Genomic DNA, 230,686 nt, shown 5'->3' on the forward strand with positions numbered 1-230,686 from the left:
TTTTTCACCTTGCTTATCAATGTTTCCTTATCTTTTAATAAAAAATTCATCAATTAAAAATGAAAGCTGCAGTAGCTTGTCCTTTTCTGATAATTCTTTTGAGATAGAGAGTACTGGTGTATTAGGATCGAGGACATAACGGTTCCATTCCACTGGCATCCATCCTCGCTGCAGGCTGCCAATTTGAAGATGAAAGGAGTCGACTATTCGTTCATCCATGTATAGAGGAGAGCCTTCAATAGCAGCTATAAATCGCCCTTCCCGATTTAATAGCTCCCTTTTCATTTTTTTCGAAAGAAATTGGTTTGACTTTTCAAGACAACCTAAGTATTCTTTTTCCTGATTGAAGACCTCAATTTTTAATTTTTTTTCATCAACTCCAAAAAAACAGATCAACTCTTTATTAAAATCATAAAACGCAAAGGTTTTGGAAAAACCCTCAAGCTTTAGTCCAATTTCGCAATATTCTTTCATTTCCCCAGCAAGAGTTCCATTTGGAAAAAAAAGCAGCAATCTTGGGGAAAGTGTATTAAAGAAATATAGCAGGTATTGTTCAGACGAAAAAATTGTTGGGTTGGGGAGATGGAATTCAGGTAAATTTTTGCTAATTATTAATGCCTGCTTCATTTTCCTTATATAGAGTTGAAAATTAATAATGCTATATATGAGAAAAGGGATCACTAACAGCATAATCTGGTTATTTTGTAAAAACACAAAATTTCCTCCGACAATGAATATTGCAGGAATTAATGCCAAAATACTTCCGTTTAAGTTGATTCTTGCAACATTTCGATAAAAGTCATCAATTTTCATTTTGTAAACTCCTTATGGCTTTCTCATATATTAGTCTATTAATCGTTTTCAGGAAAAATGATAGAAGTTTATATTAACAAAGAAGTCAAAAAAAGAGAGACTTAGTCCCTTTCCTTTTCCATGGTAAATTTTATTTTATTAATCTAAAGATCCACGGTATTCTATACTCAGTTCCTTCATATGCTTTAATACCAGCAACGATTGTAAAAACAACGATTAAAATTCCACTCAGCCATAATCCAATAAACCCAATTAGTATAAGTGTTAAAATTCCACTAATAACCGTATACACGAAATAAGATATCATGAAATTAAAATATTCTTTCCCGTGATAGTCAATAAAAGATGACTCTTCCCTCTTTAAAAGCCAAATGACAAGTGGTCCTAAAACAGGCGCAAAAAAACTAATCACATATATGGCAGCAGCAAGGATTCTTTCTTCATTTTTTGGCATCTCTATCTCCCCCTTAGAGAAATAAATTCCTACATTAATATTTACGTTAGCATTGCAAAAAGGTTTCTTGGTTTTCAAAACTTTTCAATAGTATTGATCCAATGTTTTTTTGACAAAATAGAAAAAAATTAAAGGAAATATGAAAGGTAGAATATGACAAAGATACTCTTAAAAAATGCCACTGTTTTCCCGATTACAAGAGAACCATTCTATAGCGGAGATGTTTTAATCGAAAACGGAAAAATCAGTAAAGTTGGTAAAAATATTGCAACTGAAACAAGTGTAAAAATGATTGATTGCGGTGAACTTTTTCTTTTTCCAGGATTTATTGATGTTCACACCCATATGGGTCTATATGATGAAGGCACCGGCTGGGCAGGAAACGATGCAAATGAAACGGCAGAAATGCTGACACCCCATATCCGAGCAATTGATGGTGCCTATCCTTTTGACCCTGCTTTTTCCGATGCAATAAAAAGCGGAATCACGACAGTGCATATTATGCCAGGCAGTGCAAATGTCATCGGAGGAACCACCTCTGTCATTAAAACTGCAGGTAAAAATATTAAAAAAATGATTGTGCGCGAAACCGCTGGTTTAAAACTTGCCTTAGGTGAAAATCCAAAAAAGATCCATAGCCATGGCAATAATGATTCGATTACCAGAATGGGGATTATGGGGATGCTTCGCGAAGCGTTCTACAAGGCGCTTTTATCAGATCAAAGGAATGATTTTCGAAATCTTCCGTTGGTCATGGCCCTAAAACGGGAAATTCTGGTCCGAATTCATGCCCATCGTGCAGATGATATTATCACGGCCGTTCGTTTTGCGGAGGAGTTTAATCTTGATTTACGAATTGAGCATTGTACAGAAGGACATTTAGTTGCCAGCGAACTTGCTGGATTAGGTTTAAAAGTATCTGTGGGTCCAACGCTAACAAGAAGGTCGAAGGTTGAACTAAAAAACAAAACATGGAATACCTATAAGGAATTATCCGCTCACGGGGTTGAGGTGTCGATTACAACCGACCACCCGTACACACCGATCCAGTATTTAAATATTTGTGCGAGTCTGGCTGTCCGAGAAGGTCTTCCTGAGCAAAAGGCCCTGGAAGGGATCACGATTAACCCAGCAAAAAATTTAAAAGTTGACAGTAAGCTAGGGAGTATTGAAAAGGGTAAAGATGCAGATTTAGTTCTATGGACCCACCATCCATTTCATTATTTAGCTAAACCAAAATGGACGATGATTAACGGAGAAATTGTTTTTTCGCAAACATAAATTTTGTTGAAATTTGCCATAAAAATTTACAAAAAATCAATGAAATAACTATTTCTTTTTTACGTAAATTCTAGTATTATACTCTAAGTGAAGAATTTCTGCCATCGATTATGGAGGTAACCAGATTTATTATTCAAGAAAAATTTTATAGGGAAGGCAAATGGTGCGCCACCAGGTTTCCTGGTTCTAGTGGGTTCGATTCCCACCCCGAAATTTTTTAGGCATTTAAAATAAAAAATTTCGAGGGTGGACGGTTCCATATGTTTTCCATCAGAACCAGAATGCCCTAAGTGGAGGGATACTCATGTTGAAAAAACGTGATCTTCAAGATTGTCACGCTTTATTCGAATTAATTACGCACCCGGATGTCTTCCCTTTTGTGCGCCATAAAGCAGATACTTATGATGAATTTTTATTTATCTCTAAACAAACCATTGAAGCTGAAGAGCGCAAAGAGTTAATTTCCAGAACCATTGTTGACGAATGGGGTGCTCCAATCGGAACAATTAACCTGTATGATTTAGAGAATAATGCAGGATTTCTTGGAACCTGGCTAGGCAAGCCATACCATGGAAAAGGTTATAACAGTCCTGCAAAAGAGGAATTTTTTCAAGAGGTATTTTATGAACTTGGCATTGAAACGATCTTTATGCGAATACGAAAAGTAAACATCCGTTCAATCAAAGCCGCAGAAAAACTTCCCTACGTCGTCAAAGCCAACGAAACAAGGAAATCCCTTTATATGCAGCTTAACGCTGTCGAGGACGTCTACGATCTCTACGAAATCTCAAAAGACCAATATACTCTACATTACATGCGAACAAATTCAGCTGAACAATCCGATTCTGAATTGTTAGCATAAATAGATATGATTAAAAGACTAAGTTGAATAAAACTTAGTCTTTTTGCGCATAATGAAAAGCTAATCTTTTAAATCAGGTTCAATTTGGTCACTCACTTCATTAATTCCCATCTGGAGCAAAAAATCATCTAGTTCCTCATTAGTTAATGTTTCAAAACGTCCATCATGAAAAAAAACTTGAGTTTGATTTGGATTGATTCGATTTAAGTTAAAACTCACTTTATTTTGCTCCTTTCATAGATGAATTTTCTTTATTTTATCCAATAGGAGCAATGTTCATTCACATGATTATAAAATCCAAATATATGGGCACTCTCTCATTTCTTTTTCCCAATTTAAATTTTAAGTGCCTTGGATAAAACATCCATACCTCCAGTTACAGGAATAATACTGCCTGTAATAAAACTGGACTTTTCATCAATTAAAAAGGAAATGACTCTTGCAATATCTTCCCCTGTTCCCAGGTCTCCCTACAGGTGCTTGAATGTTTTTTTCAAAACTGGATTGAGCCGTACAGATACCTTTCTCTTTCCATTCATCAACAATGTCACCTGGACATACCATATTTGCCGTAATTCCATTTTCAGCTTCTTCCAACGCAATGGTACGGGTAAGAGAAGCCAAACCCGTTTTTGCAGCTGCAAATGCTGATCGATAAATCCATCCTGGTGCTGTTTCAACTCTGTCATAGCCAAGAGTAATAATTCTCCCCCACTTTTGTTTTCTCATCAAAGGGATGACAAGTTTAGATAAGTAAAATGCTCCATTTAAATTTCCATTAATCAGATAGTTCCACTCGTCAAAGCTATAGTCCGTCATTTTTTTTCTTTCACGAATATACGGACCAGCATTAAGAACTAGTACGTCCACTTTCGAGAATACTGAAAGTACTTTTTCAACTAATTGCTCACAGTCATCGCTTTTTCCTACATCCCCTTGTATACAAATAGTCTTGGTCCCAAAGCGGTCAGATAATTGCTTTGCTAAGGAAGCAGCTTCTAATTCACTATTGCGATAATTTATGGCAATTTGATACCCTTCAAGCGCTAAGCTATATGCTGTTTTTTTACCAATACCGGTAGCTCCTCCTGTAACCAAAGCGATTTTTCCCATCTTAAAATATACCTCACAATATCTTTTTTTAATTAACGATTTCACAGAAATCTTAACTTTGGATATTTCTACATAAATATCTTAACTATATGGTAAAAAGAAACAAATATATATGCAACTATTACGCAATGGTTTAAATAACAAACGTTCACCTATAAGTTTTAATAACGAATGGGCGGAGCATTGCATAGGATGTTGTAAGGTTAAGAAAAAGCAGCTTGCTCCTGTTCGTTGGAGCTGATTAATGAAAAGGATGTGGCAGGATGCAGACTGTAATTAATATTTTCTCCTTAAAAATTAACAGCGTATCAAATAATGGGTCGGTAAATATCGGAGAAGCCCTTCATAACGCCCATACAGCCAACACGAAAGCCCAAGGTCAAAATACAGCCTACGGGGATTTTGCCCCGCCAAATGCCGCAATGGAAAATGTATTCATTGATCCGGACGTAAATGATATGGGTGATATTGCGAATCCGGCGAACGTCCTTTCAAACCAAATTTAAAAAGGACTGAAGAATAATGCCTTTTCAAATAAATATTTTTAACATAAAGACCAATGCGCTAAACAATAATGCAAATATATCCTTGGGACCTGCGGTCCACAACAGTCATACCGCAAACTCCAAGTGGGTTGGAACTAACATGGCCTTTGGTGACTTATCTCCAACTGGCTCCTTGTCAGCAAATGGAGTCGCGGATACAGATATTAGTGACCAAGACCAAATTGCTAATCCTTCTGGGCCAGTTTCAAACCAATTTTAATTTTTGCCGAAAGGATGATTTACATTGTTCCCTTTTAATCTATTCCCTTTTAATAAAGATATGAAAAATATGTTTCAAAATATGAAACCCGATGAAATTGATAAATATGTTCAAGATATTATGGAAAAAATGATGCCCACTGGCATGCGGGGAATGATGAATCCCCAGGATCTTATGAGCAGCTTTCAAACACCTCTTGGCCAACAGAATACAACAAATCCTTTAAACTCAAGTACATTTGAAACACATGACTTTGTTTTTGTAAGAATTCCAATAAAAAATGATGATTGGATAAAACAAGTCCGTATTTACCATACCTCCAATCAGCTAATCGCCGAAGGAGTTCCTGAGTATGATGACCAACATAAAATCACACTTCCTGCGATTGTAAAAAAGAAAGGTGCCGTTGCAACATACAAAGATGGAATCCTTGAAATAAGAATTCCAAAGAATATTGATATGCAATTTTCCCAAGTAGACGTGACAGAAATTTGATAAACGTCTTTTTTTTTGCATTTTTTCTCTTGCAGGAAATATGATGGATTAAGGAATCATCTAATGGTGGTGGTTTTATGGATTCGGATAAACAAAAAAAAAATTTTTCCGTTTTTTTAGAAGAAATGAATCTCCCAAGAGAGTACTGGCGGAATTGGAAAAAAAGTTTGCTGAATTAGAAAACCTTGTACAATCAAATATCTTAATTGAGAGGGAGACTTTTCATAAATTTCTTGAAAAACTCCAATCTTCACCTCATGAGTCACCAGCCAGCGTCCATATCGAACATCTCCAGGTTGAAAAAATTATCATTGAAAAATTGGATTACTCCAATAACTTTGGACAATTAGGGATAAAAGAATTGACTGGAAAATTAAATATTGGTACGAATACAGAGGGTGATTTTTCAAAAGAAATAGCGGAAAAATTAAAAGAAAAACTTGGTACTTCCGCTAAAGTAAATTTTCGAGCTAAAAAAGAGAATAATTCTTGAATTATAAACGAACAAGGCAGCTAAAACTGCCTTGTTTAAACTAATAATCAAAATTATTTCATATTCATTCCTTTCATTGAACTATCAGTTTTCGAATTTTCTTCCTCACTAGGCTGTCCAATGACGAACTCTTTTTTGGGCATATTATGCATTCCTCTTGCTGTTACATGTGAAATTACATAATAGGTCCCATCCTGCTGAAATGTTTTTGTAAGGCTGTAAACTCCATTTTCTCCCTTCTTAATATCAATCTTTTCATGATTCGGGTCCTTTGACCGCCAGATTTCAAAGGTTACCTCATCCGCATCATTAACCCTTTCTTTTCCCTGTGTTACCGTTGCCTTAAATGTAATAGACTGATTCGCCACAGCTTTTTGTGGACTAATCGACAAATTCACATCTAGCATTTTTGGCATTGAACTTTGTTTTTCCTTTTGGGAAGCACACGAAGCTAAAAGCAAGACACATACGAATGAAAGAAGAATCAATCGCACTTTTTTCATCATAATCCCCTATCCCCTAAATTTTTAATAATCATAACTGAATTGTTACATATTTCCTTACTATTTTGCAAAAAATAGCCATTAACAAAAATGAGAAAGGAGATTACAATGTCAAATCCATATAGATGCCCAAATTGTAAAACAAACCGAAGCCGCTTTAATCTTATTGAACAAATATCACATGCGGTAAAAAAAGATCCTCACACAGGTGATATTATCCAAGAATATGCTGCTGTAGAGCTCGAACCCTTTCATCTTCCATACAATGGCCCAGTGTATAAGATTCAATGTGCTGTTTGCGGGTTAATTGAGGATGAAAGAATGTTTATAAAATTTGGTGAGCAGCCCCTATAAATTCTGTAAAAAAACCTCTATTTATGATAAATGGAGGTTTTTTGGGCTTATGAGATTAGTTTTTCATGACATTCTAATGTTACTTTCCTTAAAGAACCTCATTGAATCGATTTTCCAAGGCTGATATTGTGAAAACCTTACTAAATGAATGATTCCCTTAATGGTTTTTCTGCCAATCTTGTTCAGAAATAAATCAAATTCAATGGGAACATCAAGGCTGATCTCACTTTTTAAATCCTCCGGAGGAAGGAGCGATAGCCGCCTTATATTAATGCTTTCAATTTGGTTAAGTACAACTTTCCATTTAAGTTTTTGAAGGGATGCTGCGGAGGAAATTGTTTCGTCCTTCTGCTTTATGCCCGTAACATAAGCTTCGATAACTTCATAAGGATTTGCCCCCCAAAAGTACTCATCCAACCTGCCAGCACTTTTATAAATCATCAGCATATGCGCTAGATCCATTGAATTGGTTCGATGAGTGGTACTCCCAAAGAAATGGATACAAAAGTGTCCAGGAAAATTATTTTTAAGTGCCCCGCCACCATGTGGCATACCGTGCATGGAGGCAGCGACCCACTGATCTTTATGTATAATAATAATGGCGCGGCGTTTCCAGCTCCACTTTCCACCATAAATACTTTTCATGATTTTTGTATCTTCTGCGGTTAATGGCTGAACATCAGCATGATGGCTGCCCGCCCGCCTTTGAACGTGAAATTGTTTCCCTGTATCAACATCCATTACAGTAAACTTTGTATATTTCGGCAATAGGATATTTACTTCTTCCCAGGGAAGCAATTCGATCTGGAAACTAATTTGGTTGGCTGCCCTAACCTCTTTTCCACTTTGTAATAAAACAGCCAGAATACAAAAAACAACCATTTTCTTCATCAAGAACCCCCATTTTTAACAACTACTATTTAAAGAGTTACCTGAAGAAGAAAATATCATTCATGAAAAACGACGGTTATTTCTTAATGGCTGCCACTTTCCGAGAAACCTAATAAACTAAAAACCACTAAGGATTATTCCCCTTCTTTGTCAGCAAGCATTTCCTTAACTAAAGACGATATCATGATAACCAATTGTTCTTTTGTTCGCCTTGTTAAATACCCTATTTTTTGAAACCATTCACCTTTACATTTCCAGATCGGGATGTAGGCATTTGGATAATATTCCTCCTCATGCTCAATGCCAACTTCAATAAACGATTCATAATCTACCTCTAATATATCTAAAGCCGTAGCAAGTTTTCCTTTTTTCATTCGGATCAGCTCTATAACGAGTTGTTTATCATTGTATTTAAATTCAAACTGATATTTTTCTTCCAGCTCTTGGCAAATAATTTCACACTCTTTTTCAATTTCGATAATTATTTGCTTTTGCTCATCGTTTATTTGAATGATTTGCTTCAAAATATCACCTCGATGATTCAATTCAATTCTGCTTGTTCATTTTATCGAATTTTTAGTTTGCATACAAACCATTGAGTTCTTTTCAAGGAATAATAGCAAAAAAGCCTGATCCATTTTATTAAGATCAGGCTTTTCGACTTACAGGATTATTAATCCGATAATTTCACAAATGTTTCATTATTTCATTCTCTCTTTAAGGACTTCTATAGCCTTTTGAAGCTGGGTATCATTTTGTTGGATTTTTTGACGTAAAAGATCCATTAATTTTAACGTCGATTCACCTTTAATAACCCCATCTGCCGGCAGACTTTGAGCTTTTTGGAATGCGATCACAGCATTTTGCGTCTTATCATCAAAAAACCCATCTTCTCTTCCAGGATCGAATCCAATGGATTTTAGCATAATCTGTGCTGTTTTAACGTCCGTTGAGACAGTTGATAGCTTTAGTTCTTTATCTGGGTCAATCATAGTCAGATTTGCATAATCTGGCAGCGAAACAGGATAATCTGGTTTAAGTCCTTTTTTATGAATCCAATTTCCGTTCGGTGTTAACCATTTTGCCATTGTGAACTTTAGGTTGGAACCATCTGAAAAGTCCTGAGCAGTTTGCACAGTTCCCTTCCCGAAAGATTTTTCACCAACAAGTGGTACCCCTGCAGATTCATTTACTGCAGAAGAAACGATTTCAGAAGCACTTGCACTTCCGCTATCAATTAAAACGACTAATGGCATCGTGTCGTTTCCTTTGTTTTGGGAGGTATATTCCTTAATTTTTCCATTTCGGTCTTCTACCTTAAATAGAACTTTTCCTTTCGGAACAAATAGACTGGAAATATTAATAGCCTGATCCAATAATCCACCTGGATTTTGTCGTAAATCCAAGACTAGGCCTTTCATACCTTGCTTTTGTAAATCATTTAATGTTTTAACAAGTTCTTTTGATGTATTGCTTGAAAAACTGGTGATCTGGACTTTAGCGATCCCATCGCCGACCATCTCTCCATAAACTGTATTGATTGGGATTTGATCCCTAATAACCGACACCTTGACAGGTGCTTCTGTGCCTGGACGTTGAATAATTAAATTAACCTTTGTACCTTTTTTTCCACGAATTAATGCAACAGCTTGAGTCGAGTTCATTCCTTGCAAGCTTTTCCCATCTACAGATACGATAACGTCATTTGGCTTTAAACCTGCTTTTTCTGCTGGTGACCCTTTAATTGGAGAAACAATGACAATATGGGTATCCTTTTCTTGAATTTCAGCACCAATTCCATCGAAGGAAGAAGAAATACTGTTATGGAAGCTTTTTGATTCAGTATTACTCATATAATCGGAATATGGATCACCAAGAGATTGAACCATACCATTGATTGCTCCATTTATTAATTTTTTGTCATCTACCTTCTGATAATACCCATTTTTTAATGTATCAAACGCACTATACAGTTTAGAAAATTCAGCTCTGTCTGCCCCAACTGTTGCTACCTTATCATTACCAAAGGCCAGAGCAAATGTTGTAATTCCTGCAGATAGAAAAACAACTAGAAAAAGGAGCATGATAAATTGGAATTTTTTCATTCGAATAAATCCAGATTTATTTTCTAAATTTGTTTGTTCCTGCTTTTCTTGTCCAACTTTTTGTTCATCCAAAGCTTTCACCACTTTCATTTACCACTTTCATAAAGAAACCCTTAATGATTAGAATAACATCTTTTTTTAAAAAATTACAAAGAAAAGTTAGTGAAAAAAGCATTAGCTTGATATTAAAATTTTATATATTAAAAAAGAGAGAGTTTCTCTCCTTTTTAAATCTTTTTAACTTCCTGAAAATATTCTTCTAGTGTCCAATTATTTTTATAGATAGTCGTTGCAGCCTTTACACCAACGTAGCGAAAATGCCAAGGCTCATATTCATAATGAGTAAGATTTTCTTTCCCTTTAGGATAGCGGAGAATAAAACCAAAACGATAAGCATTTTGGGAAAGCCATTTCCCCTCTTTTGTATTTGCAAAACCTTCAGTTAAATGTAATTCCGTAGATTTACCGGCAATGTCCATGGCTAAGCCTGTTTGGTGTTCACTTGTACCTGGAATGGCTACTGCTTGTTCCGCCTTATTTTCTCCTACATGATTTACTTCTGCATCAAATAGATTTTTTTGCCTGCTGTAGGAACGATAACCGGAGACAGCACACAATTCAATTCCTGAACTCTTTGCATCCTTGAACATTTTTTTAAGTGCCAAAGCTGCTTCTTTTCTCATATAGGCTTTTTCCAATTTTAACTCTGTGAAGGAAAACTCAACATTTGGCCGAACTAAATCATTGGGAATATAGTTATTCGGTAAGGAATAATCCTTATTCACCAAAGCTAAAACATTGGTCGGATTTTGAATAGTATTTTTGCCATCAACAGCCTTAAGATTATTAAAATACACTGATTCTAGATTTAAAGGATTTCCCTTAATTTTTTGAGGTCCTTTGCTTACTGTTTTCTGGTCACTATCAGCGCTGCCTATGAACCCTGTATGAGGGGCTATCTCGCTACAGCCTGAAATGAGCAGAAAACATCCCATTACCAAGATGCCATTTCTTAATTTCATTATTTTTTCACCTGATTTTTTAGTTTTACCTAAGCACTATACCTATTTTAACACCAAAAATCAAGGTTTCTTATATTTGCAAAATTTAAAAAAGCCAAATTGCCAGCACTAAAAGTGTCATTGCGGGCATTTGGCCTTAGGAATTTGGTTGTACAATTTTAGTCATTCGTCGCTGCTTCTAATGCGACTTCTATCATATCATTAAAAGTAAGTTGCCTTTCCTCTGCTGTTGTCTCTTCACCTGTCAAAACATGATCACTAACGGTTAATACAGATAAAGCCTTACGTCCAAATTTTGCTGCTAATGTATAAAGAGCGCTTGTCTCCATTTCCAGGGCAAGAATTTGATATTGCGCCCATTTTTCAAGGTCTGCGTTGTCATTATAAAACATATCAGCAGTAAACACGTTGCCAACTCTTAACTGTAAGCCTTTTTCAACACCCGCATCATATGCTTTTTTTAGTAAAGCAAAATTGGCTGCAGGTGCATAGTCTATGCCGCCAAATGTCAATCGATTGATTTGTGAATCAGTAGATGCTGTCATGGCTAAAATAACATCTCGGACTTTTACATCCTTCTGAATGGCTCCGCAGGTCCCTACTCGAATAAGCTTTTGTACATTATAACTTTGCATTAATTCGGTAATATAGATAGAAATCGAGGGAACCCCCATTCCTGTTCCTTGGACAGACACTTTTTTTCCTTTATAGGTTCCTGTGTAACCAAACATGTTACGAACTTCGTTGTAGCATTTAGCATTTTCTAAAAAAGTTTCGGCAATGTATTTTGCTCGAAGCGGGTCACCAGGTAATAGCACAGTATCGGCAATTTCCTTTTCCTTTGCTGCTATATGGATACTCAAATTGAAACCTCCCTTTAATAGTCAATATGTACCATCCTCAATATATCATAACTACATTCCAAAGAAAAAATAGTTAAACACTCATATGTTTTTAATTATAGAGGAAAAATACATTTAGATTTTCTTAAGGGAAAATCAAAGGCAAAAATAGAGGGAGATTGTACTATGGGAAAAAAACATCGCAATCGAATCAATTCACCTAAGAAAAACAATCATATTCCAGCTGAACAGATTGTTGCAGAGCATGAAGCACATGCAAAAGAAGTTACTGCAACAGGAGGACGCAAACGGAACTACCATTAAGCCATATGGATCATTTTCAATTGATTTGGATAAAAAACCTGGGGATTCTGTTCCCCAGGCCTCATTTTGTATTATGAATACTTTTGGATAATACTTTGTAATTTTTGTGTCAAGTACGGGATATCCAAATTTGATACTGTTAGTCTAACATACGTTTCATCAATGTCTAAGGCTTCTGCAAGAAGCCCTCCTAATCCACGTGCACGACGGTCGACTTGCAGTAAAAGTTCAATTTGGTCAGCATCGCTTGATGGATAGACAATCATCTCCAATTCATCTAGGCGGCCTTGGAAAGGTCCCCCGTGCGGAACAAATTCAAATTCCTGAACAAATGGAAAACGGCGGCGTAGACGATGTGGAGCTTCTTCACATTCCACTTCCCGTAACCAAAAACCTAATTGTTCGATTGACTTTAGTACAGCCGATACTAATGGAGTCGGAGCAATATTTATATAATCTTTATCAGTTGGGTCCACTGCATTTCTGATTGCAAGACCAGTTGTTACCCACACTTTTGATTTTCCTAAAGAAAGCGGTATGTCATATGGCATATGACAAGTAAAAGGAATTTCCTTGGTTTCATTCTTATATACAGTAAATGGTTCTGTTATTCGAAAGCGTTCGATACATGCTGTGACCGTGTACTTATGGTCGTCTCTTTCCTTTAAATACGATGTATTTAGGGATAGCTCTATTTCGTCTATTGACTGATCAATATTTCCTCCCTTTACAACTACGATTCCCTTGACCAATTCTCCTGGAAAAAACGTATTTTTTTCAAGCCTTGTATCAACCATTGCTGAACCAATCCCGACACTTGCCAAGACCTTATTAAAAAACGACATTTTCTTCCTCTCCATTCAGGATTAATTTTTCGATGTCTTTTTGAATTTGACTGCAATTTTGGTATGGTGTCTTTATTTCTAATAATCTTTGGACAATATGCTTTGACTGATGAGATATCTCCAGCTCTTCTTCCCAGCTTCTTGCCTTACTCCTTCTTGGAAACGTAAAGTTAGAATACAGTAAAAACAATAAAAAATGTCCAAGTGAATAAAAATCAGCTTGATAATTCGATTGTTTATTCAAATCCCTTTTTTTTCTGCTTTCAGAAGAAATGGCTTCTTTTTCTGTAGCAAGACCTAAATCAATAAGCCAAAGAAAACTCCCATCTGATATTACGTTAGGTATCCGAATATCCCGATGGATAATCTTTTTTGAATGTAAAAATTGAATCATTGGTAACAATTGATAAACCGTTTTAAATGCCTCTAATTCATTGTACCGTTTTCCATCATTAAAAATTAACTGCTCGAAGTTCTTCCCATCGATAAATTCCATTGTATAAAAAGGTATTTTCTTATATGATCCAGATTCCTTATAGCTTGGAAACCCAGGGTGGATAATCGATTTTAATAGTAGTTTCTCGTGCTCAAACCTTTCTCTGCCTGATTTTAAGATTCTTCTGTGGAGACGCAATGCTTTTAGTACCAAGCTTTGGTTTGTCTGTTGATCAATAACTAGGTAGCTATGTCCATATCCTCCCCTACCAAGGTGACTGACAACTTTATACCTGCTACCCACGAGAACTCCTTTTGAAAAGGGTGGGTCAAAGAGACCAGAAAAGAAAAGGATTAATGTCTTCATCTTCATTTTTTTCTTACCTTTATTCAATTGATATTAACTGCTAAAAAAGCTAGAAAAAAAACTCCCGCTTTTCTTTTTCTTTTTGTAATAGTCGTGTCCTAAATGACTGTGTTTGTGATGCTTATATTTCTTCAAATCACTAGAGCTTGAATATTTGTGTTGATGAGAACTTTTAATAAGTGATTTAAGAATTTTCTTTAGCAAAGGTACTCCCCCTTTTAATCATTAATAGTTTTATATATATACGAAATGATTAAAAAATGGTTTCATTTTCCATTAAAAAAATAAAAAGCCGGCAGCTACTGCTCGACCATAACGGATTATCAATTATAGTTTTATTGTCTCTCGCTAATTTATCATCAATGAGATTTTCGTCCCTGTTTTAATCTTCTTCAATTTCTTCATCAATAATACTTTTTTCTACTAAGTATTCAAATGTAATATCAGCGATTTCCTCTAATTCCTCTTCTGTAGGAACGTATCCCCTTTTTACAAGCTCATGAAAGAAAAATTCTGCAATTTCTTCCGTATCAATAAATACTTCAATTTCTCTCACAGCATCGCCCCCCTTTTTAGAGAATGTATGATGTTCGTTCTTTTTTCATGCTTGTAAATTTCTATTTCATTCCTTATCGATAATATCGCTTTTACTTTTTGGTCTTTTTCAATTTGGACAAGCATAGAATGCTACAAATAAAATCATTCCTTAGAGGTGAAACAAATGCCAACAATCCAAACCTTAATTGCAGCATTTATCGAAGATGTAAACCGTGAGGATGGCCGTTTTTTACATTATTGCGAATCCACGACTAATTTTTTGTTTTTTCTGATAAAGTGGGGCGGAATACCGTTTATTTTCTATATATTATATGAGTTTACCAGGCTCTAAGCCTATACATGGCTTTTGCCATCATTGTTTGTAATACTTGCTAACTTTCGCAATACTACCCTCATTACCTGGTAGTATTCCTGATCATGAAACATTTCATAAAGAATTCGATAATCATTATAAATATCTAATAAACTGTCAATTAGCTCTTTCTGTTCCTTTTTTCGCTCCATCTCTTCAACTTCCGATTTTCTTAATATATTTTGTAACTTAGGTAATTTAATGGGGTTTTGTTGTTTGTTAATCATGTAGAGGAGACCTAATTTTTGGATGAAAGTATCCGCACTTTCTGCATCTGCGACAAGGGTTAGTTCTTCTTCACTTGCCTCCAGCCATTCTCCATCTCTTACTCTAGAAAGCTCATAAACAACATCTTCCCATGCGTCTTCCTTATACCGCCATATTTCTGTTCTAAATCCAACCACCTTAAATAGTTCAGAACCATAGCCGCTTACTTGAACTAAGTCCCCAAAGAAGAATTTATACTCAATGTCAATTTGCTCTTGTTCAACAATTTTTCCTTTATATTCCGAAAGCAGCTGTAATCCCGCTTCCACATAAAGACCTTCACTATTATTGACCTCATATAGGTATTTACCGTCCAGCCACTTTACATCTGTAATTTTTCCAACAGTACCATACATCGTTATCACGACTGTATCACCGATCTTAAATTTCGGTTTTTTCTTTTTGTCCATCGTCCTCCGTCCTCTCAATGATCCGTCGTGAATATTTAACATATTATATGCTTAAGACAAATTGAACGCTTACCATATTGAAAAAGAAAAATCGCCCTTCTTAAAAAAGGGCGATTTCATCTGTCTTGATCATTTTTTTCTGTGAACAAATATTGCTCCCATGCTTCATCAAATACGGACATGCTTTCTAAATACTGGCCGTTTAACTCCAAATAAGAGCTGATTTCATCATAATCCTCTGAAATTTTTGGGAAACTGTGATCATGATAAGCATTGTTAGCAAAAACACTAATTTCATCTTTTGGCTCTGGATGCCGATATTTCATTAAAAAATGGTAAAAGGATTTTCTCATATTATAACGCCTTTCTATGCTATAGATCTCAAGAAATATTTTAGAATTACTATAACGAATCACATCGTTTTCGTCTAGTTTTTAAATCAGAGTTTCCCCCTAAATCAGTCTATTTTAAACCTTTCACATTTTAACAAAAAAAATGCACATCTAGCTTTAGTTGGCTTGGTGTGCCTTCCTGAAATTAAATTTTATATCGTCTACCACTGAGTAAAATCAAAGTAATTTTTTTTCAGAAGCCGTGGCATATTCATCAAATCTTCGTACCTAATTGATTTACCAATCTTTTTGGTATCTACTAAAAACAACTGGTCTTCAATATTTTTCACAATATTATCAGGTTGATAGTAGATTTGACAGTCGTGACAAACAATGGTGGGGGTCTCGGAGATTTCGATGGCTCTTGTACCATCGGGCAATTCCCAAAAGACACTTTCCTTACTTTCTTCAACATTTTGGCTTTCGCACCAGTCACAGATAACCTTCATGCTCTTGCATGCCCCCTATTCGTTTGACTGTGTTGATGGTTTCTCTATTCCGGTATTCTCTTTTTCTTTGTTAACCTGTGCTTGAAATTTCTTTTCCTTTAGTTCATCACGCTTCTCTCGTTTATCTTTTAATGTTGTATGGGTTGGATCATCCTCATAATGCTTTCTACGATTTAATCGGGATAGCCCTTCGGGAACAAGATTAAAATGTTGATCATTCATAATGCCGGCAATTCCTGCTGATGACTTTTTATCTTCCATATCTGGATAGACCTCCTTAAAATACCCTTCTGCCCGACCTGGGACGTAATTTTACGGCTCGGGATAAGAGGTAATCACCCCTTCGAAATTACGTAATACCACTTTTTCCGGACTTTGCGAAATCAAATAATTCGGCTGGAGAGCAATTTTCCCGCCACCGCCAGGAGCATCAACCACGAATGTTGGAACAGCATAACCGCTTGTGTGGCCTCGGAGTCCCTCAATTATTTCCAGCCCTTTGGAAACAGGGGCCCGAAAATGACCAATTCCTTCAGACAAATCACATTGATAGATATAATAAGGACGCACGCGGATTTTTACAAGATCGTGCATCAATTTTTTCATAATCGGAACGCTGTCATTGATTCCAGCCAGAATAACAGATTGGTTTCCCACCGGAACGCCTGCATTAGCAAGCATTTCACATGCTCGCTTTGAATCTTCGGTGATTTCAATCGAGGTATTAAAATGGGTGTTTAACCAGATGGGATGATACTTTTTCAAAATATTGCATAGATTTTCGGTAATGCGCTGTGGGAATACAACAGGGGCACGAGTTCCAATTCTGATAATTTCCACGTGGTCAATTTCCCTTAAGTTTTTTAAAATGTATTCTAAAATTTGGTCGTTAATTAACAGGCCATCCCCTCCTGAAATTAACACATCGCGAACCTCTGGTGTTTGACGGATATAATTGATTGCCGCATCAAGCTGCTTTTTTGGCACACCCATGCCAATTTGTCCGGAAAAGCGCCTTCTGGTACAATAACGGCAATACATCGAGCATTGGTTTGTTACAAGAAAAAGAACTCGATCCGGATAACGATGCGTTAAACCTGGGACGGGTGAATCCTCATCCTCAAATAAAGGATCCTCAAGGTCGTATTTTGTTTTATGCAGTTCCTTTCCTATAGGTACAGATTGCATCCGAATCGGGCAGCGGGAGTCGTCTGGATTCATGAGTGATGCATAATAGGGGGTAATATTTAAGGGAATCGTCTTTGTCGAGATGCGAACACCTTCTTCTTCTTCAGGGGTTAACTTAATTACCTTCTTTAAGTCATCTAATGTTCTAACTGTATTGGTAAGCTGCCAAATCCAATCGTTCCATTGCTCCTCTGTTACATCCTTCCATAGTTCTATATCCTTCCAATATCTTTTTGGTTTATATAATGTCTGTTTCATGAAGTCTCCTCCTAAACCTGCTATATACATTGTTATGCAATTTTCATGCCAAATGTTATTTATCTCAGGAAAGGACTTCACTAAAACTGGATGAAAAAAAGTGCCAAAATGCTGGCACCTATGAATCAAGTATTTTTTTTATTTTATATTGCAAGGTTTGCCTGGGGATTTCTAATAGCATGGCAGCCCGTTTAATATTTCCGTTTGTTAACCTTAACGCTTCCACAATTAGTTCTTTTTCCAACTTTTCCATATTTCTTCTTAAGGACAACGAATCACCTTCACTCGATGTTCTGTTGTTTTGTGGAATGGAAAAGTGTTTCAACATGATCGGTAAATCCTCATGACTTAAAAGAGACTTCTCACTAACATTGATCATATATTCAATCGTATGTTTAAGCTCACGAACATTACCAGGCCATGGATACTCCATAAAAAAATTTTCTAGCTCTTTCCCTATTCCCTTTATGTTTTTCTTCGCTTTTTCATTATAGAAAGCAATAAAATATTCAGTCAGAAGACTTATATCTTCCTTTCTTTCTCTTAACGGCAGCAGGCTGAACGTAAACACATTTAATCGATAATATAAATCAGAACGAAGCTTTCCATTTTTCAAAGCTATGTTGGGGTGTTCATTCATTGCAGCAATTACCCGAACATTGACATGGATTAGATCGGCTCCGCCAACACGTCTTACCATTCCATCCTCCAACACTCTTAACAGCTTTGCCTGAAGCTCAATTGGCATAGCATGCAATTCATCTAAAAAAAGGGTCCCGCCATCGGCCAGTTCAAATAACCCCTTTCTTTCTACTGCCCCCGTGTAGCTGCCCTTAGATGTTCCAAACAGAATACTTTCTAACAATGTTTCCGGTATCGCAGCACAGTTTTGTGCAATAAATGGTCCAACTGCCCGATGTGATTCATGGTGTATGCCCTGTACAAAGAGTTCTTTTCCCGTCCCGCTTTCCCCATAAACAATGATTGGAGAATCGGACTTTGCAAACTTTTTCGCCTCAGCTATTAGTTGTAGAAACTCATTATTTTCAGTGATGATATCTCCTAATGTATAATTCACACGATTCGTCGCCTTTTTTTCCCGTTTGCTGTTTATGCTTTTCTGTAAATCTAAAAGACTTTCAGCTAGCAGCTTTACTCTTGAAACATCCTTTGCAATTTCAACTGCCCCAATGATGTTGTTTCCTAAAAAAATCGGCAAAGTGGTATTGATTGTATCAATTCTTTTCCCATGGAGATTCACATAAACTTGTGTTTGATTATAAATAGGCCTCTTTAATTTCATCACTTTTAATAAGGTACTAGAATCAGCTGTTAAGGAAGGGAACACCTCTAACAATGGCTTTCCGAGAACCTCATTGGCTGTCATTCCGTCATGTTTTGCAGCTACTTCATTATAAAAAATTGTTTCACCATCTGTGTTGACAACATGAATTCCTTCATCAATACTTTTTAGAATTGCTGCAAGTACCTCTTTTGTTAAGGCAGTTAGCTGAACCATACTTATTCACCTTACCATCAATTAGATGTAAAGAAGCCAATTTTTCGGCACCCGATGCTCAAATTTTAGCAGCTTGCCAAATCTTTTACCCACATATTCATACTTTCAAGCTTGTCATAGATATAACAGTTGTTCAAAAGCCGTCCTCGATAATGAAATCCAAGTTGAAACAAGGCTGCATTCATCCCAAACGACAATGCTCTTGCAATAGAGTAAGCGCAATAAATGCCTTTTTTCCTTAATTCTCCCTCCAGCTCTTGCAAAAGAAATTTCATTAATCCATACTTACGATGCTCCGAGAGGGTTGCACAATCCGTTAATTCTGCATTTTTATAAAAATCATTTATTTCCGCAGAAGCTGCACTTACAATATTCCCCTGATATACGAATATATAATATACGGTTCCCTCCCTCATTGTTTTTTTCACATATTCAGGATCATTTAACGGAGTGGGATAAATAGGAAACACCTGTTTATAAAGGGCTGCTAAATCAGCTGCATTGCTTTCATAAGCCTTTTTTAATTCATACCCGTCAGGGGGATAAATTTTTTGTTGTACTGGTTTTAATTCACTTATCCCCTTTATGATTTGATCCTCTATGATCCAGTGATCATTCACCCTCCGATCAACCTTATAATATTTAGTAACAAAATAAGCATCTGAACCAAGGAAATAGGAATCAACGACTGCCTCTGGCTGAAAGCCTTTTTCAAAAAAATGGCTAAGCTGCTCGCTTCGTACTTTAAAGATTAACTTTTCTGCAAAGTGTTTTTGGACAAGGTTCTCTGCTTTTTGTATTAATAGATCGGTATTCCCAAGGTAATTGTCTATTCGTATTCGTTTATTAAAAGGATCCAAATAAGCATTTAAAGTAAAAAGATCCTCCTCAATCGAAATACTTGTTGCTGTTTGATTCATCATCATTACTCCTCAATGTTGACCGTTTTTCTCGCTATGATTGACAGCAATCCTTAATGGCTGTTTCTAACACATCAAATCCTTCAACCAATTGTTCCTCGGTGATCACAAGTGGTGCCAAAATTCGGATGATATTCCCATATAATCCAGCTGTCATTAATACCAAGCCATTTTCGTGGGCTTTTTGGACGATTTGCTGTACTAGCTCTTTATTCGGCACTTTGGTGTCGGAATCCTGCACAAATTCAAGTGCGCACATGGCCCCAAGATGACGAAACTCGCCAATTTGTCGATAACAATTTTCAAGGGGCTCAAACCGCTTCTGAAACAGCTGACCAATCCGATTTGCCTTTTCTAACAATCCCTCTTCCTCAATCATCTTAATCACTTCAAGTGCCGCTGCACAGCCAAGCGGACTTCCGCCATACGTACCACCTATTTCACCGATGTTAGCAGAATCCATAATTTCGGCTCGGCCTGTTACTGCACTTATGGGAATGCCAGCCGCAATCGATTTTGACATAGTCATTAAATCTGGAATGACATTGAAATGTTCGATCGCAAACATTTTGCCAGTCCTGCCAAAACCTGTTTGTACCTCGTCGGCGATAAACAAAAGCCCATGTTCTTCGCATAATCTCTTTACACCCTGAACAAAACCTTGAGATGGAATAATAAAACCGCCTTCTCCTTGTACTGGTTCCATGATGACAGCTGCAATCTCTTCCGGCGGGACTTCACCTTGTAAAAAAGTTTTAAACCGATTTAGTAATGCCGTATCATGTTGTTCAGGTGTTGAAAATTCAGATCGATAATAATATGGATAGGGCCATTTATAGGTTTCAGGAACAAACGGACCAAATTGATATTTATATGGTTTTACTTTACTAGTTAACGACATGGCCATATACGTTCTGCCATGGAAGCCTCTTTCAAAGGAAATAATTGCCTTTCGGCCAGTGTATTTTCTGGCAATCTTCACAGCATTTTCCACAGCCTCCGCACCACTGTTTAAAAAAAAGCTCTTCTTGGCATGTGTGCCTGGAGTGATCCTATTCAACTGTTCAGCTAATTCGATATAGGGTTCATACATCATGACATGAAAGCTTGGATGGAGGTATTTGTCAATTTGTTGGTGAAGAGCATGAACAACACGAGGAGGACAATGTCCGACATTTAACGAACCAATTGCACCAGCAAAATCAATAAACGAATTACCATCCACATCCGTGATTAACGCCCCATTCCCTTTCGCAATGAATGTATCCATTGTTGTAAATGGACCTTTTGGCACATTATCTATTTTCCTGGCCAGCAGTTTTTTTGCCTTTGGACCAGGGATCGCTGTTTTTCTTTTAATAAACCCCATATATCTCACTCTCCTTACTTTGCAGGTTCACACCATCTCATGATTGTCAGGGCTATAATTTCACTGGCTTGAAGCATTTCTTCAAGTACAATATGCTCATTTGCATCATGGGCCAATTCTGTAATGCCCGGACCAAATACAACTACCGGAATATTCCCCACGTTTGAGAGGATACCGCCATCCGTTCCCCATGGACTTGCCTCAATGATTGGATCCTCCTTTTTAACATCCCGAAAACTTTCAGATAGTATTTTTTGCAATGGATGATCCTCTTCTATATTTCCAGGGAGCCATCTTGCTCCAAACCATTCAACAAAGGGAGGATTTTCAAGAAACCAAGAATCATATTTTGAAAGTTGGGCTAAGCAATTCTCCATTTCCTTTTGAGCAGATTCCATCGTCTCATCAGGGGCAACCCCCATCCTCCCCTCGATTACTGCTTCATCTGGCACGGAGGAAGGCCAATTACCACTTTTTAATTTTCCAACGTTGATCGGAATTGGGATTGGAATTTTTTCATAAAGAGGATCAGTAATTCTTTGATTTCTTTCTTTTTCTAATTCTGCTAATCTTTGAACTACCATCATTGATTTTTCAATGGCACTCACACCTTCATAGCGTGTGCCGCCATGTGCAGACTTCCCTTTTACATGAATGCGAAACCACATTGATCCTTGCTGTTTCGGGAAAATTTTCATATTGGTAGGTTCTGGAATAATGGCCCCATCGGCCCGATACCCCTTTAATACAGTTGCAAGTGTTCCCGCTCCGCCGCTTTCTTCCTCAATAACACTCTGAAAAAGGACATCTCCCTTTAAGTGGATACCTGATTGGATAATTGCTTCCAGGGCCAAAAGGAGGGCAACCGTTCCCCCCTTCATATCAGTGGAACCTCTCCCGTATAGTTTTCCGGCTTCAATATGACCGCTAAAAGGATCGCGTTTCCAATTTTGTTCATCTCCGACTGGCACAACATCAATATGACCATTTAAGATTAATGACCTTCCATCACCTGTTCCTTTTAAAACGGCCACAACATTTGGATTTCCATTAAAATCCTTTCGATCACAAAAAAATAAAGGATGTCGTACTAACTCATTATGGTCAATTTCCCATATATCAAGCTGTAAACCTAGCTGACGACATTTTTCAATCATGATTGCCTGGGCGCTACTTTCTTTGCCACGGGTACTGTTTTCTTGAACAAGCAGTTGTAAAAGTTTGATTCCTTTTGTCTGATTTTCCTTCAACCACTTTCTTACCAGATGTTCATATTCCAACATTTCCGTTCACTCCTTTTTAGAAGTTAGTAAGGAATCTTGCGCAGCTTTGTCATTATTTCAAATTCAGCCTCGGTCTTGTTTCGAACATCCTTTACATCAAAGGGCTCAAATATTTCCGTTAACCACAGCTTTTTTTCAAAAAACTGAAATACTGCTATCTCTGTAATAATCATGTCAACACAGGTGCCTGATGTTAATGGCAATGTACATTTTTGTACAATTTTCGGCTTCCCATTCTTATCGCAATGGTTCATTAAAACAATCACTTTTTTTGTCTTTTGGGCTAGTTCCATTGCACCGCCCATTCCAGGTACCTTTTTCCCCGGAACTATCCAATTGGCCAGATCCCCTTTTTGACTTACCTGCAACGATCCCAAAATCGTTAAATCCACTCGGCCTCTTCGAATCATCGCAAAAGCGATCGAGCTGTCACAATAAGATCCCCCTTTTATTAATGTGACGGGGAATCCGCCTGCATTGCACAAATTTTCATCTTCCATCCCTTTTGACGGACTTGCTCCCATGCCAACGATTCCATTTTCTGCATGGAACAAGACTAGCATGTCATTCGCTAAATGATTGGGAACAAGCGATGGAATCCCAATTCCAAGATTAACGATCATTCCTTCTTGAATTTCCTCTGCCGCCCTTTTTGCCATTCGATTTCGTATATCTATTCCCATGCCCATTTCCAATTCACCCCATTTGACGGAATGACATAATCAACAAAAACACCAGGAGTTACAATTTCTTCTGGGTCAAGACTGCCAATGGGAACAATCTCCTCAGTCTCCGCTATCGTTACGGAACCGGCCATTGCTACCAAGGGATTCGTGTTTCGGGCACTTTTGTCATAAACCAAATTCCCTAACGGGTCTGCTTTTTTGGCATATACAATCGACACTTCTGCAGTTAAGGATGTTTCAACGAGATAATGTTTCCCATTTAACTCTAATTTAGGTTTATTCATGGCAACCATATCATTTTCCATGCCAACATCTGTTACAATTGCAGCAAGACCAACGCCTCCTGCTCTAATTCTTTCCATAAGCGTTCCTTGAGGAGAAAACTCCACCTCAAGACTGCCTGCATTCATTAGTTCTCCCGCATAAGGATTTGACCCAATATGGGATACAATCACCTTGGACGCTCGGTCCAACCGAATCAATTTGCCTATACCAATATGCGGGAAACCAGTGTCATTTCCGATTAATGTTAAATCTTTTACTTGTTTTTCAATAATTGCATCGATTAAAGTCGGAGGCGAACCAACACCTCCAAACCCTCCAAACATTAAAGACATACCATTATGAAAAAAAGATATAATCCTATCGATTGAGGTTACTTTATTGATGGTTCTTGCCATTTTAAGCACCTCCACCTGTCAAACTGGCTGAAAAAGTTTTGAAAGTTTCATTTAAAAGGGTGATCAATTCCTCAATCTCACACTGGGAAATCGTCAATGGGGGAGAAATAATAATGGAGTCACCGTTTATGCCATCAATTCCGGCACCGGCAGGATATAGCAAGAGCCCTTGTTCCTTGGCAATCATAATAATTTTTTGAGTAACATTTTCATTCCTGGAGAACGGATTTTTATTTGTTGGGTCTTTGACAAATTCAATTCCCAGTAATAAACCTTTTCCACGGATATCCCCGATAAACGAGAATTTGCTTTTAAGCTGCTTTAACTTTTTTAATAAATAAGTACTTTTAGGTTCGACATTTTTAATCGTATCATTTTTTTCAAGATATTCGATTACTGCTAAAGATACTGCACAAGACTGAGGGTTTGCGCTTAGAGTATGTCCGCTCATCACAGATTTCGTTCCTGCAAGAATCGGTTCCATTACTTTTTCAGTTGCTACAGCAGCAGCAATTGGTGCATAACCAGCTCCCATTCCCTTCCCCAATGCAACAATATCTGGCACCACATCCCATTGCTCTAATGCAAGCGTCGAGCCAGTTCTTCCAAATCCGGTCATCACTTCATCGGCAATAAACAAAATATCATTCTTGTCGCAGATTTCTTTGATGACTTTGTAATAATCTTTTGGTGGTGTAATGGCACCACCAGCTGCACCGATGATCGGTTCGGCAATAAATGCTGCAATCTGCTCGGCACCGATTCGGTTAATAGCAGTTTGGAGTTCCTTAGCGCAGCTGTTTTCGCAGCTTTGCGGCTCTAGCCCATATGGACAGCGGTAACAATAGGGAGGATGAATAACAGGAAAATCTTCAAGCAGGGGAACGAACCTTGCCCTGCGAAGGGTATGACCAGACATTGACAATGCTCCTAATGTAATTCCATGATAACTGACCCATCTTGAAAGGATCTTATTTTTCGTCTTAACTCCTTTTTCCTGCCAATGCTGTATAGCCATTTTCATGGCTGTTTCTGTTGCTTCTGAACCGCTATTGACAAAGAATGACCAATTTAAATCTCCTGGTAAAATATCAGCTATTTTTTTGGCCAAACTCTCTGCCGCCTTGCTTGTGAATTGTGACCGATACACGAACGATACTTTTTTTGCCTGTTCATTCATTTTAGCAATAATTTCGGGAACTCCATGACCGATATTGGCAGTAACAGCCCCAGAGGCCGCATCTAAATATTTTTTTCCGCTCGTATCGTATAAATAAACACCCTTCCCATAATCTATCATTGGGTAAACTTCATCCAGAATTGGTTTAATTAAAAAAGTTTTTTCCATGGTCCACGCCCTTTCTTCACCAAATGAACGAGGATAGTATACTAAAGTGTATGAAGGGATATATATATTCTTTCGTTATAATTTTGGCACAATATAAAAAGACAAAGCAGACACGTTTTTAGTGTCTGCTCTAGCCTACTTGTTCAATTGTGATCTTCGTTTCAGTTCCTGCGGAAATGTATGCTTTCGCACCGAAAGGTATGGTTGCAATTGGCTGAACATGTCCGAAATTGACATTGGCAATCACAGGAATATTCTTTAGCTCAGATTTACTGGATATGACTTTTTTTAAGCCTGCTTCTGTCACATTGGAATTTTTTTGAAATCTGCCGATAAGAATTCCTTTGATTCCTTTCGCTTCAGGTAAATGAAGAAGCGATTGTAGTTGACGATCAAAGTCATAGATATGTGATTCTTCATCAGCTTCAATAAAAAGAATAGAATCTGCGAGTGTGGGCATATATTCCGTTCCCCGTAAAAGGTTCAATGAACTTAAGTTTCCGCCGATTAACGTACCTGTTGAGGAACCTTCATTCAGCACCAAGTAACCATCTTGTTCAATAAATGTCCTGTCTTCTTGTTCCAAATACCATGGGTCACCACTCCAGGTTGGAGATGGAATAACATCAAATGGCGCATCATTGGTTACTGCATCTAAAAAGGATTGGAGCGTGTAATCAAAACCAGACTTGATCCCAAAACTTGAAAAAAGAGGACCAGAATAGGTGATTAAGCCTGTTTTTTGAAAGATAGCAGCATTTAAAACCGTTATATCACTATAGCCGCAAAAAACCTTCGGATTCTTTTTTATTAAATGAAAGTCAATGTATTTTAATAGCTGGTTGGCATTGTATCCGCCAAGAGCGGTTAAAATCCCTTTTACATTGGGATCTTGAAATGCTTCATGTAAATCTTCCAATCTTTGTTCAATAGAGGTACTAAAGAATTCATCATGTTTATCGGTGTTTTTTCCGAACGTTACTTGAAAGCCTAATCTGGTTAACCTTTCAATTGCAAATTCTACTTGTTTTCCTTTTACTAATGCCATGCTCGTTGATGGGGCAATGACTCTAATTTCATCACCAGGAGCTAATCTGTTTGGCAGCATAGGTTCACCTTCTTTTTTCTCAATAAATCTATTTTACCAGAAAAATATTCAGTGGGTAGACGAGACAAAAACCCGCTTTAAAAGCGGGCTTATGCATTAACAGTTTCCATTTGTCGGCTAGTTTTAGTTTTTTCAATAATGTCTCTGGCAATCCAAACACCACATGCACTGGCCTGTGCCAAGCCGCGTGTAATCCCTGCACCATCCCCGCCAACATATAAACCGCTTATTTCCGTCTCAAAACGATCATTTAACCTTGGGCGGGCTGAATAGAACTTGGCCTCGACACCATAGAATAACGTGTGCTCAGATGCAATCCCTGGTGTAACATGGTTTAATGCTTCCGTCATTTCAATCAAACTTTTTAAGGTATTGTATGGTAATACAAGACCTAAGTCTCCCGGTACCGCTTCTTTTAATGTTGGTTCAACAAATCCCTCTTTAATACGTTTTTCAGTCGATCTCCTTCCTTTTAAGAGATCGCCGTATTTTTGAACAATCAATCCGCCATTCGATAGGGCATTTGCCAATTTAGAAATCGCATGGGCAAATTCATTTGGTTTATCAAACGGTTCAGAAAAAGTATGGGAAACAAGCAAAGCAAAGTTTGTATTCGGACTGCCCAACTTTGGATCGCGATAGGCATGCCCATTTGCAAGCATAGTTCCTGAATGGTTTTCAACTACAACATGGCCGGAAGGGTTGCTGCAGAAAGTTCTGACCCGAGTTCCAACGGATGTATTGAATACAAATTTTCCTTCATACAAATTTTCGTTAATTTCCTGCATGACAATATTAGTAGTTTCTACACGTACACCAATATCCACTTGGTTATTAATCATCGTTAGTTTTCTAGATTTTAAAAGCCTTGCAAGCCAGGTTGAGCCATCCCGTCCAGGTGTTATGACAACTTTATCAGCAAATACTTTTTGATCCCCTTTAAGCTGAACACCCAATATTTTTAAGCCTTCTGCAGACTTTTCTGTAATTAAATCCTCTACCTCAGTTTTATAGGCCATTTCGATTTTATCTTGTAAATATTCGTAAATACTTTTCATGATTTCGAGATTTTGTTCTGTTCCTAGATGGCGGACCTGGGCTCGAAGTAGCTTTAAGCCGGCAGCATAACCCCTGCGTTCAATATCCCTCACTTTATCTGTCAGCGGATCGGTAATGCTATTTGTTGCTCCATGCTTAAGGTTAATTTCATCAACATAACGAATTAGCTCAATTACTTGTGAATCAGGCAAATAGTCTGTCATCCAGCCGCCAAATTCGCTTGTGATATTAAATTTTCCATCTGAATAGGCTCCTGCCCCTCCGAAGCCATTCGTAATCGAACAGGCTGGCAGGCAACCTGCATAATCTTTCTTTCCAGCAGGTGCTGGGCATTTCTCAATTTTCTTTTGTAGTATTGGACAATTTCTCCGATAAATATCGTGCCCTTTATCAATTAATAATATCTTTGCATTGGGCATTTTAAGTGTAAGTTCATAGCAAGTAAAAATTCCTGCTGGGCCTGCCCCAACCACGACCACATCATAATTCGTTTCCATTGTCCAGTTCCTCCAAAAAGTTTATTCATCATATTCTCTCATTTATAAGTTTCATTTTTGTTTACTAAATTTGTGGTTTTTCAAATTTCCATTGCTAAATATAGCACTTACATTCCAAAAAGTCAAAAGAAATTACGAACTATATACGTGATTTAATAATTAATGTTCGTGTATTTAATTTACACAAAAAAACGCTCGTTTGCGAGCGTTTTTGGATGGGATCATCATAAACGGTATATTTAATTAAACAGCTTCCTAAACTCCCCATAGCCTGCTTCCTCTAACTGTTCTAGCGGTATAAATTTTAATGAGGCAGAATTAATGCAGTAGCGCAAGTGTGTTGGTCCCGGTCCATCATTAAAAACATGGCCCAAATGGGAATCAGCTGTTTTACTTCTTACTTCCGTTCTAACCATAAAATGTCTTAAATCCGTTTTTTCAATAATTTCATCCTCTTCGATAGGTTTTGTAAAGCTTGGCCAGCCGCAACCAGCATCGAATTTATCTAAAGATGTAAACAGTGGTTTTCCCGAAATAATATCCACATAGATACCCGGCCGCTTTTCATTCCAATAGTCATTACGAAACGGAGGCTCTGTGGCACTATTTTGTGTAACTTCGAACTGTATCGGTGTTAATTCTTTTTTTAATTGTGATAAATCTTTATTTTCCAAGCAAATCCCCCCAGTTTGTTTTAATAAATCCGGCACGTCCAGAACCTACATGATAGGATTCATAATGGGTCGGATTTTTTTTATAATAATCCTGATGATATTCTTCCGCAGGATAAAATTTCATCGCAGGCAAGATCGGGGTCATAATTGGTTTTGAGAACCTGCCGCTTTCCGCCAAACGTTGTTTTGATTCTTCCGCAAGCTTTTTTTGCTCCTCATTTTGGTAGAATATCGCTGTTTGATAGGACTTCCCGCGGTCGTAAAATTGGCCGCCAGGATCTGTAGGATCTATTTGCTGCCAAAATAATGACAACAGTTTTTCGAATGGAAAAATGGCTGGATCATAGGTAATCTCGACTGCTTCATAGTGACCTGTTGTCCCTGAACATACTTGTTGGTATGTTGGATTTTCAATAGTACCTCCCGTGTATCCAGAAGTTACCTTTATTATACCAGGCTGAGTATCAAATGGTTTTACCATGCACCAAAAGCATCCGCCCGCAAAAATGGCTTTTTCAACTCTGTTTTCCACTTTGTCACCTCTTATATAGGAATAAATATAAGTATACAGAATAATCCTCCATTTTTAAATTTGAAAGGCCTATTACTTGCTATTTGTATTGAATGGATGTTAGGCACGAGAAGTAAGAATCTGGAATACTATATGATAGACAACAAAATTAGGGTGAGGTCAATGGCTGAGAAGGATTTGCAAAATAAGGCAAACATCCGCTTTCTTCAGGCGGTTAGCGATACCCAATATGTCGATGTGTTTATAAATAAGGAATTGGTTGTAGATTGGCTTCCTTTTCAAAGTGTAAGCAACTATGTTTCGCTTTTGCCAGGAACATACACGATTGATATTCTTTCAAGTACCGACCGTAAAAATAAGCTTTTAAGCACCAACATTATCATCCAAAATGATCAAATCTATACTCTTGTACTTGTTGGAAAGGGGGAAGAAACTGAGCTTTACATGGTTCATAACTTTCCGAAGGTTCCTTTTGGGGAAGCAAAAATGCGTTTTCTTCATTTAGCACCCGAACTGCCTACGATTGATTTTGCAGTAAAAGATCGTGATGTTGTATTCGAAAATATTGCTTTTCAACAAGTTACAGACTATTTGGGGTTAACACCCATGACTGTTGATCTTGAATTACGAACTGCAGGCAGCAAGCAAGTGATTCTTCCAATGCCAAAACTAAAATTCAAAGCAAACGAAGCCTGTACGATTGTATTAGTCGGTTCGAAAAAGGAGTTTTCCATTATAATAATCATTGATTGACCTTCAAAATTAACTCCATTGTCTGGAGTTTTTTTTCATATATTCCTTGACAACAATAAAACGGTACAGAATAATCATGTTTGTATGAAGGGTGAGAGGAGCAGGCAAAATGGAGCTGCCATTAGAATTTGTTGCTAAATTTAAGCAATTATTTGCCAATGAAGCAGAAAACTTCTTTGCTACATATAATCAAAATAAACAGAGCGGATTACGATTTAATCCATTAAAAATTTCAAAATCTGATTTTGAAAAATTATCACCATTTAAATTGGAACCAGTCCCATTTGTACATACAGGATACTATTATCAGCAAGATACTGACCAGCCGGGAAAACACCCATTTCATGCGGCAGGACTTTATTATATCCAAGAACCAAGTGCAATGTTTATTGCAGAACAGTTAGCACCGATGAAGGGTGATCGGGTATTGGATTTATGTGCCGCGCCTGGGGGAAAAACCACGCAACTTGCGGGAATGATGGATCAAGAAGGGCTTTTAGTCGCCAATGAAATTAACACCAAAAGGGCAAAGGCACTGTCGGAAAACATTGAACGTCTTGGAATAACAAATGCATTGGTTACGAATGAAACACCAGAACGTCTCGCAGAAAGATTTCAAGGCTATTTTGACAAAATTCTCGTTGATGCCCCTTGCTCTGGTGAAGGAATGTTTCGAAAGGATGAAGAAGCAATTCGTTATTGGAGTCAGGATCATGTTAACTCCTGCGCAAGGCAGCAACAAAACATATTAGATTCGGCCTTTAAAATGTTAAAAAAAGATGGTATCCTCGTTTATTCAACTTGTACTTTTTCACCTGAAGAAAATGAACAAACGATTGAAGCTTTTTTAAACAAGTATGTAGATATGGAATTACAATCAATCATAAAGCCTGAGGGAATCCAAGATGGAAGACCCGAATGGTCAACCACTAAGAGGGAGGACCTTCTTAAGGTTGCTAGATTATGGCCACATAAGCTACAAGGTGAAGGACATTTTGTTGCGAAATTGAAAAAGACCAGCTCAGCTGAAGTTTCCGCTATCACATCTGCAGGTTCTAACTTTGGAAAAGGGCAACTAAAGGATTTCCAACAATTCAGCAATGAAACGTTTGTCAATCATTCTTTTGAAAACTTCTTTCTTTTCAACCAGCAATTATACGCACTCCCCAATTATTGTCCAAGCTTTCAAGGGTTGCGGGTTCTCAGAGTGGGACTCCATCTCGGAGAATTGAAAAAAAACCGATTTGAACCAAATCATGCCCTTGCCCTCTCCTTAAAAAAAGAACAAATTAAACATTGTTTTAATTTGTCCTCTAAAGATGATCAATGGATTCATTTCTTAAAAGGAGAAACTATTACAACAGGAGCCGACCGTGGCTGGACACTGGTTACGATTGACGGCTATCCGCTTGGATGGGGGAAAGAAGCAAAAGGCATTCTAAAAAATTTCTACCCTAAGGGGTTACGAATAAAAAGTATATAAAAAATAAGGTGCCTTCTTTTGGCGCCTTATTTTACTGGAACTAAAATAGTAAATGCAATCTTATTTTGTTTCAAATCAAACTGATCTACCTTTACCTTGGTATTATTTTTTAATGTGAATTTATGCATGTTTATGTATACTATTTTCTGATCGGGTTTGATATCAACACCTGTTGGTAAATTATAATTGTCCTCAATCAACTTAAGAACATATGGCACAGGTAAATGCAAGCGTCCTAAGGAGATTTTCTTTTGTTTTAAGACTAGGTCACCATTCTTTTGTGCCTCTGGGTCAAAGGTAAGTTTCATATTTAATTCTTCGCTAAGAAAGGGAATCGTCCCTTCCATTTCGACTTCATTCCCCAGATTAACTTGGTAATCAACTGGTGAAGGATTGGCTTCCTTTTTTAAGTAATAATTAATAAGCTTATTTAAATCTTCTTTATTGGATTGCACATAAAAAGGGACATCATCACCAGCTGTTTCTTGTTCATTGGATATATCCTGTTTTTTGCCGGTGTCAGGACCAAGAACATGATGATCATGACAATAAGAAGGTCTATTCCCAATAAAACAAAGAAACCAAGCTTCCATTTGTTTTTCATTTATCTTATCTCCTCTTATGGTATTACAGCAGCCAGTTTTTAGTATATCACTCGATAAACAATTCAAAACGATCTCCTTTAATTATAAAAAAAGATAGACCATTTTTAGAGGTCTATTGGAGGGTTTTAATATCGTTAATGATTTGGTCAAATGGAACATCTTTGATTCCTGGGTATTCCTTTTTTATTTTTCCGTCAGGTCCTACCAAGTAGAAATCGATTCCATGAATAACTTGATCACCGGTTTCTGGCTTTTTCACTAAAGTTTTGTAATTTTTTAAAGCAAAATTTTCAATACTTTTTTGAGAATAACCCGTTAAAAACGTCCAAGACTTTGTATCAGCCCCAAATTTTTTGGCAAAAGCCTGTAATGCTTGCGGGTTATCGACGGTTGGGTCTACACTAAATGAAACAAATTCAACGTTTTTTAAACCTTTTTGCTTAATCATTTCTTGCAGTTTCACCAAATTTGCCGTCATTGGCGGACAGATATCAGTACAGCTAGTATAAATAAAATCAGATATCCAAATTTTACCTTTCAAATCCTTTGATCCAAATTGTTTGTTATTCTGATCTGTATAGGTAAAATTTTTTACCGGCCAATTTAGAGCATCTTTAATATCGTTTTGCCCACATGCTGATAATAGTAGAATACTAATAATTAAGAACAAATATACTTTTTTGTACTTCATACCAACACATCCCTCTTCTTCCATTCTCTGAATATTTTAACAAATTAAAGACAAAGAAGAAAGAAATAAGCAGAAATGATGGGAGATTAAAGATTACCCACTTTTTATATTACTCAAATAAATACATGAGTGCGATTGCACCTGGTCCAGTATGTGTACTGACAATTGAATTCGTATAATCAATTTCGATCTCATTAAAACCTGTTAATTCTATGATTCTATCTTTTATCTTTACCGCAAGTTCAAAGCTTTCAGCGTGGGCAATGCCTACCCTTTTAATCGTCGCTCCCTTTACGTCTTCCATAAATTGATTAACAAGGTACTTTATTACCTGAGAATAACTGCGGACCTTTGCCACAGGATGATACTCTGCACCCTCCAGTGAGGCAATCGGTTTGATATTCATTAAAGACCCAAGAAATGCTTTTCCCTTTCCAATTCTTCCACCCTTTACCAGGTTTTCAAGTGTATCTACCATTACATACAATCGTGTATTTTTTTGGATCGCTTCAAGACGACTTACAATTTCATCTCTGCCGTTTCCTTGCTTCGCCATTTCAGCAGCCTCTATTACTTGGAATGATAGTGCTTTCGAAACGAATTGAGAATCAATAACCGTAACGTTCGCATTTGCCATTCGTGCAGCAGCCTCGGCTGACCTTACTGTACCGCTCATTTTTCCCGTCATATGAATGGAGATAACATCATACCCTTCGGCCCCTAATCGATTGTATACTTCCAGGAAAGCCCCTGGTGATGGTTGTGAAGTTTTCGGCAATTCATTAGCAGAACGCATTCTATTTATAAAATCAGCAGGGCTTAATTGTACTCGATCCAAAAATGTTTCACCATTTATTGTTACCGATAATGGAACAACATCAATTTCATTTTCGTATTTTAAAAGTGTTTCTTCAGACATATCCATGGTGGAATCGGTAACAATTTTAATTTTGTTCAATTTACTCACTCCTACAAATCTCTATCCTTGTATTATATCGATTTTCCTTGATTATGGATATAAATCTTTTAATGTAAAAAGAGCACCAGAAATCTGGCGCTCCTATCATTTCAGTATTCATTCACCAGCTTTGTTCGATTGCTGGTTGTTTAAAACCACTTAAAGAAATTAGTCAATTTTTTCAAATTTTTGCCGCTTAGTAAAATAAACGTTTAAAAGGAAACCTATCACAATCAGAAACGTTCCTGCAGCAATATAATTATAAATATTTGTTGCCGTGTTTGGCAGATCTGGTCTCAATGATGCGTTATCATTACTTACGTTAGAATTTGAATTAGTGATGGTATTCGAATTTGTGTTTGAGATGGCAGGTTCACTGTCAGCTAGAAATTGAAAATCTACCACACAGTCTAAACCTTGAAATTCATTGCCCGCTACACTAGGTAATCCTATCTTAATCGTTAACCCCTCATCCTTATTTTTCTCAATGGTCCGCCCTTTTAAGCTTGAAAAATCCTTTAACTTACCTTGAAAAAGAATTTCTCCATCATTAGTCATGATTGTTAGATCCAGCATTTGGTACAGTTGTTTAGACCCCATTTTATATTTTACAAATGTTTGATAATGAAAGTCTTGTTTAGCAATATTTTGGACAATGATGTTCTTTTCTTCAACTTGACCAGGGGCAAGATTTTCCAACGAAAATAATTGGTTTTCTGGAACTGTTGTAATTTCAACCTCTTGCTGATCAGCAAATCCTTTGCCAACCCACGGGGAACAAATACCAAAACTGAATAGGATTATTATAAAAAAAACAATCTTCATATTATATTTCATAATGAACTCCTTGAATTTAGTAAAACCATAAACGTAATTTAGATGTTATTTATGGTTGTGTCAGTGCAGACTCTGTTCCCTGAGTTTGACTTCCAATGCCGGATGTATCAACAGATGTTGAAGTTGAATTATTAACCGTAGTACCTGCATCTGGTGGATCCTGTTGAATACCATTTGTGGCAGCACCTATAGATGATTGGCCATTTGCAGTACCGTTAACGGCCACTGGTGAAGAATTATTAACAGGACCTGTTCCTTCAATGGCAGTTTCGCTTTTTGTCGTGTTATTATTTTCAATGCCTTGTACTGGCGATGGTGTTACATTGTTCACATTCACTTGATTTTTATCAAGACTTGTTGATGATTCCTGTAATTTCTGCAAATTCAGTTGAATTGGGATCACTTCATTGATATAACCGTTATATCCAATAACCCGATATTCAATGTTATTATTACTGCATTGATCCTTGTTCAAATTGATCACTGTAGGGTCAGTAGTGTATTTTGAGTTCCCTTGTAAAGTAATATCCGAAACAATTTTATCCTTGCTGTAAATGTTAACTAATTGAATCTTTAAAGGAATATCTGTTTTGGAGATATTCCTAACACTAAGGGTTGTCTTTACTTTACACTGCCCTATATATTTGATATTCCCCACTTGAATTTCTACTAAATCACTTGTCTTTGCATTCTGTATTACCCCAACTGCTGATGACTTTGTCTCAAACCAAGCATAGGTACCAGGAATTTTACTCAGAATTGTTATTGAACAGATTAAAATAATGAAACTTGATAGTACAAGATTTAATATAAACTTCGTTCTTCTATTTTTTTTTTGTATTTTAATAACCTGGTTTCCATAATTCCTCCTTAAAAAAATAGAGCAGTTAATTTCATTCATTAACATTAACTGCCCTGGAGTACTTGCTACTTAACTGTATTTGCATTAATCTCTGATTGATATTGTGCTCCACTGTCAACTTGTTTACCCTCCACATCAAATGAAGCTTGGTAGTTTACACCTTGATATTCATTTCCTGCATTCTCGCTAAGTTTAACTGCAAAGATAATAACTATTTGTTCATTTTTCTTCAATTTCCAAAAATTTTGTTTGTCTCCATTACCAATCATAATGGTTTTCTCCATTGCTCCCTGCTTATTTGCCGTTTTTGCTGACAAACTTTGCAGCTGCTGCCCGTCTAGAACACCTTGGTCCGTTTCAACGTTTGATGATGCAGCACTTTTTAATCTTGGACCTGGCGCATTACTTTCAACGAAATTAGAAGTTCCATCCAGAACAGCCTGAAGTTTATCTTTCGTTTGCGGCGGAACATCACTTGGTTGGTTAGCCTTAAACTTATACGCAATATACCCTACTTTATATTTTGATAAATTAGCTTTATCTACTTTATGTGTAAAGGTTGCTTTTAAAATTTGTGGAAGTGAACCAGTATTTTCAATTGTCTGCGCATCACTAAATATGACTTGCGATGGAGTGAATTGTTTTTGATCAAATAGCGATCCCATTTGGCTTAAACCAAATGTTCCAGTTTGGATTGACCCTGTGGCATGACTTTCTGCTGTATACCAAGAATATGTACCAAATCCTGCCCCAGCGATAAGAGATCCTGCGAGTGCTGTTCCAATTAATGCTTTTTTGATGTTTTTCATTTATAACTCTCCCTTTTATTCTTATTTAGACTATGAAACTTTATATATTTCTATGTTTTCATTGGCCTTCTCCCCCTATCTATCGATTATTGTCCCTTTGGTATTAGATCCAATTTTTCAAAAATTAAAATCACTAATAATGCAAATATTGGGAAAATAACAAAAGTAGAAATTCCAATTGGACTTGATACAAATTTTGCCGCAAATCCCGCTTTTGGAATAATCATTTTTTCAATCCCTAAGATATCTTTGCTAGGAATCAATATGTGATCATCAACGTTGTTGTTATCTCCTTTTGTTTTGTACAAAGTTCTTCCATTTTTTTTAACTATTTGAATTACCCGATGTGATACCAAAATTCCGTCGGGATGTTTATATGTAATGATGTCGTTCACTTTTGGTTCCTGATTATTTTTTATTAATATAATGTCCCCTGCAGAAAAAATCGGCTGCATCGAATTAGACAAGACAGTAAGTGCCCGATAGCCTAAAATACTTGGTACTTTTTCAATATTGCCTTTTGCTTGGATAAAATAAAAAACCATCGTCAGTAGTAAACTAATTCCGAAAAAAAATATTATACTCGTAAAAACCCTAATATTCGTTTTCACTATTCCACTTCCTTGTCTACTTCGAAAGTATTCTTTCTGGTATAAATTCGTTCGTTTTATAGAACTATTTGATTATAATATATGCTACGAAAGGCAATATGAAAAATCCTAAAAAGTAGCAAAAACTCCTATATTTGTGGCGTTTTTTCCGATTCGCTCCCTTTTTCTCCTATTTTCTTATATTTGTTTTTTATTAAGAACGTTTTGGGTTTTTTTACTTAAAAACCTTGTTGTTTTTTTGGATAAAAAAGAGAAATGAATAAATCCTTGACGAGTTAACTCACTTTTTAGGGGATTTTTTTATTAAATGAGAGCTTGGTTGCTGTTTAATTCTATAAAAAAAAAGGCCTTAGGAGTTTGGAATCCCCTAAGGCTGCATCATATCTCCATTATTCAACATTTTTCGGCTGGTTTATTGCTAGCTGCTTCCGAATACTCTGCACGTTCCTTCTTTAACTTTCTTTTATAAACAGTCTTTGATAAATTGATACTAATTTCATATAACAGTAATAATGGAATGGTAACTACAAAATCGGACATAAAGTCTGGAGGAGTAATGACAACGGCGATTACAACCAATACAAAGTAAGCATATTTTCGAACTTTGGCTAATACATAAGGGTTAATAATTCCCAAAGATGTGAGAAACATAACCACAATCGGCAATTCAAATAAAACACCGAATGGCAGAGTCATATTCATAATAAAGCGAAAGTACCGATCTGCCGTAAAACTTGTAACAAACATGTTACCACCCAGGTGTACAAGGAATTTATACACCATTGGAAAAATGACAACGTAACCAAATGCAAGACCAATGATAAATAGAAAAAATAGTGCCGGAATATAAGTAAGTGTAATTTTTCGTTCTGAAGGAAGTAATGCAGGTCTAACAAATAGCCAAATTTGCAAGGCAAGGACCGGAATGGTTCCGACAATTGCTACAACTGTTGCAAGCATAAAATAAATCCAAATAATATCACTTGGACCGAGAACCAATAGCTTTACATCCAAATCTTTTACAAACCACTTATATATATCTTCACAATAGATAAAACCGACAATAAAAAAAACGATAAATGCAAGTCCGGAAATAATAATCCTTTTTCGCAATTCCGCTAAGTGTTCGGTTAACTGTAATTCCTTTTCTTCCATTTCCCATCCCCTGCCAATATCCTAGTGTTACAAAAAAAGGTGTAAGCTTATCTCTTACACCTTATTTTTTAATGGTCTTGTGATCCTCGTCTGAATCTTTCATAACATCATCTGCTATTTCACGAGTTGATTTTTTAAACTCTCTTAAAGTTTGTCCAAATGCACGGCCTATTTCAGGAAGCTTCTTAGGTCCAAAAATGATTAATGCCAAAATTAAAATCAAAATCAGGCCTGGAATGCCAATATTCGAAAACATGAATATACCTTCCTTCCACTTAGGATTAAGGAAATCTTGATTGTTACTATCTTTATGTTAATTTATATATAACAGTACAGGAAATCAATCCATGATGCAAACAAGCCTATTTACTTTTTTCGTTCATAAAGACAAAATTCATAATCATATGGATTTTTTTCATCTTTTGTCCCTTTAGCAAGAGATTTTAGTTCCCATTTCGTTTCGTCAAATTTAGGGAAAAAAGTATCCCCTTCAAACTCATGATGAATATTGGTAATATACAATCGGTCTGCAAATTCAAATGTTTCTTTAAAGATTTCCGCACCCCCAATAACAAAAACTTCCTCCTCACTTTGACGACAATACACTACAAAGTCGGCAACGGAGTGAAAGACTGTACATCCTTCACTTTGGAAATCAGGATTTCGGGTAATGATGATATTTTCACGCCCTGGTAGCGGTCTTCCAATTGATTCATGAGTTTTTCTCCCCATTGCAATCGGATGCCCCATTGTAACTTTTTTAAAAAACTTTAAATCTTCTGGAAGATGCCATGGAAGATTATTGTTTTTTCCAATTGCTTTAAGCTCGTCCATAGCGACAATAAAAGAAATCATACACTAACGGCTCCCTTAATATGTGGATGTGCATCATAATTTTTAATTTCAAAATCTTCATATTTGTAATCAAAAATGGAATTTGGTTTTCTTTTTATTTCAAGTTGAGGCAATTTTTTTGGTTCACGTGACAATTGAAGTTTTGCCTGTTCTAGATGATTTAGATAAAGATGGACATCCCCACCAGAAAAAATTAATTCACCAACTTCTAAATCACATTGTTGAGCTACCATATATGTTAAAAACGCATAACTTGCAATATTGTAAGGAAGACCTAGGAAAGTGTCTACCGACCTTTGTTGCCACATTAACGAAAGCTTACCATCTGCAACATAAAACTGAAAAGCATAGTGACAGGGAGGTAACTTCATATTTTCAATTTCTCCGACGTTCCACGCATTTACAAGGAGCCGCCTTGAATTCGGATTTTCTTTAATTTCATTTACTACTTGTTCAATTTGATCGATAAATTCTCCGCTCTTTGTCTCCCATTTTCTCCATTGAGAACCATAAACAGGCCCTAAATTTCCATTCTCATCGGCCCATTCATCCCAGATTGAAACTCCATTTTCCTTTAGATATTTAATGTTTGTGTCTCCCTTTAAAAACCATAATAATTCGTGAAGAATAGATTTTATATGGAGTTTTTTTGTAGTAAGTAGCGGAAATCCTTCTTGTAAGTCGAATCGAAGCTGACGGGCAAAAACCGAGATTGTTCCTGTTCCCGTCCTATCACTCTTTTCAACCCCGTTTTCTAAGATTTCTTCTAATAAATTAAGATATTGTTGCAATTTAGGTCCCCCTATATGTTTAATTAATCTTTATTTCATATTTTTCTATTTTAACTAAAAAAGCTGCCAGAAACAATTCCAGCAGCCTTAATTTAACTTTAAACTTCTAAACCGAAATTGCGACAGAGTGCGGCCAGCCCGCCAGAAAAGCCGCTGCCAACTGCACTGAACTTCCAGTCCCCATTATGCCGATAAAGTTCACAGACAACAACAGCTGTTTCTACCGAAAAATCTTCTCCTAAATCAAAACGAAGTATTTCACTATTTTTGTCTTCATCCACAACTCTTACAAAGGAGTTAGAAACTTGTCCAAAGTTTTGGCTTCTTGACTCCGCATCATGGATAGTCACTGTAATGGCAATCCGGTGAACATGTGATGGAACCTTTGAAAAATCAATTTTAATTTGTTCATCATCACCTTCCCCTTCACCGGTCCGATTGTCTCCGGTATGTTCAACCCCGCCAGAAGGATGAACTAAATTATTATAAAAAATAAAGTCAATATCTTGGGTTACACTCCCATTCGCATCCGTTAAGAAGGCGGAGGCATCAAGATCAAAGTCTTGTCCGCCTGAATACTTGTTGGTATCCCAGCCAAGACCGACAATCACCTTTATTAGTCCGGGGTTCGTTTTAGTTAAATCGATTCTTTGTCCTTTTGATAAGTTAATGCCCACAAATTTCACCTCATAACCAATCATAATTTAATATTTAACTGTATGAACGTACTACCTCTCCAAGGCTTGCAGCATTCGTGCCATTACCGATTGCAGCAAATTTCCACTCACTTCCGTGACGATAAAGTTCACCGGCAATGAGACATGTTTTCCCACTATAATCATCGGTCAAATTATAATGGAGCATCGCTTGATTACTTGCAGGATTTACAATTCGTATAAATGCGTTTTGAATCATCCCAAAATGCTGCCTTCTTTTTACCGAATCATAAATATTTACTACAAAGACAAGCTTATGGATATTGGCAGGTACTTTGCTTAAGTCAACAAAAATCTGTTCATCATCACCATCGCCGTCACCTGTCAAATTATCTCCGGAATGCTGGACACTGCCATCCCTGCTCTTTAGATTGCCAAAATAGACAACATCATGGTTATTTTGGAGCCTGTCATTTTCACCAAGCATTAAGACAGAAGCATCGCAGTCAATATTAGGTGTGCTTGCGCCAAACAGCGAACCTAAAAAGCCGCCTCCGCCACTTTTAACAGGGTCCCAGCCTAATCCAACCAAGATTTTTGAAAGTCCTGGATTGCTTTTCGTTAAATCGACTCTTTGCCCTTTTTGCAAATTAATTGCCATTTTCATTCACCCCACTATTTTATTGTTGTTTTATTTTTTTAAAGTTTTCTTGAAGCTGTTCTAAACGTTTAGTCCCTTCTACACGTAAACGCTTATTTTCCTCCTCAATTGCACGTGTTTCTTGCATTCCTTTAATGATGATATTCCAAGATTCTTCGATGGTCTCAATTTTAATGCTAGGACTTCCAGCGAGTCGAGCAATGTCTGCGCTCTGCTGGGAAATGTTTTGCGCATTTCTCAAGAGCATTTCATTGGTACGGCGATCCAGCTCGCTCATTGAATCAGCAACAAGCTTTTGTCTTTTTGCTGCTACTGCTTGAATTAATCCATTTTTAAATATCGGAATGGTTGTCACGAAAGCAGAATTAATCTTTCCAATTAGCTTTGTATTTCCCCGCTGCAGCAAGCGAATTTGTGGTGCCGTCTGTAAGGAAACCATTTTAGCCATTTCTAAGTCATATATTCTTTGTTCCATTAACTCAATCGCATTTTTTAATGTATCCAGCTGCATCGAAGCGAGCTGGTCCCCGCCTGCTGCACGTGATTCCAACTGCGGAAGTTGCTTGGTTTTTAATTCTTCTGCCTTCATTTGGCCTGCAACAATATATTTCTCCAATGTTAAATAATATTGATAGTTTTGTTCGTACATTTGCTCAAGCATGTTTGTGGATTGAACCATTTCTTGCTGATATTTAGAAATTTCAACATAGACCTTATCAATCTCACTACCCATTGTTTGATATTTCCCAAAAAGCTTATCGATCACTTTTTCGCCTTTTTTAAAAAGCTTTCCAAAAATACCGCCAGAAGTTTTCTCAAAGTCCTTCGCATCAAATTTATCCATGATCCGACCAAGCTGTTTTAACAGTTCGCCTGAGTCTTCTATTTTAGTTGTTCGCATGTTTCGCAAAATTTGATCGGAAAACCTTGATATCTGTTCTGCCGTCTTTTCCAAACTGCAGGACTTGAATTTGGTCCCGCTCATCAATAGTGCGAACCAGGTTTTGTACCTCCGGCTCTTTCCGAAGTGCCAGCTTAATATCCGATACCTTCGTTTCCGTAAGTTGTTCATCAAGATTAGAGGAAATTTGATCTGTAGATGGGTTTGGTGAAAGATTCATCATTTAATCCCCCTTAAAGTTTTTTAATATACCCTGGAATAGTCCTTTTTTAAATCTGGAAGGTTCTTTATATTCTAATTCAAAAACAACGTCATCCAACCAATGTGTATCAAAAAGGTCTGCATCCAGATAGTTCTCCATGTCGTTATGGCCTGGCGGATTGTATACGATAATATCAATTCCAAAATAATTTAATATCAACAATACCGCTGCATCAGACCTTTGCAATGTTCCATGCATTTCATTATTGTATAAAATGATCTTAGGCACATTTTGAGAATAATCAAACCTCTCAAGGAGTTGAATGATGCTTTTTGGTATTTTCATGGCTTGACTAAATAGATAAACTTTTAATTCTTCTTGTGTTTCTTGTGTTACAGGTTTAAGATCGGGATTCTCACAAACGTTTCTAACTGCATTTGCGATTCCTAATTGCAGCCCTTCCGGCAATTGCCCATACGACCAATAATGGGCCTTTATTATTTTTTCAGGATTTAACCGCCCATCATTCCCAAGTGCATTTCGGTAATGAAAGCGAAAATCACTGGAAGGTGAAATGGTAAACGGGAAATGTCGAATTAATAAACAATTTTCTAATTTACTAAGGGCTTGGAGCCGATCCCAATATTCTTTTCTATTTTTACTTACGCCCAAAATCTTTGCGAACAGGGCAGGTATCTTTACTTGACCGTTCCCTACTTCAAAATTAGGTCTAATCATCGCCATTTCCTTGCTAAGGATGAAAAGTTCATCATACGTCGTTTTTAACGTAATCGATGATGGTGTATAATCCCTTAATTGCCAAGGCTTATAAAAATGCGAACCTTCTTCGTTTAGAATGGTCTCTATTTCCTTTGAAGCCCGGTACGCCACCGTTGTTTTCCTCATCCTTTTTTCAGTTGGAAAAGGTTCTGCCGGCATATTTTTTGGGAAATGATGAACAAAAACAGATTCTTGGATCATGTCTTCCAAGAGATTTTTTCCCTCAGGGTGAAAAATGATGACATCGCATCCAAGCATCATTAAATAGTAGATAAAATACTGATGACTCTTTTTAAAATTGCCATACCAAAGATATTTTGGCATTTCTCTTTGGGGATCTGCCTTACTTAATGGATCCTCTAAATGATTGATTGACCATTTGACAATATCAACCAGAACTCTCCTTAGTTCACTGTTCTTTAAGCCATCCTTTTCCTTAACAGCAAACAACTCAAGGGTATTCATCATGGCTTCCCTAAGTTTCCGATGGAAAACAGGGTTCTTTGATTTTATCAGGAGCTGTTCACCGTCAAGAAACGCTGTAAACCGATTGATGGATAATTTTTGCTCATTATTAATGGTAAGGACTTTTTGAATCGCCTGGAATTGATGATTATCAATTGACTTATTTAGCGAATCTTCACTCAATAGGATTAAGTTCCATTCAGGTGAATGAACGTAATCATAAAGCTGATTGTAATATTCATCTATATCCAATGGCAGACCTAAAAATTCTGCAATGACTCTTCCAATCCTAATAACCCCATTTTCAATTGAAAATTCAGGTCGCTCTGGTAATGTTTTTTCCAATAACCCAAGCCAATTTTCATATGAAAGGGATAAATTTTGGATTTTTAGCTGATTTAATGATGGGTACATTCCTAATCCCTTCCCTCTGAAAGCGAAAGATTTTTGTTACGAAGGACCGCTCATCTCTATTTTTCAATTGAAGCGTCCTACTTAGAAAAATATGTAAGGTTTCTCTCCCATCATATCACAGTTATTTATTTGCTTCATATGTTTTACAATTAGATTTAAAAAATGTTTCACGAATAGGAGTTCTTCTTTTTCACCAATATTCTTGTACTGACATATATTTGAGTACTCACAATAGTAAGAAGGTGACTCCATTTGAGATTTCGATATAGACGGCCAAGGATAAGTGAGATCCGCTCGGACCTTGAATTGGTAATGGACGTGTTGATGTCAGATTTATTCATTTTTCTTGATTTATTTTGGTACAGCATCATCTTTACAATTTTACTTTTCCCTCTTTTTCCATCTATAGTGATTGCCGTTCTCTTTTTCATCAGTTCCTATGTATTCTTTAGTATTCTCTACGTTTTATTCTTTAAAAAAAAAGAAAAAAGCAGTAATTCTTCAGAGTAAAAGATATCGATTAAGGATTTCTTCCCCTGCTAATACACCGTGATTTTTTGTCACTGACATTCCTGGGGGAGTGTCTATAAAAGGGTCGTGAACAAGCTCGCTATGGTTTGGGATGAAGCAATAACGGCAATGGTTAAGAAAATCCAAGTCCAACATAGAATCCCCGGAACCTGCGAAAGCAATTTCCCCACTATGACGACAAACAAATTCAAGGGCATCACCTTTATTGATGACCTTTGGAATAAAATATAGTTTACGCCCCTGTAACGAAACATTCCAACCAAATGGCGCCAGTAGTGTCCTTAACATTTGCTTATCTCCTACTGGCAAAGGATTATTTAAAATAAAGTAGAAAAACAAATCCTCTACTGGCCTCTTTATACCATCAAAATGGCAGCCTTCCTTCTGGAAAAGAGCAGTTATTTCCACTGTTGTTGCTGCTTCATTTTTTATTTTTTGCGAAATAGACTCCGACCATTCTTTCATTTGTTTTCCGTTCAGTAAAATATTAGCCCCATTTGATGTAATAGCATAGCGTGGAAGCAGTTCTTCCTGAAAGATGCGGATTCTTCGATATTGTTCTATTGTTCTCGTGGTGATCGGAACAAATAGAAATTGTCTAAATAAAGCTTCAAGAGCAATAAAAGATGAGTTTGTCATAAAAGATATCCATCTTCCATCACGACTTTCAACAGGTTTTAACATTGTATCTGCTGGCCGTCCAAATTCATCAATCGCTCGATTAGAATAAATTAATGTTCGATCAAGGTCCGATGCAATAATCATTTTTCAATCTCCTTCATCGATTTAATCAGGCCGCAGCATAAGTAATTTAAATTTTCATATGGAACAACCTCTACCCCCTTCTCCTTTGCTAACATATGGATATGCTTTACATATGGACTTGATAGATCTCTCATTAGAATTTTCCAAGGTACTCTTCTAAGCAAGACCCTTGTTGTTTCTCCTACCCCCGGCTTAATCATATGAGTACTAGATAAATTAAATTCTTTTTGTATTTGTTTTACTGTGTTCATACCTAAAAAAGCCGGTTCCTTCTTTTCCATACTTCTTTTTGAAAGGTGCACATCAACTTTTGGAAAAACATCAGGAAATTCCTGAAAAATAGTTTCGATATATTCATTTGAGACATCCATGTTTAGTAATTCCCTGTAGAACTTAGCCCCATGAAAGTCATTTTCGCCAATATACCGTTTATTTAAGACCGTTCGGCTAACAAGTCCAGAAACAGTGGAATTCAAACAGGCACTAGGAATTAAAAAATCCTCTCTTGTTCCATAAAGGTTTGTACAGTAACCGGGATCGGCAATGACTGCCAGGGAATCATCAAGTTCTACTCCATATTTACTGGAGAATTCTTGACAGGCCTTGGTCAGTTCAAGCGAAATGGCTCCTTTTCCTGTCCAGCCGTCAACAAATTGAAGCTGATATCCTGGATGGATGTTCAATATGTATTTAATTGCGTTTTCATCTATTCCACGGTCGCGAACAATAGAAATGCTATAATGGGGCAATGTTATGTTAAAACGCAACTCTATGTATCTCTTTATTAAAATTCCAACTGGGGTTCCTGCTCTGGCAAGAGAAACAAGTACAGTCTTTTCTCCCTTTAATTGATAAATTTGCTGTGCCACAATCCCAATACATAAAGCTACTTTTCTTTTATATTCGGCTAACATCCTCCAAAATAAATCCACATACTCATTTGGGGGCTGATATTCTATTGGAAGGCTTTCGCTATAGTGGCCGCCCGATTGCATTTGTTTTTCACGATTTTCAACAGAATCCTCAAGCTTTAAACTGCTTAAATCTTTTAAAAGAAAGATAACATCGTTCTCATTATAGGTACCTATTTTTACAGGTACTTTTGCTGAACTTTCCACAGGTTTATCCCTTCTTCCTCATAAAATAAACGAGTTTAATTGATTCTATTTGTGTTTTCTCCAATTCTGTTAACAATGGGAAAAGCTGCTCATTTTCTAATTCTCGTTCAAAAAACAAAAAAAGTTCTTCGTAACAGCCAGGGGGGATATTGTAAACAAAATGGGCGATGTCTGGATCCTCTGGATTTGAAAAAGCTAAACCGTATTCTGCTCCATATCCTGTTTCATTTTTAACAAATATCGGACTTCTGGTAGTAGATTGATAGGAAATACCTTGTCCCATCTCTGCTGCTATTTTCATTGGGAGATACATAAACTCACCAGTTCCAAGACATAGTGTATTTTTGCCGCTCCTTTTCCTTGTAAGGAATGATGCTGCTTCAAGTATTTTATCTTTGGTCTGCCAGTTAACATCACTCGAAATCCCAAAGCGTCCTGTTTCATATAAAAAAGGCGTATTATTTTCACTGCCATTGGTTGAGATAGAGGAAATCTCAGCCTCCTCAAAAAGTGATGGAAGGTAAATTCTCTCGATTTGCGCTTTCTTTATCTGACAGTGATAATCTTCGTTTCTTTGTTTAATTTTTTCATTTTGAATTTCCACTTGAACTTTTCCAGCAAGTAAACTAACTACATGAATCGTAATACCTAGTAAATACTCGAGCTTTTTGAATTCTAGCTTATCTTCTTCTGAGCGCCAATCTAATATGGATACAACTGAATACTCTTTCCTCGGAAAGCGTGAATGAATCGATCGGATGATATTTAAGGCTGTTTTTCCTGTTGTAAGTTCATCATCAACCAGAATAATATCCTTATCATTTGCAACCATTTCTAATGGCAAATAACAATTATGGGACGTAGCATGTGAATGTTCTTCTTCAAACGAAATCACAGGACTTTGACCACGCAAAACTTCCCTCGTTGTATGTACATAACCTGCTCCTTCGAAGCAATCAAAAAAAGCATGTCCAAGGGCTGTTGCCGTTTCGGCAAACCCAATGATGAGCGGATCGAAAGTCTTTGGAATAAAGGCAGAACCAGTAAAAGATGGTTCACTTTTCAAGAAAGTATCAAGCCATTCTTTTTTCAACTTACACCTGCCGCCTTTTACCTCCTCATAATATTTTGCAGCTAAAAGAGCAGATGTTAATAACCCCCTATTAGGATGAATGGGAAGATGCTTGCCAAGAACTTTACTTACAAACAAAAATGAACGTTTTTTGTTTATTCTGGCCGCCATTTTGAAAAGAGTGTCAAGTGGAATATGAAAATCATTTTTTTCAACAGAAACTTCTACTTTAATAGAATCGAGAATATTAAATGAATACTCTTCGTTTGATAAGATCGATGTTTGAATACTCTTCATTTAGCACCCCATAGACTTCAGATTTCAGCAACATTCTTTGCGCCCAATAGTAATGAGGCTTTATTTCATTCATTTTATTTAAAAATTGGCTTTTTTTCACACCAAATTCTCCAGTTGCTGATTCAACAATATTTAATGCATCATTATATTCCTCGTATGTAACAACATTTAAAGCCTGAACAACCTTAATATGGGAAGGGTGAATAATTGTTTTTCCAATCAATCCATTTGTTATATCTAGCAGAATTTCTCTCATAAGGCCATCCATATTTTGATCAATCAATTCTGAGCGCAGATTTCTTCCTTCATCACCAAAGTGATTGCGAAAAGGTGTCTGACGAAGCTGGGGCTTTAACATTCTCTCCTTAGAGGAAAAATATTCCCAGACAGGGCCGGAGATTACATATGGGCAACTCGATCGCTGAAATATGTTTATAATATCGGCTATGCAATCCTTTATTACAGAAATGTCGTAAACAGTTGTATCAGCGCTTCTTCTGATACCATAAATCCCACTAAAATCAGTTGCACCAATCCGTACATTTAATATGTACTCCCTATAGTCATCCAGAACATTTTTGATTTTCAATAATTCTTCCTGCCTGGTTTCTTTATGGATGACTTTTTCAGATTCAAGAATGGGCATGCAATAAAATGGCTGTTCTTTCATTGAAATTTTACTCAACACATTTAATAGCTCTCTACCAGTCTCAGCTTCAAACTTTGGGAATACAACACCCGTAAAGAGTTGAAACATCTCGCCTAAACTATGATAAATTCTTATAAATTGTTCAATATGCCGAATTCTAAAAAACAAAAGTGGCAATTCATTGATTGTCAGCATGCCCTGATTCATATTTTTGTAGAGTTGCAGCATTCCTTCCTTTAAACACGATTCTGCATACTCTACATTTAAGTCCCCTACTGCATCTTCAAGGTCGATCACAAGCGAAGTTAACCCATTTTGTTTTTGTTTGATAATGTCATGGTAAAAATCAGTCCTTGTTGCAGGCATATACAAGGTGGCACCAAGACCATAGGAGAGTAAATCACGATTTGAAGTTTTATTAAATTGCTGTGGCTTGATAAAAAAAAGTTGATCCATTTCATTTTTTTCTAAATAGGAAAAAAATTTCATAGTATTCGCAGCTCCTCCAGGGCTATAAAAAAAGAATAAAGGAGGGGATGACCTCCTGTCTAAATCCCCTCCTTTCGTAGATCTTATTGTTCCACTTTTTTTCTTTTATTTAAGAAGTGGACGATAAATGTTGCACCGAAAGTAAACAATAGAATGATGAAAAAGTACATTGGTTCAAGTTCATAGTGTGCTACGCTCAAGAACATTTTTATAGAAATGATTGCGATTAAAATGTATGCAGTTGTTTCCAGTTCAGGAACACGGTCAATGAGGGTAAGGAAGATTCCGGCTACACCCCGCATCATTAAGACACCTAAGATCCCGCCAAGGAATAAAATCCATACCTTGTTACTGACACCAAAAGCGGCCAATACACTATCGACGGAAAAGGCAATATCCAATAATTCTACTGATGCTACCGTTCCCCAGAAAGTACCAAATAAACGGATAAACAGGCCCTTTGCATTGACGTCTTCTTCCTCTTCTCCTTCCCCGCCTTCTTTTCGTTTATCAATAAAGTATTTAATTGATAGCCATGCTAAATAGCCAGCCCCAATGATTTTAATCCACCAAAGTTTAATTAAGAATACACCCAGACCAATTGCTACAAATCGAAAAATATAAGCGCCAAATAATCCATAGAAAAGTGCTTTACGCCGTTTTTCCAGAGGCAGATGTTTTACCATAATCGCTAAAACCAGCGCATTGTCAGAGGATAGTAACCCTTCCAAAATAATTAATGTTCCAATCAATCCCCAGCTGACTGGATCTGTTAAAACTTTTAGCCACATACCTCCATCAAAAAACTCGGCGTATGTGTTTAAAATACCATGCAAACCTGACATTAAAAGATTTCCTCCATTATCAATAAATATTTTTAAAGAGACCCGGCAAAGCGCCGAGCCTCTTTATGCTAATGCATCAATTAACCAACCTGAAGACCGAAGTCAGTCGCTAATGCTGCAAGACCACCCTGATAGCCGCTACCAATTGCACTAAACTTCCATTCCCCACCGTGGCGGTATAGTTCGCCTACTACAAGCGCTGTTTCAATGGAGAAATCTTCTCCAAGATCGTAGCGGATTAATTCTTCCCCATTTTCCTCATTAAAGATACGAGCATAGGCATTGGAAACTTGGCCAAAGTTTTGGCTGCGTGTTTCAGCGTCATGGATCGTAATCGTGAAAGCAATCCGCTGGACATTTGCTGGAATTCCAGTGAGGTTAATCTTTACTTGTTCGTCATCACCATCTCCGGCACCTGTTCGGTTATCTCCAGTATGTACTACTGCCCCATTAGCTCCTTGGGTATTATTATAGAAAACAAAATCTTTCTCATTTGTTACTTTACCGTTATCACCCAATAAAAAAACGGAAGAATCTAAATCAAAGTCATTGCCGCCATCATATTTGTTGGTATCCCAACCAAGTCCGACAACCACTTTTGTTAAACCTGGATTTGTTTTGGTAAGGTCAACTTTTTGTCCTTTTGATAAACTAATTGCCATTTCTTTTACCTCCATTTTTGGTTATAGTTTATTTACGAAGAAAGTTTAAAAAGGTTTCAAATTAATAATAAATTTTTTCACACCCAGTTTGCAAATTTTTCCGATTAACACTTCCATTTTGGAGGAGTATCCTTGGCCCAATAAATAGCTCCTAGTTCATGGTGATTTTGAAAATCATCATAATAAGTATGGTAGTGAAAATTAAACCAGTAGCCACCTTGCGGCGGATGGTCCCTCCGCACATGGAAACGAAGCACATCCAAGTTGGTATTACGGTCTTTAAGATGAAATATCTTCTCTGATAGGCCACCGCCAGGGTCCTCTGTGATGATGAGATTTTGAAAATCCGCCCCTGGATATTGAGAGGCTGTTTCTTCAAGTGCTTTCTCAATATTAGGCAGTACGATATTGCGAAACTCCTGCTCAATAACAGGTTTGATTCTCGGCCCAAATTTTTGATACGATTGCTCTTCAGCCTGTTTTATAATGTCCTCAACAAACTCATCCTTATTAAAGTGTGCTTCTGACAACATCGGTGCCGCTTGGTTTACATTAGCGGATGGACTAGCAGCCTCAAAAACATCTTTTTCAGCAGGTTTGTCTGCATTGACATTATTAATGAATTGCGATGGGGTAACAACACCGAATGTTACTATTGAAACCATCACCATTAACGATTTACGAATCCAATTTTTCATTCGGTACACCCTTCCATCTAGTTGTTTAGTAGTCTTACAATTAAGTCTATTATACTTTATTCTTTAGGAAAAATGGAAAGATCAGTATTACGATTCTATTAAAAAACTGGGAACAGCATCTGCCCCAGTTACATCTTTTCAATCCAGCCAAAATGAAACTTAGCTGATTTTCTGCGCAAAACCTGAAATCCAAATCTTTCAAAGCGGTTGCTTCTATAGTGGTCCTTCATTACAACTCGCTGACGTGTAACCCGAAAGGCTTCATTAACCGTCTTCTTATGGAGATCATCATATAGGGCAAACCGTCCCAACGCCTTGATACCATCCGATTCAAGAACACTTTCCTCAAACATAGGATCAAAATAGACACAATCAAAGGAATCATTTGGAAGACTTTGCAGTACATGTAAAGCATTTTCATTAACGACATGAATTCGTTTCATTGCTGCATTCATGATAGAAAGCCCAGAATCCCATTTACATAATCCCGTTTTTATCAAAAAAGCTAAAAATGGCTGTCCTTCCACCCCGACTACCTTGCCTGTTTCACCTACTATGTAGCTTGCTACTATCGAATCGGAAGCCAAGCCAAGTGTGCAATCGAGGAAGCTCATTCCTTCAGATAAACGGATGGCATCTGCAAATGGGTCGTGCTCTTGTTTCATTAATCTTTTGATTCGGAACATGGCAGAATTGGGATGAAAAAAGAATGGATCCCTTTCCCCTTTTGCAAAAAGTTCATGGCGCTCCTTACCGACAACGATACAATCACTGTCCCTTTCCTTTTGTAGGGATTGAATGGATCTTTTGTTACGAGGAAGATATTCTACACCTAAAATAGCAGCGGTTTCCGTCGCTTTTTCAATCATATATTCATTTGTTCGACCTGCTGTAGTTACAAACATAAACCCAACTCATTTTTCAGTTTAATATATAAGAAAAGGACGTCTATAGACATCCTTTGTTAACAATATTTCTCAAATGCAGTCGTTAAATTATTCATGACATCTTCCATTGATGCGCCTTCGATATCATGGCGTGGAATAAAATGCACCACTTTATTACCATTTAATAAAGCAACAGATGGGGAAGATGGTTCGATTCCTCCAAAATACTCACGCATTTTTGTTGTCGCTTCCTTATCTTGGCCCGCAAAAACAGTCACAAGATGGTCCGGTTTTTTATCGCTATTTATTACTGATTGGGTAACTGCCGGGCGAGCAAGACCTGCTGCGCAGCCACAGACAGAGTTAACTACCACAAGCGTGGTTCCAGATGCGCTTTCCATATACTCTTCCACCGCTTCATCAGTAGTAAGCTCTTGAAAACCTGCATTCGTTAGCTCATCACGCATTGGCTTAATCATTTGTCTCATATATTCTTCATATGCATTAGTCATATTCTATCAATCCTCCGAATCTTTGTTAGCAATGTTAGCATACTATATTTATTTCTAAGAATGCAATCATCATTAACTCTTCATACTCAGCCTAGCTTTTTCTGGCATCTGTCATTTGTTTCCAAACTGACCCTTTTGCCTCTACACCGCCCTCAATACGCTCAATTGCCATCTTCACTTGCATACTTACCTCAAATTCAGGATCATCTTCAGCATCCTTCAGGGCAGGTAATGCCTTCTTATCACCAACCTCATATAAAAACATCGCTGCCCGCCAACGAACTAGTTTGCTATCATCTTTAAGTGCTTTAATCATTTCTTCAGAAGCTGCCACAAAGCCTAAATCAGAAAGACAGTCCCCCGCTGTTCTGCGGACTGTGACGGATTTATCTTTTAGAGCTTGATAAAGTAAAGGGAGCACCGCTTGGTCATTTAACATTCCAAGGTAGGCAGTTGCTAATCTGCGGATCGAAACTTTTTCATCCTGCAGTGCTTTTTCAAGGAGTGGGAGATCGGCGAGTGTTGGATCATCCATTTGCTCCAGGAGCCTGTAACGAATTTGCCAATCTGGCTGATTGAAATCCTCAAGTGTTATCTTTTTATGCCGTCGTGTTTCCTTTTGAACCATTGAAGACTCATCATTTTGTGCTTTTTTGACCAAATCCTCCAACCGTTCTTGCGGATAGGCCGCAATTAGTTCTTCAACAACTTCTTGGCCTATTTGCTCAAATTCCCCATAGCGAACACCTTGATCCAGCCATTTACGTAATAAAATATAATTATCCTGAGGAAGCTGTGCTTGCTCCCTTGCTTTCAGGAAATAATCCGGCATCCCGAACCTTTTTTCGGCTGTTCCATCTGTCAGTTTAACTTGAAGGGGGATGTCTTTAAACATCTGTACCTCAACCCTTACTTCTCCGAAATGGTCAGTTGCATCGTCATTTGTAGGTTTTGTTTCAACGGGTTTTTCACCAAAAGCCTGCCTTACCTTTGGCAGAAGCATTTTCCAATCATATTTTGCGTTTCGTTCGATTGCCAAAAAATCAGCAACGTGGTAAACACCTTTAATACCCTCGATTTGTAAAATGGACCTAATAACAGCAGGAGCCCCTTCTGATGTTTCTAGTTTATAATTATGACTTGCCCCCATTGGAAGCTCTTCATCTAAATTAATTTTCATTGTATTGGGACTTGGAGTCGGTTCTATTGATTTAATATTCAATCCAATCACCTTTTTTCATTTAATCTTTTATAAGTTTATCACATTGTTTATATTCTTACATTTCCTAGCTACAGTAAAAAAAGAGTGTATCCAAAAATACACTCTTAGTCCTCAGCGATATCTGCAAGATATGACCAGCGTTCGATTAGTTCCTCCAGCTTTTCATTCAGTTCTGCTTCTTGTTTCATCAGTTCTTGACCTTTTGTAAAATCGCTGCCGATATGGGCCATTTCAGCTGTAATCTTTTCAAGCTCTTCCTCTGTCTTGGCAATAACGTCATCGATTGTTTCCCACTCTTTTTTCTCCATGTAGGTCATTCTTTTCTTTTTATCCTTTTCCCGTGCTTTTTCCTGCCGGGGAGTTTCCATTTTCGATCTTTCTGTTTGTTCTTTTAGTTCTTTTTCCAAAAAGTCTGAGTAGCCGCCATAAAATGAATCAATCACACCTTCTCCTTTTAAAATTAGGAGCTGTTCGACTGTTTTATCAAGAAAGTAGCGGTCATGTGAAACCGTAATAACTACCCCAGGAAACTCTTCTAGATAGTCCTCAAGGACTGTGAGAGTTTGCGTATCTAAATCGTTAGTCGGTTCATCAAGTAAAAGAACGTTTGGAGCTGTCATCAAAATTTTCAGAAGATAAAGACGTCGTTTTTCACCACCGGAAAGCTTGCGTATCGGTGTACCATGAGTATACGGGGAGAAAAGAAATCGTTCAAGCATTTGCGCAGCAGAAATTGTTTTTCCATCTGATGTTTCCACTATTTGTGCTGTTTCCTTGATATATTCAATCATTCTCATATTCTCATCCATATCTTCGCTTTCCTGAGTATAGTAAGCGATTTTCACCGTTTGCCCCATGATCATATCACCATGATCAAGTGGGATCCGCTTTGCAAGAATATTAAGTAACGTCGATTTACCTGTCCCATTGTTCCCAATGATACCGAATCGATCTCCCGGTTAACGAGCAGGTTAAAGTCGTTAAGAATGACTCTCTCACCATATCGTTTGGAAGCATTTTTTAATTCAAAAACTTGCTTGCCAAGCCTGCTGCCATTTAAGGAAATATCAACCTTTCCAGTTGTTTTGCCAACAGCCAACTTATCTTCTAACCGTTCAAAACGTTGAATCCTTGCCTTTTGCTTCGTTGATCTTGCCTGTGCACCTCTTCTAATCCACGCTAACTCGTTTCTGTATAGGTTCTTTTGCTTATCCAAGGTTGCTGCTTCATTTTCCTCGCGAATAGCTTTTGCTTCTAAAAAGTCTGCATAATTTCCTTTATAGCTATACAGGTTACCACCATCCAATTCAAAAATCCGATTGGTAACCCTATCTAAGAAGTAACGATCGTGGGTAACAAGTAAAAGCGCACCCTTATATTTGCTTAAATAATCTTCAAGCCATTTTATTGTCTCAAAATCAAGATGGTTAGTTGGCTCATCAAGAATTAATAAATCTGCACTTTCAATTAAAGCTTGTGCTAATGCTACTCGTTTTTTTTGTCCTCCAGATAACTCCGATACTTTTTTGCTCATATCCTCAATCCCGAGCTTCATCAAAATCGATTTAGCATTTGTACTTGCATCCCAGGCATTTTGAGCATCCATTTGTTTTTGTAATTGAAATAAAATTTCTTGCAGTTGATTATTACTTGGGGAAAGCTCTAATTTTAAAAGTGTATTTTCATACTCCCGCATTAACTTTAAAATTGGCGCTTCACCATTGAAAACTTGATCAAGAACAGTTCGATCAGTTTCAAAGTCCGGCTGCTGGCTGAGAAAGGAAATCGTATAATCTTTTCCGGTGATAATTTCTCCTTGGTCTGGGATATCAATTCCGGCTACAATTTTTAATAAGGAGGATTTTCCAGTTCCATTCACACCAATCAGGCCAATTCGCTCTTTTTCACCAACGGTAAAGGATATTTCTTTAAATAATTGCTTCTCTCCGTACGTTTTTGAAACATTTTCAACCGTTAGCATTTTCATAAATTTGCCCATTCCATTCTTTATAAAATTCTTCTAAAAACATCTCCATGAATTGTTGGCGGCTTTTCGCCAATTTTTTAGCTGATTCAGTATTCATTAATCCAGTTAATTTTAACAATTTTTCGTAGAAATGATGGATACTGGAAGATTTTCCAGTCCGATATTCTTCGAGGCTCATTTCTTTTCTTACATCCATTTCGGGGTCATAAATTGGCTGTCCTTTTTTTCCACCATAGGCGAATGCCCTGGCAATACCAATGGCACCTATCGCATCTAATCGATCCGCATCCTGGACAATTTTCGCCTCAATCGAAGTCAAAAGTGCCCCATTTCCTCCTTTAAAGGAAATAGTGTTAATAATCTCGGTTATCTGATCTTTTTGCTCAGTTGATAATTGTAGATTTTGTAAAAACGAAGCTAGTTTTTCCTGGCCTTTTTCAATGGTTTCGTTCAGCTTTTCATCTGGAATATCATGTAATAGGGCTGCCAGTTCAATAATGAATGGATCCCCGTTTGTTTCTTCCTTATAGATATATAATGCATTTTTACGGACGCGGTCAACATGGAACCAATCATGCCCTGTGGCATCAGCCCCTAATTGCTGTCGGACAAATGTCTCTGTTGCTTGTATCAATCTATTTTTCACCTGTCAAACACCTGCTTTCATCTAGCTATTTTATCATGAAAAAGGCTTAGGAAGAAAAAATATCAGTTTCGAAAAAGGCTTAAAAAAATCCGCGGAAGATTATCTCCGCGGAATTACAGCTTGTATTTGTTCACAGGTAGTTATCATAATATCAATCATTTCCGTTAAGTCCGCAATTTGATCTTCGCGAATTAAGCGGCCAAAATCAATTGTAACTTCACTTTTCATTCTCTCTTTTTGTAATGGATAAAAGTAGGCAGTCTGCTTGATTTTTCGGTCGATTCCCCAGATCTCTGTGACAACTCTTTGGATTTTATCATAATCAACGATATTATCTTGATGCTCAAATGAAAAAAACAAGCGAATCCAGCAACCTGCTTTTTGTTCTAACCGCGAACCTGGTAAAAGCTCTGCAGCTAAATTTTCAAGCTCTGCTTCTAATACAATACTTGCAGTCACATTGCTGAAATTTTCGGGCTTAAAACTAAGTTCATATTTTCTTAAAAGCTTTGCAGTATTTATGAAGTCATTTCGATCAATAATGTTGATATCGCCAGTTAAATCTAAATCATAAACTGCACCTTCAAGGACAACTTTCATATTTTCAAACGCAGTTGGATCAAACATCAAAATAGACCCACTGCTTTACCATTTTCATCCACATCCATATTTAGGGCAGCTGGCTTTTTCGGCAGTCCAGGCATTGTCATCACTTCACCCGTTAAAGCAACAATAAACCCCGCACCAATAGATGGCTTAAATTCTCTAATCGTAATCGAAAAATCAGCTGGACGTCCTAATTTTGACGGATCATCAGATAAAGAATATTGTGTTTTGGCCATACAAACAGGTAAATTAGACCAGCCAAATTTTTCGAAATCCATCAGTTGTTTTTTTGCCTTTGGCGAAAATTCGACTGACTTTCCGCCATAAACTTTTTCAACAATGGTTTGGACTTTTTCTTCAATCGAGGCTGATAGTTCATATAAAGGCGAGAAATGATTTTCCTCTGTTTCAATTACCTTTAAGATTGCTTCAGCAAGTTGGAGGCCGCCTTCTCCACCCTTTTCCCAAACTTCTGTCAATGCTGCCGGAACCTTTTCCTGGTTACACCAATCAAGTAATGTTTGAATCTCTTTATCAGTATCAGTGATAAATTTGTTAACCGCAACAACAATTGGCAGCCCAAAACTCTTAATTGTTTCAATATGTTTTTGTAAGTTATTCATACCCAGAGATAATGCAGAAAGATTCTCAGTTGCAAGCTCGTCTTTTGCGACACCTCCATGCATTTTTAAAGCGCGGATTGTCGCCACAATCACAACAGTTTCGGGCTTAATAGCAGCACTTCTTGCTTTAATATTTAAAAATTTCTCTGCACCAAGGTCTGCTCCAAAACCAGCCTCCGTTATGACATAATCAGCCAACTTTAAAGCAGCCTTTGTCGCTATAACACTGTTGCATCCATGGGCAATATTCGCAAAAGGACCGCCATGCACCAATGCTGGAGTATGTTCAATTGTTTGAACAAGATTAGGCTTTACTGCATCCTTTAGCAATAAAGTTAATGCACCTTCAACTCCTAAATCGCCAACAGTAACAGGCTCTTTTTGGTCATTATAAGCAATAACAATGCGGGATAAGCGTAATTTTAAGTCATTTAAGTCTGTTGCTAAGCAAAGGACCGCCATAATTTCAGAAGCTACGGTTATATCGAAGCCATCTTCCCGTGGAACACCTTGCAAGGGTCCACCAAGCCCAATAACAACCTTTCTTAAAGCACGGTCATTTAGGTCAAGGGCACGTTTCCAAACAATTCTCCGCTGGTCAATACGAAGCTGGTTTCCCTGTTGCAGATGGTTATCGATCAATGCAGCAAGAGCGTTATTCGCCGTTGTGATTGCATGAAAATCACCTGTAAAATGCAAATTTATATCTTCCATCGGCAACACTTGAGAATAGCCGCCCCCCGTTGCACCGCCTTTGATCCCCATTGTCGGGCCTAAGGAAGGCTCACGCATTGCAATCATTACTTTTTTTCCCAATCGGTTAAGAGCATCACCTAGTCCTACCGTGACCGTTGATTTTCCTTCTCCCGCTGGAGTAGGGTTAATCGATGTAACCAGAATTACCCTACCATTTTTTTTAGTTCCTAAACTTTTTAATGCTTCAGTGGATATTTTTGCTTTATATTTTCCAAAAAGTTCAATATCATCTTCTTTTAATCCAAGTTTTTCAGCAATTTCACAAATGGGTTTCATCGTAGCAGCTTGTGCTATTTCAATGTCTGACTTTACCTTTATCCCCATTACCACACTATATCCCTCGCTTTTGAAAATAGAATTATACCTAATATGTATTGTATCAAACATATAATAGCATTCAAAAATTACTTTTGAAAAAACTATTTTCTTTTCTGATTCTAAAAATATGATTATAATGGTAATAATTGATTTTTCTAAAAAAGGGGATGAGCACTTGCCTATTAACATTCCAAAACTTCTACCTGCGAGAGAAACGCTCGAAAAAGAACATGTCTTTATTATGGACGATGATCGAGCAACCAGACAGGATATACGGCCTTTAAATATACTTATTTTAAATTTAATGCCTGAAAAAGAAAAGACTGAAACACAGCTTTTAAGGCTTTTAGGGAATTCACCTTTGCAGGTTAATGTAAATTTTTTAAGAACGCAATCCTATGAGTCTACACACACTAGTAAACAGCACTTGGATCAGTTTTATACCGATTTTGAGCACATCAAAGCCCAAAAATTTGATGGAATGATTATAACAGGTGCCCCAGTAGAGTTATTAGAATTTGAACAAGTAAAGTATTGGGGCGAATTAATGGAGATCATGAATTGGGCAAATGAAAATGTGACCTCCACATTGCATATTTGCTGGGGAGCACAAGCGGCATTATATTATCATTATGGAATAAAGAAATTTGAACTTAATAAAAAATGTTCAGGTATTTATCCTCATAGAATAATAGAACAAAATGATTTTTTGATAAGAGGATTTGATGACGAATTCTTTGCTCCACATTCAAGATATACGGATGTTTCAATTGAGGAAATTAAGAAGCATCCAGAGTTGAAGTTATTAGCAGCATCGGATGAAGCCGGTGCGCTGTTAATCGCATCCCGTGACCGCAAGCATGTAATGATTACCGGTCATCTTGAGTATGAATCAGATTCATTGGCCCAAGAATATGAACGTGATCTTGATAAAGGACTAGAAATTCATACTCCAGAAAACTATTTTCCTAATAACGATCCTGTACAGCCTCCCCTTAATCGCTGGCGCTCACACGGATATTTGTTTTTTTCCAATTGGCTAAATTACTATGTTTATCAAGAAACCCCGTTTGTATGGAGATGAAAGAATCGTTTCGTTCCAAATTGAAAACAAGCTTAATACAACATTAAAAAACATCAACTTTGTTGGTGTTTTTTTATTGCGTCATTTACAGACTATCCAAGGTTTGTTATTACTTTACATAATTATGGTAGTCATTAAATATAATAGAAGATGGCATCTCTGATTGAAGGAGGGAAAAAGGTTTGGAGAAATTTATTGCAACCCATCGAAATCATAGCGGGGAGATCATTAATTTCGTCACATCTGAAGGGCGAGTGATCTCTTATCGGAAGGCCTTAATGGATGTAGAAAATGGATTAATCGAAGGAATTCAAAAGGTTGAGGACGGAAATGGGAATATTTATTTGGTACCTGAGAATAATGATTCTTTTGATTATTTACCCAATATATTTTAAAGAAACCTCGCCTTTTGGCGAGGTTTTTATTTAATGTTCTTCATTATTTTTTTGAATTTCTTTTAACGTTTCCACCCTTTTGATGTCTTCCTCAAAAAACTGAACCAAATCTCCTATTCGGTCAATTGAATCCCAACTTAAATGATGTTCAATCCCTTCAACATCGTGATAAATATTTTCTTCTTTTACCCCGATAATTTTTAACAATTGTTCAAGCAATTCATGGCGGTAGACAAGGCGCTTACCAATTTTTTGACCTTTTGCTGTTAGAGAAAGACCGCGATACTTTTCGTATACTAAATATGCATCCTTATCCAGTTTCTGAACCATCTTGGTGACTGAGGAGGGATGTACTGATAATGCCTCGGCAATATCCGACACTCTAGCATATCCTTTTTCTTCGATCAAAATATAAATTTGTTCAATATAATCTTCCATGCTTGGCGTTGGCATTCCGAACCCTCCATTACAAATATCCACTAAAAGTTTACTATAGATGAAAAATACAGACAAGATAATATCCCTTTATAAAATAATAATAATTCTTCAAAAAAACAATTTTTCTTGCACGCAAAACTGTATTACCTTTTATCTGTGGTTGGTTGGAACTCCATTTTCCAACTAAAATATTCACTTTCAGGGTTTTTTTCATATCGTAAATGGGCATCAAATTTATTCCCCTTTTTACTCGTAAGCCCTTTTACTAAAACATTCCCATTTTTTAATAGGGACTTTACCATCGTCTTTGAAGGCTTCTTCTTCATTGATGCCAAAAATTTATCATTTTTCCAAATAACAAATTTACAGCCATTCTTCCAATTACTACAGCCAAAACCTTTTTGTCCTTCAATAATTCCATGACCGCAAACAGGACATTTGCCTAATACTTCAACTGATTTCTTTTCTTGTGAGACTTCGTTAATAATAATATCTTTTTCATTTTTAATTGTGGCAACAGACCTTGTTGTAAAATCAAAAATCAAATGTAAAAAATTTTCTTTTGTAAACTTTTGTTTTTCTATATCAGATAATGTTTTTTCCAAACGCCCTGTAAACTCCAAGTCAAATAAATCTTTAACAGGAAATGTCTCAACTAGTCTTTTCCCTAGATCTGTACATAGTAAGTTTTTGTTTTGGGTTTCAATATAACCAACATCTTTTAGCTTCTTTATTGTTTCGGCTCTTGTTGCCGGGGTGCCAATACTATAACCGCTTAAAATAGCAGCCATCATTTCTTCACTTTCTTCGTCTTCATGGCCTTTTCCGCATGTTTCCATCACCCTTAATAATGTTTTTTCAGTATGATGCTTTGGTGGTTTTGTAACATGCGAGGATAGCTTGTGATCAACAATGGTAACAGTATCATTTATATTTACAAATGGTAAAATTGTATCCTTTGATTCAACTTTCTCTACTTTTTTCCATCCTTCAACAAGTTGGACTTTACCTTTAGAAACAAAGATCCCCTTAATATTACTATTATTTATTTGAGTGATTATTTTTGTCTCTTCATATTCGGCTACAGGCATGAATTGCATAATGAAACGGTTTTTAATAGCAATATAAACAAGTTCTTCGTCTTTTGTCAGGGATTTTGGAATTAAGTAGGTTGGTATAATGGCACTGTGGCTTTCCACTTTAGAATTATCAAAGATCCGCTTTGAACTAGTAAACTTTATTTCATCCTCATAAGGTAAACCTTTTTTCAAATTATTTAATACCTTTGCTGTTTTATCAATAAGACTTTCTTCTAATACAACGCTTGCTGTCCTTGGATAAGTAATGTATTTTTTTTCATAAAGAGATTGAGCAACTTTAAGTACTTTATCTGAAGTCCATCCTTTGTATTTGTTCGTGATATATCCTTGCAGATTTGAAAGATTAAATAAATAAGGCGGATATTCCCTTTTTCGTTCTACTTGTTTATCGATAATCGTTGCTGTTTGATTCTGTAGTGCTTGTTCAATTTCTTCTAAAGTTGCTTTATTTTTGAATTTATCTTCTTCATTTTCAAAGTATGTTCCCTCATATTCCTTACCGTCGTGAGTCTTAAATGTAGCAGTAAGTTTAAAGTATTCTTCTGGGATAAAACTTTCTATGGCTTTATCACGATCATAAATTATTTTTAATGTTGGCAAGAGAACCCTGCCGATATTAAGTGCCTTCCCTTTTCCTTTCTGATACTTTAACGTAGCAACAGAAGTTAAATTTATTCCGATCACCCAATCGGCCCATTGTCGGCCGATTCCTGCATCCTGAAGTGGTTTCATTTCATTATTAGGCTTAATTTGTTGAAGCCCTTTTAACACTTCTACAGGTGTCCACTCGTTTAGCAGCAGACGAAAAACAGGTTTCTGTGTCTTCAGATTGTATATAATGGTATCCCCAATAATTTGGCCTTCCCTATCAAAATCGCAAGCAGAGATGACCATATCTACATCATTACGTTTTATTAAACTATAAATTATTTTAAGTTGCTTTTTCGCACCTAGATCTTCTTTCCCCCTATTTCGAGGATCACTTTTAACCTTGTAACGAAAGTTAGGCGGAATAAAAGGAAAGTTTTCCATACTCCATTTTGCCATTTTTTCATCATAATCTTTTGCATCCAAAAGTTGCAGAAGATGGCCAAAAGCCCAGGTTATAATATGGCCATTCCCCTCAAAGTATCCATCATTTCGACTCTTAATTTTTAAAGCATCTGCAATGTTTTTTGCTACAGATGGCTTTTCTGTAATTATCAATTTCATAAGAAAAGCTCCCTCTAATGAACTATCAACATTATTTTCCCATTGAAAGTTCAAGTCGTAAAGAGTAAATTAATTGGAATCAAAGAGCTTCAAATTTATAGACCATTTAATTTACATGAAAAATATCTCCTCCGAAATCGGAGGAGATTATAAAATAAGCTATTCATAAAATTAATAGGTTAAATGCTCTTTGTGGGATACCCGCTTTCTAAAGACATAGTAGCTCCATACCGTATAAGCAAGAACAAAAGGCAAAGTGGTAACAACTACGATGGTCATAATTTTAAGGGAATAATCACCGCTTGCTGCATTATAAACCGTTAAATTAAATGCTTTATTAATAGAGCTAATCATGACTCTTGGGAAAAGTCCCACAAAAATTGCGGATACCGTAAAAGCCAATCCTAAGCCTGTCATCGTGAATGCTAATCCTTCTTGTTTTTTTGTAATGAAGTAAGGGGTTAAAGCATAAACAATTACTATCAGCCCAACTAAAGTGAGTTCAGGAACCATGCGTACTTCAAAAATATCTGTCTTAAACCATGATAATCCAACAAAGACTACGAGTACTCCTAATACGGCGAAGGTGAGTTTTTTTGCGAGTTTGGCAGATCTCTCTCGAATCTCATCCTCTGTTTTTAAAGTAAGGAAATTTAAACCATGCAGCAAACATAATAACGTTACTGTTAAGCCACCCCATAGAGAATAAATATTAATATAATCAGCAAACCCTGCAGACATGTTCATATCAATGCCTATTGGCATTCCTTTTAACATCGAGGTAAACAAAACACCGACCAAAAAAGGAGGAAGTAAGCTGCTTAAAAATATTACCCAATCCCAAACGTTCGTCCAGCGGGAATTATTAAGCTTCCTTCTAAATTCAAAGGATACTCCACGGCCAATTAAACAAAGCAGAACTGCGAATAATGGCAAATAATAGCCGCTAAACATTGTTGCATACCAATGTGGAAATGCTGCAAAAATTGCTCCGCCACCTGTCAATAACCATACTTCATTTGCATCCCAAAATGGCCCAATCGTATTAACCAAAATAGAACGCTCTGTTTGGTTGCGTGCTAGAAATCGAGTGGACATTCCTACCCCAAAATCAAATCCTTCAAGAAAGAAGAAACCAATAAAGACGACGGCGATTAAGACAAACCATAACACACTAAGTGTCATCCTAAGCACCTACCTTTTTATTAAACGGATCGGTAATAGTCGGAGCGTCAACCCCTTGCAATGCCTCCGGTCCTCTTTTTACTTCACGAACAATTAAATAAACCATTACACCTAAAAGGATCGTGAATACCAATAAATACAAAATAAAGGATATTAGTATTTCTCCGCCTGAAACATTTGGAGAAACTGCACTCGTTGTTGACATTACACCAAATACTGACCATGGCTGACGTCCAACCTCCGTCATCATCCAGCCTGAAGTATTTGCTAGAAATGGGAATGCTATAGCGGGAAGCGTAAATTTTAGAAACTTACCACTTTTTTCAAGACGATCTTTTCTCCAGAGAATTAAACCAGAGATGCCAAGCAGAATCATTAGTACTCCAAAACCAACCATTAACCTAAAGCTCCAATACGTTGTTTTCACAGGAGGAATATAATTTGTTCCATCACCTGCCAAAGAATCATATTTGGCTTTGTATTCATTTTGGAGAGTATTCATCCCTTTCAAACTGCCCTCAAATTTTGAATAAGAAAGAAAACTTAATGCATATGGGATATTAATTTCAAAACTATTTTGCTTCTTATCTGTATCAATTATTGCGAATACAGACCATGGTGCCGGGTCTTGGGTGTCAGCCCAAATGCCTTCAGCTGCTGCCATTTTCATTGGCTGTGTTTTAACCAGATACTGCGCTTGAGCATGGCCTGTTAAGGCTACGCCAACGCTGCCAATTAGTCCGATTACAAGAGCTATTTTTAATGATTTCTTATAAAATTCAATATGCTGCTTACGAAGTAAACAATGTGCACAAACACCCGCAACAAAAAAACCCGCCGTAGCAATAGCTCCAGTTAAAACATGTGGATATTCAACCCATAATTGTCCATTTGTCAACAATGCGCCAAAGTCATTCATCTCAGCACGGCCATTATTCATTTGATATCCAACTGGATGCTGCATAAATGAATTAGCAGTCAAAATCCATAGAGCTGACAATGTAGTACCTATCGTAACCAGCCAAATACAGGCCAAATGCACTTTCTTAGAGAGACGTTCCCAGCCAAAAATCCAAATACCGATAAAGGTTGATTCCATAAAGAATGCAAGTAATGCCTCAATTGCCAAAGGTGCACCAAAAACATCACCCACCATACGGGAATAATCCGACCAGTTCATACCAAATTGAAATTCTTGAATGATGCCGGTTACAACGCCAACTGCAAAGTTAATTAAGAATAAATGTCCCCAAAACTTTGCCATCTTTTTGTAAATCTCGTTGTTTTTCATTACATAACGTGTTTCCATTAGAGCGACCATAAAAACAAGACCAATTGAAAGTGGAACAAAAAGAAAGTGAAAGATGGTAGTCGCTGCAAATTGAATTCTTGCCAGCCACAAAGGATCCATAATAATTCCCCCTATCCATTATTTCAAATTGTCCATGATGCTTCTTGCTCGCTATTTCACAAATTTCTATAGCTGCTGTGAGACCCCACCTGGAACTAATTAAAAAAGAAAAACTAAAAAGCTTAAACACTGCCTGTTTTAATTAGTTAAGATGTAACCTCACTTTTATTTTAACAAATTCTACCATACAAAAATCTCTCTTTTTCGTCAGTTTTATGAACATTCTAAATTTACGTTTCTTCAGTATTTTAAAAAAATAAGTAAAACTATTTCACACAAAAAAAGCTTTTTCGGCAATTCTTCTAAGTGCTATTGATTCAATTAAAATAGCATCGTTCTCTAGGAACAATATTACATACGGATATGATGAAGGAGGGGACTCTTTCTACTTTAAAAATGATGATCCCAATGTTTTTATCGTCGACTAAAAAGGCCTCTCCATGGGTGAAACTTGTCAAATTTTTTTCAATCTTTAAAATGGATTTGAAGATCACTTCTTTTTCCTCAGCTTCAAACGTTGCATGTGGAGCAAATCTCAAAATCCATTCCTCCCCATCGATTGAAAAACGATACATACCATCGCCCCTTTAAAGGAATTAATATTAGTTTAAGATATGACTTGGGACTGATTTTATGTTTTTAAAAATGGGTTTTCAATTATTTCCCAACATTGAGTTTCAGACACTTTTTGATCCCAAAAAAACGCTTACATTCCTTGACTGTCAACCATCATTCGTGTATATTATAATCATCATGATTCAGAATAGAATAAAAATTTTTCAACTGTCTGCTTCATGAAAATATTTAACTTAGGTGCCATTGGTGTCTTGAAAGGTTTAGGAGGAAAAGAGTTTATGCAAAACGGTAAAGTTAAATGGTTCAATAACGAAAAAGGTTTTGGTTTTATTGAAATTGAAGGCGGGGACGATGTATTCGTACATTTCAGTGCTATCCAAGGTGACGGTTTTAAATCCTTAGAAGAAGGTCAAGAAGTTTCCTTCGAAGTCGTTGAAGGAAATCGTGGACCACAAGCTGCAAACGTTGTAAAACTTTAATTTAAAAATACAAATTCAAAGGCTGGCACATTGCCAGCCTTTTTCTATGATTAAAGCTGGTGTTTGTTTTCGTTTCATACATTATCAAAGGTAAAACGGCCTTTATTACATCAACTTAATCTTTCCCCAAATTCTCTAAGCTTTTCTCCTACTGTACAATCAGTAATACAAAAACGATGTGCTGCCCTTTTCCCGAATTCCTTTTTTAAATGCTGATGTAAAAAACAGCCCTTACAATATTGTTCCATCATTATTTGAACACTTTCAAACAGCTCTTTTTTAGTCCTATCTTTCACGCCACTTCCACCCCAAATTTCTAGAGTAATTGTGTTTTAGCAAATATTTCTTTCCCAAGAAGGGCTTGACTTGCCAGTTTGTCTGCTTCTTTATTATCATTCCGAGAAATAACTGTATATTTTGGGACAATCCCAAGATTTTTAATTTTCTCTTCTATTCGATCGAGCCAGCTATTTAAAACTTCTTCATAGCAAGGCCATTCTCCCTCAAGCTGTTTTAATACTCCTTGTGAGTCTCCTTTGATTTCGCAAGGAAGGCGATGGACCCCTAATTCCTCAAGTAAAGTAAGAGCAAAATAAAGGGCTGCGTATTCCGCTTCATTATTCGTTTCGATTTCATCAAATTGTTCATTCGCACGAATCCGATACTTCTTCTTGCCTTGTTTAAAGAAAATGACTGCTCCAAGCCCAGCTTGATTGTTTTCCTTATGAAAACCTCCATCAAAGAAAAGGGTAACTTCATGAGGGTCTTCTTCAATTTCAGTATGAAGCTTTTTCACTTCCTTCAATGTCCATGATGTTCCAATTTCATCATAAAAAACAAGATCTATTGCTTTACCAGATTTTTCAAGTTCTTCCCCAGTTTCTATCGCTAATTCACCAGAAATATATTCAGAGGAAAAAAGAACCTTTTCATTCCCATTTAATTTATACGTCCATTCTATTTTATATTTCATTATTTTCAGCCTTTCTACTCTTTCTCAATCTTATTATTAGTTATCATGCCCAGCTATCCAAATGCAAAATGCAAATTCTTTTTCATACATGACTGTGTTAATTTATGATAAACTTTCAGTAACTATTACCATTAGGATATGGAGGAATCAAGGTTGATCGAAGTCTATATTGATGGTGCAAGTGCAGGGAATCCAGGGCCAAGCGGAGCAGGTATTTTTATCAAAGGAAATGGTCTAAATAAAAAATACTCGATTCCACTCGGAATAATTTCAAATCATGAGGCAGAATTTCAGGCGTTCCTCCATGCGTTAAAAATTTGCATAGAACATAAATTCACCGTTGTGTCCTTTCGAACGGATTCAGAATTGGTAAACCGAGCGGTTGAAAAAGAATTTGTTAAAAACGAACTATTCGCCCCGATGCTACAGGAAGCATTACAGCTTTCCAAACAGTTTGATTTGTTTTTTATGAAATGGATTCCCAGTCGCGAAAACAATGTTGCTGATGAACTCGCAAGAAAGGCGATCCAAAAAAGCAGAACAGGAGAAAAATGACATCATGAAAAAAACAATCCTAGCTGATATCACATTACTTTTAGTAACCATTGTATGGGGTTCAACCTTTGTTTTGGTTCAAAATGCGATAAGTTCTCTTAGACCTTTTTCTTTTAATGGTATACGCTTTTTTATCGCCGCAGTGGTTCTTATTCTTTGGCTCGTTTTTTTTGAAAGAAAACAATTACAATTGTTAACCAAGAAATTAGTCTTTACCGGAATGTTTATCGGTTTTTGGCTTTTTCTTGGCTACGCAACACAAACGGTCGGACTGCTATATACAACATCATCCAAGGCAGGATTTATTACCGGATTAAGTGTTGTTTTAGTTCCATTATTTTCAATGATTTTATTAAAACAAACTTTAAATAAAAATGCTATTATCGGGGTGGTTATTGCCACCTTCGGGCTTTTTTTCCTTACGGCAACAGATATTTTCGGATTTAATATTGGTGATTTGCTGGTGTTTGTATGTGCGATTAGCTTTGCTCTACATATTATTTTTACAGGAAAATTCACCGATAAATTTCCAACACTCCTGCTAACTATTATCCAGCTTACTACAGTATCTTTGCTTTCAATGATTTTATCCTTGCTATTTGAAAACTGGAGGGCATCGTTCCATTCGAATGTTTTATTTTCGAGTAACGTATATATGGCTCTTTTCATCACATCAGTATTTGCAACTGCATTAGCTTTTTTAGCACAAACAAATTTCCAAAAGTTCACTACTACAACCAGAGTAGCCTTGATTTTTGCGATGGAACCAGTTTTTGCAGCTATAACTGGATTTTTCTGGGCACATGACCGATTAACCATTACGGCTATTTTTGGCTGCATTCTTATTTTTTTAGGAATTATTTTTGCAGAACTGCCGATAAAGAAAATTTTATCTCCGCAAAAAATAGTCCAAAGAGAAAGGAAAACCTCGTAATAAGGTATGGTATAAAAATAACTCCCTAAAACAGGGAGTTATTTTTATGATATTGCAAGCAATGCTTTATCTTTTACATATTTTAGTGCTGCATTTCTTGTTTTTATGTTATTTGCTGTCAGGGTCTCAAGCAAAGAAAGATAAAAGCTTCCATCAAAACCTTTTTGTGCTTTCAATGTTAACTCTATTGCTGTATTGATGATTTCATCGGGCGCATTTGTAGAGTGCTTGCCAAAATAAATAAAACCGATTGCATCTTCTTGCAATTGAAAACCTTTCCCTCGTAAATCATGTAAGTATTCTTCCACTGTCTGCAAGATGTTACTTCCTCTCCCAAAAATTCTAAAAGCAATCTATTTAAAATCTTACTCGAAATTTGGTTTCTTTTCTATTCTTTTTCGTACAGAGATGGCCGATAATGCCTACAACACAACCTAATATTGCACCGCCTAATACTTCATTTGGCTCATGCCCAAGCATTTCCTTTAATTTTTTCGGTGTCTTTTCTTTGAATTCAACTTTTTCCTTATTTGAAATCTTCTCTACCAATTCATCTAATGAATTTACTTTTAATGTAAGTTCTCCTGTTTGCCTGCGGATTCCTTGTGCATCATACATGACAATCAGCCCATAGATCAGCGACAATGCAAAATCAACTGTCGGTAATCCCTGCCGTAAAGCAATATATGTTGTCAGCGATGATACTCCAGCTGAATGGGAACTTGGCATTCCTCCGGTTTGAAAAAATAATTCCGGCCGCCATTCTTTCTTTTTAAAGAAATGAATAGGAATTTTCAAACCCTGTGCCAAGCCGATACTAAAAAGAGCCAAATAAACTCCTTTGTTCATCTTTCTCACCTCTTGTTAATATTGTTCAGAAAGAAGTGTTTAATTATTCTACATGGAAATACTAACAATCATGGGAGGTGAACCTAATGGGTAAAAAAGGCGGAGCAAGCAGGGGAGTAAAAGCACCAGGTGTAAACCCGCAGGGTTACGGACAGGATGCAGAATTCTCAGAGGAGCCAAAAAGTAAATTAGAAAATGCTGCAAAGAAAAAGAATACAAAATAATAAAGAAAACTCGCCGATTGGCGAGCCCCAAAGGGCGAACACAGTGGCGTAGTTACACTTCCCAGGCTCGTAGAGTGCCACGTCCTGTGGCACTCGCCTGACTAGGACATCCTGTCCGTCGTGCGACATAGGAAAAGGCTGCCCTTAGGACAGCCTTACTTAGGCTTAAGAAACAAAATCAGCTTCTTGTGGAAAGACACGGTGCAAGCCTCTTAGCTCCAATTGAGAAAACATGTCAAAGACTTTGTCTTTTTCAATGGTAAGTTTAGCTTCATCTAGACTGCAAGAAACCGGTACATCACAACGGATCTTCGCAAGTTTTCTCGATAAGTGCAGCATTTCGAGGTCTTGCTCTATTTTTGTTTTATTTCCTTTTGAAAGTTTATCTAAATTTGATATGATCCCTTCAATATGATCATACTCCTGTAACAGCTTTAATGCCGTCTTTTCCCCAATTCCTTTGACACCTGGATAGTTATCACTAGTATCTCCCATCAAGGCCTTTAAATCGACCATTTGTTGCGGATTAATGCCTTTATCCTCATAAAAAGTCTCTGGCGTATGAACGTGATAATTGCCATATCCTTTTTTCATTAAAATGACAGAGATATTTTCATCAAGCAGCTGAAGGATATCCTGATCACCCGTTAGGATCGAAACATTGGACACTGATTTTGCTTGACTAGCTATCGTTCCAATGCAGTCATCTGCTTCAAATCCTGCCATGCCAATATTCGGGATATCAAATGCAGAAACAACCTCTTTTACTAGATCAAATTGAGGGATTAACTCGATTGGTGCTTCCCCTCGATTTGCTTTATAACCGTCATATAATTCCGAGCGAAATGTTTTACTTCCCATATCCCAACAAGTGACGAGATGGGTTGGCTTAAAAGAAGAAATGGCTGTCATTAGATGTTTAACGAAACCATAAATTCCATTTGTAGGTATTCCTTTTGAATTTATCATAAATTGCCCTGTTACAGCAGTGGCATAATAGGCGCGAAACAATAGTGCCATGCCGTCAACGAGCATTAGGGAAGGCTTTTGTTTTTGCAACGATATTCCTCCTCAAATTGTCTTTAAAAATAAATGCCATCCTATTATATCATAGGAAAGCATTCATAATCAGAAGCCTTTTTAAATCCCGAAAATTTCCCATAACCATTGATCAAGTGTTTCCGATGACGACTTTATCCTTGGAATATCGTTATATTCTTCAGTTTCTTTAAATGAAAACTGCAAAAGCTGAGTGATCGAAACAGCTTCAAATTCAGACAAAAGCTTGTTATTTCTTTTAGCTTCCGCTATGGTTTGATAAGCTGCATACAGATCGGGATCTTCTGTTTTAGCAATTTCGATTAATGTAAATGGTGATGCAACGGATTTTGCATTTGCTATGCCTACTCTTATTAGTTCAGCACGCAGCGACTGGAGTAATTGCTTTTGCTTTTTCAGCGAAAAACTCCCTTTGGAGCTTTCCCTGATATTTCGTTTGCATAGTGAACCATAATGTTTAAATAATGAAAAGGGAGAATAAGTAGATTCAATTATCTTTTTAAGTTTTTGTGAAAATTCCTCTGCTTCTTTATAAATAATCGGTGAATATACCCATTCATAAATACTGGGATTAGACTTTGAAATAAGTTCAAATGCTTTAAATATGTCATAGCCGCTTGTATCAAATGGTGATTGAAATTCCAGAACCTGTTTAGCTTTATTCAAGGTAATATATTTTTTTAAGCCATGGTAGCGATAGATGAAGCGAATATCAAAGTCTGAAAAGGGATTTTCGAGCCCCCATGCCCTGCTGCCAGCTTCACAGGCAAAAAGAATATCCAATTCGCAGTCTTGTTCAATTCTTGAAAGCCAGTCCTTCACACCGATTTCATCCTTATTTTAATTTTGATAATTCTTCTTTGATTTCGATTAATTTTTCAGTTGGTACCCCACCGTCAAGTGCTGAAAGCAAACTTAGATAGAAGTCGTCTGCTTCTTCTATTATTTGTGAGATCAGTTGTTCAAATACGCCTTCAATTACAGCATGATAAAGTTCGATAACCCGTAACTTTTCAGTCTTTAAATATTCATCAGCTGGTATAGTAAGTACTCGATTAAGTTCATCACTCATTAATTTTTTCTCATTTTTTTCAAAGAAGGATTTTGGATTTTTAAAATAACTCATCGCCTTTGAGAACAATCCAGAGTTGATCCCTATAAAAGCAGTTTCAAATTGAATTTCTTGTTTATTAGTAAATTCAAAGATCGAAAAAGAAAGATCTTGGTTGACATTTTGAAGCTCGTTAACCAGTGCTTCTTGATATTGGGCTACTATTTTTTCTGTAAAGCGATCAAGTCTAACGGTTGTCGCTCTCATTTCCTGGGCAAAGTCATAGCCAATTTCCTCAAGAAATTCTGATAGTGAATCTTGTAATGCTTTTTTTAGGTTCCGTCCATCATCACGTAATACTGCTGGATTAAATGCTTCTTTAAAGAAGTCGCCAAATCGGAAGAATACCCTTTGTTTAATATAATAAACCAATTCTTCAGTTTCCTGTGAAAGACGTTTCTGCAGACTCTCAGCTCGTTGCTGCTTAACAATCGCTTGAATCCGTGCTTTCTCTGCTTCAATTTGTTCCCGTTTGTGAAGCTTTACAGCAGCATCCTCTTTCGAACTATCAATTAGCTTACCCACTAATTGACTAACACGGTGCAGTTCATTTTCTGATGAGGCCATAGCCATGTTGGCCAAGTCATTTGAAATAAAATGATAAAAAGCATTCTCAAATTGCTCCATACCTGAACTTGGAGTATCTGCCTGCTCTTGTTTTTCCTTTAAAGCATTCAAACTTGATAAAGGATATAAATGCGGATTTCTCACTCCATATTTAATCAGTTGATCATGGACGTATTCCATAACCGTATTCTTCTCTTCCTCACTGTCTGAAAGATCAATCGCATTAATAATAAAGAACATTTTATCTAATTGGAAGGAATCCTTAACACGCCCAAGCTGAATTAAAAACTCTCTATCAGCTTTTGAAAAAGCATGATTATAATACGTAACAAAGAGAATTGCGTCGGAATTTTTGATGAAGTCAAACGCTACATTCGTATGGCGGGCATTAATTGAATCAGCTCCTGGAGTATCTACTAGTGTAATTCCTTTTCGGGTTAATTCACAATCATAATAAAGATCAATCCACTCAACGAAACAGGATTTCTCTTCCTTAGCAACAAAGTCACTAAATTCCGCTATTGTTGTTTCGATAATTTGCCCCAACTGATCTCTAAAAGCTTGATATCCTCGTTTAAATGCCTGTAAAAAAGTATAATTTGTCTTTTCTACAGCACCTTCTTGTCCTGCTTGGCCATTTATTTTTTCAATATTCTTTAATGCCTCATTAAAGTTTTCCGCTTTTAAATCAAATATTTTTAGAGCGCGATTAATATCCTCAAGCATTGCTTGATCTTCTTTAAGCTTTACAAGAACAGTCCCATGAGAATAAGAATCGTTTACTGGTTTTATTTTATTGATTGCGGCCGTTGTCGGATTAGGTGAAACAGGCAGCACTTTTTCACCAATTAATGCATTCGCAAACGAAGATTTCCCTGCACTGAACGCACCAAATAATGCGACAGTAAAGCCCTTATGATCAAATCGCTCTGCTTTTTCAATTAACTCATGAGAAATTTTGTTAAATCCAGGGAGACCATGGACAAGCTTTGCAGTTTTCTTCAGTTTGCCAGCAATATCCTTCATTCGCTCAGTCGGATCGGTTAAAACTTTTTCTTCTTTTTTATCGTGATTGTTAGCTGACAAGATTGGCTGCTTCTCTTCTTTTTTAACAATATTTATTTCTTCTCCATAAACTACTTCGAATTCCTCTTCTACTGGTTTAAACAGATCAAATGGGTCATTCTCCAACAAGGGTGTTTGCGAGAAAAGTTTTTCAAGAATAGATTGTTGCTGTACTTGGTTAGCCTCATTTTTGTTTATAATTTCGTAGGCTTTGATATATCTTTCCAAGCCTTTCGATTGTGTCGCTAATTTTTCTTGTATGGCTGCATTTTTTGCATCTATTGCATCTATAATGGTCGTTTTAAGTGTTGATATAGCATTTTTAGCTGCACGTTTAATTTCACTTGCTACATCTTCTGTATAATTCAGAACATAATCGCCTGAAAGACGGGCACCTGTTTTGACGGCACTTTCTAATAAGTCGCTTGAAAATTGAACGTTTATACTTTGTGCATTAGCTAATAATTCCTGATTCTCGATGCGCTTATCCTTTAGGAGCTTCAGCAAAAACTCACGCAAATGCCACTCGACCTGTGTTTTTGTTTTTTCAAGGATATCCTGGTAAAAAAGATTAAGTCGCTCCTTTCTTGCATCTAATGTCTTTTGTTTCGTAAAAAGAAATCCAACCTTAAAATCAGGCTGACATGATTCGAGATAGGATTCTGCTAATTCCCTCGTTTGAAAAGGCATTAAATAGGCATTTTTCATAATTTGATTCACCTCTGAATCAAATTCGATTTCCGCCTTTTCTGCACCATCACCTAAATCCTCAACCGCTTCACTTAATTCATAATAGTTCTTTGCTAAATTAGCTTGCTCGTCGATTGACAATTCATTTAGGATTTCCCTGAATGGTGCGATTTCCTGGTCATTCGTTTTCTTTTTTACATCATAATGATCCTTCAGTACCTTTTGTAAGGAGTGAAAAATAGATTGTAAAAGCAATTGGTCTCGCTCTTTCAGTCTCTCCTCTAAAAAATTGTGTAACTGGTGGAATTGATTAAACTCGTGATCTTTTTTCTTTAATGAAGTATAAAAAATATCAGCAGGTTTTACCCCCCATGAAGAGAATGAATCAACCACACTTTTTTTAAATTCAGTGAAGGTAAGTTCCTCATCAGAGTGTTTGTCAATCTGGTTAATTACTAAGTAAACCTCTTTTCCTGCCTCTGTTAACTCTTTTGTAAAAATAAAATTCAACTCTGATTGAACATGGTTATAATCCATTACATAGAAAATTAAATCAGCAAGATGGATAGCAGATTCAGTGGCAATCCGATGGGCATCGTCCGCTGAATCAATACCAGGGGTATCCATAATAACGGTATGACTTGGCAAATTAGATTCACTATGACTAATTTCAATTTCTTTAATTTGATCCCCATCTTTACAATAATTTTTAACCATTGAATAATCATATGGGGCCAAATATAAACGTGGTTTCTCATTTTTAAAAAATACCTTTGCGTACTCTTCACCTGACTTGACTTTAACAAGATTGGCACTTGTTGGAATCGGGCTCGATGGCAGTAAATTTTCTCCAACAAGTCGATTAATCATTGTTGATTTTCCAGCAGAAAAGTGCCCACAAAAAGCGATTGTGAATTCGTCATTCGCCAATTTTTCTGCTAATTGTTTTACTTTCCCTGCATTTTCATCATCTTGATGTTCAATTAAATACTTATATGAAGTTAATAACTTCCCCTTTAATGATCGAACTGTCTCCTGACGATTCTCTGTTTGAATCATAACTTATTTCCCCTTATATCAAACTTTGTAATAATAAGTATTATTTTATACGAAAATTCTAATTTTTCCTATTCATACTATCTAATATTTTAAAAAAACTGTCGATTAATAAGAAAAACATTGTTGTAACAAAAACGAGAACCCCTTCTACAAAAAAAGCTTCCCCGACATAGGGAAGCTAAACGTTTTGAAGGTGTTGTTGTGCAATTCCATTATACCCTTAGGTTTTACTAGATTTCATCAACAAAACTTTTCCAAAAACGTATATTCATGAAAAGACAATGTCTCTTTTGGTCAATTTTGTTTTAATATATGCCGAGTAAATCTCACTTTACTCTTTTTCGCATTGCTGCCTTTGAACTTCAATCAAAATTTTTTTATTGGCCAAAGTCCCGCAAATCTTACAATACGTCTCTATATTGTATAGAAGCCGACAATATTCACAATAATATTTAACCATCATTAAAAACTCCCAATTTAATAATTTTTATTAGTTTATTTTTATTTTTAGAAAATGTGAAATTTAATAAAGAAACGCCCAACAGGCGCTTCTTTCAGGCTGTCAAATACTCGGCAACCTATCATTTTATTCAATTACTTTTAATGACTCACTGCGTTAATATTATATAACAGTATTGCGTATCGGCTGTTAAACAAGTCTGTTGATTGGCGCTCCAGGCACTTCGCTTTCCGCGGGCGTGCCGGGGAGCCTCCCCGCGGAAAGCGAGTGCTCGGAGAGGAAATCAACAGAACCATTAGCAGGGACAGTCGCTAAATTTTATCTAGAGATGACAAAATCAAAAACTGCCGAGAAAATACACTTTCTCGACAGCCTGGAAAGTAGCGCCCAACAGGCGCCTCTTTATTAGTTGTTTAATCGATATACTCCACTATATTTCTCATGAAGATAATCGATTAAATATTGAGGATTTAATTCTTCTCCCGTTACATCCAGAAGAATTTCAAGCGGTTTTTTCATTTTTCCGTACTGATGAATATTTTTATTGAGCCATTGTTTTATTGGAAGCAATTGACCGTTTTCAAGCAATTGGTCAAAGTCTGGAATTACCTCTAATAGCTTATGCTTAAATTGAGCAGCATACATATACCCTAGGGCATAGGACGGAAAATAGCCAAAACTTCCTCCTGCCCAATGAACATCCTGCAGAACACCTTCAGCATCATTTTGCGGTCGAATACCGAGATATTTCTCATACATGTTATTCCATACTTCGGGAAGGTCTTTTACTTCAATTTCATGATTAAATAAACCTTTTTCGATTTCATAACGGATGATGATATGAAGCGGATATGTAAGCTCATCTGCTTCAATGCGAATTAAAGATGCTTTGGACTCATTGATTGCCCGATAAAAATCCTCTAAATTAATTTGATTAAACTGTCCATTTGAAAATGATTTCAAAAGTTCATAATTATGTTTCCAAAAAGAATAGTGCCTTCCAACAAAATTTTCATAGAATAGCGACTGGGATTCATGAATACCCATTGATGTGCCCGAACATAATGGTGTTCCAATCAGTTCAGATGAAATATTTTGCTCATAAAGGGCATGACCGCCTTCATGGATGGTCCCAAAAACAGCTGTCCGAAAATCTTGCTCATCATATCGGGTTGTAACTCTAACATCTCCTGGATTTATTCCTGTAGCAAAAGGATGAACAGTTTCATCCAATCTTCCTGCCTCAAAATTAAAACCCATTTGCTCTAAAATTTTCAAACTAAATTGACGCTGGTTTTCTTTCGTAAATGTCTTATATATGAATTCTGTTCTTGGTTTATCTGCAGTTTCTGACACACTTTTAACTAGCGGGACTAGTTTAGTTCTCAATTCACCAAATACTCGGTCAAGAATATCAACCGTGATCCCTGGCTCATACATGTCAAGCAATGTATCATACTTATTTTTTTCGTAACCCCAGTAATCTACAAAACGTCTCGTCATTTCAACGAGCTTTTCCAAATAGGGCTGGAACATGGCGAAGTCGGACTGTGCTCTAGCTTGTTCCCAAATAGTTTCAGCATTTGATTGAAGGATAACGTATTCTTTATACTCTTCAGCCTGAATCTTTTTATTACGTTCATAGTTTTTATGGCACTCTTCCAGAGTTCTTTTTGAAATATTAGAAATGTTCTTTCCTTTTAAATTTGCAATATATGCAGCCATCTCTTCAGAAACAGACATTTTAAATACTTCCGAGGATAGCATACCTATCACTTCAGACCTTTGCCCAGCGCCTTTTTTGGGTGCACCAGTGCGTAAATCCCAATATATGAGGGCAAGTGCTTCATTGTATGATGACATCTTCTTAACATATTCAAGAAATTCTTTTTCCAATTGAACAGTATTTAAGCTCATCGAACATCCCCCTTCCTTTCTTCCATATTTTATCATAATATGCAATATTCCATTAAAATAAAAAAAATAACAGAAATAACTTATTTCTGTTGTATAATTAGTTTATAGTAAATAATTTGAATATTATATATATTTATTTTTTTCAATTGCAATTCTCCATGTTTCAGGACATTCTTCAAGATACTCCCAAATAAACTGCACTAAAGGAGGAAATGGTATTGAAAGAACTAGTTGGTCGCTGTTCTTGTTGTGGAAAGGAACTTTTTTGTTTGGACGGTTTTTTTAATGGTATTTATACGAAAGACAAAAAAATCATTTGTTTTGAATGTGATACCCAAATAAAAGAAAACAATCCGCAAAGTTAGTCTTTGCGGATTGTTTTCTTGCTATTCTTCTTCAACAGCAAGATCTTTAACTGGAAGCTTTTCATTCTCAACATGTGTTGGCTTACGCAGGTTAAATATTGCTTTAAAGGCGAAAACAAGTAAGATGACGACACCAATTAAGAAAATTGTATCTGGTACCGCACGCCATAATAATAATTTTTGAACAATTGGCTGCTGCAAAAATGTTGCTGCACGAGATGCGGCATATCCATGATCAAAAGCATCTTTAATTTGCAAGAAACCGACTGGAAGCAAGGATAAAAAGACCATACCAGCCAAACCAATATTTAACAAGATGCAGCTAATTTTAAGCCATTTATCGTTCCAGGCCTCAGGTTTTACAATGCTTCTTAATGAGTAGAGAAGGACGGCGATCGCAAACATTCCGTATACGCCCATCATCGAACCATGACCATGTGCTGGAGTTAAGAATTGACCATGTTCAAAGAAAGCTACAGCAGGTAAGTTAATTAAGAAACCAAGCACACCAGCGCCAACTAAGTTCCAGATGGCAACAGAGATTAAGAACCAGAAACTTGCTTTGTAAGGGAAATCTACTCCCCCATCGCGCATCATTTTATATTGATCATATGCTTCAAGAATTAAGAGTGTCAACGGAACAACTTCCAATGCGGAAAATACTGCTCCGAGACCAATCCAAGCTTCTGACGAGCCATTATAGTAATAGTGGTGGCCAATTCCAAGCACACCGCTTCCTAATAATAAGATCAATTGGAAATACATTTGTCTAACGGTTGATTTCTTCGTTACTAAACCAAGTTGAACAAGTAAGAATCCAATAACGACAACGGCAAAGACTTCAAAAATCCCTTCAACCCAAAGGTGAATAATCCACCAGCGCCAGTAGTCAGACATTGTAAAACTGCTCGAAGGGTTAATGAATAATGCAAAGATATAGAATGCTGGAACAGCAATTGACGAGTAGAATAATAAGTGAATGAGTCCGCCTTTGTCTGATTCTTTTTTAAGTTCGGCCGTATCCCGCAATAAACGATAAAGAGCCAAATAAACATTCCGGCAATCAAAATGATCTGCCATATACGTCCTTCTTCAATATATTCCCAACCATTGTTACCTAATAAGAACCAGCTATTACCAAGATATCCATTTGCACCAAGCCACTCACCGATCATACTGCCAGCAACAAGGACAACTAATGCCCAGAATAAGATATCAACCAATAAGCCTTGTTTTTTAGGTTCAAAACCGCCAACAAGCGGTGCAATATAAATTCCCATACCCAGCCATGCGGTCGCAATCCAAAAGACAGCTAGCTGCAGGTGATAGCCTTTAGCAATATTGAACGGGAGAATATCATGAACCCATTTCATCCCAAAGAAACTCTGCGGTTCTGTGTAATAGTGAGCAAGTAGTGCCCCGAACATACATTGAACAAAAAACAATGCTGCCACAACAAAGAAATACTTACCTGCTTTCACTTGCGAAAGAGTTACAGGCATTTTTCTTAGATTTATCTCTGGAAAATTCCCTTCACTATAGGCTTCTTTCATATTAAGCTGGTAACGTTTGTAGAAGTATAAAATGATTCCGATAAATAAAACCAGGATTGTTACACTTGCACCGCTCCACCATACTGCCGAGAACGAAACCGTGTTTCCCGCATCTTGATAATATGGCCAGTTATTTGTATAAGTGATCTTATCGCCAGAGCGGACGGTACTTGAAAGCCACGCTGTCCAGAAGAAGAAGTCGGAGAGCTGCTGTATTTGGTCACCATTTGCTACATATACCCTATTGTTTTTAGGCATATCAGAGTCTTTAATTAAATTTGGTTTAAGACCCCATCCATCACCTTTCGTAAATATAACCTGATAGTAGGATCTCACCTTTTTTAACCCATAGGTTTGCGCATCTGTTAATTTTAATGTGTCTTTGCTGCTGTCATATCTGTTTTTGCGCATTTCATTAATTACATTATTCTTAATAATCGTTTTCTGATCATCATTTAATTGAGAGAATTTTTTACTAAATTTCTCATTTGCTTTAAAGTCTTGCATTCCTTGTGTATAAATCTTTAATGATTCAGCAGTATAATCAGGACCCATGTACGATCCATCTCCAAGCACTGTTCCATAATCCATTAAACCATATTTTTGCCAAACTGCCTGCCCGCCAATGATGGTATCTTTGGTGAAAAGAACATCACCTTTTTGATCTGAAACCGTAACTGGCCGCGGTGCCTGTTCCTTAAAAATCCAATATCCTCCAACCAGTAAAACAGTAAAAGTAATAAGGATCGTTAAAGTCAAAATAGATTTTAACAATGCATTCTTATTTTGCTTAACAATTTTCGGATTGGATATTCCTCGATTTATTTCCAACTTTTTTCATCCTCTCTTTTCTCTTTATGTCATTCATTGTAACTGTCACAGGAATGACATAAAGTGAAGTTCCTCATCTTGCACCTGTGATTTTTCACACACCGTTGAGAATTATTTTCACAAAATGACAATTCTATGACGGCGGTCACTTATTTTTAGAAATAGGGTTGTTACAATGACAATACAAACATTAATTCTTTATAGACATGAAGGTGATACTATCAATGAGGCATGAAGATATTGTAAAGCGATTATCAGCGGTTCCTTTATTCAAAGAGTTGACCTACGAGGAATTAGAACCTTTCGTTCAAGTTTCCCAAACACGTTTTTATAAAAGTAAAATGTATGCTTTTATGCAGGACGACCCACTGGACCGTGTCTTTTTTATTCATAGTGGTAAGGTGAAGATATGTCGAACAGACCTAAGTGGTAAAGAACAAATAATTTCTGTTCTCGAAGCGGGTGAAATGTTTCCTCATGCAGGTTTCTTCAGACATGGAAAATATCCAGCACATGCTGAAATATTAGAAGATTCTTATCTAATTGTTATTCCAATAGAGAAATTTGAGGAAATCCTAATTTCTTATCCTGAGCTTTGTATCAAAATATTTAAAGTTTTAGGTGAAAAGATTGTTGACTTGCAAGGCAGATTGGAAGCCCAAGTACTGCATAATACCTATGAACAAATTATTTTGTTACTGATCAGGCTCTGTAAATCTAATGGAGAAAAAAGAGATGACTTTTTTAAGCTAACCACACAATTCACAAACCGGGAATTGGCAAACATGATTGGCACTTCCAGAGAAACAGTAAGCCGTACCATCAACCAGTTAAAAAAGAAAGATTATATCATGCAGGATAACGAAGGTTTTTATTTATTGGACCTGGAAGCACTAAAGCAAGAGCTTTTTTATTAAGCTAAATTATTTTCTACTATTTAAAGGAGATGTTTATATTGGAAGCTAGAATAATTGAGCTTGACGTTAGAGAGGATCTAAAAAATAAAATTGAGCCTTTTCAAAAAATAATGGGAGCTATTAGCAGCTTAAACGCAAATGATACATTTATTCTGCATGCACCTTTTAAACCAACACCGTTATTTGCAGTATTAAAAGCAAAAGGATTTACACATGAAGAGGAAGAAATTGACGAAAAGCATTGGAAGGTTACTTTTGTTAAGAAAAGCTAATCATATTTAAAACAAAAGCATTAGGAAAAGGAGGATCATCAATGATTTTGGATAACCGCGGCTTAGAACCACCACAGCCAATGATGCGGACACTGGCTGCTTTAGAAAAATTGAGTGATGATGAAACCTTAACGATCATCAATGACAGAAGACCAATGTTTCTCTATGAACAATTGGAAGAGTTAGGGTACCAGCAGCGTACCGAACAACAAGAAGACGGAAGTTTCAGGATTGAAATTTTCCGATAAGAAGGTGAGTTAATTGCTTCCACAAAACTTGGGGAGTGAAACGAATATTAAGCTTCCCTTTTCATTTATTTTTTTCAGCCTACTTGCTCTTATTTTATCTCAGGTAATTTTAATTGCTAACGGACAACTGATGGCAGGCGGTATCTTTCGAATACCAGCTATTTGGTCCGCTGCACATTTGTTAATCCTGGGATGGGCCTTGATGACAGCAATGGGTGCCATGTATCAGCTTGTACCAGTAGCATTTTTGACGAAAATATGGAATGAAAAGTTTGGGTTCGTCCAATTTGGCGTAACAGCAATTGGGATTGTTTCATTTGCAGCTATGCTCTATTGGGCTCCACAAAAAGCGATCATCCCTGGAATCTTAACCTTTTTAGGAATCCTAATGTTTTTATTCCAAATGCTCATGACATTAAAGCAGCAAGCAAAAGGGACAATTCTTACTGCTTTTGTCGGTACAGCATTAGTTTGCTTGTTTATTACTATTTCCATGGGACTTACGTTAATTTATTGTCTAAAGACAGGTGCAGGCGCTAGTTATTATCAGTCATTCTTTAGAACACATCTATTAATGGGTATTACTGGGTGGTTTACTTTATTAATTTTTGGACTTTCTTATAAAATGGTTCCGATGTTCTCCTTAGCTCATGGATTTCCAATGGGCCAAGCAAAATATGTTTTTGGACTATACCTATCCGGCCTTGTGATAACAGGGTTGTCATTCTTTATCGAAGGTTCGTTCCTTGTTAAGCTTGGGTTTTTCTTATTACTGGCTGGTTTCTCTACTTTTACTTATCATATCAGTATTATTATCAAAAAAAGGCTAAAGAAAAAGCTTGATAAACCATTTAGTTTCGCCCTAACAGCTATTTTATTCGGTAATATTATTCATTTGGCTGCATTTATCCTTTTATGGACAAACAACTTCCAAAATCTTATCGGACCAATTCTCTATAGTTATTTGTTACTATGGATTGTTCTGAGCATTCTGGGATATCTCTATAAAATTGTGCCTTTCTTATGGTGGACACATAAATACAGTAAGGAAATAGGTAAACAATCTGTTCCGGCACTTAAAGAAATGATGAATGAAAAAATTGCGGTACCGTTATTCTTTCTTTTCATCCTTTCAGCGATTATGGTATTTTTTGCGCTTTCGTTTAAAGTAGCTATCCTCTTTAATGTGGGACAGTTGATTCTATCCATTGTTTTTATCATGATGTCAATAAGTATTTTAAGTGTAATTAAAAAATAAGATGAGGTGTTAGCTATGAATTTAGTTGAAAATATCCGTGAACAGTTAAAAACAGTTTATGATCCAGAATTAAATATTAATGTTGTCGATCTTGGCTTAATTTATGATATTGCGGTTAGTGATGAAGGGGATGTTAATATTACAATGACTTTAACAACACCTGGCTGTCCTTTACATAGCAGTATTGAAAGAGGGGTTCGTTACAGTCTGGAAGGATTAGAAGGAATTCGCAATGTGGATGTGCAACTTGTTTGGGAGCCTGCTTGGACCCCTGACCGAATGACACCAGAAGGAAAAAAATTATTACATGGATAAAAGATAAAAAACAAGGACCTGGTACAAACCAGGTCCTTGTTTCATTCTTTTGGTGTGACAGGCAGAACATCTTGAATACTTTCAAGTATTCCTAAATCGATATGATCATCTAACAGAATGTGTACAATTCCTTTATCCTCTTCACTTCTGATCAATCGTCCAATTCCTTGACGCAGTCTAAGGATCATATATGGCATGTCCACTTCAGCAAAAGGATTAGGAGAGCCCTCCCGTTTTGCAGTAAATACAGGGTCATTTGGCGGAAATGGCAATGAAAATATCAGCACATTTTCTAAGGAACGTCCCGGAATGTCCAGGCCTTCCCACAAACTCATCGAACATAGAACGGCATTCTCATTATTTTGAAATTCAGATACTAATGTACTAATTTCCGCATCTCCTTCAAAATATAGGGGATAGGCCAATTTATCAGGCAATTTTTGTTTTAAATCAATTAATTCTTGCTTATTTGCCACTAAAATGAGGGCACGTCCTTCAGTTTGATTAATTTGTTCTATGAGATACTGAATTTTCCCTTCAAAATCTGCTTTCGAAAACGCTGGCAATCTAACCTCCATCACATTTTCATAATCAAAAGGTGATTCAACCGAAAAGGATAAATAGTCGTTTATGCCAAGGCTTTTGGCAATATAATCAAATGACCCCTGGTTTGATAATGTTGCGGAAGAAAAAATAAAAGGTTTTTTTTGCGAAAAGACTTCTTCTCTCATTACTTCTTCAACCATTTTTGGCATGATCACAAGTGTTCGTTCTCCATGTTGTTCTTCGAACCAGATAATTCCGTTTACTGATTGGAGAAAAAGTTTTAATGAATGGGTAATTTGATCTAAATATTCCTCAACAATTTTTAATTCATAATCACTGATTACATAAAGCTCACTATCAAAAACAAGTTCCTCTTCAAGTTTCATCAGTCTGTCTAATAGTTCTCTACCCTGTTTCAATAATAATGCATGTTTATTAATAAACTGCTTTTCAGATCCCGGAACTTGATAGGCAAATTGGGAAATAAGCGAGAAAAATTGCTCATTTTCGTGGAGAACCTCTTCGATTGTAAAGAGCGTTTCATCTCTTACATTGTTTTCCATTAAACGAACCAGCAATGATTCAAGAGTTTGATCTGTAATCCTGTAACTTAACGCCTTCTGACAGGCAAACTCCAATAAATGACCTTCATCAAATATAACTGCAGCATGTTCTGGTAAAAGTGGGAGCTGGCCTTCCCGTTTTCTTGATTCTTTTGTCCAAACATGCTCCATATAAAAATCATGGGAACAAATAATTAAATCCTGTGAATGTCTGTAAAAGTCACGATTCAATGTTAACCCGCAGCGATGTCTTTTTTCACATGAAAAGCAATCCTGCAGTGAATCCCAACTGATCTTTGCCCAGTTTTCATCTGACAATTCAGGATAATCCCGACGATCCCCATACTTTTCAAAAGACTGCATCGAACTGCCAGAATGAACAAACTCTGGAAGTTTATCATATATTGCGCCAACATCATCAGAAGCATTAGAAAACCGTTCGTTTTCTAATTTTTGCAAGCATAAATATTGATTTCTCGATTTTGCTAAACGCACATCGATGTTCAGACCCAGAATCTTTTCTAATTTAGCGATGTCCCCTTCTTTTTTTACTAATTGTTCGATTAAGTTTTCGTCTGCACAAGCAATAATCGATGGCTGATTTTTATATCTGGCATATGTGATCGCATATAATAAATAGGCAATTGTTTTCCCAGTTCCTACCCCTGCTTCTGCAAACATAACCTTTTTTTCTTTAAATGCCTTTTCAAGCTGAAAAGCCATATAGATTTGTTCATCTCTAAGCTCAAAGCCTGCTTCCGGCAAAATATCGTAAAATAAGTCACCAATCCATTCACTTAACTTGTCATAAAATGTTTCGGTTTTAGCAATTGTAAACGGCATCCGGTTTTTCATCTAATACCTCCTAGAAAACAAAAAGAAAAGCGCCCAATAAAGACGCCTATCAATGTATAATCATTATTCAATCCTTTAATTTTAGCTTAAATTAAATTTTAGTCAATAAAAATCTTATTATCTTTTTTCGCTTCTCTGCCTTTTTTCCTTGGTATCTGCTGCTCATTTCACTTTATCTGCTGCTGAAAATGACAATGCTTGGTGGAATTCTTTTTGAGCATCTACAAGTTTTTCTCTTGCTGTTTCGAAAGACTCCTCTTCGGATAATAAATCCATTGATAAAGACAAAGCTTTAGAAATCATCGGAAAGTTAATATCGTTCCCAAACATGCCATCCCCTCCAGTTTTTCATCATAAAAGTATTCTATTCAACCTAAGCATTTTTTATACCTATGGTATTTCAACTGAATAGTTTCTGGTTTAGTCATCTTGAGGCCGAGGTTTCCTCTTTCCCCAATATTGGTAAAGATCTGTGCGTATAAATCCATTGAACAGCTTGCGTTTTTTCGTTGCTGGTTTTCCGTATAATCCCTCAAAATTTTCATTTGAAGTTAGAATATAAATGGACCAAGTATCAAGAGCAGCAAATGTTTGACCCATTTCTTTATACATTTGCTCTACTTCTCTTTTCTCCCCTAATCTTTCTCCATATGGAGGATTACCAACCATGACACCATATTCTTTACTCGTTGTAAGATCCTTTACTTGCATTTGTTTAAATTGAACTAAGTCACCGAAACCTGCTTCAAATGCATTTTCTTGAGCAATACTGACCATCCTGTGGTCAATATCCGATCCAATGATGTCTAATGGTTGGTCGTATTTCGCCAGGTCTTCAGCTTCATTTCGGGCTTCTTCCCAAACACGAGCAGGAATCCAGCCCCAACTCTCAGATACAAATTCTCGATTAAAGCCTGGTGCAATATTTTGGCCTATTAATGCAGCCTCAATTGGAATTGTACCAGAACCACAAAATGGATCCCAAAAAGGACGTTCTGGATTCCAGTTCGTTAACATGATAAGTGCAGCGGCCATTGTTTCCTTCAGTGGCGCAACGCCTTGTTCGGCTCTATAGCCCCTCTTATGTAATCCTGTTCCACTTGCATCAATAGTTATCGTGGCAATATCTTTTAATAATGACACTTCAATACGATACAGTGCACCGGTCTCTTCAAACCAACTTGACCGTTTGTAGTGTGACTTCAATTTTTCAACAACTGCTTTTTTTACAATTGCTTGACAATCGGAAATACTGAATAACTTGGATTTTACGGATTTTCCTAGAACAGGAAACTCCGCATCTTCTGGTAAATACTGTTCCCATGGCAGCTTTTTTGTTTTTTCAAAAAGCTCATCAAATGTTAGTGCTTTAAATTCTCCGACCTTTACTTTAATTCGATCGGCAGTCCGCAGCCATAGATTACAGCGCGCAATTGCAGATTCGTCTCCTTCAAAAATTACTTTTCCATTTTCTACCTGACAATCATAACCAAGTGCACGGACCTCTTTAGCTACAAGTGCTTCGAGTCCCATTGCAGCAGTCGCAATTATTTGATATTTTTCCATTTTTTCACCCTTAACTTTTACTTAATTATGTATGTTTGTACGAATTGTCATTTCTATTATAGACCATTGAGAAGAAAATAAAAAAGCTCTCCCGTTTAGGAGAGCCCTTAAATTTTCGGAAATTAGATGTCGCATTAATAACGTTCTGTAAGCCATGTTCTGTGCCTATGTACTGCAAACGACTAATGTCTCGTACAAAGGCGGTAATCATCTATCTACAGATTCAGGAAGAATCTGTCCTTCTCCTTGTTGAATTCCTCAGAGAAGGTGCCCCTACCATCATTTGGGTTTCTCGCTCGTGGGGTTTACCCGTTCCACCCTTTCCATTTCTAGAAAGGCAATCGTCACTGTGGCACTTTTATAGGTATTCATACCATATCCAGATGGACTTAGGTATTTTCCCAGCCGTCAGCCTAATGCGAGGCTGCCCTAGCTTATCGTTTCACTAGGCACGAACACTACGAGCATCTCAGCTCGTGCGAGCATGGACTTTCCTCTGCTGCGTAAAGCAACAGCGATTACCCGAACGTAATTAATGAGTACAGTTACTATTATATGTAATATCCAAATTACAAGCAATGTATTCTTTCTGGAAATTTTGGTGCAAATAGTTAATCGTACAGTTTGTTACCAAAAACATGTTTTTCAAGGTTTGACAATCGTTTTAGTATATCAAAATTCGTGGTTCCTGCAGGCTGTGCTGCTGGCTGCCTCCTAGAAGTCTCCTCTAATTGTTTTCTTAACCGAAGGTTTTCTTGTTGGAGATCTTCAATTTCCTGATGGAAGGTTTCATAATCTTTTATCACTAGATCTAAAAATTTATCCACATCTTCTTGCTTATAACCACGCACACCTGTTTTAAATTCTTTTTCTAAAATATCCTTTGCAGTTAATTTCACTTTGTCAGAAAGCATTTAAAATCACCTCATGTATAGCCAATCATTACCTCTTATTTTTTCAAAAATAAGCGTTTTTGTCAATTTTTCTTTTAAACATCATTTATTTCAGGATAAGTTTGACTATATTCATCCTCTTCAACAATGGATTGTAAGTCAGTAAACGTAATTAAATGAATCGGATAGGAATGGTTATTTTGATACTGTTTAGCCATTTCATAGAGATACTTGGGGCTCCCTTCTTTTTCATGATCGTAAACAAGCAGGAGCGCATCGCTTTTTTCGATAAAAAATTGATTTTTCAAACGAAATTGCCAAGGTTTTTCGTAAGGCTTCCTTGAGACAGAATCAATAAAATCAGCCCCAGCCAGAATGGATTCGTACCATTCCTGGTTCTGTTCATTCCATTTTGCTTCCTGTTCCAAAAAAGGAGAAATGACAGCCAGCTTTAGATTCGGGTAAGTCATTTGCATCTCGAAAATAACCTCTGCTGCCCATAATTCTATCCCCAATTGGCCTGATATTAACACCCATTCCAAACCTTCCTCAACCATTGGAGATAATTCCTTTTTTATTGCTTTTTTGATATAGCTAACAGAAGGATGGTCTTTTTGAAAAATCCCCAATTCATATGCTTTGTAACCCGAAACTACTAGAACTTTCGTCAAAATTTGTCCCCCTTTTGAAAAATTTCTTCTAAATGGACAAACCTTTTTGCATCTATTGCATATTATATCGTAAGAAAAGAAAAACAAGGGCTATGAGCCCTTGTTAGAAAATTACATCCAAGGTCCTGCTCCAAAGCCTGGTCCAACAGGTCCTGCTCCAAAACCTGGTCCAGCAGGTCCTGGCATCATTCCTGGGCCAACTGGTCCTGACATCATTCCTGGACCACAGCAGTTGAAATGTTGGTTGCATGTTTCATTGCAGCATGATTCAGTATGCGTACAGAAATGTTTATGCTGGAACATATGGTGGTTAACTGTTGTTGTATGTGATGGGTGAATATGTGGTACCACCGTCGTTGAGAAGGTGTGATTCACATTATGAACAGTAGGATGAATGATAGGCGGTGTTACATTTGTTCCAAGATACATATTAAGCTCCCCTTTCCATTATTCTGTTTACATTAACAGCCTATGTTGGAAGGGATAATCTTGTACTAATGAAAATACCTATTTTTAAAGAATCGCATAAAAGCTATCTTTTAAACTTGTAAACATAACAGCAGTCAAACAAATAACAACAAAAAATAAAAAGAAAATTGCCTTGTACATCATGCACTCTCCATTATTAATATCATAGCGAATTTTACTGAACACAGTTAACAATTTTACTATCTTCGACTACGATAAACAACATGGAATTCCTGTTTTTTTCGTGCTTTTTTATGAAATTTTTGTTACAAAAAAATTAATAATGTAAACAGATTAACTAAATGGCTGTCAAATGGGGTTTTATTGGGATTTTTCTATTTTCTGCTCTAGTCTTCTCAGCCTTTTTTCCATATCCTGTAACGATAGGTTTACCTTTATGATGTTAGATTTCTTTACGTACACCATTGCTTTTAAACAATATTGTATCGCTAACTTATAATTTTTTTGTTTATGTTCCAATATTTTTGCTGCCTCAATGCTTGCTTCTATACTTAATTCACCTATTCCAATATCCGCAACCTCAATAAATAAATGCAATGCCCTCTCCCAAACTTGTGTTTTTTTCAATTGATAGGCCAATGCTAACTTAGCTTGAAAGGATGTTAAATCCGATCCTTCCGCAAGTGTTTTCATTACCTTTTTGGCTTCACTCTGTTCTCCCAGGGAGGCATACCAGCGTCCTACCTCATATGACTCCACTCTCGTCTGTAACTGATCCTTTCCACACAATTGCAAAGTAAGATGGGTATACAAAGTTATTAGTGAGAGAATATCCACTTCATTATGTTTTAGGATTCCTAACATTCCATCAGGCTGCTTACTTTCAATAAAATCAAAGTAGATCATTGGTGCTAAAAATCCAGGAATATCATCTACCCTTTCTATTCCTAAAATTTCCTTTTCCACAACTGCCAGCTTTAATCTTTCGAGTTTATGCTTCCAAAGTCTTCTGGAAGCATGATATAAGTCGAAATGGCCAAAAGCCGGGAGCTGGGGAACATGATCCCTGACAAGGGTGTGCCTCGTTTTTACTTGAGGCCAGTCAAAGGATTTTCCGTTGTAGGTTACGAGTGTTCGATAATTTATCTTTTCTAAAAAACTTTGATATAAAGGAACCTCGGCACCTGGATTGGGAAGAATGTGCTGTCTTAAAATCAAATTCTCCCCTCGTACGCTCGCATATCCAAGCAGAAAAATAGTATTCCCTACACCGCCACCCAGACCAGTAGTTTCCGTATCAAAGAAAAATAATTCCTCTGGTTTAAATCCAGCGGCCGATAACGGATGATTAATATTACTTTTATTCCAAATATTAATGGCCTCTAGAAAGTCTTTAAATCGATAATGACCATGTTGAAAGGATAGAGGATAACTAACTTCACGAATTAAGCAGTAATCTTGATCAAAAAAATAAGGATAAACATTTTCTTTTTCCCATTGCTCCCGGAAAGGAACATCGATTGTTTTCGATTCTTCTTTGACGATGTTGTGTTTTCCATTTTCAATCGACAGATGCGGTTTCAGCCGAGATAACTTATTTTTTAGGGACATTACTTCACACCCTTAAACCTTTTCCATTTTTCAAAAAAGAATTAATAATACTTAATGTATCCTTTTTCGCAGTGTCACCAATTGTTTCTGCCCCGATGCAGGAAGGGCAGCCGTGTTCACAATGGCATCTTTCGATCATTTTTTTTGCATCTGCTAATACTAAATTGATCTCTCCAAAAATCTTTTCGCTCAAGCCTATACCACCTGGGTAGCGATCATAAAAGAAAATCGTTGGTTTTTCATTATGATCCGCTTTTACCTGTGGAACAACATGAATATCCTGAGGGTCTGACATCACAAATAATGGGGCAATTGATTCTAATGCATGTGCAGCACCTACGAGTCCTTGTTCCAACCGATCATGCCCCAATTCATCTAATGATTTATTCAAAGAAATCCAGGCAGCGTTTGAGTGGAGTTCCTCTTCTGGAAGATGAATTGGCCCAGAACCAATATTTTCATGTGTTTCAAATTTTATTTTTTTAAAAATGGTTGCCATGGCCCGGACACTAACGTCTCCATATCCTACTTCGATGTCATCGCCTTCAGTTAATTTGTCGACTTCCAATACTTTCAATTGGACAGCAAGATTAGCATCAGTATAATAATCGACAGCCACTTCGCGGACAAAAGCCTTTTTTTCTTCCCAATCAAGTTTTTCAACTTGGAATTGTATTCCTTGATGCAAATAAATGGCTTCGTCATGAAGCAAGGTCATCGCAGAAAAACGGTCCATTTCACCGATTACTCTTACATTTGCAATATCAGTTTGATCAATAATCACAACATTCTCTTGAGAAGCAGACCTTAAACTTATATTGTGTGCAGGGAACGAATCATTCATCCAATACCATTTGTCACCATTCTGATAAAGGACCCGTTCTTCAGTTAAATACTCCAGCAGTTCTTCTGTTCCCACATCTCCAAAAAGCTCCCCCTTTTTAAACGGAAGCTCGTAGGCAGCACATTTCATATGATCGATCAAGATAATAAGATTATCGGGGTTGATTCTTGCTGTTTCAGGACTTTTGTTAAAAAAATAATCAGGATTTTGGATCACATATTGATCAAGAGGACTGGAGCTAGCCACCATAATCACCAGGGCTTCTCCATGCCTTCTGCCCGCTCTTCCAGCCTGCTGCCAGGCACTGGAAATCGTCCCTGGGTATCCTGTCATGATACAAACCTGCAGTTGTCCAATATCTACACCAAGTTCAAGGGCATTTGTACTTACCACCCCGTAAATTTCACCGGAGCGAAGACCCTTTTCAATTTTTCTTCTTTCGGTCGGAAGGTAACCACCGCGGTAGCCCATAATCGACTTTCTTCCTAATTGATTCTTCACCAATTCTTGAAGATAAGTTAATATTATTTCTACCCTTACTCTGCTTCTTGCAAATACAATGGTCTGGATTTTATTTTTCAGCAGTTCTCCCGCAAGTTTTCTAACCTCGAGTGTTGCACTTTTTCTTATATTTAAAGGCTTATTCACAATCGGCGGATTATAAAATAAAAAATGCTTTCGGCCGCTTGGAGCACCATTATTATCAATTAAATGCATTTCTTCTCCTGTTAAAGCTTCCGCAAGTTCAAGCGGGTTAGCAATGGTTGCTGATGTACAAATAAAAACTGGATTGCTGCCATAGTACTTACAAATTCTTTTTAGTCGGCGAATCACATTAGCCACATGACTTCCGAATACTCCTCTATACGTATGAAGTTCATCAATAACGACAAACTTTAAATTTTCAAACAAGGAAACCCATTTCGTATGATGTGGAAGAATTGCCGAGTGGAGCATATCTGGATTGGTTATGACTACATGTCCCGCTTTTCTAACCTTTTGACGGATATTTGCCGAGTATCTCCGTCATACGTGTAACTATTTATATTCATTCCTGCTGCTTGAATCATTTCATTTATTTCACTTTTCTGATCCTGAGCCAAGGCCTTTGTCGGAAAAATATAAAGCGCTCTTGATTCTGGATTTAAAAGGATGTTTTGAATCACCGGAAGGTTATAACAAAGGGTCTTTCCCGAGGCAGTGGGTGTTACTGCAACAATACTTTTCCTCTCTGAAACGGTGTCATAAGCGGTTTTCTGATGGGTGTAAAGCTCAGTAATCCCTCTTTGCTGTAAGCTTTCCCGCAAGAGAGGATGTAAATCCTCTGGAAGATTTATAGTTTGAGGGGACTTTTCCTCGAGAGTTCGCCAGCAAACTATATTTTCTTTAAACTCATTATTTAATTTTAAATCAGCTAAAATAGATTGTAAGCTTTTTTTCCCAAGCATTTTATTCACCTCAATATATTCATTTTATCGAATAAATGTTGACGAAAAAAGAATAAAGTGATTTTTTTTCAATTATTTTTCATGGTAATTTTTTTGTAATACATATTTAATTCCAAAAATATTTCATTGCTTATTTTCTTTGATAAAATAAAATAGAGATTGATGATTGCGAGATATGAGGTGTTACGATGAAAATAGAAGAAGTTAAGCGAGTATTAGGGGAATTTTCCCTCTTTCGGGTTTTAAATGATAATGAATTAAGCAAGGTTGCTGATATTGCTATTACTCGTGAAATGAAAAAACATAGTCATGTATTCTTACAAGGCGACCCGCTTGAAAATGTTTATTTTATTTATGATGGTAAAATCAAGATTTATAAAACCGATACAAACGGAAAAGAACAAATTGTTTCTATTCTAAAAAAAGGTGAAATGTTTCCACATGTTGGCTTTTTCAGAAAAGGAGATTACCCGGCATTTGCCGAAGTATTAGAAGCTTCTACTCTTATTACTGTTCCAATTTCACAGTTTGAAAATGTGCTAATTGAAAACCCAGAGTTATGCATTAAGGTTTTTAACGTACTTGGTGAAAAAATTGTTGACCTGCAAAATAGGCTTGAGGAACAAATATTAAATAATACATATGAACAAATTATCAAACTGCTCATTCGCCTTGCCAAAAACCATGGTAAAGACCTCAAGGATGGTTCCATTCTTTTAAAAGCAGAATTTACCAACAAAGATCTAGCCAATATGATTGGGACTACAAGAGAGACCATCAGCCGAACACTGACAAAAATGAAAAAAGATGATCTAATCATTGAAGATAAAGATGGGAATCTAATTTTAAACCCCAACATCCTCTTAAACGAGATCATTTAAAGAAAAACCGCAGAAATAATTTTCTGCGGTTTTTGTTTTTATTATGATAATGCAAGCATTTCTTTCATGTCTTCTTGAGCAGTGCCAATTAACTTCAAGTTAAATGTTTCTTGAAGAACGTTTAACACACCTTCTGAAATAAACTCAGGTGGTTTTGGTCCAATTCTGATATCTTTAATTCCTAAGCTGAATAGACCTAAAAGAATAGCAACGGCTTTTTGTTCAAACCAAGAAAGAACAATACTTACTGGAAGTTCATTAATTTCACATTCAAAAGCGTCGGCGAGTGCTTTCGCAATTTTCACTGTAGAACCAGAGTTATTACATTGGCCTAAATCAATATAACGTGGAATATCTGTTCCAGGTACTGTACCATAATCAACATCATTAAAGCGGAATTTTCCGCATGATGTTGTTAAAATAACTGTCTCAGGAGGCAGCGATGTTGCTAGCTCACGATAATATTCTCCGCCTTTTCCTGGTGCGTCACAACCCGCGATAACAAAAAATCTTTTAATTTTCCCATCTTTAACTGCGGCAATCACTTCTGGTGCCAAACCAAGTACAGTTTCATGATGGAATCCGGTCAATAATGTTTCTTCCGATTCAATGTTGGCCTCTGGAAGCTCTAAAGCTCTTTCTATTAATAGGCTAAAATCATCATTTTCTATTTTTTGAACATTTTCCAAGCCGGCTACTTCATAACTGAACATCCTATCAGCGTATGTCCCTTTAATTGGCATTACACAGTTGGTAGTAGCTAAAATTGCACCCGGGAAGTTTTCAAATAAACGACGTTGATCGTACCATGCCTTTCCGATATTCCCTTTAAGATGTGAGTATTTCTTTAATTCTGGATAACCATGTGCAGGCAGCATTTCTGAGTGAGTATAAATATTAATTCCTTTTCCCTCAGTTTGCTTTAATAATTCTTCTAAAGCAAATAGATTGTGGCCTGTTACAACAATACACTTGCCTTCAATTTTATTCTGACTTACACGAATTGGCTGCGGAATTCCAAGACGTTTTGTATGAGCCTCGTCTAGAACCTCCATAATGCGTACTGCAGATCGGCCAACCTTCATAGCCATATCAATATGCTCTTGTACATTAAAATTTGAATTGGTAAGTGTCATGTATAGTGCTTCATGAGTAGTAGTATCTACGAATGGATCAGTATATCCTAGTTGATTAGCGTGGGTACGATATGCAGCAATTCCTTTAAGACCAAAAATAATCGTATCCTGTAAGCTTGCGATTGTTTCGTCTTTTCCACAGACGCCAATTACTTTGCAACCGCCTGTTGGAGTTTGTTCACATTGATAACAAAACATTTAATTTCCCCGCTTTCCCTGTAATTTACTGTTTTAGCATACAAAGCTAATCACAACTTTAGTGTGATTTAGATCACATTGTTCAGAATTGTCACAATTCATCCAAAAAGTTATGACAAAATTTCGAACGAAATAAAATTTCAATACATATGATAATGTGTGAATTTCCGCTAAGAGAGGGGTATGACTTATGTCAAATATGCATCCTGGTGATCCAAACAATAATAATAAAAATAAACCTGAGCCGCCTTTGGGTGAGTTAATAAAATCTATGCAACACTTCTTCAATGAAAAGCCGATTAGAGGGTTTTTACAATCAGTGGATGATTTTTTTAAAACTCCCTTTCCCCAAGGATTGGGATTTCCTGTAGATACGACGGACAATGGCAAGGAGTATATCGTTTCAGCTGAATTACCAGGTATAAAAAGGGAGCAAATTCAATTAAACATTCAGGGGCATCTTTTAACCATTTCAATCAATAATCAGCAAATAGAATTGGAAGAAGATGAAATTCACCAAGTTTTTAAGCAAAAACATTTTCGACAATATTCTTCAAGAACGATTGCCCTTCCTCAGGCTATCGACGAAAAAAAGATTAAAGCATATTACCGAGATGGACTTCTCCAAATTCATGTCCCTCAAGAAAGAGGGAAAATTATTGATATCGAAGATTAACGACGCATTATCTTATCAAAGTAAAAAAAGACGGCTTTTTGCCGTCTTTTTTTATTTCTTCTCTTTTTGAACACCTATACTTTAAACATGCCGCCGAGACCCTTTACTAATGACGTCACTTGTGTAACTGCGTTCATCATTTGTCCTGCAGTATTCATCATTTTGTTAAAATCAACCGAGCCATCTTGTGATTTAAATGAGTTCATTAATGAATTCATTCCACCCGGTTGTTTTGGCATTATATTATGCTTAGGATATGGATTAACAAAACCATTTATTGGTGGGTGAGTAGTTTGGTAGGGATAGACCTTTTCCTGTGGTTGCAGAGGATTTTGGAAAAGAAATTGTGAATCCTTTTGCATTGAGGGTTGAACTGGATAAGTAGCTTGGTTTGTATACGGATAAAATCCTTGGTTTAATGGCTGATATTGCCCGGGATAATATGGATTTTGAGGTTGGAACGAATGCCAATCAGGGTTATGAAGTGGTGGCACAGCGTATTGTTGAGGATGTGAATAATTTCTTCCATAACTATTGTTCTCTTGCTGCATCATTTGCCCCAAGTTTCCATAATTGAAATGCTGTGTCCTTTTCCTATTTTCATACATGGGCAAACATCTCCTCCGTTATTCATCATTACACTTTATGTTCCAATTCTCAAAATGTGATTCAAAAAAGCAAAGCATGATTTCCATAATCCATCACTGCCTATTTTTCTCCATTAGGAAAAAGAAACAAAATCAATCCTTTAAAATTAGAAAAGCATTGTCATTTAATAGCATAAACTGTCGGAAGTCTCAATTTTTTAAAAACTAAAAAATAAGGTTTTTCATGTTATGATAGAAAAAACGATGAAGGAGGAGAACGATCTTGAACATTAGCGAATTAAAAAATAGGTTTATTCAAAGTAAGGACTTTTCTACTGATAACGTTAATCAATTATTGGATTTTGCCAAAAACGCATATATTCACAACGAGATTAACATTAAAGAGTATAGCCTTGTAATCCGCGACCTTGAGGCAAAGGGCGCAATGATTCCAGATAGTGATAATGATACCTCCCTCTTCAGACATACAAATTAACTTTCAAACAACAATGGAATCGAACAAAGTGGATAAGATCAAAGGGATTGCTGATTTTTTTAGCAATCCCTTTTCTTTTTATTTAAACACAAGTCTTCTGTACATCAATGAAACCCTAATTCAAACTTCAAACCGACAGATTGATTTTTCCCTAAAGGATACTTTGTTTTTTCACCGATGAATACTTCTTCCTGTGCCAAGTTTTTTTCCAGAAGCGAAATTCTAGTTTCGGATAAGGACAGCTTATCTTCCTCTTCACGTATTAAATCCTTGTGAAGGTCTGAAAAAGATTTTTTTAGGGTAGATTCCAACTCGGCTAATTGATCGTTCATTTCTGAAAAAACCATAAGTAATTTTTCTTTTTCGGTGATAGGCTTATTCATTTTATAGACCTCCTTAGGGTTTCTTTGATGATAAGAATTCTCTCTAATTTTTGATCTTCCTCCCACCTTGACAAAACTAGAAGTGATTCGGCAAAGAAAGTGTCAAAGCGGCATCTTAAAGGTTTATTTCGACATCATCCAAAAGTCGCATGAAACAATTTTAAATAGTGCAAGCTATTTGTGGAGGTGTTTAAGATGTCAAAAAAGAATAGACAAAACAAAAAATCAGTTCAAAAAGGACCTGAAAAAAAGACTGGTTATGGAGATAAAAAATTAGAAGGCGAAAATCGTCCAGCAGAATAATAAAATTTAAAAAGCAAGGGGCTTCCCTTGCTTTTTAAAACTTGCTCTTTATGCCAATAACTTTTTTCATCTGTAACATTAATTGTAGTTGCTCTTTTTTGGTTATATACCAATCTGTAAGGTGGATTGGGTGACGATGGTGGGTAGGAAAATGTAACCAGGTAGGTGAAACAGATCGCTTTAAACTCCAGTCTTCGTAAGTGTGAATATGATGTTTAATCACAGGAAATGTTGTCCTTAAAAAAGGGGTATCCCTTTTTGTTGGATGCAAAGTGATAAAATATTGTTCATAATCAGCTCTTGACCCTGTGTGAGGCGTTATTTCGGCAAACTCATAAAAATACGGAAACAGCCTCGGATGAAAAAGGATGTTTGCAAGACGTTTTCCTAAATTAATTCTTTTTGACAATGACCGAAACCCATTTACACTTGCACCGTATAATTCTCCCCCACAGGTTGGAAACAGAACACAACTAAAATGAAGCCAATCCTGTAATGAAAATATCATGGAGTGAAAAACCCTACTTTTATATACTGGATGTTCGATTACTGGTGTTTGGATCACATTTTGTTCATTAATAATTAAGGCAGACATTAACCGATTTCGGTCTCTTTTTTTCCAATATCGGATCCATTCTTTTTGAATAAAAGAAGATACGTGGAAATAATGAAGCAAGTAGAACATTGGGCGATTCTTTTCTATTGAATATTGATAAATTAAAAGCTGAGGAAATACATCCTGAAAAATAAGCCAATTTGCACGCTCATATGTTAGGAAGAGCTGTTTTCTTGTATTCATTTCTAAAAGATGCGGGAAGATCGACCCTTCGAGGTCACACATATTCCACCCGCCATTTCTGGATACCATACTTGCCAGGAATGACCAAGATATATCTGGATTTTTTTTAAAAAAAGTAAAATAGGCAGATGTCCTTGAAATATTATCGATATTATTTTTATTTGTTTCAATCAAAATTCGATTGATCAAGTTCTTTTCATCTTCCGAAAGATGATGCATCGTTATCATCCCTAAGTACTCATTCATTATGACAATATAGTTGCTATTTATTAAAATGTATTAATTCCTTCGTTTTATTCCTGCCAAATTCACGCAAATTTGATATGATAGGTAGTAGTTTGTGAGGTGACTTACATGAGTTTCCACTATCCCAATGGAAAACGATACATTCCTTTGGTAAGCAATTCCACGCCTAATAGGATAAAAAAAACGAATGATTCTTTTAGTAATAGGGGAATGACACTAGAGGAGGATTTAAACGAAACAAATGTATATTATCTTGAAAGAGAGCTTGCCGTTATTCATAAAAAACCAACACCTGTCCAAATTGTTCAAGTGGATTATCCAAGACGAAGTGCTGCAGTAATTAAGGAAGCTTATTTCAAACAAGCTTCAACAACGGATTATAATGGAATTTATAAAGGAAAATATATCGACTTTGAGGCAAAGGAAACGCAAAATCCTTCCTCCTTTCCACTGAAAAACTTCCATGAACACCAAATTCGACACATGGAAGCAGTCTTAAAACAAGGTGGGGTTTGTTTTGTTATTCTTAGGTTCACAGTTTATGAACAAGTATTTTTGCTTGAGGCAGAACATTTGTTGATATTTTGGGACAGAATGAAAAAAGGTGGAAGAAAGTCCATTACAAAGGCGGAAATAGACCAAGTAGCGCATTTTATACCACTTGGTTTTCGGCCGAGGATTGACTATATTAAGGTAGTAGACAAACTTTATGGTTTGAGGTAAATAGACATTTGCTTAGGTTAGAAAGGATGGAACGAAAGTATGGCCGAACAATATAATTCACGAGAGGAGCGCCGTAAACAACAACTCAATGCCCAAAAGAACAGCAAGGGAAAGAAAAAACCAGCCAGCTTGGCTAAAAAGATTATTCTATCCATTATTGCACTTGGGATCGTTGGGATGTTGAGCGGGGTTGCAGCTTTTGCCTATATAATAAAAGATGCTCCCAAACTCGACCCAAAATTATTAAAGGACCCAATCTCTTCGAAGATATTAGATAAAGATGGCAACCTAATCGCTGAAGTTGGTGCTGCCAACAGGGATTACGTTTCGTATCAAGATATACCCAAATCGGTGGAGGATGCATTTTTAGCGACCGAAGATTATCGTTTTTATCAGCATCATGGCATTGATTTTATCCGTTTGGGCGGCGCTGTCTTAGCAAATTTAACGCATGGTTTTGGAAGTGAAGGCGGCAGTACAATCACTCAGCAAGTTGTTAAAAATTCATTCCTATCACCACAAAAAACATTAAGCAGAAAAATTCAAGAAGCATGGCTTGCTTATCAGCTGGAGCAAAAGTATACAAAGCATCAAATTTTCGAAATGTATGTAAATAAAATTTACTTCTCAGAAAATAGTAATGGCGTTGCAACTGCTGCAAAAGCATATTATGGAAAAAGTTTAAAAGATGTGACGTTGCCTGAAGCTGCTATGTTAGCCGGTCTGCCACAAAGCCCAAATAATTATAATCCTTTCAAAGATGAAAATGTACCTGCTGCAACAAAAAGGCGGAATACTGTGTTAAGTTTAATGTATCAGCATGGTTATATTTCCAAAGCTAAAATGGAAAGCGCCATGAAGGTTCCTGTTCAATCAGATTTAGTTAAGGATGAGCAGCGCCAACTGAATGAAAAGCCATATGATTCATTTGTTGACGAGGTTATTGACGAAGTAAAGAAAGCTGGAGACTTTGATATATTTTCCGATGGGCTTACAATTTATACAACTGTGGATCCAAAAGCTCAATTATATGTAGATAAAATTATGAATACGAATGATGTCGTTAAATTTCCGGACGATCAATTTCAAGCGGGGATCACTTTATTAGATACAAAAACAGGTGAAATTCGCGCAATTGGTGGGGGAAGAAATCAACAGGTTAAACGAGGATTTAACTATGCTATCGATACACGAAGACAGCCAGGTTCGACAATTAAGCCTGTCCTCGATTATGGACCTGCAATTGAATATTTAAATTGGGGTACTTATCAAATGATTGATGACAAACCAATTAAATATTCCACAGGTGTCGAATTTGGAAACTGGGATAATCGCTATTTAGGTCCAATGACCATCCGAACAGCATTGCAATTATCACGTAATACGCCGGCTGTACAAACATTACAGCAGGTTGGATTAGAGAATGCTAAGAAATTCGCAATTAGCCTGGGGGTTCCATTACAAGAGATCTATGAATCATATGCAATCGGCGGTCTAGGCGGGAAAACTGTTGGGGTATCGCCGCTGGAAATGGCGGGTGCCTACAGTGCATTTGGGAACAAAGGATTTTATACTCCGCCGCATGCCATTAAAAAAATTAAACTGCGCGATGGAACAGAGATTGACACAACACCAGAAACAAAGGTGGTCATGAAAGACTCCACAGCCTTCATGATTACAGATATGATGAAGAGTGTTCTTCAATCACCGGGGACAGGTGTTGCTGCTAACATACCAGGTCTTCCAATTGCCGGGAAAACCGGTACGACCAACTATACCGATCAAGAATTACGTGACAATCATATAAGCTCGAGTAAATCAGTTCCGGATGCGTGGTTTACTGGTTATTCAACTAATTTTACAATATCCGTCTGGACGGGTTACAGTAACCGTAAAACGCCAATTCCACCAGGGGATAACCAAAAAATTGCTCAATATATTTTTAAAAACTTAATGTCCTATATATCAAAGGATGTAAGTACACCTGATTTCACGGTTCCAGCGAGTGTACAGCAGGTTAAGATTGAAAAAGGCTCAATGCCGGCGGTTTTGGCAAGTCCATATACACCAGACAGCCAAGTATCTGTTGAGTATGCTGTAAAAGGGCATGCACCAAAAACAGTTTCAACAAATTATTCAAAGATTAGTGCACCAATCAATGCATCTGCCAGCTATGATCAAGCAGGAAAACAAATTGTACTTTCTTGGAATTTCAACAACACAAGCGGTAACCCTGTACAGTATAATGTGAGTGCTTCATTGAACGGCGGAACAGCACAGAAGCTTGCAACAACTTCTGAGACAGGATTGAAGGTAGCCAATCCAACAGCTGGTGGAAAATATACCTTTACCATTACTGCGGTAAGCAATGGGCAAACGAGTGATCCAGCAACAGTTTCTATTGATATCCCTGGAACGAGTGATCAGGGCAATACGAATCAAAATCAAACTCAACCTAGTACAGGGGGAACTCCTCCTGCAACAACTCCTGGTGGCGGCACCGGTACTGGAGGAACAGGTCAAACTGGTACTACGAATTCAAACGGTGGTACAAGTACAGGTCCTACTGGTTCCACAGGTGGCAATGGAAATACCGGTAATGGAATTATTGGGGCTGGGACCACTACCCAGGGAAAAACACAATAACAAAAAAGCGTCTAGCTTCGGCTAGACGCTTTTTTGATCATAATATTTTTCGCAAATAGCTTCTCCTGCTCTATCATTAATTCACAAAGCTGAACATAGGAGTGATATAGGCTTGGTCTTGAAATAATAAATCCTACTCTTTCCTCCAGATTGACTGGCTTTATTCTAATTTCTCCAAAAACAAGCTGCTCTTTCAAAAAAACTGGTTTTCCGTTACTCCAATACAAAAATTGTAGAAATAAACCAATTGCTTTTTTCATCGCTTCTTTGATTCCATCTTTTTTTCGCTGATGATGCATTTCTTCAATAATTGGTTTAACATTAAACCATTCATCCTGGATAAGCGCTACAAACCGTTCAGGGTTTGTCCATGGTCTATTTGCTTCAATCCCATTATAGAACAAAAGTTCATAATAGAAATTTTCTCCAGTCTCTGATATTTGTTCTGGTAAATCAAGACTTATTTCTTTTTCAGAAAAAAAGAAAGGATGAAAAAGCTCTATCGGCACTTGAAGTTTTTTCATATTTTCAGACATTCCCTTTGACCTTCTCTTTCATTTTCATTCTTTTTTTTCCTTCACGACAGAGATCCAGCAATGGACATATTTCACATTGGGGGTTTTGCGCTTTACAATGATACCTTCCAAAGAAAATCAAACGGTGATGTGTGATTGACCATTCTTCTTTTGGTACCTTCTTCATTAGTGTTTTTTCAACTTCTAAAACAGAGTCTTTCCAGCGGCATATGGCTAGTCGTTTGCTTACTCTTTCAACATGGGTATCAACCGCTATAGCAGGTGTTCCAAAAGCAACCGATACAACGACATTAGCAGTCTTTCGTCCAACACCTGGAAGATTAATCATCTCATCTCGATTATTAGGAACTTGGCCGTCATACTTTTCCAAAAGGAGCCTGCAAAGACTTTGTATATTTTTAGCTTTATTGCGGTAAAGCCCTATTGATCGAATATCATTTTGTAACTCTTCAAGAGGAACATTTAAATAGTCCTCTGGTGTTTTATATTTTTTAAATAGTTCTTTTGTTACCCTATTTACAAGAGCATCTGTACATTGCGCTGAAAGTGAAACAGCAATTACTAATTCAAACGGGTTTGAATGATTTAATTCACAATGTGCATTGGGAAACATCTCCCCCATTTTATCAAGACAAAAACGGATTTGAGTATTATTCAACAAAAATATCACCTGCAAATAATAAATTAGAAACGTGCCCCAAAAGGTTCATTTCATTTCAAGTTAAACTAAAACGAGAGAACCACGTCTCTCGTTTTTGGATCTTTTATTGTTGCTCTAGCCAATTATAAAAGGGGATAGAAGGCGACGACTGTTGAGTATCGTTAACCTTTCTGTTCTGATTTTGTTTTTCACGAAACTTTCGCCCTTGATTTTTAGCTTGCTCAATTGTTTGGATTCCATTTTTCTTCCATTCAAATAATATTCTATCAATATAACGAAAATTCAACTTTCCTGACATTACAGCTTCCCGAAGAGCAGCCTTTATAATTATAGGGTCATGATGATCATCGTCCATCCACATAGCAAGTGACTCGCATTCAAATGGCGATAACGGTCTTCCAAATTCTTTTTCAAAGCATGTGTATAGGTCTGTTTCTTCAACCTGCTTACTCTGTAATTGATTATTTTTTTGATGCAGCATAAATTGATCGACCAATCTATCCCATAATGGTTCTAGTGAATATTTTTCATAACGAATTCCTTCGTTCGAATACCCTTCAATAATTTGAATTAGGCCTTGCTGGATAAGTTTTCGCAGCATATTCGTACAATCAGAGTCTGCAATTGTCATTCTTTCTGCAAGCTCCACTGGGGTAGGAAATTCATTGCCTTTTTGAATAAATGTTAGTAAATGTATGATTAAAATTAGTTCATATTCATTTAAATTTAAATTTCGGTACTCCGAAAATAATGTAATCGGAATGGTAATATTTCCTTCTTGAAGCCAAGCTAAAAGATCAGCTTTCATCATTACAACACCTCCTTTTAAGTATATCATGAACCAACATTCTCAGGTAAGGTGAAATAATAACCAGAGCTATTAACTAAAAAAGCCTGCAGAGCAGACTTTTTGTTTGAATAATTAGATAAAATAATGACTAATTCGATAAATTATTTTTTTGATAGTACAAATTCGTGGATTCTTTCTACCGCCGCCTCTAAAAGCTCTAAAGAAGTCGCATAAGAAAGACGTATATTATCTGGGGTACCAAAACCAGAACCAGGTACTACGGCAACTCTTGCCTCCACGAGCAATGCCTCTACAAACTCGTCAACATTTTTGTAGCCTGTCATTGTTGCAGCTTCCTTAACATTTGGGAACAAGTAGAACGCACCTTGTGGCTTAACACATGTAAAACCAGGGATTGATACTAATTTATCATAAATCACATTTAAGCGTTTTTCAAATGCCTGACGCATTTCTTCTACTGGTTCTTTTGGTCCTGTGTAAGCAGCAATTGTACCATATTGAGCAGAAGTTGTCGGGTTTGATGTACTATGACTGGCGAGATTCGTCATTGCTTTAATAATTTTTTCGTTTCCTGCAGCATAACCGATTCTCCAACCTGTCATTGAATGTGACTTTGAAACACCATTGATAATAATTGTTTGTTCTTTTAATTCAGGAGATATTTGGGCGATCGAAATATGTTTACTGTTTCCGTATATTAATTTCTCATAAATTTCATCAGAAACAATCAAAATATCCTTTTCAAGACAAACCTGCCCTAGCTCGGCTAGTTCATCTTGTGTATATAGCACACCAGTAGGGTTACTTGGTGAGTTAATAATCAGTGCTCTTGTCTTATCAGTAATGGCTTCTTTTAATTGCTGGGCTGTAATTTTAAATTGGTTGCTTTCAAATCCTTCTACATATACTGGTTTTCCACCAGCTAGTTTCACTTGTTCAGGATAACTTACCCAATATGGTGTTGGGATAATTACCTCGTCCCCGTCGTTTAGGATTACTTGAAATAATGTATAAAGAGCATGTTTTGCTCCGTTAGCGACAATAATTTCACCAGGCTTATATTCAATGCCCTGGTCCTCTTGAAATTTTTGAATAATTGCCTTTTTAAGTGCTGGCAATCCAGCAGATGGAGTGTATTTTGTATGGCCCTCAATCATTGATTTATATGCTGCTTCAATTATATATTGAGGAGTATTGAAATCTGGTTCACCTGCACCTAAACCAATAACGTCAACACCTTGCTCTTTCAATTCTTTAGCCTTTGCAGTAATGGCCAACGTGGTGGATGGGGTTAATGACAACACCCTGTTTGCTAACTTGAGTTCCATTTTTATTTCCTCCATTCTCAAATAAAACTATAGATTTTCAATTTTTTTAAGCCATTCACCAGTTTGAAAATGTATATAATAATAATTTATTAAATTATTATCGGAAAGATAATATATTTCCCAAAATGGAATCATTTTTTCCATTCCTAAACGAACGGAAATAATCTTTTTGGGATTTTTTGTTTCCTCCAGTTTTTTGATTGCCTGTTCTTTGGAAAGGCCGCTCTTAGCTTTTAGAACTACTACTTGTTTCGTTTTTAAAGGGATCCAAGTAATGATCTTTTCACCTTTTTTACTTTTCCCTTCAATCACGTAGACTGTTTCATTTCCATTGTAAATATGGAAATTGTCAATCTTGCTAAACTGTACTTTTTTTTCCGCTATGGCCACCGCTTTTTCTTGAGCAGCTTTAACAGGTGAAAGTGCCCGTAAATAAACGCTAATAAAAATCCCGGACACAACTAAAATCATTGATATTAATATAATAATCCACTTTTTCATTTTTCTCACATCACTATGTACGAATAATCTTATTTTTCCTATGTTTTGACTAAAATAATCTACTAACTCATTATAACAGCTGAAAACAATTTGGCTACCCAAAGACATTGATTTATCAAACTTGTTATCCTTGGGTAGCCTTTTAATTTAGCTCTAAAAATATTTATATCCATTGGTGGATATACTCAACAAGTTGATCGATTGCTCCATTCCTTATTCGAATATCAGGAATCGATTGCAGAAAAGCCTTTCCATACTTGGTAGATATAATCCTTTTATCAAATACAACAATTATTCCCCTATCTTTTTCCGTTCGAATTAATCTTCCAAATCCTTGTTTAAATCTTAAAACAGCTTCAGGTAATGAAAAATCTGAAAAAGGATTTCCACCATGACTTTTAACATATTCACATTTTGCCTCTGTAAACGGATCATCCGGAGGGCTAAAAGGAAGCCGTACGATAACCAGACAAGTTAAATCCTCTCCAGGAATATCGACTCCTTCCCAGAAACTGCTTGTACCTAATAATATCGCCTTTTCATAGCGCTGAAAATTTCTGGTTAGTCTTGTTTGACTGCCACTGGTAATTCCTTGGGCAATAATTGCAAAATCGCTCAAAAATCCACTTTCTTTAATCAATTCATATGTCTTTTTAAGCATTTCATGAGAAGTAAATAGGAGAAGCATTCTCCCTTTTGTTGCTTCGGCAATGGTAATAATATGTTCCGTTATTGCGATCACATAATCATCTACTGAAACCGACTTTATTTCTGGCAAATCATCAGGAATGAGCATTTCAACCTGATCACGATAATTAAATGGGGATGGAATGATTAATTCACTGCTGGAAATGTCAGTCAATCCCATTTCCTTTCTAATAAATCGAAAAGAATGATTTACGGTTAAGGTCGCAGAAGTTATCACAACACTTTTTTTCTTTTGAAAAAAATCATTTTGTAGATACTCCGCAACTGATGCAGGCTGCCCTGTTATCGATGTTATATTTTGTGGAGCGCGTAAGTCTGTTTCCACCCATTTCACATCATTCGAGACTAAGATAATTAGATTTTTGATGTTTTCCTTTAATTCTGCCATTTCATCCAGAACAGCATATATCTCTTCAACTAAAACCTTTTGATCACTCTTGAGCACGGGAATGTCCTTTTTTAAGACAGTTAATCTTTCATTAAGGGCATTGTGAACATCGCCAAGCAAAAAAACAAATCTTTCCGCACTATGGTTCAAAGCAGTTAGTTCTTTACTAAAGAATTGTTGATTTAATCTCACCCTTACACGGTGTATATTTTGTTTACTCAACGAATTCTTTTGAGCATAAAAAGATGATAGTTTAAAAAACTCATCCATTTCATAAATTAAATCATTTATTAATTGATTTAATTCAAATGTATGGGTCTTACTCTCAATATTCCCTCTTACATTTTCGATTAATTTTTCAAGCAGATAAAAAAGCTGTTTTTGCTCATAACTCCCTATCTGGCCGAGCAGCAAGCGCACTGACATATAATCTAAAGATTGTCCTAAAAATTGGGCTGCTGCTTTTTCAAAATGATGTCCTTCATCAAGAATGACATAATTATATGGTGGTAAAAGTGAATTTTTAGCTTTAAGGTCAGAAAGTAATAAAGAATGGTTCGTTATAATGATGTCAGCATTCTCAGCATTGCTTTTTGCCCGATAGTAAAAATCCTTTTCTCGCCAAGATTCCTTTTGTCCCAGGGAAATTTGTTCACTTTTAATTTTATTCCAAAAAATTTGTCCGCCGCTCGATAAATTTAATTCATCCTTGTCACCTGTTTCTGTTTCCAGGAGCCAGACAAGAATCTGCATTTTTGTTAAAGTTGTATCATAATTATCTTCTTCATCCGTTAATATTTGATAAAACTTTTCTAAACTCAGATAATGTTCTTTTCCCTTTAATAGAACAACTTTTATTGTAAAAGGCGCTAATTTTGATAGTAATGGAACTTCCTTCCGAATAAGCTGCTCTTGTAGTTGGATGGTATAAGTACTGATAATAATTTGTTGTCCAGTTTGCTTGGAAAAATAGGCAGCGGGTAATAAATATCCAATAGATTTTCCAACACCCGTTCCTGCCTCGATCAAGCAATGTTTTTCAGTTTGAAAAGCCTCGTATACCCCATCCATCATTTCAAACTGGCCTTTTCTCATATTAAATGAGGGAAATACTTCTTTTAATTTTTCTGCTTTTTTATGGTGCCCCGCAGGATATTCATTATCATGATTTCGAATTATTTCATTTAATGCAGGCTGCCACTTCCTGATTCCAAGACCATTAATAATCTCAATCGATTCAGGTAAGTTTTCAAACTCTTTATTTTTAGCTACTAATAGCTCCTCGAATAACTGCTGCAGGTCACTTTTCAACCCGCCTGAAAGCTGGACAAGCTGATTTAACGTTTTTCTTGGAAGCTTTGACGCTCTCTCTAAAAATATCAGTAATAATTCTGCTGTTACTTGTGCATCACTATCGGCTTGATGGGGACGATCATGTTGAAGATTTTCTTGTATGGCTAAATCGGAAAGTTTATACCCATCCGCTGTTGGATAAAGAATCCTAGCCAGCTCTACAGTATCCACTATGGATCCAAAAAATCCTTCATAGCCCGCCTGGATTAATTCTTCTTGAAGAAAAGATAAATCAAATAATACATTATGGGCAACAAAATAAGCATCCTCTAATAATGACATTACCTTCGGAGCAATTTCGATGAAATTGGGTGCATTTTTCACCATCTCATCATTTAAACCTGTTAATTCTTCTATAAAAATCGGTATGGGCTGATTTGGATTGATAAGGGACGAAAACGTTTCAGTTATTTGGCCATTTTCAATAACAACCGCTGCAAATTGAATAATTTTATCACCTTTTTTTGGTGAGTTTCCTGTCGTTTCCAAATCCACCACGACAAATTTAGTTAACATTCGATAAACACCTAACCTTTATATGAAAAAGGTATCATAAATTAGGTAAAAGAGAAAGATTACCGTTTTTTGTACTCTTAACTTTACCACATTAAAAAAGAAAAATCCCCATCAAGGGGATTAAAGAATGGTATGAGCAGGTTCTGCATATAGCATTTCTTTTATTCGATTATGCTCATCCATAATCGCAACTCTTGGTTTATGCTGTGTCACTTTTTCCTCCGAAACCAAAACATACGAAATAATAATAACAATATCGCCTTCCTGTACCAGGCGGGCGGCTGCACCGTTTAAACAAATAACACCGCTTCCTCTTTTGCCAGGAATGATATATGTTTCAAGTCGTGCACCGTTATTATTATTTACGATTGCCACTTTCTCATTTGCTGCCATTCCAACAGCATCAAGTATATCTTCATCAATCGTAATGCTGCCAACATAATTTAAATTTGCCTCAGTAACTGTGGCACGATGAATTTTGCCGTTCATCATTGTACGAAACATAACATCTTCACCCCTTATTCAAGAATTCCTTCATCTATTTCTATTATCAAGTTATCGATTAAGCGTACTCTAGAAAATTTAACAGCAATGGCAACGATCACTGTGCCGCTTAATCGTTCTAATGGTTTTAATTGCGGATAACTATATACCTCAACATAATCGATCAGTCCATTTGTTTCCATTGTAATCATTTTCGATACGATACTGATTATGTTTTGCGTATTTCTTTCGCCACTTTCAATTGACATTTTCGCTGTTTGTAAACTATTAAAGAGAACTGGTGCTTGGATGCGCTCTTCAGGGAGTAAATTTACATTTCGAGAGCTTTTCGCTAACCCATCTTGTTCTCGAATGATATCCACAGGCCTCAGTTCAATTGGAAAATTGAAGTCCTTAATTAAACCATCCACTACTGCCACTTGTTGAGCATCTTTTAGGCCAAAATATGCTCGATGGGGCCTAACGATATTAAACAGTTTTGTCAACACGGTCGCTACTCCATTAAAATGCCCTGGACGGGATTTTCCACATAGGACATCTGTACGATTCAGGGCAGTAATCTTGATAGATGGGGAGGAAGGATACATTTCCTCGACACTAGGAAAAAATACAAAATCAACCTGTCCACTCTCTGCTAAAGCACGGTCTCTTTCAAAATCGCGTGGATAAGAATCATAATCTTCGCCTGGTCCAAACTGAAGTGGATTCACAAAAATACTTAACACGACAACATCATTTTCTTTTCTTGCCTTTTTGATCAATGTTAAATGTCCCTCATGTAAAAATCCCATTGTTGGGACAAACCCGATTGATATTGATTGATTCTTTTGCCTGTTTATTTCAAACTGCATTTCACGAATAGTTGTAATTACTTTCATTTTAAACCTCCGTACAGTCCCTTTAATTCTTCTTCCTTCATGGTGAATGAATGCTGATCATCAGGGAATTTTTTATCCTTAACCTCTGCCGAATAGGACTGAATGGATTCTACTATAAATGGATTTAAACAATGATATTGCTTGACAAATTTCGGTACCCTTTCTACTCCGTAGCCTAGGATGTCATGAAAAACGAGAACCTGACCATCTGCTTCAACGCCCGCACCTATTCCAATGACAGGAATAGAAAGTGATTTGGCCACTTCTTCTGCTAGTTGTTTTGGGACACATTCGAGCACGATCATAAATGCCCCTGCTTCCTCACATTTTTGTGCATCATCAAGAAGTTTTCTGGCCGCTTTTGAATCTTTGCCCTGAACTTTATAACCGCCTAAAACGCCTACTGATTGAGGAGTCAAACCTAAATGAGCACAAACGGGAATCCCAGCTTTAGTAATAGCAGCCATTTTCTCCAGTACCTCATCTGCCCCTTCAATTTTGACAGCATGGGCACCTGTTTCTTGAATTAGCCTTCCAGCGTTTTTCAAGGTTTCATTTATCGACAAGTGATATGTCAAAAACGGCATATCGACAACAATAAATGTATCTTTTGCTCCCCGTTTTACTGCTTTTGTATGGTGGATCATTTCTTCAAGTGTTACAGAAACAGTAGATTCATACCCTAAAACGACCATTCCTAATGAATCACCGACTAAAATGACATCTACCTTCCCCTCTTCTGCGAGCTTGGCAGAAGGATAATCATAGGCAGTAAGCATGACAATCTTTTCCTTATTTTGTTTCATCTTCATAAAATCAGTTGTTTGCTTCATTCTTTTCCCTCCTTAGTTAGAAAGAGGAAATAAAAAGATCAATGGTATTTACCTTTCAGGCAAATAAAAAAGATCCTTCTGCAGGCAGAGAGGATCCATTGTTTCCATGATATCTTTCATCCCTCTGTCCCAGGTCCGCATTCACGGATCTAGGCAGAAACCTGTTTAGTTTAAATTAGCATCTAAAACAAGGTGCAGTTCTGTAGGATACTGCCCGAAAGAATTATATCAAACTTTTTAGATGCTTGTCTATCAGAAGATTCCAATAAATACTATAATTCGATATCTGCGGAATACACATGGTGTATTTCCCCAGAATCATCTTCAATTTGTAATACCCCATCTTCCGTGATTCCTAAGGCTTTCCCCTCAATCACACTCGTTAATGTTCTTGCTTTAATATGTTTACCAATACTAATCGCAAAACTTTCCCATAGAAGTTTGATCGGATAGAAGCCTTCTTCTAAATAATAGATATATAATTTTTCAAATTTTTCAAAGAAAGTCCTAACTAAACTTGAACGTGAGATTTTTTTCCCTTTTTCAATTGCTAAGGATGTTGCAATTGAATGAAGCTCCTCGGGGAAATCGATAAGCTGTTGATTAACATTGATCCCAATCCCAATAATAACAGAATGAATTCGGTCAGCCTCTGCTTGAAGCTCAGTTAAAATTCCAGTCAATTTTTTACCATTTAATAAAATGTCGTTTGGCCATTTTATTTCGGGAGTTATTCCTGTCTGTTCTTCAATTGCTTGAACAACCGCAACGGCAGTTAATAACGTTAATTGCGGTGCTTTTGGAAGCGGAATATTAGGACGAAGGATTAGACTCATCCAAATACCCGTGAATTTTGGTGAATGGAATTGTCTACCCATTCTTCCTCTTCCAGACAGCTGTTCTTCAGCGATCACAACCGTTCCTTCTGGAACATTTTCATTTGCAAGACGTTGAGCAACTTTTTGCGTTGAATCCACTGACTCTTGATAATGGATGTTTTGGCCAATGAATTTTGTATGTAGACCAAGCCGAATCTCATCAGCTGTAATCGCTTCAGGTGTGCTTACAATTCGGTAGCCCTTTCTTCTTACAGCCTCTAATTGAAAGCCATCCTTGCGTAATTCCTCCATATGCTTCCATACCGCTGTACGGGAGCAACCTATTAATTCTGCCAGGAATTGGCCTGATAAATATGAACCACCGGCATTTGTGAAGGCATCAACCAGTTGCTTTCTTATTTTTGATTGCACTTCAAAAGCCACTCCTTTATTTGTTTTTTGTCATTTTCAATCAGACCTTCCAATACAGCCGACTCGATCTTAAAAAGGCTTTCCTTTATCCAAGGCCCTGGTTTCCTGTTAAACCAAGTAAGTAAATCACTTCCGGCTATATCAAGATCTGTTTGTTGCTTTATAAGCAGGCTCCAATACATATTTGTTAATGATTCGATTGCCTCAGTGCTATCACTATTATTTAGTACGTGGTAAAGTCTTTCAACTGCTAGAGATACATGCAACCCAGCAGAATATATTTGATATTTCGTCCACTCCTGTTCAAGCCTATCTGCCAGGAAGTTTAAAATTAGTTCAATTTCCTTTATTTGTTTAACAGGAAGGCGCCACATACGTAAAAATTGCTCAGCATTTTTTCCTGTTTTCATTAAAGAAAAACAAATTAAGGACCACATTTCATTCGTATTTAGTTCATCGCAATGATAAGAAAGTATCTTTGTTAATTCTACTTTTCGATTCTCCAAGCCTGGCAAATAAGCGTAGAGATTTGTTTCCAGGATTATGTTAATCGCTTTCTTACGGCTTGGCCCAGACATTAATTTTTCAAATTCTGCCCTTTTGCGTTCAATCGCGATTTTCTCTAATAAATATCCAAGTTCTGTTAAGGCCTTTCGTGTCTGGGCTTCAATTTCAAAATTCAGCTGACTTACAAATCGTACAGCTCTCATCATTCGTAATGCATCTTCATGAAACCGTTCTTCAGCCTTACCGACTGTTCTAATTTCCCGCGCTTCAATACTTTCTTTTCCACCGAATGGATCATGAATTTGCTCATGCACATCCATAGCCATCGCGTTAATCGTAAAATCTCTTCGTTCTAAATCTTTTTCTAAGGAACGAATAAAAACTACTTCCTTTGGCCTACGAAAATCTTCATATTCTGACTCTGTTCTGAATGTAGTGATTTCATAGGAATTGCCATTATACAGAACAAGTACTGTACCATGTTCAATTCCAATATCAACCGTTTTTGGAAAGATTCGCTTTATTTCCTCTGGTGTTGCAGATGAAGCAATATCGACATCATGAATCTGCTTTTGCAGGATAAAGTCTCGCACCGACCCACCTACAAAATAAGCCTCAAACCCTGCATCTTCAATTTTTTTCAGGACACTTGCAGCAGACAAAAACGGCTCAATCATCAATTTCACCCTCGTCAAGAAGCTTAAAATATAAATCTTCATATTGTTTAACAATTGTCTCAGCATGGAATTTACTTTTTACTGTTTCAACTGCCATATCGGAAAATTTTTGATGTAGTTCTTGTTCGGACAAAAGATATATTGCCTTGGCGGCAATTTCTTCGATATCCCCTAAATCGCAAATAAAACCTGTCTTCCCCTCTTCAATAACCTCTGGAATCCCACCTACGTTCGTGCCAATACACGGGACACCGCATGCCATTGCCTCTAACAGAACCAGTCCAAAACTTTCCTTTTCGGATAAAAGCAGCATTAAATCACTTATGGAATACAGTTCTTCAAGGTTTTCCTGTCTCCCTAAAAAAAGGACACGATTGTTAAGACCAAGTTTATTGACTAATTTACTCACTTTACTCACTTCTGGACCATCGCCGACAAGTAGTAATTTCGCAGGCATTGTCTCTGCAATTTTAGCGAATGTTTTTACAACATCATCAACCCTTTTTACAGGACGAAAGTTTGATACATGGATAATTACTTTTTCCGCTATGTCAATCCCGAATTCCTCCCTCAAATGAGAAGAATCACTTTTCTGATAAACCCGATGATCAATGAAATTATAAACGGTCTCAATTGTTTTATCTGGATTAATTAACTCATAGGTTTGTTCACTCAATGAAGTAGACACAGCGGTAACAATGTCTGATTTTTCTATTCCAAATTTTATCGCATCTGTTAATGACGAATCATATCCAAGAACCGTAATATCAGTTCCATGAAGCGTTGTAACAATCTTTAGATTTCGATTACACATTTGCTTCGCTAAAATCGCACAAACTGCATGTGGAATAGCATAATGGACATGAAGAAGATCCAATTGTTCCATATTTACCACTTCCGCCATCTTACTTGCCAAAGCAATATCATATGGAGGAAACTGGAATACAGAGTATTGATTTACCTCAACTTGATGGTAATAAATATTATGGTACATCCTTTTAAGGCGGAAGGGGAGACTAGAAGAGATAAAGTGAATCTCATGTCCCCTCTCAGCTAGCATTTTACCTAATTCTGTGGCGACCACTCCGGAGCCTCCTACAGTTGGATAGCAGGTAATGCCGATTTTAAGCTTTCTCATTCAAATTCTCCTAAATATATACAATTGGTTATTTTAAATCCTCTTCACCATTATTCTCTTTAACAATGTTTCTCCATTCAAGTAATCCTTCATCCATGCCCCTAATCAATAATTCAGCTGTTCCCATGTTAGTTGCTAAGGGGATTGAATAAACATCACATAAGCGTACAAGGGCCGTTACGTCAGGCTCATGCGGTTGGGCAGTTAGTGGGTCTCTAAAGAAAAAGATAGCATCCATATTATTTTGGGCAATCATCGCACCTATTTGCTGGTCTCCACCGAGCGGACCTGATTGAAAGCGGTGAACATCAAGCCCAGTAGCATCCATGATCCTTTGCCCAGTTGTCCCTGTGGCGAATAATTGATGTTTTGCAAAGATTGTTTTATAGGCAGTTGCAAATTGGACCAAAGCATCCTTCTTTTTATCGTGAGCAATTAAAGCAATGTTCATATCAAATAACCCCTATTCTAAGATATTTTCAAGTCCATATACAAAGCTATTTACTTTCATAACTGTTTCTACCGCAACTTTAACTCCTGACATAAACGAACTACGATTGTATGAATCATGTCGAATGGTTAATGTTTGTCCATCCGAACCTAACAAAACTTGTTGGTGGGCAATTAACCCAGGCAGGCGGACGGAATGAATATGCATACCATCATAATCAGCCCCTCTAGCTCCAGCGATTGTTTCTTTTTCACTAGGATGCCCTTGCTTTTTCGCTTCTCGAACAGCCGATATCATTTCTGCTGTCTTTACTGCTGTTCCAGATGGGGCATCGAGCTTTTGATCGTGATGCATTTCAATAATTTCAATATCCTCAAAATACTTTGCCGCCATTTGAGAAAACTTCATCATTAAAACAGCACCAATAGCAAAATTAGGTGCAATAATGCAGCCTAATTGTTTTTCACGACAAATTGCCTCTAACTCTTCTAATTCATTTTTTGAAAAACCTGTTGTGCCTACTACAGGGCGAACATTATAGGAAAGGGCAGTTTTTGTATGCAGCATACCTACCTCTGGTGTTGTTAAATCTATTAATACATCTGCAGAATTATTCTGCAAACATTTTTCAAGATCTGTATAAATAGGTATATCTAAAGGAGGAAATCCTTCTAAATCACTTAGTTTCATCCCATCATTTTTATTGTCAATTACGGCAATCAGTTGAAAGTGTTCTGTTGAATGAACAAGTGCAACTGCTTCGCACCCCATCCTACCACGCGGGCCGGCAATAATAATTTTAATTTTCTCCATCTTCTTCACTCCGAATATCTTGAATAATTCTTGTCCAACGATTTTTATCTCTTGTCGCAAATTTGTTCATAACTATGTCGTGCGCTTTTTCTAAATCAATATTTAAAGAGTTTGCAAAGCAAATAAGGACAAAGAAAAGATCGCCAAGCTCCTCTTCAATCGTTTTTTCAACTTCATTCGTTTTTTTAGGCTTTTCACCATAATAATGATTGACCTCTCTGGCCAGCTCGCCTAATTCCTCAGTCATTCTTGCCAACATCGCCAGGGGACTAAAATACCCTTCCTTAAACTGACTGATATATGTATTTACTTCTGCTTGAAGCTCTTGAATTGTTTTGCCTTCTGCCAAAGTTTTCACCTCAATTTCCTTCCACTAAAAAAATACCACATCTTTCATGTTAGCTAAATTATCTGCTTTTTACAAATGTTTTCACCAAGTTAATTTCTCTGATTGCCCGCCTAAAATTTTTCTTATATAATTAAACCGCTTACAGAGGAGGAAGATATATTGTAAAGGAGGAAGATCATGATTTTACATACGAGACTAAAGAATATCATGTTAATCATACTTGGCGCTGCCATAATGTCTTTTGGATTGGTCAATTTTAATATGCAAAACAAATTAGCAGAAGGTGGCTTTACTGGAATTACTTTACTGTTCTATTTTTTATTTAAATGGGACCCGTCCTATACTAACTTACTTTTAAATATTCCTCTCTTCTTTATTGGCTGGAAATTACTTGGCCGAAATACTTTTTTCTATACGATTATTGGAACGGTCAGTGTTTCTATCTTTTTATGGATTTTTCAAAGAAACGCAATTGACATGCCATTAAAAAATGATCTTACCTTAGCGGCTTTATTTGCAGGGGTATTTACGGGGATTGGACTTGGTATTATCTTTCGGTATGGAGGTACAACTGGAGGAGTTGATATTATCGCCAGGCTTGCCCATAAATACACAGGCGGAACCATGGGAAAAACAATGTTCATTTTTGATGCCTGTGTCATTACGCTGTCATTGATCACATATTTAAACTATAAACAGGCTATGTACACTCTTGTTGCGGTATTTGTTGGTGCCCGAGTTATTGATTTTATGCAGGAAGGGGCTTATTCAGCAAGGGGAGCAATGATTGTTTCAGATAAAAAAGAAGAAATTGCCAAAAGTATCATGGAGGAATTGGATAGAGGTGTTACCATTTTAAAAGGTTACGGGTTTTACACGAGAAGTGACCGTGAAGTCATTTACTGTGTTGTAGCAAAGAATGAAATTTTTCGGCTAAAAAGTCTTATTACTTCCATTGATCCACATGCCTTTGTTTCAATTACGGTTGTTCATGACGTACATGGAGAAGGCTTTACTCTTGACGAAAATAAAAAACCAATTGAACCATAAAATATAATTAAGTGAAAAAAGCCGGAACGAAGGTTTCGGCCTTTTTGTTAATCATCGTTCCGATTAATACCCGTGTAAATTAGTATTAATCTAAGCAGTTCTAGGACAGCTACAGCAGCGGCAGCAACATAAGTAAGTGCGGCTGCATTTAAAACTTTCCTCGTTTCTCTTCTTTCATTTTCGCGAATTAATCCTAGATCTACAACCTGTTGCATTGCCCGATTGCTGGCATTAAATTCGACTGGCAATGTAACAATTTGAAATAATACAGCTGCCGCCATGCAAACAATCCCTAGTAACAACATTCCACTTAGATGTGCAAAAATCCCAATCATAATTAGGATCCAGGAGAAATTTGAACCAATATTGGCGACAGGCACTAATGCGTGACGGAAGCGTAAAAAGGCATACCCTTTGGCATCTTGGATAGCATGTCCGCATTCATGTGATGCAACTGCAGCAGCAGCAAGTGACTTACTATGATATATTTCGGGAGATAGGCGAACTGTTTTCGTTCTCGGGTCATAATGATCGCTTAAGAAACCATTCCCTAATTGAATTCCGACATTATATAAACCATTTGCATTTAAAACAGCCCTAGCCACTTCAGCCCCTGTCATATATGTTGATGAAGCTACTCGTGAGTACTTAGCAAATGTGCCTTTGACATTTAATTGAGCCCAAATAGGGATTAGGATAATGATGGCAAAGTAAACTAGATAAAGCATGGTTGAACCTCCAATTCAGCTTTACTTTCACTTATTGTATTCAAGCTGAATTTACGTGTCAATCTTTATACTCTCTTCTGTGGTCCTTATGTGTATCCTTATCACCTTTATATTTTCTCCAGCCAACATAGGATAATGTCATAATGATAATACTTCCTGTTGAAATAATTACCCACCATAGAGAAGGGTCGGCTTGGTCTTGATCCATGTCAGAAAATAATTTTTTTAAGTCAGTTTCCAAACCGTCGAGTTCTTTTAAACTTTTTGAATTTGAAACAATTTGGGAACGATAAACATCAATAAAATTAATCCTTGCATCTATTTTCTGTATATTTTCAACTGGAACATCTATTTTCATACTTGGGTAAATGATGTTGTATAGGGAAAGAAAAGAGTTGAAACTTGTATTAAATTTGCTTGTGTTACCATTATAGGCAGATTCTTTCACTTGATGAAAGGTGGTCATAATCTGGTCTTCCATTTCCGTCCATAATGGTTTATGACTCGTTGAAATGGCATCAATGACAAGACGGAACTTTGTTAATCTGCTGATTCTTTCTTGGTAATTCATCGTTGGACTGACCGCTGCTTCCATTGCTTCATCACGGGAAACGGTCACAATCCTTACCTCATCCATGGTTAAGGGACGTTTTTTTTCAGCAATCAATGAAAATTGATTTGAAAAATAATCCAACAATTTTTTTGCTTCATCGTACTTTTGAAATTTTACCATTTGAAGTGCTTCATCAGATATCTCATCCAGCTTATCGATCGGGGTCCGCTGGTCTGCAAGTACACTAATCGGAGCGAGCGAAAACACTATCATACAAAATAATAGCATCCATTTTACCTTCAAACTTGTCCCCCCTTTCATACTACTAAAATGTATGAGAGGAAGGACAAGGATAGACCATATTTCTATTTATAGAATTTACTTTATCTTAAGCTGGAAGCGATTTGGACGAATGGCAAAATAATAAGCAACTCCAATTGATAAAATCGAAAGCCAGAAAGTAAAATAACCTATTTGGGGAGTATATTTATTCAACATACTATAACGTGGCATCATGAAGAAAACATAATCGATAACAACATCATGCAATACCCAGATTGCAGCAATGATTAAATGTTTCCACTTAAACCGATAAAAAGGTGCAAACAGGATTCCTTCAACAGCCATTGCAAAATGAGAAACCATTAGCATATATCCGGCAGGGTCCAGTTCTCCTTGGACAACATATACAAGGCTATTCATGACAACTGCCCATATACCATATTTAAACAATGTGACAATGGCGAGTGCCTCCACAAATGGCCAGTTTTGTTTTAATAGAAAGGCTAGCAAAACAAAACAAAAAAATAAACTGGCTGTTGGGCTGTCAGGAACAAATGGAAGAAAAATTTTAGGAGTATCTGCCAGCTGCCATCCATACCAGTAGTAACCATAAATTGTCCCAGCTATATTAATAATTAGGAGCAAAATTAAAAATGACCGATTTGCTATTAAAGGATAAATCCACTTCACGTTTTTATTTCCTCTTTTCTTATGTATGGGATATGAGCATAAAGAAAACTCGCCGATTGGCGAGCCCCTAAGGGCGAAGACAGAAGCGTTGTTGCCCTTATACTTTCCGCTTAGCTAAAAAAGCCGACGAAATCTCGTCAGCTTTTCACTTTTATTATTTTTTACCAAGACCTGCAATAAACTCCGATAAGGCTTTTAACTGATCTGCATTACCTTTAAATACACCAGCTGGCATCTTACCTTTACCATGTTGAGCAATATTAGCAATTTGACTAGCGTTTAAACCGGTGCCAATAAGCGTAGGTGCAGCAGCTCCCCCCTGCAAATTATCACCATGACAAGCAATACAGCCTTGTGACTGAAACGTCTTATAACCTTCGCTTGTTTTATCAATATTTACCTGAGCCCTTATTTTACCTTGTTCTTCTACCTTTTTCCAATCCTCATTAGCTACTGATTGCCAAGTTAAAAACACTACTCCAGCTAAAGCTAATAGCATGATAGAAGTAGCAATTGGACGTTTGGCAGGCCTACGCTCTGGACCTCGATCTAAAAATGGTGCCAAAAGCAAACCACCAAAGGTAAGTCCTGGTATAATCATTGCTCCAATAACTGTGTAGGGACCGGAAGCATAGGAATACTTTAACAATTGATATAAAAATAAGAAATACCAATCCGGCAATGGAATATAACCAGTGTCAGTCGGGTCGGCAATCCTTTCAAGCGGAGCCGGGTGGGCGACTGTTAAACATAAAAATCCAACTAGAAAAACTGCACCTACCATCCATTCTTTCAAAAGGAAGTTAGGCCAGAATGCTTCTGTTTTACCGGGGTATTCCGAATAATCCTTCGGAATATTCGGCTTTCGGTGCGAAGGTGCTAACACACGTGAATCACCTACGAACTTCATACCTTTACCGCGATGCATCGAGCAATCCCCCTCCTTTTTTCATTTGTTTAATCATTAATACAAAACACATTTCATTTTATAGCGGTCCAGAAATACCTTGCTTACGAATCATTAAGAAGTGTGCTGCCATTAATCCAAACAATGCGCCTGGAAGGAAGAAAACATGGATAGCAAAAAAGCGGGTTAGCGTTTGTGCTCCAACAATCGTTTCATTCCCTGCTAGTAGAATTTTAATATATGACCCAATAAACGGAACTGCTGCCGCAATTTGCAAACCAACCTTTGTTGCAAATAGCGCTTTCATGTCCCAAGGTAATAAATAACCTGTAAAACCTAAACCAAGCATAACAAAGAAAATTAGAACACCAACAACCCAGTTTAGTTCACGAGGCTTTTTATATGCTCCTTGGAAAAAGACGCGTAATGTATGTAAAAACATCATAACGAGTACAAGACTTGCGCCCCAGTGATGCATTCCACGTACAATTTGTCCAAATGCTACTTCATTTTGCAAGTAATAAACCGATTCCCATGCATTTTTGATATCTGGTACATAGTACATCGTTAGGAACATACCAGAAAGAATTTGAATAACTGTGACGAAGAATGTTAGACCGCCAAAGCAGTACACAAACGCTGAAAAGTGGTGTGCAGGATTAACATGTTCTGGAACTTCATGGTCTGCGATATCGCGCCACAGCGGCGTAATATCTAAACGTTCATCTACCCAATCGTAAATTTTGTTTAACAAAGATTACGCCCCCTTCCGTGGTTCTGCTTTTCCTAAGTACAGGTAACCGCCCTTTTCTTTGTATGGATAGCGATCAAGCGGTGCTAACGGCGGTGTTCCAGGAATGTTGGTACCGTCTTTTTCGTATCGGCCATAATGGCAGGGACAGAAAAATTGATTTGGGTAATCCTTATTTGTATTCCATCCAACCGTACAACCTAGATGTTTACAAACTGGTGAAAGTGCAATAATCTGGTTCGTCTTTTTATCCTTATAGACCCAAGCAGTGTTTGTCACATCAGATTCATACCAAGCATCTTTTTGCTTGAATGTGAAATCGACACGAACCGGTTCGTCTGTTAGTTCTGCAATCTTTTTATTGGTTGCGATAAAGTTTCCTCCCGCATCAGCCTTTAAAACTGGATCAACAGCAAAACGAACCATTGGCATTAACATTCCAGCAGCCATAAATCCCCCTACACCAGTCAGTGTGTAGCTTAAGAATTGGCGCCTTGAAACTCGTTCCTTACTCATGCTTTCCCCCTCTATTAAGATTTAAAGTTCGGCGGACACAAAATTCTAATAAAACTAGGACATAATCATGATATATCAATCTTTAATGAAGGTCAACATTATCCCAAATAAGGTAAACTTAGGTCTTTCATTCAATTTCTTGCCATTTTCGACTAAAAATGGTAAGAATCTGCTGAACCTGACTTTCTACAATTGGCACCTTTTGAGAATCCTCTAAATTTTCCAACGGAATAGCTGGAATCCAAATTAATGAATCTTCAAATTTATTTTCACGAGCTTTCCATTCACTATCACATGTAATTAAAAAGATATGCTTTAATTGATTATTTTTTAAGGCAGAAACCCATCCCTCAAGTTCGCCATACCTCAATTCATCATCATGAACGGCTAAATATGTAAATGGAGGTAACAAGAGGATTCTTCCCATAAGTTGTCTTTCAAGCAAAGCCGTTACCAATGTAATAAATTCAGACATGGATGCTGCCTGCTTCATTTCCGTACCAAAGCCAACAGGGATTAATGGAATGACAGCTGTATCGATATATTCCTGAGCTTTCTGAAACTGTTCAATATCATGAGAGATCCATTTCATTGATCATCACTCCAAGCACTTTAGATTCCTCTTAATCATATCATTTAAAAAGCAAACAAAAAAATAGCAGCTTGCTTACTGTAAGCTGCCATTTTTTTCGGATACCTTTAATTGATTTAACTTTTTCGTTAAAATTTGAAATGCCTCCCTGTCTTGTTTATCCAGGGCCTCATCAATTAAATGGAGCAGCTTTTCATGCCGAAAACGTTCAATACTATGATTTAGAAATTCTTCAGCAATTAATCCGTCCTTTTCATTTACCTGAAGATGGTTTGGCATAAATGGATTTTCTTCAAGAACGGCGGCATATTGGTGTTTTTGATTAGAAGCATGAAAATTAAGTTGGATATAAATATCCTCTTCTCGGTTTAGACGGATATCATGGAAGGATTTTTCCGCATCTGTTGTCATTACATTTTCTTTGTAAAAGCGGAACGGTACCTTATCCACACAATGGGTAGACATGATTAAACCTCTTGGGCAATATTGTGCCTGTTCAACAAAATGAACCTTTTCCATTAATTGATCATGGCTCATTAAGTAATTTAAAATCCAAACACATTCCCGCCGCTTTAGTTGATAATGATTTAAAAACCAACGAATAAAGTCCTTTTTCTCGTTGACAGAAACAGGGGTTGCCATAGTAATTTCCCTCCTCTGCATTTAAGCTTCTTTAGATTTCAATGTCAGTTAAGCGTTCAAGTAAATCTAAATATTCTTCATTTGAAGGATTATTTTTTAATAGTTGTTTAAAAATTTCGGCAGCTCTATCATTTTTTCCTTCTTCAATTAAAAAATATCCGAAATCTGTCAAAAATGATTCATCTTCTTTGAAAAAAGGGTAGGCACTTTCATACTTTTCCATTGCTTTTGGATAATCCTCAAGTTTTTCATAAGCGAATGCAGCATCCCAAAGTAATTGCGGCTCATTTTCCTCTTGAATATCCATCGTATTTAACAGCTCAATTACTAGATCAAATTTTTCCTGTTTAATTAACAATGTATCCAGGTTTATCGCAGCTTCCGTAAAGCCAGGGTCCAAGACTAACGCCTCACGTAGGTACCTTTCTGCATCCTCCTCCCAGCCTAGATTCAAAGCAAGTTTCCCACCGTAAAATAATAATTCTTTATTAAATTCATCATGTTTAATTCCTTGTTGGACAATGTCAATACTCTTTTCTAATTCTTCTTCTCTTTCATAGGCCTTTGCTAAAGGCAAATAAAGGGAATTGTATTCTGGATCGAGTTCTTTTAATTCAAGGAATTTTTCGATGGCTGTTCGATTATATCCCCCTTGAAGGGCCGTAAATGCATATCCAAATAGGGTGTTAATTTCCAACTTTTCAGAAAGTGATTTTTCATAGTAAGGAAGGGCTTCCTCAAAGGCTCCAGACGTGCTTAATAGGTCTGCAATCCGCTGATTAATATTCACCCCAGCTATTTCACTTTGCTCTTTTAAAACGGCTGTATAGGCCTTTAATGCTGAGGTAATTTCACCCTGTTCACTGTATAACTCACCTAATGCAAAATCAATAACAATTTCCTTCGGCATGATCGCCTTTGCTTTTAGCAATTTTCCTTCACAAACTTCGTAAAGTCCTTGAATTTGATATAAATCAGCCAACAATAGCATTGACTGACCGAAGCTCGGATCCGTTTCAGAAATTCTTTCAAGTATGAGGGTGGCCTGTTCTTCATTACCTGCTTCGATTAATACTTCGGCAAGTAAAACAAGGAGTTCACCTTCATCTGGATAAATCTCCAAAAGATTTTCAAATAACCTTTTTGCTTCTTCCAAAAATCCCAGTTGAAATAACTCTTCTCCAAGAAGGTATTTTTCATCAGGTGTTCCGAGAGTTAATACTTCATTATATTCACTATTCGCTTGCTTATGTTGACCATTTTCGAGCATCGTTAATATTTTTTTTATTCTATCCATTTTGTCCTCTTCCTCAAAACGACTTGTTCGGTATTTTATTTTTTTTAGTTATCTTTCGAAAAATAAAATGGGGTTTTCATTTTAACATACTCCCCATTTTTTTGCTTTTATAGTACCTTTTTCCATATTCAACCTTTATGGACGGTAAATACAAGTATATACCTATGATAAAGAAATAATTGCTTCGCATCAAGATTCTTGGTTTCTCTATTTTTAAATATAAAAAAAATAAAGCCGCATGTATGCGGCTTTAACTTTGTAATTGATTTAAATGAGTAAAAAAATTAGGATAGGAGACTGAAATAGCAGCCGAATTTTCCAGGTAGACCTCATCCGTGCAAATTGCTGCTGCAATAGCAAGCATCATACCAATACGGTGATCACCATGACTGGAAACTGTTCCTCCTTGGAGATTGGATTTTCCATTGATAATCATCCCGTCGTCAGTCGCAATAATATTTGCACCCAGCTTTTTCAACTCGTTAACAACGGTATCAATCCGATTTGTTTCTTTTACCTTTAATTCTTGTGCATTTTTAATAATGGTTGTCCCTTCAGCCTGGGTAGCAAGTAAAGCAATGATTGGAATTTCATCAATTAAACGTGGAATTAAGTCTCCTTCAATAATCGTCCCTTTTAGCTGAGAAGTTTTAATTAGAAGATCTCCATAAGGTTCAAAAGCCTGATCCTCACTCTTTAAAATCTGAATATCAGCACCCATCTTTTTCATCACATCAATGATGCCCGTTCTAGTTGGATTAAAGCCGACATTTTTTAAAGTGATCTCACTATTCGGGATAATCGCACCAGCTACAAGGAAAAATGCGGCTGAAGAAATATCACCAGGAACATGTACATGAGTCCCGGATAATTTTTGCCCCCCTTGATTGTAATTCTTCCATCTTCTTTTTGGAGTTCTCCGCCAAAATGGCGAATCATTCTTTCCGTATGGTCTCTCGATTCAGTTTTTTCAATGATCGTCGTCTCTCCATCAGCTTGAAGACCTGCAAATAAAAGGGAAGATTTAACTTGTGCGCTTGCCACTGGCATTTGATAGTGAATAGGTTTTAAATTTCCTCCACGGATCGCAATCGGAGTGTACTCGCCATTCTTTCTTCCTTCGATCTGGGCACCCATTTCTCTTAATGGAACCGTAACCCTTGTCATCGGCCGTTTTCCAATTGAATGGTCACCTTGTAATGCTGCAAAAAATGGTCGCCCTGATAAAATTCCCAACATTAAACGGATTGTTGTTCCGGAATTACCAACGTCAAGGAATTCAATAGGCTCGCTAAGTCCATCAAGACCTTTTCCAATAATTTGAAGTTCGTTCTCGTGTTCTTCAATTTGGACGCCAAGCTTGCGAAAGCAAGAAATTGTGCTTAAACAATCATCCCCTGGTAAAAAATTCGACACGGTGGTCACACCTTCAGAAATGGCACCAAACATCACAGAACGATGAGAAATAGATTTATCCCCGGGTACCGCTATACTGCCTGATAAACCCTTTAAATTAATGGCTAATTTTAATGTGTCCATGTCATCACCTCTTCCCTTGATGTCAGTTTAGGATATTATAAATGTCGCATAATCTGTATAAGAGAGGATGCATTTCTCCGCCCTTTGCCGATCCTCTTCGGTTTGAAAACTGATTGCCAAAACCCCATATACATCCTCACGCGTTTCATGAATACGAATATTTGTTATACTAATTCTTTCCTGTGCTAAATAGCCTGTGATTTCAGAAATCACACCTGGAACATCGGGAATATCTACAAATAAATCATAAAAAGCAGGTATTGCCCCCTTTTCTTTTATAGGAAGACTGTCACGGTATTGTTTTGCATCATTAAAATAATTGAAAATATCATTGCTATTTTCTTTTTCTAATAATGATTTAATTTTCCGCATTTCTTCTTGCCACTTTTCAAAGAGGTCTAATAAGACTTCTTTATTTTGCAGCAAAATATCTCGCCACATTTCCGGACTGCTTGAGGCTATACGGGTAATATCCCTAAAGCCACCTGCCGCAAGTCTAGGTATTAAATTTCGTGATTCTGCCAGCTTTTCAGTTTGACTAACAATTGATGCAGCAATGATGTGAGGAAAATGACTTACAATCCCGGTTAAATAATCATGTTCATCTGGAGAAATGGTTAAAAACTTTGCTTTAGTTCCTTTTAGCCATGTTTTTAACGCCTCTACTTTAGACTCTGGAATCTGATCATTTGGCGTTAATAAATAAAACGCATTTTCAAAAAGTATATCTTTTGCAGCTGTCACCCCACTTTTATGTGAGCCAGCCATTGGATGCCCTCCTATAAAGGCACAACCTTTGTTTAAAAGAATGTCTGCCGAATGCACGACCTTTTGTTTCGTACTCCCGGTGTCTGTAATAATAACGTCTTTTTTTAGCTGGAGGTCAGCAAGTAAACTTATAATCTTTTTCGTTTGATTAACCGGTGTGGATATGATAATTAAATCAGCATCCGAAGCGCCTTCCTCGATCGTTTCCGCAATATCATCAATAACCTCAAGCGCTTTTGCCAGCCTTGCTTGCTCGCTATTTACATCAAAACCAATAATGGAAGATTCCCTATGCTCTTTCTTTATACACAAAGCTAAGGAGCCGCCAATTAATCCTAATCCAATAACAAAAACACGGCCTTTCAAAAATTTGTCCCCCTAATTAAGAAAAGCGCATGCGCACGTTTAGCGAAGGACACTAGCTGCTGTGCGCAGGAGCTAAACAGATAATCTTCAAAATTTTTATTATTGTTCTGCTAAAAATTGGCTTATTGCCCCAAGAAGACCTTCATTTTCTTCATTGGACCCTACAGTAATTCTGACTGAGGTTGGAAATCCAAGAGCCTTTCCTGAGCGGACAATATATCCTTTTTGCAGTAAGTACTGAAATACTTGATCCCCGTCCACTTTAAAGTCAACTAAAAGAAAATTCCCTTGTGACGGAAAATAGGACAGTTTATTTGCTTCGAAAAATTGGTAATATTGCTCAAGACCCTGCCGATTTGTTTGTTTACACTGCTGAACAAACTCCTGATCGTTGATTGCTGCTGCCGCTGCAAGTTGACCAAATGTACTGACATTAAATGGCTCTCTAGCGGGTTCAAGTGCTTTAATAATCTTGGAATTGGCAATTCCATAGCCGATTCTTAGTGAGGCAAGACCGTAAATTTTTGAAAATGTGCGTAAAACAATGAGATTGTCAAAACGTCTTGTCAAACTGATTGATTCATAGTAGTCTTCTGCCACTACATACTCATAATAAGCCTCATCAAGGACTACTAATGTCTCTTGAGGTACCTTTTCAAGAAATGCAATTAACTCCTGCTCAGGTATATATGTACCGGTAGGATTATTAGGACTGCATAGCCAAACGATATTGGTATTTTCATCAATTGCAGCCAGCATTCCATCTAAGTCATGGTTTCCATTCTTTAAAGGCACTTCAATGATCTTTGCTCCTTCGATTACAGCATTATGTCGATATTGGGAAAAGGTAGGTTCGGCCATAACTGTATTCGAACTTGGATCAAGCAGTGCTCTTGAAATAATTTGGATTAAATTATCTGATCCATTACCAAAAATTAGTTCTTCTGGTTTTACTTGATAATGATTAGCAACTGCTTCTCTTAAATTGGTTGCATAACCATCTGGATAAATTGCAAGACTTTGCCCGTTTTCATGAATTGCTGCCAAAGCCTTTTGTGAACAGCCAAAAGGATTTTCATTTGATGCTAACTTAACAATTTTCTCAAGGTTAAATTCTTTTTTAACAGAATCTATCGATTTACCAGGCTTATAAGGAGTTAATGTTAATAGCTGTTCTTTCCATCTCATGTTTCATTCACCTCATACATTGTTTCGCTCTATTATGCTAATAGTTTAAAGTGATAAAGAACAATTTTATTTTATCATACTTTTTCATATAGATTTTATTTTTTTGCTATTTTTCCAAATCCGGTCTAAGGATGTTCGCTTCCCGTAAATAAACGTGATGAATTTCTGTTTGATCCTTATCTGTATTTAGGTGCAGCATCACTCTTATGCACATTTTCAATGAATTTGGTACAGGCATTTCGCGCATACACATGACAGGGACGTATTGCCAGCCCTCAATTTGGCGCATTCCTTTTGCAGGAAAACCGGCATCAAGATCTTCGGTAGTTGAAATAAAAACGGAAGCAACATCATCTGGATGAATTTCATTTTTTTCGATCATTTTTATAAATAGTTCTTCAGCCGCATTCAAAATTTCCGCTTCTGTATTGTTCTTTACGGTAGTCGCTCCTCTTACCCCTCTGATCATTTTATTCGCCCCCTTTTTTATTGAAATTGTTTAAACTATTTAGGAGATTTATATCCGAAATTCCCTGTAGTACTGGTACCCCCACTTTTTCAAGCAGGACAAAGTGAACAGATTCCCCAATTGACTTTTTATCCTGCTTCATTTTGTCAACCAGCCGATCATTGGAAGCTTGAGCTGGGATTTGTATTTGATACCCCAGTTTTTGTACCCAGCCAATAAATTCATCAAGATCAAAAGTAAGTCCTAATAACTCTTTACTAAGCTCTAAAGCATATATCATTCCAATCAAAACAGCTTCACCATGGGTAATGTTTCCATAACCCAATTCAGATTCGATAGCATGTGCAAGGGTATGGCCAAAATTCAAGTAAGCTCTGATCCCAGTTTCCTTTTCATCCTTAGAAACAAACTCTCTTTTAACTTTTACACCTTTTGTCAGTGCGTAATGTAATTGTTCTGCTGTTAATGTTTGAAGATCATTTACGTTTTTTACCAGCCATAAATAGAACTCAGGGTCATGGATTAGGGCATGCTTAATTACTTCAGCAAAGCCTGAGCGAATTTCTGCAGGCGGCAGTGTTGTTAATAAATCCAAATCATAGAAAACAGCTTCAGGTTGATAAAAAGCGCCAATCATATTTTTTCCTAATGGATGATTAATGGCAACTTTGCCTCCAACGGCGCTATCATGAGCGAGGATAGTTGTAGGAATTTGAATGAATGGAATTCCTCTCATAAATGAAGAAGCAACGAATCCGCTTAAATCACCAACTGCTCCGCCTCCAAGAGACAGGATAATCGATTTGCGATCCAGATGATTTTCAAGTGCTGTTGACAAAGCTTGGTAATAAACGTCAAATGTCTTTGCCTTTTCTCCCCCTGGAGCGATAAAAACAATAGGTTTGAGATCAGCCAGCCTATCAGCCAATTTTGATAAATGAATTTTTGCGACATTCTCATCCGTGATAATTAGGATCTTCGTTAATTGTTGAAAATGACTTATTAAAAAAGAATGAATATCAGCAAGTACACCCTCACCAATCATAACTTGATAAGTTTTTGATTCTGTTGGGATAAGGATCTTTTCCATTAGAAATCCCTCGCAACTTGTCTTTGCCGATCTATTTCATCTTTAAATCCTGTAAATCGGTCACTATTAAATTGTTCAACAAGTGCTGAAGCCAGTTCCCAAGCAACGACTGCCTCCGCTACAACAGCTGCAGCAGGTACAGCGCAGCTATCAGAGCGCTCAATGCTTGCCGAAAATGGCTCTTTCGTATCTATATCAACACTTTGAAGTGGCTTATAAAGGGTCGGAATAGGTTTCATTACTCCTCTGACTACGACGGGCATGCCTGTCGTCATACCGCCTTCAAACCCGCCAAGTCGATTTGTTTTCCGATAGTATCCTTTTTCTTTATCCCAAGCAATTTCATCGTGAACTTCACTTCCAGGCTTACTTGCTGCTTCAAAACCAATACCAAATTCGACTCCCTTAAAAGCATTGATACTTACAATAGCAGCAGCAATTTTCGCATCTAATTTTCGGTCATAGTGAACATAGCTTCCTACACCCGCAGGCATACCTGTTGCTACTACTTCAACAATACCACCGATTGAATCCCCATTTTCCTTTGCCTGATCAATTGCTTCCATCATTTTGGCTTCTACATTCGGATCAGCACAACGGACTGGTGATTTTTCAGAACGATCTTTTAATTCCTCTAAAGCCAATGTAAGATCCACATTTGCTTTTACTCCGCCAATTTCAACTACGTGGGAAACAACCTCTATTCCAACTAGGGAAAGTAATTTTTTTGCCACAGCACCGGCAGCAACTCTGACTGTTGTTTCCCGTGCAGAAGAACGTTCAAGAACGTTTCTCATATCACGGTGTCCATATTTTATTGCCCCATTTAAATCGGCATGACCTGGACGAGGTCTAGTTATTTTCCGCTTTATTTCATCTTCGGAAACATCTGTCAGTGGATCTGGTCCCATAATCGATGTCCAGTGCTTCCAATCATTATTTTCGACTACTAAACAAATTGGGGAACCAAGTGTTTGACCATGTCGAACTCCGGATAAAATTTCAACAGTATCTTTTTCAATTTGCATTCTTCTTCCACGGCCATACCCTTTTTGCCGTCTGGCTAAATCAGTGTTAATATCTTCAGCCAAAAGCGGCATTCCAGCAGGTAAACCTTCTAAAATTGTTGTTAGTTGCGGTCCATGTGATTCTCCCGCTGTTAAATATCTCATATCCTTTCCCCCTTCAACTCATTAAAGAATATTTTGTATCAATATAACATATGAACATCAATAAACATAGCAAAATTGTTCAAAATATTATAATTTTATGCCATTTTTCGACTTTATCTAAATTTAAACATAATGATTTTTTCATAACTTTATACAAAAAGGGCCAAATTGGCCCGAACTTCTAGATTTTTTGGTAAAAGAAGGTTTCTTGCGTTTTTAAATGATAGAGACTAGGATTAAAAATTTGCTCTGTGCTGCCCACAAATAAAATCCCATCCTTTTTTAAGGCAGAGCTAAATTTTTGGTATAAATGATTTTTTGCCTCTTCAGTAAAATAAATAAGAACATTTCTGCAAATAATCAGGTCGTATTGACCCTCATAGGGATCTGCCAACAAGTTGTTTTTTGTAAAGGTTACCATTTTCTTTATTTCATTACATATATAATAATAATCGCCTTGTTGATTAAAAAACTTTCGTTTTAAGTTTTCGGGAACCTCATTAACTGACTTTTCGGAATAAACACCGGTTTTCGCCCGAGCTAAGGCATTTTCATCAATATCGGTTGCAAGAATATGTATATCAGAACGAGGCATAATACCTGTAACAATCATTGCAATGGTGTATGCTTCTTCACCTGTTGAACAGGCAGCACTCCATATTTTTGGGTGCTTATTGTTTTTTAGAATTTGCGGCATGATTTTTGTCTCAAGTATTTCCCATCGTTGGTAGTTTCTGAAAAATTCTGAAACATTAATTGTCAATCGATCTAAAAATTCATTTAAGAGATTTTGATTTCTATTTATTTCTTTAAAAAAATCCTGGAATGATGAAAATCCTTTTTTCTCATAAAGAGATTTTAGTCTACGCTTCATTTGAACTTCTTTGTAGAGGGAAAGGTCAATACCGGTTTTCCTTTTAATTTGGATTATAAATTGTTCATAACCATCCGACATTTTTACCGAACTCCTCATTTTTTCTTTTCACCGATTGCAATAATTTTGAAAGCGCGTGCAAAAACAGCACTCGTAAACACAAGTGCTGTTTTTTAAAAAATTTAATAAATCCATTCGTTTATTGATTTGGAATAATCAACTAAACCTGCATCCTTGAAAAATAGGCCAATTTCACGTTCCGCACTTGCAGGAGAATCGGATCCATGAATGACGTTTTTGCCAACTGTTAACCCAAAGTCTCCACGGATTGTACCTGGTGCTGCATCCTTTGGATTCGTTGCCCCCATCATTTGTCTAGCAGTAGCAATGACATTTTCTCCTTGCCATACCATTGCAAATACTGGCCCAGATGTAATAAAGTCTACTAACTCACCGAAAAAAGGTCTTTCCTTATGCTCTCCATAATGTTCTTCAGCAAGTTCATTTGGAATCTGCATTAATTTAGCAGCAACTAATTGAAACCCCTTTTTTTCAAATCGCGATACAATCTCTCCAATTAAATTTCGTTGTACACCATCTGGTTTAACCATTAAAAATGATTTTTCCATTGATTTCACCCCTCAACCTTTATGTAAATGGATTGCGAACAATCCACGAAAATATTACCATTGTTTTGAAAGTTTCGCAACTTTCCGAAAGGAGTGAGATTCATGAATGTTTAAGATTTTCTTTTTCCAATATATTTGGCAATATCCTGCAGGGCTTTTTTGGCGCAGTTTCCCGGCAGTTCATTCAAAAGCCTTAGTGCTTTTTCAAGGTACAGATCACTTAACGCAATGGACTTTTCGATTGCACCTGACTGTTTGATAAGAGAAATTATTTTTTCAATTTGTTCGGGTTTCATACTCTGGTTAACTTTTTCAATTTCGGCCCGAATTTTTTTATCCTCCATCGCATAAAGCACTGGTGCTGTAATATTTCCTTGTAAAAGGTCTCCGCCAGCAGGTTTTCCAAGTGTTTTTTCTGTTGATGTAAAATCAAGTATGTCATCAATAATTTGGTATGACATTCCAACATAATAACCAAAGCGAAAAAGCTTTTTGTGGATGTCTTCTGTTACACCTGTAGCAATTGCACCTAACTGGCAGCTTGTTGCGATCAGCAGTGCTGTTTTCCGTTTGATCCTGCGAAAATAATCACGAAAGTTCTGATTAAAACGGTATTTATCTTTTATTTGCTCAATTTCACCAATGCAAACCTCAACAATTGTATTAGCCAGTATTTGATGGACAGCTGGCTGTTTTACCTTTGTGATGATTTCCAATGAAAGGGCTAAAATATAGTCCCCCGTGTACATAGCAACCTTATTGCCCCACTTTGTTTTTATTGCAGGTTTACCTCTGCGAAGTTCAGCATCATCAATAACATCATCGTGGACTAGTGACGCCATATGAATTAATTCAAGTGCAACCGCAACATTTTTTAAAATTTCAATATCATAGTTTCCAAACTTTCCTGCAAGTAAAACAAAAACAGGACGAATTCTTTTTCCGCCGGCTTGCAATGTATATAACGATGCTTCTTTTAAAAGGAGGGAATTTGCTTGAATTTTATCTTCAAGCTCTTTCTCAATAATATCAATATCCGAATTCAAAAATGAATACATCATTTTTAATTTCATTTGTATTCACCCAGCTTTTTCATCCTGTCAACACTCATTCATCTAATTTTTTCGTCCGATATGAACAGCAGCCACTCCTAGATCGTATGGTTTATAATAAACATCTTTGAAGCCTGCTTTTTCAAACAAATTGGCAAGTTCTTTCATCCCTGGAAATGTACGGGCGGATTCCTGAAGCCACGAATATTCTTGATAACTTTTGGCAAATAGCTTCCCGAATAGAGGCATAATAAAGCGAAAATAAAAGTAGTATAGCTGTTTGTAACCAGTCATTGTTGGCTGCGAAGTTTCAAGACAAACTGCAATTCCTCCAGGCTTTAATACTCGGTTCATTTCTTTTAATACCTGCAGGTAATCTGGCACATTTCTTAAACCGAAACCAATTGTTACATAATCAAAACTATTGTCGGGAAAAGGAAGTTCCATTGCATTTCCATGAATTAATGTAACTTGATTTAGTTTTAGGGAGTCAACCTTTTCAAGGCCAACTTTAAGCATGTTTTTACTAAAATCTAAACCTGTTACTCCACCAGATGGTCCAACTGCTTCAGCTAAGGCGATTGTCCAGTCCGCAGTCCCGCAGCAAACATCAAGTGCTTTTGACCCGAGTTGAACGTTCATTTTTTTCATCGTGTCATTTCGCCATTTAATATGCTGCTGGAAACTAATTACCGAATTCATCTTATCATAATTCTCGGAAATTTTTTCAAAGACGTGATGAACTCGTTCTTCTTTTGATTCTTGCATGGATCTTAACCTTCTTCCACAAATGTTTTGGCAATAGGCTGATGTTGGTTTAAAATCGAAGTAATTCTTAAATCCAGTTGTTCACTTATACGAGGTAACTTTTGCAAACAACTTTCTATTATTGTCCTCGAGAACTCAATGTATCGGTCACAAATGACGAATAGGTAGTTTTGTTGTTCACTTGACAAGTCCTTCATTTTCGATTCACTTTTTGCAAATACGATTTTTTTCATTGCTTCAAATAGTTGTGAACAGCCGGTTTGGCTATATCGATTTTTTTCGCTAAGCAGCCTTTTGACTAATAATAAATTAGATACAATTTCATACCAAACATTAACATGAAAATAGTCAATTATTTTTGTAATCAACGAACTTTCAATAATTTTTATACTTGCCATCAGTTTTTCTATACCATCAAACTCCTGTTGGAAAACGGAAATTTTATGCTCGTTAACTTCCTTTATCCCGCCTGCTAAGACATTTATCATAAAAATATCTTCGCTGTCAGCAAGAAGTTTGTAATATAAACCACTATAATAATCCCCTGCAAGAACCGTTAGTTGTCGGCTTGTAATTTGAGGAATTCCATTGATTTTTTCGTTTGAAATTTGCTCATGGGTATCAAGGGCAATCTGAATTAACATCGTTGCTAAGGCATAATTTTCCCTTTGTTTATCAGACAGCTCAAGCTGGTCCATTATAGTGATAAGTAAAAGGAGTTTGTCCTCATCAATGTATGGTGTTTTAATAAATTTTATTAAGTATGGATGCAGAACTTTTTGTTCTATCCGCCCCTTAACCTCTGATAACCTTTGGCATATGTCCTGCAATCTAATCACCCTTGCTTCCCCTGAAGTATATATTAATAATGTTATTCATACATTATTACTTTTCCCATTTATAAAATAAGGCAGTCACAATTATAACATAAAAGAAAACCGCTGAGGATAACTTCACAAAATAACAACATTTATTATGTGGTTGTATAAATAACGTTTCTTAATCTGTTATTATTTTTTTATTTCACTTTCAACTTCACCAAAACAAGTTAAAATCCTGGCATTGCCCCTAATTTTAATGGCAGACGTATGTTCAGTAAACTGGGCAATCAGGACTTCGCCTTGATCTAATTTTTCAGAATGATGAAATCTTGTATCAGTACCTCTTGTTAATCCAATGACACTTACACCATCATCAAGTGCCTTAATGACGACATAATCATTATTTTGATTATTGTTAATTTCCATGTTATCACCCCAAAATCAAATAGGTAAATAGCTTAGAATTGTATTTACATTTTAATTAGTTTTAAAACTTCCGAACGGGCTTCAGCATCTTTTTTATACACACCGCGGACAGCAGTCGTAACGGTTCTGGAGCCAGGCTTCTTTACCCCTCGCATCGTCATACACATATGTTCTGCCTCTACGACTACCATTACTCCCTGAGGTTCCAACTTTTCCATAATAGCATCAGCAACAGTAGATGTAATCCGTTCTTGCAGTTGTGGTCTCTTTGCAACAGCTTCAACAGCCCTTGCTAATTTACTCAAACCGGTTACTCGTCCATTTTGGGGTATATAGGCGACGTGTGCTTTGCCAAAGAAAGGGACTAGATGATGTTCGCACATCGAATAAAATGGTATATCTTTTACGAGCACTACTTCTTCATGGTCTTCACTAAAAATAGTATCAAAATATTGTTTTGGGTCATCGTTTAATCCAGTGAAGACTTCCTCATACATCTTGGCAACCCGCTTTGGTGTGTCCAAGAGTCCTTCACGGTTAGGGTTCTCACCGATCGCCTCTAATATTAAACGTACCGCTTCTTCAATTTGGGTACCGTTTACTTCTGTCATGGTCTTTCCTCCTAATATATATCTGTCTAATTTAACGATAAAGTATAAATGACAAATATATCTTAGCATATCCTAATTAAAGCAAGCAAAACCAAAGGCTTTTTGGCTGAATTGGAAAGAGAATTGAAGATGGAGAATTATGTACGAATGATCTTGGTCATATAAAAAAGTCATGGACATGTCCATGACCTTTTTATATCATCTTGCTTCAAACTATGTAATTATTTTACTGCATCTTTCAAGGCCTTACCTGGTTTGAAAGCAGGAACTTTGCTTGCGCCAATTTCGATTTCCTCACCTGTTTGCGGATTACGTCCTTTACGCGCAGCACGCTCACGTACTTCAAAGTTACCAAATCCAATTAATTGGACTTTATCACCATTTTTTAAAGCATCTAAAATTGAATCAAAAACAGCATCAACTGCTTTTGTAGCATCCTTTTTAGAAATTTCGCTAGCTTCTGCTACTGCATTAATTAGTTCTGTCTTGTTCATGCCATTCACCTCCTCCCAAAGATTTAATCAAATTAGTAGAAAGATTCCTTATCTACATTTCTAAACAATTTTTCTGAATTCTATACGTCATAATGCTAAAAAATAAGGCTTCTGGCGGTAATTCTGTTAAAAGATTATCATAATCAAATCAGCTTAGCAAGAAGATTTGAATAAATAATGGGAATCTTTTCTTTCAGAGCTACATATTTGTAAAATCTTAGCCTTATTTGGATAAAAGCGGAAGCACCAATGTTTGGCTAATGAAACCTACCTAAATTCACTTTTTAAATAAAATAAAAAAAGACCCCTAATTGGAGTCTTTGCCATTATAAAATAATAGCGATTAATCCACCTGATCCTTCATTGATAATTCGCTCAAGGGTTTCTTTTAATTTGTACCTTGCATTTTTCGGCATTAATGATAATTTAGCCTGGATTCCTTCGCGAACAATTGAACTCAAACTGCGTCCAAAAATATCTGAATTCCAAATTGACAATGGGTCTTCCTCAAAATCCTGCATTAAATAGCGGACAAGTTCTTCACTTTGTTTTTCTGTCCCAATGATCGGTGCAAATTCTGATTCGACATCCACTTTTATCATATGAATAGACGGTGCAACTGCTCGGAGACGGACACCAAACCTTGCACCCTGGCGAATGATTTCTGGCTCTTCAAGACTCATATCCGCTAAGGACGGTGAGGCAATACCGTATCCCGTTTGTTTTACCATTTTTAAAGCATCTGATATTTGATCATACTCAGCCTTGGCGTGGGCAAAATCCTGCATTAATTCAAGGAGATGATCTTTTCCACGAATTTCAACTCCAACAATTTCTTTTAGTATTTCATCATATAATTCATCTGGTGCAAACAAATCAATTTCAGCAACCCCTTGCCCCATTTCAATTCCTGCAAGGCCTGTGCTTTCAATAAATTCGAAATCACAAAAACTTTGAACAACCCTGTCAACATCTCTTAATCTTTTAATATCTTTGACAGTATCTTTAACAGCTTCTTGATAACTTTCACGAAGCCAGTGATTTTCCCTTAAAACCATTACCCAGCTTGGGAGATTTACATTCACTTCAAGCACTGGAAATTCAAACAATGCTTCTCGCATAACATTCAGGACATCACTTTCACGCATACTCTCAACACTCATCGATATGACAGGGATGTCATATTTCTCCACGAGACTTGCCCTAAGTGACTCTGTATTTGGATGATGCGGCTGTGCACTATTCACAACCATAATAAATGGTTTACCAACCTCTTTTAATTCAGCAATAACCCTCTCTTCTGCTTCAAGATAGTTACTGCGAGGTATTTCACCAATTGTTCCATCAGTGGTAATCACCACACCGATTGTTGAATGCTCTTGGATCACTTTTCTCGTCCCAATCTCTGCTGCTTCGTGGAATGGGATTGGTTCTTCATACCAAGGTGTATTGATCATTCTTGGACCATTTTCATCCTCATATCCTTTAGCACCAGGGACTGTGTAACCCACACAATCCACCAAACGGATATTTACATCTAACCCTTCATCCACATGGATGGTTGTTGCTTGGTTTGGAACGAATTTTGGTTCAGTTGTCATAATCGTTTTGCCTGCAGCACTTTGTGGAAGCTCATCCTGGGTTCGAGTTCGGTCTGCTTCATTCATAATATTAGGCAGGACCACTAATTCCATAAATTTCTTTATGAATGTTGATTTACCAGTTCTAACTGCACCTACTACACCTAAATAAATATCACCGCCAGTTCTTTCGGCAATATCTTTAAAAATATCTACCTTTTCCAAATGATCCCCTCCCGATCATAGAGTTAATGGGAAAATACTATCCTTTTAGGTATTTTTGGACATTATATGTTTATGACGTTGTCCTAAGTCGATATGACAGTTTTCAAAAATTATTTACCCCCTTGTTAAAAAAGGACCTTTTTCCATTTGTTGGTATTTTTATTTCATACATTTTCAGGAATGAGGGGTTAAAAAAACCCTTCTCCTACAATATATTGCTTAGAGAAAGGGTTATGACTAATTCATTATTTACTATTGACGTAGTGGTAGTTATTTTTTATTAAAAAAAATCGGTTCTTTTGTTTTAGGATCAATTGTGTATGGTAATGAATAGGCAGGAACGAACATAGAATCTCTTTCAAGAATGGGCCTAATATCTTCCCCTGGTTTTACAATCTCCTTCTGTTTTTTTAATGCCTGAAATAAATCAGAACTGTAATCCACATATATTTCCGTGTCCCCAGTAATCACAAACGGGAGATTATGCCCAGTATATGGACTAACAGCGTATGGCGTTTTTTCATAACCAATTTTTGTGAAATCCAGAGAATAAACATTAAATGCCAGCCTTTTTTTGAAAGGGGGATAGCCATTTGCCTTAATTCTCATTTTTATTTCCTCAATGGTTTCAGCTATTCTCAGATCAAATACTTTTACAGTTGGATTTGTTTGTTCATCGATAATGACATATTGAAACACCCCGCCATTTTCAAATGCATTTCCTGGAGGCTCAGAAAGGTACTTGGGTGTTAGCTTCTTAAAATCAATTGGATATTTTTGATAAGTTGGAGTGTTTGCCTCCGTGGTTTTGATAGGCAATAGGCCTCCATTGTCTTTTTGATAGGAATCTACAGCAGCTTGTACAGATTGAATCTGATCCTTATATGGAAGTTGATTTTGAAAACGTTCCTGATTTGGATACATGCAGCCCGATAAAAAAAAAGCGGTTAAAAAAATAATACTAAGCATAATGTTTCGAATCATACAATCATCCTTTTATTATGGACTAAGATAGAGCATCATGAAAAAAGAACTATGAAAATAACGATTCCAGATACAATCATAAGTATGTAAGCAAGAATTGCAGTAATGACCTTTAAAACCCCTTTTAGTTTAAAGCGGCTAAAGTAAATGGTCATAATCGATAGAAACATCAGTGCCATGCCTGGCAATTGAAATCCACATTTTAATCATTGCTGGTGACATAAAAATACCTCCCTTTTCCCAGAGGTTATTATAACACAGGAAATACACAATTCTAAAATTTCAGTTTATACAGAGAAAAATTAAAAAATGACTGAAAGAAAGAGGGGGCGAGACTCTTTCTTCAGTCAAATGACTATACAACCCATACTCCCATTTCATTTTACAAAGTTGCTTTCGATGCATTGTATGCAATTTCATAGAGATACGTTTCCTCTAAAAATGCTATTTAATAAAAATAATTCGATTTTCCTACTCTTCCTCATTATATCGTTCCCCTAGAATGTTGATGAGGTCATTCATTTCATTTGTCTTACCTCGCGCCATTAGCGAATCAACAGCTTCTTTGGGATTATAGCCTTTAAACAAAACATTATAGAGAGCATTCGTAATCGGCATCGATACTTGATACTTTTCAGCTAGTTGATAAGCGGCCTTCGTGGTTCTAACTCCTTCAACCACCATCCCCATATTCGCTAAGACATCATCAAGGGAATGCCCCTTACCAAGTAAATTACCAGCTCTCCAGTTTCGAGAATGCACACTGGTACATGTGACAATTAAATCTCCGATCCCAGTTAGTCCAGAGAAAGTTAACGGGTTTGCGCCCATTTTCGTCCCCAATCTGGCAATTTCCGCTAACCCGCGTGTAATAAGTGCTGCTTTTGCGTTGTCCCCATAACCGAGTCCATCAGCAATTCCAGCGGCTAAAGCAATAATATTTTTTAAGGCCCCGCCTATCTCCACACCTACAATATCTGGATTAGTGTAAACACGAAAATTTTGATTAATGAACAAATCTTGGATTTTTTCAGCTGCTACCATGTTCTCAGAACTTACGGTTACTGTCGTTGGATGACGCAAACTTACTTCCTCTGCATGACTTGGCCCAGAAAGCACAACGATATCCTCTAAAAGCTCCTCTGGCATTTCCATTTTAATCACTTCTGAAATCCTTAATAATGTATCAGGCTCAATTCCCTTACTAACATGAACAATTGTGAGAGGCATTTTTTGAGCGACACTGATTTTTCTAACTACCTCTCGAATTGCCTTAGTTGGCACTGCTAAAATAACTTTTTCTATACCTGCTAACGCTTCGGAAAGTGATGCATACCCAATAATGTTGTTCGGAAGAATTACATCTGGCAAATACTTTTTATTTGTATGAGATTCATTAATTTCCTTTACTTGAGCTTCATTATGACTCCATAAACGGACCTCATGACCATTGTCTGCCAAAACCATCGCAAGCGCCGTTCCCCAGCTTCCTGCACCGATCACAGCCAATTTTTTCGTGTTCCCCTGCATATTATCACGACCTTCAAATTATTTTCTTTCTCTAGCGAAGATTTTAATAGGCGTTCCTTCGAACCCAAAAGCATCTCGGATTCGATTTTCCAGAAAACGTTCATAGGAGAAATGTAATAATTCCGGCTCATTTACGAATATAACAAAGGTAGGCGGCTTGACTGAAACCTGTGTTGCATAATAAATTTTCAAACGTTTTCCTTTATCAGTAGGAGTAGGATTCATCGCAACTGCATCCATGATGATATCATTTAAAACGCTTGTTTCAACTCGCATCGAGTGATTTTCACTTGCCAAATTGATCATCGGTAATAAAGTATGAATCCGCTTCTTTGTCTTCGCCGATAAAAAAACAATTGGTGCATAATCCAGATATAAAAAATGGTCTCTAACCTTTTGTTCAAATTCCTTCATTGTTTTTTCATCTTTTTCGACTGCATCCCATTTATTTACGACAATAACTACTGCTCGTCCTGCTTCATGAGCATAGCCAGCAATTTTCTTATCTTGTTCAATGATCCCTTCCTCTGCATTTAACACAACAAGAACCACATCAGAACGGTCAATAGCACTTAATGCCCTTAAAACACTATACTTTTCGGTAGTTTCATACACCTTGCCTCTTTTTCGCATACCTGCTGTATCAATAATGACATACCTTTGCCCATTATAGGTGTAAATAGAGTCAATAGCATCTCTGGTTGTCCCAGCAATATTACTGACAATAACTCTTTCCTCACCAAGAATAGCATTGACCAATGAGGATTTTCCAACATTTGGACGGCCGATTAAGGAAAATTTAATCATATCCTCATCATATTCTTGCTTATTATTTTTTGGAAAATGCTTTGCAGCCTCATCCAGTAAATCTCCTAACCCTAAGCCATGAGAACCTGAGATCGGAATAGGTTCTCCAAAACCGAGCGAATAAAAGTCATAAATTTGTTCCCGCATTTCTGGGTTATCGATTTTATTCACTGCTAAGACAATTGGTTTTTTTGATTTGTATAAAATTTTTGCCACTTCTTCATCAGCTGCTGTTACGCCTTCTCTGCCATTTGTTAAGAAAATAATAACATCAGCTTCATCAATTGCCACTTCAGCCTGTTGACGAATTTGTTCTAAGAACGGCTCATCACCAATATCAATACCACCTGTATCAATAATGTTAAAGTCATGTGTCAACCATTCACCTGAGCTGTATATACGATCACGAGTAACTCCCGGAATATCTTCTACAATCGAAATCCTTTCTCCTACTATCCTGTTAAATATGGTTGACTTCCCTACATTTGGCCGTCCTACAATTGCAATAACGGGCTTTGCCATTATTTATCACCCTTTCCATAATACTAAAATATTTGTCTCTATCTTTAAAGGCTAATATCATGTACCAATTTTAATTTAATGAATATCAGTTGGACATTTCCTGCAACGCAGGAAATGAACCCCTATAATGACAAGGGTTCAACTTTACTATCTTAACAAATGTTAAACCTTAACTGCAATGGTAAGGAAACGATACTCATGAAGATTTTTGCTTACTCTTCTGGTTTAAAGCAAAATTATTTTCAAAATAAATCCCGGCATTCTCAAGACAGCTCCAGCCTACCAGCAGGATTGAAGTTATGGCAAAGGCATCTAAATAGGTCAGAGATCCTATTGAGTATGAAAAATCAAACTTCCTCAAAATATAGGCATAGAAAAACTCTCCTTGCATTGTCCCACTTGCGACCATTAAAATCCGACCTTTTAGTCCCTTTTGCAACAAGATTGAAAGATAACAAATAAGAATCCCCATCATCCAATCTTTATTAAAAATGACCCAGACTGGATCAAATATTTCGAACAAATGAAAAGTCACATAGGCAATGCTAACAATAAAGGAACATATAAAAAAATACGCAATTGTTTTTCTTTTTTCTCCATAAGTAAACGCATATGATACGAATAGTAAAAATAGGCCACCAGTGTAAAGATCAAACCCAGCAAGTGTAAAATGATTATTTTCTAAAATGATTAAAGATAATATTAATGCAGATAATTTTAATCGGTATGGGTTTTGTTTATTTAATAAAAAAGTGAGATAAGTCCAAAAACACCAACAAACCCAGTAGAACAACGAACCATCCAAGTTTTCCCGCCTCCTTCTTCTACCATTATTGGTACCTAGCCCTCATTTTCATACTTGATTGTATAATCTTTTGAGTATGTATCATCTTAAAACGTAAGGAGGTGTGAAGGATGGGAAGAGATCGCCAAGAAAAAAAGCTAAAAGCAAGTAAAAGAGTTGAATCTGATCGAGATCAAGCACTCCATTATCCAGGATCTGCAAAGATGCAAAGCCCAGAAGAAGCTAGATCATTAAATGATGGAAAATATTCCTAAGTTAAAAAACTAAGAGACAAACTCCTCAACTTCAATGTAGAGCACACGAAATTCGCAGCTGTACATATTGTTGTTTGAGGAGTCTGCCCCTTCATTCTTCCTCTTATTTAATTGAACGCCTGCTAAATTTAGTTGTGTCTATACCCCTTTGTTTTAACCAATGTTCGCTTTCCCCAGATAAAACCAATGGAACCTTTTTAAGTTCAGTTATGTTTTTTGCTCCTAAAGCTGTCATGATGATCGTCATTTCCTTATGAATCATCTCAATCTTTTTGATTAAAACCTCGATCCCTTGTTCAAGAAGTATTTTTAAAAAATGACCTGCTACCCCCATAGCATCTGCACCAATTGCAATTCCTTTTACAATATCCAAGCTTGTTTGTATCCCGCCTGAACCAATTACATAAACATTGGGATTAGCTGCTGCTTCAATAATCGATATTGCAGTAGGAATACCCCATTGATTAAAAAAGGGAAAGGCGTCACCTCTACGCTTATTTTCAATTTTAGCAAAGTTAGTCCCGCCAAAACCTCCGACATCTACCAGTGTTGCACCTACAGAAGCAAGCGTTGCGACGGTTTCACGGCTCATCCCAAAGCCCACTTCCTTTACAATCACAGGAACCGCTGCACTGTTAATAATGGTTTCAACTCTTTTAAGAACCTCAGAAAATTCACGATCACCTTCTGGCATTGTCAGTTCTTGAACTACGTTTAGGTGAATTTGTAAAGCATCTGCCTCAATCATGTCGATTGCAGTCAATGCTTGATCAGGAGTAGCTTCACTGCCAATGTTTGCAATAACAATACCTTTTGGATTCTGCTTTCTGACAATTTCGTAGGTGTATCGTTCACTCGGATCTTTAATGGCCGACATTTGCGAACCTACTGCCATTGCAATGCCAGTTTCCTTCGCTACAATGGCAAGATCCCTATTTATATGTAACGTTTTTTCACCGCCACCACCGGTCATCGCATTGATAAAAATTGGCGAACTCAAAGAAAGTCCGCCAAATGAATGTTCTAACCCAACATCAATTACATTTATATTCGGTAAGCTTTGGTGGATAAGATGAATATCCTTTAAGGCATTGGAACGAACTTGCCCGGTTTCAAGGGCAAAACGAATATGGTCCCATTTCCGTTCAGATCTAGACACAACTATCACCATTACTTTTTCAGATTCTTTAACTTATCTCCAATAACCTCGCCAAGCTGGAATCCTTTTGATTCTTCCGGCAGCTCGTAATCAAAGTTTTCTTCAATATCCTTTTCAAGAAGTTCTTTAATACTTAAAGAAAGACGCTGTTCTGCTTCGTTTACATCAAGAACTTTTACCTGTACCTCTTGTCCTTCTTTTAAAACTTCATGTGGTGTAGCTATATGCTTATGGGCTATTTGTGATATATGCACAAGTCCTTCGACTCCAGGAAATACTTCTACAAAAGCACCATAAGAAACTAACCTTTTCACAACACCTGTTAGAGTACTTCCCTTAGGTGCTTTTTCAGCTAAGTTTGTCCATGGGCCAGGCAGTGTATCTTTGATGGACAATGAAATTCGCTCATTATCACGGTCAACATTTAATACCTTTACTTGTACTTTTTGTCCCTCTTGAACAACATCTGAAGGCTTAGCAACATGCTGATGGGACATCTGCGAGATATGAACCAAACCGTCAATTCCTCCAAGGTCTACAAATGCCCCGAAGTCTGTAATTCTTTGAACGGTTCCTTCAAGTACCTGTTAGGTAGATAGAGAATCAAGCAGATTTTGTTTTTGCTTGCCTTTTTCTGCTTCTACAACTGCTCGGTGCGAAAGGATAAGACGATTCTTTTCTCGGTCCAATTCTACAATTTTAAAAGCAATCGTTCTCCCTTTGTAATCTGAGAAATCCTCTACATAGTGAGTTTCAACTAGAGATGCTGGGACAAAGCCTCGAACTCCAAGGTCTACAACAAGACCTCCTTTAACGATATCCTTTACCTCTGCATCAAATATTTCACCATTTTTAAATGTATTCTCTAGATTTTCCCAAGCTTTTTCTGCATCCACTTTTCTTTTTGAAAGGATTAAAGCATCTTCTTCTACTTTTATTACTTCAAGTTCAAGTTGATCCCCTTCTGATACTGCATCGGATGCTTTCTCAATATGGAGACTTGACAGCTCACTAATTGGGATAATCCCATCAAGCTTACTATCTTGGATATTAACAATAACCTGTTTCTCCTCTACTTTTGTAACTTGCCCTGTTGTTCTATCACCAACTTCAAAATTTCTTACTTCCACTTGATTCATATCTTCTGACATATGTACTCCTCCTTAGTCCATTTACTGCTAAGAAATATAGTGTTAAATATTCACACTATATGGAAAAACAAGGTTCAAACTAATGATAATTAAAAAGGTCTCTTTTAAATAACTTCTTATAAATAGACTGTTTTGTCAAGCGGAAAACTCTTTATGCTCATTAATAAGTTTATGGATTTCTGACATGATTAATTCAGTGGCTTCCTCAGCCGAAGCTTTGTTTTTTCTTAACTCTGCCATATCAATCGGGCTGCCATAAACCATTTTTAATTTTCGAAAGCTTTTATATGGTCCAATAATCGCACAAGGTATAACTGCAGCATCCGATTTAAGCGCAAAAAAGCCTGCTCCTGCTAATCCTTTCCCCAGTTCCCCTGTTCTACTTCTGGTTCCTTCCGGGAAAAGTCCAAGGACATGTCCTTCCTTCAAAACTTTTAAAGCCTTTCTGAGCGCTTCACGATCACTCATTCCTCTTTTAACTGGGAAGGCATTGCACATTGAAACAATTTTTCCAAAAGCCGGCATTTTGAACAATTCTTCTTTTGCCATATAGTAAACATTTCTTTTAATCATGATTCCCACAACGATCGGGTCAAAGTTACTAATATGATTGCAGCAAAGCAATACTCCCCCTTCTTTAGGAAATTGCTCTGCTCCTATTGCCTGAATTCTGTAAAGCGGTCTAAAAATTGCATTCACGACCGACCTTGCAAATGTATAAAACGTCACTCCTTCTCCATCCTTTCATGCACTAATTCCATGATTTCACCAACAACATCCTCAATTCCCATCGTTGTCGTGTCAATTTCTACCGCATCATCCGCTTTTTTTAAAGGGGCAATTTTTCTTTCTGAATCAATTTTATCTCTTTGAGCTATTTCTTCCTTTAATCGTGCTAAATCAGATGGATATCCTTTTTCAAGATTTTCGGCATGCCTTCTTAGCGCCCGTTCCTCAACACTAGCCCGCAAAAACACTTTTACCTCTGCATTTGGCAAAACATGGGTGCCAATATCACGCCCATCCATCACAACTCCGCCAAAAGCACCAAATTCTTGTTGCCTTCTAACCATTTCTTCACGGACTTTTTGATGCTTCGATACAATAGAAACCGAATTCGTAACCATGCTCGTCCGAATTTCACTTGTCACATTTTGCTCGTCAAGAAATACTAATTGGCCATTTGATGAAGGGGCAAGCCTAATATTGGTTCTTAATAAGCTTTGATGGAGTGCATCTTCATCTTCAAGATTACCCCCTTCCAATAGGGCCTTATATGTTAATGCACGATACATAGCTCCTGTGTCAATGTATATGTAGGATAATTTTTCTGCAACGATTTTTGCCACTGTACTCTTGCCAGCTGCAGCTGGACCATCAATGGCTATGGATAATTTCTTGTTCATAAATCCTCCTAAAACCTTTTTACATTTCTACTTCTATTTTAACATATTCCATTAATACCTTTTAAATAAAAACAAAGCAGGTAAACCCTGCTTCATTTATTTCTCATCGTTTCAACTATTTTTGTCATTGTATTTTTCGTAACACCTTCATATTTGGTTATTTGTTTAAGTTGCGGAATTTCATCCAATTGATGAAAAATTAATTGTGTCAAAAGTAGTAATACGAATTGAATAACAGCCACCTTCATGATAACTCTCTCAACTGTTTTCACTTGATCACTCCACAAACAAAGGTTAGACCTATTATTTGAGCGATCAAACCATTTTATTCTATGAAATAAGACCCTTCTTCTTTGCTTCTAGTTGTCTTTCAAAACTAAAACGTAGCAAGAGTTGTCTTTCCTGGTTAGATACATCAGTAAATTGAATGGAAATTTTATTTCTAGTTTCATTGAATGGAATGATTCTAACAATTCTGCTTTGCAGTTTCAAGTAATGATATTCTCCATTTTGCATCACCAAAACTAACCATGCTAAAATTCTCATATCTGTTTTAAAACTCATTTCATGAGGAATTAAAACAGCTGCCCCCCAGCACTAATATCATCGGTAATCGTTGTAATTGGATCAAATTCATATTCCAATGGACGGATTGCAATGTCAACAGCCGTCTCCACTCTAACATATTGGCGGCGCTGAATTTTAATTAAATTCTTGTCTCCTGGATATGTAAGGATTAGCATAGGAATATTTTTTTTGACTCTCCCGTTAATTTCCGAGTGAAATAAATAAATAGATGAGCCATCATTTCCTACAAAAGTTACTTTGAGTTGTGTTCCATCTAACAGAAAAGCAGCTCTATTTGTCCTTAAACTAATCGGATAATCAATATAAAATGCATTATCTTTTATATCGACCAGCCTGCATTTAAACTTCTCTGCCTCTGATTCATCTTCTTGAGACATTAGTTCAAGCGTTAAAACATCACCGATTTGTATCAAATCAAACACTCCCTTACCCAACCAAACTTGAACTAATTTTATTATTACATGATATAAAAAAAGGAAAAGCGATTCTCGCTTTTCCTACATAACATTTTCGGAAACTTCATCCGGATTCTTTAGTTTTTCTACTTTTTCCTCTTGTCCATTTTCTGCATTTATAAAAATCCGATAGGTATCATGATCGATAACACCTAAAAATTCATAACAGAGAACTTCTTTCTTCAAGTCATTCAAAATAACCGCTTCTCGAGATTCCATTACCTTAAAGTTCGGATTCGTTTTTGTCTGGGCTTGTTCTTTCGTAATGGACGGAGCAGGAAGGACACGATTCTGATGTGACTTTAAATACTCTTCAGCAGAATAACCAACAATACTTCCATTATCTAGAGCTACTTTTACTTTTATTGATTCAGGATAGATTCTAATATTATCTTTTTTTGCAACAAAATCAAAAACACCGATATTATCATATTGAGCACTTTCATATAAATCCATCCCATTAATGCCTTTTGCTTTTAAGAAAGCCGCCGCCTGATTACTGGCATCGTTAAGGCTTAATTTTTGCGTTGTGACATTTCTGGAATTAATAAACCAAATTGGATGGCCGCCTTTTTTCGTAATATCCATATTAACTTCTTCGTTCGTTTTTGTATTATTAAGAGAAACACTATAAAAACCATAGTCTGACCCTTTTCCGTTTTGTGTCACTTTTACTTGAACAGATTGTTCCATGTTGACGAATTTTTTTGCTAAAATACCTGCCTCGTTTCTAGAAATTTGTTTTCCTTTAATATTATTAAAATTTTCATCTTTGGTTTGCATGTTCGTAAATGATGGACCAAAATCTGTGTTTGTATAGCCTGAAACCGTTTTTTCAACCGTTTTAAATCCATCAATTATCGTGTTATCTGCATTTTCTTTACCAGACGCTAACGCCATTTCGACATCCATCCAGCGCAAATTGCGCTTAAGTGCCATACTCTGAACACTTCTCAATTCTTTTTGAATTTTTCCAGACTGTTCATACAGGACCTTAAGTGTATTGTATTCTTGGCTGGATAGAGGGGTTTTATCCAAATCCCGTATCGCTGCTCGATAACTAAAATTACCAATATTAGCTAAAAATTCTTCTGTTTTATTAAACGGGAGCAATGTTAATGGTAATTGACCAACATCACCATGGGCCAGAGAAGTGATTTTCCATACCTCCGCTAATCCAGGTGATAATGATTGACGGGAGTTCATTGCGAGAGTTGAACCAATTTTATCGTGTAATAAATCAATATGAAAGGAGAGATTATGAAAAGCACGTTGATAGTTGTTTTCAGCATTTAATAGTACTGCATTTTTATCTCGATGCTCCTGGTAACCCCAAAAAGCTGTTCCCGCTATGCCAAGAGCGAGGATTGTAATTAAAATTCCTCTAATCATAACATTCACCTCATTACTTGCAGAATATATGTTTTCCGATTTTTTTAATTTGTGGACGATTCCATATCCAAGAGCTTGTGGCAGTGGCAGGGTTGAAATAATACAAGGCACTGCCTGTCGGATCCCATCCACTTAAGGCATCCATAACTGCTTCTTTTGCTTGTGGATTAGGAGTAAGCCAGATTTGACCATCAGAAACAGCTGTAAAAGCACCTGGTTGAAAAATAACACCTGCAACTGTGTTAGGGAAGGAAGCACTCTGTACCCTGTTAAGAATAACTGCGGCAACCGCTACTTGACCGATAAAGGGTTCTCCTCTTGATTCCCCATAAACGGCATTTGCCATTAATTGAATATCATTTTGTGAGTATCCTTGAGGTGTATTTACAGCAGTTGGTTTTTGGGGAGCTCCCCCATTGGTTGTTGAACTGTTGTTGTTAGAATTTGTTGCTTGATTACCTTTTCCCGATCCGTAATTTGTAACGTTTTGTCCAGAATTAACTTTGCTTTTAATATACTGTTCATTATAGCTGCTTACCTTTACTAATTTTTCTTTTGCGGTTTTCCCTGCTAATCCATCAACAGGCATTCCGTATGCTTGTTGAAAGTTCCTTAATGCCCAATATGTCCCCCAATCAAAAACACCATTTATTTTCCCTTTATAATATCCGATATACTGGAGTCTTGATTGCAATTCAATCACGTCATCACCCGTAGCACCGCGCTGTATTACTTGGCCTGAAAAGGCTTGGACAGTCCCGAATTTTTCAAAAAGTGATAACGGCAGAATACAAAGGGAGATTAGAATGAAGGCTTTTAGCAGTACTTTTTTCTTTATCATGAAAAATAACCCCCAATTGTAATGTACGATAAAACTATCTTTTGTTTTATTGGAAGTTTTATTCAAAAAAAACCCTACATTTAGGAATGTAGGGTTTTTTGAATAGGATATGGTTTATTAAAGTGTTTAGCGCTTAAAATTTTAGCCATTTTAACCTTTCTTAGACCAAGCCACCAAAGAAATATCATAAATGGCATGATCATATAGAGCCAATTCTCTTGTGAGATTAGTATAAAATCATAGAATCCATGCAGAACTGTAGGAAGTATTAGTGCAACGATTACACCTATTACTTTTAATCCTTCGGTAAATTTTGCTTTACCTAAATAAAAGCCCATGATTACCCCAAACAAGGCATGACTTGAAACCGGCAGTAAGGCCCTGGAGAACGCATGCTCAACTCCATGACTGAATAAATAAAAAATATTTTCAGTTGTTGCAAACCCCAAGGAAACAGAGGCCCCATATACAATTCCATCAAAAGGTTCATCAAATTCTACATTGCGGTAAATCACATAGTAAAGAAGAAGCCATTTAAAAAGTTCTTCAAACATACCAGAGGATATAAATGCATCGACGAATTCAGATTTAATCAAGTTTTCTACTTGCAAGACATGCTGAATAAACATGATTGGAAACACCAGCAAAGCCCCATATATAAAGGTTCTTATTACGTAGGGGATGGGCTCGGCTTCATACTCATCCTTCAGATAAAAAAAACTTAGTAATGCTAAGCAGGGGCAATTCCGGCGGATAGGATTCCCAGCATGAATAATCCCCTTTTCCATTATTTTCTTAATCGTATCATGGAATGCTAGTAAATAAAATTAAAAATTATTATCGAGTTTCTTTATTAACTATTTATTTTTTCGAACATGGCCTTTGCGATCAAATCACCATGAAATCTTCCATTTTCAATAAATATTTCATTTGCATTATTCCCTGCTGCTATTACCCCTGCAATATAAATACCTTCAGTATTTGTCTCCATTGTTTCTTCGTTATATAGAGGTCTTCCTGTTGCGTCATCAATTTTTATCCCCATTGTTTTTAAAAATTGATGTTCTGGGTGATAACCTGTCATGGCGAAAACAAAATCATTTTTAATTGTTTTCTGTTTGCCATGTTTGCTGTATACTACAGAGTTATTTGTTATTTCTTTCACATTCACTTCGAATTCCATGAAAATAATCCCGTTTCTTACTAATGAATCAAATTCAGGTAAAATCCACGGCTTAATACTTTCCGAATATTTGCTGCCTCTGTACAAAACGGTTACTCTTGCTCCAGCCTTAACCAATTCAAGTGAAGCATCCACACTGGAATTTTTACCACCTATGACACAGACATCTTTATCAAAATAAGGATGGGCTTCCTTGAAATAATGAAAAACTTTTGGTAAATCCTCACCAGGAACATTCATGTAATTTGGCTGATCATAGTAGCCAGTTGCAATAATTACGCTGGATGCTGAATAAACAGCCTTATCTGTAACAACTTTTAATCTGCCATCAGAAAGCTTTTGTACTTCATTAACCTTCTCGTAGGCATTAATTCGCAAATGTTCTCGCTTTGCAACTTCACGATAATAAACCAATGCCTGATTTCTTTTTGGTTTATAGTTTTCAGTAACGAAAGGAATATTACCGATTTCCAGCTTTTCACTCGTACTAAAGAAAGTCTGATGTGTAGGATAATTATATATTGCATTCACGATGTTGCCCTTTTCAATAATAAGAGGATTTCCCCCGATTTTTTTTATCGAAATGGCCGCAGCTAACCCGCAAGGGCCTGCACCTATAATAATAACATCTTCCTTTTGCATTGTAACACTCCTTACCAAAACAGTATATGTACTTTATATTTAATTTTAGGTTAACTAAAAAAACCCTACCATGTTTCATGATAGGAGATTTTTCAATATGTTTCAATGTAAAGGCTTAGATCCAACCTCTAAAACGGCTTGCTTCGGCCATTTTTCTTACACCTACCATATAGGCAGCAAGGCGCATATCCACTCGACGTGTTTGGGCTGTATTATATATACTATTAAATGATTTAACCATAACCTTTTCTAATTTTTCTTCCACTTCTTCTTCAGACCAATAATACCCTTGGTTGTTTTGCACCCATTCGAAATAAGAAACGGTTACTCCTCCTGCAGACGCTAATACATCAGGAACTAGAAGAATTCCCCGATTCGTTAATATTTCTGTTGCCTCAAGTGTTGTCGGACCGTTAGCAGCCTCTACAACAATACCAGCCTTAATATTGTTTGCATTTTCTTCCGTTATTTGATTTTCAATCGCTGCTGGAACTAAAATATCACAATTACGTTCAAGCAGTTCTTTATTGGTAATGGTGTTATTAAATAATTTTGTTACAGTACCAAAGCTATCCCTGCGATCTAATAGATAGTCTATATCCAGTCCGTTTTCATCATACAAGGCGCCATATGCATCCGAAATTCCAACCACATTTGCTCCGGCATCATGCAAAAATTTTGATAAATAGCTGCCTGCATTACCGAAACCTTGGACAATCACTTTTGCCCCTTCTATTTTAATTCCCTTTTTCTTAGCCGCTTCTCGGATACAAATGGTTACTCCCTTTGCAGTGGCAGATTCACGGCCGTGTGAGCCTCCTAATACTAAAGGCTTTCCAGTTATAAAGCCTGGTGAATTAAACTCATCAATTCTGCTATATTCATCCATCATCCATGCCATGATTTGTGAGTTAGTGAAAACATCCGGAGCGGGAATATCCTTTGTTGGCCCAACAATCTGGCTAATGGCTCTTACATAACCGCGGCTTAATCTCTCCAGTTCTCGAAATGACATATCGCGGGGATCACAGACGATACCGCCCTTGCCGCCGCCATATGGAAGATCAACGATTCCGCATTTCAGACTCATCCAGATGGACAAGGCCTTTACTTCTGTTTCAGTAACATCTGGATGAAAACGGATTCCACCTTTTGTTGGCCCAACGGCATCATTATGCTGGGCACGATATCCCGTAAAAATCTTTATTGAACCATCATCCATTCGAATAGGGATTTTGACGGTTAGTAAACGCAATGGCTCTTTTAACAGCTCGTATACTTCCTCCGGATAACCTAACTTCTGTAAAGCTTTATGGATAACAGTCTGTGTAGATGCCAACACATCATGCTTGGTTTCATTAGCTGTCTTTTCATTACTATTATTGGCTGACATATGTAATCCTCCCTAAGATAACACTAGTGAATGTAGTCCGCATTCAGACACAAGTATACACGTTTAAACGATATATGCAAGATGAAAACGACTGACTTTTCTTTAAGTCACACTATTGATGTAAACGCTACCAATGTAGTTATTAGAGGATTTTTCATTTTACTTGCAGATCTTTCGTTTCTTTCATCATTTAGGTAAGAGGGCGGTGAACCCAAAACCTACTTAAAAAAGTGAGATATAGTGTCCACCGCATTATTGTTTATGATTTTTATTCCATACTCCTCCAAAACATGTGGACTGAGAATAGAAACATTTCCATATTCCGACAAAACAGCAATGATTCTATCTATATCAAGGGGGGAAAAGTTTTCCATTAATAAATAGTAATAATTATTATAGGAATATAAAGTACCACCAAAAAGTTTCATCTGCGAGAATCGTTTGGATAGCTCAATGATTTCTTCAATGCTTTCAAATTCATATAAGATAAAGGAAGATCCTTCCACCTTAACCTTCATTTCAAGAAATCCGTCTTGTAATAATTCTTCACCTTCTCCGACTTCTTCAACCGTAATAATCATAATCATTCCTTGGGATTGTATTGAAAATATTTCAATCGCAATTGCTCCTTGGAAATCAAAGTTAAATTCCTCACTGGCTTCCTTTAACATGTCTTGAAAAAGTTGGTCCCACTTTATGGAATCTTTCCAAAGGTCATCTTTTGATAGCCCCCTGTCAAACAAGTCATCAGAGGTTAGAAAGATTTTAATTTTATTAGCTGTCAAGCGTTCAAAACGCATTCTGATTGCCCCCTGCCGTGACGTCACTGTTAAATTCAGTGTATGTCACAGCAGTTTGTTGGTGAATTGTCTATACCCCATTCTTTTTTTTCGCATCATTCATGACAATCACCTTTGACTGTTATTAGATGGCATTCTGCGGGGGCCCCTAGTCTTAATGGGATCGAGGTAGTTCCATATCCATTACTATTTAACAATGTTGTATGATGAATCTTTTTTATTTTTCCCCGTTCATAGGGGCCTAATCCAAAGATACGAATTTGCCCCCCATGTGTATGCCCGCTTAATACCAAACTAATGTTCAATTCTGGACTAAACTTTTTAATTATTTGGGGATTATGAGAAGCTAAAATCTTAAAGCTGTTTTCTTCAACATCCATCAACGCAAGGTCAAGGCGATCTCGCCCCAGTGCTAAATCGTCAACACCAATTAGAGTTATTTTATCCCCCGTATTCGATTCAAATACCACAGCAGTATTATCAAGAATCTTAATTCCATGTTCAAAAAATATTGTCTTTAATTTATGATAATCAATTTCATAATCGTTATTACCCCATACAAAATATGTTGGCCCAAGGTTTCTTAACTTTTTAAGATTTCCCTTTGTCCTCTCCAATGGCACACCTTTTTCCGTTATATCTCCGCCAATTACTACAATATCAACTTGTCCTTTAATTTCACGAATAATCTTATCTGAAATGTTTCTTCGGTGAATATCGGAAATAAAGAATATGGATACTTTACCGAATGATGCAGGGAAAGCAGAAAATTGCAATTCCTTCCTTACCACTTTATTTAAAAATGCTTCTTTTAACATCCAAAGTAATAAAACTACAATTGCCAAAAAAAGAAAAAGCCCCAAAAATTCCATTGTTGTCTCCTTTTTAGTTGTAAGAAAAATAGTAGCATATTAATGTCGAAAGATAAAAAAAGAAACTTTCTCTAGTTATGTATGAGAAAGTTTCTTTTTTATTCGTTTAGAAAAACCAATCAATCTTCTTTAACACTCAATATGCGAAAACCATGTTCCTCGAGTTTTTTTATGAAACGGTCTACATGATTATTCTTTTCTATTTTCATTACGATCCTTCTAACAAGTTTATCTGTCTCATCAAAGGTAACAAGTGAGATGATATGTACCTGAAATTGATGAGCAATATCTGAAAGCCGAGCAATCCTTCCTTCCGTTTCGACAGAAGTAAATGCAATCCGAACCCCAGGTCGATTCAACCCAAAAGCACTTTCAAATTGTTCTAAAACATCAGCACGGGTCATAATCCCAATGATTCTCTGTTTTTCATCAACAACTGCTAATAATGGAAAGTCCTTCAATTCTAATAATGTTTTTTCAAAAACTTCGTCTACAACCAAAAATATGTCTTGGTGTGTAGCAATATCCTTTACAAATGTCGAATCTAAAAATTCGTCTTTTTGTTTGTCCGAAAGGAAATTCTTTTCATAGATATGATATCTTGTTACCATTCCTTCATAGCTGTCACCGTCTACTATTGGCATCCCATCGATTTGATGATCTTCTAACTTTTTTAATGCAGATCTCAGCGTTTCCTTAGGTTCAGCTGTAATACAATGATGCTTCGGGATCATAATGCTTTTAACAAACATCTCTATCACCTCAATGTACAAAATATCTCACGTTTACATATAAATTATACTTCAAACGAAAAGTAAAATCCCTTTCATGATCACAGTTTTCTGTCATGTTCAAAAAAAAATCACATAATATTAACTGATGTTAATTAAGGGAGGGCTTCTATGAATACTCATCATAAAGTGTATCATCCTTTTGTCAGTCCTTTCGATCCCTGTGTCCCTATGAAGGTTAAAACCTATTCTACTCCACCGCACCTTTATATGGGGTTTCAGCCGCCCAATCTTCCGCAATTTACTCCTGCAGAGGCTCTTAGAGCCGGAACTTTATGGAAACCATTATACGATCCATACTTTAATCCAACTCAACGTATAGAGGGGGATTCTCAACCATGAGACAACTTCCTGCCGAATATTATCAAATGTTGGAACAACTTCAGGCAGTTGATTTTGTATTAGTTGAACTCACATTATATTTAGATACCCATCCATCCGATATGGATGCAATCAACCAATTTAACCAGTTTGCGAAGGAAAGAAGACAATTAAAAAAGGCATTTGAAAAGGAGTTTGGCCCATTATTACAGTATGGAAATAGTTATTCATCATATCCATGGAATTGGGCAGAAACTCCATGGCCTTGGCAGGTTTAAAATGGAGGGAGGCACAAATCATGTGGATTTATGAAAAGAAACTCCAGTATCCAGTTCGGGTAAGCACCTGTAATCCGACATTAGCAAAATTTTTAATCGAACAATACGGCGGTGCTGATGGAGAGTTAGCAGCAGCCTTAAGATACTTAAATCAACGATATACTATTCCCGATAAGGTGATTGGATTGCTTACTGACATCGGAACTGAAGAATTTGCCCATCTAGAAATGATTGCAACAATGGTGTACAAATTAACAAAGGATGCCACTCCTGAGCAGCTTAAAGCTGCAGGACTGGGTGAACATTACGCTAATAATGATAGTGCTTTATTTTATCATAATGCTGCAGGTGTACCTTGGACAGCTACCTATATCCAGGCAAAGGGAGATCCCATTGCTGACCTATATGAGGATATTGCCGCTGAAGAAAAGGCAAGGGCCACCTATCAATGGCTTATTAATCTAAGTGATGACCCTGACCTTAATGACGGTCTGTGTTTTTTACGAGAACGAGAGATTGTTCATTCGCAGCGGTTCCGTGAGGCAGTGGAAATTTTAAAAGAAGAACAGAATCAGAAAAAAGTATTCTAGGAAGAGAAGCAGCTTACGACTGCTTCTTACTTTTTTTCATGGTACAAGTTGATATCGTAATTTTTTTTCATCATTTCAAAGACTAGATGGCGATTTTTCCATGCATCCTCCTTACGCCAAAGATCTTTGGAACGGTCAACTATTTCACAGCGAAGATCATGAAATTCCTTTTCAGCTTTTTCCTTTTTTCCTTTTAGTAAATTCATATATCCATACATTCCGACCGTTGCCGCAAGAAACGTTAAGTTATTTGTGTCATTAACAAAAGCCGAAAACATTGCGGCAAAAGAATAAGAGTAGTTTGAAGCAATGGTGAAGTACAAATATAAAAAGAAAAGTGAAACGATCGAGATCGTTACCCAAATCGTTGCCGTATGACGCTTTTTATACAATTCAAACTTTCTTTTTCTCTTAACCACATTTTCAAGAATTTGCTTAGTTGCCGGATCCGTTTTATCATCAAGTAATTTTATTGGCGATTCCATTTTCGTCACCTCATTTCATTTTTATGTTTATGAACTTGTCCTTAAAAATATGAAAAAAACCGATCACTATTTGATCGGTTGGCTGTCTTGATTATTTCCTCTGATGATTAGGCAATTATTTGCCACCATTTGACTTTTCAACGTTAATAGTTTCATAGCCTTTTGCCGGAACTGAAGTTTTTAACGTTCCAATGTGCTTATTTCCTAGATAAGTATAGATACTAAATATGGTTATTGGCAAAAGTATAAAGAAAAAGACTAATAAACGAAGTAAAGGAAATTTCAATTTCAGTTTTGTTTTCTTTTTCTTATGACGATGCAATTCGCTTCTCGGCGGTAGTGCTGACTCTACGTGCTCAGGGTCTTTATATTTTTCAATTCTTTGTTTTAGTTTGTCAGCTTGATCGCGGTATGGTTCTTCTTTACCCATGGAACAACCCTTCTTTGTATTTAATCTTTGTTTGTATTTTTCCATTTTATTTGGATTCCAGAAAAAAAATCGATGACAAAATGCATAACAATTGTAACTGCCAGATTATCCGTCCAAGCAAATATAAAACCAATCAAAAAGCTTAGTAAAACAATATTAATAAACAAGAACCAATTAAAAAGGTAGCGATAATGAACTACAGCAAATATAATGCACGACAGAATCAGACCCATTTTGGTTTGAATGATCCCACGAAAGAGCATCTCTTCACTAAATGCCACAAAAAGTGTCATAACAAAAATATGGAAAACAGACTGATGGCGAAAGATCCTTTCATTTAATCCTCCATCGTCGTAATAAGAACTTGGCAACCATTTTGTAAACAGAAAATCAATAATAACGACCATTAATCCAGCGCTCAATCCAATCGTAACAATATGGATATCCACCAAATTAAATTGCTGCCAATACGTGAATCCCTCAAATAAAAATAGGCTTAATCCCAAGGATAGTACTAACAAGATTATTTGGGTCAGGTAAAGGTGGCGAATTAATTCTTTATCTGTTAGTTCATTAATCATTTCACTATAATTATTTTTCATATTTTATACTCACACTAAAAGAATTTTCGCTAAATAATCAATCCAATTTTCTTGACTCATTTCAGAAAAATTCCTCTTACCGTTTATTTTATAATTTGAAAGCTCAACCCCACAATGATCACAACAATTTTCTACAACATTTAAGTTAGTCTTTTCTTCAAAGTAATTAAAAATAAAATTGCGTCTGCAACCATTGGACTCCATCCATTTTTTCACCAGAAAGAGGTTTTCGTACTTAACCTTATTTCTTTTTAAAACATAATCCTTGATGTTTTCCTTTATTCTCTCAAGATCTTCAATCTGTTCATTAAGATTCCCTGAAAATTCCTTCATGATCCGCCATTGTGTTTCTGTAAATCCTCCTAATGACATTAAGTTTTCATCTAGTATCAAGGAATTTCCATTTATCCCTATGCGGCTAAATAACCAATCAATTTGTTTCATTGTTGGCAATTCCCTTTCTATAAGCAATAATGGCAGTTGCTCATCTCCTGGACAATGTAATAATACCGCAATACTGGGGTTCCCATCTCTCCCTGCCCTTCCAATTTCTTGAAGGTAGGATTCAATTTGCAATGGCATATGGTAATGAATAATAAACCTTATATTTTCTTTGTTAACACCCATTCCAAAAGCAGAAGTAGCACAAATAATGTCTAATTGCCCCTGAATAAATTGCTGTTGAATTAAAACTCTTTGCTCCTGATCCACTCCGCCATGGTAAGCCATGATATTTTTAATTCCATTTTCCTTAAGTAGTAAGGCTGTTTGTTCTGCCGCTTTTTTACTAGAAAAGTAAATGATACCTGGAGGCTGAAGATTATTCACCAACTCAATTAGTTGACTTTGCTTTTCCTGGTAATCTGCAAACTGTTTCATATATAGAGCAATATTTGGACGATCAACAGATGACACAATCTTTTTTACGTTCACTAAACCGAGGGAAGAAATAATATCTTCTCGTACTTGGTTAGTAGCAGTCGCTGTTAAGCCTAATGTTAAAGGGTTTCCTAGACTTTTTCTAATTTCCCCTAATTTTAAATATTCAGGACGAAAATCATACCCCCACTGTGAGATGCAGTGTGCCTCATCAATTACAAATAATGAAATATTGATAGTCTTTAAAATTTGAAGCAGGCTTTTTACATGCAGCATTTCTGGAGATAAAAATATAAACTTATATTTTTTTATATTGTGAAGGACATTTTTTTTCTCATCATATGTTAAAAATGAGTTTATCGCAATAACCCGTTTTTCCCCAAAACTCATCATTTGTTCTACTTGGTCCTGCATAAGTGATAATAACGGAGAAACGATAATAATAGCTCCCTCAAATATATAACCGAGAAGTTGATAGCAAAGGGATTTACCTGTTCCTGTCGGGAGCATAGCAAGTGTATGGTTCCCTTCTAAAATAGATGTAATTACTTCCTTTTGTCCTGGCTTAAAGGAATTGTATCCAAAATATTTTTTTAACAGTTGTTCTAATTCCATTATCTTACCCCATGTTTAGCTAAAACTAAGCGAATTTCAAAGTAATTAGCCGCTGAAACCTCATTTTTAATTAACTTTAATTGCTTAGATGCTGTTTTTTCGGCTGCTGTTATAATTCTTTTTTGTTTTTGCTGATCAACAAAATTATCGATAGAAAAATCCACCATATTTAAGGCAATCTCAACAATATGGTCTTCAATTGTACTTGTTTTTAACTGTCTGTATTCAGCAACTTCCTCAAGAGAATATCCCCTTTTCAGCATCTCGTATGTTTTATAGGAGGAATTCGTCATCACTATTTTCTCATTTAAATTCTCAAGAATGGCATAAAGAAAGGGGAACTGGTTTTTATCTGTGGATATTTTTTCAATTAAGTAATGAAGTATATTTAAAAATTCAAGCTGGTACTGCTCAATGGTCATATTGAGCATTTCTGCAATCTGTATTGAGGTCTGCCCTATCCTTTTAAAACCTGTAAGCCGAAAAATAAGAATAGACGGGTTAAGACGATTATCGACTTGCAGACAAGCTGCTAACTCTTCATATAATTCTATGCCAAATTGGTTTCTTCCCAATTTGGTCTTTTGAAAAAAAGATTTAACCCAGCTATGCGTCTCCTTATTTTTCTGGATCGGGATATAGTTTGTTTCTTTATTTACAAGGTTTGAAACTACTTGCACAAGCAATGATAACCTTTCCCAGAAACGCAAATCCTTTTGATGAAATTTCAACCCATTTAGATAAATTGGTGCAGGAAATTGGGTGCAGAGCTGTAAAAGGTATTCCTCTCCTGCTTTAGTTAATCCATAACGCTGGTCCCCACAAGAAATAACCCATTGTTGTTCTGATTGTTTATTAATTACAGCTTCAAGAGAGTCACGCGTAATAGAGGAATATACTCCAAAGTAAGGAGTTAATTGAAAAAGGTGCGCATCTTGAATCGTTTGTGAAGTTTTCTTTCCTTTTAAGAGATGATAAATGGAATATATAGTTCTTTCGCCATTAAGACTTTTTAAGCAATCAAGAACAACCCTGTCAAAATACGACATTCCACCCACCACCTTTAAGCAATGTTTAATCTTATTTTAACATGAAACTCTTACTCAAGTTTGTTAAAAATGTGGAATTGTGCCGAATCTAATCGATATCCTTGAATTATGACGTAATTTCCTATTGAAAAGTTGGCGATTCAGTTTTACAATAGGTATGTGAAATGGTTTCCATACTTAATTGTGGGAAGCAAGAAAGCACTATATTTGTTTAATTATACTGGGAGGTATTTTTTCATGGCAAAGTACACTATTGTTGACCAAGAAACTTGCATTGCTTGTGGAGCATGCGGCGCAGCAGCACCAGATATTTATGATTATAATGATGAAGGCATCGCATTCGTAACACTTGATGAAAACGCAGGAATCGTTGAAATTCCTGATGTTTTAATTGATGATATGATGGATGCATTTGAAGGCTGCCCAACTGATTCAATTAAAGTTGCTGATGAGCCATTTGATGGCAACCCAACTAAATTTGAATAATAATTTTTAATTATACAGTTAAGCTAATATACCCTCTCAGTATGAGAGGGTTTTTTATATTTGGAATTGCTTAAAAAAAACCGCTGATCATTTCATCTGCGGCATAGAAAGTTTACTTTTTAGGGATAATCAATATTTGTTCTGTTTTGATTAAATCTGAATGAAGATGATTAGCTCTTCTTAGTTCCTCAACGGCAATATTACGGATCCGTGAAATCGAAGATAGTGTATCTCCCTGTTTTACAACGTATGTATGTTCTGAATTATTTCTTATGGTTATTTGGTGATTTAATGTTTTTTCATCCTGCACACCGTAACGTGTACTTGCCTCCAAGACATTCTCTCCATGGTTTACCACCCCAGCTTGTACTACTTCGCCCAATCGTTTTTCCCCCAAAAGTCCTTCAGGGTCTAAAGCAAACTTTTTCTCATATGTCCATTCATTTTGATGCGTTTCAAAATGAAGATGGACACCTGTAGCTTGCCCGGACCTTCCCATTTTTCCGATTGTATCTCCTTTTCGTATCTGCTGACCAGATGTTACGAGTCTTTCATTTAAGTGAGCATAGACCGTAACATAATTACTTGGGTGGTGAATAAAAATTACATTTCCGTAGCTATCTGAATAATAGGATTTTTCTACTACACCATCATCAACTGCAAAAATGGGAGAATTTAATTTCCCAGCAATGTCGACTCCTTTATGTTTTCCTTGTCTTGTGCCAAAAGTATCTGAAATTATGCCATCCGCAGGCCATATCCATTCTTCTTTCAGATCACTTGAGTTAACCATGCTGGCTTGGGAGTGTTTGGCTCCTAAAAATAACAACCCGACACAAAGTGCCATAATTCCAGCAATCAAAAACCTTTTTATGTAGTCTCGCATTTTGATCCTCCTTGTTTTATCCTTCCTTTTTTCACCATATGTAGGCTTTTTTCTATTTAGAACATCAGAGCAGATAAGTTGCCAAGCATACTTGTTATAATTTGGAGTTTTTTGCGATTTTATTCATATTTTTCGTTCTCAAAATAAAGAAAACTCGCCGATTGGCGAGCCCCAAAGGGCGAAGACAGAGGCGTAGTTGCACTTATGCGACGTAGGAAAGTGTAAATTTTGAAAAAAATTTACACTTTCCTATTAGCTAAAAAACCCACCCAAATTATTGGATGAGTTTGAAGATATGAAATCCTTTTTTCTATGTTTCTCGTGAAACAAAAACAATCGGCAAATTTATTGTCATTCTTTCTATTTTCGCGGAAGGAAAAAGGAAAATGTCGTACCTTGGCCAAGCTTACTTTGAACTGAAATTTGTCCCCGATGGGCATCAATAATATTCTTGGCGATTGCCAGTCCCAATCCTGTTCCAGACCTTCCTCTTGTCCTTGCTTTGTCTGCTTTATAAAAACGTTCAAACACAAAAGGTAAATCTTCTTCAGGTATCCCTGACCCGGAGTCCTTAACTTCCATATGGATGCCCTTTTCGTCACGTATAATCGTTACTGCAACATACCCGCCCTTTGGAGTGTGTCTAATTGCATTATCAATTAAATTTGTAAGGACCTGCTCAATACGATCTGGATCAAATGAAAAATGGGTAATTTCTTCACTTATATTTGCACTAATATTAATTTCATTTTCCTTGGCAATCCCTTGGAATTTTCGAATAATCCGATTAATAAAAGAACTAAGATCTACTTCTTCAATGGTGAGTTGAATATGGCCTGCTTCCATCCTCGCAAGATCCAATAATTCATTTACTAAACGGCCCATTCTCAAAGATTCGTCATAAATGACTTTAGCCATTTCTTTTTTCTCTTCCTCAGTCTCAGCAACATCATCAACGATTGCTTCACTATACCCTTGAAGCATGGAAATAGGCGTCCTTAGTTCATGTGAAACATTGGCAATAAAATCTTTTCGAAGCTTATCCAATTTCCGTTCTTCCGTCATATTCCTAACAACGGCGACGGCACCACGAATAAATTGATTGCTGTAGAGTGGGCTTACTAAAATGACCCAGTGCTGCCCTTGTAAAGATATTTCTCCTATTTGGTCTTTTTCTGTATCAACTGCTTGTTTAAACAGTTCCATAACTTTTGAAGGGATCGATTCAGTGTCTGAGCTAAAACCACCCTTTTCATAATACCAATATTGGAGAAATCGATCGGCTGGCGGATTTGTAATTAAAATGGTTCCATCCCGATTAAAAGTGATTACACCATCTGCCATACTGCTTAAAATGCTTGCCAGTTGTTCTTTTTCTTGACTTAATGCATTCATATTAAACTTTAGCTGTCTTCCCATTTGGTTAAAGGCTGTCGCCAATTCCCCAATTTCATCATGGGTGAGGATCGGAACTTTTGTGTCAAACTTTCCTCTTGCCACTTCAAATGCTGCTTCGCGCATTTTTCGAAGTGGTGCAGCAATTCTCGTTGACAGAAAGAAAGCAAAGATTGTTGTTAAGATGATTGCAACGCCAGCAACAAGAAGAATAAATTTTGTTGTAGATTGCGATGTTTCTTTTACTACGTTTAATGATTGATAAATAAAAACGGCTCCATTTTTATTACCTGACAGATGAAGCGGAACACCTACTATGGAGTAACTGTCGTCACTTTGCTTTGTTGAGAGAGTTGAAACCTTTTCAACTTTTGTATGTCCATCGAAAACCTTCGATAATTCTTTATCTTTTTGTATAGCAGAAAACGTTAGTTTCTTTTTATCAACAGTATTAGGAGAATAGTAGATTTCACTTTTATCTTTAACAATCACTACTCTAGTCACATCATCCAAAATTTCCCATGATATTTCTAAACCAAGTTGAAAATTACTATTTCCATGTTCTTCTAAAACGTTTGAAATTTTCTCGGCTGTTTTTGTTAAATCTTTTTTTGTTTCGACAATATTATAGTTATCAAAGTATTCTAGCAACATAACAGTCAGGATAAAAAGAACAAATGAAACTAATAAAAGGATGGTAAACCAAAGTTTACCTACTACACTTCGTATTAAAATCATTCATTTACTACCTCAAATTTGTAACCCACACCCCAAACTGTTACGATCATTCTTGCTGCCTGCTCAGATACTTTGTTTAGCTTTTCACGAAGACGTTTTACATGTGTATCAACTGTACGTAAATCTCCAAAGAATTCATAATGCCAAACCTCTTTTAGGAGCTGTTCACGATCAAAAACTTTATCTGGAGCCTTTGCTAAGAAATAAAGCAATTCGTATTCTTTTGGAGTTAAACTGACTTCTTTAGCATCGGCTGTTACTCTATGTGCATCATTATCAATTGTTAAATGGGGAAAAACAATTACATCCTTTGTCGTCGTATCTGTTTGTAAATAGCTTGTTTGGGATGACCTTCGGAGTAATGCTTTTACACGCAAAACCACTTCTCTTGGACTGAATGGTTTAACGATATAATCATCCGTACCTACTTCAAAACCTTGAACGCGGTTTACTTCTTCCCCTTTTGCTGTAAGCATAATGACTGGAGTTGCTTTCTTTTCTCGAAGTTCTCGGCAAACTTCAATTCCATCTTTTCCAGGCATCATTAAATCGAGCAAAATAACATCGTAGTCATTTGCATATGCCTTCGATAGGGCTTCATTTCCATCCTCTGCTTCATCAATGGAATATTCCTCACGTTCTAGATACATTTTTAATAAACGGCGGATTCTTTCCTCGTCATCTACAACTAAAATTTTCACGTCTTTTTCCATTAATAAATCACCTCATGGTGTTATTTTACAAAATGGTGTCCAATTTTGCTATGCTTTCAGTAAAAGCAGTTGAAATATGTACTAAAAATGTTCACAAAAATGAAAAAAAATTACCTATTTTTACTATATATATTGAAAAATTAGTACTAGTTACTTGCATTTTTTATTAAAATAATTTTTCTCCCATAAAAAAATGATAAATACTTTCTAAGCTGTGGTAAAAAGTCCCCACTTTTTAATAGTGAGGACTATAGTTAATATTTGCAAAGTGACTAAAAAGTATAACATTCTATAGGTGAGATTTGAGAAATCACTCTATTTCAGACTAGTTACTTTAGGATCCTGCATAGGAATGTAATCCTGCAATGACTAAATTAACAGCAATTAAATTAAACATAATAATAACAAATCCGATTACTGCCAGCCATGCAGATTTTTCTCCATGCCAGCCTTTTGAAAGCCGAAGATGTAAAAAAGCAGCATAAAATAACCAGGTAATTAATGCCCAAACCTCTTTGGGGTCCCAACCCCAAAATCTTGTCCAAGCAATCTGCGCCCAAATCATGGCAAAAATCAAAGCTCCTAAGGTAAAAACTGGAAAGCCAATTAACACAGAACGATAACTTATTTCATCGACCAAATCTAGTTTTATATTTCTTACAAATGGTTGCAGTGCAGCAGCGATTCGTTTCCTTAACACAAGTCGAATTAGCGAATATACTAACAATCCACTGAAAAATGACCAAATGACTGTATTCATTTTTTTTGCATTAATGATGGCTGGCACCGAGAAAAATGGCTTAAATTTATCTTTCGTGATCAATTCGCCTTCATGAGGCCCTACAAGGGCAGGCATTGTGTATTCTACCTGTGCCTGGGCTTTAGTTTTATCAATCCAATTAAATTTTTCATGATAGCCAATACCGGTAAATACCGAGGATACGAGAACAAATCCTATTGTCATGACCAACCCAAACATGACAATCTCCAGCCAAAATGTTCGGGCTCCTGCTTTTGTTTGATCAATGACTTTGACAAGATAGATTAATCCTGCGGCAAAACTTATTGAAAGAATTGCCTCGCCAATCGCAGCTGTCGTAACATGGATTTTAAGCCAGTCACTTTGCAGAGCTGGAATTAATGGGGTAATATCTCTCGGAAACATACTCGCATAGGCAATAATTAAAACTGCCACTGGCATCGTAAATAATCCTAATAGAGGAGTTCGATAAATAAAATAAACAAGAATAAAGGCTCCCACTAACGCCATGCCAAAAAAGGTGGTGAATTCAAAAAGGTTACTAACAGGTGCATGTCCAGCTGCAATCCATCTTGTAACAAAATACCCCAATTGAGAAATGAATCCGACAATTGTAAGAACTACGGCAATTTTTCCCCATCGATTCGTGCCTTCTTTTTCATTGACTCCTTTTTTATATTTAATTGCTCCTCCAAAAAACAAAGTGGCAATTAAATAAAGAATAAAGGCAATATAAAGCAGATTACTACTTAAATTCACCAAGATTACTACCCCCTTATTCACTTTTTTTCGTTTGAAGTTGATCCTCCGGCATCGTTATGTTTGTATCTCCCAAAATTGCTTCCATTTCTCTTATTATCCCGTACCAATTTTTATTGGTATGAGCAGCGACCCATGTTTCACCATCTTTCCTTTGGATCCAAATTCTGCGGTGATTCCAATAGGCTCCTTGGATCACGCCAATCATGAATATAATACCGCCTAAAATAATAACCCAAATCGTTGAGTCTTTTCTTACAGTCAAGCCTGAGACATTCTTTGTACCGATTCCTTTAAACTTCATTTTATATTCGTTATTTCCAAAAGGTTCAATTGTCTGTTTAATAGCAACGAAGCTTGATTCTCCTTTTGGTTGATCGGGAGCTTTCATTCTAAAGACAAAGGCTGGGTTATTAGGAATCCTTGATTTAGTTGTAGGTTCACCGCTTTTTGAAAATTCAAAATCCGGAAAATAGCTCAAAACCTCAACTGAATAGCCGTTACCCAAATCATATTTATCTTTGGGGTTAAATAGATTGATGGTCAAATCACCATAGGGTTGATTCGTTTGTTTGTTTATAAGTGTAAAAGACATCGTATTTAATTCGTTTAATTTATAGTCCACTTGATATAAAGAAAATCCGTTGAAACTAAGTGGATGATTGACACGAATAGGAAAATCCTCGACCTTCTTTAAAACTGGTTTTTCTCCAATAATTGTCCCTTTTGCTGCTTTATATAGCGTAACGTTCGATTGATAATTTTTGGGAATCATGCCGACTCGGTCAATAGTGGCATCAAATGCCTTATTATCCTTGTTTTTGCTGTAGTCTTGCTTGATGAACTGATTATTTTTTACAAAATATTCACCGTTGGTTTCGGGAATTACCTTTGTCTCACCTTCACGTACCCACAACACTTTATCCACATACATTCCTGGAATAAATCTAAGCATCCCGCCAATTAAAAAGATGATAAGTCCGATATGATTGACGTAGGGACCCCAACGGGAAAAACGATTTTTTTCAGCCAGTAAATCACCGTTTTCTTCTCTTACGTGGTATCTCTTTGCTTTCAAGTTTTCTTTAACCCTTATAAGATCCTCTTCATTTACATGTGTAGAAATCCCAAACAATCGTTGTCGATTTAAAAAACCTTTATGTCTTGTCACTCCTTGTGCCTTTAGGGCCTTATATAAAGGAATAACGCGGTCAAGACTACAAATTACGAGTGAGACCCCGATCAGGGCCATCAAGAGTAAATACCACCATGAACTAAATAAATTATTAAAACCGAGTTGGTAATAGATTTTTCCAAACCAGCCATACTGTTCCTGATAATATTGTTCAGCTGGCATTGTTTGCGGGATATACATTTCCTGCGGCAAAATTGTTCCAATTGCAGAGGCAACAAGGGTAATCAGGATTAACCAGACGCCCACTTTTACGGAAGAAAAGAAATTCCATACTTTATCGATAATCGTTTTATTATACGTCTGTGAGCGGCGGGCACTACCCTCATAGCGCATATCAATTACTTGACTCCCAGTCTCTTCCTCCTGAAGAATCTTACCGCATGCTTCACAAAAAGCCGTGCCATGTGGATTTACATGCCCGCATTCACATTTAACATCATTCATATTCAAAACTCCCCGCACATTATGGTTTAATTTGATTCATTAAATCCCTGACCGTTTCCTCTGTTAATTGACCGGTAAAGTACTTTACCACTTTTCCGTTTTTGTCAATTAAAAAAGTTGCAGGAAGTGGGTCTATGCCGTAGGCAGCTTGAACTTGACCATCCTTATCAATAACTATTGGAAAATCGAGATTATGACTTTCAGCAAATTTAGTAACTGCCAGTTTTGATTCACTTACATTTACAGCCAATACCTGTACCCCTTTGTCCCTAAATTGATGATATTGATTGTTTATGTAGGGCATTTCTGTTGCACACGGCTTACACCATGTTCCCCAGAAGTTGAGAAACACACCTTGGCCTTTATAATCTGAAAGCTTATGCTTATGCCCCTGCATATCAGTCAAAACAAAATCCGGTGCCGTTTCTCCTACTTTTACTTCTATTTGCTGGTCTTTTGTAAAATTTTGATATAAAGTATAGGCGACAGCTATACCTAATACAAGTAAAATGACCGTTCTGATCATTAAACGTTGTTTTTTCATATTGCCTCCCCCTTTGAACCAAAACCAATAAACTCTCCTATACCAATTATTAGCATAAATACCGTGATAACGCACGAAATTATGCATGAATTTTAAGATTTTTTTTGATGCGTTTCCATGGCAAGAGCCCTAAGTTGTTTTACCTCGTGTGGAGTAAGTTCCCGTGCATCCCCTGCTGTTAATCCTCCTAGAGTTAAAAACCCATAGCGTTCCCGTTTTAATTTTAATACTTCATGTCCAATAGCTTCGAACATTCTGCGAACCTGGCGATTCCGCCCTTCATGAATAGTAATTTCAATGATTGCAGTTTGTTTTTTGTTATCCATTGAGAGCACTTTCACCTTTGCTGGAGCAGTTTTCCCATCATCAAGCATGATTCCTTTTTCAAGCTTTCTTAAATTTTCTTTAGAGGGAATTCCTTTTGTTTTGGCAACATAGACTTTCTCAATTTCCCCGCGTGGATGCATAAGGACATTTGCAAATTCTCCATCGTTTGTCATAATAATTAAGCCAGACGTATCATAATCAAGTCGGCCAACAGGATAAATTCTCTCCTTTATGTTGGGAAAGAAATCCGTTACAACTTTTCTTCCCTTATCATCTAGGACACTTGAAATAACGCCACGAGGTTTATAAAGCAAAAAATATACAGGGATTTCCTTTTGAATAGGAATCTCATTAACTTCAACTTTATCTGATGACGAAACCTTCGTACCTAGTTCTTTGACTATTTGTCCGTTAACCTTTACCTTCCCTCCGGTAATTAGCTCTTCAGCTTTTCTTCTCGATGCAATACCGGCACGAGCTATTACTTTTTGCAATCGTTCCATCTTAAGATCACCTCAATATTTTCTTTCACAAATACTTCATATTCTTTCCTAAGAATTATGACATAATTCCTCTTAATTTCAAAGTATCGAATTCAAATCTACATAACAAAAAAAGCAAGTCTATATGGCTGTGCCAATTTTGACTTACTTTTAACGCTTTATTTTCCCATAGCTACTTTGCCCCAAACATGAAAGCAACCACTGCTATGGACACCACGATCCCAAAAATATCAGCTAATAAACCAACCTTTAAGGCATCGCCCATTTTTTTGATTCCAACTGCCCCAAAATATACAGTTAAAACATAAAAGGTTGTATCTGTACTGCCCTGCAGAACTGACACAAGCCTTCCAATAAACGAATCTGGGCCATGGACGGCAATTAAATCACTTGTCATTCCCAGTGCTGCTGTTCCTGAAATTGGACGAATAAGCGCAAGCGGGATAATTTCAGCTGGGATCCCTAAATGAGTCATTGCAGGACGTATCCATTTTGTAAGCACCTCTAGTGCTCCCGATGCACGAAAAACAGAAATTGCCACAAGCATCCCTACTAAGTAAGGGATGATTGAAAAAGCAATCTTAATTCCTTCTTTGCCACCTTCAACAAAGCTCTCATAGGTAGGGACCTGTTTATAGGTCCCATATAAGAGGATAAAACCAATTAATACTGGAATAAAGGCAAGTGATATCAGTGATAATAATTCCATTCATCCTCATCCTTTGCGGCTTCTTCTGAAATAAAAGAAACGGTCAATTAAAATTGCACCGATCGCCGATATAATTGTAGCGATTAATGTTGGGACGACAATTTCAGTAGGGGAAGAGGAGTGATAAGTCATTCTAATTGCAATGACTGTCGATGGAATAATCGTAATACTCGCTGTATTAATGGCTAAAAACGTTACCATTGACCTGCTGGCTGTTTTTTTTCCGCCATTTAACACCTGAAGCTCTTCCATCGCTTTTATACCAAGTGGTGTGGCTGCATTCCCCAGTCCAAACATATTTGCAATCATATTTGATAATATATAACCCATTGCAGGATGCTCCGGTGGCACTTCTGGAAAAAGCCGTTTGACAATTGGTCTAAATAATTTGGCAAGTCCTTCAAGAAGTCCTGACTCTTCAGCAATCCGCATCATTCCAAGCCAGAAGACAAGGACGCTTATAAGACCAATACAAAGGGTAACTGCTTCCCTTGCACCCACAAAAACCGCCTTATTGATTTCCTCCAATGTGCCATTAACGATTCCAAAAACAATCCCAATTAACGTCATGATCACCCAAATATAGTTAACCATTGGTATTCACACCAAGAATAGATAGGAAGGTATGGTTGAAATGATCCATTAAACCACTCTTGCTTTCTTTTACATTTTTCCTTTGAAAATAAATGGGAACTTCTTTAATTAATTTTCCATCTAAAAAGACTTGAGCTTTTCCTACAGGTCCTGACTTTTGTTTAGAAGAATATTTAGGTATTTTATAGCTAATTCGAAAGTTTTTCATTTCTTCTGATGTTGCAGGATAAACTAGTGAATTCCTCAGGTAGAGCTTACCATTATATTTGCTTTTAGTGTCTATCTCGATTTTTCCCTTTGGAAGTACCTCGGTCATGTCGTATCCTTTAAAGCCATTTTCATACATGGCAATATGGTCATCCCAATCTTTTGAGTCATTGATCGTCACGGCAATTAAGTCCATATCGCCTTTTTCAGCAGTTGTAACAAGTGTTCTTTTAGCCAGTTTTGTATAGCCTGTTTTTCCTCCAGTACAATATTGATACTTAGTCAATAATCGATTTTTATTTTTCCATACCCTGTCCCATTCTTCGCTGGGATTCGGGGCCCGATAGACTTTCGTTCCAGCAATCTCCCTGTATTGCTTATTATTCATTGCATATCTTGTTAACAAGGCCATGTCATAGGCTGTTGAATAATGATCTTTTGAGTCGTCAAGTCCATGAGGATTAGCAAAATGTGTATTTAACATTCCAATTTCTTTTGCTTTTTGATTCATAAGGAAAACAAAGCCATCAACACTCCCGCCCACAAACTCTGCAATGGCGACAGCAGCGTCATTTCCTGAACGCAACATTAATCCATAGACTAAATCCTTTAGTTTAATTTTTTCACCAGCCTTTAAATAGATGGACGATCCCTCGGTATGCACGGCATTTTCACTTACCGTTACGTCTTTATCCATTTTTCCTGATTCAATTGCTAATGTTGCTGTCATAATTTTTGTGATACTTGCAATCCTTCTTTTTGTAAATGCATCTTTCTCATAAAGGATTCGACCTGATTTTTGTTCCATTAATATAGCGCTTTTTGCACTTACGGAAACAGAAGCATTCACCTTTTGAGGAAGGTTTGCCATAAATATTCCCATTATAAGAACAAAAATGAATAACACCGAAACCATTCTCATCAGATAACCTCGTCTCCTTGTCCTATTTGTACAAGTTTATGCGTGTAATAATCTGTTATGACAAAAATGAAAAAGAGAAAACCAATCTGGTTTTCTCAGGCTGTCGAAAAACTCGGCAGCCTATCATTTTATTCAATCACTTTAATAATTCACCGCGTTAACATTGTATAATATTATTGGTATATATGCTGTTAACTGGTCTGTTGATTGGCGCTCCAGGCACTTCGCTTTCCGCGGGCGTGCCCGGGGAGCCTCCTCGGCGCGAAAAGCGCCTGTGGGGTCTCCCCAGCCCCGTACTCCCGCAGGAGTCTTCGTGCCTTCCGCGCCAATCAACGAGTGTTTTCAATATAGTCCTTCAGCTCAACTAATAAATCAAAAAAGTGGTGTAACCAATATTAAATCCAAAAAATTATAGCCAAAGTGAATATGAATTTGTATCGATTGATGAATTAGTACCTGATGACCATCTTCTTCGTATGATTGTAAAATATATTGATTTTTCGTTTCTTCTTGAAAAGCCACTACAGTGATTTGTCGGTTAAGGGGATTGAAGAATGCAGGTGAACAGGCTCTTCTTACTGCAACCTGCCAAAACATAAAGAAGATTGCAACACATTTGGCAAGGTTAGAAAAAGTGTGTTGCAATACTTTAGGTTGATTTGCCTCCCTGTTGATTGGAGCGGAGGGCACTCGACTCCTGCGGGATCAGAGGTCACTGGAGACCCCACAGGCGCTAAAGCGCTGAGGAGGCTCCAGGACCTCCCCGCGGAAAGCGAGTGCCCGGAGCGGAAATCAACAGGCCCATTTGCAGGAACTATCAAAAAAAATTAGTAATTAAATTCTGGTAAAATAAAATTGTCGAGAAAATACCCCTTTCTCGACAATCTGGTTTTCTCTTTTTATTTATTAGGCCATTAAAATGGCTGCCATTTTAATTCTCTTGCTCGGTCAAAACGCATTTCTACATCGTTCCAATTGACTACTTTCCACCAATTTTTTATATATTCTTCGCGATTATTTTTATATTGGAGATAAAAAGCATGCTCCCACACGTCTATAACAAGAATTGGAATGGTATCCCATTGTGTCATATTCATATGCTTTTCTGTTTGCAATATCTCTAAATGTCTTGCCCTAGGTGACCAAACTAAAATGGCCCACCCATTGCCTTCGACTTGTTTGGCTGCTTCTGCAAAATGTCGCCGAAAATAAATAAGGCTTCCAAAATATCTTTCAATTTCATGAAGTAATTGACCGGTAGGACTTCCTCCACCATGCGGACTCATATTTTTCCAGAAAATTGTATGGAGATAATGTCCGGACCCATGAAATGATAGTTCCCTTGACCAATGTTTAATAAGTGCAAAGTTATTATTCTCTCTTGCTGTTTTGAGTTCCAGCTCTGCTTTATTCAGCCCATCGACATATGCTTTGTGATGCTTTTTGTGGTGGAGTTCCATGATTTCTTGGGAAATATAGGGTTCTAATGCATCATAGGAATACGTGAGATCTGGTAGCGAGTGCCTTCCTAGGGAAACAACTGATTCTTCAATCCATATATCACCAATATTTTGCTTCCTTTTAAAATAGTCTTCCATGTCTGCATGAATTGTTTCTGCTTTAGATTGTAAGTCAATAAGTTCATTATTTGATAGCGGTGAGGATACGCTTTCAATTAAGCCAGTGAATTGGTCAAGCTTTGTCCACAGTTCCGAATTCTCTTCAACTTTTTCTGATGCAAGAAAATCTCTCATATCTTTATTCCAATTAAATAACTCATTCACATACTTTTTAAATTGGTCCATACTCCACCTCGGTTCTTATCTCGGTATTCTCAGAAAAAAGGTATGAAAGTGCAGGAAATATATTCATAAAAAATAAAAAAGGTTATTCAAAACAGTAAATGTTTGAATAACCTTTTTTAAGTTGGTGATGTTTAAATTCCGCCTATTACTTTGACTGAATGATCTTCGTACGGTAATCAGTTTCGTAAAATTCCAAGTCTTCTCTAATTCTTTGAAATTCCCCTTCAAGGCCTTTTACTAACTGTCTAAGGCTCTCCGGAACCTCTTTATAGAATTTAATTGAGTTTCTCCCTGTGTAAGCAGATCTGCTATCCTCATACCATGCATCATTTTTCGGTGAGAAAAACTCCATTATACATTGATGATAAATCTTGTATAATGTCTTTTCAGCAGCGGATTTTTGGAAAGGCTCACTGTTTAAAATGATTTTACAAGCATCTAAGCTCTCTTCACTAAAAACAAGGAGCTTTCGCAAATTAGCTAATACAACTTTATGATAGGAACGCTCTTCTTCACTTCCTGAATTCAACTGCGAAAGCGTTGTTTCATTTACATAATCTTCAAGTGTTTTGATTGTTGTTGTCAAAAATTCTTCAACTTCTTTTAATTGCGATTCTACAAGAGTATTTCCCACGATTATCTCCCCCAAATGATTAACTTGAAATTAATTTGGCTGCATGATGAATTCAAGCGGTGAACGAAGCTCATACCCTTTTTTCTGTTGAAGAGAATCAAAAATTTCAGGGAGCTTTTTATAATCAATTTCTTTAAAGTATGCAGCAAATTCTGGTTTAGAATTCACATAAAGACGTTTCCGATGACGGAGTTCTGGATCTTTTAATAGACAAACAAGCGCCACGATATCCTTAAAATACACACTATTGTCACCTTCACCAAATAACGGATCTTGTTTAAAAGGAGTAAACTCATTAAAGATTTCATCAAAATATCTAATATACAGAACATGTAATGTTTTTTCTTTACCCTCTTCAATAAAAGTAATTTCACTTCTATTGAAAAAATCCTCTGAAGTATTCGACTTTTCTTTTTCCAATTCATAGCCTTTGCATGAAACGATCTTCAACTTGTTTCCTCTCCTTTAAAAACAATATCCAAAACTAAATCTGACTTTATTTTAACACAAATAAATAACGTTTTTAAACTTCTGAATCAATTGTCTCTTGAAATCTTTCGAAAAATAAATCGGCTTCCGCTTGTACAAACTCTTCATTGACTTTTTCTGGCAATGGCGGCAATTCCTCGATATTCCTTAAACCAAAATAATCTAGAAATTCCTTTGTTGTACCATATAAATATGCTCTCCCTGTCCCTTCGGCCCTGCCAACCTCTTTAATTAGGGCTTTAGCAGTTAATGTTTGCAGCGGCCGTTCCGTTTTTACTCCACGAATTTCTTCAATTTCTGCTCTAGTAATCGGCTGCTTATAGGCAATTATTGCCAACGTTTCTAATGCCGCCTGCGACAAGGTGGCTGTATTAGGAGAATCAACAAGCCTTTTTAGATAGACAGCATTTTCTTTTTTCGTTACTAATTGATATGTACCAGCCAGCTGTACAATTGTTACCCCTCTGTTGGGGTCTTGATCGTATTCTTGTTGTAATTTTTCAATCATTTCCTTAACAAAATGTACTTCTACTTCAATAACATCGGCCATTTGTTTTAAGGAAAGCCCTTCATCCCCTGCTGTAAACAACAGGGACTCTAAAATACTGCTCCAGTTAATAATTTCCAACCACTTTTTCTCCTTCCCCAATTGCTTCTACAAAGATTTCACTAAAATTCCCATCCTGTTCAACATCTATTTCTTTTCTTTTAATTAATTCTAATATCGCTAAAAATGTTACAACAATATGTTCTTTGCTGGGATGGGGAAATAAATCATTGAAGCTTTTCCGTCCTTTAAAACTCCGTAATTCAACTAAGATTTCTGTCATTCTTTTATCAATCGAAATCTCTTGACGGGCAATTTTTGTTGTCATTGGCCGTTGTAATTTTTTCCTTCTTAATAACTTTTGGAACGCTGCTAGCATGTCATATAGAGAAACATTAAGGTCTGTTTTCTCAGGCTTGATTTCCTTTGCGTAATCAGACAAGTCACTTGGTGGTTTAGTAAACATCAAGCTTCTTTCCTCTTCTAATAATTTCAAATCGTGTGCAGCTTCCTTGTACTTCCGATATTCAATTAGACGCTCAACCAAATCTTCCCTTGGATCTTCCTCATATTCCAAGTTAGAATCATCTTCCAAACTTTCTTCTTCGTGCTTTGGTAAAAGCATTTTACTTTTTATTGCAAGCAATGTTGCTGCCATTACTAAAAATTCACTGGCAACATCGAGTTGCAATTCGTTCATTGTGTGTATATAAAGTAAATATTGTTCGGTAATTTGTGCTACTGGAATATCATAAATATCAATTTCCAAGCGATTTATTAAATGCAGAAGTAAATCAAGCGGGCCTTCAAAAGCATCAATTTTTACATTGTATGGCATCATTTTCACCAAAACTTCCAAAATAATTTCGTCACTAGACTGACCATAGTATAGCTATTAATAGTATAGAGGAATCATCTTGGTTATCCAATAGAAAAATCAACCTGCGTCCTCTCATAATTGAAAACGGTCGTTTTGCCTATAACAAATTCAAAATATCGACATATGATGAAGTGAACAAATTAATAAAATTATAGGAGGTATTTCAATATGTCAGATGGTGCTTTTGGATTTGGCGGCGGATTTGCTTTAATCGTCGTTCTATTCATCTTATTGATTATCGTAGGTGCTTCTTGGGTTTACTAAAAGACGATAGGGCTTCTGCTTAGGCGCACAGGCTCGGACAGTCAACTAGAAGAGGATGTCTCAAAGTTCTGGACTTTACTTTGGAGACATCCTTTTTGTGCTTTTTGTTCATAATGTGCTTTCACCATATGATAAACTAAACATAAATGTTTTGTTAATTATGAGGTGATCAGTTGTATCCAGATGAATATATTCGATATTTGGTACATTTTCATGGTGATCGGGATTATTTTGAATGTCACGAAATTCTTGAAGAATATTGGAAAAATAAAGATCAAGGAAATAAAGACTCTGTGTGGGTTGGTTTGATACAGCTTGCAGTTTCTTGTTATCATCACCGCCGCAGTAACTTTACCGGGGCAAAAAAAATGCTCGAAAAAGCGATGGTAATCTTAAAAAAAGAGGAACTGTGTTTAAACAGCCTAGGTTTAAATAAAATAAAGCTATTTTCAATATTAAAAGAACGTCACATTGGTATTCAGAAAAATCAGCCTTATACTAGCTTTAATTTACCAATAAACGATCCCCGTTTAGCCCAGCAATGCCAAACAGATTGTATAAAACTTGGATTTATTTGGTGCGATCACAGTAATTTAAATAATAAAAGCCTCATAAACCGTCATAAATTACGTGATCGAACAAGCATCATCCAAGCACGTTTATATGCTCTAAAAAGAAATAAAAGCAGCGATTAGTATTAATCGCTGCTTTTAATATCTTGTGTGCAAATTTCACATTTATTGATAAAAGCTGATGTATATTCATTTGCTCTAATATGTTTTTCAGGATACATCTCATCTAAGGCTTTCACCATTTTTTTGCCCACTCCCAGCAGGCGATGCGAGGGATTTACAGAAATATGCTGAATCTGTATTTCTTGTTCCCCATTAAACATAATTCCAATCAGGCCAATAATATCTTCCTCTTTCCAAAGGAATAACTGCCAATCTTCTTCAGTTTCATATTGCTTCATGGTAGCTTGAAGCTTTTTTAAATCCTTCTCGTTTGGCATAAAAGATAGCAGGCCCATTGCAATCTTTTCAAATGTTTTTTTATATCTAATTAACATATAGACCCCTCATTAAATAAAATAAAGCTGTAATGTATTTTATTTATAGTATGATTAAGTTTGCCATTTTGTTTCATTGTCTATTTAATCATACATAATTTGTCTGTCCTCATCAATATATCAACCGCAGATACTAAAACTAAATACTTTATCGCTTCCCTTCATATAAATTTTTTTACCAATCGTATTTGACTAGGAAGCTAATAAATTTCATTCTACACTAAATCATAGAATTTATCCATTTCTCTTGCAAGTATTGGTTTCTTCCATTACAGTGTCAATTAAAGGTTTAAATACATAAGCCTTTTAATGCGTACACCTTTGCTTTAAGGAGGATTTTATAAATCATGAAAAAAATATTGACCATGGCATTATTAGCTTTTATGTTAATAAGTCCGATCCATAGTTTTGCGGATGCAGCTGAAGGAGACATGATTGTTACGCTAGGAGAAAATCTTACTGATCAACAAAAAAGTTCCATGTTAGAGGAAATGAATGCACCCAAGGATGTACAAATCATTACGGTTTCAAATCAAGAGGAACATCAGTATTTAGGAAAGTATGTTTCTAGTTCATTGATAGGTACAAAAGCAATTTCTTCCTCTGCTATCACAATTGCAGCCCAGGGGTCTGGAATATCAGTCAAGACAAAGAATATTACCTGGGTCACGAATGAAATGTATGTGAACGCACTAATCACTGCAGGGGTTAAGGATGCAAATATATATATTACTGCACCTGTTCCAGTTTCTGGAACTGCTGCATTAACCGGTATTATCAAAGCGTATGAGATCTCTGCTGATAAAACAATTCCTGAAGATGTCAAACAAGCAGCAAACCAAGAAATGGTTACAACAGCAAAACTGGGAGATGCAATCGGGGATAAAAATGCTGCAGCCTTAATCGCTAAAATTAAAGACGAAATTGCAAAAAATAAACCAAATAATGATCAGGAACTTCGTGCCATAATCGAAAATGCTGCCAAGGAATTGGGGATCACCCTTACTGAGGCGCAAATACAAAGTTTAATGGATCTGTTTAACAAGCTAAAGAACTTAAATATTAACTGGAATCAAGTAAGTGATCAGCTGCATAAGGCGCAGGATCAAGTCACTAAATTTCTTTCATCAGATCAAGGGCAAAGTTTTTTGGAAAAGTTAAAGCAGTTTTTTATCAGCTTAATCGATGCCATTAAATCATTATTCTCTAAATAGCACAAAAGGTCTGACCCAGTCATATGAGGGTCAGACCTTTTATCTTGTTACTGTTATTTAAAAGAAATATCAAGACGTACTAAATCTTCATAGGATTCTCTTTTTACTACTAACCTTGCTTCCCCGTTTTCAACAAAGACCACTGCTGGCCGTGGTAAGCGATTGTAATTGTTTGCCATCGAATAGCCATATGCTCCCGTGCAAAAAACTGCAAGGATGTCTTCTTGACCTGTTTCCGGTAATGGTAAATCCCATATTAGCATATCCCCAGACTCACAACATTTCCCGGCAATGGAAACTGTTTCTTTTACAGTTGAAAGCGGCTTATTGGCAAGTACAGCTTCATATTTTGCTTGGTATAAAGCCGGCCTAATATTATCACTCATACCTCCATCAACAGCTAAATACTTTCTGACACCCGGCACATCTTTAGAAGACCCTATTCGATATAGTGTAATTCCCGCATCACCAACAAGAGAACGACCAGGTTCAATCCAAATTTCTGGTAACGCCATTGAATAATGTTCAATCCATTTTTTTACTTCCGCAATAATTTCCTCAACATATTGAGATGGCTGGATAGGCTCGTCTTCTTTTGTATACCGAATTCCGAAGCCTCCCCCAAATTTAAAACCTTTGCTTCAAAATTAAACTCCTGTTTCCAAGTATTCAATTTCTCAAATATTTTTTGCGCAGCAAGAAGGAAGCCTGTCGGATCAAAGATTTGTGAACCAATGTGACAATGAAGTCCGAGAACCTCAATATTCTCATTTCCCATGGCAGTTTGTATTGCTGTCTGGGCCTGGCCATTTTGCAGATCAAAGCCGAATTTAGAATCTTCCTGGCCTGTTAAAATATAATCATGTGTATGTGCTTCAATACCAGGAGTCACTCTTAACAAGACCTTAACGTTTTTGTTATTTTCAGCACATATTGCTTTTAAAAGGTCTAATTCATAAAAATTATCAACAACGATACAGCCAATTCTGTGCTCTAGTGCCATTTCTAATTCTTCTTTGCTTTTGTTGTTACCATGAAAATGGATTCTTTCAACTGGGAACCCAGCCTTAATCGCTGTATATAATTCACCGCCAGAAACAACGTCAAGTGATAATCCTTCCTCCTCTGCAAGCTGTACCATTGCAATCGTGGAGAATGCTTTACTTGCATACGCAACCTGGGCTTTCACATTCTCTCTTTCGAATGTTTGTTTAAATCCTCTTGCCCGCTCTCTTATTAAGGCTACATCATATACATACAATGGGGTCCCATAATTATTCGCTAATTCAATGGCATCCACACCGCCAATTTCTAAGTGTCCTTTATTATTGACACTTGTAGTTCCATAAAAATACATTGCCATCCCTCTCTTTTGTAATGAACTCGCTCGCGGTAAAGAAAAACAAATAGACAGAACCTAAACGAGATCTGTCTATTTTTTGATCCTTTATCCCTTTATTTAATTAAAATTACTTTAGCATAACATTCCGAAATCTGCAATTTATTTTACTATTGTTGATTTGGCGGCTGTCTATAACGATTTCGAGGATGAACAACACTAGGCCGAAGCATAGAACCTGGAACTGCTCTGCGAATGACAATTTGTAAAAACCCCTTTGGCTCGAACGGAATGAACGGCCAAAAATATGGTGTATTGAGTGCACGGGTATACACGAGGAAGATTAATAATATCGTTGACCCAATAACGAAACCTGGAGTATGAAAAATAGCAACTAGAATAAGCATGAGCATCCGAGCAATTTTATTTGCGACACTTAACTCATAACTTGGTGTTGTGAACGAACCAATGCCAGATACTGCCACATAGAGGATAACCTCAGGCACAAATAATCCAACACTGATAGCAATTTGACCGATCAATACAGCAGCAATTAAACCCATTGCCGTTGAAAGAGGCGTTGGTGTGTGGATGGCAGCCATCCTTAAAAATTCTATCCCAAAATCGGCTAAAAATATTTGGAGAACAATCGGGATATTAGTTTGTTGATTTGGTCCAATAAACGACATTTTTTCAGGAAGTAATGATGGTTCTAGCACAAATAACAGCCATAATGGAAGTAAAAAGATAGAAACCCAAACCCCCAAGAATCTGGTCCATCTCACAAACGTCCCCAAGGATGGCGATTCCCTAAACTCTTCAGCATGCTGAATATGATGAAAAAAAGTTGCTGGAGCGATAATGACACTCGGTGATGTATCGACAATGATTATAACATGTCCTTCAAGGATGTGAGCTGCCGCAATATCTGCCCGCTCTGTATATCTGACTAGCGGAAAAGGATTGAATCCTTGGTTGATTAGAAATTCTTCGATAGTTTTGTCTGCCATTGGCAGTCCGTCGACTTCAATAGCTTTAAGTTCTTTGCGTATAACACTCAGTAGATCAGGATCGGCGACATCTTCAAGATAAGCTACGGCAACATCTGATTTTGACCGTTCCCCGACTCTAATCATTTCATAGCGCAGCCGTGGATCACGAATTCTTCTCCTTATCAAGGCTGTGTTCATGATGATATTTTCTACAAAGCCATCCCTTGCTCCCCTCACAACCTTCTCTGTATCTGGCTCCTGTGGTGAACGACCCGGGTAACTTCGAACATCAACTACGTAAGCAGTATCTTCCCCTTCAACAACAACGCCAATTAATCCCGAGAGAACCTTCTCTATTAATTCATCTAGTTTTTTGACTGGCTGTACAGATTGGTTAACCAATCTGTTTTCAATAAGCTCGCCAATATTCTTTGAGGATAACTTTTCAATATTGTTAAGATCAACCAATTCCTTAACAAGTTGAATAGCATAAATCGTATCTACTAAACCACTGACAGAATAAATGTGAACTTCTTTTTTAAAAATCTTTAATTTACGTAAATTTAAATCAAAACTAACTCCTAAGCCTACCCGCTGCTTCATATAATGCTCGACTTCACTTACTGATTCAGGAATCGGCCATTTAAGGTCTGTCTTTGATGTCATAGAATCCACTCCTTTCGAGAATAAGTTCTACTGCCTTTTTCGTAATTGGGGCACCCCGTTCATAGTGGTCATGACGTGCCATTTTTCCAATATCCCCAACCCCAACAACAATTGGAACATCCAGTTCATCCAAACAATAAACAGTATCTCCATTTAATCTGCCCATTTCCAGCTCTGGAATTCCATGTTTATCTACTCCATATGGAGTTAATTCACCATCACGGTCAATACAAACATCTACCTTTGTCCACTCAGCATCCCTTGTTTTTGATGCAACAGCAATTACACCCAGCACTTCCACTTCTTTGCTTTGTGCTACAAATTTTAGTGCTTTTTCACCTGCACCTTCCCCAACCAGGCCGCTATCATCAAACATAACCAGGACTGGATCATTTGGTGTTTGCTTTATTAACGAAACAATCTCTGGACCCATTAAAACAGACGGATTCCCTTGAGACATGCTAATACATCTTCCGCCAATTTTGCTGGCAACATGCTCAACCGCCCGCTTTGCATATTCATCACCATCTGTAATTAAGATAACGCGCCTACGAATACTCATGATGTATAGTTTCCTTTCTAAGCGAAATCTTTATTGGTGAATAAAATACACCCATTGAAAAATAGACCCGAAAATTTTCCCCAGAACAATAGCCATTAATAAGGAAATAATTTTACCGTCCAAGCCAATTCTTTTGCTTAAAATGGGAATGACATTTAAAACCTCTGTTAACGCTGCTGCGGTCATACCAACAAAGGTTCCCCCTGTAAGCCCCAGCGGTATAAGTAAATAGGCTGATAAACCTAATTTCGGATCTCTTAAGCTCGCTAGTACCCCTGTGACAGATCCGATAATTACAGCCCATTCATAGGAGTGTATTTTTTTCATTGTTTTCGATAATTGTGTCAGCCTAGGAATAATTCCCAGAACGGTTAGAAATGCAACAAAACCAGATCCTACAACAAGTCCGCTAGCGAGACCTATAAAAATGATGATAAATCCTTTAATCATGATCAAGTTGTTTCATACTCTCTTTGTTTTCATGGATGATAACATAGTTATCAATATCTTGCTGATAATTAAACATTTCTACCTCTAATGGGCTTGGCTCTTCATTAATTCGTTTACGAAATACATGATTGAAAAATAATATCATCCCTAAACCTAAGCCAATCGAGTACGGTATTTGAAACAGGAGCGGCTTTACAACATTTTTCCCAGTAATAATGGTATATATCTTTTCTTGTACGCTCTGCATACTGACATCATCATGGAAATTCATAATCCCCATCGCCGATCCAAAAAATAAAAGGAACCAGATTAAAATAAAAAAAGGAAGGGATACACCTTTTTCTTTAATTAACACTTCAATGATTGTTTGTGCAGGTCCAATAGTCTGAATATCCGATTCCTTTACTAGGGTTGTCATTAAACTGATTACTTGCATGACATCAATCACAACGATGCTTTTATCTTTTTCTGTTACCTGATGCACCAATAAATTTTTTAATGGTGGAAGTGCTGATTCTGATGCAATAATTTGGGCAATATCCTCTAATCGTACTTTTTCGTGTACACGAGCTTGAACTCGATGTCTCATACGAATATAAATGGTATTTTCCAAAATACTCACTTCCCAAAAATAATTTCCTCTTATAAGTAGTATGGTTAAATGGGGTAAATTTCATGAAAAAAAAGACCATATGAATCATAGATCCATACGGTCTTTCATTTGTTGAAGAATCTTTTTTTCTAATCTAGAAACTTGTACTTGGGATATTCCAAGCCTTAGAGCAACTTCTGATTGGGTTTGATCCTTATAATAACGTAAATAGACAATGAGCCTTTCACGTTCATCCAATTCAAGAATTGCTTCTTTAAGTGCGAGCTTATCAAACCATTTGCCTTCATTTCCATCATCAATCTGGTCCAATAATGTAATTGGATCACCGTCATTTTCATAAACGGTTTCGTGGATGGAAGATGGTGCCCTACTCGCTTCTTGGGCAAGAATGATTTCTTCAGGTGATAATCCGAGATGAGCAGATATTTCGTTTATGGTTGGAATTCTCCCCAATATTTTTGAAAGTTCATCTTTCGCTTTGCGTATTCGGTTTCCCATTTCTTTCAATGATCGGCTAACTTTTACCGTTCCATCATCGCGAATAAACCGCTGGATTTCGCCGATTATCATCGGAACAGCATAAGTGGAAAACTTTACATCATACGATAGATCAAACTTATCCACCGACTTTAGTAAACCAATACACCCAATTTGAAAAAGATCATCAGGGTCATAACCCCTATTAAGGAATCGCTGAACAACGGACCAGACAAGACGCATATTCTTTTCAACAATCAAATCTCGAGAGGCCTGATCACCTTCCTGGCTCAACTTGATCAGCTCTTTTACCTCATGATCTTTCAAGTAGGTTTGGCCTTTTTCGTTTTTGACCTCCACATCCATCGGCAAGTCTCCTTAATTGCACAGCAATTTGCTCTTTGATAACTGCTTTTTTAATTTAATTTCGGTTCCTTTACCTGGCTGTGTAAGAACCTCAACTTCATCCATAAAATTTTCCATGATTGTAAATCCCATGCCAGAACGTTCCAGATCCGGCTTTGTTGTAAATAATGGCTGCCGAGCTTCTTCCACATCTGTTATGCCAATTCCCAAATCTTTTATAGACATTTCAACAACTTGATCTTCAATAGAAACGGAAATATAGACAATTCCGTTCGGATCATTATCATAGCCGTGAATGACTGCATTCGTTACCGCTTCAGAAACTACTGTTTTGATTTCAGTCAATTCATCCATTGTTGGATCAAGTTGAGCAATAAATGCCGCTACCGTCACTCGAGCAAAAGACTCATTCTGACTTAAAGCACTAAATTGAAGATTCATACTATTTTTCATCGTCACGCAACCCCCAATCTTTGCAATGCAAACTTTTCAGTCGGTTCTAATCGAATGATTTTAAATAATCCCGACATATCAAACAATCTTTTGATTGCTGGAGAGATTGCGCAAACGACCATTTCGCCTTCTACTTGTTTAATCTGTTTATATCTTCCTAAAATGACCCCTAACCCGGAGCTATCCATAAAAGATAGATGTTCCAGATTCAAGACGATATGATGAATCTCATTTCTAACAATAACAGTTGATACTTTTTCGCGAAGTTCGTCTGCAGAATGGTGATCTAATTCGCCACTTAAGCGAATACACAGGACGTCTGATTTTATTTCCAATTCAATATCAAGACTCACTATCCCGGCCTCCTTCATCTGGTATAGTGAGTCAATTCGGTAGAGTATGCAAAATATCCTTCCACAAAGACAAAACTAGTTGTAATTCGCTAAAAGAAGTGCAGGGCTTTTAGCTTTCGACATTTAGTCAGTCTTTTTTTATTCCCCGGCTTTAGTAAACATGCCAAAGGCACGTTTATAAAGGGTCCACCAGCCAGCTTCTTTAACATTTTTACTAGCAACCAAAGGACTTTCGAGGACTACCTTATTGTTTTGAATAAGTTTAAGGGTTCCTACTTTATCCCCTTTATGAATTGGAGCATTTAAATCCTTCTGCATAATTACTTTTTGTTGTACCTCAGTAGTCTTTTCGCCTTTTTTTGTTAGCAAGGAAAGATGTTCACTGGTTAAGGCTTCAACGGTCTTGTTCTTTCCTTTACTTACTTTTGCTTTTCCAACAGCTTGGTTACGCTTAAAAATAGGATGCGTTTCATATTGGCTATAAGCATAGTCAAGCATCTTTGTTACTTGAGCATTCCTGTCCTTGGAAGTAGGAGCCCCAAAAACAACTGCTATTACACGCATTCCATCTTTTTGCGCTGTTGCTGTTAAACAATATTTCGCTTCTGAAGTAAAACCAGTTTTCAAACCGTCTACACCAGGATAAAAACGAACAAGTTTATTGGTATTGACCAACCAAAACTTTTTGTCTGTGTTTTCTCTTAAATATGATTCATACATGCCGGTAAACTTTGTAATATCCTCATACTTCAACAGTTCCTTTGCCATAATGGCCATATCGTAGGCTGTACTGTAATGACCTTTTACCGGCAGACCCGTTGTATTTTCAAAGTGGGTATGCTTTAAACCCAATTCCTTTGCTTTTTCATTCATTTTTTCAACAAAAGCCTGTTCAGATCCAGCAATCCTTTCAGCCATTGCAACTGCAGCATCATTGCCTGAACCAATTGCAATTCCTCGGAGCATTTCCTTTGTTGTCATTTCTTCTCCTGGCTCTAAGAAAATTTGTGAACCTCCCATTGAGGCAGCATATTCACTCGTTCGGATTTTCTCATTCCATGAGAGTTTTCCTTGATCAATGGCTTCCATTATTAACAGCATGGTCATAATCTTTGTCATACTTGCTGGTGGAAGTTCCTCATTGGCATTTTTTTCATACAAGACTTTACCTGTATCACGTTCCATTAAAATGGCTGATTTTACATCGGTCACAAGGTCAGTGCTCTTTTTTTCCGCTGCAAAGACCGAAGTACTTAGCGATGAAAATATTAATATCGGTATTACTATTACAATTGATGCCAGTCGTTTCATTCACATAACCCTCCATTCTTTATCACCTCCATTTTTTCCAAAAGAAACACTTTTATACAATTATTTCCTGATAATCAAATAAAAAAGTTCGAGATTATTCATCTCGAACTTTTGACTGTAATTTAAATTGTAATTTCTTCGTAGATCAGTGTGGGTGGTTTTACTTTTTCAGGAGAAATTTTAATACTTTCAAGCAGCTTCTCTTTAACCTCAGTTACATTTTCAAAATTACTGTAAATCAATACTAATGATTCACCCGCTTGGACTTGATCTCCTACTTTTTTTCTTAAAACAAGCCCAACTGCTAAATCAATGGTCGATTCCTTTGTTGCTCTTCCGGCACCCAAAAGCATGGCTGCTGTACCAATTTGATCTGCTACTATTTCGGAAACAAAGCCTGCCTCTGTGGCTTTTAACTCGACTATGTATTTTGCTTGCGGTAATTTTGACGGGTCATCCACAATGGAGGCATCTCCTCCTTGTGATTCGAGAAAAACTTTAAATTTTTCCAAAGCAGAGCCATCTTGCATAGCCTTTTCCAATAATTCTCTAGCCTCACTAAGCGATGATGCCTTTTTCGCAAGATAGACCATGTGACTTCCCAGTGTTAAACAAAGTTCAGTTAAATCATCTGGTCCCTTTCCAATTAGCGTATCGATTGCTTCTTTTACTTCAAGTGCATTCCCAATTGCATACCCTAATGGCTGGCTCATGTCTGAAATGACCGCCATTGTTCTTCTGCCAACATGATTTCCGATACGAACCATTGCATTCGCCAAATCTCTAGAGTCGTCCAGTGTTTTCATAAATGCTCCCGCACCTGTTTTAACATCAAGAACGATCGCATCTGCTCCAGCAGCAATTTTTTTACTCATGATGGAACTGGCTATTAACGGAATACTGTCCACAGTTGCTGTTACATCCCGAAGGGCGTACAGCTTTTTATCGGCTGGCGTTAAATTTCCACTTTGACCTATGACGGCAATTTTATTTTGATTTACAAGTTCAATAAATTTTTCATTTTCAATTTCAACATGGAATCCCGATACAGATTCTAATTTATCGATTGTCCCCCCGGTATGTCCTAATCCTCTTCCAGACATTTTCGCAACCGGAACACCAACCGCAGCAACAAGCGGACCAAGTACAAGTGTAGTTGTATCACCAACACCGCCCGTTGAATGTTTATCAACTTTAATTCCTTCAATAGCTGATAAATCAATCTGATCACCCGATCTAACCATTGCCATGGTTAAATCGGCTCTTTCTCGATCGGTCATTCCTTTAAAAAAGATTGCCATCGTCAAAGCACTCATTTGATAATCAGGGATTGATCCATTGGTATAACCCTGGATGATAAAATTGATTTCATCTGTAGTAAATTCATTGCCGTCTCGTTTTTTTTCGATTAAATCTACCATTCTCATGAGATCATCACCGTTTCTTTATTCTACAATTGATTTAACCAATTCTTTTACATACATTAGGAAGTTTGCTTTCACTCGCTCAGTTGTATCGATTACTTCTTCGTGAGATAATGGCTGATCAAGAATCCCAGCAGCCATATTTGTAATACAGGAGATTCCAAGTACCTTTAATCCACTATGGTGCGCAACAATGACCTCTGGTACTGTTGACATCCCGACTGCGTCTGCGCCCAAAATGCGGAACGCCCTTATTTCTGCGGGTGTTTCATAGGTTGGACCTGTAAAAGCTACATATACTCCTTCTTTAATATTTAGGTTCAACTGAGTGGCTTTTTCTTTTGCTAAATCTCTTAGCTCTTTTGAATAGGCTTCAGACATATCTGGAAATCGGACACCAAGTCGATCATCATTTGGACCAATTAATGGATTTGACCCCATATTATTGATATGATCAGAAATTAACATTAAATCACCAGGTGTAAAGTTTTCATTAATTCCCCCGGCTGCATTTGTCACGAATAATGTTTCCACACCTAATTCCTTCATAACTCGGACAGGGAATGTTACCTTGTCAAAGCTGTAGCCTTCATAATAATGAAATCTCCCTTGCATGGCCACCACTTCAACCTCTTCTAAAAGACCAAACACAAGTTGACCTGCATGACCTGCAACTGTTGAAATAGGGAAATCTGGGATCTCCCTATAGGGGATTTTCACTGGGTTTTTAATCTCATCTGCTAACACTCCAAGGCCTGAACCAAGAATAAGCCCTACCTTTGGTTTTTGTTTATATTTTGTTTTTAAAAATGTTACAGCGTTTGTGATTTTTTCAAAATCCATTCTCATCCCTCTTTTTATAATTCTTTTAAAAAGCTAGTTCCATATGAAGGCATTTTCACCTTAAAGATTTCAGCAACTGTTGCACCCAGATCAGCAAACGTGGTTCTTACTGGAAGCTCCTTGCCTTCAGATATTTGTTTTGAATACACCAATAATGGTACATATTCACGTGTATGATCTGTACCTGCATGAACTGGATCATTTCCATGGTCCGCCGTAATCATTAAAAGATCATCCTCCTTCATTTTGGCGAATACTTCAGGTAGGCGCTCATCAAATTCTTCTAACGCCTTTCCATAGCCAATAGGATCACGACGATGCCCAAATAACGCATCAAAATCAACTAAATTCACAAAACTGAGTCCTGTAAATTCCATATCGAAGGTCTCGAGTAATTTATCCATTCCATCCATGTTTGAAACGGTTCGCAGTGACTTTGTTACACCTTCTCCATCATAGATATCAGATATTTTTCCAATTGCAATCACATCATACCCAGAATCTTTTAACTCGTTCATAACCGTACGGCCAAATGGCTTTAATGCATAATCATGACGATTGGCAGTTCGTTTAAAGTTTTCTTGCTGACCAATAAAAGGCCGAGCAATGACTCTGCCTACCATATATTTTTCATCAAGTGTTATCTCACGGGCTATTTTACAAATTCTATATAATTCATCTAGTGGTACAACCTCTTCATGTGCAGCAATTTGAAGAACGGAATCAGCGGATGTATACACAATTAATGCACCTGATTTCATATGTTCTTCTCCAAGTTCATCAAGAATGGCAGTTCCACTGGCAGGCTTGTTGCCAATGATTTTTCTACCTGAACGGTTTTCAAGCTCAGTTATTAGTTCCTTGGGAAAACCATCGGGAAAAACCCGAAATGGTGTTTCAATATTCAATCCCATCATTTCCCAATGACCTGTCATGGTATCTTTCCCGTTTGAAGCTTCCTGCATTTTTGTAAAAACCGCTAAAGGCTGATCAGCTTTTTGAATTCCTTTTAGCTCACGAATATTGCTCAAACCCAATTTGGCCATATTAGGCATGTTAAGTCCATCCCTTTTTTCCGCAATATGTCCAAAAGTATCTGCACCTTGATCACCAAATTTTTCGGCATCAGGTGCTTCACCTATTCCTACAGAATCCATCACAATTAAAAAAATACGTTTAAAAGCGGTCGATGTCATATTTCTTTTCCTCCTATTCGGAAAAACTTTGAATTATTTCTTATCATTTAGAATCTGATTATCATTAAGTTTCCCTGAATAAACTTGAATAATCATGGAATCACATTTTATTCGTCAGAAGTCTGACATCTTCATTTTACAGTAATGGACAAAGAAAAAGCTACCAATTAAATGTGGCAGCATCTTGAATATGATGATTCTAAAATTCTATTAAGCTCTTGGATGGAATTTGGTATAAACATCCTTTAATCTTGTCTTAGTTACATGAGTATATATTTGGGTTGTCGAGATATCAGCATGCCCGAGCATTTCTTGTACAGCGCGCAGATCTGCGCCATTTTCCAGCAAATGTGTAGCAAAAGAGTGACGAAGTGTATGAGGAGTCAATTCCTTTTGGATTCCTGCTTCAGCAGCCAATCTTTTTAATATTTTCCAAAAACCCTGCCGCGTTAAGCGCATCCCATGATGATTGAGAAATAAGGCTTCTTCTCGTTGCTTTTTATTGACAAAAAAAGGTCTGCCTTGCTCTAGGTAATGCTTTAATGCATTCGCTGCAGTCTTTCCGATTGGGATAATCCTTTCTTTATTCCCTTTACCTATACAACGGACAAATCCCATTGTTAAATGAACATCACCCAGGTCCAAACCAATAAGCTCACTAACACGAATACCGGTAGCATAAAGAATTTCAAGCATGGCCTTGTCCCTAATACCAAAGTGATCGTTTTGTTTGGGAGAATCTAGAAGAGTCTCTACCTCCTGTATATTTAATACTTTAGGAAGTGATCTCTCCATCTTTGGTGTTTCAATATGGACAGATGGATCATGGTCTGTCACTTTATCTCTTAATAAAAACTGGTGAAAGGCCCTAAGTGAGGCAATATGTCTCGCTAAAGTTTTTGAGGATTTTCCTTGCTCCTTTAACAGCCCTAAAAAGTGAACAATATGAATACGCTGCACATCATTTAAGTGTTGAATATTTTCAACACTATTCAAATAATGAATATAGCTTTTCAAATCACGTTCATAGGATACAATTGTATTTTTTGCTAGACCCTTTTCAACAATTAAAAAATGGATAAAATCTTTAAGTTGATCTCCCATGGTTACATTACTCCCCGTTTAAATAAAACAATACGAGCCGGTCAAAAAGGTTTGTACCCTCATCTTGAGATGAACTTGAAACCTTTAAAGCAGATCCTTTTGGCTCGTCATAGCGATGATAGTTTTGATATTCTTCATTTACAAACATCATACCATAATAAAAAAGAATCGTGCATCCAGTAAATAGCAGGAATACCTTTAGAGTATGCATAATGATCTTAAAAAAAGAGAACATTTTCACTTCCCCCAAACAGTTTTAGTAAAAGGTATGCCAAATTGGACAAGATTTATACCATGGTTTGAAAAATGAGCATAAAAAAAAGCCTTTTTCATTACAAAAAGGCCTCTTTCATCGTTTTTAGTTTTGGCTGCTTCGTTTTTTTTCTTGACAACTTTGACATATTCCATGGAAAGTCAATCGATGATCCTTTATTAAAAACTTCCATTTCGCTTCAACGGTTGCTTCAACATCTTCTAAAAGATCTTCTTGTATTTCATTTACTGACCCGCATTCTATACAAACAAGATGATGGTGAAAGTGTTCTGCACCTTCACGTCTAAGATCATATCGAGAAACGCCATCTCCAAAATTAATTTTATCGACAATTTTTAATTCGGTTAATAATTCTAAAGTTCGATAAACGGTTGCTAATCCAATTTCAGGCGATTTTTCTTTCACCAGGAGGTACACATCTTCGGCGCTTAGATGATCCTCTTCATTTTCCAGTAATACACGAACTGTAGCTTCCCGCTGGGGTGTCAGCTTATAGCTCGATGAATGAAGCTGCTTCTTTACTCTCTCAAGTCTGGTCTCCAAACCGTAGTCCCTCCCTCGCCATAATCCATTCTCATTATAGCAGATGAAAAAGGAGATTCAAAATAAAACTATTATAAATAAGTGACAGAAAGTATTATTATATTATATTAATTATTATTTGAACGCTGAGACTATCGTTTTCATCAATCCAGGAGAGAGAAAAGCCTCAAAACCTGAAGCAATAGAAATACAAAGAACAGCAATAATAAAGGATAATATATAGCGTTTAAAAACTGGCATTATTGCCTGACCATATTTTTTCATAAACTGCTTCTTGACCATTAGTAATGAAAATGACATGGACATGACTCCTGTAATAATGAAAACAGGAATGATAATTAGGTTTTGCGGCAAAATTGATACAAAAGCCAGCATAAAACCTTTCCAGCTCATTTGGTTGACAAGAAATCCGACTGTAAACCCCACAACCATTCCTTTTATAAATAGAAGAATGAGAATGATCGGCAACCCAATAATAGAAATTCCCAAGAGCCACATTAACCCAATAAATTTACTATTATGAAAAAAACTCTGTAAAAATAAATCATTGGATTCCGCCATCTTCCCATTCGATACTTCGCCAAAAAATTGTGATAAATAATAAAATAAATCTTGTTTTTGTGAAAAACTCATACTATTAACAACAATCGCACCAAAAATTACTCCCATCAAAAATAAGATGACGACAAAGATGAAAATTGAGGAATGCTCACGGAAATAACTTGCGGCGATGTTCTGGTACATTCGTTTTTTCATTGCTTTTCCTCCTAAGACACGGGTTAATAAATTGTATGCCTGTCCTAGCAAACTATGATTTATAATTGAAAAACCGGCGGCCCAATTAGTGGCCGTCGGTTTTGTTCTTTTATTAATTTATTTTACTTTTCTTAGTCAGCAATCTTTCCGTACCGTCCCCCGCCGCCTGCTGACAAGCTGATTGTGCCTTCTCTTGCTTTCATAATCAGGTCCGCAACCTTTATCGGTACTACATCCTTAAGGGCTTCATATGGAACTTCATGCAAAATTGCCATTTCCGTTCCAAAATGCTGCAGCAGTTTATCCAGTAATTTAGGTCCCAATCCAGGAATAAATTCAAGCGGGACCTGATGGACATATGGAGGTCTATTTTTCGGACCAAATTCAGCCGTTTTTAACTCTAAGATCCGATCTGCTACCCCTTTTGTTATTTTTTTGTCACCGCAATTAGGACAAACTTCAGCATTATCATTAATAGGATGCAAACAATGTGCACACACGGTTTTATGATACTTGCCCAACAATGGATCAAGTCCATAATTTGCGATAATTTTTCTACCCTCATCGGAAGCGAGGGCAAACTTCAATTCTCGAAATGTCGGCTCTTCCATTTGCATAACTTGGTATTCACGAGCAATTTTTGCTAAAGAATGAGCATCTGAATTCGTTACAAACGGATATTTATGCAATTCTTCTAATTGATCGGCCATTCTTGTATCAGAGCTTAAACCAAGTTCTATTCCATCAATTAAATCCGGGTCCAGAACTTCTGCTAATGATTTCTTAACACCTTTTCCATAAAGGCTTTTAAAGGGTGTAAACACATGTGCGGGAATAAAAATTCCGCCTAATTCCTTTACCTTTTTCTGTAATTCTATACCGCTCACATAAATTCGCTGCGAGCTAAGTTGAATATTTTTCAAATGGTTGGAAAGCCACGAGGAGAATTCCCTCATGATTTTGATTGATGGAAAATAACTTAGCAAATGGATAGGACCGTTACATTGTTCATCATAAACTTCCAATTCCGATCCGGGAATAACCGTTAACCCTCCAAATACTAATCCGCCATCAGGGTGCTCATAAACTTCCCCGCTCGCTACAAGGCTCTCCATTTCCAATATTACCTCTGGTGAATGACAATCGATAATACCGATCACATTCAGCCCTTTTTTATGACGGGCATGCTCGATGATGTTTGTAAACGTTAATGTTTTAGCCCCAGTGATTTTCACTGGTTTACCTGTCCAGGTTCTCCCAATATGAATATGTAAATCTACATAAAAGGATTTCATTTTCCAGCTAGTGCTTCCTGCAATTGTAAGTATTGGACAGCAAACATTGTTTTGGCATCATAAATTTTTTGGCTTTTCACATATTGAAGCGCTTCTTCAAGCGTTAATTCTTCAAGGTTTACAAACTCATCTTCATCGAGCGCTGCGGCGTTTTCCTTTTTAACCAATCCTTTTGCTATGTATACATGCACAATTTCATCCGCAAATCCTGGTGATGTATAAAATGAGACCAATAATTCAAGCTGACTGCATTCATAGCCTGTCTCTTCTTCAAGTTCTCTTCGTGCGCAAACAGCAGGTTCTTCTCCTTTTTCAAGTTTTCCTGCCGGAATTTCAACGATGATTTTATCTAGTGCCTTGCGAAATTGTTCTACCATGACAATCTTATTTTCATCTGTGATGGCAATAATGGCAACTGCACCAGGATGCTTAATAATTTCCCGATTAGCATTCTTCCCATTAGGCAGTTCCACTTCTTGTAACTCCAAGCTAACTACTTTTCCAGAAAATATTCTTTTTGCGCTTATTGTTTTTTCTTCAAGGCGGCCCAATATGCTCACTCCTGTTCTACTCCGATATTTTATGCTTTTTCATTTTACCATACTAATAAAGGTTGACTCTTAACTTCTGTCATTTCATTTGTAGTTTACCCCAGTTCACATTAAAATGGAAAAAAAAGGGGTGGAAAAATGAAAAAAAGAAAGCTGGGAAAATCTAATGTTTTAGTAAGTGAATTAGGACTCGGCTGCATGTCAATAGGAACAGATGAAAAAAAAGCCCTTGAGATCATTCATGCTGCGCTCGAGGAAGGAATTAACTATTTTGACACAGCCGATCTTTACGATCACGGATTAAATGAAAAGATCATTGGACAAGCACTCAAACATGTACGTGAAAATGTTGTTATTGCCACAAAGGCAGGAAACCGCTGGAATCAAGAGGGAGGTGGATGGTTTTGGGACCCGTCTAAAACTTACATAAAAGAAGCCGTGAAAAGCAGCCTTCAAAGACTGGGCACTGATTACATTGATTTGTGTCAGCTTCATGGCGGAACGCTAGAAGACCCTATATCTGAAACAATTGAAGCATTTGAAGAGTTGAAAGCAGAAGGGTTTATTCGGTCATATGGAATTTCTTCGATTCGTCCCAATGTTATTCGAGAATACATCCAGAAATCTTCCATTGATTCTGTGATGATGCAATACAGTATTCTGGATCGCAGACCGGAAGAAGAGTCAGTACCCCTCTTATATCAGCATGGAATCAGCGTGGTAACACGAGGTCCGTTGGCAAAAGGTCTTTTAAGTAATAGATCACTGGACAAAGTTAGTTTATCCATGAAAGAAAATGGTTATTTAGATTACAGCTGGGCGGAGTTAAACGAACTTCTCATCATGCTTAAGAAGAAATTTGAATCTTCCCGTTCGATGACAGAGGTATCACTTCAATTTAATTTAGCGAATCCTGCCGTAACTGCAGTTGTTGCGGGAGCCAGCAGCACGAAACAACTTAGAGAAAATGCCCGTGCCGTTAATGGGGATCCGCTGTCAAAGGAAGAAGTTTCATTGATTAAAGAAATTTCTAAACTTACAAAATTTCAACAGCATCGTTAATGACAAGGGAGGGGCATCTTTGCTCCCCCCTTCCGTTTTTTTATTTAAATTCCTTCCAATTCATACTACTCTCGGCTAATAGCTGTTCGAATGTTTTATTTTTCTCTTTTAATCTTCTCTCTTCACGCTTTTTTTGTTCCTCTGCTTCTTTTCTTTTTGCTTCTTCAGCCTTTAGTTCTTGTTGCTGATCTTTTAATTGATTCAATAGGTCTTTGCTAATCATATCGCCAAGCGTTACCGCTGCATCGTCTTTTTTTGGTTTTTGCTTTGGTTGTTTTTTCATTATTGCACACTCCTCTAAAGAACTTATTGATATTATAACATTTTAATAGAAGGCTCTGTTAAATTTGGGTGTTGATTTCCGTTCCAGGCACTTGCTTTCCGCGGGCGTGCCGGGGAGCCTCCTCGGCCCCGTACTCCCGCAGGAGTCAAGTGCCTTCCACTCCAATCAACACGTAAAAAAATCATCAATATCCTTTAACAGAGCCTAATAGAAAAAAGCAGACTGGAGACCCAGCCTGCTTTTGAATTTATATTTTGTTACTATGCTAATTCAACAATCGTTGCAACACCTTGGCCGCCGCCGATGCAAAGTGTAGCTAAGCCTGTTTTTGCATCTCTGCGTTTCATTTCATGGATTAAAGAAACAAGGATACGTGCTCCACTTGCTCCAATTGGGTGACCAAGTGCGATTGCTCCGCCATTTACGTTTAAGATTTCATTTTTAAATCCTAATTCTTTTCCAACAGCAAGTGCTTGTGATGCAAATGCTTCGTTAGCTTCAATTAAGTCAATATCTTCAACGGAAAGTGCTGCTTTTTCCAATGCTTTTTTGACAGCTGGTACTGGGCCAACTCCCATAATGCTTGGATCTACGCCTGCATTACCAGTTGCTTTAATGGTAACTAAAGGTTTTAGACCTAATTCTTCAGCTTTTTGCTTACTCATAATGACTAATGCTGCTGCTCCATCATTAATTCCAGAAGCGCTACCAGCTGTTACAGTTCCGTCCTTTTTGAATGCAGGGCGAAGCTTTCCTAATTTTTCAGCTGTTGTTCCTTGTTTAGGGAACTCATCAGTATCAAATACAACTGGGTCTCCTTTTCTTTGAGGAATGACAACTGGAATAATCTCGTCCTTAAATTTACCATCTTGAATTGCTTGGACAGCTTTCTGCTGGCTCCATGCTGAGAACTCATCTTGCTGCTCTCTAGTTATTTCATATTTTTCGGCAACGTTTTCAGCAGTAATACCCATATGGTAATCATTAAATGCACACCATAGACCATCATTGATCATGCTATCAATTAATTTTTGGTCTCCCATTTTGAAACCTTCACGGGCATTTCTCAATACGTATGGTGCCTGGCTCATACTTTCCATTCCACCAGCTACAATTATTTCAGCATCTCCTGCAAGAATAGCTTGCATAGCAAGATGAACAGCCTTCATACCTGATCCACAAACCTTGTTAATGGTTAATGCTGAAGAAGTTACAGGAATACCAGCTTTTAATTGAGCTTGACGTGCTGGGTTTTGTCCAAGGCCTGCTTGTAAAACGTTCCCCATGATTACTTCATCAACTTGTTCTGCTTTTACTCCTGCTTGTTCAAGTGCACCTTTGATAACAGTTGCTCCCAGTTCAGCTGCGGCTACACTTTTTAAACTTCCATTGAAATTTCCGATCGCTGTACGTACAGCACTTACAATAACGATTTCTTGGCTCATTTTATTAACTCCTTTTTTCTGCTTTTGTCATTATACATAATTCTCCCTAAAATTCTAAAATCCTTTATTTTTTTTAAAAAATTTTCAATATTTTTAGTTTTGAAATAATTTGTCGTTTTTCGATGAATATTGTCGTTTATTGCGAAGGTAAAAATAGGAACAATCAAACTATTTTAAGGTTTTTCTGGCAGTGTATAAGCGGTCTCATTTTCATCCATCTTAAGAAATGAAACTTGATTGAAGGGAGAAATTACCCATGAGCCAAAAACGAGATAAAGGTTATAGTCAAAAAGGCAAAGATTATGCTGATTCCGCTGGTGGCGGAAAACGGATGATCGCTGCTGAGGAACTTGAAAAAGCCATCCAACCTAGGCTTCGACAAAACACTGAACAACCATAAGCTTTCTTTAAATGAAAAAAGCTGCTGCGTGAAACAGCGGCTTTTTTTATGTTAAAATAGATATAGTTTCCATTTTTGGATATTTGTGAGGTGATTTCTTGAAAAAAACATTAAAGCTTGTTTTTATTTCTTTCTTTTTCATTTTCTTTATTGGTTTTTACTTTACCAATCGACTTATGTATATAAAAAAGAAGGACCACAAGCTGATTTTCGATCGAGAAATAAATGCGGGAAGATTTCACCCAGAAGCTTTTGAGGCACTTCCTAAGCAGGATGCAGCGATTTTATCTCCATTTGGATATATGATCAAAGCGCAGCTTATTGAACCACATCAATCCAATCGGTATATCATCATTGCCCATGGTGTTACGGAAAACAAAGTGAATTCAATAAAATATATGAATCTTTTTTTAAAGCGAGGTTTTAATGCAATTATTTACGATCACCGTCGGCACGGTGAATCAGGGGGAAAAACCACAAGCTATGGTCATTATGAAAAATATGATTTAAAAGCCGTTGTGGATTGGCTCAAAAAAGAGAAAGGACCCAATCTCTTGCTTGGTATTCATGGGGAATCGATGGGGGCTGCAACTATGCTTCTCTATGCAGGCATGTTAGAGGATGCTGCTGATTTCTATATTGCTGATTGCTCTTTTTCCAATTTGATGGACCAGCTCCGTCATCAGATCAAAAAGGAACTTAAACTGCCGCCAGCACTAGTTCTTCCAATCGGAAATTTATTTTTACGTCTGCGTGATAAATATTCAATTGCAGATGTTTCTCCTATTTCAGTAATTGACCAAATTCACCATCCTATTTTGTTCATTCACAGTAAAAAAGATGATTTTATTCTGCCTTCTATGACAGAAAAATTGTTTGCTCAAAAACAAGGACCAAAAATGCTGTTTCTTGCCGAAAATGGCCGCCATGCTCAATCATTAAACGACAACCCTGAGGGTTATGAAAATGCTATTGATGAATTCTTGGAAAAACATGTCGGACTAATGATTGCTAAAAAGTGACACCCAAAAAAGCAGACTTTCAAATTAGTCTGCTTTTTTTGTGATAAGACTCATTTGTCCATTTAAAATTTGCTGGTCACTTGATAGTTTAAACCAATTGGTGGTTTCGGAATAATCAAGTTTCATCTTCTCATCAAAGAAAACCGTTTTCGCTTTTTCTACGTATACTGTTTGAGCATTTGTTTCAATTGCGATATCGTCACCCTCGAGTTCTGGTATAAACCATAACGCAGCAACACCATCTACTGCACATCCGCAGCCTTCAGTATCATACTTTAACTTTAAAAAACCTTTATTGTCTTTTGTCTTTTCTTCGATTTTTGCTGCAGCAGGCTCTGTGATCATAATTTCCATGTTGTATCTCTCCCTTCCTTCGCATATGATAGTGTACCATATTCTATGATTTTTTGCTTTCTACATATCCATTAATCGAACATCGGCGATATCAACCATTGCAATATGATGTACTTCCTCAAAACGATCAACGACATGTAGCTTTTGAGTGAGTTCATCCCAATGATGAACCTTTCCAACTACAATTTCATAGTTATGGTTTTGATAATGGGTAATGGCCACAAGTTGATCAAATTCGACTGCCTCCATTAACACCTCGTTCATTGATTCAAGCTGTTGTTCATCAATGATTTTTTTCTGCTCATTTCGATCCTCCTTTACCCAATCACGGAGCAGTTTAACATGCTCAGGAAGCATCATCGATGTCCATTTTATTCTTCCACGGTCGCGAATCACGATCATCACCTCACACTTCGAATCCTAAATCAGCTTTTTGCTTCTAATTCGCTTTATGTCCGCCCACAAGTTTTGCCCGCTCTCTGGCTGTTCCTGCAGACGTATAAGAAACAGCGCGTAACAGGGCTCCTGGGCCAAAACGGTTACGAATGCGATCAACCACATAGCCCAGCTCCCTCTTTTTTTCTGCGCCTAAGTCAAAGAGACTAAGCTGTAGCTCTGTATCATCCACAATATTTCCGAGCGTGATGGAAATATTACGAACTGTTTTGCCATTATAATGCTGATGAAATAAGTCAAGGCACACACGGTAGAGCTCCATTGTCACGTTTGTAGGCTGTTCAATTGTTTTTGCGCGATGAAAACCGCCGCTAAAATCTTCATGGCTATAGCCGATTCCAAGGCTGATTGTTCTTCCTGCTTTCCGACGTGTCCGTGCTCTCCTCGCTACTTCCTCACACATTTCTAATATTACTTGCTGAATTTCTTCTTTATCCTTGTAATCCCGCAAGAGGATTTGACTTTTTCCAAAGCTGATTTGTCCCTCAATAATCGGTGCACCTAAATCGGAAAGATCAACTCCCCATGCATGGTAATAAAGCTGGTTCCCCATTATTCCAAATCTCTTTTCTAACTTTTTTAAATCAAACCGAGCCAGTTGGCCGACAGTAAAAATCCCCATTCCATTTAATGTTTTCTCTACACGTCTGCCAATTCCCCACATTTCACTTAGTGGTGAAACCTCCCAAAGCTTTGCCTGAACGTCTGCATAGGTCCATTCAGCAATCCCCTTTTTCTTCGCTTCCAAATCAAGACAAAGCTTTGCTATCAACATGTTAGGACCTATTCCAGCGGCACTCGGCAGCTGAAATTCCCGCTCAATATCATCCTTTATTTTTTTGGCAATCGTAAAAGCATCGCCCCATAGATGAACAGCCTCATCTACTTTTATAAAACTTTCATCAACGCTGTATGTGTGAATCGCTTCTTTTGGAACATAACGATTAAAGACACGAGAAATTTCCGTTGCAATTCTTAGATATGTCGCCATCTTAGGTTCGACAACCTTAATCCGTGGATCATTCGGAATTTCGAACAAGCGGGAGCCGGTTTTGATTCCAAACTCTTTTTTCAGACGCGGGGATGCAGCAAGAATAACACTTCCCGGTCTATTTAAATTTCCCGCTACAGCTAAATAGCAATTAAGAGGATCAAGTCCCTCCATTACCGCAGAACAGCTTGCATAAAAGCTTTTCATGTCCACACATAAAATTTTATTTTGCGGCAGCGTGCTGTAATCGACCATCCGTATTCCCCCAAATGCATGATAAACGAACGTTAGTTCTATTGTATTCTTATTTTAAGGGAATATTCGTTCGTATTCAATGGAAATTTTGTTTTTAAATAGTTAGTTTTTTCCAATGTAGAAATCAACTTAAAAAAAGGTATAATGATGATGGAGGACGGTACCGTGGATAAAAAACTTATATTGAAGATGATCCAAAATTGCTTTAAACAATACTATCAGATGCTGATACACTGCCATTAAACAACGAGGATATGGATATGCTATGCAGCCGAATTTTAAAAATAAAAAGTGAGGAACCTGGTATCGATTTGTATGAAGCGGTAAACGATCAGGTCTATGAGTTTTTGACAAATTAAAAAAGTCTCTGAGTAACCAGAGACTTTCAGATTGTCGAGAAAGGGGTATTTTCTTGGCAATTTTTTATTTTACCAGAGTTTAAATACTAAATTTTTTTGATTGTTCCTGCAAATGGGCCTGTTGATTTCCTCTCCGGGCACTCGCTTTCCGCGGGGAGGTCCTGGAGCCTCCTCGGCGCTTTGGCGCCTGTGGGGTCTCCAGTGACCTCTTGATCCCGCAGGAGTCGAGTGCCCTCCGCTCCAATCAACAGGGAGGCAGATCAACCAATTGTATTACAACACACTTTTTGATCTAAATTTGCTAAGTGTGTTGCAATCTTTTTTATGTTTTGGCAGGCTGCAGTAAGAAGCGCCTGTTCACTTGCATTCTTCGATCCTCGTAACCGACAGTAGCGAAGCGCCCGTGCAGCTCTTTTTTTACCGTGTACATTCGGATAGTAGCGGGCAGTTCTGGTCTTCGAAAACCAATTCATCAATAGATACAAATTCATATTCATTTTGGCTATAATCTTTTGGCTTAAACATTGGTTTCATCACTTTTTTGATTTATTAGTTGAGCTGAAGAACTTTATTGAAAACACTCGTTGATTGGCGCGGAAGGCACGAAGACTCCTGCGGGAGTACGGGGCTGGGGAGACCCCGCAGGCGCTTTAGCGCCGAGGAGGCTCCCCGGCACGCCTGCGGAAAGCGAAGTGCCTGGAGCGCAGCAACAGACCTGTTTAACAGCCTATACTCCAATACTATTAAGCCATATTAATGCGGTGAATAATTAAAGTAATTGAATAAAATGATAGGCTGCCGAGTTTTGACAGCCTGAAAGTCTTTGGGGCAGAGACAGTTATTTTTGATTAAAGGCACGTTTTCCAATCCGTTCAAACAAGGATGGAAACAAAGTGTGGATCACACTTCCCATATTCATCCACCGAGGCAAATTAACTTCCCTTGGACGAGTATGCATAGCGTTCACAATCTTTTTTGCGACATATTCAGGCTGGAGCATAAATCTTTGCACATTTTGAACATATGTGCCTTTCTCATCAGCAATTGTAAAAAAATTAGTAGCAATAGGACCAGGGTTCACTGCTGTTACATGCACATTGTCATCAGCAAGCTCCATTCTGAGCGCATTTGTATAGCCAAGCACTGCATGTTTCGTGGCTGAATAAACACTGGACTTGGGAGTAGCAATTTTTCCAGCTTGGGAGGCGATATTAATGATATGGCCGGAACGTCTCTTGCGCATACCAGGCAAAACCATACTTGTACATGCCATTAAACCGACAACATTTACGCTAAACATCCCTTTGATTTCTTCAATTGTCGCTTCATGTGCTGCGCGGAAAATCCCAAACCCGGCGTTATTTACTAAAATATCGACATGTTGAATCGTTTTAAGGACTTGGGTGAAGATTTCCTTAACCTTGTCAGTGTCCGATACATCCAGCTGAAAAATATCTACTTTAGCATGGCTGTTCCCTTCTAAATCGTGTTTCATTTTCTGCAATTTATCCATAGTTCTCGCTAATAGAACAAGGTTGGCACCTTGAGCGGCACAGAGTTTTGCAACTTCCGCACCAATACCTCCTGAGGCACCCGTAATGACAATATTTTTTCCTTTTAAATTTTCCATTTATATCACCTCAATTGACCATCACCGATAACATAAAGATCAGTCTATTACACTGATTAGAATAGTCTTCACTATTACTCTCCTTTACATTGGATGATTAGTCAAGTTTAGCTCCTTTTTCAAAATTATTAAAAAAGGAGGAAAATTTACATATTTATCACTTGACAAAATCCTCAACTTTCCGCATAATTTTCTAAGCTTTTTAGTTTTTAGGAGGAAATTGAATGAAAAAATTAGTATTTATCGGAGCCGGTTCAATGGCAGAAGCTATGATTTCCGGGATTATTGAAAATAAGTTGTTGAATTCAAAAAATATTTGGGTCACAAACAAAGCCAATAAGGAAAAATTATCCGAACTTCATCAACAATATGGAGTTACGGGAAGCTATGATTTAAACAAATTGTTTACTGATGCAGATGCAGTGGTTTTAGCCATGAAGCCAAAGGATGCAGCAACTGCTATTTCCGAGATACGGAACTATTTATCAGACGATGTGCTAATCATCTCTGTTCTTGCCGGGATTTCCATCAACACAATAGAAGTACAAGCTGGGAAGCAGTTAGCCATTGCTAGGGCAATGCCAAACACTTCTGCAGCAGTTGGAAAATCGGCGACCGGGATTGCGGTTAATAACTCGGTTTCAACCTCGCAAATGGAAGCCATTAAACAATTATTTGAAACGATTGGCTTTGCAGCATTTGTTCCTGAAGAGCAGCTAGACGCTGTGACAGGCTTATCAGGAAGCGGCCCAGCGTACATCTATTACCTCGTTGAGGCAATGGAAAAAGGCGCAGCAGAAATTGGCCTTGACCAGGAGATTGCCAAAAAGCTCATTATCCAGACGTTCTTAGGCGCAGCGGAAATGGTAAAGGTATCCCCAAAACCATCTAAACAGCTTCGTAAGGAAGTAACAAGCCCTGGAGGAACTACAGAGGCAGGAATTAAAATTCTTGAAGAAAACCACGTCCAGCATGCATTCATCGAATGCATGAAAGCTGCTACCGCTCAATCAAAAAAAATGGGCGAAATGTTAAGTGCGGGGATCCACTCAACAAAGTAACATAGCTAAAATAGAAAATGACGCCTTCGTAAATGAACAAAAACACTTACCTGATTGAAATCGGTAAGTGTTTTTAATTCAGTCATGACTCTGATTCAAAGGAATGGGTACTTCTTTGAAATCTTCAGCAATATCTGTATTAGAAAAAATCTCCTGGGCTTCGTTCACTAATTCTTTCCAAGCATTTCGATCATAACGAGCACTGATATGTGTTAAATATAGCCTTTTTACGTTTGCTCTTTTAGCAATCTCAGCAGCCTGGTGCGTTGTAGAATGAAAATAATCATGTGCCAGACTTTCATCCGCTTTAGAAAAGGTGGCTTCATGAACCAATACATCAGCATTTTGAGCTAAAATAATAGCATTTTCACAGAAGCGGGTATCTCCAAGTATGGTAACAACCCGACCTGGCTGTGCAGGACCTAAAAAATCGTACGGATTCACAATTCTTCCATCTTCTAAAACCACTTGTTCGCCACTTTTTATCTTTCTATAAATGGGACCTGGTTTAATCCCTTCCTCTGCCAGCTTGTCCGCAAGCAGTGTGCCCTGGCCTTTTTCAGCAATTCTAAATCCATATGAGGGGATACCATGGTCTAAACGACGTGTTTCGACGATCATTTGATCATCTTCAAAAACAACCCCTTCTTCAAGTTCAACAATTTTTAAAGGATATTTTAAAAAAGTCTGGCTGATTGATAAACTGACTTTTACATATTCGGCAATACCTTTCGGTCCATAAATAATTAATTCAGTATCTCCTCCCTGAAATGACCTGCTGGAAAGCAATCCGGGCAACCCATAGAGATGGTCACCATGCAGATGAGTGATAAAGATCTTTTCAATCCGACGTGGCTTTATTGAGGTATGTAAGATTTGATGCTGCGTTGCTTCTCCTACATCAAACAGCCATACGGCTCCTCTCTCTTCAAGCAGTTTAAAAGCAATGGACGTTACGTTCCGAAGCTTTGCCAGCAACCGGCACCCGTACCTAAGAAAAAAATATCCACATAAAAACCCCTTTCCGTAAAAAGAATATAAATAATATACCACAAATAATAAACATACTTCTTTAACGAAAAAGAACCCATCACAAAATACATGGATTGCATTAAATTTGCTAAATCTAAAGGAAACGGCTAAAATTTTTTCCTGTAAAGGACAAAACCATTTACATAACAGCATCAGAATTTACTTGAAAAGAGGTCTTTAAACATGGATGAATCTAAAAAGATGACTTCATTAATTATGATATTCGGGGCAACAGGTGACTTGGCTAAACGGAAGTTGTTTCCTTCCCTATACCGTTTGTTTGATAAAGGTCGTTTATCAGATCAATTTGCGGTTGTAGGTGTTGCCCGCCGCCCCCTTTCAAATGAAGAATTTCAAAACTCAGTGAAAGATTCTGTTGTTTCTTCATTAGGGAAAGATGAAAAGATTGATGAATTTGCATCCCATTTTTATTACCATTCACATGATGTAACAAATTCAAGCTCATATCAAACATTAAAATCATTAGCCAATGATCTTGATGAACATTATGGCCTTCAGGGAAACAGAATGTTTTATCTGGCAATGGCACCTGAATTTTTCGGAACGATTGCCCTTCACCTAAAATCGGATGGTTTAACAGAGGTAAAAGGCTATAAAAGATTAGTGATTGAAAAGCCGTTTGGACATGATTTACCATCGGCAAAAAAATTAAATGAACAAATTAGAACCGCTTTTTCTGAAGAAGAGATTTATCGGATCGATCATTATCTCGGAAAAGAGATGGTTCGAAACATCGAAGTAATTCGTTTTGCCAATGCCATTTTTGAACCGCTTTGGAATAACCGCTATATAGCCAATATTCAAATCACATCCAGTGAAACTCTTGGTGTCGAGGAACGTGGGCGATATTATGAAAATAGCGGTGCTCTAAGGGATATGGTGCAAAACCATATGCTTCAGATGGTCGCACTCTTGGCTATGGAACCTCCAATCAGCTTAAAAACGGAAGATGTCCGTTCCGAAAAAGTTCGGGTTTTCCGCTCCATTCGTAATATTCAAGGAGAAGAGGTAAATAATTATTTTGTTCGCGGCCAGTACGGTGAAGGGGTAGTTGAGAATGAAAAGCTTCCTGCATACAGGGATGAACCAATGGTAGACAAAGAATCCAACACTGAAACTTTTGTTGCGGCAAAAATTATGATTGATAATTTCCGTTGGGCAGGCGTACCATTCTATATTCGTACAGGTAAAAGAATGGCGACAAAAACGACTAAAATTGTTGTCCAATTTAAAGATATTCCGATGAATTTGTATTATCAGAGAGAGCTAAATCCAAATCTTCTTGTTGTCCATATTCAGCCTGAAGAAGGCATAACGCTGCATCTTAATGCCAAAAAGGCAGGTGTACATCTGGATGCATATGAAGAGAAGCTAAGCTTTGCCAATACAGGTGTTAATGCGATGAACACACCAGAAGGATATGAAAAACTTCTGTATGATTGTATGCGCGGTGATGCAACCAACTTTACACACTGGGATGAAGTAGCTTACTCTTGGAATTTTGTAGACAAAATATCTGCTGCATGGACACAGTCAAAAGCAGATTATCCAAACTATGAGTCTGGATCAATGGGGCCAAAAGCGGCGGATGAATTATTAAAAAAAGACGGCTTTTCATGGTGGCATGTTGATGAATTAGACGTCATTGACCTTTGTAAATAAGAAGAATAAACGAAAGCACCCGTGGCATTGATGCGGGTGCTTATTTATTCTCTTTATGATTAGAATCTGCATTATTTGGGAAGGAACGGAGAAAATCCTTATTGAAGCTTGTCTCTGTTCCTATTTGATGATCTGGGTCTACTTGATGAAGACCAGCGCGTTCGATAATCTTTTTTCCGTACTTTTCTTGTAACAGTGAAACAACATTAAGAAGCGGCTCCTTTTGGGCCTCTTTTTGATAAGAAAAAAGGTCTAGCTGTTTAACTGCTTGGTCTTGTTCTATTAAGTCAGAACCAGTAATCCCTAATAAACGGATTGGATAGCCATTCCACGCTTTTAGCAATAATTGCTTTGAAAGAGAAGCAATTTCTTCTTTTAGGTACACAGGATTATCTAACCTTTTGCTCCTAGTAATTGTTTTCCTATCTTTGTATCGAATCGTGATAGCTATACTTGTTGCTAAGACATTTTTGCGTTTTAATCGAATGGAGACTTTTTCGGATAGGGTATCAAGGGTTTGAAATAATTCCTGTTGATTGATCACATCCTTTGGAAGTGTCGTTGAGTTTCCAATACTTTTAAAATCGGCAACGGATTCAGGATCAACTGGTCTGGAGTCATTTCCGTTTGCTCTTTCCTTTAAGCGGAGCCCATTAATCCCAAGTAGTTTTTTCAGCTGCACCTCATTGCCATTAGCAAGATCGCCAATAGTGATGATTCCAATTGTTTTTAGTTTCTCTGCCGTTTTCTTGCCAACTCCATGCATTTCACTTGATTCAAGCGGCCAAAGAATTTTTTTTACATCCCGCTTTCTTAATACCGTTATCCCCAATGGCTTTTTCATATCTGAAGCCATTTTCGCCAAAAATTTATTAGGTGCAATCCCGATACTGCAAGGCAAATCTAACTCATTGAGAATTCTGGTTTGAATACTTTGAGCAATGTCAAGCGGACTGCCTAAACGATAGCACCCGCTGATATCCATATATCCTTCATCTATTGAAACAGGCTCAACAAGATCAGTATACTGCCTTAATAGTTCGAACATCCGTATCGATGCAGACCGATAACGGTCAAAATTTGGTGATTTGACAATCAAATTGGGGCAGAGTTTTTTTGCTTCCCATAATGGCATTGTGGTTTTCACACCAAACTTTCGTGCCTCATAGCTGCACGTCACAATAATGCCCCGCCGCTCCTCGACATTGCCCGCAATCGCCAGGGGCGTACCCTTTAAGGCCGGGTCATAGGCCATTTCAACCGAAGCATAAAAACTATTCATGTCAACATGTAAAATGACTTTTCCATTTTTAGGATACATTTGCTTCATATGCCCACATCCTCAAAACTTCACTAAGAATATTCTAGCAAAACTAGAAAGAAAAAAAGCCACATTAACAGTGACTTTTCAATTCATCTAGTAATACATTTATTCCTTCTAATGAACCGATCAAAACCTCTGGATTAATAATTGTTACTAAAAAGCCATTTAAACTGGCCACGCCGGTCAAATAAGCAGTTGCTGGACTTTTAATTAACCCGATCTGTTTTATTTTTTCAGGGGAAATTTCAATAATTTCTTTTGCCTCATTTACGAGGATTCCAACCATAAATTGCTCAAGTTGAACAATCACCAACCGCGAATTTTCGTCCAATTGTATAAAGCGATCGTAAAAAATAAACTCAAGATCAAGGATGGGGATGACTTGTTGCCTGATTTCAATCATGCCTGTAACATAGTCAGGCATTTGCGGAATAGGAGTAATCCCCTCTAGTTTTTCAATGGAAACAACATATTGAAGCGGTATTGCATATTCTTCCTTCCCCGTACCAATTACAACAACTTTATTCATATAAATAGGAGAGCCTCCCTATTAGAAATATGTATAGTATTACTATAGCACGACTTTAATGCCATATTTACAAGAAAGGAAAATTTTTGTTGTAATCTCAGAAAGGTTCAGTAAAATATGGATAGGATAAGTATTTTTTCCAAATGAAAATGAAAGGGGTGTAGAACAATGTCAAAAGAAAAAGAACATGTTGAGAGTCACTTTACTGCATCCGATTTAATTCGTGATATTGTTATTGGCATGTCCGATGGACTTACCGTCCCGTTCGCATTGGCTGCAGGTCTTTCTGGAGCTGTTGATTCGACTGCGTTAATTCTTACAGCAGGCGGAGCGGAAATTGCTGCTGGGTCGGTAGCAATGGGATTAGGCGGTTATTTAGCTGCTCGAACAGACGAAGAGCATTATGAATCAGAACTGAAACGCGAACAGCGTGAAATTATTGAATTGCCTGAGCACGAGGAGGCAGAGGTTGCTGAGATCTTTCAAGAATACGGTCTTGAAGACGAGCAAATACAATCCATTATTTCAACATTGAAAAAGAACCCTGACAAATGGGTTGATCTTATGATGAGATTTGAACTTGGCTTAGAAAAGCCTGATCCCAGCAGGGCAAGAAACAGTGCATTTACTATTGCCATTTCTTATATTTTAGGCGGTCTTATTCCACTTCTTCCTTACTTTTTTATCGCAAATCCAATCTCCGGTTTAAAGGTATCTGCCATCGTTACGTTAATCGCACTTGCTATTTTTGGATATGTAAAAGGCAGGTTCACTGGAACATCACCATGGAAAAGTTCATTCCAAACAACTGTTGTAGGCGGACTAGCTGCCACCGTTGCCTTTGGCCTGGCAAAATTAATTTCATAGAAAAAAGCACAGAAGTCTGTGCTTTTTTCTATTTTCATTGATTTGTTACTTCGTCAATTATTGCTAAGGTCATTTCTCCCAGCTTATATAGCTCTTCCACAGGGATTCGCTCGTTTGTTGTATGAATATCTTCATAGCCAACAGCAAGGTTAACGGTAGGAATGTTAAATCCATTGAATACATTCGCATCACTGCCGCCGCCGCTATTTTGTAATTCACAAGGACGGCCAATTTTTGCTGCTGCTTTTTTCGCAATCTGAACAACCTGGTCGTCTTCCCCAAACTTAAATCCCGGGTACATTACCTGAACAGCAACATCTGCTCTTCCGCCCATTTGTTCTGCAACAGATTCAAACGCTTCTTTCATTTTTTGAACCTGTGCCTCCATTTTTTCTGGAACGAGCGAACGTGCTTCAGCAAGAATATCTACACGGTCACAGACTATATTTGTTGCTGATCCGCCTTCGAAGCGGCCAATATTGGCAGTTGTTTCTGAGTCAATTCTGCCAAGCGGCATTTTTGCGATCGACTTAGCTGCAATCGTAATGGCTGAAACCCCTTTTTCAGGCGCAACACCGGCATGTGCTGTTTTCCCATAGATTGTTGCTTTCACTTTCGCCTGAGTAGGAGCAGCAACAACAACATTTCCAACTTTTTCATCACTATCTAGGGCATACCCGAATTTCGCTTTTAACAACGAAGAATCCAGCGCTTTAGCACCAACAAGTCCTGATTCCTCTCCTACTGTTATGATAAATTGAATATTGCCATGAGGAATGTTTTCCTCTTTTAAAACACGAATGGTCTCCAGCATAACAGATAGTCCTGCTTTATCGTCAGCACCTAAAATTGTTGTACCGTCCGTTACAACATAACCATCCTTTACAGAAGGTTTAACACCTTTTGCTGGTACAACAGTATCCATATGGGAAGTAAAATAGATCGGATCTACCCCATCTTTTGTTCCTTTAAGGGTACAAATTAAATTTCCTGCCCCATGTCCTGTTTTAGCTGTTGTGTCATCCTCAAACACTTCAAGCCCTAAATCAGTAAATTTTTGTTTTAGGACCTTTGCTACCTCTGTCTCAAACTTTGTTTCTGAGTCAATTTGGACAAGCTCTAAAAACTCATTCAAAAGACGTTCCTGATTAATTGCCATTTTTTGAACCTCCATTTATGTACTCACTCCAACAGTATACCCCTTTCGGCTTCTTATCTTCAAATAAAGCCCCCCACATTATCATGTGGAGGGCTTATTATTTATTAAAGTGGAATGTTTCCGTGTTTTTTCTCAGGTCTAGATTCTTTCTTGTTGCGAAGCATTTCTAGTGCCTGAATAATTTTTATCCGAGTTTCACGTGGGTCAATAACGTCATCAACCATTCCGCGAGCTGCTGCAACATATGGATTTGCAAACTTCTCTCGGTACTCTTCAATTTTTTGCTGTCTTGTTTCTTCAGGATTGTCACTGTTCTCAATTTCTTTAGCAAAAATGATATTGGCGGCACCTTGTGCACCCATAACGGCAATTTCTGCATTTGGCCAAGCATAAACGATGTCAGCGCCAATTGATTTACTGTTTAAAGCAACGTAGGCTCCACCAAAAGCTTTCCTTAAAATAATCGTTAATTTCGGTACAGTGGCTTCTGAGTAAGCATATAAAATTTTTGCACCGTGACGAATAATTCCCCCATGCTCCTGTTTAACACCAGGGAAAAAGCCAGTAACGTCTTCAAATGTAATAATTGGGATATTAAAGGAATCGCAAAAGCGAATAAATCTAGAAGCTTTATCTGAGGAGTCAATATCAAGTCCACCTGCCAAAAACTTAGGCTGGTTACAAACAAGACCGACGGATTCTCCGGCGATTCTTGCAAGGCCGACAACTACATTTTTAGCAAAGTCTTTTTGAATTTCCATGAAAGAACCTTCATCACATACTTGATCGATAACAATATGAACATCGTATGGTCGAACAGCATCAAACGGAATAAGTTCCGCTAAATCAGGGCGATAATTAAAATCATCCGGATCCGTTTCCAGCATAGGAGTCTTTTCTTGGTTGTTTTGTGGAAGATAGCTAAGAAGTTTTCGTACATCTTTCAATGCCTGCATTTCGGATTCACATTGAAAATGGGCATTTCCACTGATCGAGTTATGCACTTTTGCACCACCAAGGTTTTCAGAACTAATTTTTTCACCAGTAACCGCTTCAATTACCTTTGGTCCAGTGATAAACATTTGGCTTGTTTTTTCAACCATGAAAACGAAATCGGTGATTGCCGGTGAATATACAGCACCGCCTGCACATGGTCCCATAATGACCGATATTTGTGGAATAACGCCTGAATAAATGGAATTCCGATAAAAAATCCAACCATATCCGTCTAGTGAAACGACACCTTCTTGAATTCTTGCACCGCCGGAGTCATTAAGCCCGACAAAAGGAGCACCATTTTTTGCAGCCAAATCCATTACGTTAGCAATTTTTTTAGCGTGCATTTCTCCTAATGCCCCGCCAAAAACGGTAAAATCCTGAGAAAACAAATAAATAGGACGGCCATTTACCTTTCCATAGCCTGTAACAACCCCATCACCAGGTCCTTTCATTTCGTCAAGACCAAAATCATTACTCCGATGTTCAATAAAGGGATTTAGTTCAACGAAGGTACCTTCATCTACTAAAAGGTCAATCCTTTCCCTGGCAGTCAACTTTCCTTTTTCATGCTGTTTAAGAATTTTTCCATCGCCGCCGCCCAATTCAACTTCCCGTCTTTTGTCATACAGATCATTAATTTTTTCATATATATCGATCATAATTTTTACTCTTCCCCCTTTTTCTCACATAGTTCATACAAAACGCCAGAAGCTGATTTTGGATGCAAAAAGGCCACTTTAGAACCGCCCGCACCAATTTTCGCTTCTTCTTGAATCAGTCGAATCCCTTTTTCTTTTAATTCATTAAGTCTTCCTTGGATGGAATCAACACCAAGTGCAATATGGTGGATCCCCTCTCCACGCTTTTCAATATACTTGGCAATGGCACTTTCTGGTGAAGTTGGCTCAAGCAATTCAATATGGGTTTCCCCAGCCTCAAGAAAGGCCACTTTTACTTTCTCACTTTCAACTTCTTCAATTCCCAATAAGGGAAGCTTTAGTTCTTCCGTATAAAACGGAAGTGTTTGATCAAGGGATTTGACGGCAATCCCAATATGATCGACTTTTTTTATCATAATATCCCCTCTGTTTTCAAAATTAGAATTTATTCGACAATTATCTTATTCGTTAAAAAATTCATAAATCCTTCCTAAATTGAGTACTAATTCCGTTGTTTTCATGATATTTTCTCTGTAAAATAAAAATATCAATAATGTCTTGGGAGGTACCCGCCTTGTCAAAGAAGAGAACGAGAAAAATAATCGTATTTTTAATGCTAATAGCCATGTTAGCTTCTACCATCGCAATAGGTCTTGCACAATTTATATAAAATAGAAAAACCCCAACGATTGCGCTGGAGTTAATGAAAAAAAGGACTGAAACCAGTCCTTTTTTCATCTATTTATCGACTTACTTGCTGCTTTTTTCTATTAATACTCATTTTTGATGTCTTTTTTAATCCTTTAAAGGAACTCTTTAGAATTAAATATCTTTCCATTTCGTTTACAACTTGTAAAAGAGCTGCTCTTGCTTCAAATTCTTCTCTTGTCTTAGGAAGTACACTTTCTTCAAATTCCGCCTTCATGATCATTAATTTATGTATATAAATGATTGCTGTATTGCCAGGATGTATATTTTCCGATAATTCCTCAAGAAAGTCTGCGATCATATTTCCTTGTTTTACTTTACTAGTAATAGACGTAACACTGGGAAGCAAGCGTTCTATTATCTCAAATTGCTTTTCTCTCATTGTGAAATATTGATAATAAATCGATTCCTCTTTTAAAAACCGATTTTCCAAATCACGGAAAGCTATTGTTTTTGCTTCACGAATAACGCTTGCGGTTTCGGTAATTTCTTTTCCTTCCCAATCACTATCACCATTTCGTAAATAACGAATGATTTCATTAAAAATCTGTTTAAAGTTTTCTTCAATTTTCTCTTGATATTCATCCATTTTTTTATCAACACTCGGCATATATAGGTTCACAATCAAAGCCACACCAATACCAATTACAATGACACCTAATTCATTTAAGAAGAAGGACAGCGAAAAACTCTGTGCTGCAAATAGATGCAGAATAATAACACTACTTGTCACAATCCCATCATTTGCTTTTAACATAACAAGGGAAGGAATAAAGAAAAGAAGAATAATTCCAATCACAATAGGTTCATAACCAAATGCCCAAAAAAACAAAGCAGAAAAAGGTACAGCCAGGGTACAAGCCAAAAATCGATCCCAGGCAGTCCTAAATGACCTCTTCTTTGTTATCTGAATGCACAAAATCGTTATAATACCGGCTGAGGCAAAATTATGAAGTCCCAACTGCTGTGCTAGTAATATACTTAAAGCAACACCTATTGCGGTTTTTGTTGTTCGGTAACCTATTCGAAACTTCATTACTATCCACCTCCAAACGCTAAAAAAGATGATCATAAAGATCATCTTTCATTCTAGCATATACTCTTTAAAGCATTTTTTGCAAGAAGTCTTGTGCACGTTTGCTTTTTGGATTTGAAAAAAATTCTCGAGGTGGGGCATCCTCAACAAGGACCCCTCCATCAAGGAAGAAAACCCTATCAGCCACCTCTTTGGCAAAGCCCATTTCATGAGTTACAATGGCCATTGTCATACCAGTGTGAGCAAGTGTCTTCATAACTTCCAGAACCTCCTTGACCATTTCAGGATCAAGAGCAGATGTAGGTTCATCAAAAAGCATCACTTCCGGCTGCATGGCTAAAGCTCTCGCAATCGCTACGCGTTGCTTTTGTCCTCCAGAGAGACGTTTTGGATATTCTTGTGCTTTTTCAGAAAGGCCCACTTTTTCCAACAATTCATTTGCAAACTTTTCTGCTTCCTCTTTAGAAACCCCTTTAACCTTCATTGGTGCATAGGTTAAATTTTGCAAGACCGTTTTATGAGGGAATAAATGAAAATGCTGAAAAACCATACCCATATTTTGACGGACTTTCATAATATTCGTTTTTTTATCCGTAATATCTTCTTCTCCAATCCAAATATGGCCGGAAGATGGAGTTTCCAAAAGGTTCATGCAGCGTAGAAAAGTAGATTTTCCCGAACCTGACGGCCCAATAATCGCTACCACTTCACCTTGCTTGATCGTTGTGGAGATATTCTTCAACACTTCGAGTTCGCCAAAATTTTTAACTAAATTTTCTACTTTAATCACTGCGTCTCATTCTCCTTTCAAGCCCTTTTCCTAAGAACGTTAATATCATAACCATGAGATAATAAATCACACCCGCAATGATTAACGGTTCAAAGAAGGAATACTTTTCAGCACCAACCTGATAGGAACGACGCATAATATCCATAACGCCAATAGAAGTAACAATCGCTGATTCCTTTGTCAGGGTAATAAATTCATTCATTAAAGCAGGAAGGATATTCTTAATTGCTTGAGGCAGGATGATGTCGAACATCATTTTTCCATATGGTACGCCTAATGCCAACGCAGCTTCCTGCTGCCCCTTATCAATGGCTAAAATTCCCGCACGAATAATTTCCGAGACATATGCTCCAGAATTTAGGGCAAATGATAATACAGCGGCAGTATATGGTTGAATTTGATAACCAATAATTTGCGGTGAACCATAATAAATGACCATCAATTGCAATATCATTGGAGTTCCTCTAAAAATAGATGTATAGGCATCAGCCTGCCACCCAAGAAATTTCCATTTACTTATTTTAAATAAAGATAAAATAGTCCCAAGAATAAAACCCAAAACCCCTGCCAGAATAACAATTTCAAGGGTAACCGTAATTCCTTGCAAAATATATGGCAGAGAAGGTATGAATTGTTTAAAATCTAAGTTCATCCCGTAAACCAATCCTCTCTGAAAATACAATTAAAATTTTAAAGACGTTCAGATGTCAAAGACCCTCTGAACGCCTTTTAGTATAACTTATTACTGCTTAACATCTCCGCCAAACCACTTCACGATCAGCTTTTTAAGCTCGCCATTCTCTTTCATTGTTTTCAATTCTTTGTTGAATTTAGCAGTTAAATCACTGTTTTTCGGGAATGCAATTGCTGACCCTGCTTCATTAGGATCATCACTAATGGTAAAGCCTTTTAATTCAGTTTCTTTCTTAAAGAATCCTTTAGCAACTGTATCTTCGATAATGGCAGCATCCATACGGCCTGCTTTTAATTCTTGAATTAGATCAGGAATACGGTCGCGGTTTACAATATTAATCGGAACTGTTTTATTAATATCTTTTGCCTTGCCTTCTTGAATGGATCCTAATTGAACACCAACTGTTTTTCCTTTAAGATCTTCAAGTTTATTAATGCCGCTATCCTTTTTTGATACGATCATGTGTTGAGCTGTATAGTAAATATCACTGAAATCAACGTTTTTCTTACGGTCAGCTGTTGGTGTCATCCCAGCCATTACAAAATCAACTTGTCCAGATTTTAACGCTTGAATAAGGCCGCTAAAATCCATATCTTTTACTTGCACTTTAAGCCCTAGTTTCCCAGCAATTGCATTTGCAAGGTCTACGTCAAAGCCAATGATGTTTTTTGACTTCTCTGTATCCACTGATTCAAATGGCGGATAATCAGCAGATGTACCCATGGTTAATACTTTTTTAGTAGAACTATCTCCAGCCGCATTGTCTTTTTTTGTTGATCCACAAGCAGCAAGAACGCCAATCACCAAAATCATGGATAAGAATAAAATAATACTCTTTTTCATTTGTCTTCCCCCTATAATTTAAAAATGTTTGTCATTTGTTTACATCAATTTTAAATTTTAAAATTAATATTTATTCACATGAATGAATTTTAACACATCTACAAAATTATGCAAATATATTTTTTATAAATATGTTTACCTTTTTTTAATAAAATTATGTACAAAAAAAACCAATCTCTTAAGAGAGATTGGCTTGTTCTGTTAAACTTCATCACAATATTGATCAAAGGTTTGCTGTAATTTAGAAACAACAGTCATCGGATCATTGCCTTCGATTTGATGTCTTTCAATCATGGTGCAAATTTTCCCATCCTTTAAAAGGGCAAATGACGGGGAGGAGGGCGGATATCCCGTAAAATAACTTCTTGCTTGTTCTGTAGCCTCTTTGTCCTGGCCGGCAAAAACAGTTACTAAACGATCAGGACGTTTATCATAGTGTAATGCATGGGCAGCTGCAGGACGAGCAACGCCTCCGGCACATCCGCAAACTGAATTAATCATAACTAGTGTTGTTCCTTTTTTTGAAAGTGCTTCATTCACTTCTTCAGTAGTTTTTAATTCTTCATATCCTGCTGAAACAATTTCCTCTCGCGCTTGGCGAACAATATCATTCATAAAAAAGTTAAAATCCATACTCATTTGTTTATCACTCCTTTAGCAATCCTCTTAGATTGTATAACACTATAATAACAGTCAAAAAGTGTTTATTTCAAATAAGATGGATTTTTTACTTATGGAAAAAGGCTTTAAAAAGAAGTTCAGCAGCAGTTGCCACTGTTTTTTCTCCAGCCATGACTTCATTTTCTAACTTTGGCAGCTGATGTGTAACCATTGGATCATGAAAGAATTGATATTGAAGCTGGTCATTGATCATCGAATATAACCATTCCCGCAATTGGCCTTTTTGTCTTTCTTCAAATACTCCCGCAGCTTTTCCATTTTCCGCAAAAGTCTCAATAACGTTCCATACATCACTGATTCCCTCTTGGGTAAGCGATGAACAGGTATGTGCTTTTGATTGCCAGCCTTTTGTCGCCGGCTGGAGAAAATGTAAAATTTGATTATATTCTTTTTTTGTTTGAATCGCTTTTTCTTTGTTTGAACCATCTGCTTTATGGACAATAAGAGCATCAGCAAGCTCCATAATTCCTTTTTTCATTCCTTGAAGTTCATCTCCGGCACCGGTTAAAACAAGAAGCATGAAAAAGTCAACCATATCTCTTATAATAACTTCACTTTGACCGACACCCACCGTTTCGATCAGAATAACATCATAACCTGCTGCCTCACAAATTAACATAGCTTCTCTTGTTTTACGGTGCACCCCTCCAAGCTTTCCTCCTGAAGGTGAGGGCCGGATAAATGCAAATGGGTTTCTGGATAATTGTTCCATCCTGGTTTTATCACCAAGTATACTTCCCCCATTAATACTAGAACTTGGGTCAATAGCAAGGACGGCGACACGGTGTCCTAAAGAACACAAATACATGCCAAAAGCTTCAATAAAGGTACTTTTGCCCGCACCGGGAACACCGGTAATACCAATACGAATTGAATGACCTGAGTGAGGGAGAAGTTTTTGCAGCAAATTTTGAGCCTGTTCGAAATGGTGCTCGGCATTGCTTTCAATTAAAGTGATCGCACGAGCCATTGCACTTCGATTCCCAGACAATACTCCCCCATATAATTCATCAATAGGCAGCGACGTTTTGTTTCGCTTTTGAAACCGAACATTCCTTTGAACGGCGGTAGAAGAACCTTCCAGCTCTTCTCCCTTTCGGATGATACTTGAACAAGAATCTGGGTTGTTTGGGTCACTCCATTCAGGTCTCATCTCATTGCCCACTATTGTGCCACTTCCTCATATCCCAGTTGTCGGTAAATTTCTTTTATCACTTTTTGAGCAGCAACGGGAATAATTGTTCCTGGTCCAAAGATGGCTGCAGCCCCATGCTCATACAAGAAAGGGTAATCCTGAGCAGGGATAACACCACCCACAACTACTAAAATATCTTCCCGTCCTAGTTTCCTTAATTCTTCAATTAACTGTGGTAAAAGCGTTTTATGACCAGCAGCAAGAGAGCTCATTCCAATCACGTGAACATCATTTTCGACTGCCTGCAGAGCTGTTTCCTCTGGTGTTTGAAATAATGGCCCCATATCAACATCAAAACCTAAATCAGCAAATGCAGTAGCAATAACCTTTGCACCGCGGTCGTGACCATCCTGACCCATTTTTGCAATTAAAATCCGCGGTCTTCTGCCTTCATTCTCTAAAAACCCATCAGCCATTTGTTTTACTTCAACGATTTCTTCTTCGTTTGAGAATGCGGAGCTGTAAACGCCGCTAATTGAACGAATAACCGCCTTATGACGATTTGCAACCTTTTCAATGGCATCGGAAATTTCACCTAATGTCGCCCTAACCCTGGCTGCTTGTACAGCAAGCTCTAATAAATTCCGTTCACCGGTTTCGGCTGCTTTGGTGATCGCAGCGAGTGTTTCGTCAACTTTTTGGTCATCACGGCTAGCTTTAAGTTGATTTAGTTTTTCAATTTGTTTTAATCGAACAGCTGTATTATCAATATCCAGAATATCAATCGGCTCTTCTTTTTCCAGACGGTATTTATTCACACCAATAATCGTTTCTTTTCCAGAATCTATTTTTGCCTGTCTTCGAGCGGCCGCTTCTTCAATTCTCATTTTTGGTAAACCTGTTTCAATCGCTTTTGCCATTCCACCGAGCTTTTCAATTTCCTCAATGTGATCCCAAGCCCGATTAATCAGTTCATTTGTCAATGATTCAACATAGTATGAACCTGCCCACGGATCAATGACATTTGTTATTCCTGATTCCTCTTGCAGGAATAATTGCGTATTACGAGCAATTCTGGCCGAAAAGTCCGTTGGCAATGCAATCGCTTCGTCTAATGCATTTGTATGCAATGATTGTGTATGTCCCATTGCTGCAGCATGTGCTTCAATCAGCGTTCTTGTTACATTGTTAAACGGATCCTGTTCAGTTAAACTCCAGCCGGATGTCTGTGAGTGTGTCCGAAGCGCCATTGTTTTACTATTTTTTGGATCAAAGGATTTCATCATTTTTGCCCAGATGAATCTTGCTGCTCTCATTTTGGCAACTTCCATAAAATAGTTCATTCCAATTGCCCAGAAGAAAGACAACCTAGGAGCAAATTTATCAATTTCGATTCCAGCTGCAAGTCCCGTCCGTACGTATTCCAAGCCATCTGCCAAGGTATAAGCAAGTTCAATATCTGCAGGTGCACCTGCTTCCTGCATATGATAACCGGAAATACTAATGCTATTAAATTTCGGCATATACTTTGAGGTATACTCAAAGATGTCTGCAATAATTTTCATTGACATTTCCGGAGGGTAGATGTAAGTATTGCGGACCATATATTCTTTTAAAATATCGTTTTGAATCGTACCAGAAAGCTTTTCCTGACTAACGCCTTGTTCTTCTGCTGTAACGATGAAAAATGCCAGAATTGGCAGTACAGCTCCATTCATTGTCATGGATACAGACATTTGGTCAAGTGGGATTCCATCAAAAAGGGTTTTCATATCAAGGATTGAATCAATTGCCACACCGGCCTTCCCAACATCCCCGACAACCCTTGGATGATCAGAATCGTACCCTCTATGTGTCGCTAAATCAAATGCAACTGATAATCCCTTTTGTCCCATCGCAAGGTTCCTGCGATAAAAAGCATTACTTTCTTCTGCGGTGGAGAATCCTGCGTATTGTCTTACCGTCCATGGCCGGTTTACATACATTGTTGGATATGGCCCGCGAGTATAAGGTGCGACCCCAGGGAAAGATTGTAAATGTTCCAGACTCTGCAAGTCCTCACTTGTATATAGTGGCTTCACGCTAATCTGTTCATTTGTTTCAAAGAGTAAATCGTCAATTGTAGCTTGAATTTCTGCTTCAGCTTTTTTCTTCCACTCTTCTTTACTAGTTGACTGATTTACGAGATCAAGGTTAATTTTTTGAAAATCAGGCTTGAATTTGTTCATTTGCCGACACCTCCATTTCTGAAAGGATGGAAGAAAGTGATTCAAAGCAGTTGCTTTTTACATGAATAAACTGTTTTAATCCATTTTCAGTCCAATTTACTTGGTCATCTTGTGCCGGAAGTCCAGCCAGATAGATGCTCTGTTCAGCCAATTTGGCTTTGATTGCTTGGAGAATTTCAATTCCAAGAATTTGATATAGATCGTTCGTTCCACAAATACAGAAATGACTAGTCTCCGATTTGCTTACAAACTCTAACGCTTCTTCTACTGAATGGATCGGTTCACTTGCTTGAATCGTAACTCCTCCAGCAGATAAGAATCCCCGTACAAAGTCCAGTCTTGCTTTATGTTCTTTTAAACTGCCAATACATATTAAGCCAACACATGGAACTTTACCTGATTTTTGCTTCAGTTCATCTGCCCGCTTTCTTAATCCTTCATATGGATGGGATAAGCGTAATTGCGGGATCGCCGTAATGGCGATAGTAAGATCTTCTTTTTGACTCTGGGCTGGATTTTGTGCCTTTTTAATATTTTCGGGAACATTATCAGCCAAATTTGCATATACATTTGTCCCAACGATGCTTTGTTTTCTAGTGAAAATGTCCAGCTTCCTTTTTTCATAAACATCAGCAATTTTTGTTTGAAGCCAATTCGTTTTTAATGCCTCGAGAATGCCTCCTATAGCTTCAATTTCCTGAAAAAACTGCCATCCTTTTTGAGCTAATTCATTGGTTAATTGTTCGATATACCAAGAACCACCTGAAGGATCGACTACTTTCGTTAAATGGGCTTCCTCTTGTAAAATTAGTTGAATGTTCCGAGCAATTCTGTCTGAAAACGAATTTGAACCAGTCAATTGATCAAATAGAGCAACGTGTAAATATTGAACCCCGCCTATGACAGCAGCGAAAGCTTCATTTCCTCCGCGAAGAAGATTGACGTAAGGGTCAAATACAGTTTTTGTAAACATCGAAGTTTCTGCAGCAATATGCATCGCACGCGAATTTTCATTAACCCCGTAGGCCTCTGCAACTTTATTCCAAATTATCCTTGCGGCCCGTAATTTTGCTATTTCCATAAAATAATTGGAGCCAATCGAAAATTTAAAAATTAGTTTATTCATCGTCTGTTCAGCTTCAAGTGCTACCAATGAATCTAAATAAAACACACCCGCCGCAGCAGCAATTCCCAATTCCTGAATCGCATTTGCTCCCCCATTATGGTATGTGGTTGTATTTACGAGTAATGTCCTTAAATTTGGAAAGTTTTCATGTGCTTTGTGCAGGCTTTTTGAAAATTCTTTAAGAAAATCAGAAAAATTATCAGGAAGCGAGCCAGTAACTGTTATTTCTGCAAGTGGGTCGGCGGCCACATATCCAGTTATTTTTGCTTGATCTTCCTGACTTTGTGCGATATTTTCGAGAGCTTTAATGACGTCTGCCTGGTACCCGCCTGCATCCATTGCAAATGGATACTGACGATAATATTCGCCAACTAACTCCTTTAAAAAGCCATTTGCTTCAATCATTTCCTTGGAAACACCAAACGAAATTGCTGATTGTCCACTTTCTATGGCCGATGTCAGTTTTTCCTTTAATTCTTGTAAATTTGTTTCTGAAAGACACTGGGCAATTTTCCAATTATTCGTAAGGTATCCTAACGGATTAATACCCCTTCTGAAATCTTCTTCACCAGGATACTGGGAATTCGTTTTGTGATCCGCACTAATATAGAGCGGTTTCAAAACGATATTTTCATATGTAGTGCGTTGTAATGCTTCAAGAGGTTTTCCCTTTAAGCTTTCTTCTGCCACCTTTTTCCATTCATCCCATTTATAATTTGGAAAAGATTGCTCTTTCATCTCAGTTAATTTCATAATCTCCCCCCGTAATTAATTTCTGAAATTGCAATAAATTCAAAAATCATTCACTTTAATTTTAGGATAAGATGATAATTGAAGCAACGAAAAACAAACCTCTTTTGTTTTAAACAGTGAATTTCCGTTCATAGACAGTAAATATATGTATGAAATTAAATGGTGAACATATAAAAATACTATTCAAAAAACCGCTGCAATATTTTAGCAGCGGTTAACAACATCTAATATATAGAAGTAGTTGATTCTGAAGTATTTTCTATTACTTCCTTTACTCGTTGTAAGAAACGTCCGCAAACGAGACCATCCAAAATTCGGTGGTCCAAAGACAAACACAAATTGACCATGTCACGGATTGCAATCATATTATTATTCATTACCACGGGGCGTTTTACAATCGATTCCACCTGAAGAATCGCAGCCTGAGGATAGTTGATGATCCCCATCGATTGAACTGAGCCAAAAGATCCGGTATTGTTAACAGTAAACGTTCCTCCTGAAATATCCTCCGACTTTAATTTGCCCATTCGTGCCTTGTTGGCAAGCTCAGTAATTTCTCGTGCAATCCCTTTAATCGATTTTTCATCAGCATGTTTTATCACCGGTACATAAAGTGAATCTTCATCGGCAACAGCTATTGATATATTGATCTCTTTCTTTTGAATAATTTTCTCTCGGCCCACATTGAATTTAATTGAGGAAATTCTTTAAGAGCCTGTGCAACAGCTTTCACAAAGAAAGCGAAAAAGGTTAGATTAAAACCTTCTTTACTTTTAAAATCATTTTTTATTTTATTCCGATATTCAACAAGGTTTGTCGCATCTACCTCAACCATCATCCATGCATGTGGAGCCTCTTGTTTGCTGCGCAGCATATTTGAAGCAATTGCTCGGCGGACACCCGTGACAGGGATTTCAATATCTCCTGTTTCAACCGGAACGGTTGCAGCATGGTTACTTTGACTAATTACAGGTTTCTCAATTTGTTTAGCAACCTGTTCAACCATTTGTGAAGATGCCAAACTTTCAACTTCAATTTGTGGCACCGTGCCAGAATCGATGAAAGCTAATAGGTCTTTTCTTGTAATTCTACCGCCCACTCCTGTACCCCTAACCTGCGATAGATCAATTCCATGTTCTTGTGAAATTCTTAAAACAGCAGGGGAATACCTTTGTTTAGAAGCCATTTGCTCCACAGAATTCGCTTTATCGGCTTGGTTTACTGATATTGAAACTTCCGATTGAGATTCTGTTGATTCCGAAGATTCTACTTCTATCGTGCAAAAAATCTCTCCAACTGAAAGAGTGTCGCCTTCTTTTGCTAATAATTCTCTAATTACACCTGCAAAGGATGACGGAACCTCCGCATTCACTTTATCCGTCATCACTTCTGCGAGCGGATCATATTTATTTACTGTATCACCAACAGAAACTAACCACTTGCTAATGGTCCCTTCTGTAACGCTTTCCCCGAGTTGAGGCATTTTAATTTGTTCAACAGCCAACGAGTTAACCTCCTATTTAAGTGCGGTGCACTAATAATTACCATTCAGGTCCAGCCCTAAAAAAGTTTTAAAATGCAGCTAGTTCACGCATTGCCTTTTCAACTTTTTCAGGATTCATCATGAAAAATTTTTCCATTGTTGGAGCATATGGCATCGCCGGGATCTCCTGGACCAGCTAAACGTTTTATTGGTGCATCCAACTCAAACAAGCAGTTTTCTGCAATAATTGCTGCCACTTCACTTAAAATACTTCCCTCTTTGTTATCCTCTGTGACTAGCAATACTTTTCCTGTTTTCGTTGCTGCTTCAATAATAGCTTCCTTATCAAGCGGGTAAACTGTACGTAAATCAAGAATATGTGCTGAAATGCCATCCACCGCTAATTTTTCTGCAGCCTGGAGGGCAAAATGTACACATAAGCCATATGTGATAACCGTTATGTCGTCCCCTTCTCGTTTTACATCTGCCTTCCCAATTGGCAACGTATAATCTTCGATTGGAACTTCCCCTTTTATTAAACGGTAGGCCCGTTTATGTTCGAAGAAAAGGACGGGATCATCATCCCGAATGGCCGCTTTTAACAAACCCTTCACATCATACGGTGTCGAAGGAATAACGATTTTCAGCCCAGGCTGGTTGGCAAAAACCGCTTCAACTGATTGTGAATGATATAATGCTCCATGAACCCCTCCGCCAAACGGAGCTCGAATAACAATCGGGCAGTTCCAATCATTATTGGAGCGGTACCGAATTTTTGCAGCTTCCGAAATAATTTGATTAACAGCCGGCATAATAAAATCAGCAAATTGCATTTCAGCAATCGGCCGCATTCCATACATCGCTGCCCCAATGCCAACTCCAGCAATAGCAGATTCGGCCAGCGGGGTATCCATTACCCGTTCTTCCCCAAATTGTTCATATAAACCTTGTGTCGCCTTAAAGACTCCGCCTTTTTTACCAACATCTTCTCCAAGAACAAAGACTTTTTGATCTCTTTCCATTTCTTCACGAATAGCCATTGTAACAGCTTCTATAAAAGATATGACTGCCATAATCTTCTTTACCTCCCTTTAGCGATCCCCATAAACATATTTAAGCGCATCTTCTGGTGCCGCATATGGAGCATTTTCGGCATAATCAGTTGCTTCATTTACTATTTTTAGAATCCGCTTATTGATTGCTTCTTCCGCTGAATCACTCAGAACACCTTTTTCCTTTAGAAAAGCAGCAAAAGTAATGATTGGATCAAATGTCTTTGCTTTTGCAACCTCATCCGGTGCACGATAGGTACGATCATCATCATCAGAGGAGTGTGGAGTTAACCGATAGGAAACTGTTTCAATCAGGGTCGGCCCTTTTCCTTTCCTGGCGCGATCTGTTGCCTCTTTTACTACTCGATATACCTCAAGAGGATTATTTCCATCAACCGTAACCCCTGGCATTCCATAGCCAATCGCCCTGTCAGACACTCTCTCACATCCCAATTGTTTCTCAATTGGAACAGAGATCGCATATTTATTATTTTCACACATGAAAATGACAGGTAATTTATGAACGCCCGCAAAGTTTGCGCCTTCATGAAAATCCCCTTGGTTAGATGAACCCTCACCAAAAGTGACGAAAGTAACTAGATCTTTTTTCTCCATTTTTCCAGCTAAGGCAATCCCTACTGCATGTGGTACTTGCGTTGTTACCGGTGAAGACCCGGTCACAATTCTGTTTTTTCTTTGACCAAAATGACTTGGCATTTGCCTACCACCAGAATTGGGGTCTTCAGCTTTAGCAAATGCCGAAAGCATAATCTCCTTTGCAGTCATTCCAAATGTTAAAACAACCCCCAAGTCCCGATAGTATGGAAGAATATAATCTTTTTCCTTCTCGAGCGCAAAAGCAGCACCAACTTGGGCAGCCTCCTGACCTTGACATGATATAGTAAAAGGAATTTTTCCCGCTCGATTCAATAACCACATCCGTTCATCGATACGTCGTGCCAAGAGCATCATTTCATACATTTCCATTAATTTTTTATCACTTAAACCTAATTCAAGGTGGGCATTAACAGCCATTAAATATTACCTCCCTATTGATCGTAAAAATTTTTGTACTGTGCCCCTCATGAGTGGATGGCTAATCCATCTACTGCAAGTGCAGCTTCCCCAATGGCTTCAGAGAGGGTTGGGTGCGGATGGATCACATTGGATACCTCCCAAGGAATAGCATCTAATACCATGGCAAGACCTGCTTCTGATATCATATCGGTAACATGTGGCCCAATCATATGAACTCCTAAAATGTCATCACTATCTTTATCTGCGATGATTTTTACAAATCCATCGGATTCTCCATAAACAAGTGCTTTTCCAATCGCTCTAAATTGAAATTTTCCGATTTTCACATTATGTCCTTTAGCTTTTGCTTCCTCTTCATTCATCCCTACACTAGCCACTTCAGGATTACTGTAAATACATTTGGCTACTAAGTTATAATTAATTGGCGAAGGGGCCTTCCCTGCAATATGTTCAACTGCCACAATCCCTTCATGTGAAGCTGCGTGTGCCAGCTGCAGGCCGCCAATGACATCTCCGATGGCGTAGATATGACTCTCCTTTGTTTGATAATAATCATTTGTTCCGATAACACCTTTTATAATTTGAATATCTGTGTTTTCAAGACCAAAACCTTCAATATTCGCCTGTCGCCCGACGGAAACTAATAGTTTTTCAGCTTTAAACTCTTGGTGCTTGGATTTTATTTCCGCAGTTATCGATATTCCGTCGCCCTTAACAAGGGTTTCTGGAAGCAGATTTGCTCCCGTAATAATTTTGACCCCTTTTTTCTTCAACAAACGCTGCATTTCTCGTGAAATCTCTTTATCTTCTGCCGGGAGTATTTGTTCAGCGTATTCCACTACCGTTACATCCACACCGAAGTCTGACAGCATTGAAGCCCATTCGATACCGATTACGCCTCCGCCGATAATAATGATTGATTTTGGCAGTGATTCTAAACCCAATGCCCCTTCCGAAGTAATGACATATTTATCGTCAATTTCAAGTCCAGGCAGTGTCCGAGGTCTTGATCCAGTTGCAATAATTACATTTTTAGGAATCAACATCTCATTTTCTGATCCATTATTCATTTCAATCGAAATGGTTCCTGGAAGTGGTGAAAAAATAGATGGTCCCAAAATCCGTCCAATTCCCTCATAAACATCGATCTTTCCTTTTTTCATAAGATGTTGAACACCTTTATGAAGTTGTTCAATAATTTTACTTTTCCGTTCTTGAACCTTTGTAAAATTAACCGTTACACCATGGGTAATAATTCCATATTCTTCGCTCTGTTTTGCTGTCGCATAGACTTCAGCACTCCTAAGAAGCGCCTTACTTGGTATGCATCCACTGTGTAAGCATGTTCCCCCAAGTTTCCCTTTTTCAACAATCGCTGTTTTTAAACCAAGCTGGGAAGCACGAATGGCTGCTACATATCCTCCGGTTCCTCCGCCTAGTATGACAATATCGTATTCTTGTGCCATTGTTATGTCCTCTCCTATGACTAGATTTTTGCAGTGTTGAACACGGGGTATTCCTTAACTTTTTCTTCATTGCGCAAAACCCTTAATGCACCTTCTGCTAATGCCAGCAATTCATCTTCCCCAGGGTAAACAATAACATCTGCAATCCAATTAATTTGATCGATAATGGACCTTACAAGTTTGCTTCCATAGGCAAGGGTGCCTGTCAGTACAATCGCATCTACTCTTCCAGCTAAAACTGCGCTTGCAGAGCCGATTTCCTTTGCAACTTGATAGGCCATAGCATCATATATCAGTTTTGCTTTTTCATCCCCATTTTTGACCATTTCTTCTACTTTTAATGCATCTTTCGTTCCCAGATATCCCATTAATCCGCCTTGATCAACAAACAGTTTCATGATTTCATCGCGAGAATATTTACCTGAATAGCAAAGATCTATTAAATCACCAGCAGGAACCGTTCCCGGACGCTCCGGGCTAAATGGACCATCGCCGTGAAGCCCATTATTGACATCAATAACTCTCCCATTTTTATGGACTCCAACTGTTGTCCCTCCGCCCATATGGGTGATAATTAAATTTACTTCTTCATATGTTTTCCCAAGCTCTTTTGCAACTCTTCTGGCTACAGCTTTTTGATTTAACGCATGAAAAATACTCTTTCTTTCTATTAGCGGAAAACCAGAAATCCTGGCTATTGGTTCAAGTTCATCCACAACTACCGGGTCAACGATGTAGGCAGGAATATTGAGCCCAGAGGAGATTTCAAAAGCGATAATACCTCCCAGGTTCGATGCATGCTGCCCTGCATAACCTGAGCGTAAATCCTGAAGCATCGCCTCATTTACTATATAGGTTCCACCCTTAATCGGCCTCAGCAAACCTCCTCGGGCACAAACTGCGTTTATTTTGGAAACATTAATTCCATCCATATCTAATGTTTCCAAAATCGCATTCTTTCTCAATTGATATTGGTCTGCCATATTAGTAAATTTATTTAGTTGCTCAGCATCGTGTTGGATTGTTTTTTCAAATAAAGAAACTTCATTGTCAAAGACCCCGATTTTCGTGGATGTGGAAGCAGGGTTGATGATCAGGACCCGGTAATCTTTTTCTGTCAATCTCTTGGCCTCCTATTCAACAGTTCCTTGATCATTTAATGTATAAATGTTACTAAAAAACGTATTAATTACGATTAATGCACTTAACGTCGACTTAAAATATGGCGGTTATTCTGTAAAAACTGGCTGCGTGAATGACGAAGCTTCTCAATCCGCTCTTCAGCCATTCGATCTGCTGCTAGATAAGTAGGGATGGAATCACGTTTGGCAATTTCAAATACTTTCTGAACATTATCGTAAATTTGTTCTACCTTTTTCATTGCCCGTTCTCGGTTGTAACCATATAATTCATCAGCAACATTGATAACACCGCCAGCATTAATGACATAGTCAGGGGCATACATAATCCCCATTTCATGGATTACTTGACCATGTTTGGTATCCTTTAACTGATTATTGGCTGCACCAGCAATAACCATAGCCTTCAATTTTGGGATGGTTTCGTCATTTATTACAGCTCCAAGAGCACATGGGGAAAAAATATCGCAGTCAACCCCATAAATTTCATTTGGCTCCACTGCCTTTGCCCCAAACTCGGAAACAGTTTTTTTTACAGCTTCAATATTAATATCAGTTACAATTAAGTTTGCCTTTTCTTCGTGCAAATAGCGGCATAGATTATACGCTACATTGCCAACTCCTTGGACAGCGATCACTTTACCTTCAAGCAGATCTGTTCCAAAAGCTGCTTTAGCAGCTGCTTTCATTCCGCGATAAACACCATAGGCTGTGACAGGGGATGGATTCCCTGAGGAGCCGAAAGCTGGCGAAATCCCGGTCACGTAATCCGTTTCCTCATGGATGATATCCATATCAGCAACGGTTGTACCTACATCTTCCGCTGTAATATAGCGTCCGTTTAAGCCTTGAATATAACGGCCAAAGGCCCTGAAAAGCGCTTCACTTTTATCCGTTTGGGGGTTCCCAATGATAACAGTTTTCCCGCCGCCAAGATTTAGACCTGCAGCCGCATTTTTATACGTCATTCCCCTTGCCAGACGGAGAGCATCCTCAATTGCTGCTTCTTCAGAATCATATGTCCACATCCGTGTGCCTCCTAAAGCAGGGCCCAAGGTTGTATCATGAATAGCAATGATCGCCTTAAGACCAGATTCTTGGTCTTGACAAAATACCAATTGCTCGTAATCATATCTTTCTAAATAGCCAAAAATCTCCATCCTGATTGACCTCCTATATTTCTGTGAGAGTCCTGTTGTAAAGGAACATCATTTCAATTGCAGGATTATATCCAATTCCCTCTTTTTAAAGGTAATAGCATAATGAGCAGCATAAAAAATAAATTTCCAAATAATATTATGCAAAAATCATGCCAAATAAAAAGCAACGAAAAAGCTTATTTTCGAAGTATAAAACCTGAATTATTTTGCATAATATGAAATTTATTGCACGCCAAATTTTTCAAGTTTATAGTATAGATTTCGAACTGATAAGCCGAGTGCCTTTGCTGTTAATGTTTTATTGCCGTTTAAACGATTAAGAGTTGTTTGAATAATATGCGCTTCATATTGTTCTACCATATCGGATAGAGAGCTATTATGGGTCTGTTCAGCTGTTTCTCTGGGAATATCCTTTATACTTTTATATTTATTCGTTAATTCTGGGAGGTGTTTAACATCCATTAACGTTTCATTGTGTTTCATAAAAATAATGGCTCTCCCTAGAATATTTTCTAATTCCCTTACATTTCCCGGCCAATCATAATCCATTAATTGTGCTTCAGCCGCCTTTGTGATTCCTTCAACGCTTCTACCATAATCCTGGTTGATTTTCTGAATAATTCGCTCACATAAAAATGGAATTTCCTCCCTCCTTTTTCTTAAAGGTGGTATATGGATTGGAATTCGATTTAAACGGTAATATAAATCTTCCCTGAAGGTTCCATTTGAAATTCCTTTT

Annotated in this window: 241 protein-coding genes, 1 other RNA gene and 15 pseudogenes (1 of these 257 only partly in view); 45 read left to right on the plus strand and 212 right to left on the minus strand. The window is 37.2% G+C overall.

Features of this window, described 5'->3' with window-relative positions:
* Nucleotides 1-27 precede the first annotated feature (27 nt).
* Together RCG17_RS03525 and RCG17_RS03530 are read right to left on the minus strand one after the other, a co-directional pair.
* Entirely contained in the window at nt 28-813 is a 786-nt protein-coding gene (locus RCG17_RS03525) for a hypothetical protein (RefSeq protein ID WP_308173889.1), read from the minus strand.
* A gap of 130 nt (nt 814-943) precedes the next feature.
* Nucleotides 944-1,267, minus strand: a complete 324-nt coding sequence (locus RCG17_RS03530) for a DUF4870 domain-containing protein (RefSeq protein ID WP_308173890.1) — start codon at nt 1,265-1,267, stop codon at nt 944-946.
* 153 nt (nt 1,268-1,420) lie between these two features.
* On the opposite strand from RCG17_RS03530, the gene RCG17_RS03535 reads away from it, so the two are divergent.
* Both RCG17_RS03535 and RCG17_RS03540 read left to right on the plus strand, forming a co-directional pair.
* On the plus strand, nt 1,421-2,548 hold the full coding sequence (locus RCG17_RS03535; protein ID WP_308173891.1) for an amidohydrolase: 1,128 nt from the start codon (nt 1,421-1,423) through the stop codon (nt 2,546-2,548).
* Between the two features lie 304 nt (nt 2,549-2,852).
* Complete coding sequence (locus RCG17_RS03540) at nt 2,853-3,410, plus strand: GNAT family N-acetyltransferase (protein ID WP_308173892.1); 558 nt, start codon at nt 2,853-2,855, stop codon at nt 3,408-3,410.
* Between the two features lie 60 nt (nt 3,411-3,470).
* Here the strand turns inward: RCG17_RS03540 and RCG17_RS03545 are convergent, their stop codons facing one another.
* Nucleotides 3,471-3,629, minus strand: a complete 159-nt coding sequence (locus RCG17_RS03545; protein ID WP_308173893.1) for a hypothetical protein — start codon at nt 3,627-3,629, stop codon at nt 3,471-3,473.
* A 116-nt stretch (nt 3,630-3,745) separates the two neighbouring features.
* Nucleotides 3,746-4,523 (minus strand): annotated as a pseudogene (locus tag RCG17_RS03550) (SDR family oxidoreductase).
* A gap of 263 nt (nt 4,524-4,786) precedes the next feature.
* Here RCG17_RS03550 and RCG17_RS03555 point away from each other — a divergent pair.
* From RCG17_RS03555 to RCG17_RS03570, 4 genes are all read left to right on the plus strand, one after another.
* Nucleotides 4,787-5,029: a spore germination protein gene (locus tag RCG17_RS03555; protein ID WP_308173894.1), complete on the plus strand. Its 243-nt coding sequence runs from the start codon at nt 4,787-4,789 to the stop codon at nt 5,027-5,029.
* Nucleotides 5,030-5,045: 16 nt separating this feature from the next.
* A complete protein-coding gene (locus RCG17_RS03560) occupies nt 5,046-5,288 on the plus strand; it encodes a spore germination protein (protein ID WP_308173895.1) in 243 nt (80 codons plus the stop codon).
* A gap of 24 nt (nt 5,289-5,312) precedes the next feature.
* Nucleotides 5,313-5,783 carry an Hsp20/alpha crystallin family protein gene (locus tag RCG17_RS03565; protein WP_308173896.1) on the plus strand — a complete coding sequence of 157 codons (471 nt, stop codon included), beginning with the start codon at nt 5,313-5,315 and terminating at the stop codon, nt 5,781-5,783.
* 154 nt (nt 5,784-5,937) lie between these two features.
* Nucleotides 5,938-6,276 (plus strand): hypothetical protein, encoded by a 339-nt coding sequence (locus RCG17_RS03570; RefSeq protein WP_308173897.1) that lies wholly within the window; start codon nt 5,938-5,940, stop codon nt 6,274-6,276.
* Nucleotides 6,277-6,329: 53 nt separating this feature from the next.
* On the opposite strand, the gene RCG17_RS03575 is transcribed toward RCG17_RS03570, so the two are convergent.
* The gene (locus tag RCG17_RS03575; protein WP_308173898.1) at nt 6,330-6,782 is read right to left on the minus strand and encodes a FixH family protein; all 453 of its coding nucleotides are present in this window, start codon (nt 6,780-6,782) and stop codon (nt 6,330-6,332) included.
* A 105-nt stretch (nt 6,783-6,887) separates the two neighbouring features.
* On the opposite strand from RCG17_RS03575, the gene RCG17_RS03580 reads away from it, so the two are divergent.
* Nucleotides 6,888-7,133 carry a DNA alkylation repair protein gene (locus RCG17_RS03580; RefSeq protein WP_308173899.1) on the plus strand — a complete coding sequence of 82 codons (246 nt, stop codon included), beginning with the start codon at nt 6,888-6,890 and terminating at the stop codon, nt 7,131-7,133.
* Nucleotides 7,134-7,196: 63 nt separating this feature from the next.
* Here the strand turns inward: RCG17_RS03580 and RCG17_RS03585 are convergent, their stop codons facing one another.
* The 5 genes from RCG17_RS03585 to deoD form a co-directional block, all read right to left on the minus strand.
* Nucleotides 7,197-8,024: a hypothetical protein gene (locus RCG17_RS03585; protein ID WP_308173900.1), complete on the minus strand. Its 828-nt coding sequence runs from the start codon at nt 8,022-8,024 to the stop codon at nt 7,197-7,199.
* 134 nt (nt 8,025-8,158) lie between these two features.
* Nucleotides 8,159-8,569 (minus strand): hypothetical protein, encoded by a 411-nt coding sequence (locus RCG17_RS03590; protein ID WP_308173901.1) that lies wholly within the window; start codon nt 8,567-8,569, stop codon nt 8,159-8,161.
* A 156-nt stretch (nt 8,570-8,725) separates the two neighbouring features.
* Nucleotides 8,726-10,219, minus strand: a complete 1,494-nt coding sequence (locus RCG17_RS03595; RefSeq protein ID WP_308173902.1) for a lmo1851 family serine protease — start codon at nt 10,217-10,219, stop codon at nt 8,726-8,728.
* A gap of 137 nt (nt 10,220-10,356) precedes the next feature.
* Nucleotides 10,357-11,151, minus strand: a complete 795-nt coding sequence (locus RCG17_RS03600) for a M15 family metallopeptidase (RefSeq protein ID WP_308173903.1) — start codon at nt 11,149-11,151, stop codon at nt 10,357-10,359.
* A gap of 158 nt (nt 11,152-11,309) precedes the next feature.
* The gene (gene deoD / locus RCG17_RS03605; RefSeq protein ID WP_308173904.1) at nt 11,310-12,014 is read right to left on the minus strand and encodes a purine-nucleoside phosphorylase; all 705 of its coding nucleotides are present in this window, start codon (nt 12,012-12,014) and stop codon (nt 11,310-11,312) included.
* Nucleotides 12,015-12,179: 165 nt separating this feature from the next.
* Between deoD and RCG17_RS03610 the strand changes: the two genes are divergently transcribed.
* Nucleotides 12,180-12,317: a hypothetical protein gene (locus RCG17_RS03610; RefSeq protein ID WP_256233984.1), complete on the plus strand. Its 138-nt coding sequence runs from the start codon at nt 12,180-12,182 to the stop codon at nt 12,315-12,317.
* Between the two features lie 71 nt (nt 12,318-12,388).
* Here the strand turns inward: RCG17_RS03610 and RCG17_RS03615 are convergent, their stop codons facing one another.
* From RCG17_RS03615 to RCG17_RS03625, 3 genes are all read right to left on the minus strand, one after another.
* The gene (locus RCG17_RS03615) at nt 12,389-13,162 is read right to left on the minus strand and encodes a sporulation protein (protein WP_308173905.1); all 774 of its coding nucleotides are present in this window, start codon (nt 13,160-13,162) and stop codon (nt 12,389-12,391) included.
* Entirely contained in the window at nt 13,149-13,970 is an 822-nt protein-coding gene (locus tag RCG17_RS03620; RefSeq protein ID WP_308173906.1) for a serine/threonine protein kinase, read from the minus strand. The genes RCG17_RS03615 and RCG17_RS03620 overlap by 14 nt, the downstream gene beginning before the upstream one ends.
* A 376-nt stretch (nt 13,971-14,346) precedes the next feature.
* Nucleotides 14,347-14,520, minus strand: coding sequence for a YozD family protein (locus RCG17_RS03625; protein WP_308173907.1), 174 nt, complete (start codon nt 14,518-14,520; stop codon nt 14,347-14,349).
* Nucleotides 14,521-14,685: 165 nt separating this feature from the next.
* On the opposite strand from RCG17_RS03625, the gene RCG17_RS03630 reads away from it, so the two are divergent.
* Complete coding sequence (locus RCG17_RS03630; protein WP_308173908.1) at nt 14,686-14,853, plus strand: hypothetical protein; 168 nt, start codon at nt 14,686-14,688, stop codon at nt 14,851-14,853.
* Nucleotides 14,854-14,855: 2 nt separating this feature from the next.
* On the opposite strand, the gene RCG17_RS03635 is transcribed toward RCG17_RS03630, so the two are convergent.
* The 15 genes and pseudogenes from RCG17_RS03635 to msrA form a co-directional block, all read right to left on the minus strand.
* Nucleotides 14,856-15,551 (minus strand): hypothetical protein, encoded by a 696-nt coding sequence (locus RCG17_RS03635; RefSeq protein WP_308173909.1) that lies wholly within the window; start codon nt 15,549-15,551, stop codon nt 14,856-14,858.
* A gap of 116 nt (nt 15,552-15,667) precedes the next feature.
* On the minus strand, nt 15,668-15,904 hold the full coding sequence (locus RCG17_RS03640; protein WP_308173910.1) for a YozE family protein: 237 nt from the start codon (nt 15,902-15,904) through the stop codon (nt 15,668-15,670).
* A gap of 200 nt (nt 15,905-16,104) precedes the next feature.
* The gene (locus RCG17_RS03645; protein ID WP_308173911.1) at nt 16,105-16,392 is read right to left on the minus strand and encodes a YokU family protein; all 288 of its coding nucleotides are present in this window, start codon (nt 16,390-16,392) and stop codon (nt 16,105-16,107) included.
* Between the two features lie 15 nt (nt 16,393-16,407).
* Nucleotides 16,408-17,838: pseudogene (ablA, locus tag RCG17_RS03650) on the minus strand (lysine 2,3-aminomutase).
* A gap of 118 nt (nt 17,839-17,956) precedes the next feature.
* Nucleotides 17,957-19,357 carry a sigma-54 interaction domain-containing protein gene (locus RCG17_RS03655; protein WP_308173912.1) on the minus strand — a complete coding sequence of 467 codons (1,401 nt, stop codon included), beginning with the start codon at nt 19,355-19,357 and terminating at the stop codon, nt 17,957-17,959.
* 65 nt (nt 19,358-19,422) lie between these two features.
* Nucleotides 19,423-20,277, minus strand: coding sequence for a putative beta-lysine N-acetyltransferase (gene ablB, locus RCG17_RS03660; protein ID WP_308173913.1), 855 nt, complete (start codon nt 20,275-20,277; stop codon nt 19,423-19,425).
* Between the two features lie 34 nt (nt 20,278-20,311).
* Nucleotides 20,312-21,646, minus strand: a complete 1,335-nt coding sequence (gabT, locus tag RCG17_RS03665; RefSeq protein ID WP_308173914.1) for a 4-aminobutyrate--2-oxoglutarate transaminase — start codon at nt 21,644-21,646, stop codon at nt 20,312-20,314.
* 14 nt (nt 21,647-21,660) lie between these two features.
* Nucleotides 21,661-22,929: a peptidase gene (locus RCG17_RS03670; protein WP_308173915.1), complete on the minus strand. Its 1,269-nt coding sequence runs from the start codon at nt 22,927-22,929 to the stop codon at nt 21,661-21,663.
* A gap of 23 nt (nt 22,930-22,952) precedes the next feature.
* Nucleotides 22,953-23,618 carry a 3-oxoacid CoA-transferase subunit B gene (locus RCG17_RS03675; RefSeq protein ID WP_308173916.1) on the minus strand — a complete coding sequence of 222 codons (666 nt, stop codon included), beginning with the start codon at nt 23,616-23,618 and terminating at the stop codon, nt 22,953-22,955.
* Nucleotides 23,603-24,304, minus strand: coding sequence for a CoA transferase subunit A (locus tag RCG17_RS03680; RefSeq protein ID WP_374120894.1), 702 nt, complete (start codon nt 24,302-24,304; stop codon nt 23,603-23,605). The genes RCG17_RS03675 and RCG17_RS03680 overlap by 16 nt, the downstream gene beginning before the upstream one ends.
* A complete protein-coding gene (locus RCG17_RS03685; RefSeq protein WP_308173918.1) occupies nt 24,297-25,643 on the minus strand; it encodes an aspartate aminotransferase family protein in 1,347 nt (448 codons plus the stop codon). Before RCG17_RS03685 ends, RCG17_RS03680 begins: the two co-directional genes overlap by 8 nt.
* A 130-nt stretch (nt 25,644-25,773) precedes the next feature.
* Nucleotides 25,774-26,751 (minus strand): S66 family peptidase, encoded by a 978-nt coding sequence (locus RCG17_RS03690; protein WP_308173919.1) that lies wholly within the window; start codon nt 26,749-26,751, stop codon nt 25,774-25,776.
* Between the two features lie 89 nt (nt 26,752-26,840).
* Nucleotides 26,841-28,307, minus strand: coding sequence for an NAD(P)/FAD-dependent oxidoreductase (locus tag RCG17_RS03695; RefSeq protein WP_308173920.1), 1,467 nt, complete (start codon nt 28,305-28,307; stop codon nt 26,841-26,843).
* Nucleotides 28,308-28,546: 239 nt separating this feature from the next.
* Nucleotides 28,547-28,981, minus strand: coding sequence for a peptide-methionine (R)-S-oxide reductase MsrB (gene msrB / locus RCG17_RS03700; protein ID WP_308173921.1), 435 nt, complete (start codon nt 28,979-28,981; stop codon nt 28,547-28,549).
* Entirely contained in the window at nt 28,971-29,462 is a 492-nt protein-coding gene (msrA, locus tag RCG17_RS03705; protein ID WP_374120941.1) for a peptide-methionine (S)-S-oxide reductase MsrA, read from the minus strand. Before msrA ends, msrB begins: the two co-directional genes overlap by 11 nt.
* 213 nt (nt 29,463-29,675) lie before the next feature.
* On the opposite strand from msrA, the gene RCG17_RS03710 reads away from it, so the two are divergent.
* Together RCG17_RS03710 and RCG17_RS03715 are read left to right on the plus strand one after the other, a co-directional pair.
* Entirely contained in the window at nt 29,676-30,266 is a 591-nt protein-coding gene (locus RCG17_RS03710) for a DUF4397 domain-containing protein (RefSeq protein WP_308173923.1), read from the plus strand.
* A gap of 109 nt (nt 30,267-30,375) precedes the next feature.
* Nucleotides 30,376-31,749 (plus strand): RsmF rRNA methyltransferase first C-terminal domain-containing protein, encoded by a 1,374-nt coding sequence (locus RCG17_RS03715; RefSeq protein WP_308173924.1) that lies wholly within the window; start codon nt 30,376-30,378, stop codon nt 31,747-31,749.
* A gap of 26 nt (nt 31,750-31,775) precedes the next feature.
* Here RCG17_RS03715 and RCG17_RS03720 read toward each other — a convergent pair whose 3' ends face one another.
* The 29 genes and pseudogenes from RCG17_RS03720 to RCG17_RS03860 all read right to left on the minus strand — a co-directional run bounded on the left by RCG17_RS03720 (nt 31,776) and on the right by RCG17_RS03860 (nt 58,691).
* Nucleotides 31,776-32,420, minus strand: coding sequence for a YpmS family protein (locus tag RCG17_RS03720; protein ID WP_308173925.1), 645 nt, complete (start codon nt 32,418-32,420; stop codon nt 31,776-31,778).
* A gap of 46 nt (nt 32,421-32,466) precedes the next feature.
* Nucleotides 32,467-33,069, minus strand: a complete 603-nt coding sequence (locus tag RCG17_RS03725) for an SCO family protein (protein ID WP_308173926.1) — start codon at nt 33,067-33,069, stop codon at nt 32,467-32,469.
* 85 nt (nt 33,070-33,154) lie between these two features.
* A complete protein-coding gene (locus RCG17_RS03730) occupies nt 33,155-34,003 on the minus strand; it encodes a DegV family protein (RefSeq protein ID WP_308173927.1) in 849 nt (282 codons plus the stop codon).
* 168 nt (nt 34,004-34,171) lie between these two features.
* Complete coding sequence (locus tag RCG17_RS03735) at nt 34,172-34,840, minus strand: hypothetical protein (protein ID WP_308173928.1); 669 nt, start codon at nt 34,838-34,840, stop codon at nt 34,172-34,174.
* Nucleotides 34,841-34,889: 49 nt separating this feature from the next.
* Complete coding sequence (locus tag RCG17_RS03740) at nt 34,890-35,741, minus strand: hypothetical protein (RefSeq protein WP_308173929.1); 852 nt, start codon at nt 35,739-35,741, stop codon at nt 34,890-34,892.
* A 26-nt stretch (nt 35,742-35,767) separates the two neighbouring features.
* A complete protein-coding gene (locus RCG17_RS03745) occupies nt 35,768-36,511 on the minus strand; it encodes a hypothetical protein (RefSeq protein ID WP_308173930.1) in 744 nt (247 codons plus the stop codon).
* Between the two features lie 86 nt (nt 36,512-36,597).
* On the minus strand, nt 36,598-37,122 hold the full coding sequence (locus RCG17_RS03750) for a signal peptidase I (protein WP_308173931.1): 525 nt from the start codon (nt 37,120-37,122) through the stop codon (nt 36,598-36,600).
* A 393-nt stretch (nt 37,123-37,515) separates the two neighbouring features.
* Nucleotides 37,516-38,277 carry a twin-arginine translocase subunit TatC gene (tatC, locus tag RCG17_RS03755; protein ID WP_308173932.1) on the minus strand — a complete coding sequence of 254 codons (762 nt, stop codon included), beginning with the start codon at nt 38,275-38,277 and terminating at the stop codon, nt 37,516-37,518.
* 61 nt (nt 38,278-38,338) lie between these two features.
* Nucleotides 38,339-38,533 (minus strand): twin-arginine translocase TatA/TatE family subunit, encoded by a 195-nt coding sequence (tatA, locus tag RCG17_RS03760; RefSeq protein WP_308173933.1) that lies wholly within the window; start codon nt 38,531-38,533, stop codon nt 38,339-38,341.
* Between the two features lie 110 nt (nt 38,534-38,643).
* Complete coding sequence (locus RCG17_RS03765) at nt 38,644-39,132, minus strand: dihydrofolate reductase (protein ID WP_308173934.1); 489 nt, start codon at nt 39,130-39,132, stop codon at nt 38,644-38,646.
* Complete coding sequence (thyA, locus tag RCG17_RS03770; RefSeq protein ID WP_308173935.1) at nt 39,129-39,923, minus strand: thymidylate synthase; 795 nt, start codon at nt 39,921-39,923, stop codon at nt 39,129-39,131. Before thyA ends, RCG17_RS03765 begins: the two co-directional genes overlap by 4 nt.
* A 98-nt stretch (nt 39,924-40,021) precedes the next feature.
* A complete protein-coding gene (locus RCG17_RS03775) occupies nt 40,022-40,600 on the minus strand; it encodes a TerD family protein (protein ID WP_308173936.1) in 579 nt (192 codons plus the stop codon).
* 34 nt (nt 40,601-40,634) lie between these two features.
* Nucleotides 40,635-41,240, minus strand: a complete 606-nt coding sequence (locus RCG17_RS03780; protein WP_308173937.1) for a TerD family protein — start codon at nt 41,238-41,240, stop codon at nt 40,635-40,637.
* 19 nt (nt 41,241-41,259) lie between these two features.
* Nucleotides 41,260-42,361: pseudogene (locus tag RCG17_RS03785) on the minus strand (toxic anion resistance protein).
* Between the two features lie 3 nt (nt 42,362-42,364).
* Nucleotides 42,365-44,002, minus strand: a complete 1,638-nt coding sequence (locus tag RCG17_RS03790) for a YceG family protein (RefSeq protein ID WP_308173938.1) — start codon at nt 44,000-44,002, stop codon at nt 42,365-42,367.
* Between the two features lie 501 nt (nt 44,003-44,503).
* Nucleotides 44,504-45,298 (minus strand): HAD family hydrolase, encoded by a 795-nt coding sequence (locus RCG17_RS03795; RefSeq protein ID WP_308173939.1) that lies wholly within the window; start codon nt 45,296-45,298, stop codon nt 44,504-44,506.
* Nucleotides 45,295-46,416, minus strand: a complete 1,122-nt coding sequence (locus RCG17_RS03800; RefSeq protein WP_308173940.1) for a cysteine protease StiP family protein — start codon at nt 46,414-46,416, stop codon at nt 45,295-45,297. The genes RCG17_RS03795 and RCG17_RS03800 overlap by 4 nt, the downstream gene beginning before the upstream one ends.
* 4 nt (nt 46,417-46,420) lie before the next feature.
* The gene (locus RCG17_RS03805; RefSeq protein ID WP_308173941.1) at nt 46,421-47,785 is read right to left on the minus strand and encodes a phosphoribosyltransferase family protein; all 1,365 of its coding nucleotides are present in this window, start codon (nt 47,783-47,785) and stop codon (nt 46,421-46,423) included.
* Nucleotides 47,736-48,923 (minus strand): HpcH/HpaI aldolase/citrate lyase family protein, encoded by a 1,188-nt coding sequence (locus RCG17_RS03810; protein ID WP_308173942.1) that lies wholly within the window; start codon nt 48,921-48,923, stop codon nt 47,736-47,738. Before RCG17_RS03810 ends, RCG17_RS03805 begins: the two co-directional genes overlap by 50 nt.
* Before the next feature lie 83 nt (nt 48,924-49,006).
* Nucleotides 49,007-49,768: a TerC family protein gene (locus RCG17_RS03815; protein ID WP_308173943.1), complete on the minus strand. Its 762-nt coding sequence runs from the start codon at nt 49,766-49,768 to the stop codon at nt 49,007-49,009.
* An 80-nt stretch (nt 49,769-49,848) separates the two neighbouring features.
* On the minus strand, nt 49,849-50,430 hold the full coding sequence (locus RCG17_RS03820) for a TerD family protein (RefSeq protein ID WP_308173944.1): 582 nt from the start codon (nt 50,428-50,430) through the stop codon (nt 49,849-49,851).
* 104 nt (nt 50,431-50,534) lie between these two features.
* A complete protein-coding gene (locus tag RCG17_RS03825) occupies nt 50,535-51,128 on the minus strand; it encodes a YpjP family protein (RefSeq protein WP_308173945.1) in 594 nt (197 codons plus the stop codon).
* Between the two features lie 128 nt (nt 51,129-51,256).
* Nucleotides 51,257-52,033, minus strand: a complete 777-nt coding sequence (locus RCG17_RS03830; RefSeq protein WP_308173946.1) for a class I SAM-dependent methyltransferase — start codon at nt 52,031-52,033, stop codon at nt 51,257-51,259.
* A 59-nt stretch (nt 52,034-52,092) separates the two neighbouring features.
* The gene (locus tag RCG17_RS03835; protein ID WP_308173947.1) at nt 52,093-52,527 is read right to left on the minus strand and encodes a BrxA/BrxB family bacilliredoxin; all 435 of its coding nucleotides are present in this window, start codon (nt 52,525-52,527) and stop codon (nt 52,093-52,095) included.
* 91 nt (nt 52,528-52,618) lie between these two features.
* Entirely contained in the window at nt 52,619-53,749 is a 1,131-nt protein-coding gene (locus RCG17_RS03840) for a conserved virulence factor C family protein (RefSeq protein ID WP_308173948.1), read from the minus strand.
* A gap of 104 nt (nt 53,750-53,853) precedes the next feature.
* A pseudogene (locus tag RCG17_RS03845) lies at nt 53,854-55,736 on the minus strand (ABC-F family ATP-binding cassette domain-containing protein).
* The gene (locus RCG17_RS03850; protein ID WP_308173949.1) at nt 55,717-56,382 is read right to left on the minus strand and encodes an HD domain-containing protein; all 666 of its coding nucleotides are present in this window, start codon (nt 56,380-56,382) and stop codon (nt 55,717-55,719) included. Before RCG17_RS03850 ends, RCG17_RS03845 begins: the two are co-directional and overlap by 20 nt.
* Before the next feature lie 99 nt (nt 56,383-56,481).
* On the minus strand, nt 56,482-57,009 hold the full coding sequence (locus RCG17_RS03855) for a hypothetical protein (RefSeq protein ID WP_308173950.1): 528 nt from the start codon (nt 57,007-57,009) through the stop codon (nt 56,482-56,484).
* Nucleotides 57,009-58,691 carry a formate--tetrahydrofolate ligase gene (locus RCG17_RS03860; RefSeq protein ID WP_308173951.1) on the minus strand — a complete coding sequence of 561 codons (1,683 nt, stop codon included), beginning with the start codon at nt 58,689-58,691 and terminating at the stop codon, nt 57,009-57,011. Before RCG17_RS03860 ends, RCG17_RS03855 begins: the two co-directional genes overlap by 1 nt.
* Nucleotides 58,692-58,860: 169 nt before the next feature.
* Between RCG17_RS03860 and metA the strand changes: the two genes are divergently transcribed.
* The gene (gene metA / locus RCG17_RS03865) at nt 58,861-59,769 is read left to right on the plus strand and encodes a homoserine O-acetyltransferase MetA (protein ID WP_308173952.1); all 909 of its coding nucleotides are present in this window, start codon (nt 58,861-58,863) and stop codon (nt 59,767-59,769) included.
* A 182-nt stretch (nt 59,770-59,951) separates the two neighbouring features.
* On the plus strand, nt 59,952-60,164 hold the full coding sequence (locus RCG17_RS03870; protein ID WP_308173953.1) for a DUF3892 domain-containing protein: 213 nt from the start codon (nt 59,952-59,954) through the stop codon (nt 60,162-60,164).
* Nucleotides 60,165-60,194: 30 nt separating this feature from the next.
* Here the strand turns inward: RCG17_RS03870 and mntR are convergent, their stop codons facing one another.
* The 5 genes from mntR to RCG17_RS03895 form a co-directional block, all read right to left on the minus strand.
* Nucleotides 60,195-60,617 (minus strand): transcriptional regulator MntR, encoded by a 423-nt coding sequence (gene mntR / locus RCG17_RS03875; protein WP_308173954.1) that lies wholly within the window; start codon nt 60,615-60,617, stop codon nt 60,195-60,197.
* A 128-nt stretch (nt 60,618-60,745) separates the two neighbouring features.
* Nucleotides 60,746-62,914, minus strand: coding sequence for a type IA DNA topoisomerase (locus RCG17_RS03880; protein WP_308173955.1), 2,169 nt, complete (start codon nt 62,912-62,914; stop codon nt 60,746-60,748).
* Nucleotides 62,915-63,085: 171 nt separating this feature from the next.
* Nucleotides 63,086-64,099 (minus strand): cytochrome d ubiquinol oxidase subunit II, encoded by a 1,014-nt coding sequence (gene cydB / locus RCG17_RS03885; RefSeq protein ID WP_308173956.1) that lies wholly within the window; start codon nt 64,097-64,099, stop codon nt 63,086-63,088.
* Between the two features lies 1 nt (nt 64,100).
* The gene (locus RCG17_RS03890; protein ID WP_308173957.1) at nt 64,101-65,510 is read right to left on the minus strand and encodes a cytochrome ubiquinol oxidase subunit I; all 1,410 of its coding nucleotides are present in this window, start codon (nt 65,508-65,510) and stop codon (nt 64,101-64,103) included.
* Nucleotides 65,511-65,827: 317 nt separating this feature from the next.
* A complete protein-coding gene (locus RCG17_RS03895; protein WP_308173958.1) occupies nt 65,828-66,085 on the minus strand; it encodes a hypothetical protein in 258 nt (85 codons plus the stop codon).
* Between the two features lie 279 nt (nt 66,086-66,364).
* Between RCG17_RS03895 and cspD the strand changes: the two genes are divergently transcribed.
* Nucleotides 66,365-66,565 (plus strand): cold-shock protein CspD, encoded by a 201-nt coding sequence (cspD, locus tag RCG17_RS03900; RefSeq protein ID WP_308173959.1) that lies wholly within the window; start codon nt 66,365-66,367, stop codon nt 66,563-66,565.
* 110 nt (nt 66,566-66,675) lie between these two features.
* Here cspD and RCG17_RS03905 read toward each other — a convergent pair whose 3' ends face one another.
* The gene (locus RCG17_RS03905) at nt 66,676-66,861 is read right to left on the minus strand and encodes a zinc-finger domain-containing protein (protein ID WP_308173960.1); all 186 of its coding nucleotides are present in this window, start codon (nt 66,859-66,861) and stop codon (nt 66,676-66,678) included.
* Between the two features lie 20 nt (nt 66,862-66,881).
* Nucleotides 66,882-67,538: a reverse transcriptase-like protein gene (locus RCG17_RS03910; protein WP_308173961.1), complete on the minus strand. Its 657-nt coding sequence runs from the start codon at nt 67,536-67,538 to the stop codon at nt 66,882-66,884.
* A gap of 153 nt (nt 67,539-67,691) precedes the next feature.
* Here RCG17_RS03910 and RCG17_RS03915 point away from each other — a divergent pair, with 153 nt between their 5' ends.
* A complete protein-coding gene (locus RCG17_RS03915; RefSeq protein ID WP_308173962.1) occupies nt 67,692-68,093 on the plus strand; it encodes a reverse transcriptase-like protein in 402 nt (133 codons plus the stop codon).
* Nucleotides 68,094-68,097: 4 nt separating this feature from the next.
* Nucleotides 68,098-69,027, plus strand: coding sequence for a DMT family transporter (locus RCG17_RS03920; RefSeq protein ID WP_308173963.1), 930 nt, complete (start codon nt 68,098-68,100; stop codon nt 69,025-69,027).
* A gap of 44 nt (nt 69,028-69,071) precedes the next feature.
* Here RCG17_RS03920 and RCG17_RS03925 read toward each other — a convergent pair whose 3' ends face one another.
* Both RCG17_RS03925 and RCG17_RS03930 read right to left on the minus strand, forming a co-directional pair.
* Complete coding sequence (locus RCG17_RS03925; protein WP_308173964.1) at nt 69,072-69,344, minus strand: DUF6123 family protein; 273 nt, start codon at nt 69,342-69,344, stop codon at nt 69,072-69,074.
* A 40-nt stretch (nt 69,345-69,384) separates the two neighbouring features.
* Nucleotides 69,385-69,876 (minus strand): divergent PAP2 family protein, encoded by a 492-nt coding sequence (locus RCG17_RS03930; protein WP_308173965.1) that lies wholly within the window; start codon nt 69,874-69,876, stop codon nt 69,385-69,387.
* A gap of 86 nt (nt 69,877-69,962) precedes the next feature.
* Here RCG17_RS03930 and sspL point away from each other — a divergent pair, with 86 nt between their 5' ends.
* Nucleotides 69,963-70,100 carry a small, acid-soluble spore protein L gene (gene sspL / locus RCG17_RS03935; RefSeq protein ID WP_308173966.1) on the plus strand — a complete coding sequence of 46 codons (138 nt, stop codon included), beginning with the start codon at nt 69,963-69,965 and terminating at the stop codon, nt 70,098-70,100.
* Nucleotides 70,101-70,265: 165 nt separating this feature from the next.
* Here the strand turns inward: sspL and RCG17_RS03940 are convergent, their stop codons facing one another.
* From RCG17_RS03940 to RCG17_RS03955, 4 genes are all read right to left on the minus strand, one after another.
* On the minus strand, nt 70,266-71,159 hold the full coding sequence (locus RCG17_RS03940; protein ID WP_308173967.1) for a 5'-3' exonuclease: 894 nt from the start codon (nt 71,157-71,159) through the stop codon (nt 70,266-70,268).
* An 81-nt stretch (nt 71,160-71,240) separates the two neighbouring features.
* Nucleotides 71,241-71,981, minus strand: coding sequence for a nucleotidyltransferase domain-containing protein (locus RCG17_RS03945; RefSeq protein WP_308173968.1), 741 nt, complete (start codon nt 71,979-71,981; stop codon nt 71,241-71,243).
* A gap of 13 nt (nt 71,982-71,994) precedes the next feature.
* A complete protein-coding gene (locus RCG17_RS03950) occupies nt 71,995-75,651 on the minus strand; it encodes a dynamin family protein (protein WP_308173969.1) in 3,657 nt (1,218 codons plus the stop codon).
* 865 nt (nt 75,652-76,516) lie between these two features.
* Nucleotides 76,517-78,028 (minus strand): carboxypeptidase M32, encoded by a 1,512-nt coding sequence (locus RCG17_RS03955; RefSeq protein ID WP_308173970.1) that lies wholly within the window; start codon nt 78,026-78,028, stop codon nt 76,517-76,519.
* Nucleotides 78,029-78,246: 218 nt separating this feature from the next.
* Between RCG17_RS03955 and RCG17_RS03960 the strand changes: the two genes are divergently transcribed.
* Nucleotides 78,247-78,393, plus strand: a complete 147-nt coding sequence (locus RCG17_RS03960) for a hypothetical protein (RefSeq protein ID WP_308175986.1) — start codon at nt 78,247-78,249, stop codon at nt 78,391-78,393.
* Between the two features lie 21 nt (nt 78,394-78,414).
* On the opposite strand, the pseudogene RCG17_RS03965 reads toward RCG17_RS03960, so the two are convergent.
* A pseudogene (locus RCG17_RS03965) lies at nt 78,415-80,777 on the minus strand (nitric-oxide reductase large subunit).
* A gap of 224 nt (nt 80,778-81,001) precedes the next feature.
* Here RCG17_RS03965 and RCG17_RS03970 point away from each other — a divergent pair.
* Genes RCG17_RS03970 through RCG17_RS03990 form a run of 5 tightly spaced genes read left to right on the plus strand, consistent with a single transcriptional unit; the run spans nt 81,002 to nt 83,787 of the window.
* Nucleotides 81,002-81,694, plus strand: coding sequence for a Crp/Fnr family transcriptional regulator (locus RCG17_RS03970; RefSeq protein WP_308173971.1), 693 nt, complete (start codon nt 81,002-81,004; stop codon nt 81,692-81,694).
* A 38-nt stretch (nt 81,695-81,732) separates the two neighbouring features.
* Nucleotides 81,733-81,966: a DUF2249 domain-containing protein gene (locus RCG17_RS03975; protein ID WP_308173972.1), complete on the plus strand. Its 234-nt coding sequence runs from the start codon at nt 81,733-81,735 to the stop codon at nt 81,964-81,966.
* A gap of 41 nt (nt 81,967-82,007) precedes the next feature.
* Nucleotides 82,008-82,214, plus strand: coding sequence for a DUF2249 domain-containing protein (locus RCG17_RS03980; RefSeq protein WP_308173973.1), 207 nt, complete (start codon nt 82,008-82,010; stop codon nt 82,212-82,214).
* 13 nt (nt 82,215-82,227) lie between these two features.
* Nucleotides 82,228-83,472: a hypothetical protein gene (locus RCG17_RS03985; protein WP_308173974.1), complete on the plus strand. Its 1,245-nt coding sequence runs from the start codon at nt 82,228-82,230 to the stop codon at nt 83,470-83,472.
* A gap of 15 nt (nt 83,473-83,487) precedes the next feature.
* Complete coding sequence (locus RCG17_RS03990) at nt 83,488-83,787, plus strand: metal-sulfur cluster assembly factor (protein WP_308173975.1); 300 nt, start codon at nt 83,488-83,490, stop codon at nt 83,785-83,787.
* A gap of 41 nt (nt 83,788-83,828) precedes the next feature.
* Here RCG17_RS03990 and RCG17_RS03995 read toward each other — a convergent pair whose 3' ends face one another.
* The 10 genes and pseudogenes from RCG17_RS03995 to RCG17_RS28240 form a co-directional block, all read right to left on the minus strand.
* Nucleotides 83,829-85,751, minus strand: a complete 1,923-nt coding sequence (locus tag RCG17_RS03995; RefSeq protein WP_308173976.1) for an ATP-dependent DNA helicase — start codon at nt 85,749-85,751, stop codon at nt 83,829-83,831.
* A 162-nt stretch (nt 85,752-85,913) separates the two neighbouring features.
* Nucleotides 85,914-86,081 carry a hypothetical protein gene (locus RCG17_RS04000; protein ID WP_308173977.1) on the minus strand — a complete coding sequence of 56 codons (168 nt, stop codon included), beginning with the start codon at nt 86,079-86,081 and terminating at the stop codon, nt 85,914-85,916.
* A 90-nt stretch (nt 86,082-86,171) separates the two neighbouring features.
* Nucleotides 86,172-87,317, minus strand: coding sequence for a THUMP domain-containing class I SAM-dependent RNA methyltransferase (locus tag RCG17_RS04005; RefSeq protein WP_308173978.1), 1,146 nt, complete (start codon nt 87,315-87,317; stop codon nt 86,172-86,174).
* Nucleotides 87,318-87,460: 143 nt separating this feature from the next.
* An RNA gene (gene rnpB / locus RCG17_RS04010) (RNase P RNA component class B) lies at nt 87,461-87,847 on the minus strand.
* An 81-nt stretch (nt 87,848-87,928) separates the two neighbouring features.
* Complete coding sequence (gpsB, locus tag RCG17_RS04015) at nt 87,929-88,231, minus strand: cell division regulator GpsB (RefSeq protein WP_308173979.1); 303 nt, start codon at nt 88,229-88,231, stop codon at nt 87,929-87,931.
* A gap of 74 nt (nt 88,232-88,305) precedes the next feature.
* On the minus strand, nt 88,306-88,881 hold the full coding sequence (locus RCG17_RS04020; protein ID WP_308173980.1) for an SLOG family protein: 576 nt from the start codon (nt 88,879-88,881) through the stop codon (nt 88,306-88,308).
* A 111-nt stretch (nt 88,882-88,992) separates the two neighbouring features.
* On the minus strand, nt 88,993-89,310 hold the full coding sequence (locus tag RCG17_RS04025; protein ID WP_308173981.1) for a spore coat protein: 318 nt from the start codon (nt 89,308-89,310) through the stop codon (nt 88,993-88,995).
* A gap of 360 nt (nt 89,311-89,670) precedes the next feature.
* Nucleotides 89,671-90,921, minus strand: a complete 1,251-nt coding sequence (locus RCG17_RS04035) for a ribonuclease H-like domain-containing protein (protein WP_308173983.1) — start codon at nt 90,919-90,921, stop codon at nt 89,671-89,673.
* Nucleotides 90,922-90,925: 4 nt separating this feature from the next.
* Nucleotides 90,926-92,482, minus strand: coding sequence for a DEAD/DEAH box helicase (locus RCG17_RS04040; RefSeq protein WP_374120942.1), 1,557 nt, complete (start codon nt 92,480-92,482; stop codon nt 90,926-90,928).
* 93 nt (nt 92,483-92,575) lie between these two features.
* Nucleotides 92,576-93,213, minus strand: a pseudogene (locus RCG17_RS28240) (DEAD/DEAH box helicase); the annotation flags it as partial.
* Between the two features lie 188 nt (nt 93,214-93,401).
* On the opposite strand from RCG17_RS28240, the gene RCG17_RS04045 reads away from it, so the two are divergent.
* Complete coding sequence (locus RCG17_RS04045; RefSeq protein WP_308173984.1) at nt 93,402-94,094, plus strand: Crp/Fnr family transcriptional regulator; 693 nt, start codon at nt 93,402-93,404, stop codon at nt 94,092-94,094.
* A gap of 41 nt (nt 94,095-94,135) precedes the next feature.
* Here the strand turns inward: RCG17_RS04045 and hcp are convergent, their stop codons facing one another.
* Entirely contained in the window at nt 94,136-95,428 is a 1,293-nt protein-coding gene (gene hcp, locus RCG17_RS04050; RefSeq protein WP_308173985.1) for a hydroxylamine reductase, read from the minus strand.
* A gap of 190 nt (nt 95,429-95,618) precedes the next feature.
* Here hcp and RCG17_RS04055 point away from each other — a divergent pair, with 190 nt between their 5' ends.
* Complete coding sequence (locus RCG17_RS04055) at nt 95,619-96,104, plus strand: Hsp20/alpha crystallin family protein (protein WP_308173986.1); 486 nt, start codon at nt 95,619-95,621, stop codon at nt 96,102-96,104.
* A 74-nt stretch (nt 96,105-96,178) separates the two neighbouring features.
* Here the strand turns inward: RCG17_RS04055 and RCG17_RS04060 are convergent, their stop codons facing one another.
* A complete protein-coding gene (locus tag RCG17_RS04060; RefSeq protein ID WP_308173987.1) occupies nt 96,179-96,712 on the minus strand; it encodes a YppG family protein in 534 nt (177 codons plus the stop codon).
* Between the two features lie 262 nt (nt 96,713-96,974).
* Between RCG17_RS04060 and yppF the strand changes: the two genes are divergently transcribed.
* Entirely contained in the window at nt 96,975-97,187 is a 213-nt protein-coding gene (gene yppF / locus RCG17_RS04065; RefSeq protein WP_308173988.1) for a YppF family protein, read from the plus strand.
* Nucleotides 97,188-97,291: 104 nt separating this feature from the next.
* Here the strand turns inward: yppF and RCG17_RS04070 are convergent, their stop codons facing one another.
* Together RCG17_RS04070 and RCG17_RS04075 are read right to left on the minus strand one after the other, a co-directional pair.
* The gene (locus RCG17_RS04070) at nt 97,292-97,570 is read right to left on the minus strand and encodes a hypothetical protein (RefSeq protein WP_308173989.1); all 279 of its coding nucleotides are present in this window, start codon (nt 97,568-97,570) and stop codon (nt 97,292-97,294) included.
* 337 nt (nt 97,571-97,907) lie between these two features.
* A complete protein-coding gene (locus tag RCG17_RS04075) occupies nt 97,908-98,891 on the minus strand; it encodes a DUF2515 domain-containing protein (protein WP_308173990.1) in 984 nt (327 codons plus the stop codon).
* A gap of 135 nt (nt 98,892-99,026) precedes the next feature.
* Between RCG17_RS04075 and recU the strand changes: the two genes are divergently transcribed.
* Entirely contained in the window at nt 99,027-99,641 is a 615-nt protein-coding gene (gene recU / locus RCG17_RS04080; protein WP_308173991.1) for a Holliday junction resolvase RecU, read from the plus strand.
* Between the two features lie 39 nt (nt 99,642-99,680).
* Nucleotides 99,681-102,287 (plus strand): transglycosylase domain-containing protein, encoded by a 2,607-nt coding sequence (locus RCG17_RS04085; RefSeq protein ID WP_308173992.1) that lies wholly within the window; start codon nt 99,681-99,683, stop codon nt 102,285-102,287.
* A gap of 11 nt (nt 102,288-102,298) precedes the next feature.
* Here RCG17_RS04085 and RCG17_RS04090 read toward each other — a convergent pair whose 3' ends face one another.
* From RCG17_RS04090 to RCG17_RS04160, 15 genes are all read right to left on the minus strand, one after another.
* On the minus strand, nt 102,299-102,823 hold the full coding sequence (locus tag RCG17_RS04090; protein ID WP_308173993.1) for a YpoC family protein: 525 nt from the start codon (nt 102,821-102,823) through the stop codon (nt 102,299-102,301).
* On the minus strand, nt 102,816-103,484 hold the full coding sequence (nth, locus tag RCG17_RS04095; protein WP_308173994.1) for an endonuclease III: 669 nt from the start codon (nt 103,482-103,484) through the stop codon (nt 102,816-102,818). The genes RCG17_RS04090 and nth overlap by 8 nt, the downstream gene beginning before the upstream one ends.
* A 103-nt stretch (nt 103,485-103,587) precedes the next feature.
* Nucleotides 103,588-104,295 carry a DnaD domain-containing protein gene (locus tag RCG17_RS04100; protein ID WP_374120895.1) on the minus strand — a complete coding sequence of 236 codons (708 nt, stop codon included), beginning with the start codon at nt 104,293-104,295 and terminating at the stop codon, nt 103,588-103,590.
* Nucleotides 104,296-104,435: 140 nt separating this feature from the next.
* Nucleotides 104,436-105,623, minus strand: coding sequence for a pyridoxal phosphate-dependent aminotransferase (locus RCG17_RS04105; protein WP_308173995.1), 1,188 nt, complete (start codon nt 105,621-105,623; stop codon nt 104,436-104,438).
* A gap of 27 nt (nt 105,624-105,650) precedes the next feature.
* Nucleotides 105,651-106,124: a cell wall elongation regulator TseB-like domain-containing protein gene (locus RCG17_RS04110; RefSeq protein ID WP_308173996.1), complete on the minus strand. Its 474-nt coding sequence runs from the start codon at nt 106,122-106,124 to the stop codon at nt 105,651-105,653.
* Nucleotides 106,125-106,287: 163 nt separating this feature from the next.
* Nucleotides 106,288-109,089 (minus strand): ATP-dependent DNA helicase DinG, encoded by a 2,802-nt coding sequence (dinG, locus tag RCG17_RS04115; RefSeq protein ID WP_308173997.1) that lies wholly within the window; start codon nt 109,087-109,089, stop codon nt 106,288-106,290.
* A 120-nt stretch (nt 109,090-109,209) separates the two neighbouring features.
* Nucleotides 109,210-109,593: an aspartate 1-decarboxylase gene (gene panD, locus RCG17_RS04120; protein ID WP_308173998.1), complete on the minus strand. Its 384-nt coding sequence runs from the start codon at nt 109,591-109,593 to the stop codon at nt 109,210-109,212.
* 14 nt (nt 109,594-109,607) lie between these two features.
* Nucleotides 109,608-110,471: a pantoate--beta-alanine ligase gene (panC, locus tag RCG17_RS04125; RefSeq protein ID WP_308173999.1), complete on the minus strand. Its 864-nt coding sequence runs from the start codon at nt 110,469-110,471 to the stop codon at nt 109,608-109,610.
* On the minus strand, nt 110,468-111,304 hold the full coding sequence (gene panB, locus RCG17_RS04130) for a 3-methyl-2-oxobutanoate hydroxymethyltransferase (RefSeq protein WP_308174000.1): 837 nt from the start codon (nt 111,302-111,304) through the stop codon (nt 110,468-110,470). The genes panC and panB overlap by 4 nt, the downstream gene beginning before the upstream one ends.
* A 272-nt stretch (nt 111,305-111,576) precedes the next feature.
* Nucleotides 111,577-112,554, minus strand: coding sequence for a biotin--[acetyl-CoA-carboxylase] ligase (locus tag RCG17_RS04135; RefSeq protein WP_308174001.1), 978 nt, complete (start codon nt 112,552-112,554; stop codon nt 111,577-111,579).
* Nucleotides 112,539-113,738: a CCA tRNA nucleotidyltransferase gene (locus RCG17_RS04140; protein ID WP_308174002.1), complete on the minus strand. Its 1,200-nt coding sequence runs from the start codon at nt 113,736-113,738 to the stop codon at nt 112,539-112,541. Before RCG17_RS04140 ends, RCG17_RS04135 begins: the two co-directional genes overlap by 16 nt.
* A complete protein-coding gene (gene bshA / locus RCG17_RS04145) occupies nt 113,731-114,876 on the minus strand; it encodes an N-acetyl-alpha-D-glucosaminyl L-malate synthase BshA (protein WP_308174003.1) in 1,146 nt (381 codons plus the stop codon). Before bshA ends, RCG17_RS04140 begins: the two co-directional genes overlap by 8 nt.
* Before the next feature lie 28 nt (nt 114,877-114,904).
* Entirely contained in the window at nt 114,905-115,327 is a 423-nt protein-coding gene (gene mgsA, locus RCG17_RS04150) for a methylglyoxal synthase (protein WP_308174004.1), read from the minus strand.
* Between the two features lie 12 nt (nt 115,328-115,339).
* A complete protein-coding gene (gene dapB / locus RCG17_RS04155) occupies nt 115,340-116,140 on the minus strand; it encodes a 4-hydroxy-tetrahydrodipicolinate reductase (protein WP_308174005.1) in 801 nt (266 codons plus the stop codon).
* A complete protein-coding gene (locus RCG17_RS04160; RefSeq protein WP_308174006.1) occupies nt 116,127-116,489 on the minus strand; it encodes a nucleotide pyrophosphohydrolase in 363 nt (120 codons plus the stop codon). Before RCG17_RS04160 ends, dapB begins: the two co-directional genes overlap by 14 nt.
* Nucleotides 116,490-116,666: 177 nt before the next feature.
* On the opposite strand from RCG17_RS04160, the gene RCG17_RS04165 reads away from it, so the two are divergent.
* A complete protein-coding gene (locus tag RCG17_RS04165) occupies nt 116,667-117,539 on the plus strand; it encodes a YitT family protein (RefSeq protein WP_308174007.1) in 873 nt (290 codons plus the stop codon).
* A 47-nt stretch (nt 117,540-117,586) separates the two neighbouring features.
* On the opposite strand, the gene RCG17_RS04170 is transcribed toward RCG17_RS04165, so the two are convergent.
* From RCG17_RS04170 to RCG17_RS04310, 29 genes and pseudogenes are all read right to left on the minus strand, one after another.
* The gene (locus RCG17_RS04170) at nt 117,587-118,267 is read right to left on the minus strand and encodes a zinc metallopeptidase (RefSeq protein ID WP_308174008.1); all 681 of its coding nucleotides are present in this window, start codon (nt 118,265-118,267) and stop codon (nt 117,587-117,589) included.
* 58 nt (nt 118,268-118,325) lie between these two features.
* Nucleotides 118,326-119,123 carry a sporulation protein YpjB gene (gene ypjB / locus RCG17_RS04175; RefSeq protein WP_308174009.1) on the minus strand — a complete coding sequence of 266 codons (798 nt, stop codon included), beginning with the start codon at nt 119,121-119,123 and terminating at the stop codon, nt 118,326-118,328.
* A gap of 75 nt (nt 119,124-119,198) precedes the next feature.
* Nucleotides 119,199-119,792, minus strand: coding sequence for a lipoprotein heptaprenylglyceryl N-acetyltransferase LhaT (locus RCG17_RS04180; protein WP_308174010.1), 594 nt, complete (start codon nt 119,790-119,792; stop codon nt 119,199-119,201).
* A gap of 154 nt (nt 119,793-119,946) precedes the next feature.
* Nucleotides 119,947-120,720, minus strand: a complete 774-nt coding sequence (locus RCG17_RS04185; RefSeq protein WP_308174011.1) for a menaquinol-cytochrome c reductase cytochrome b/c subunit — start codon at nt 120,718-120,720, stop codon at nt 119,947-119,949.
* A 58-nt stretch (nt 120,721-120,778) separates the two neighbouring features.
* Nucleotides 120,779-121,453 carry a menaquinol-cytochrome c reductase cytochrome b subunit gene (qcrB, locus tag RCG17_RS04190; protein ID WP_308174012.1) on the minus strand — a complete coding sequence of 225 codons (675 nt, stop codon included), beginning with the start codon at nt 121,451-121,453 and terminating at the stop codon, nt 120,779-120,781.
* A 3-nt stretch (nt 121,454-121,456) separates the two neighbouring features.
* Entirely contained in the window at nt 121,457-121,966 is a 510-nt protein-coding gene (locus tag RCG17_RS04195; RefSeq protein WP_308174013.1) for a QcrA and Rieske domain-containing protein, read from the minus strand.
* 127 nt (nt 121,967-122,093) lie between these two features.
* Nucleotides 122,094-122,558 carry a YpiF family protein gene (locus tag RCG17_RS04200; protein WP_308174014.1) on the minus strand — a complete coding sequence of 155 codons (465 nt, stop codon included), beginning with the start codon at nt 122,556-122,558 and terminating at the stop codon, nt 122,094-122,096.
* 75 nt (nt 122,559-122,633) lie between these two features.
* The gene (locus tag RCG17_RS04205) at nt 122,634-123,200 is read right to left on the minus strand and encodes a ReoY family proteolytic degradation factor (protein WP_308174015.1); all 567 of its coding nucleotides are present in this window, start codon (nt 123,198-123,200) and stop codon (nt 122,634-122,636) included.
* Between the two features lie 31 nt (nt 123,201-123,231).
* Nucleotides 123,232-124,497 carry a tetratricopeptide repeat protein gene (locus tag RCG17_RS04210; RefSeq protein ID WP_308174016.1) on the minus strand — a complete coding sequence of 422 codons (1,266 nt, stop codon included), beginning with the start codon at nt 124,495-124,497 and terminating at the stop codon, nt 123,232-123,234.
* A 250-nt stretch (nt 124,498-124,747) separates the two neighbouring features.
* Nucleotides 124,748-126,036 (minus strand): annotated as a pseudogene (gene aroA, locus RCG17_RS04215) (3-phosphoshikimate 1-carboxyvinyltransferase).
* Between the two features lie 27 nt (nt 126,037-126,063).
* Nucleotides 126,064-127,170, minus strand: coding sequence for a prephenate dehydrogenase (locus tag RCG17_RS04220; RefSeq protein ID WP_308174017.1), 1,107 nt, complete (start codon nt 127,168-127,170; stop codon nt 126,064-126,066).
* A gap of 99 nt (nt 127,171-127,269) precedes the next feature.
* Entirely contained in the window at nt 127,270-128,358 is a 1,089-nt protein-coding gene (hisC, locus tag RCG17_RS04225) for a histidinol-phosphate transaminase (protein WP_308174018.1), read from the minus strand.
* Between the two features lie 106 nt (nt 128,359-128,464).
* A complete protein-coding gene (gene aroH, locus RCG17_RS04230) occupies nt 128,465-128,827 on the minus strand; it encodes a chorismate mutase (RefSeq protein WP_308174019.1) in 363 nt (120 codons plus the stop codon).
* Nucleotide 128,828: 1 nt separating this feature from the next.
* The gene (aroB, locus tag RCG17_RS04235; protein ID WP_308174020.1) at nt 128,829-129,917 is read right to left on the minus strand and encodes a 3-dehydroquinate synthase; all 1,089 of its coding nucleotides are present in this window, start codon (nt 129,915-129,917) and stop codon (nt 128,829-128,831) included.
* Nucleotides 129,917-131,089 carry a chorismate synthase gene (aroC, locus tag RCG17_RS04240; RefSeq protein WP_308174021.1) on the minus strand — a complete coding sequence of 391 codons (1,173 nt, stop codon included), beginning with the start codon at nt 131,087-131,089 and terminating at the stop codon, nt 129,917-129,919. Before aroC ends, aroB begins: the two co-directional genes overlap by 1 nt.
* A gap of 181 nt (nt 131,090-131,270) precedes the next feature.
* Nucleotides 131,271-132,044, minus strand: a complete 774-nt coding sequence (locus RCG17_RS04245; RefSeq protein WP_308174022.1) for a CheR family methyltransferase — start codon at nt 132,042-132,044, stop codon at nt 131,271-131,273.
* Between the two features lie 101 nt (nt 132,045-132,145).
* Nucleotides 132,146-132,592 carry a nucleoside-diphosphate kinase gene (ndk, locus tag RCG17_RS04250; protein WP_308174023.1) on the minus strand — a complete coding sequence of 149 codons (447 nt, stop codon included), beginning with the start codon at nt 132,590-132,592 and terminating at the stop codon, nt 132,146-132,148.
* Between the two features lie 110 nt (nt 132,593-132,702).
* On the minus strand, nt 132,703-133,665 hold the full coding sequence (gene hepT, locus RCG17_RS04255) for a heptaprenyl diphosphate synthase component II (protein WP_308174024.1): 963 nt from the start codon (nt 133,663-133,665) through the stop codon (nt 132,703-132,705).
* 42 nt (nt 133,666-133,707) lie between these two features.
* Complete coding sequence (locus RCG17_RS04260) at nt 133,708-134,412, minus strand: demethylmenaquinone methyltransferase (RefSeq protein ID WP_308174025.1); 705 nt, start codon at nt 134,410-134,412, stop codon at nt 133,708-133,710.
* Between the two features lie 5 nt (nt 134,413-134,417).
* Nucleotides 134,418-135,251, minus strand: a complete 834-nt coding sequence (locus tag RCG17_RS04265; RefSeq protein ID WP_308174026.1) for a heptaprenyl diphosphate synthase component 1 — start codon at nt 135,249-135,251, stop codon at nt 134,418-134,420.
* Between the two features lie 171 nt (nt 135,252-135,422).
* Nucleotides 135,423-135,659 (minus strand): trp RNA-binding attenuation protein MtrB, encoded by a 237-nt coding sequence (mtrB, locus tag RCG17_RS04270; RefSeq protein WP_308174027.1) that lies wholly within the window; start codon nt 135,657-135,659, stop codon nt 135,423-135,425.
* A gap of 44 nt (nt 135,660-135,703) precedes the next feature.
* Nucleotides 135,704-136,270, minus strand: a complete 567-nt coding sequence (gene folE, locus RCG17_RS04275; RefSeq protein WP_308174028.1) for a GTP cyclohydrolase I FolE — start codon at nt 136,268-136,270, stop codon at nt 135,704-135,706.
* Between the two features lie 221 nt (nt 136,271-136,491).
* Nucleotides 136,492-136,764 carry an HU family DNA-binding protein gene (locus RCG17_RS04280; protein ID WP_308174029.1) on the minus strand — a complete coding sequence of 91 codons (273 nt, stop codon included), beginning with the start codon at nt 136,762-136,764 and terminating at the stop codon, nt 136,492-136,494.
* A 326-nt stretch (nt 136,765-137,090) separates the two neighbouring features.
* Complete coding sequence (gene spoIVA, locus RCG17_RS04285) at nt 137,091-138,569, minus strand: stage IV sporulation protein A (protein WP_308174030.1); 1,479 nt, start codon at nt 138,567-138,569, stop codon at nt 137,091-137,093.
* 270 nt (nt 138,570-138,839) lie between these two features.
* Complete coding sequence (locus RCG17_RS04290; RefSeq protein ID WP_308174031.1) at nt 138,840-139,553, minus strand: hypothetical protein; 714 nt, start codon at nt 139,551-139,553, stop codon at nt 138,840-138,842.
* Between the two features lie 35 nt (nt 139,554-139,588).
* Nucleotides 139,589-139,775 (minus strand): annotated as a pseudogene (locus RCG17_RS04295) (DUF2768 domain-containing protein).
* Between the two features lie 249 nt (nt 139,776-140,024).
* Complete coding sequence (locus RCG17_RS04300; RefSeq protein ID WP_308174032.1) at nt 140,025-141,083, minus strand: NAD(P)H-dependent glycerol-3-phosphate dehydrogenase; 1,059 nt, start codon at nt 141,081-141,083, stop codon at nt 140,025-140,027.
* A gap of 18 nt (nt 141,084-141,101) precedes the next feature.
* On the minus strand, nt 141,102-142,412 hold the full coding sequence (gene der, locus RCG17_RS04305; RefSeq protein ID WP_308174033.1) for a ribosome biogenesis GTPase Der: 1,311 nt from the start codon (nt 142,410-142,412) through the stop codon (nt 141,102-141,104).
* A gap of 196 nt (nt 142,413-142,608) precedes the next feature.
* Complete coding sequence (locus RCG17_RS04310; RefSeq protein WP_308174034.1) at nt 142,609-143,217, minus strand: YphA family membrane protein; 609 nt, start codon at nt 143,215-143,217, stop codon at nt 142,609-142,611.
* Nucleotides 143,218-143,327: 110 nt separating this feature from the next.
* Between RCG17_RS04310 and RCG17_RS04315 the strand changes: the two genes are divergently transcribed.
* Nucleotides 143,328-143,471, plus strand: a complete 144-nt coding sequence (locus RCG17_RS04315; protein ID WP_308174035.1) for a YpzI family protein — start codon at nt 143,328-143,330, stop codon at nt 143,469-143,471.
* Nucleotides 143,472-143,574: 103 nt separating this feature from the next.
* Here the strand turns inward: RCG17_RS04315 and fni are convergent, their stop codons facing one another.
* The 15 genes and pseudogenes from fni to RCG17_RS04390 all read right to left on the minus strand — a co-directional run bounded on the left by fni (nt 143,575) and on the right by RCG17_RS04390 (nt 156,105).
* A complete protein-coding gene (gene fni, locus RCG17_RS04320; RefSeq protein WP_308174036.1) occupies nt 143,575-144,630 on the minus strand; it encodes a type 2 isopentenyl-diphosphate Delta-isomerase in 1,056 nt (351 codons plus the stop codon).
* 11 nt (nt 144,631-144,641) lie between these two features.
* Nucleotides 144,642-145,781 (minus strand): annotated as a pseudogene (gene rpsA / locus RCG17_RS04325) (30S ribosomal protein S1).
* Nucleotides 145,782-145,916: 135 nt separating this feature from the next.
* The gene (locus tag RCG17_RS04330) at nt 145,917-146,510 is read right to left on the minus strand and encodes a lysophospholipid acyltransferase family protein (protein WP_308174037.1); all 594 of its coding nucleotides are present in this window, start codon (nt 146,508-146,510) and stop codon (nt 145,917-145,919) included.
* A complete protein-coding gene (gene cmk, locus RCG17_RS04335) occupies nt 146,507-147,187 on the minus strand; it encodes a (d)CMP kinase (protein WP_308174038.1) in 681 nt (226 codons plus the stop codon). Before cmk ends, RCG17_RS04330 begins: the two co-directional genes overlap by 4 nt.
* A gap of 92 nt (nt 147,188-147,279) precedes the next feature.
* A complete protein-coding gene (locus RCG17_RS04340) occupies nt 147,280-147,459 on the minus strand; it encodes a YpfB family protein (RefSeq protein WP_308174039.1) in 180 nt (59 codons plus the stop codon).
* Nucleotides 147,460-147,517: 58 nt separating this feature from the next.
* Complete coding sequence (locus RCG17_RS04345) at nt 147,518-147,733, minus strand: PilZ domain-containing protein (RefSeq protein WP_308174040.1); 216 nt, start codon at nt 147,731-147,733, stop codon at nt 147,518-147,520.
* A 29-nt stretch (nt 147,734-147,762) separates the two neighbouring features.
* Complete coding sequence (locus tag RCG17_RS04350; RefSeq protein ID WP_308174041.1) at nt 147,763-148,188, minus strand: flagellar brake protein; 426 nt, start codon at nt 148,186-148,188, stop codon at nt 147,763-147,765.
* An 84-nt stretch (nt 148,189-148,272) separates the two neighbouring features.
* Entirely contained in the window at nt 148,273-149,622 is a 1,350-nt protein-coding gene (ypeB, locus tag RCG17_RS04355) for a germination protein YpeB (RefSeq protein ID WP_308174042.1), read from the minus strand.
* A 13-nt stretch (nt 149,623-149,635) separates the two neighbouring features.
* Entirely contained in the window at nt 149,636-150,460 is an 825-nt protein-coding gene (gene sleB, locus RCG17_RS04360; protein ID WP_374120943.1) for a spore cortex-lytic enzyme, read from the minus strand.
* 83 nt (nt 150,461-150,543) lie between these two features.
* Nucleotides 150,544-151,232 (minus strand): annotated as a pseudogene (gene prsW, locus RCG17_RS04365) (glutamic-type intramembrane protease PrsW).
* Between the two features lie 84 nt (nt 151,233-151,316).
* Entirely contained in the window at nt 151,317-152,288 is a 972-nt protein-coding gene (locus tag RCG17_RS04370; protein ID WP_308174044.1) for a YpdA family putative bacillithiol disulfide reductase, read from the minus strand.
* Nucleotides 152,289-152,403: 115 nt separating this feature from the next.
* A complete protein-coding gene (locus tag RCG17_RS04375) occupies nt 152,404-153,681 on the minus strand; it encodes a Glu/Leu/Phe/Val family dehydrogenase (RefSeq protein WP_308174045.1) in 1,278 nt (425 codons plus the stop codon).
* 218 nt (nt 153,682-153,899) lie between these two features.
* Complete coding sequence (locus tag RCG17_RS04380; protein WP_308174046.1) at nt 153,900-154,481, minus strand: genetic competence negative regulator; 582 nt, start codon at nt 154,479-154,481, stop codon at nt 153,900-153,902.
* 95 nt (nt 154,482-154,576) lie between these two features.
* Complete coding sequence (locus RCG17_RS04385; RefSeq protein ID WP_308174047.1) at nt 154,577-155,353, minus strand: metallophosphoesterase; 777 nt, start codon at nt 155,351-155,353, stop codon at nt 154,577-154,579.
* A 119-nt stretch (nt 155,354-155,472) separates the two neighbouring features.
* The gene (locus RCG17_RS04390; RefSeq protein ID WP_308174048.1) at nt 155,473-156,105 is read right to left on the minus strand and encodes a CBS domain-containing protein; all 633 of its coding nucleotides are present in this window, start codon (nt 156,103-156,105) and stop codon (nt 155,473-155,475) included.
* Nucleotides 156,106-156,255: 150 nt separating this feature from the next.
* Between RCG17_RS04390 and RCG17_RS04395 the strand changes: the two genes are divergently transcribed.
* From RCG17_RS04395 to RCG17_RS04405, 3 genes are read left to right on the plus strand one after another with little or no spacing between them, the layout of a single operon-like run.
* Nucleotides 156,256-156,486, plus strand: coding sequence for a spore coat associated protein CotJA (locus RCG17_RS04395; RefSeq protein ID WP_308174049.1), 231 nt, complete (start codon nt 156,256-156,258; stop codon nt 156,484-156,486).
* Complete coding sequence (locus RCG17_RS04400) at nt 156,483-156,743, plus strand: spore coat protein CotJB (RefSeq protein ID WP_308174050.1); 261 nt, start codon at nt 156,483-156,485, stop codon at nt 156,741-156,743. Before RCG17_RS04395 ends, RCG17_RS04400 begins: the two co-directional genes overlap by 4 nt.
* A 20-nt stretch (nt 156,744-156,763) precedes the next feature.
* The gene (locus RCG17_RS04405) at nt 156,764-157,333 is read left to right on the plus strand and encodes a manganese catalase family protein (RefSeq protein ID WP_308174051.1); all 570 of its coding nucleotides are present in this window, start codon (nt 156,764-156,766) and stop codon (nt 157,331-157,333) included.
* Between the two features lie 26 nt (nt 157,334-157,359).
* Here the strand turns inward: RCG17_RS04405 and RCG17_RS04410 are convergent, their stop codons facing one another.
* The 5 genes from RCG17_RS04410 to RCG17_RS04430 form a co-directional block, all read right to left on the minus strand.
* Entirely contained in the window at nt 157,360-157,818 is a 459-nt protein-coding gene (locus RCG17_RS04410) for a YpbF family protein (protein ID WP_308174052.1), read from the minus strand.
* A 115-nt stretch (nt 157,819-157,933) separates the two neighbouring features.
* A complete protein-coding gene (locus RCG17_RS04415; RefSeq protein WP_308174053.1) occupies nt 157,934-158,248 on the minus strand; it encodes a hypothetical protein in 315 nt (104 codons plus the stop codon).
* Nucleotides 158,249-158,268: 20 nt separating this feature from the next.
* The gene (locus RCG17_RS04420; protein WP_308174054.1) at nt 158,269-158,850 is read right to left on the minus strand and encodes a CPBP family intramembrane glutamic endopeptidase; all 582 of its coding nucleotides are present in this window, start codon (nt 158,848-158,850) and stop codon (nt 158,269-158,271) included.
* A gap of 9 nt (nt 158,851-158,859) precedes the next feature.
* Nucleotides 158,860-160,344 carry a RecQ family ATP-dependent DNA helicase gene (locus RCG17_RS04425; protein WP_308174055.1) on the minus strand — a complete coding sequence of 495 codons (1,485 nt, stop codon included), beginning with the start codon at nt 160,342-160,344 and terminating at the stop codon, nt 158,860-158,862.
* The gene (locus tag RCG17_RS04430; RefSeq protein WP_308174056.1) at nt 160,344-161,393 is read right to left on the minus strand and encodes a YpbB family protein; all 1,050 of its coding nucleotides are present in this window, start codon (nt 161,391-161,393) and stop codon (nt 160,344-160,346) included. The genes RCG17_RS04425 and RCG17_RS04430 overlap by 1 nt, the downstream gene beginning before the upstream one ends.
* 237 nt (nt 161,394-161,630) lie before the next feature.
* Here RCG17_RS04430 and RCG17_RS04435 point away from each other — a divergent pair, with 237 nt between their 5' ends.
* Nucleotides 161,631-161,879 (plus strand): ferredoxin, encoded by a 249-nt coding sequence (locus RCG17_RS04435; protein WP_308174057.1) that lies wholly within the window; start codon nt 161,631-161,633, stop codon nt 161,877-161,879.
* A 112-nt stretch (nt 161,880-161,991) separates the two neighbouring features.
* Here the strand turns inward: RCG17_RS04435 and RCG17_RS04440 are convergent, their stop codons facing one another.
* The 15 genes from RCG17_RS04440 to RCG17_RS04510 form a co-directional block, all read right to left on the minus strand.
* The gene (locus RCG17_RS04440) at nt 161,992-162,765 is read right to left on the minus strand and encodes a peptidoglycan DD-metalloendopeptidase family protein (protein ID WP_308174058.1); all 774 of its coding nucleotides are present in this window, start codon (nt 162,763-162,765) and stop codon (nt 161,992-161,994) included.
* A gap of 360 nt (nt 162,766-163,125) precedes the next feature.
* Complete coding sequence (locus tag RCG17_RS04445; protein WP_308174059.1) at nt 163,126-164,898, minus strand: ATP-binding protein; 1,773 nt, start codon at nt 164,896-164,898, stop codon at nt 163,126-163,128.
* Complete coding sequence (locus RCG17_RS04450; RefSeq protein ID WP_308174060.1) at nt 164,895-165,611, minus strand: response regulator transcription factor; 717 nt, start codon at nt 165,609-165,611, stop codon at nt 164,895-164,897. Before RCG17_RS04450 ends, RCG17_RS04445 begins: the two co-directional genes overlap by 4 nt.
* A 334-nt stretch (nt 165,612-165,945) precedes the next feature.
* On the minus strand, nt 165,946-167,133 hold the full coding sequence (gene ccsB, locus RCG17_RS04455; protein ID WP_308174061.1) for a c-type cytochrome biogenesis protein CcsB: 1,188 nt from the start codon (nt 167,131-167,133) through the stop codon (nt 165,946-165,948).
* 13 nt (nt 167,134-167,146) lie between these two features.
* The gene (locus tag RCG17_RS04460; protein ID WP_308174062.1) at nt 167,147-168,769 is read right to left on the minus strand and encodes a cytochrome c biogenesis protein ResB; all 1,623 of its coding nucleotides are present in this window, start codon (nt 168,767-168,769) and stop codon (nt 167,147-167,149) included.
* A gap of 19 nt (nt 168,770-168,788) precedes the next feature.
* Nucleotides 168,789-169,313: a thiol-disulfide oxidoreductase ResA gene (gene resA / locus RCG17_RS04465; RefSeq protein WP_308174063.1), complete on the minus strand. Its 525-nt coding sequence runs from the start codon at nt 169,311-169,313 to the stop codon at nt 168,789-168,791.
* A gap of 92 nt (nt 169,314-169,405) precedes the next feature.
* The gene (gene rluB / locus RCG17_RS04470) at nt 169,406-170,143 is read right to left on the minus strand and encodes a 23S rRNA pseudouridine(2605) synthase RluB (protein ID WP_308174064.1); all 738 of its coding nucleotides are present in this window, start codon (nt 170,141-170,143) and stop codon (nt 169,406-169,408) included.
* A 172-nt stretch (nt 170,144-170,315) separates the two neighbouring features.
* Nucleotides 170,316-170,852: a spore maturation protein gene (locus RCG17_RS04475; protein ID WP_308174065.1), complete on the minus strand. Its 537-nt coding sequence runs from the start codon at nt 170,850-170,852 to the stop codon at nt 170,316-170,318.
* 6 nt (nt 170,853-170,858) lie between these two features.
* Entirely contained in the window at nt 170,859-171,446 is a 588-nt protein-coding gene (locus tag RCG17_RS04480) for a nucleoside recognition domain-containing protein (protein ID WP_308174066.1), read from the minus strand.
* Nucleotides 171,439-172,575 carry a D-alanyl-D-alanine carboxypeptidase family protein gene (locus RCG17_RS04485; protein WP_308174067.1) on the minus strand — a complete coding sequence of 379 codons (1,137 nt, stop codon included), beginning with the start codon at nt 172,573-172,575 and terminating at the stop codon, nt 171,439-171,441. The genes RCG17_RS04480 and RCG17_RS04485 overlap by 8 nt, the downstream gene beginning before the upstream one ends.
* A 914-nt stretch (nt 172,576-173,489) precedes the next feature.
* Nucleotides 173,490-174,380 (minus strand): superoxide dismutase, encoded by an 891-nt coding sequence (locus tag RCG17_RS04490; protein ID WP_308174068.1) that lies wholly within the window; start codon nt 174,378-174,380, stop codon nt 173,490-173,492.
* A gap of 145 nt (nt 174,381-174,525) precedes the next feature.
* On the minus strand, nt 174,526-175,014 hold the full coding sequence (locus RCG17_RS04495) for a YpuI family protein (RefSeq protein WP_308174069.1): 489 nt from the start codon (nt 175,012-175,014) through the stop codon (nt 174,526-174,528).
* Between the two features lie 30 nt (nt 175,015-175,044).
* Entirely contained in the window at nt 175,045-175,464 is a 420-nt protein-coding gene (locus RCG17_RS04500; RefSeq protein ID WP_308174070.1) for a hypothetical protein, read from the minus strand.
* Between the two features lie 73 nt (nt 175,465-175,537).
* Entirely contained in the window at nt 175,538-176,131 is a 594-nt protein-coding gene (gene scpB, locus RCG17_RS04505) for an SMC-Scp complex subunit ScpB (protein ID WP_308174071.1), read from the minus strand.
* Nucleotides 176,118-176,888 carry a segregation/condensation protein A gene (locus RCG17_RS04510; RefSeq protein ID WP_308175763.1) on the minus strand — a complete coding sequence of 257 codons (771 nt, stop codon included), beginning with the start codon at nt 176,886-176,888 and terminating at the stop codon, nt 176,118-176,120. The genes scpB and RCG17_RS04510 overlap by 14 nt, the downstream gene beginning before the upstream one ends.
* Before the next feature lie 210 nt (nt 176,889-177,098).
* Here RCG17_RS04510 and RCG17_RS04515 point away from each other — a divergent pair, with 210 nt between their 5' ends.
* Nucleotides 177,099-177,194 (plus strand): YjcZ family sporulation protein, encoded by a 96-nt coding sequence (locus RCG17_RS04515; RefSeq protein ID WP_308174072.1) that lies wholly within the window; start codon nt 177,099-177,101, stop codon nt 177,192-177,194.
* 173 nt (nt 177,195-177,367) lie between these two features.
* Nucleotides 177,368-177,889 carry a DUF309 domain-containing protein gene (locus RCG17_RS04520; protein WP_308174073.1) on the plus strand — a complete coding sequence of 174 codons (522 nt, stop codon included), beginning with the start codon at nt 177,368-177,370 and terminating at the stop codon, nt 177,887-177,889.
* Nucleotides 177,890-177,891: 2 nt separating this feature from the next.
* Here the strand turns inward: RCG17_RS04520 and RCG17_RS04525 are convergent, their stop codons facing one another.
* Complete coding sequence (locus RCG17_RS04525; protein ID WP_308174074.1) at nt 177,892-178,263, minus strand: GNAT family N-acetyltransferase; 372 nt, start codon at nt 178,261-178,263, stop codon at nt 177,892-177,894.
* 347 nt (nt 178,264-178,610) lie between these two features.
* On the opposite strand from RCG17_RS04525, the gene RCG17_RS04530 reads away from it, so the two are divergent.
* Nucleotides 178,611-179,477 (plus strand): DUF1002 domain-containing protein, encoded by an 867-nt coding sequence (locus tag RCG17_RS04530; RefSeq protein WP_308174075.1) that lies wholly within the window; start codon nt 178,611-178,613, stop codon nt 179,475-179,477.
* Between the two features lie 53 nt (nt 179,478-179,530).
* Here RCG17_RS04530 and lysA read toward each other — a convergent pair.
* The 18 genes and pseudogenes from lysA to RCG17_RS04620 form a co-directional block, all read right to left on the minus strand.
* Nucleotides 179,531-180,834, minus strand: a pseudogene (gene lysA / locus RCG17_RS04535) (diaminopimelate decarboxylase).
* Nucleotides 180,835-180,986: 152 nt separating this feature from the next.
* Complete coding sequence (locus RCG17_RS04540) at nt 180,987-182,474, minus strand: spore germination protein (RefSeq protein WP_308174076.1); 1,488 nt, start codon at nt 182,472-182,474, stop codon at nt 180,987-180,989.
* Nucleotides 182,452-183,036 carry a stage V sporulation protein SpoVABEA gene (locus tag RCG17_RS04545; protein ID WP_308174077.1) on the minus strand — a complete coding sequence of 195 codons (585 nt, stop codon included), beginning with the start codon at nt 183,034-183,036 and terminating at the stop codon, nt 182,452-182,454. Before RCG17_RS04545 ends, RCG17_RS04540 begins: the two co-directional genes overlap by 23 nt.
* A 30-nt stretch (nt 183,037-183,066) precedes the next feature.
* Complete coding sequence (locus RCG17_RS04550; protein WP_308175764.1) at nt 183,067-183,486, minus strand: stage V sporulation protein AB; 420 nt, start codon at nt 183,484-183,486, stop codon at nt 183,067-183,069.
* Nucleotides 183,479-184,099 (minus strand): stage V sporulation protein AA, encoded by a 621-nt coding sequence (locus RCG17_RS04555; RefSeq protein ID WP_308174078.1) that lies wholly within the window; start codon nt 184,097-184,099, stop codon nt 183,479-183,481. The genes RCG17_RS04550 and RCG17_RS04555 overlap by 8 nt, the downstream gene beginning before the upstream one ends.
* 84 nt (nt 184,100-184,183) lie before the next feature.
* Nucleotides 184,184-184,942 carry an RNA polymerase sporulation sigma factor SigF gene (gene sigF, locus RCG17_RS04560; RefSeq protein WP_308174079.1) on the minus strand — a complete coding sequence of 253 codons (759 nt, stop codon included), beginning with the start codon at nt 184,940-184,942 and terminating at the stop codon, nt 184,184-184,186.
* Nucleotides 184,943-184,954: 12 nt separating this feature from the next.
* A complete protein-coding gene (spoIIAB, locus tag RCG17_RS04565; protein ID WP_308174080.1) occupies nt 184,955-185,395 on the minus strand; it encodes an anti-sigma F factor in 441 nt (146 codons plus the stop codon).
* Between the two features lie 2 nt (nt 185,396-185,397).
* Nucleotides 185,398-185,748, minus strand: coding sequence for an anti-sigma F factor antagonist (gene spoIIAA / locus RCG17_RS04570; RefSeq protein WP_308174081.1), 351 nt, complete (start codon nt 185,746-185,748; stop codon nt 185,398-185,400).
* Nucleotides 185,749-185,886: 138 nt separating this feature from the next.
* Entirely contained in the window at nt 185,887-187,059 is a 1,173-nt protein-coding gene (locus RCG17_RS04575) for a D-alanyl-D-alanine carboxypeptidase family protein (protein WP_308174082.1), read from the minus strand.
* A gap of 122 nt (nt 187,060-187,181) precedes the next feature.
* Nucleotides 187,182-188,486, minus strand: coding sequence for a pyrimidine-nucleoside phosphorylase (locus RCG17_RS04580; protein ID WP_308174083.1), 1,305 nt, complete (start codon nt 188,484-188,486; stop codon nt 187,182-187,184).
* Between the two features lie 18 nt (nt 188,487-188,504).
* A complete protein-coding gene (locus tag RCG17_RS04585; protein WP_308174084.1) occupies nt 188,505-189,326 on the minus strand; it encodes a purine-nucleoside phosphorylase in 822 nt (273 codons plus the stop codon).
* 14 nt (nt 189,327-189,340) lie between these two features.
* Entirely contained in the window at nt 189,341-190,522 is a 1,182-nt protein-coding gene (deoB, locus tag RCG17_RS04590; protein WP_308174085.1) for a phosphopentomutase, read from the minus strand.
* A gap of 210 nt (nt 190,523-190,732) precedes the next feature.
* Nucleotides 190,733-191,626 (minus strand): site-specific tyrosine recombinase XerD, encoded by an 894-nt coding sequence (gene xerD / locus RCG17_RS04595; RefSeq protein WP_308174086.1) that lies wholly within the window; start codon nt 191,624-191,626, stop codon nt 190,733-190,735.
* Between the two features lie 7 nt (nt 191,627-191,633).
* Nucleotides 191,634-191,861, minus strand: coding sequence for a YqzK family protein (locus RCG17_RS04600; RefSeq protein ID WP_308174087.1), 228 nt, complete (start codon nt 191,859-191,861; stop codon nt 191,634-191,636).
* Between the two features lie 123 nt (nt 191,862-191,984).
* Nucleotides 191,985-192,443: a ferric iron uptake transcriptional regulator gene (locus RCG17_RS04605; protein WP_308174088.1), complete on the minus strand. Its 459-nt coding sequence runs from the start codon at nt 192,441-192,443 to the stop codon at nt 191,985-191,987.
* Nucleotides 192,444-192,557: 114 nt separating this feature from the next.
* On the minus strand, nt 192,558-193,199 hold the full coding sequence (gene spoIIM / locus RCG17_RS04610; RefSeq protein ID WP_308174089.1) for a stage II sporulation protein M: 642 nt from the start codon (nt 193,197-193,199) through the stop codon (nt 192,558-192,560).
* A 131-nt stretch (nt 193,200-193,330) separates the two neighbouring features.
* Nucleotides 193,331-194,494 (minus strand): endonuclease Q family protein, encoded by a 1,164-nt coding sequence (locus tag RCG17_RS04615; RefSeq protein ID WP_308174090.1) that lies wholly within the window; start codon nt 194,492-194,494, stop codon nt 193,331-193,333.
* Entirely contained in the window at nt 194,491-195,045 is a 555-nt protein-coding gene (locus RCG17_RS04620) for an NUDIX hydrolase (protein ID WP_308174091.1), read from the minus strand. Before RCG17_RS04620 ends, RCG17_RS04615 begins: the two co-directional genes overlap by 4 nt.
* A 138-nt stretch (nt 195,046-195,183) precedes the next feature.
* Between RCG17_RS04620 and RCG17_RS04625 the strand changes: the two genes are divergently transcribed.
* Nucleotides 195,184-196,107: an aldo/keto reductase gene (locus RCG17_RS04625; protein WP_308174092.1), complete on the plus strand. Its 924-nt coding sequence runs from the start codon at nt 195,184-195,186 to the stop codon at nt 196,105-196,107.
* Nucleotides 196,108-196,147: 40 nt separating this feature from the next.
* On the opposite strand, the gene RCG17_RS04630 is transcribed toward RCG17_RS04625, so the two are convergent.
* Together RCG17_RS04630 and RCG17_RS04635 are read right to left on the minus strand one after the other, a co-directional pair.
* A complete protein-coding gene (locus RCG17_RS04630) occupies nt 196,148-196,390 on the minus strand; it encodes a YqkE family protein (RefSeq protein ID WP_308174093.1) in 243 nt (80 codons plus the stop codon).
* Between the two features lie 260 nt (nt 196,391-196,650).
* Complete coding sequence (locus RCG17_RS04635; RefSeq protein ID WP_308174094.1) at nt 196,651-197,835, minus strand: acetyl-CoA C-acetyltransferase; 1,185 nt, start codon at nt 197,833-197,835, stop codon at nt 196,651-196,653.
* A gap of 256 nt (nt 197,836-198,091) precedes the next feature.
* Between RCG17_RS04635 and RCG17_RS04640 the strand changes: the two genes are divergently transcribed.
* Together RCG17_RS04640 and RCG17_RS04645 are read left to right on the plus strand one after the other, a co-directional pair.
* On the plus strand, nt 198,092-198,235 hold the full coding sequence (locus tag RCG17_RS04640) for a hypothetical protein (RefSeq protein WP_308174095.1): 144 nt from the start codon (nt 198,092-198,094) through the stop codon (nt 198,233-198,235).
* Between the two features lie 98 nt (nt 198,236-198,333).
* Entirely contained in the window at nt 198,334-199,257 is a 924-nt protein-coding gene (locus RCG17_RS04645; protein ID WP_308174096.1) for an alpha/beta hydrolase, read from the plus strand.
* A gap of 24 nt (nt 199,258-199,281) precedes the next feature.
* Here RCG17_RS04645 and RCG17_RS04650 read toward each other — a convergent pair whose 3' ends face one another.
* The 3 genes from RCG17_RS04650 to RCG17_RS04660 are packed head-to-tail and all read right to left on the minus strand — an operon-like array spanning nt 199,282 to nt 201,313.
* On the minus strand, nt 199,282-199,611 hold the full coding sequence (locus RCG17_RS04650; RefSeq protein WP_308174097.1) for an iron-sulfur cluster biosynthesis family protein: 330 nt from the start codon (nt 199,609-199,611) through the stop codon (nt 199,282-199,284).
* Between the two features lie 60 nt (nt 199,612-199,671).
* Nucleotides 199,672-200,007 carry a YolD-like family protein gene (locus RCG17_RS04655; protein WP_308174098.1) on the minus strand — a complete coding sequence of 112 codons (336 nt, stop codon included), beginning with the start codon at nt 200,005-200,007 and terminating at the stop codon, nt 199,672-199,674.
* Nucleotides 200,008-200,050: 43 nt separating this feature from the next.
* Complete coding sequence (locus RCG17_RS04660) at nt 200,051-201,313, minus strand: Y-family DNA polymerase (protein ID WP_308174099.1); 1,263 nt, start codon at nt 201,311-201,313, stop codon at nt 200,051-200,053.
* Nucleotides 201,314-201,546: 233 nt separating this feature from the next.
* Between RCG17_RS04660 and RCG17_RS28245 the strand changes: the two genes are divergently transcribed.
* Nucleotides 201,547-201,672, plus strand: coding sequence for a YqzH family protein (locus tag RCG17_RS28245; protein WP_374120944.1), 126 nt, complete (start codon nt 201,547-201,549; stop codon nt 201,670-201,672).
* 260 nt (nt 201,673-201,932) lie between these two features.
* Here RCG17_RS28245 and RCG17_RS04665 read toward each other — a convergent pair whose 3' ends face one another.
* Both RCG17_RS04665 and RCG17_RS04670 read right to left on the minus strand, forming a co-directional pair.
* Nucleotides 201,933-202,169: a hypothetical protein gene (locus RCG17_RS04665; RefSeq protein ID WP_308175987.1), complete on the minus strand. Its 237-nt coding sequence runs from the start codon at nt 202,167-202,169 to the stop codon at nt 201,933-201,935.
* Between the two features lie 341 nt (nt 202,170-202,510).
* Nucleotides 202,511-203,302: an SDR family NAD(P)-dependent oxidoreductase gene (locus tag RCG17_RS04670; protein WP_308174100.1), complete on the minus strand. Its 792-nt coding sequence runs from the start codon at nt 203,300-203,302 to the stop codon at nt 202,511-202,513.
* A gap of 224 nt (nt 203,303-203,526) precedes the next feature.
* Here RCG17_RS04670 and proC point away from each other — a divergent pair, with 224 nt between their 5' ends.
* Complete coding sequence (gene proC / locus RCG17_RS04675) at nt 203,527-204,363, plus strand: pyrroline-5-carboxylate reductase (protein WP_308174101.1); 837 nt, start codon at nt 203,527-203,529, stop codon at nt 204,361-204,363.
* A 78-nt stretch (nt 204,364-204,441) separates the two neighbouring features.
* Here the strand turns inward: proC and rnz are convergent.
* A pseudogene (gene rnz, locus RCG17_RS04680) lies at nt 204,442-205,373 on the minus strand (ribonuclease Z).
* A gap of 205 nt (nt 205,374-205,578) precedes the next feature.
* Between rnz and zwf the strand changes: the two are divergent.
* A complete protein-coding gene (gene zwf, locus RCG17_RS04685) occupies nt 205,579-207,078 on the plus strand; it encodes a glucose-6-phosphate dehydrogenase (protein WP_308174102.1) in 1,500 nt (499 codons plus the stop codon).
* Nucleotides 207,079-207,118: 40 nt separating this feature from the next.
* Here the strand turns inward: zwf and RCG17_RS04690 are convergent, their stop codons facing one another.
* Nucleotides 207,119-208,408 carry a DNA polymerase IV gene (locus RCG17_RS04690; protein WP_308174103.1) on the minus strand — a complete coding sequence of 430 codons (1,290 nt, stop codon included), beginning with the start codon at nt 208,406-208,408 and terminating at the stop codon, nt 207,119-207,121.
* Nucleotides 208,409-208,472: 64 nt separating this feature from the next.
* Complete coding sequence (locus RCG17_RS04695) at nt 208,473-208,931, minus strand: chemotaxis protein CheW (RefSeq protein ID WP_308174104.1); 459 nt, start codon at nt 208,929-208,931, stop codon at nt 208,473-208,475.
* A gap of 168 nt (nt 208,932-209,099) precedes the next feature.
* Between RCG17_RS04695 and RCG17_RS04700 the strand changes: the two genes are divergently transcribed.
* Nucleotides 209,100-209,798 carry a VIT1/CCC1 transporter family protein gene (locus RCG17_RS04700; protein WP_308174105.1) on the plus strand — a complete coding sequence of 233 codons (699 nt, stop codon included), beginning with the start codon at nt 209,100-209,102 and terminating at the stop codon, nt 209,796-209,798.
* 34 nt (nt 209,799-209,832) lie between these two features.
* Here the strand turns inward: RCG17_RS04700 and RCG17_RS04705 are convergent, their stop codons facing one another.
* From RCG17_RS04705 to mce, 3 genes are all read right to left on the minus strand, one after another.
* Nucleotides 209,833-210,957: a tripeptidase T gene (locus RCG17_RS04705; protein ID WP_308174106.1), complete on the minus strand. Its 1,125-nt coding sequence runs from the start codon at nt 210,955-210,957 to the stop codon at nt 209,833-209,835.
* Nucleotides 210,958-211,061: 104 nt separating this feature from the next.
* A complete protein-coding gene (locus tag RCG17_RS04710) occupies nt 211,062-212,615 on the minus strand; it encodes an acyl-CoA carboxylase subunit beta (protein ID WP_308174107.1) in 1,554 nt (517 codons plus the stop codon).
* A gap of 5 nt (nt 212,616-212,620) precedes the next feature.
* The gene (mce, locus tag RCG17_RS04715; protein ID WP_308174108.1) at nt 212,621-213,031 is read right to left on the minus strand and encodes a methylmalonyl-CoA epimerase; all 411 of its coding nucleotides are present in this window, start codon (nt 213,029-213,031) and stop codon (nt 212,621-212,623) included.
* A gap of 158 nt (nt 213,032-213,189) precedes the next feature.
* On the opposite strand from mce, the gene prli42 reads away from it, so the two are divergent.
* Nucleotides 213,190-213,285 (plus strand): stressosome-associated protein Prli42, encoded by a 96-nt coding sequence (prli42, locus tag RCG17_RS04720; RefSeq protein ID WP_308174109.1) that lies wholly within the window; start codon nt 213,190-213,192, stop codon nt 213,283-213,285.
* 72 nt (nt 213,286-213,357) lie between these two features.
* Here prli42 and RCG17_RS04725 read toward each other — a convergent pair whose 3' ends face one another.
* The 16 genes and pseudogenes from RCG17_RS04725 to RCG17_RS04795 form a co-directional block, all read right to left on the minus strand.
* The gene (locus tag RCG17_RS04725; RefSeq protein WP_308174110.1) at nt 213,358-214,359 is read right to left on the minus strand and encodes an aromatic acid exporter family protein; all 1,002 of its coding nucleotides are present in this window, start codon (nt 214,357-214,359) and stop codon (nt 213,358-213,360) included.
* 67 nt (nt 214,360-214,426) lie between these two features.
* On the minus strand, nt 214,427-215,149 hold the full coding sequence (locus tag RCG17_RS04730) for an amino acid ABC transporter ATP-binding protein (protein ID WP_308174111.1): 723 nt from the start codon (nt 215,147-215,149) through the stop codon (nt 214,427-214,429).
* On the minus strand, nt 215,142-215,801 hold the full coding sequence (locus RCG17_RS04735; RefSeq protein ID WP_308174112.1) for an amino acid ABC transporter permease: 660 nt from the start codon (nt 215,799-215,801) through the stop codon (nt 215,142-215,144). Before RCG17_RS04735 ends, RCG17_RS04730 begins: the two co-directional genes overlap by 8 nt.
* 90 nt (nt 215,802-215,891) lie before the next feature.
* Entirely contained in the window at nt 215,892-216,686 is a 795-nt protein-coding gene (locus tag RCG17_RS04740) for a transporter substrate-binding domain-containing protein (RefSeq protein ID WP_308174113.1), read from the minus strand.
* Between the two features lie 201 nt (nt 216,687-216,887).
* Nucleotides 216,888-217,325, minus strand: a complete 438-nt coding sequence (locus RCG17_RS04745) for a BrxA/BrxB family bacilliredoxin (protein ID WP_308174114.1) — start codon at nt 217,323-217,325, stop codon at nt 216,888-216,890.
* An 88-nt stretch (nt 217,326-217,413) separates the two neighbouring features.
* Complete coding sequence (gene meaB / locus RCG17_RS04750) at nt 217,414-218,520, minus strand: methylmalonyl Co-A mutase-associated GTPase MeaB (RefSeq protein WP_374120945.1); 1,107 nt, start codon at nt 218,518-218,520, stop codon at nt 217,414-217,416.
* A gap of 11 nt (nt 218,521-218,531) precedes the next feature.
* The gene (gene scpA, locus RCG17_RS04755) at nt 218,532-220,730 is read right to left on the minus strand and encodes a methylmalonyl-CoA mutase (RefSeq protein ID WP_308174116.1); all 2,199 of its coding nucleotides are present in this window, start codon (nt 220,728-220,730) and stop codon (nt 218,532-218,534) included.
* Nucleotides 220,711-222,609: a methylmalonyl-CoA mutase subunit beta gene (locus tag RCG17_RS04760; protein ID WP_308174117.1), complete on the minus strand. Its 1,899-nt coding sequence runs from the start codon at nt 222,607-222,609 to the stop codon at nt 220,711-220,713. The genes scpA and RCG17_RS04760 overlap by 20 nt, the downstream gene beginning before the upstream one ends.
* 224 nt (nt 222,610-222,833) lie before the next feature.
* Nucleotides 222,834-223,615 (minus strand): annotated as a pseudogene (locus RCG17_RS28250) (dihydrolipoamide acetyltransferase family protein).
* Between the two features lie 59 nt (nt 223,616-223,674).
* Nucleotides 223,675-224,113, minus strand: a pseudogene (locus RCG17_RS28255) (biotin/lipoyl-containing protein); the annotation flags it as partial.
* A 67-nt stretch (nt 224,114-224,180) separates the two neighbouring features.
* Nucleotides 224,181-225,165: pseudogene (locus RCG17_RS04770) on the minus strand (alpha-ketoacid dehydrogenase subunit beta).
* Nucleotides 225,166-225,183: 18 nt separating this feature from the next.
* Nucleotides 225,184-226,179, minus strand: coding sequence for a thiamine pyrophosphate-dependent dehydrogenase E1 component subunit alpha (locus tag RCG17_RS04775; RefSeq protein ID WP_308174118.1), 996 nt, complete (start codon nt 226,177-226,179; stop codon nt 225,184-225,186).
* 47 nt (nt 226,180-226,226) lie between these two features.
* Nucleotides 226,227-227,648 (minus strand): dihydrolipoyl dehydrogenase, encoded by a 1,422-nt coding sequence (lpdA, locus tag RCG17_RS04780; RefSeq protein WP_308174119.1) that lies wholly within the window; start codon nt 227,646-227,648, stop codon nt 226,227-226,229.
* A 20-nt stretch (nt 227,649-227,668) separates the two neighbouring features.
* Nucleotides 227,669-228,769 carry a butyrate kinase gene (buk, locus tag RCG17_RS04785; RefSeq protein ID WP_308174120.1) on the minus strand — a complete coding sequence of 367 codons (1,101 nt, stop codon included), beginning with the start codon at nt 228,767-228,769 and terminating at the stop codon, nt 227,669-227,671.
* 83 nt (nt 228,770-228,852) lie between these two features.
* The gene (bcd, locus tag RCG17_RS04790; RefSeq protein ID WP_308174121.1) at nt 228,853-229,947 is read right to left on the minus strand and encodes a branched-chain amino acid dehydrogenase; all 1,095 of its coding nucleotides are present in this window, start codon (nt 229,945-229,947) and stop codon (nt 228,853-228,855) included.
* 222 nt (nt 229,948-230,169) lie between these two features.
* Nucleotides 230,170-230,686, minus strand: partial view of a sigma-54-dependent Fis family transcriptional regulator gene (locus tag RCG17_RS04795; protein ID WP_308174122.1) — the final stretch only. Its footprint extends 1,202 nt past the window's final position; 517 of the gene's 1,719 nt are visible here — the last part of the coding sequence; its start codon lies off the right edge, out of view — the gene reads right to left on this strand; it ends in the stop codon at nt 230,170-230,172.

Source organism: Neobacillus sp. PS3-12 (assembly GCF_030915385.1).
Taxonomy (GTDB): Bacteria; Bacillota; Bacilli; order Bacillales; family Cytobacillaceae; genus JAEVLT01.

Excerpts from the sequence above, each read along its gene's own strand:
- RCG17_RS03525 (WP_308173889.1), bottom strand. The coding sequence starts at position 813 with ATGAAAATTGATGACTTTTATCGAAATGTTGCAAGAATCAACTTAAAC.
- RCG17_RS03530 (WP_308173890.1), bottom strand. The coding sequence starts at position 1,267 with ATGCCAAAAAATGAAGAAAGAATCCTTGCTGCTGCCATATATGTGATT.
- RCG17_RS03535 (WP_308173891.1), top strand. The coding sequence starts at position 1,421 with ATGACAAAGATACTCTTAAAAAATGCCACTGTTTTCCCGATTACAAGA.
- RCG17_RS03540 (WP_308173892.1), top strand. The coding sequence starts at position 2,853 with ATGTTGAAAAAACGTGATCTTCAAGATTGTCACGCTTTATTCGAATTA.
- RCG17_RS03555 (WP_308173894.1), top strand. The coding sequence starts at position 4,787 with ATGCAGACTGTAATTAATATTTTCTCCTTAAAAATTAACAGCGTATCA.
- RCG17_RS03560 (WP_308173895.1), top strand. The coding sequence starts at position 5,046 with ATGCCTTTTCAAATAAATATTTTTAACATAAAGACCAATGCGCTAAAC.
- RCG17_RS03575 (WP_308173898.1), bottom strand. The coding sequence starts at position 6,782 with ATGATGAAAAAAGTGCGATTGATTCTTCTTTCATTCGTATGTGTCTTG.
- RCG17_RS03580 (WP_308173899.1), top strand. The coding sequence starts at position 6,888 with ATGTCAAATCCATATAGATGCCCAAATTGTAAAACAAACCGAAGCCGC.
- RCG17_RS03585 (WP_308173900.1), bottom strand. The coding sequence starts at position 8,024 with ATGAAGAAAATGGTTGTTTTTTGTATTCTGGCTGTTTTATTACAAAGT.
- RCG17_RS03595 (WP_308173902.1), bottom strand. The coding sequence starts at position 10,219 with ATGAAAGTGGTGAAAGCTTTGGATGAACAAAAAGTTGGACAAGAAAAG.
- RCG17_RS03600 (WP_308173903.1), bottom strand. The coding sequence starts at position 11,151 with ATGAAATTAAGAAATGGCATCTTGGTAATGGGATGTTTTCTGCTCATT.
- RCG17_RS03610 (WP_256233984.1), top strand. The coding sequence starts at position 12,180 with ATGGGAAAAAAACATCGCAATCGAATCAATTCACCTAAGAAAAACAAT.
- RCG17_RS03615 (WP_308173905.1), bottom strand. The coding sequence starts at position 13,162 with ATGTCGTTTTTTAATAAGGTCTTGGCAAGTGTCGGGATTGGTTCAGCA.
- RCG17_RS03620 (WP_308173906.1), bottom strand. The coding sequence starts at position 13,970 with ATGAAGATGAAGACATTAATCCTTTTCTTTTCTGGTCTCTTTGACCCA.
- RCG17_RS03630 (WP_308173908.1), top strand. The coding sequence starts at position 14,686 with ATGCCAACAATCCAAACCTTAATTGCAGCATTTATCGAAGATGTAAAC.
- RCG17_RS03635 (WP_308173909.1), bottom strand. The coding sequence starts at position 15,551 with ATGGACAAAAAGAAAAAACCGAAATTTAAGATCGGTGATACAGTCGTG.
- RCG17_RS03640 (WP_308173910.1), bottom strand. The coding sequence starts at position 15,904 with ATGAGAAAATCCTTTTACCATTTTTTAATGAAATATCGGCATCCAGAG.
- RCG17_RS03645 (WP_308173911.1), bottom strand. The coding sequence starts at position 16,392 with ATGAAGGTTATCTGTGACTGGTGCGAAAGCCAAAATGTTGAAGAAAGT.
- RCG17_RS03655 (WP_308173912.1), bottom strand. The coding sequence starts at position 19,357 with ATGGTTCAGCTAACTGCCTTAACAAAAGAGGTACTTGCAGCAATTCTA.
- ablB (WP_308173913.1), bottom strand. The coding sequence starts at position 20,277 with ATGAATCAAACAGCAACAAGTATTTCGATTGAGGAGGATCTTTTTACT.
- gabT (WP_308173914.1), bottom strand. The coding sequence starts at position 21,646 with ATGGGGTTTATTAAAAGAAAAACAGCGATCCCTGGTCCAAAGGCAAAA.
- RCG17_RS03670 (WP_308173915.1), bottom strand. The coding sequence starts at position 22,929 with ATGTTGGAATATGAACATCTGGTAAGAAAGTGGTTGAAGGAAAATCAG.
- RCG17_RS03675 (WP_308173916.1), bottom strand. The coding sequence starts at position 23,618 with ATGGGCATGGGAATAGATATACGAAATCGAATGGCAAAAAGGGCGGCA.
- RCG17_RS03685 (WP_308173918.1), bottom strand. The coding sequence starts at position 25,643 with ATGGAAAAAACTTTTTTAATTAAACCAATTCTGGATGAAGTTTACCCA.
- RCG17_RS03690 (WP_308173919.1), bottom strand. The coding sequence starts at position 26,751 with ATGCTGCCAAACAGATTAGCTCCTGGTGATGAAATTAGAGTCATTGCC.
- RCG17_RS03695 (WP_308173920.1), bottom strand. The coding sequence starts at position 28,307 with ATGGAAACGAATTATGATGTGGTCGTGGTTGGGGCAGGCCCAGCAGGA.
- msrA (WP_374120941.1), bottom strand. The coding sequence starts at position 29,462 with ATGGTAAAACCATTTGATACTCAGCCTGGTATAATAAAGGTAACTTCT.
- RCG17_RS03710 (WP_308173923.1), top strand. The coding sequence starts at position 29,676 with ATGGCTGAGAAGGATTTGCAAAATAAGGCAAACATCCGCTTTCTTCAG.
- RCG17_RS03715 (WP_308173924.1), top strand. The coding sequence starts at position 30,376 with ATGGAGCTGCCATTAGAATTTGTTGCTAAATTTAAGCAATTATTTGCC.
- RCG17_RS03725 (WP_308173926.1), bottom strand. The coding sequence starts at position 33,069 with ATGGAAGAAGAGGGATGTGTTGGTATGAAGTACAAAAAAGTATATTTG.
- RCG17_RS03735 (WP_308173928.1), bottom strand. The coding sequence starts at position 34,840 with ATGAAATATAATATGAAGATTGTTTTTTTTATAATAATCCTATTCAGT.
- RCG17_RS03740 (WP_308173929.1), bottom strand. The coding sequence starts at position 35,741 with ATGAATGAAATTAACTGCTCTATTTTTTTAAGGAGGAATTATGGAAAC.
- RCG17_RS03745 (WP_308173930.1), bottom strand. The coding sequence starts at position 36,511 with ATGAAAAACATCAAAAAAGCATTAATTGGAACAGCACTCGCAGGATCT.
- tatC (WP_308173932.1), bottom strand. The coding sequence starts at position 38,277 with ATGGAAGAAAAGGAATTACAGTTAACCGAACACTTAGCGGAATTGCGA.
- tatA (WP_308173933.1), bottom strand. The coding sequence starts at position 38,533 with ATGTTTTCGAATATTGGCATTCCAGGCCTGATTTTGATTTTAATTTTG.
- RCG17_RS03765 (WP_308173934.1), bottom strand. The coding sequence starts at position 39,132 with ATGATTTCTTTTATTGTCGCTATGGACGAGCTTAAAGCAATTGGAAAA.
- RCG17_RS03780 (WP_308173937.1), bottom strand. The coding sequence starts at position 41,240 with ATGGCAATTAATTTGCAAAAAGGGCAAAGAGTCGATTTAACGAAAAGC.
- RCG17_RS03790 (WP_308173938.1), bottom strand. The coding sequence starts at position 44,002 with ATGTACCCATCATTAAATCAGCTAAAAATCCAAAATTTATCCCTTTCA.
- RCG17_RS03795 (WP_308173939.1), bottom strand. The coding sequence starts at position 45,298 with ATGATTATTGCATCGGACCTTGATCGAACATTAATTTATTCTAATCGA.
- RCG17_RS03805 (WP_308173941.1), bottom strand. The coding sequence starts at position 47,785 with ATGAAGAGTATTCAAACATCGATCTTATCAAACGAAGAGTATTCATTT.
- RCG17_RS03810 (WP_308173942.1), bottom strand. The coding sequence starts at position 48,923 with ATGAAATTTTTTTCCTATTTAGAAAAAAATGAAATGGATCAACTTTTT.
- RCG17_RS03815 (WP_308173943.1), bottom strand. The coding sequence starts at position 49,768 with ATGTCAGGTTTGCATGGTATTTTAAACACATACGCCGAGTTTTTTGAT.
- RCG17_RS03820 (WP_308173944.1), bottom strand. The coding sequence starts at position 50,430 with ATGGCAATTAGTTTATCAAAAGGACAAAAAGTTGACCTTACCAAAACA.
- RCG17_RS03825 (WP_308173945.1), bottom strand. The coding sequence starts at position 51,128 with ATGAAAAATTGGATTCGTAAATCGTTAATGGTGATGGTTTCAATAGTA.
- RCG17_RS03830 (WP_308173946.1), bottom strand. The coding sequence starts at position 52,033 with ATGTTTGTAACTACAGCAGGTCGAACAAATGAATATATGATTGAAAAA.
- RCG17_RS03835 (WP_308173947.1), bottom strand. The coding sequence starts at position 52,527 with ATGACTAATGCATATGAAGAATATATGAGACAAATGATTAAGCCAATG.
- RCG17_RS03855 (WP_308173950.1), bottom strand. The coding sequence starts at position 57,009 with ATGTTTGATCCAACTGCGTTTGAAAATATGAAAGTTGTCCTTGAAGGT.
- RCG17_RS03860 (WP_308173951.1), bottom strand. The coding sequence starts at position 58,691 with ATGGGGATAAAGGTAAAGTCAGACATTGAAATAGCACAAGCTGCTACG.
- mntR (WP_308173954.1), bottom strand. The coding sequence starts at position 60,617 with ATGCCAACGCCAAGCATGGAAGATTATATTGAACAAATTTATATTTTG.
- RCG17_RS03880 (WP_308173955.1), bottom strand. The coding sequence starts at position 62,914 with ATGAAATTGATAATTACAGAAAAGCCATCTGTAGCAAAAAACATTGCA.
- cydB (WP_308173956.1), bottom strand. The coding sequence starts at position 64,099 with ATGACACTTAGTGTGTTATGGTTTGTCTTAATCGCCGTCGTCTTTATT.
- RCG17_RS03890 (WP_308173957.1), bottom strand. The coding sequence starts at position 65,510 with ATGGATCCTTTGTGGCTGGCAAGAATTCAATTTGCAGCGACTACCATC.
- RCG17_RS03895 (WP_308173958.1), bottom strand. The coding sequence starts at position 66,085 with ATGTATCGTTTTTCAATCGATGGGGAGGAATGGATTTTGAGATTTGCT.
- cspD (WP_308173959.1), top strand. The coding sequence starts at position 66,365 with ATGCAAAACGGTAAAGTTAAATGGTTCAATAACGAAAAAGGTTTTGGT.
- RCG17_RS03910 (WP_308173961.1), bottom strand. The coding sequence starts at position 67,538 with ATGAAATATAAAATAGAATGGACGTATAAATTAAATGGGAATGAAAAG.
- RCG17_RS03920 (WP_308173963.1), top strand. The coding sequence starts at position 68,098 with ATGAAAAAAACAATCCTAGCTGATATCACATTACTTTTAGTAACCATT.
- RCG17_RS03930 (WP_308173965.1), bottom strand. The coding sequence starts at position 69,876 with ATGAACAAAGGAGTTTATTTGGCTCTTTTTAGTATCGGCTTGGCACAG.
- sspL (WP_308173966.1), top strand. The coding sequence starts at position 69,963 with ATGGGTAAAAAAGGCGGAGCAAGCAGGGGAGTAAAAGCACCAGGTGTA.
- RCG17_RS03950 (WP_308173969.1), bottom strand. The coding sequence starts at position 75,651 with ATGATTCAAACAGAGAATCGTCAGGAGACAGTTCGATCATTAAAGGGG.
- RCG17_RS03955 (WP_308173970.1), bottom strand. The coding sequence starts at position 78,028 with ATGAGCTTAAATACTGTTCAATTGGAAAAAGAATTTCTTGAATATGTT.
- RCG17_RS03970 (WP_308173971.1), top strand. The coding sequence starts at position 81,002 with ATGAGGCATGAAGATATTGTAAAGCGATTATCAGCGGTTCCTTTATTC.
- RCG17_RS03980 (WP_308173973.1), top strand. The coding sequence starts at position 82,008 with ATGATTTTGGATAACCGCGGCTTAGAACCACCACAGCCAATGATGCGG.
- RCG17_RS03990 (WP_308173975.1), top strand. The coding sequence starts at position 83,488 with ATGAATTTAGTTGAAAATATCCGTGAACAGTTAAAAACAGTTTATGAT.
- RCG17_RS03995 (WP_308173976.1), bottom strand. The coding sequence starts at position 85,751 with ATGAAAAACCGGATGCCGTTTACAATTGCTAAAACCGAAACATTTTAT.
- RCG17_RS04000 (WP_308173977.1), bottom strand. The coding sequence starts at position 86,081 with ATGTTTGGGAACGATATTAACTTTCCGATGATTTCTAAAGCTTTGTCT.
- RCG17_RS04005 (WP_308173978.1), bottom strand. The coding sequence starts at position 87,317 with ATGGAAAAATATCAAATAATTGCGACTGCTGCAATGGGACTCGAAGCA.
- gpsB (WP_308173979.1), bottom strand. The coding sequence starts at position 88,231 with ATGCTTTCTGACAAAGTGAAATTAACTGCAAAGGATATTTTAGAAAAA.
- RCG17_RS04025 (WP_308173981.1), bottom strand. The coding sequence starts at position 89,310 with ATGTATCTTGGAACAAATGTAACACCGCCTATCATTCATCCTACTGTT.
- RCG17_RS04035 (WP_308173983.1), bottom strand. The coding sequence starts at position 90,921 with ATGTCCCTAAAAAATAAGTTATCTCGGCTGAAACCGCATCTGTCGATT.
- RCG17_RS04040 (WP_374120942.1), bottom strand. The coding sequence starts at position 92,482 with ATGCATTTAATTGATAATAATGGTGCTCCAAGCGGCCGAAAGCATTTT.
- RCG17_RS04045 (WP_308173984.1), top strand. The coding sequence starts at position 93,402 with ATGAAAATAGAAGAAGTTAAGCGAGTATTAGGGGAATTTTCCCTCTTT.
- hcp (WP_308173985.1), bottom strand. The coding sequence starts at position 95,428 with ATGTTTTGTTATCAATGTGAACAAACTCCAACAGGCGGTTGCAAAGTA.
- RCG17_RS04055 (WP_308173986.1), top strand. The coding sequence starts at position 95,619 with ATGTCAAATATGCATCCTGGTGATCCAAACAATAATAATAAAAATAAA.
- RCG17_RS04060 (WP_308173987.1), bottom strand. The coding sequence starts at position 96,712 with ATGTATGAAAATAGGAAAAGGACACAGCATTTCAATTATGGAAACTTG.
- RCG17_RS04070 (WP_308173989.1), bottom strand. The coding sequence starts at position 97,570 with ATGAATAAGCCTATCACCGAAAAAGAAAAATTACTTATGGTTTTTTCA.
- RCG17_RS04075 (WP_308173990.1), bottom strand. The coding sequence starts at position 98,891 with ATGCATCATCTTTCGGAAGATGAAAAGAACTTGATCAATCGAATTTTG.
- recU (WP_308173991.1), top strand. The coding sequence starts at position 99,027 with ATGAGTTTCCACTATCCCAATGGAAAACGATACATTCCTTTGGTAAGC.
- RCG17_RS04085 (WP_308173992.1), top strand. The coding sequence starts at position 99,681 with ATGGCCGAACAATATAATTCACGAGAGGAGCGCCGTAAACAACAACTC.
- RCG17_RS04090 (WP_308173993.1), bottom strand. The coding sequence starts at position 102,823 with ATGTCTGAAAATATGAAAAAACTTCAAGTGCCGATAGAGCTTTTTCAT.
- RCG17_RS04100 (WP_374120895.1), bottom strand. The coding sequence starts at position 104,295 with ATGATGAAAGCTGATCTTTTAGCTTGGCTTCAAGAAGGAAATATTACC.
- RCG17_RS04105 (WP_308173995.1), bottom strand. The coding sequence starts at position 105,623 with ATGGAACTCAAGTTAGCAAACAGGGTGTTGTCATTAACCCCATCCACC.
- RCG17_RS04110 (WP_308173996.1), bottom strand. The coding sequence starts at position 106,124 with ATGAAAAAGTGGATTATTATATTAATATCAATGATTTTAGTTGTGTCC.
- dinG (WP_308173997.1), bottom strand. The coding sequence starts at position 109,089 with ATGTTAACTAAATTTGTCGTGGTGGATTTGGAAACGACAGGAAACTCA.
- panD (WP_308173998.1), bottom strand. The coding sequence starts at position 109,593 with ATGTTTCGTACAATGATGAACGGCAAAATTCATCGTGCCACAGTTACT.
- panC (WP_308173999.1), bottom strand. The coding sequence starts at position 110,471 with ATGAAAGTAATTACAACTATTCGTGAAATGCAGTTTGAAATAAACAGG.
- panB (WP_308174000.1), bottom strand. The coding sequence starts at position 111,304 with ATGAAGCAAACAACTGATTTTATGAAGATGAAACAAAATAAGGAAAAG.
- RCG17_RS04140 (WP_308174002.1), bottom strand. The coding sequence starts at position 113,738 with ATGATTGAGCCGTTTTTGTCTGCTGCAAGTGTCCTGAAAAAAATTGAA.
- bshA (WP_308174003.1), bottom strand. The coding sequence starts at position 114,876 with ATGAGAAAGCTTAAAATCGGCATTACCTGCTATCCAACTGTAGGAGGC.
- mgsA (WP_308174004.1), bottom strand. The coding sequence starts at position 115,327 with ATGAACATTGCTTTAATTGCTCACGATAAAAAGAAGGATGCTTTGGTC.
- dapB (WP_308174005.1), bottom strand. The coding sequence starts at position 116,140 with ATGGAGAAAATTAAAATTATTATTGCCGGCCCGCGTGGTAGGATGGGG.
- RCG17_RS04165 (WP_308174007.1), top strand. The coding sequence starts at position 116,667 with ATGATTTTACATACGAGACTAAAGAATATCATGTTAATCATACTTGGC.
- RCG17_RS04170 (WP_308174008.1), bottom strand. The coding sequence starts at position 118,267 with ATGCTTTATCTAGTTTACTTTGCCATCATTATCCTAATCCCTATTTGG.
- RCG17_RS04185 (WP_308174011.1), bottom strand. The coding sequence starts at position 120,720 with ATGCATCGCGGTAAAGGTATGAAGTTCGTAGGTGATTCACGTGTGTTA.
- RCG17_RS04195 (WP_308174013.1), bottom strand. The coding sequence starts at position 121,966 with ATGAGTAAGGAACGAGTTTCAAGGCGCCAATTCTTAAGCTACACACTG.
- RCG17_RS04200 (WP_308174014.1), bottom strand. The coding sequence starts at position 122,558 with ATGAAATGGATCTCTCATGATATTGAACAGTTTCAGAAAGCTCAGGAA.
- RCG17_RS04205 (WP_308174015.1), bottom strand. The coding sequence starts at position 123,200 with ATGGCAACCCCTGTTTCTGTCAACGAGAAAAAGGACTTTATTCGTTGG.
- RCG17_RS04210 (WP_308174016.1), bottom strand. The coding sequence starts at position 124,497 with ATGGATAGAATAAAAAAAATATTAACGATGCTCGAAAATGGTCAACAT.
- hisC (WP_308174018.1), bottom strand. The coding sequence starts at position 128,358 with ATGAGATGGAAAGAACAGCTATTAACATTAACTCCTTATAAGCCTGGT.
- aroH (WP_308174019.1), bottom strand. The coding sequence starts at position 128,827 with ATGATCAGAGGGGTAAGAGGAGCGACTACCGTAAAGAACAATACAGAA.
- aroB (WP_308174020.1), bottom strand. The coding sequence starts at position 129,917 with ATGGAAAAGATCCTTATCCCAACAGAATCAAAAACTTATCAAGTTATG.
- aroC (WP_308174021.1), bottom strand. The coding sequence starts at position 131,089 with ATGAGATATTTAACAGCGGGAGAATCACATGGACCGCAACTAACAACA.
- RCG17_RS04245 (WP_308174022.1), bottom strand. The coding sequence starts at position 132,044 with ATGTCGGATGGTTATGAACAATTTATAATCCAAATTAAAAGGAAAACC.
- ndk (WP_308174023.1), bottom strand. The coding sequence starts at position 132,592 with ATGGAAAAATCATTTTTAATGGTTAAACCAGATGGTGTACAACGAAAT.
- hepT (WP_308174024.1), bottom strand. The coding sequence starts at position 133,665 with ATGAAATTAAAAATGATGTATTCATTTTTGAATTCGGATATTGATATT.
- RCG17_RS04260 (WP_308174025.1), bottom strand. The coding sequence starts at position 134,412 with ATGCAAGAATCAAAAGAAGAACGAGTTCATCACGTCTTTGAAAAAATT.
- mtrB (WP_308174027.1), bottom strand. The coding sequence starts at position 135,659 with ATGGAAATTAACAATAATCAAAATAATGATTATGTCGTCATTAAGGCA.
- folE (WP_308174028.1), bottom strand. The coding sequence starts at position 136,270 with ATGACAGAAGTAAACGGTACCCAAATTGAAGAAGCGGTACGTTTAATA.
- RCG17_RS04280 (WP_308174029.1), bottom strand. The coding sequence starts at position 136,764 with ATGAACAAGACAGAACTAATTAATGCAGTAGCAGAAGCTAGCGAAATT.
- RCG17_RS04290 (WP_308174031.1), bottom strand. The coding sequence starts at position 139,553 with ATGATTCGAAACATTATGCTTAGTATTATTTTTTTAACCGCTTTTTTT.
- RCG17_RS04300 (WP_308174032.1), bottom strand. The coding sequence starts at position 141,083 with ATGCAGGGGAACACGAAAAAATTGGCTGTGATCGGTGCAGGAAGCTGG.
- der (WP_308174033.1), bottom strand. The coding sequence starts at position 142,412 with ATGGCAAAGCCCGTTATTGCAATTGTAGGACGGCCAAATGTAGGGAAG.
- RCG17_RS04315 (WP_308174035.1), top strand. The coding sequence starts at position 143,328 with ATGGGAAGAGATCGCCAAGAAAAAAAGCTAAAAGCAAGTAAAAGAGTT.
- cmk (WP_308174038.1), bottom strand. The coding sequence starts at position 147,187 with ATGAACAAGAAATTATCCATAGCCATTGATGGTCCAGCTGCAGCTGGC.
- RCG17_RS04345 (WP_308174040.1), bottom strand. The coding sequence starts at position 147,733 with ATGAGAATTTTAGCATGGTTAGTTTTGGTGATGCAAAATGGAGAATAT.
- ypeB (WP_308174042.1), bottom strand. The coding sequence starts at position 149,622 with ATGATTAGAGGAATTTTAATTACAATCCTCGCTCTTGGCATAGCGGGA.
- RCG17_RS04370 (WP_308174044.1), bottom strand. The coding sequence starts at position 152,288 with ATGCAAAAGGAAGATGTTATTATTATAGGTGCAGGCCCTTGCGGGTTA.
- RCG17_RS04375 (WP_308174045.1), bottom strand. The coding sequence starts at position 153,681 with ATGTCAGCCAATAATAGTAATGAAAAGACAGCTAATGAAACCAAGCAT.
- RCG17_RS04380 (WP_308174046.1), bottom strand. The coding sequence starts at position 154,481 with ATGCGTTTTGAACGCTTGACAGCTAATAAAATTAAAATCTTTCTAACC.
- RCG17_RS04385 (WP_308174047.1), bottom strand. The coding sequence starts at position 155,353 with ATGGAATTTTTGGGGCTTTTTCTTTTTTTGGCAATTGTAGTTTTATTA.
- RCG17_RS04390 (WP_308174048.1), bottom strand. The coding sequence starts at position 156,105 with ATGTTTGTTAAAAGCATTATGATCCCGAAGCATCATTGTATTACAGCT.
- RCG17_RS04395 (WP_308174049.1), top strand. The coding sequence starts at position 156,256 with ATGAATACTCATCATAAAGTGTATCATCCTTTTGTCAGTCCTTTCGAT.
- RCG17_RS04400 (WP_308174050.1), top strand. The coding sequence starts at position 156,483 with ATGAGACAACTTCCTGCCGAATATTATCAAATGTTGGAACAACTTCAG.
- RCG17_RS04405 (WP_308174051.1), top strand. The coding sequence starts at position 156,764 with ATGTGGATTTATGAAAAGAAACTCCAGTATCCAGTTCGGGTAAGCACC.
- RCG17_RS04410 (WP_308174052.1), bottom strand. The coding sequence starts at position 157,818 with ATGGAATCGCCAATAAAATTACTTGATGATAAAACGGATCCGGCAACT.
- RCG17_RS04415 (WP_308174053.1), bottom strand. The coding sequence starts at position 158,248 with ATGGGTAAAGAAGAACCATACCGCGATCAAGCTGACAAACTAAAACAA.
- RCG17_RS04420 (WP_308174054.1), bottom strand. The coding sequence starts at position 158,850 with ATGAAAAATAATTATAGTGAAATGATTAATGAACTAACAGATAAAGAA.
- RCG17_RS04425 (WP_308174055.1), bottom strand. The coding sequence starts at position 160,344 with ATGGAATTAGAACAACTGTTAAAAAAATATTTTGGATACAATTCCTTT.
- RCG17_RS04430 (WP_308174056.1), bottom strand. The coding sequence starts at position 161,393 with ATGTCGTATTTTGACAGGGTTGTTCTTGATTGCTTAAAAAGTCTTAAT.
- RCG17_RS04435 (WP_308174057.1), top strand. The coding sequence starts at position 161,631 with ATGGCAAAGTACACTATTGTTGACCAAGAAACTTGCATTGCTTGTGGA.
- RCG17_RS04440 (WP_308174058.1), bottom strand. The coding sequence starts at position 162,765 with ATGCGAGACTACATAAAAAGGTTTTTGATTGCTGGAATTATGGCACTT.
- RCG17_RS04445 (WP_308174059.1), bottom strand. The coding sequence starts at position 164,898 with ATGATTTTAATACGAAGTGTAGTAGGTAAACTTTGGTTTACCATCCTT.
- RCG17_RS04450 (WP_308174060.1), bottom strand. The coding sequence starts at position 165,611 with ATGGAAAAAGACGTGAAAATTTTAGTTGTAGATGACGAGGAAAGAATC.
- RCG17_RS04460 (WP_308174062.1), bottom strand. The coding sequence starts at position 168,769 with ATGAATGATGTTAAATGTGAATGCGGGCATGTAAATCCACATGGCACG.
- resA (WP_308174063.1), bottom strand. The coding sequence starts at position 169,313 with ATGAAAAAACAACGTTTAATGATCAGAACGGTCATTTTACTTGTATTA.
- rluB (WP_308174064.1), bottom strand. The coding sequence starts at position 170,143 with ATGGAACGATTGCAAAAAGTAATAGCTCGTGCCGGTATTGCATCGAGA.
- RCG17_RS04475 (WP_308174065.1), bottom strand. The coding sequence starts at position 170,852 with ATGGAATTATTATCACTGATATCACTTGCCTTTATTCCAGTATTAATT.
- RCG17_RS04480 (WP_308174066.1), bottom strand. The coding sequence starts at position 171,446 with ATGGTTAACTATATTTGGGTGATCATGACGTTAATTGGGATTGTTTTT.
- RCG17_RS04485 (WP_308174067.1), bottom strand. The coding sequence starts at position 172,575 with ATGAGAATGGTTTCGGTGTTATTCATTTTTGTTCTTATAATGGGAATA.
- RCG17_RS04490 (WP_308174068.1), bottom strand. The coding sequence starts at position 174,380 with ATGGACCAATTTAAAAAGTATGTGAATGAGTTATTTAATTGGAATAAA.
- RCG17_RS04510 (WP_308175763.1), bottom strand. The coding sequence starts at position 176,888 with ATGCCATACAATGTAAAAATTGATGCTTTTGAAGGCCCGCTTGATTTA.
- RCG17_RS04515 (WP_308174072.1), top strand. The coding sequence starts at position 177,099 with ATGTCAGATGGTGCTTTTGGATTTGGCGGCGGATTTGCTTTAATCGTC.
- RCG17_RS04525 (WP_308174074.1), bottom strand. The coding sequence starts at position 178,263 with ATGTTAATTAGATATAAAAAAACATTTGAAAAGATTGCAATGGGCCTG.
- RCG17_RS04530 (WP_308174075.1), top strand. The coding sequence starts at position 178,611 with ATGAAAAAAATATTGACCATGGCATTATTAGCTTTTATGTTAATAAGT.
- RCG17_RS04540 (WP_308174076.1), bottom strand. The coding sequence starts at position 182,474 with ATGACATCAAAGACAGACCTTAAATGGCCGATTCCTGAATCAGTAAGT.
- RCG17_RS04545 (WP_308174077.1), bottom strand. The coding sequence starts at position 183,036 with ATGAGTATTCGTAGGCGCGTTATCTTAATTACAGATGGTGATGAATAT.
- RCG17_RS04550 (WP_308175764.1), bottom strand. The coding sequence starts at position 183,486 with ATGATTAAAGGATTTATCATCATTTTTATAGGTCTCGCTAGCGGACTT.
- sigF (WP_308174079.1), bottom strand. The coding sequence starts at position 184,942 with ATGGATGTGGAGGTCAAAAACGAAAAAGGCCAAACCTACTTGAAAGAT.
- spoIIAB (WP_308174080.1), bottom strand. The coding sequence starts at position 185,395 with ATGAAAAATAGTATGAATCTTCAATTTAGTGCTTTAAGTCAGAATGAG.
- RCG17_RS04575 (WP_308174082.1), bottom strand. The coding sequence starts at position 187,059 with ATGAAACGACTGGCATCAATTGTAATAGTAATACCGATATTAATATTT.
- RCG17_RS04580 (WP_308174083.1), bottom strand. The coding sequence starts at position 188,486 with ATGAGAATGGTAGATTTAATCGAAAAAAAACGAGACGGCAATGAATTT.
- RCG17_RS04585 (WP_308174084.1), bottom strand. The coding sequence starts at position 189,326 with ATGGATTTTGAAAAAATCACAAACGCTGTAACATTTTTAAAAACAAAA.
- deoB (WP_308174085.1), bottom strand. The coding sequence starts at position 190,522 with ATGACATCGACCGCTTTTAAACGTATTTTTTTAATTGTGATGGATTCT.
- xerD (WP_308174086.1), bottom strand. The coding sequence starts at position 191,626 with ATGGGAGATCAACTTAAAGATTTTATCCATTTTTTAATTGTTGAAAAG.
- RCG17_RS04600 (WP_308174087.1), bottom strand. The coding sequence starts at position 191,861 with ATGTTCTCTTTTTTTAAGATCATTATGCATACTCTAAAGGTATTCCTG.
- spoIIM (WP_308174089.1), bottom strand. The coding sequence starts at position 193,199 with ATGAAAAAACGAATGTACCAGAACATCGCCGCAAGTTATTTCCGTGAG.
- RCG17_RS04615 (WP_308174090.1), bottom strand. The coding sequence starts at position 194,494 with ATGAAATCCTTTTATGTAGATTTACATATTCATATTGGGAGAACCTGG.
- RCG17_RS04625 (WP_308174092.1), top strand. The coding sequence starts at position 195,184 with ATGAAAAAAAGAAAGCTGGGAAAATCTAATGTTTTAGTAAGTGAATTA.
- RCG17_RS04630 (WP_308174093.1), bottom strand. The coding sequence starts at position 196,390 with ATGAAAAAACAACCAAAGCAAAAACCAAAAAAAGACGATGCAGCGGTA.
- RCG17_RS04635 (WP_308174094.1), bottom strand. The coding sequence starts at position 197,835 with ATGAGCCAAGAAATCGTTATTGTAAGTGCTGTACGTACAGCGATCGGA.
- RCG17_RS04640 (WP_308174095.1), top strand. The coding sequence starts at position 198,092 with ATGAGCCAAAAACGAGATAAAGGTTATAGTCAAAAAGGCAAAGATTAT.
- RCG17_RS04650 (WP_308174097.1), bottom strand. The coding sequence starts at position 199,611 with ATGGAAATTATGATCACAGAGCCTGCTGCAGCAAAAATCGAAGAAAAG.
- RCG17_RS04660 (WP_308174099.1), bottom strand. The coding sequence starts at position 201,313 with ATGGTCGATTACAGCACGCTGCCGCAAAATAAAATTTTATGTGTGGAC.
- RCG17_RS04665 (WP_308175987.1), bottom strand. The coding sequence starts at position 202,169 with ATGAATATGAATTTGTATCTATTGATGAATTGGTTTTCGAAGACCAGA.
- RCG17_RS04670 (WP_308174100.1), bottom strand. The coding sequence starts at position 203,302 with ATGGAAAATTTAAAAGGAAAAAATATTGTCATTACGGGTGCCTCAGGA.
- proC (WP_308174101.1), top strand. The coding sequence starts at position 203,527 with ATGAAAAAATTAGTATTTATCGGAGCCGGTTCAATGGCAGAAGCTATG.
- zwf (WP_308174102.1), top strand. The coding sequence starts at position 205,579 with ATGGATGAATCTAAAAAGATGACTTCATTAATTATGATATTCGGGGCA.
- RCG17_RS04690 (WP_308174103.1), bottom strand. The coding sequence starts at position 208,408 with ATGAAGCAAATGTATCCTAAAAATGGAAAAGTCATTTTACATGTTGAC.
- RCG17_RS04695 (WP_308174104.1), bottom strand. The coding sequence starts at position 208,931 with ATGAATAAAGTTGTTGTAATTGGTACGGGGAAGGAAGAATATGCAATA.
- RCG17_RS04700 (WP_308174105.1), top strand. The coding sequence starts at position 209,100 with ATGTCAAAAGAAAAAGAACATGTTGAGAGTCACTTTACTGCATCCGAT.
- RCG17_RS04705 (WP_308174106.1), bottom strand. The coding sequence starts at position 210,957 with ATGGCAATTAATCAGGAACGTCTTTTGAATGAGTTTTTAGAGCTTGTC.
- RCG17_RS04710 (WP_308174107.1), bottom strand. The coding sequence starts at position 212,615 with ATGATCGATATATATGAAAAAATTAATGATCTGTATGACAAAAGACGG.
- mce (WP_308174108.1), bottom strand. The coding sequence starts at position 213,031 with ATGATAAAAAAAGTCGATCATATTGGGATTGCCGTCAAATCCCTTGAT.
- RCG17_RS04725 (WP_308174110.1), bottom strand. The coding sequence starts at position 214,359 with ATGAAGTTTCGAATAGGTTACCGAACAACAAAAACCGCAATAGGTGTT.
- RCG17_RS04735 (WP_308174112.1), bottom strand. The coding sequence starts at position 215,801 with ATGAACTTAGATTTTAAACAATTCATACCTTCTCTGCCATATATTTTG.
- RCG17_RS04740 (WP_308174113.1), bottom strand. The coding sequence starts at position 216,686 with ATGAAAAAGAGTATTATTTTATTCTTATCCATGATTTTGGTGATTGGC.
- RCG17_RS04745 (WP_308174114.1), bottom strand. The coding sequence starts at position 217,325 with ATGAGTATGGATTTTAACTTTTTTATGAATGATATTGTTCGCCAAGCG.
- meaB (WP_374120945.1), bottom strand. The coding sequence starts at position 218,520 with ATGAGACCTGAATGGAGTGACCCAAACAACCCAGATTCTTGTTCAAGT.
- scpA (WP_308174116.1), bottom strand. The coding sequence starts at position 220,730 with ATGAACAAATTCAAGCCTGATTTTCAAAAAATTAACCTTGATCTCGTA.
- RCG17_RS04760 (WP_308174117.1), bottom strand. The coding sequence starts at position 222,609 with ATGAAATTAACTGAGATGAAAGAGCAATCTTTTCCAAATTATAAATGG.
- RCG17_RS04775 (WP_308174118.1), bottom strand. The coding sequence starts at position 226,179 with ATGGCTGTTAATGCCCACCTTGAATTAGGTTTAAGTGATAAAAAATTA.
- lpdA (WP_308174119.1), bottom strand. The coding sequence starts at position 227,648 with ATGGCACAAGAATACGATATTGTCATACTAGGCGGAGGAACCGGAGGA.
- bcd (WP_308174121.1), bottom strand. The coding sequence starts at position 229,947 with ATGGAGATTTTTGGCTATTTAGAAAGATATGATTACGAGCAATTGGTA.